We start from the raw sequence: 228,148 nt of genomic DNA, 5'->3' as shown, positions 1-228,148 counted from the left end.
GAGGCCGTTCACATCGACCAGAATCGAGGGCTGCGCCAGACGATAGGCCATGGCTGGCACGAGGCTCTGCCCGCCCGCCAGAATGCGCGCGTCACCGCCGGCATCCGCGAGCTGGGAAAGAGCCTCGTCGATCGTGCGAGGCGCCAGATATGTGAAGGCAGCCGGCTTCAAGGGCCGAGGTCTCCCCCTGGATCGGTCTCAGCTTGCAGCCGACCGCGTGCCGGAAGGCCGACGCGGGTTGCCACCGGACACCGGGGCGGTCTGCCGAGCGAATCGCGGCAGTTGGCTTCAGCGTGATTGTGACGGCGGGGGAGCGGAACGCAATGAGGTTCGCATCCAGCGGATCATGGGGGGAGCGAAGGGAAGGAACAATGGCGCCCGGCGGGTGTCAGCCCGACGCCGGAGCGAGCCGCGATGCCGCCTCGACCACCAGCGGATCCAGGGCCGAGCCGCCGCTTTCCATCATGTCGAACAGGGTGCGGCGCATCCGCGGGTCCCAGAACTTGGCGATGTGGTCGGCGATGCCTTCGACCGCTTCCTCGTGGTCATAGGCGGAGAAATAGTCGGCGATCTGGTTCGCCATCCGGGTGATCTCGGCCTGGTCCATTGTCTGTCCGTTTCGCGGGTCGCTTGCCGGGTTCTTTTCACTTCCGAGATTCAGAAGCCTACATAACCTTCTGATCCAATATTCTTTTCTCAGTCCACGAGGACGACTGTTCCGTCCGGACCCGCGGCCGCCAGCTTGATGCCGGCGTTGCGGGCGCAGGTCAGCGCCAGGGTCGTCGGCGCGGAAATCGAGGCGATCAGAGGTGCGCCGGCGGTCGCGGCCTTGAGCACCATCTCGAAACTGGTCCGGCTGGAAAGCACCACGAAGCCGTCCAGCGGAAGATCGCCGGCGCGGGCCCGGCTCCCGATCAGCTTGTCGAGGGCGTTGTGCCGGCCGACATCCTCGCGCGCGTCGACGATCGTGCCGTCGGGTGTGGCGAGGGCGGCCGCATGGACGCTGCGGTTGATCCGGTTCATCGGCTGATGCTCGGAAAGCTGACGGAATGCCGCCGCGATCGCTTCCGGAGCGACGGGTGGACGGGCCGGAACCGGCAAGGCTGCGCGAACCGCGTCGCCGAGGGCCGTCACGCCGCAGACGCCGCAGCCGGATCGGCCGGACAGGCCGCGCGTGCGGTCAGCCCCTGCCGCCAGCGAAGAGGCCGGCGCCTGCAGATCGGCCACGATGCCGTCGGAGGCATTCTCGATCTGGATGGCCTCGATGGCGGCGACGTCATCCAGCAGCCCCTCTGTCAGCGCGAAGCCGGTGACGAAATCCTCCAGATCCCGGGGGGTTGCCATCATCACCGCGAAAGACGCGCCGTTGAGGCGGATCTCGACCGGGACTTCCTCGGCGAGCGCCCAGACGCCGGGACGAAAGGTGCCGTCCGGATGCCAGACCCGCGTCTTGACCCGCGGATCCTGCGATCCGACCGGCGCGTCCGCCTCGTCGTGCGCGTTCACCGCTCCGGCCATGGCCTACTCCGCGGCCTCGACCGCGGCGATCTCGGCCACCCGGCTCTGGTGCTCGACCTGCCATTCGGACGGTTGATTGGAAAGCGTCACCTGAACGGCGGTCACCTTGTATTCCGGGCAGTTCGTCGCCCAGTCGGAGTTCTCCGTGGTGATCACGTTGGCGCCCGTCACCGGGTGATGGAACGTCGTGTAGACCACGCCCTGGGGCATCCGGTCGGAGATCTTCGCCCGCAAGGTGGTCGCGCCCTTGCGCGACGCAATCGAGACCATCGCGCCGTCCTCGATGCCCCGGACATCCGCGTCGTGGGGATGAAGCTCCAGAACGTCCTCCTGATGCCAGGTCGAGTTCGGGGTTCGGCGCGTCTGCGCGCCCACATTGTACTGGGACAGGATCCGGCCGGTGGTCAGGATCAGCGGGTAGAACCGGTTCGTCCGCTCCTCCGTCGGCACGAACTTCGTCAGGGCGAATTTGCCGAGGCCGCGGACGAACTGTCCGACGTGCATGATCGGGGTCCCGTCAGGGGCCGACTCGTTGCACGGCCACTGGACCGACCCGTGGGCGTCGAGGTGCCCGAAGGAGACGCCGGTGAAGGTCGGGGTGACCGAGGCGATCTCGTCCATGATCTGGGCGGCGTTGTCGTAGTGCATCGGGTAGCCGAGGGCATTGGCGATCCGGGAGACCACCTCCCATTCCTGCAGGCCGGTGCGCGACGGCATCACCGGCCGGACGCGATTGATGCGCCGTTCGGCATTGGTGAAGGTGCCGTCCTTCTCCAGGAAGGAGGTGCCCGGCAGGAAGACGTGGGCGTAGGCGGCGGTCTCGTTCAGGAACAGGTCCTGAACGACGACGCACTCCATGGCCTCCAGTCCCGCTGTGACGTGCTGGGTGTCGGGATCGGACTGGGCGATGTCCTCGCCCTGGACCAGGAGCCCCTTGAACGATCCATCGAGGGCGGCGGCCAGCATGTTCGGGATGCGCAGACCGGGCTCGTCGTCGAGGGACACGCCCCAGCGCTCCTCGAACAGCGCGCGTACGCCCTGTTCGCCGACATGGCGATAGCCCGGATATTCGTGCGGGAACGAGCCCATGTCGCAGGAGCCCTGCACGTTGTTCTGGCCGCGCAGCGGGTTCACGCCGACGCCGTTGCGGCCGAGATTGCCGGTGGCCATGGCAAGATTGGCCATCGCCATCACCATGGTCGAACCCTGGCTGTGCTCGGTGACGCCGAGGCCGTAATAGATCGCCGCGTTGCCGCCGGTGGCGTAGAGGCGGGCGGCGGCACGGATCTCGGCGGCCGGCACGCCGGTGACGCCCTCGACGGCTTCCGGGCTATTTTCCTCGCCGGCAACGAAGTCTTCCCAGCGGGCGAAGGACACCGAATCGCAGCGCTCGGCCACAAAGGTACGGTCGACCAGGCCTTCGGTCACCACCACATGGCCGATCGCGTTCATCACGGCGACGTTGGTGCCGGGCTGAAGCTGGAGATGATGGGCTGCCTCGATGTGCGGCGAGCGAACGAGATCGATCCGCCGCGGATCGGCGACGATCAGCTTCGCGCCCTGACGCAGGCGCTTCTTCATGCGCGAGGCGAAGACCGGATGGCCGTCGGTCGGATTGGCGCCGATGACCAGGATCACGTCGGCCTCGTCGACGGACTTGAAGTCCTGGGTGCCGGCGGAGGTGCCGAACGCGTTCTTCAGGCCGTAGCCGGTGGGCGAATGACACACCCGCGCGCAGGTATCGACGTTGTTGTTGTGGAAGGCGGCCCGGACCAGCTTCTGGACGACGTAGACCTCCTCGTTGGTGCAGCGCGAGGAGGTGATGGCGCCGATCGACGCGCGCCCGTACTTGTCCTGGATGGACCGGAACCGGTCGGCGGTGAAGGCGATCGCCTCGTCCCAGGAGACCGGCCGCCATGCATCGTGAATGGTCTCGCGCACCATCGGGGTGGTCACGCGGTCCTTGTGGGTCGCATATCCCCAGGCGAACCGGCCCTTGACGCAGGAGTGGCCCTCGTTGGCGCCGCCGTCCTTGTACGGCACCATGCGGACGACTTCCTCGCCCTTGAGTTCGGCCTTGAAGGAACAGCCGACACCGCAATAGGCGCAGGTGGTGACCACGCTCCGGTTCGGCACGCCGTGGTCGATGACCGCCTTTTCCTGCAGCGTGGCCGTCGGGCAGGCCTGCACGCAGGCGCCGCAGGAGACGCATTCAGAGGAGAGGAAGTCGTCGAAGCCGGTGCCCGCGGACACCTTGGACTCGAACCCGCGGCCCTCGATCGTCAGCGCGAAGGTGCCCTGGACCTCCTCGCAGGCGCGCACGCAGCGCGAGCAGACGATGCACTTGGACGGGTCGAAGGTGAAATAGGGGTTGGAGACGTCCTTGGCCTGCTCAAGGTGGTTCTCGCCCTCGAAGCCGTAGCGCACCTCGCGCAGGCCCACGTCGCCGGCCATGTCCTGCAGCTCGCAGTCGCCGTTCGCCGCGCAGGTGAGGCAGTCGAGCGGGTGGTCGGAGATGTAGAGCTCCATCACCCCCTTGCGCAGGTCCTCCAGACGCCGGGTCTGGGTCTTCACGACCATGCCCTCGGCGACCGGGGTCGTGCAGGACGCAGGCGTGCCGCGCCGGCCTTCGATCTCCACCAGGCAAAGCCGGCAGGAGCCGAAGGGTTCGAGGCTGTCGGTCGCGCACAATTTCGGGATCGCGACGCCGGCCTCGGTCGCCGCGCGCATGACCGACGTGCCTTCCGGCACAGACACCGGCATGCCGTCGATCATGACGGTCACGGTGTTCTCGCCCGGCTTTTCCGGGGTGCCGTAGTCGGTCTCTTTCAGAAGCGTCATCGGAGCCTCCCTCCTGTGGTCGGTCCGGGGCCTATTCGGCCGCTTCCCGGGCATGAGCCCGGTCGAAGTCCTCGGGGAAATAGGTGAGGGCGCTCTTCACCGGCATCGGCGTCAGCCCGCCCATCGCGCACAGCGACGCGTCGGTCATCAGCGTGCAGAGATCTTCGACCAGCGCGACGTTCGTCGCGACGTCCTCGCCGGCCAGGATCCTGTCCATGGTCTCGCGGCCGCGCACCGCACCGACCCGGCACGGGGTGCATTTCCCGCACGATTCGATCGCGCAGAACGCGAAGGCGAAGCGGGCCTGACGCGCCATGTCGACGGTGTCGTCGAAGACGACGATGCCGCCGTGCCCCACCATGAAGCCAGCTTCGGCGAACGCCTCGTAGTCCATCGGCAGGTCCAGGCGATCGGCCGGGACATAGGCGCCGAGCGGTCCGCCGACCTGCACGGCCCGCACCGGGCGTCCGGAATGCGTCCCACCGCCGAAGTCTTCGATCAGCTCACGCAGGGTGACGCCGAAGCCAAGCTCGACGAGACCGCCGCGGGCGATGTTGCCGGCGATCTGGAACGGCATCGTCCCGCGCGACTTGCCCATGCCGTGGGCGGCGTAGGCCTCGGGCCCGTCGGCCAGAATGGAAGGCACCGCGGCGAAGGACAGCACGTTGTTGACGACGGTCGGCTTGCCGAACAGGCCGGCGATCGCCGGGATCGGCGGCTTGGCGCGCACGATGCCGCGCTTGCCTTCGAGGCTGTCGAGCATCGCCGACTCCTCGCCGCAGATGTAAGCGCCGGCGCCCACCCGCACGTGGAGCCTGAAGCTGCGTCCCGAGCCGAGAATGTCGTCGCCGAGCGTGCCGTCCGCCTCGCAGGCGGCGATCGCCGTCTTCATCGCGGCGATGGCATCGGGATATTCGGAGCGGATGTAGACGTAGCCGGTGCAAGCCCCGACGGCGAGGCCCGCGATCGTCATGCCCTCGATCAGGAGGAAAGGGTCGCCCTCCATCAGGATCCGGTCGGCGAAGGTGCCGGAATCGCCCTCGTCGGCATTGCAGCAGATATATTTCTCGTCCGCTTCGGCCGCCGCGACGGTCCGCCATTTGATCCCGGTCGGAAAACCGGCGCCGCCCCGTCCGCGCAGTCCGGACGCGACCACATCTTCCACGATATCCGCCGCAGGCTTGGCGAGCGCCGCCTCGAGGCCGCGGAACCCGCCCTGGGCGCGATAGTCGGCCACGGAGGCCGGATCGATGACGCCGCAGCGGGCAAACGTCACCCGGGTCTGGCGCGCGAGATAGGGAATGGCATCGACCGGTCCGAGATGGAGCGGATGACCGTCGGCGGACGGAAATCCGGCGTCGAACAGACCAGTCACATCGTCGGGGTCCACCGGTCCGTAGCCGATCCGCCCCGCGGACGTTTCGACTTCCACCAGGGGCTCCAGAAAAAGCGCGCCGCGGGTTCCGGTTCGCACCACCGACACCTCGATGCTGCGAGCCTCCGCCTCGGCCATGATCCGGGCGGCCACATCGTCGGCGCCGACCGACCGGGCGGCGGCGTCTTTCGGAACGAAGATCCGGATCGGAAACGTCATCGGTCTACTCCGCTGCTTCGCCGCGCGGGATGCGCGCCTCGGCGATCCAACGGTCCAGCCGCTCCGCCGTCACGCGCCCCTGCAGCTCACCGTCCACCAGCGCCGCGGGGCCGAGCGCGCAGTTGCCGAGACAGTAGGCGTCCTCGACCGTCACGGCCGCATCGGGCGTGGTCGCTCCGGAGCCGAGACGATGGGCGCGGTGGAGATGGTTGGCGAGGTCCTCGCATCCGACCGCCTGACAGGCTTCCGCCCGGCACAGCTTGATCACGCGACGGCCGGCAGGAGCGGTATGGAAGTCGTGGTAGAAGCTCACCACCCCATGAATCTCGGCCCGCGAGCGGTTCAGTCGGGCGGCGATCAACGGCTCGGCCTGGGGCGGCACGTGACCGAGGCGAGCCTGGATGGCATGCAGCATTTCGATCAGCGCATCCGGCCGATCGCCGTGCGCGGCGCAGACGTCCGCGACCGCAGCGGCGACGTCATCGGTCGTCGCCGGGGCATCCGCACCGGCGAGGGACGCCGATCGATCGTCCGGGGTGACCGACATTCCGTTTCCTCCGGTGCCGCTTGTCTCGCCACCAGTGGCCTGCGGCACGCTCTATCCGTTTGTGTCTTCGAGATTTTCTCATTGTCTGGAAAAGTTCAAATCGAAACTGCCCATCACTCGATAGGGCCGCTCTATCGTTCCGGTCCCTGAATTCTCGGGGTTTGTGCCCAACGTCTCCTCAGCCCACCAATTCCCGTAGCATTGGCCGGCCAACAGTGGTTCACTGCGGAGAAACCGAGTGGGGTGCGTGGTTTCCATGCTGGCTGATCTCAGCTTCGCACTGGCCCAGGGGGCGGTCTTTTTCGGGGTCATGCTGACCCTTTTCAGGTTCCGGCGGCAAATCGGCCTCGGCACGTTCATTGCCGCGCTGTGCGCGCTGACCTTCGCGGAAAACTATCTCGCGATCACCGTGTTCGTCGGGATCGGACCGCTGACCTACACGCCGGGATCCGTCGTACTCTTCACCGGCAAGCTGCTGCTTCTGCTGCTGGTCTACATACGCGAGGACGCCGAGACGGTCCGCCAGCCGATCTACGGGCTTCTGATCGGCAATCTGGTCATCGTCACGGTGGTGGTGCTGGTCAGCTTCCAGACCCGCGTGGGAACGGAAAGCGCCGGCACCGCGATCGATGTGATCGCGGATTCGACCTGGCTTTCGGTCTGGGGCACCTTCCTGCTCTTTGTCGACTGTATGGCGATGATCCTGATCTACGAGCGGCTCGTCCGAGTTGCCTGGATCGGCCTTTTCTCTCGTATCTGGCTGAGCGTCATCCTGGTCCTCACTTTCGACCAGCTCGCCTTCTTCACGGCGCTCTACGCCTTCTTCGGCGTTCCCTTCAGTGCCGGGATCGGTGGCTTCCTCGGCAAGGTCTCGGCGGCGGGTCTCTACAGCGCGGTGCTCTGGGCCTATCTCAGGTGGTTCGAGGACCATGTCGACATTTCCTGGCATCCCCACCGCCTGTGGGACGTGTTCGACATCCTGACCTATCGCCAGCGGTTCGAGGCCCTGAGCGAGGCCGCCCGTCTCGATCCGCTGACCGGCGCGCTGAACCGGCGGGCACTCGACGATTCCGGCCAGTCGATCATTGACGAATGCCTGAGAAACAGTGAACCCGTGAGCGTCTTTATGATCGATATCGACGGGTTCAAGGGCATCAACGACACCCATGGACACGCGATCGGGGATGACGTGCTCAGACAGTTCGTCGTCGCCCTCAAGGAGACGCTGAGGGTCTCCGATCCGATCTATCGATATGGCGGGGACGAGTTCGTGGTGATTGCGCCTGGCGCCGATCATGCCCCGGCCGAACGCATGGCCGGCGGGATCGAGGAGGCGGCGTCCAGGTTGCCCGTTGGAAACACCGGGGGCCAGCTGTCGGCGAGTATCGGGATTGCCACCGCGACGCACGGCCAGACCGATCTGGCGGAACTGATCACGGCGGCCGATCGCGCCATGTACGCCAAGCGTCAGGGAACCAGAGATCGGCGTCGTCCCAGTCAGAACGAACTGGCGCCGGATTCCGGTGGGTGAGCCAGCCTCGTTCGTCCGGTCCGCTTCACCCGACCCGTCCGGATGACGACGGGGCTTGGGCCTGGTCCGCGTCGGGTTGGAACTCGATCGCCAGAGCGGACCGGTAGACCGTCTCCACCAGCGGCGACATCGGATCCCGGTCGGCGACCACAAGGCCGACATTGTGGTCGACGCTCGGCTCCACGAGTTCGAGGGCGGCGATCCCGTCGAGCGAGCCGAACGCCTGCAGCGAAAGCTCCGGAAGCACGGCGGCGAGCTGCCCGTCGCGGACATGCGTGACCAGGGCGATGATGGAGTTCGTCTCGATGCGCACGCTCGGATTGACGCCAGCGGCAAGGAACGCGGCGTTGACGATCCGCCGGTTCTGCATGTCCGGCGTGAGAAGGGCGAGGGGATGGGCCGCAGCCTCCGCCCAGCTCACGCGCTTCGAGCCGGACAGGGGATGGCTTTCCGGGGTGATCAGACGCAGACGCTCGCGGAAGAGCGGCGCCGTCCTGACCTGATCGAGCGGTTCGTTGTCGAGATAGGTGATCCCGGCGTCCAGCTCGAACCGCTCGAGCCCGAGGCGGATGTCTTCCGACGACATAGAGAGGATGGAGAACCCGATCCCCGGAAAGGCATCGCCGACCTTGCGGGTGAGGACGGCGACCAGGGGCAGGGCAGACGGGATCACCCCTAGGGTGACGCGTCCGGTGAGTTCGCCCTTCATCCGGCTGAGGTCCTGCTGCATCGCCTCCCAGGATTCCAGGATCGACGAGGCCCGCTGGACGATCTGTTCGCCCTCCGGCGTGAGCCCGTGATAGCGGTGCCCGCGCTTGACGATCGGGATGCCGAATTCCTCTTCCAGCTGGCGAATGCGGGCGGACAGCGTTGGCTGCGTCACGCCGCACAATGCAGCGGCGCGCGTGAAATGCTGCTCACGGGCCAGGACCACCAGATAATTCAGCTGACGGATGTCCACGGTGGCCTCTTCGAACCCGAGTCGCCGCTTCCCTCAGGCCAGCGGTCCGGCGCCGGTGGTCATGCGCGAGAAGACCCCGTCGCGCCGGATGATCCCGTGATAGAGCGCGGCACCCACATGGGCGGCGATCGCTGCGATCATGACGAAACCGATGATCACGTGGACGGTCGACAGACGCTCGAACAGCGCCTCGTTCTTGGCGATCGCCGGCGGAAAGTCGACGATCCAGAAGAAGGTGACCGGCCCGCCGAAGGCCGACTTGGTCAGGTAGCCGAGCACCGGGTTGACCAGCAGGATCGCATAGAGGAGCGCATGGTTGGCGTGGGCCGCAAAACGCTGCCAGCCGGGCATCTCTTCAGGCAGCGCGGGTGCCGGCCGGCGCAGCCGGATGGCAAGCCGGATCAAAACCAGCGGAAAGACGGTCACGCCGAGCGACCAGTGCAGAACATAGAGATTGTTCATCAGCGGGCCGGGGGCGACGTTGTTCATGGCGATCGCCGCCGCGAGCAGAGCGATGACGATGACCGCGGTCAGCCAATGAATCCACCGCTGTGTCGCCGTGTAGCCAACGGGCGCGTGCGTTTCCATCCCGGCGTCTCCCCTGATCTGGCCGGTGCGGTGCGACCTGTCTGCCGCGTCGCACCTCCTTGGCCCGCCGGCGCCTACAATGCTCCGATTGAGACGTAACAATCAAACCGGAACAATGACGAATTCGGCGGAAACCACAGGCGGCCGGACCCGGCTAATCGCGGGAGCCGGCCTTGACCGACGAGACCGCTGCCACCGGCCCGTCGCCGGAGCCGAGCTGATCCAGGAAATGGCCGGCGCGCGCCGCCTTGGCTTCCAGATAGCGCCGGTTCTCGGCATTGACCGGAGCCAGAACCGGAATGCGGCCACTGACTTCGATGCCGGCGGCGCGAAGGGCGTCGATCTTCGTCGGATTGTTGGTCAGGAGCACGATCTGGCGCCAGCCCAGCTGGGAGACGATCCGGCCGGCCGCGGTGTAGTCGCGCTCGTCCTCGTGATAGCCAAGCGCCGTGTTGGCATCGACGGTATCCAGGCCGAGATCCTGCAGATTGTAGGCACGGAGTTTGTTGGCGAGGCCCAGGCCGCGCCCTTCCTGGTCGAGATAGACGACGCAGCCGCCGCCGAGCTGGTCGATGCGCTCAAGCGCCAGGCGGAGCTGGTCACCACAGTCGCAGCGGCGGGAGCCGAAGATGTCGCCGGTGGCACAGGCGGAATGGACCCGGACGCGCAACGGTTGCTTCGGGTCCGGCTGGCCGACCATGACGGCGACCGCGGTTCCGCCCATGATGTCGCGGAACACGATGAAGCGGCTGTCGATGTCGCCGCGCAGCGGCACCGGGGCTTCGGCCACCATCTTGAGGGTTTCGGCCACCTGCCTGCGATAGTCGAGGGCGGTTTCGGCATTGACCACGAGCGGGGTCGGATCGAGCGACGCGGCATCTGGATGGACGGGAGCGGCGATCAGAGCCGGCAGGAGCTCCGCACATTTGGCGATCTCCAGCGCGGCCTCTTCGGCGGTCCCGCCGGGGGAGGTGGTGTGTCCCACCTTGACCTCGGAACCGGCCGAAAGGGTCATCAGGTCCTCGGGCGTCGCATTTGGCGAGAGAGACACCGCCGTCGCTTCGTAGGCGGTCAGTCCGATCGCGGCCGCGCGCCGATCGGTGACCAGCAGGTGCGGCGGTTCGGCAGCAACATCCTGGCGGAAGGTGTCGAGCATGGTCTGGTCGAGACCGTCGACCGCAAGCACGGCGACCGCGTCCGAGCCCGAGCGGACGATCAGCGGACGGCCGGCGCGCAGGTCCGCGCAGCCGCGATGGATCTGGATCAGTTCGGTGGTTGCCTTCTTGGAATGGCCGGACCACGTTTCGGATTCACCGGCCATGTCGCCACTCAACTCCGTCACGTCCAATTGCTCCACATAATGGGCGCGTCGTTGATGCTGTGCCAAAAACGTGCTCCTCAAAAACTCTCGTCCACCATCACCGGTTACAGCGGAGTGAACAGGTGACCACCGACCGTGCGCCTTTACCGACAGATGACGGGTCCTGGGCTTCGGTTCTGTCAGCCGCCCGCGACGGCGGGCGGATTGCGCCGGAATGGCAGTCGCTGTTTGCTCCGATCATCGGGGCCGGCGCCGGCAAGCCCTTCGTCATTGGACAATTAGGGCAGTCGCTCGACGGACGTGTGGCCACGTCCACGGGACAGTCGCGATACATTAACGGGCCGGACTGTCTTAACCATCTGCATCGTCTCAGGGCATTGGTCGATGTCGTGATCGTCGGCGTCGGTACGGTGATAGCGGACGATCCGCGGTTGACGGTTCGTCTGGTCGATGGCCCGAGCCCGGTCCGGGTGGTGATCGATCCGCGCGGACGAATCCCACGGATCGCCCGGATGTTTTCGGACGCGTCGACCGATATCGTCGTTATTACGCAGGATACCGGCCCATTGGATCTCCCTTCTTTCGTTAAAGTGGTTCGGTTGCCGGGAGATGGAAAGGGCCGCATCGATCCGAAGGCGATCCGGGAGGTGCTTTTCGGGCTCGGATATCGTCGAATGCTGGTTGAAGGCGGGCCGAACACGGTGTCGGCCTTTCTGGAGGCGGATGCACTCGACCGGCTCCATCTTCTGGTGGCGCCAGTCATCATCGGGGCTGGGCCAGCCGGTGTCTCTCTGGCACCAACCGACGCGCTGAGCGATGCGCGCCGACCGGTCACCACATCTCACCGGCTCGGCGACGAAATCGTCTTCGACTGCGATCTCCGCCGGCAACAGGCGCCGATTTCGCCGGAGTAGGGACTCCGCCGGGAACGAGCGGAGCGCGGTCAGGCCGCACCCGGCCGGGCCAGAATGTCGATGTGTCCGACCCGCGCGGCGAGGTCGCCCGCATCCGCCGCCGCCAGCCGCCGCTGTCGCCATCCGCCCAGGTCGACGGGGGCGAGAAGCCCGATCTCTCCGGCCGCCTCGGCCCAGCCGTTCACGAGTGCGTGCGTGAGCGCCGCGTCGTCGGAATCGAGAAGCCAGTCGGACTGACCGCTCTCCACCGCGAACCCGGCCGTACGGAGCTTTTCGACGGCGACCGCCCCCGCATCGGGGCCGAGCGCGGGACCGAAGCCCTTGTCGCCATGCTGATGCTGGTTGATCGCGTCGACGACCACCGGGTCGATCGGGTCGCCGGGGCTCAGGGTCGTGCTGCCATCGTAGGTGAGGGCCGCATAGAACGGTATGCGGAGACTGGCGAGCCGCTCGACCAGGCGGTCCAGCCATGCTTCTGAGACAAGGTCGAGCAGGGCGGAACAGGTCACCAGATCCGGGACGGGATCGAACACCGCCTCAAGATCCCTGTCGAGGTCGACGCGTCGGGTTTCGACCTGCTCCTCGGGCAAGCGCCAGGACGCCTCGGCAAGAAGGGCCGGATCATTGTCCGCGAGCGTCCACCGCATCCTTTGCGGCAGATGGGGAGAAAGCGCGCGGACCGTGGATCCGGTGCCGGCGCCCAGGTCGACGGCGTGGAGACCGTCCCTCCCGGACAGGTCGGCGGCCAGATGGGCGACGACCACCCGGTTGCGCGCCTGCAGGTCGGCCGGCTCCCGCAGTTTCAGCCATTCACTTGGAAACGTCACGGCACAGTCCTTCGATCACATCGCTCACATGCCTGGCGGTCGCCGACCATTTCGGCAGTCGCCCGGCCGCATCCCTTGTACCGGCTGCCAGATCGCCGCGAAGCGCGGGGTCGCCGATCAGGCGCTCCAGCGCCTTCGCCAGGGCCGCTTCGTCGTCCGGCGGAACCTTGAGCCCCGCCGCGTCCGGTATGGTCTCGGTCAACGCGCCCGCCGCCGTGCCGACGATCGGCAGTCCGTGGGCGATCGCCTCTGTCACCACCATTCCGTAGCCTTCGTAGCGGGACGAAATGACGAAGATGTTGGCAGCCCGGTAGTGCGCTTCCAGCGCCGCGGCGTCGACACGTCCGGATATGCGGATGCGATCGCCCAGTCCGGCAGCAGCGACCTTGTCGGAAAGGTCTTTGGCGGTCGCCGGATCGCGATCGGGGTCGCCGACAATATCGAGCTGCCAGTCCAGGTGACGAATTCGAGCGAGTGCGCCGACGAGGACGTCATAACCCTTGCGAGGGACGAGCGCGCCGACCGCAAGAAGGCGGGCAGGGGGGTCCGGGTCGCGGTCGATCCGGGTGGCTACATCGACGCCGGGCTCGGCGACGCTCAGACGGGCAGGCGATACCTGAAAATGGTCGGCCAGCGTCGAGGCCGTCGTCCGGCTGGTGGTCACGACGGCATGGGCACGCGCGAGAGCTCTGGTCTCGCTTGCCTGCAGCGCCTGCCGGCGGGCGGGTGTCAGACCGGTTTCCCAGGCGAGCGGATGATGGACCAGCGCGATCAGGGGCGCGCGGGCGGCCAGCATGGCCGCTTCGTCGGGAAGCACGCCGAGGGCGAGCCCGTCGACCAGGGTCGGACGGCGATCGGGTATGCCGGTGAGCGCTGCAGCAGCAAAAGCCCTCTGACCTTCATCGGGATGCGGAAAGCCGTCGCCGAGACCGACGACCTCGACGGGATGGCCGAGGGCTTCCAGCTCCGCGATGAGACGCCGGTCGTAGGCGTAGCCGCCGGTCGCCGTGTTCAGATCGCCGGGGACGGCAAAGGCGATCCGGTTCACGACGTGACCGGCGCCTCGTACCAGGCGCGCGCCACATGGGACTCGGAGATGGTGACCCGGATGGACGCGATCTCGCCCGCGGGCCGGCCGAGATGACCGGCGCGGACGGCAGCCGCCATCTCGTCGAAAATGTGCCGGGTCAGGAACTCGGTGGTGGTGTTTTTGCCGGCGAAGTCGGGCACATCGTCGAGATTGCGGTAGTTGAGCGGCGCAAGCGTCGTCTTCAGCGTTTCGTGGGCCCGGCCGATGTCCACCACGATCCCGTTGGCGTCCAGCCGCTCGGAAAAGAACGCAACGTCGACGACGAAGGTGGCACCGTGCAGGGCCTGCGCCGGGCCGAAGACCTCGCCCCGGAAGGAATGGGCGATCATGATGTGGTCGCGGACTTCGACGGCGTGCACGGCAAACTCCCGGTCTTGTTGGGGCGGAATCACGAACTGCTTGGATAACGGATCACAGGGCAGAGCAGACCACTGGCGGCGGAAAAAATCTCCACCAGCCGGTCGGGCACCTCGGCGAACGGCACGGCCGGTTCGATGAACCCGTCGAGGACGGGGTCGGAGAGCAGGTCGAGGGCCTTCGCCAGGCGCCGTCGATGGCTCCAGCGCGCGCGGTGGGAAGGAGCAACCTGTCCGACCTGGCTGGAGCGGATCGTCAGCCGACGGCTGTGGAACACCCCGCCGAACGAGGCGAGCACAGGTTTCGTCCCGTACCAGCTCAATTCCACCACCGTCGCTTCGAAGCCGGCGATCCGAAGCGCGAAATCGAAACCGGTGCCGGAGGCGCTGGTGTGGAACACGAGATCGTGTTCGCCGTCATAGTCGCTCGGATGGGAATAGCGCGCGCCGATCCGGGCGACGATGTCGGCCCGGGCCGGGTTGATGTCGAGAACCGTGACGTCCGTGCCCGGCGTGCGCGCTGCGAGATAGGCGACAAGCAGCCCGACCACTCCGCCGCCGACCACGGCAACCGAGTCCCCAGGCGCAACGCCGCCGTCCCAGACGCCGTTCAGCGCCGTTTCCATGTTCGCCGCCAGCACGGCCCGCTCGGTTGGCACGGCGTCGGGAACCGGAATCGCGGCCTCGGCCGGAATGTCGAAGACGTCCTGATGGGGGTGGAGCGCAAACATCCGCTGGCCGATGAGATGGTCCGGGCCGGTTTCTACGGTCCCGACGGCGGCGTAGCCGTACTTCACCGGGAACGGGAAATCGCCTTCCTGGAACGGGGCGCGCATCCGCTCGAACTCGCCCTCGGGAACCTCGCCGCGGAAGACCAGACCTTCGCTGCCCCGGCTGATGCCGCTGGCAAGCGTGCGGATGCGCAGGTGATCCGGTGGCAGGGAGCCGAGCGTAACCTTGCGGTGTTCTGCCTGCCCGGGAGCGACGGTCCAGAGAGCTTGAGCGGTGTCGGTCACTGTCATCACTTGGTCGGGATTGTCGGGTGAAGTCCTGGCCGAAGGCTTGCATCCACGCCTTCGCCCGCCGTTCGCGCAGATGTGAAGACGTTTTTCGCATCTGGCCCTTTTGTGTGTCTGATTCTAGTCATTGGTGCACTGCGGGAAACCGGGTCTGCCAGTCAGAGGAGTGTCGATGAGTTCCGCACCGTCCCATGTCCATGCGATGTCCACCGGCGCGACGCCCGGCGTCAAGCGCCGCCGGCTGATATTCGCAACGCTCACGACGGTGACTGCTCTCGCGCTGCTCGCGCTGATGACCGTCACCCTGTCGCCCAACGGTTACGACGCAGCCGACCTGGTCATGATCGGGTTCTTCGCCGTGACGCTCCCCTACACGGCGGTCGGGTTCTGGAACGCGGTGATCGGTCTCGTGCTGATGCGGTTCTCGCGGGCGCCACTGGAGCTCACCTGTCCGGCGGCGGCCTCGGACGATCCCTCCAGGGCGATCTCCGACAGGACGGCGCTCTTGTCCTGCATCCGCAACGAGGACGTGGAAACCGTCTCTCGAAATCTTTCCGCCATGATCGACGGTCTTGCCCATGCCGGCGTCGCCGACAGGTTCGACGTGTTCGTGCTGAGCGACTCCAACTGGCTCGACGTCATCGAGGCGGAAGAGACGACCATTGCGGCCCTTCAGGCCCGATGGGCTGACACGATCCGCATCACCTATCGCCGGCGCGACGACAATCCGGGCTACAAGGCCGGAAACATCCGGGATTTCTGCGACCGGTGGGGGGCCGACTACCAGTACGCCCTCGTGCTCGACGCCGACAGTTTCATGTCTGCGGCCGCCATCCAGCGGCTGGTGCGGGTCATGGAGAACAGCCCGGAGATCGGGATCCTGCAGAGCCTGGTGGTGGGCAGCCCGACGACGAGCTTCTTCGCTCGCGTCTTCCAATTCGGCATGCGGCTGGGTATGCGCTCCCATACGATGGGCGCTGCCTGGTGGCAGGCCGATTGCGGCCCCTACTGGGGGCACAACGCGATCATCCGTCTGGCGCCGTTCATGGCCGATTGCCACCTGCCGACCCTGCCGGGACGGCCGCCGCTGGGTGGCTGGATCCTGAGCCACGACCAGGTCGAGGCCGTGCTGATGCGGCGCGCCGGCTACGAGGTCCGGGTCATTCCGGAAGAGTTCGAGAGCTACGAGGAAAACCCGCCGACGCTTCTGGAATTCATCCGCCGCGACCTTCGCTGGTGCCAGGGGAACATGCAGTACGGCCGCCTGCTCGGCATGAAGGGGCTCGCACCCGTCAGCCGCATCCAGCTGGCGCTCGCGATGCTCATGTTCCTGGGGTCGGCCGCATGGATCGGCTTCATGGCGACGACCGCGGCGCGCGTGTTTCTTGCCGACGAACCGGCCGTCATGTTCCGACCGGACACCGGCATGGCGATGCTTGCGACGATCCTGACGATGATCTTCGCGCCGAAGCTCGCCACGGTCATCGACGTGCTGAGCCGCAGGGAGGCGCGCCGTGCATTCGGCGGCACCTTCCGGATTCTGGTGAGCGTGATGGGCGAAGTCCTGTTCTTCATGCTGCTCGCGCCGACGGCGGCGCTCGCGCACACGCTGTTCATTGCCGGGCTTCCGTTCGGCCGGACGATCGGGTGGAGCGCCCAGCGCCGATCCGGACACAGCGTGTCGCCGTTCATCGCGCTGCGCCGGTTCTGGGCCCAGACGGCGCTCGGCGTTGCCGGCATCGTCGGGTTTGCCGGCATTTCAACGGCCGCCCTGATCGCTGCGGCTCCGGTCGTGGGCGGACTGACGCTTGCGGTTCCGTTTGCGGTGATCACGGCCTCCGCGACGCTCGGCGCGCTCGCGGTCCGGTTCGGCCTGTGGCGCATTCCGGAGGAAACCCTGCGCCCCGCCGCCCTGGCGCCGCTTTCCCTACCTGCGTTGCAGACACCGTGGGTGGCCGGTGCCGGCGAGACCCCGATCAGCGCGGTTTCCGAACCCGCCAAGGGCTAACAGGGCTAACATCCATCATGTTCGACCGGTTGAGATCGGCCTACGGGATCGGTCGCTCCATGGCTATCTACTATGGCAACGCCGGACGTCGGAAAGCGATGGACCGCCTCTATGGTCGGTTCTGCCGGCCCGGCGATCTCGTGTTCGATGTCGGTGCCCATGTCGGCGACCGGGTGGCCTCGTTCCGCAGGCTCGGCGCCCGGGTGGTGGCGGTCGAGCCGCAGCCCGGCGTCCGCACCGCGCTCACGTTGCTCTACGGTCGCGACCCGAACATCGTGCTCGAACCGTGCGCCGTCGGCGCCTCCGCCGGCAGCACGACCTTCTGGATCAACGTCGACAACCCGACCGTGTCGACTGCCTCGCAAGCATTCGTGGAGGCGGCGTCCCGGGCGGAGACGGGATGGGACGGGCAGGTCTGGCGGCGCCGGGTCGAGGTACCGCTGGACACCCTCGACGGGCTGATCGCACGGCACGGCACGCCACGCTTCGCCAAGATCGATGTTGAGGGGTTCGAGGCCGATGTCCTCGCCGGCCTCTCGACCCCGCTGGACGCGCTCTCGTTCGAGTTCACCACAATCCAGCCCGAGGTGGCCTTTCGCTGTATCGCCTGTCTGGCGAACCTGGGACCCTATCGCTTCAACGTCGCTCTGGGGGAAAGCCAGAAGCTGAGCTTCGATCGCTGGTGCAGCCGGAACGAACTGGAGGATTGGCTCTCACGGCTTCCGGCAGAGGCGAATTCCGGGGACGTTTACGCGCTCCTCGACCATCCCAAAGTCCGGCCCGTCGACCCGCCCGAGAGGGAGCAGCAGGGGGAAGCATGACCCATCTTTGGTTTCGCACCGGCCTGATACCGGCGGCGATCTTCTTCTGTCTATCGACAGCCGCCGCGGCGGCTGGGACGATGGAATGCCCGGATCCCGACGGCTGCACGGTCGACGGCGGCAGCTACCGGGCCTATATGCCGGCCGATCTCGACGGCAAGAGCGCACTGCCCGTCCTGGTCTATTTCCACGGCTGGCAGGGATCCGCCGAGGGCGTGATGAAGAACGAAGGCCTGAAGGCTGCAGCCGACGAGCTCGGCGTGCTCCTGATAGCGCCGGACGGCGCGGACAAGACCTGGTCGTTTCCGGGATCGCCGTCCCAGGAGCGTGACGAAACCGCCTTCGTCGATGCCGTGATGGACGACGTGGCGGACCGCTTTCCCATCGATCCGGACAAGACCGTCGCCACCGGTTTCTCCATGGGCGGCTCCATGGCCTGGTTCGTCGCCTGTGACCTCGGCGATCGGTTCGCTGGCTTCATTCCGGTGGCGGGCGCCTACTGGGACCCGATCCCGTCCGACTGCGCGTCGCCGGTGCCCAATCTCGTTCACGTGCACGGCACCAGCGACACCGTCGTCCCCATGGAGGGGCGGCCGATCCGGGAGATCTACCGGCAGTCGGACGTTGAGGACAGCCTGGCGACCTGGACGACGAAGGCCGGCTGCGATGCGGAACCGGTCCCGGCTTCCCTCGGAGACCTGGCTTGCCGGAAATGGACCGGGTGCGGAACAAAGCTCATCGAGCTCTGCACGCATCCGGGCGGGCACCTCATCGAACCGCAGTGGATCGTGGACGGCTACCACCGGCTGATGGATCCCGCGCGCTGACGTGACGGCGCCGGGAGATGCCGCCAGCTTGTTTGGCGCCGCGGCGTGTGTCATGGCCAAAGACAACCGAGACAGCCCGAGGACACGCCCATGACGTCGCCAGCGGCCACCGCCGAGACCTTCGCCCAGACGGGGCCGCTCGCCGATATCAAGGTGGTCGATCTGACGCGCATTCTGGCGGGCCCGACGGCGGCCCAGCTTCTCGGGGATCTCGGCGCGGACGTGGTCAAGATCGAGCGGCCGGGCAAGGGCGACGACACGCGGGGATGGGGCCCGCCCTTCGTGAAGGATGCCGACGGAAACGAGACCGCGGAGAGCGCCTACTATCTATGCGCCAACCGGAACAAGCGGTCGATCGCCGTCGACCTGTCGCGGCCCGAGGGCCAGGAGATCATCCGGCGTCTGGTGGCCGATGCCGACGTCGTTCTGGAAAACTACAAGGTCGGTCAGCTCGCCCGCTACGGGCTCGACTACGAGAGCCTCAGCCAGCTCAATCCGAAGATCGTCTACTGCTCGATCACCGGGTTCGGCCAGACGGGTCCCTACGCGCCGCGTGCCGGCTACGATTTCATGATCCAGGGCATGGGCGGGATCATGAGCCTCACCGGGTTCCCGGACGAAGACGGCGGCCGACCGACCAAGGTCGGCGTGGGGATCGCCGACGTGATGTGCGGCATGTACGCGGCCAACGCCATCCAGGCGGCGCTTCACGCGCGGGAGAAGACGGGGAAGGGCCAGTACATCGATCTCGCCCTCTTCGACACCCAGATTTCCTGGCTGATCAATCAGGCGCTTGCTTTTCTCACCAGTGGCGAGGTGCCCGGCCGCCTCGGCAATGCGCATCCGACCGTGGTGCCCTACGAGACGTTCGCCGCATCGGACGGGGATTTCATCATCGCAGCCGGCAACGACGGTCAGTTCCGGCGCCTGTGCGAGATCGCCGGACGGCCCGAACTGGCGGACGACCCGCGCTTCGCCACCAACCGGGACCGGGTCGTGAACCGGGCGGAGCTCATTCCGGCCATCAACGCCTTCACCCGGACGCGAACGGCGGCCGACTGGATCTCGGCGCTGGAGGTGGCGGGCATCCCGTGCGGACCGATCAACGATCTGGGCGAGGTTTTCGACCATCCGCAGGCCGTTCACCGGGGCGCGAAGGTGACCATGCCGCACGCGACGTCGGCAACGGGCACGGTCGACCTGATCGGCAACCCGATTAAGATGAGCGAAACACCGGTGTCCTACCGGCGCGCGCCGCCGCGGCTCGGCGAACACACGCTCGAAGTTCTCGCCGGCGAACTCGGCTATTCAAGTGAGGACATCGAGCGGCTTTCGTCCGACGGTATCGTGGAGATCGGCACATGAAGACGGGCGCGGAACTGATCGCGGCGAAACTGGCCGCCGTCGGATGCCGGACGGCATTCGGTATCCCCGGCGGTGAGGTGCTGGCTCTCGTCGACGCCCTCGACCGGGCGGGCGTGCGGTTCGTGCTCACCAAGCACGAGACGGCAGCGGGCTTCTTCGCCGAGGGTGGCTGGCACGCGACCGGCGTGCCCGGCATTCTGGTGGCGACGATCGGGCCGGGGCTGGCCAACGCCGTCAACGCGATCGCCAACGCCCATCAGGACAAGGTGCCGCTGATCATCCTGACCGGCTGTGTCGATGCGGCCGACGCCGACACCTACACCCATCAGGTGTTCGATCACCGGGCGCTGCTGGCACCCATCGTGAAGGCGAGTTTCCGGGCAAGCGCGGGGAGCCTCGACGCGGTGGTCGACAAGGCGCTGACCCTGCTGTGGGACGGGCAGCCCGGGCCGATCCACATCGACGTGCCGATCAGCGTCGCGGAATCCGACTGCGGCGAGACCGCTGGGCCGGTTCCGACCCTGCCGGGACCTTCGGTGCCGGCGCCCGGCGGCGATCTGGAGACCGCCCGCGCCTGGCTCGCAGGCAGCAAGCGTCCGCTGGCGATCGCCGGCGTGGACGCGGTCAACGACGAGGCGGGAGCCGCCCTGACGGCGTTCTGCGAGCGCCATTCGGTTCCGCTGGTGACGACCTACAAGGCGAAGGGGCTCCTGGACGAGGACCATGCTCTGGCGCTCGGCGGAGCCGGCCTGTCACCCCGGGCCGACGGGATTTTGAAGCCCCTGATCGAGGCGGCGGACCTGATCCTTCTCATCGGCTACGACCCGATCGAGATGCGCATCGGCTGGCGCGATCCGTGGCCCGACGACAAGCGCGTGGTGGAGATCACCCCGGTGACCCGAAGCCACGGCATGCACGCGGTTTCGGTGACGCTGAAGGGCTCCGTCGCTCCGACGCTGACGGCGCTCTCCGACACCCTGGACGGGCACGCGACCTGGCCGGACGGAGAGCCGGCAGCGGTTCGGGCAGAGCTGAGGTCCGCCTTCTCGGCTTCGGATGCCTGGACGCCGGCGCAGGTTTTCGCGACGGCGCGGTCGGTCCTCCCCCATGATGGCGTCATCACCGCCGATTCCGGCGCCCATCGGATCCTTCTCAGCCAGATGTGGACGGCCCATCATCCGCGCGCGGTGCTGCAATCGTCGGCGCTGTGCACCATGGGCTGCGCGGTGCCGATCGCGGCCGGCTACAAGCTGCAGCACCCGCACGCGCCGGTGGTTGCCTTCGTCGGCGACGCGGGGCTGGAGATGACGCTCGGCGAGTTGGCGACCATCCGCGACCTCGGTCTCTCCGTGGTGATCATCGTGCTGGTCGACCAGTCGCTTGCGCTGATCGAGCTCAAGCAGCGGGCGCAACAGCGCCCGTCCGTCGGCGTCGAGTTCGGCGGAACCGATTTTCCGGCCGTCGCCCGGTCCCTCGGCGGAGAAGGCGTCTGGGTCGACGACGCCGAAGCCCTCGCCACGGAGCTGGAAGAGGCGCTCGGCCGCGACGGCTTCACGGTGATCGCCGCGCGGGTCGACAAGAGGGGCTACGAAGGCGCGTTCTGACCGGTGCGCGCCGGAACCGGGTTCGAGGACGGGCGTCAGGCGGGCGAGGGGGCATCCGCGGCAATACGTGCAGTGTGCCGCGCGATCATGAATTCCTCGTTGGTCGGGATCACGTAGACCTTCACCGGCGACGCATCGGTTGAGATCCTGAGCTTGCTGGCCGCGTTGCGTTCCGGGTCGATGGAGATGCCGAGCCAGTCCTCGTCGTGGAGGATACGGTGCCGCACGCCGGCGGCGTTCTCGCCGATGCCGCCTGTCAGTACGACCGCGTCCAGTCCCTGCAGCACCGCCGCGAGCGCACCGAGCTCGCGGCGCACACGGAAGACGAAATAGTCCAGCGCCGCCGCGGCGTCGGGCGATGAGCTCGCTTCCAGATCGCGCATGTCGTTGGAAATGCCGGACAGCCCCTTGAGACCGGATTCGTTGTAGAGGAGCCGGGTCAGCTCGTCCGGCGACATGCCGCGCTCGGTCATTAGATAAAGCAGCACGCCCGGATCGATCTGCCCGCAGCGCGTGCCCATCGGCAGCCCGTCGAGCGCGGTGAAGCCCATCGAGGAGGCGACCGAGACGCCGTTCTGGATCGCGCACATGGAGGCGCCGTTGCCGAGATGGGCAACCACCAGCCGGTGGCTGTCCTCCGCAAGCCCGAGCTCGTGGATGCGGGCGACGATGTACTCGTAGGACAGGCCGTGGAAGCCGTACCGCCGCACGCCCTCGTCGTAGAAATGCTTCGGCAGCGCGAAGGTGTCGTTCACCCAGGGATGCTTGCGGTGGAAGCTGGTGTCGAAACAGGCGACCTGGACCGCATCGGGGAACGCTTTACGGGCCGCTTCCACGCCGGACAGATTGTGCGGTTGATGCAGCGGGGCGAGCGGATTGTAGGCGCGCAGCCGGTCCAGCACCGCGTCGTCAATCGCGACCGGAGCCTCGAAGTCCGGACCGCCATGGACGATCCGGTGACCGACGGCGACCACCGCGTAATCCGGATGGCGCTCGCGCAGAAGCTCGAGGATCACCGCGACACCGGCCGTATGATCGGTCGGCGCCGTCTCGCCCTCAAGTGCGGTGTCGACGACCTTTTCCCCGTTCTCTCGGGCGACGAGGCGTGGATGCGTTCCCAGCCCGTCGATCTGCCCGCGGATGATCTCGCGCAGGGCATCGGAGGAGAAGAGCGAGAACTTGATGCTCGACGAGCCGGCGTTGATGGTCAGGATGACGTCGCTCACGCGCGCACCTTCACGTCAGGTCAGGGGGACGGACCGGGACTTGGCCCAGTGGTCGTAGAGCAGGGCGAGAGCCGCAGAGGCCGCACGGGCGCGGTCGTCGTCGGCGCGGCTGGTCAGCATGATCGGAACGGTGGCCCCGATAACAAGGCCGGCCGATTCCGCGCCGCCCAGGAAGGTCAGTCCCTTGAGGAGGATGTTGCCCGCCTCGATGCTCGGGACCACGAGGACTTCCGCTTGTCCGGCCACCGGCGAGTCCAGACCCTTTGTGGCCGCGGCCTGGGCGTCGATGGCGTTGTCCATGGCGAACGGCCCGTCGACGATGCCGCCCTTGATCTGACCGCGGTCGGCCATCTTGGCCAGAATGGCCGCATCCACGCTCGAAGGAATGACCTGGTTGACGGTTTCGACCGCCGAGAGGATCGCGACCTTGGGCACCTGGATACCGAGCGCCATCGCCAGGTCGATCGCGTTCTGGACGATGTCGGCCTTGGTGGCGAGATCCGGGGTGATGTTGATCGCGGCATCGGTGATCAGAAGGGGCCGCGGATGGCGGGGCAGGTCGGCCACGAACACGTGGGACAGGCGCCGTCCGGTCCGCAGTCCGCCGTCGCGCCGGACGATCGGATGCAGGAAGTCGTCGGTGTGGATGTGGCCCTTCATCAGGCAGCGCACACGCTGGTCGTGAACCAGCTTCACCGCCGTGGCGGCGGCTTCGGCATGGCTCTTCCGTTCGATGATCTCGAAGCCGTCGATGCTGCGCCCGAGACTGTCGGCCGCCTTGCGGATCGCATCAGGGTCGCCGACCAGGATCGGCTCGATCAGGTCCCGGTCATGGGCTTCCAGCGCGCCGCCAAGCGAGCCTTCCTCGTGAGGACACACGACGGCGGTGGGCACCGGATCGACCGGTTCCGCACGGCCTTCGAAGACCTGGAAATGGATGCGTTCGCCCGCGGTGAGCTTGGAGTGCGCCTCAAGGGGCGCCTCTCCGGGCGTCTTCGGCGTGTCGGCGGGATCGACCATGGATGGCTCCGACTTCCTGTCTCCGCACCGCTGGACCCTAGCCGGATGCGATGACGATTGTGCAACGCACACAAGGCGATGCCAAGACTGGTTCACGCGCCCGGCGATCAGGAAGGTATCTGACACCCGGCAAGCTCGTCGACGGTCGTGATCCCCAGGAGGGCGAGGGTCCGCCGCAGGTCGTCGGCCACGTGGTCCACGGCGCTGTTGAGGCCGGCTTCCCCGCCGCCGGCAATCGCCATCATCGGCAGCCGCCCGAGAAGCACGAAATCCGCGCCACGCGCGATTGCCTTGGCGACGTGCTCGCCGGAGCGGACGCCGCTGTCGAGGAGGACGGGAAAATCGGGGCCGACCGCAGCGCGGATCGCAGGCAACGCATCGATCGAGGCGATCGCGCTGTTGAGCTGCCGTCCGCCGTGGGTCGACACCACGATGCCGTCCGCTCCGGCATCCCGGGCCCGTTCGGCCGCGCCGGGAGACAAGACGCCCTTGATCACGAGCTTGCGCGGCCACCGCTGGCGGATCCGATCCAGCACCGCCCAGTCGAGACGGCCGGAACTCTGCGCCGCCATGAATTTCGCCAGCTGACCGGCGCTTGCAGACGGATCGGTATAGCGCTCGATGTTGGCGAAGCGCGGCATGCCGGAGCGGGCCAGCGCCAGGCACCAGGCCGGGTGGGTCGCAATGTCCAGGCCAAGGCGGAGCGAGGGACGCAGGGGCAGCTGGAGCCCGTTGCGAAGATCGCGCATCCTGAGGCCGGGCACCGGCACGTCGACGGTGACGAAGAGGACCTCCACGCCGGCCTTGTCTGCCCGGTCGACGATGTCGTCGGCGACCGCTTCGTCGGCGGCCACATAGAGCTGGAACCAGGACTTCCCGCCGGAGATGTCCGCGATGTCCTCGATGGAGGTGGAGGCAGCGGTGGACAGGACATGGGGCATGTTCCGGTCGACAGCCGTTTCCGCCAGGAACCGGTCGGCACCGGGCCAGATCAGGCCGGTCAGTCCGAGCGGAGCGAACCCGAAGGGCAGGGCGAAGTCCCGGCCGAACAGCGACCGGGACAGGTCGATCCGGTCGACGTTCACCAGCACTTCGGGAACGAAGCGGAGCCGTTCGAACGCGTCGACCGACTCAGCCAGGCCGACTTCCGTTCCCGAACCGCCGTCGAGATAGTCGAAGGCCACACGGGGAATGCGCCGACGCGCGGAGCGCCGGAATTCGTCGAATGTCTTGAGATCCATGTCCGATGCGGCCCTACTCGTCCTCGAACAGGGTGATGAGGCTCGAGATGTCGTCGTCGAGGGAGTGACCCGGCTTCTTCCCGAGGCTGCGGTAGAGTTCGATCGTGCGCTCGGACGTCGGCGTCCAGGCGTCTGCGGCCTGGGCCGCCGCCACAGCCATCTTCAGGTCCTTGAGCATGACCGAAGCACCGCCGAGTTTCGGCTCGTAGGTGTGGGTGGCCATGCGCGGGCCGAATATCTGAAGCGGCAAGGAATCGGCGAAGCCGCCTTTCAGGGCGGCGGCCAGTTGTTCGACATCGACCCCGGCCTTTCGGCCGAAGGCGAGGGTTTCGGCCATCACCATCATGTTGTTGGCGACGATCATCTGATTGCAGAGCTTGGCAAGTTGACCCGCTCCCGAAGGGCCGAGGTGTGTCATGCGGGACGAGACCCGGTCGATCAGCGGGCGGGCCCGTTCGATCGCGGCCGCATCGCCGCCAGCCAGCACGATCAGGCTGCCGGCTTCCGCAGCAGGCACGCCGCCGGATACCGGCGCGTCGATCCAGTCGATGCCGTGCGTCTTCAGTTCAGACCCGATGGCCTGGGCTTCGTCCGGAGCGATCGTGGAAAAATCGACGATCGTCTTCCCGGCCTTCTCGGCTGCGGCGATGAACCCGTCCTTGCCGAGTGCGACCTCGCGCACGGCGGCGCCGTCCAGGATGCAGATGCCGACCAGGTCCGAGGCGTCCAGCAGCGCGGCCGGCGTCTCGGCAAGGGCGGCGCCTTCGGACACCAGTCCGTCGGCCCGGCTTGCGGTCCGGTTCCAGACCGTGAGTGGTCCCGGGTCCAGAAGGTGGCGCGCCATCGGCACACCCATCACACCAAGGCCGGCAAAGCCGAAACGGGGGGAGGCATCCATCATGGTCGATTCTTTCGCAGTGGATTCCGGTCGAGGCAGGACAGACCGTCCTCTCGGCAGCCTGGGAACGGTCGGATCGTTTAGGGGAGTGAGCCGACAGTCAAGCTCGGGAATGATCGGCCGGTTCGTTCCTCTGACCGCATGCGGCCGAAGTTCCGGTCTGCCGGCTGCCAGTCCACCGGCGGCTACTTGAGCGGGCCGCCCACCATAGCCAGCCGCGCAGGCGGGCCATCCGCCTCGTCAAGCGTGGGCGTATCGATCACCACCGTGTTGCGGCCGAGATGCTTTGCCTCGTACAGCGCCCTGTCGGCGCCGGATAGGCATCGGCTCATGGTCGAGTAGCTTTCCACGTCGGCGCTCACACCGAGGCTGACGGTGAAGCGGATGTCGTTGCCCTCAGCCACCAGCACTTCGCTTTCGACGCGAGCCCGAATGCGTTCGGCGACCAGGTATCCGGATGCGCTTGTGGTGTAGGGCAGGAGCAGGCCGAACTCCTCGCCACCGGTTCGAGCGACGACATCGGATGTGCGCGATTCCTCCAGCATGATTCGCGCCAGGCGCTGGATGACGATGTCGCCGACGGGATGGCCGAAGGTGTCGTTGATCAGCTTGAACCGGTCGATATCGACCAGGACGATCGTGAACGCTTCGTCGTAGCGCTCCCAGCGTTTCCACTCTTTCGTCAGATGCGCGAAGAACGCGCGGCGGTTCGCCAGTCCGCTGAGTTCGTCGATATAGGCCATCTCCCGCACACGGGCTTCCGCCCGTCCGCGCTGTTGTTCGTGGAGCAGGATGGCACCGAGGAAGACGACGCCGAACAGCCGCATCAGGTTCACCGTCCACCCCGAATGGGTGAGGACCTCCAGGGCGACTGCCGGCGGGAGGAGCAGAAGGCTGAGGGTCGTCAGCGGCGTCGCCGACGCCAGAACGATGATGTGCCGGTACCGGATTTTCTCGGATTTCCGATAAAAAATGTAGTAGCCGGCCAATCCGATCGCGAGACTGATCAGGATCGACAGCACGCCCGCCGGCGCACCGATGCCGCCGAAATGGATCCGCAGCACCGATGGGAGCGCCGCCGCGATGCCCCCGGCGAGCGGACCACCGAAGAAGCCGGCCAGCACCACCATCGTGGTCCGCGAATCGACGAAAATACCGGCCTGAATAGAGATTGGATCGAGCATGGTGGCGCACGCGCCAAGGCCGCACAAAAGGCCCAGAACGAGAGCGGATGCAGGTCCTTTGAGGCGGGGAGCCACGAAGCCGTAGCCAACGGCGACCACCGCGAGCATGCCCGTGTTGCGCAAGAGCGCGACGATAAAGTCGATCACCAGTGATTCAGCTCGAAATCCGCGTTCCAGGGAGGGGTCCCGTTCATGGCGCTGGATCAGATGCCCCTGAACAAGCACGTCGGACAGGACGAGTGCGCAGGAGCTACCATCTCTTCGGTATCTGCGCACCCCTCTAATGTAGCGAATGTCCAACTTTTAATTGAATTTCGATATTTTCTGCCTTTGAGCGGGAGGGTCGTCCCTTTTTGTCGCGGAACGCGCGGTGTCTCGCACCCCGGATAATGAGGGGTCGGTCGACCCAAAGGTCAAAAACCACTTGCCCCCGGACAGCGACCTGAGTCCATGTCCGGTCACCCGGCGGGGACGCAATCAGCCGAAAAACCGAACAAGGTGACCGACCATTTCCGCCTCGAAACGCACATACGCTCCGGGCCCGGCAGAGGCTCCGGGAGACGGGCGCAGCGGGAGCAGCCGGTTCACGGCTGACGGCTCGGTCTACCGGCGGCGAATCGCCGGCGCGGTCGACCTTCCCGACTACATTCCCGGTCTGGACGGGTTGAGAGCGATCTCGGTCATGCTCGTCATCGTGGCCCACGCGGGTTTCGAGCACATCATCCCCGGCGGCCTCGGGGTGACGGTGTTCTTCTTTATCAGCGGCTTTCTGATCACCAATCTGATGATCAGCGAGGCGGTCCAGACCGGCCGGACGGCGATCGGGAAGTTCTACGTCCGGCGCTATCTCCGGCTCGCTCCGGAGCTTTACTTCTACGTTCTGGTCTGCCTGCTGGCCTCAGCGCTGTTCTTCCGGGTGGAGACGGGCGAGATCGTCGCTGCCGCGCTTTACGTGATGAACTACTTCCGTCTGTTCGCTGAGGCGGATTCGAGCGGTCCGATCAATCCCTTCGTGCTGGGTCATCTCTGGTCGCTGGCCGTCGAGGAGCACTTCTATCTCGTGTTCCCGCTGTTGTTCGCCGCGCTCTTCCGGCGCCCGAAGGCTCTGCTTGCAGCCCTGATCGCGATCTGCGGGGCAGCTGTGGTCGTGAGGGCCGTTGCGTTCGGCGTGTTCGGGAATGTCGACTACACGTCCTTTGCCTCCGACGCGCGCATCGATTCCATCATCTACGGCTGTCTGCTGGCGCTGGGCCTGCGCCATCCTTCAGGCGCCTCGTTCGCCGAGCGGGTCGGGAAAAGCCCGGTGCTCCTGGCCGCGCTTGCCCTGATGCTGGCCACGCTTCTGTTTCGCGACGACACCTTCCGGGCCGTGTTCCGCTACAGTCTCCAGGGTGTTGCGCTGTTCGTCGGGGTGGCGGCGCTCTACACGAACGCGCTCGGGACCTTCGCGGTGACAATCTTGGAACTGGGCCCGCTGCGCTTCCTCGGCCGGATCTCCTACGGCATGTATCTGTGGCATTTCCTGCCGGTCCAGGCCGTCTTCATGTGGCGCGGCTTCGATCCCGCCGAGGCCGTCGCGGCGCCGCTTTCCGACAAGCTGACCGCAATTGTGGTATCGACAGCGGTGGCGGTCGCGATGGGGTATCTCGGTCAACGGTTCCTGCTGCGACCGCTGGCAGGGGTGCGTCACCGGTTCGGATCCCGCACCGCGCAGGGGTTGGCGCGAGAACCGGACGACGCTTTCCAGCGTAATGTTTGATACAGGCGAGGGCACCTCTGTGCGATAGGTAGCTCGCGACCTTATCGGAGGAATGACCCCATGAAATACGGAAAACGCCTGGTCGCAGGCGCCCTCGCAGTCTGCGGCCTGTCGGTTGCCGCACTTGTCACGCCCGTCCAGGCCACGACGCTGTCCGAGATTGCCGCAATCAGGAAGGCGACGCCGTCCTGCAACGCGAACCCGGGCGCGCCCTGGGTCGGCCGGGTGTCCGGGAGCGTGGAGAACGACATCGACGACCGCATCATTCCGGTCTCGTTCGTCGGCTGCTTCCAGAGCCAGCCGGAGTGCGAGCGTTGGAAAGAGAAGACCAGCGGCTTCATCACCGGTCCGATCATCCAGTACAGCTGCGACGCCCGGAAATAGATCGGGCGCGCCGCTTCGGGAATGGCGCGCCCGCTCTTATGACGTCGCGATCGAGCGCGGATCAGACCGCGAGGTACTGCTCGCGCAGTTCCGGATTGTCGAGCACCTCGCGTGCCGACCCGTCGAAGACCACCTGACCCATGTCCAGAATGATGGCCCGGTCGGCCAGGTGCAGCGCCGCGATGGCGTTCTGTTCGACGATGACGGTGGTGAGGCCGATCTCCTTGATCTGCTCCAGCGTGCGTTCGATTTCCTGCACGATCACCGGGGCGAGACCCTCATAGGGCTCGTCCAGCAGAAAGAGCTTCACGTCCCGGGCAAGCGCCCGGGCGACCGCCAGCATCTGCTGCTCGCCACCCGACAGCGTGACGCCTTCCTGGCGCCGGCGTTCGCCGAGCCGGGGGAAGAGCTCGAAGATCCGCTCCTTCGACCACCCGATCGGCGGAGCGATCTGGGCGAGGTCGAGGTTTTCCTCCACGCTCAGCCCGGCGATGATGCGCCGGTCTTCCGGAACCAGGGCGATACCGTGGCGCGCCGCCTCGTGGGCCTTCATCTTGTGAACGGGCGCATCTTCCAGCCAGATCTCGCCCTGCTTCAGGTCCGGCGTGCCGACGCGGGCGACGCTGCGCAGGGTCGACGTCTTGCCTGCGCCGTTCCGGCCGAGAAGTGCGAGGATTTCGCCTTTCCGGACCTCGAAGGAGACGCCCTGCACGATGTAGCTCTCGCCGTAGTAGGCGTGAATGTCGCGCACGATCAGAAAGGGTGCGCCCTCGGGGGTCTTCGTCCCGGGACGCTCGAGGGTGTCGGTCGTCGTCACAGGTGCGCTCCTCCCAGATAGGCTTCCTGAACCTTCGGATTGCCTTTGATGTTTTCCGGCTTGTCCTCGACGATCACGCCGCCCTGAGCCATGACGGTCACGTAGTGAGCCAGGGAAAAGACCACGTGCATGTCGTGCTCGATCACGACCATGGTCTGGTTCCGGCGCTCGCTGATCTCCTTCAGCAGGTCGATCGTCCGGTTGGTGTCGTGGCGGGCCATGCCGGCGGTCGGCTCGTCGAGGAGCAGGAGTTTCGGATCCTGTGTCAGGCACATGGCAAGCTCCAGCCGCCGCTTGTCACCGCGCGACAAGCTGTTGGCGACCATGTCGGATTTTTCAGCCAGTCCGACGTCGGCCAGACCGGCTTCCGCCCGATCCCTGATCTCCGCCTCATGGTCCATCCGGTGCCAGGCATCCAGACGGAATGTGCCGTCCCGATGGGCCAGTGCCGGGATCATGACGTTTTCCAGCAGCGTAAGCTCGCCGAAAATCTCCGGCGTCTGGAACACCCGGCTGACGCCGATCTGGTTGATCTCGTAGGGTTTTACGCCGACGAGCGACCGGCCGTTGAAGGTGACGGTTCCGGAGTCCGGCACGAGACGTCCGATCAGGCAGTTGAGCAGGGTCGACTTGCCCGCGCCGTTCGGCCCGATGATGGCATGGACCGACCCTTCGTTGACGGAGAGGTTGATGTGATCGAGCGCCTTGAGGCCGCCGAAGGCCTTGTTGACGTCGTTGACTTCGAGAAGACCCATCTTTCCGTCTCCCCTCAGCGCGCCGTCTGAGCAGCGTCATCGCGCGCGGCGTGCGACTGCTCCGGTCGTTTTCGCCCGAACACGGCCTTCGCCAGGCGTCTCAGCCCTTCGATGATGCCTCCGGGCAGGAAGATCACGACGATCATGAACATCAGGCCGAGTGTGAGATGCCACCCTTCGCCGACGAAGAGCCCGGCGAGCGAGACAGTCGCGTCGCGCATGCCTTCCGGCATGAAGGAAAAGACGTGTTCGAGGGTCTGCTCGTTGAAGGCGGAGAAGATGTTCTCGAAATACTTGATCAGAGCGGCGCCAAGCATCGGTCCCATCAGCGTGCCGGCACCGCCGAGGATGGTCATCAGCACCACCTCGCCGGAGGCCGTCCACTGCATGCGCTCCGCACCTGCAAGCGGATCGGTGATGCACATCAGCGCGCCGGCGAGGCCGGCATACATGCCGGAGATCACGAAGGCGGCGAGGGCGTAGGGCCGGGTGTTGAGGCCGGTATAGCCCATCCGGTTCTGGTTGGTCTTGACAGCTTTCAGCATCAGGCCGAACGGCGAACGGAAGATCATGATGGCCAGCCAGGACACCAGGATCAGCACGACGGCGCAGAAATAGAACCCCGCCATGCCCGTCATCTCGATGCCGAACAGGCTGGCCACCAGCGGGCCGGTATCACTGCCGTTGCCGTCGAAGATGCGGGGGTCCGAGCGCAGGACGCGCAGGCCGGTCTCGCCATTGGTGATGGGCGTCAGCACCGAGTAGGCGAGATTGTAGCACATCTGGGCGAAGGCAAGGGTCAGGATCGAGAAGTAGATGCCCGTGCGGCGCAGCGACAGGAAACCGATCACGAGCGCGAACACGCCGGCGATGATCACCGCCGCGATAAGGGCCGGGATCGGGTTCATGCCGAGCAGTTTGAAGCTCCAGACGGCCGTGTAGGACCCGACACCGAGGAAGGCGGCGTGGCCGAAGGAAAGGTAGCCGGTCAGGCCGAACAGGATGTTGAAGCCTGTGGCGAAGATCCCGAAGATCGCGAACTTCTGCATCAGGTCCGGATAGGAGGCGCCGAACGGCTCCAGCCAGATCGGCATGGTCAGGATCGCAACCGCGAAAATCGCGATCAGGATCAGGTCGTTCTGCAGGTTGTCCTTGTCGAGAAAGTCCATCTGTCAGCCCTCCATCACGCCCTTGCGGCCCATCAGACCGCGCGGCCGGACCAGGAGGATCGCGACGGCCACGAGATAGATGATGATCTGGTCGATGCCTGGGAAAATCGATTTGATCTCGGTCATCGATGCAAAGGACTGCAGGATGCCGAGCAGGAAGCCGGCTGCGACGGCGCCGGTCAGCGATCCCATTCCGCCGACGACCACGACCACGAAGGACAGGACGAGGAAGTCCATGCCCATGTGATAATCGGGAGGCAGGATGGGTGTGTACATGACGCCGGCCAGTCCCGCGACGACCGCGGCAATGCCGAACATGATGGTGAAGCGCTTGTCGATGTCGATGCCCAGGAGCCCGACCGTCTCGCGGTCGGCCATACCGGCGCGTACGACCATGCCGAAGGTCGTGAACTGCAGGAATGCGAAGACCGCACAGATGACAGCCACGGAAAAGAGCAGGTAGACGAGGCGCCACCAGGGATAGGAGATCGCGTTCTCCGCGAATCCGAACCAGGACCCGATGTCAGCCGAGCCTGAAACGGCTTCGGGGGCGGGAATCGGGATCGGGTTGGCGCCGAACCAGACCTTGATGATCTCCTGCAGGACGATGGCGAGGCCGAACGTCACCAGGATCTGCTCGGCGTGCGGACGCCTGTAGAAGTGCTTGACGAGCCCGCGCTCCATAACGATCCCGATGACCAGCATAATGGGGATCGCAACCAGAATGGATAAGGGGACGGCGAAGTTCAGCATCGTCGAGCCGGCTTCGCCGAACCATGCCTCGATATAGGGCTGGCGGATTTCCGCCGGCGTGCCCCATGGGGTCATGTTGTTCGGGTCGATGCTCACCATCTCCAGGGTCAGGAGCTGGTAGAGGCCGACCGCACAGAACGCGCCGAGCATGAACAGCGCCCCGTGGGCGAAGTTCACCACGCCGAGCGTGCCGAAAATGAGTGTCAGGCCGAGCGCGATGAGGGCGTAGGCGCCCCCTTTGTCGAGCCCGTTCAGAATTTGCAGGAGAATCTGGTCCATGTGACCCGTGCTCCGGGCGGAGTTCCCGAATGGGGAAGCGCCGGTACCATCAGCGGGACCCGCGCGGTTGTGGCCGCACGGGTCCGACTCAAGTTCGCCTTATGCCGAAAGCGGCATCAGACGCCCGGATTGCAGCTGCCGAGCTCGCCACCGAAGATCGAGGGGTCGTACATGACCTGCTCGACCGGGACTTCCTCGACGATCTCCAGGAGGTCGTACTGGTTGGTCGGGTTCTCGTTGCCCTTCACGACCAGCACCTTCTTGAAGCACTGATGGTCGGCCGCACGGTAGAGCGTCGGACCATTGCCGAGGCCGTCGAACTCGAAGCCTTCGAGCTCCGAAATCACGGCACACGGATTGAACGTGCCGGCGCGCTCGCAGGCGTCGGCATAGAGCAGGGTCTGCACGTAGCAGGTCTGTGCAGCCTGGCTCGGCGGCTGACCGTACTTCTGGCCGAACGACTTCACGAACGCCTCGGTGCCCGGGTTCTTGAGCTTCCAGTCCCAGTTGGCGGAGCCGAAAATGCCCTTCACCGCCTCGCCGGCACCCTGAGCCATCAGCTCGGAGTAGAGCGGCACGACGATCTCGAAGTTCTTGCCGTTGGCCTGCTTGTCCTTAAGGCCGAACTGAACCGCCTGGGTCAGCGAGTTCACCATGTCCTTGCCGTAGTGGTTCAGGATCAGGACGTCGGCGCCGGAGTTGAGGACCGGGGTGATGTACTGGGAGAAGTCACCCGCGCCGAGCGGCGTGCGCACGGTTTCGACCGTTTCCCAACCGATGTTCTCGGTCGAATTCTTGATCGATTCCTCCTGGGTCCAGCCCCAGGTGTAGTCGGCGGTCAGGTGGTAGGCGCGGCGGTCGGCACCGTAGGCCTTCTCAAGCACGGGAGCGAGCGCCGCGCCGGACATGTAGGCGTTGAAGAAGTGGCGGAAGCCGTTCGCCCGCTTGTCCTTGCCGGTGGTGTCGTTGGAGTGGGTGAGGCCGGCCATGAAGATGACGCCCGCCTCCTGGCAGAGCGACTGCACCGCGATCGCCACGCCCGACGACGAGCCGCCGGTGATCATGACGGCACCGTCCTTCTCGATCATCCGCTTTGCGGATGCGCGGGCGGCGTCGGACTTGGTCTGGGTGTCGCCGGTGACGAACTCGACCTTCTTGCCCAGCACGCCGTTCCCCTTGAGGGCGGTCGGCTTCATCGTGTTGAGCATGCCGCCGTCGCCGTCACCGTTCAGGTGCTCGACGGCGAGCTGGTAGGCCCGAAGCTCGTCGGCGCCTTCGTCGGCATAGGGTCCGGTCTGCGGAACGTTGAAGCCCAGCGTCACCGTGGAGCCGGTCGGGGCGTTGAGATAGTCGGCGGCGCTTGCGCGGCGAACAAAAAGGTGCGGAGCGGCCAGCGCGGTACCGGCGAACACGGCGCCGCCCTTCAGGACAGTCCGGCGGGACGTGCCGGTTTTGATAATGCTCATTCTTTCCTCCCGGGTCATTATTGAACGCATCGCCCCTCGTTGCGCGATCCGCTCATCCTGAATCGCTACGCCAAGGCTCCTACAACCGGCAATGGCGAAGGCGGGCCCTTGCAAAGTTCTGTAAAATCCGGTCGCATGGGGCGAAACGGCTGTTAAGAACTTTACAAGCCGACCAAGAGCCCGAACCGGGCCGTCGCCCTCGAAGAAGGGCATCCGAGGGAAACGAAGGGAGGTGCCATGGTGCGGGTACCGATCGGCCAGCGCATTCGCGAGCGCCGAAGAGAAGCGGGGCTCGCCCAGGCCGCGCTGGCGGCTGAGCTTGATATTTCGCCGGCCTATCTGAGCCTCATCGAGCACGACAAGCGCTATATCGGCGGCAAGCTCTTGCGCCGGATCGCCGACGCGCTCGAACTGGACCTCGACTATCTGACCGCCGATCAGGACAGCCGGCTCGTGGAAGCGCTGATGGAGCTGGCCCGGGCGCTGGGGCACGAGGAGCTGGATGCAGCGACGGCAGCCGGTTTCGTCGGCCGCTACCCGGAATGGGCGAGGGCGTTCATTCGCTTGCATCGCAGCCTGCAGGACGCAACGGAAACCGCACTGGCGCTGTCCGAACGACTGGGGCGCGATCCGGAACTGATGGCGCTCAGCCACCAGATGCTGACCCAGATCACCTCGATCCGCTCATTCTCCGAAATCCTCGCCGAGCACGACGATCTTGCCGGCGCGGAGCGGCGCAGGTTCGCCGGCATCATCGCCAGCGAGAGCGACGGCCTGACGTCGAGCGCCCGGACGATGATCGACACCCTGCAGCAGTCCGGCAATGCGTTCCGGCCCAGTTCGCCGGCCAACGAGGTCGACGACTTCATCATCGACAACCGGAACTACTTCGCCTCGATCGAGGATGCGGCGTCTCAGCTGCGCACCGAACTCAGCAGCGAGCGCCTACTGTCCCTGGACGTGCTGCACCGGCGGCTCACCGAGCAGCACGGGGTCGCCGTCACCAGCGCGGACGAGGCCCCGGGCGCGTGCACGACCGACCGCTGTCTCGAACTGCCGGAAGGCGCGGCACCGACCACGCTCCGGTTCCGGCTGGCGCATCGCCTCTGCGAACTGGAACTCGCCGACACGTTCGAGAAGCTCGCCGTGCCGGGACGTTTCTCCAGTCCGGACGCGCGCTTGCGCGCCAAACGCGCGCTTGCGCGATACGCAGCCGGCGCGCTGCTGTTTCCCTACGATGCCTTCGTGGAAGCGGCCGAGGAGCTGCGCTACGATCTCGATGGGCTGGGGGCGCGATTCCAGGCCAGCTTCGAACAGGCCGCGCACCGCCTGGTCACCCTCAGGGCACCCGGAAAGGAAGGGGTCCCGTTCGCCTTCCTGCGCACCGATCCCGCCGGCAACATCTCCAAGCGCTTCTCGATTCCGGGGCTGCGCATGCCGGAATACGGCGGGGCCTGCCCACGCTGGGCGATCTATTCGGCGCTCGGTCAGTCGGATCAGATCGTCAGCCAGCTCGCCGCGATGCCGGACGGCGGCCGGTATCTCTTCGTCGCAAAGCGCGTCTCGAAGGTGGCCATGGCCCACGGCCGGCCGGCGACCGTCTTCAGCGTGATGCTGGGATGCGAAGCGCACTATGCCGACCGGATCGTCTACGGCGATGCCTTCGCCTCTCGCCGCGCCAGCCTGATCACGCCGGTCGGATTCGAATGCCGCTCCTGCCGGCGGGAAGACTGCGACCAGCGGGCCCATCCGCCGGTGTTCAGGCCCGGGCCCGGCGAGACCGCCGAACCGCTTGCACCGACCGCCGCCAGAACCGGCGAGCGCCAGAAGATCGCGGAGGGGGTGTGAGCACGACCATGGCTGACACGCAAACGGTGTCCGGGTCGGACGATCGGCGAAGCATCCTCATCGTCGAGGACGAGCCGTTCATCGTCGAATCCCTGACATTCCTGCTCGAGCGGGAAGGCTACCACGTCGATTCGATCCGGGACGGCGGCGCCGCACTCGACCATCTCGCATCGGCCTCGCCTGACCTCCTGATCCTCGACACGATGATCCCGACCGAGAACGGGTTCGATGTGCTGCGCCGCTTCCGGCAGATGCCGCACGGCTTCAAAGTCCCGGTGCTCGTGCTGACGGCGAAGGGACAGGAAAGCGACCGCCAGCAGATGCTCGATCTCGGCGCCGACGAGTTCGTCACGAAGCCGTTCTCGAACCAGGATCTGATCGGCCGGATCGGCCGCCTGCTTCAGCCCCAGCGGAGCCGGTGATGCACGCGGACGGATATGCCGATCTCAGATGGGCGCTCCCGATCGCGATGGTCGTGCTGCTGATGCCGCCCGTTCTTCTTTTGTTCGACAGGCATGTCCTGATCGGCGGCATTCCCCTTCTGCATGTCTATCTGTTCGTGGTTTGGCTCGCCTTCATTCTTGCCACACGGTGGCTCGCCCGGCGCCTGACGAAGAGCACGGAGCCGGCCGAAGAGCCACGCGACAGGTCCTGAGCCATGCTCAGCCCGGAGATCATCGTCGCCGTCGCCGCGCTCTATCTCAGCGGCCTGTTCGTGCTCGCCTTCGTCAGTGACAGGCGGGCGGAACGCGGTGCGAAGACCCTGATCACATCACCGGTCGTCTACACGCTTTCGCTGGCCGTCTATTGCACGTCCTGGACCTTCTACGGGGCCGTCGGTTCCGCGGCGCGAAACGGCGTCGAGTTTGCAACGATCTATATCGGCCCGACCTTCGTGTTCGTCGGCTGGTGGCTGCTCCTGCGCAAGCTGGTGCGGATCTCGCGCACCCAGCAGATCACCTCCATCGCCGACTTCATCTCCGCTCGCTATGGCAAGAGCTCGGCGATCTCCGCCGTGGTCACCATCATCGCGATCGTTGCGATCGCTCCGTACATCGCGCTGCAGCTCAAGGCCGTCGCCACCAGCTTCGAGGCGATCACCAAGCCGTCTCCCTTCGCCGACGGGACCGCCCCACGGCCGGGCCTCCTCAGCGACACAGGCTTCTGGGTCGCGGCCTGCATGGCAGCCTTCGTGATCCTGTTCGGAACGCGCAAGATCGGCGCCGACGAGAGCCATCCGGGCGTCGTCGCGGCGATTGCGTTCGAATCCATGGTGAAGCTGTTCGCTCTCGTCGCGGTCGGCGTGCTGGTCGTCGCGGGGCTTGCCAGCGATCAGGTGCCGGGCGTCCTGACCGGGGATTGGTCCCCGGAGATCGCCCACCTGGCGACCCTTGCCCAGGCCGACGAAAGCCGGTGGATCGCGATCACCTTCCTGTCGGCGGCGGCGATCATCTGCCTGCCGCGCCAGTTCCAGGTCGCGGTGGTGGAAAATCAGGACGAGCGGCACCTCACCACGGCCGCCTGGCTGTTTCCGCTCTATCTGCTGCTGATCAGCCTGTTCGTCGTGCCGATCGCGATTGCCGGCATGAAACTCTTGCCGATCGGCTCCAATCCGGACCTCTACGTGCTGACCGTGCCGCTCGCCGCCGGTTACGAGGAAGTGGCGATTCTCGCCTTCATCGGCGGCCTGTCGGCCGGCACTTCGATGGTGATCCTGTCGTCGATCGCGCTGTCGATCATGATCTCCAACCATCTCGTGACGCCGCTTCTGCTGCGGACCCGGCTGATCGAGAGCACGGCACCGGGCGATCTCTCCCGCACGGTGCTGCTCGTGCGGCGGCTGAGCATCGTGGCGATCCTGGCGTTCGGCTATCTCTACTACCGGACCACAGCCAGCACGAACGGGCTGGCCTCGATCGGACTGATCTCGTTCGTGGGCGTTGCGCAGTTCCTGCCGGCGCTGGTCGGTGGCGTGTTCTGGCGACGGGCCACCCGGGACGGCGCGCTCGCCGGACTCCTCATCGGGTTCGCCTTGTGGGCCTTCACGCTGCTGATGCCGAGCCTGGCGGCGGGGGGATGGAACATCGGCTCGATCGTCGAAGCTGGACCGTTCGAGCTGGAGCTGCTGCGTCCCACGGCGCTGTTCGGCCTGACCGGGCTGGATCCGCTGGTTCACTCCCTGTTCTGGAGCCTCGGCGCCAACGTCGTCGCCTACGTGTTCGTGTCGATCTTCACGGTCCAGTCTCCGATCGAACGCCTGCAGAGTGCCTTGTTCGTCGACGTGTTCGCACGCTCGCCGGCCTCCGAGGAACCGGTGCTGCCGCGCGAAGTCCGGGCGGAGGACCTCTATCGTCTGAGCGAGCGGATCCTGGGTGCCGACCGGACGGCTGCGCTGTTCGAGGCGCAGGCGGAACGTCAGGGCCGGGCAGGGCGGCTGCCGCTCCCCGATCCCCAGTTCATTGCCCTGGTGGAACGGCAGCTCGCCAGCGGCATCGGCGCGTCATCCGCCGGGCTGATGGTGTCGCGGATCGCGAAGGGCGAGCCGATCGCCGTCGATACGGTGATGGCGCTTCTCGACGAGACCCGCGAGGCGATCCGCTACTCCCGCGAACTGGAGCGCAAGTCGGTCGAGCTGGAGCGGATTGCCGGCGAGCTGCGGTCCGCCAACGAAAAGCTGACCCAGCTTGACCGGATGAAGGACGACTTCCTCAGCCGGGTGAGCCACGAGCTGCGCACGCCGATGACCTCGATCCGGTCATTCGCGGAACTGCTGGCCCAGGACGAAGGGCTGGACGAGGACCGTGCCCGCCGGTTCATCGCCATCATCGACGAAGAAAGCCGCCGGCTGACGCGGCTGCTCGACGAGATCCTCGACCTCAACCGGATGGAAAGCGGCGAGGTGAACTGGACGATCGAAGCCACCGACGCCGGCGTCGTGCTTTCCGAGGCTATGGACGTCATGAGCGGCCTCGCCGAGCGGCGGGGGGTGGCGCTGGTTCTGGAAAGCCCCGGTCCGGCGCCGGTTGAGGTGGACGCGGACCGGCTGAAGCAGGTGCTGGTCAACATTCTGTCCAACGCCATCAAGTTCAACACGTCCGCAGCCCCTGCGGTGACGGCATCCGTCCGGATCGAGGACGGGCTGGTCGACATCCGGATCAGCGACAACGGACCGGGCATTTCCGCTGACGAACGAGCCCATCTCTTCACCAAGTTCGGACGCGCCTGGACGGGGCGGGCCGGCGACGCGAAGGGGAGCGGGCTCGGTCTGGCCATCTCCATGCAGATCATGCGGGTCCTGTCGGGCGACATCCGTCTCGTGTCGACCGGCAGCGGCGGCTCGGAATTCTCCGTCACCTTGCCAGTGAACGGACCGCTCGCCGAGACCACACCGATGGTAGACGCCGCCAAATAGCCCTCAGCGGGCCGTCGCCTTGCCCCAGTCTTCGACCAGCCGATCGACCGCCGCGGGCAGATCGTCATAGTGACGCAGGAGAATGTCCGGTGCGAGGGCGTGCATCGGCACGTCCGTATAGCCGAAGCTCACGCCGATGACCGGCGTGCCGGCGGCACGGGCGGTGTCCACGTCCGTGGCGGAATCGCCGACCATGATCGCGCGCTCCGGATCGCCCCCCGCCGTCTCGATGGTCGAGAGCAGGTGGCGGGGATCCGGTTTCGCCATGCCGAAAGTGTCAGGTCCCGCGATACAGCCGAACCGGCCGGCAATCCCCAACGCTTCCAAGAGTTTGACCGCCAGCGGCTCGCGCTTGTTGGTACAGACCGCGAATCGCCACCCCGCTTCCTCCAACTGGTCGAGGGCCGGGAGCAGTCCCGGATAGGGATGGCTTTCGACGGCGATGTTGTCGCCGTAATGCGCCAGGAACGCATCCAGCATCCGGTCCAGCCGCGCATCGTCTGCCGGCTCGGAGAGATCGCTCAGCGCCCGGGAGATCATCGCACGCGCGCCTCGCCCGATCATCGTGCGGGTACGGGCCGGATCCACGCGCGGCAGCCCCTCGATCGCCAGAACCGCGTTCAGCGCGGCCGTCAGGTCGGGTGCGGTCTCGATCAGCGTTCCGTCGAGGTCGAACACGAGGGTTTGAGGGGACGTCATGCACAACTCCAAGCTTGGGCCATATGGGGGCGGGTCAGGCGCGGGACCGCCTCAAAAATGCCGTACCTCAGAATAGGTTGATGCGCGTTTTTCACGTGCTTTCCATCCAGCAGGATGACCGGCGCTGGTATGTGACGGGATCCGGCCCGGATGGGTCGAGCGCTTCCAAGTGACGGGCGCGGCATCGCTGTGGTAAGTCCACGCGTCCTTAAAGGGAAGGCGGTCGGACATCGCTGCCCGTAAACACGTGTCTGGAATTGGGATCATGGGCGCCAAGCGCGATCCGGCGGAATTGAAGATCGAAGCGGCACGCGTCGCCCTCGGGCACGTCGAGCCGGGCATGCAGCTCGGACTGGGCACCGGCTCGACGGCGGAAGCGTTCGTGCGGCTGCTGGGCGAGCGGGTCGCCGAAGGGTTGTCGGTGATCGGCGTTCCGACCTCGGAGAGAACGGCGGATCTCGCGCGGTCGCTGCACATTCCGCTGACGACGCTGGACGACCATCCCCGTCTCGATCTGACCATCGACGGCGCCGACGAACTCGACGACGAGCTCCGCCTCATCAAGGGCGGTGGCGGCGCCCTGTTGAGGGAGAAGATCGTCGCGACCGCCTCGGAGCGGATGATCGTGGTCGCCGACGCTTCCAAGCGCGTGAAGTCGCTCGGCGCGTTTCCGCTCCCGGTCGAGGTCGTGCCGTTCGGGCTGGGCGCCACGATGCGCGCGATCGAATCGGTGGCGGGCCGTCTCGGCCTTGACGGTCCTCTCTCCGTGAGGCAAGCGGCTGACGGACGAGCTTTCCTGACCGATGGTGGCCATCTCATCGTGGACGCCGCATTCGGACGGATTCCGGATCCCGAAGCGCTCTCGGACTCCCTGCTGCACATACCGGGGGTCGTGGAGCACGGCTTGTTCATCGGTATCGCCAGCGCCGCCTTGATCGCCGACGCCGATGGCGTCATTCATCTCGCGTCGGCCTGACATCGATCGCCGGCGCACCGTGGTACGTTCAATACGGAGATCTTTCATGCTCTGTTCCAAATGGTGCCGGATCCCCGGCGCGGCTGTCGCCGTGATGCTGGCCTTTGCCGCAGCCCCGGAGGTTCACGCCCAGTCTCAGAATTCCGCGCAGCAGGATGAGGACAACTTCTCTCCGGAGCATCTCCGCGCGGCCCGCCGGACCGTCGAGGCGGCACAGGTCGCCCAGAGCTTCGACGAGATCCTGCCGACGATCGCAGAGCAGACCCAGACCCTCTTCACCCGGTCCTACCCGTCGCTGACGGCGCAGATCGAAGAGACGACGACCCAGGTCGCGATCGAGATGGCCCAGCGGCGGCCGCAGCTCGATATGACCGTCGAGAAGATCTGGGCGCGCCGGTTCACCATCGAGGAGCTGAACCAGATCGCGGATTTCTATGAGACCCCGACCGGCGAGAAGCTCGCCGAACTCGGCCCGAGCATTTCCGCCCTGTCGATCGGCGCCTCGAAGCAGTGGGCCGATGCCATCTCCACGGAGATGGTCGAGGAAGTGCGTCAGCGCCTGCGGGCCCAGGGCCTGCCGCTCTAAGGCCGATGGCCGTGACGGGACCGACCGTTCAAGCAGATGCGGCCTGAACGGAGGCCCGGCCCATAAGGCTCTGATGTGAAGTGTTTTTCATCGTCGGGCTTGATTGCCCGGCGTGAACGCTTCCGCCGCTTGTGAGCGGCGGTGACAACCGCGTGAGGTGACGATGTCCGAGTTCGACTACGATCTGTTCGTGATCGGCGGAGGTTCGGGCGGCGTCCGCGCGGCGCGTATCGCCGCGCAGCACGGGGCCAGGGTGGCACTCGCCGAGGAATATCGCTACGGCGGCACCTGCGTCATTCGCGGTTGCGTGCCCAAGAAGCTCCTAGTCTACGCCTCGCACTTCTCGGAAGCCTTCGAGGACGCCCGGGGCTTCGGCTGGACCGGCCAGGAGGCCGCCCGCTTCGACTGGCCGACCCTGATCGCCAACAAGGACCACGAGATCGACCGCCTCGAAAAGGCCTATCTGGCCAATCTCGAGCGGTCCGGCGTGACGACGATCCGCAGCCGGGCATCGCTGGAAAGCGAGCATCGGGTCTATCTGGAGGCGGAGGACCGGGCGGTGACGGCGGAGCGCGTCCTCATTGCCACCGGCGGGCGCCCGAACGTGGATCCGCGTCTGCCGGGCGTGGAACACGTCATCACCTCGAACGAGGCCTTTCATCTCGAGCGGTTTCCCGAGCGCATCGTGGTGACCGGCGGTGGCTACATCGCCGTCGAGTTCGCCGGCATCTTCCGGGGGCTCGGGGCCGAAACGACCCTGATCTATCGCGGCGACGAGATCCTGCGCGGGTTCGACGACGACCTGCGCACGGCACTCCACGCCGAGATGGAGCGCAAGGGCATCAAGATCATCCTCAACGACGTGTTCACAGAGATCGAGAAGACCGACGCCGGCCTGTTCGGCCACACCAGGGCAGGGCACGTGCTCGCCGCCGACCAGATCATGTTCGCGATCGGCCGCCGTCCGAATACGTCCGGCCTCGGGCTCGAAGCGCTGGGCGTGGAGCAGTCGGAAGACGGCGCGATCAAGGTGGACGCGCAGTCCCGGACCAACGTGCCGTCGATCTACGCGATCGGCGACGTGACCAACCGGGTCAATCTCACTCCCGTGGCCATCCGCGAAGGCCATGCCTTCGCCGACACCGTCTACGGCGGCAAGCCGACCACGGTGGACCACTGCCTTGTGCCGAGCGCGGTCTTCTCGCATCCGGAGATCGGAACGGTGGGGCTGACCGAGACCGAGGCCCGGGCGGCCGTCCGCGTCGTGGACATCTACAAGACCAGCTTCCGACCCATGCTGCACACCCTGTCGGGCCGGGAGGAGAAGACGCTCGTCAAGCTGGTCGTAGACGGCGAAACGGATCGCGTGCTCGGCGCCCACATCCTGGGTCCGGCCGCGGCTGAGATGGTCCAGCTTCTCGGCATTCTCCTGCACAAGGGTGCGACCAAAGCGGACTTCGATGCGACCATCGCCGTGCATCCGACGGCCGCGGAAGAGCTCGTCACCATGCGCATGGCGGCGGAGCGCCACGTTCGCGAAGCGGCGGAATGACGACGGCCGATACCGCCACAGGCTCCGGAGCGGAGAGCTTTCACTATTTCGGCTACGGTTCGCTGGTCAACGCGGCGACGCGCCCCCAGAGCCAGACCGTTATTCCCGCCCGGCTGCACGGATTTCGCAGGGCCTGGCGCGTGTCGTCCCGACGGTCGCTTCTGAGCGGAAACTGCTCGCTCACGATCATCGAGGCCGGCCCGGATGCGGTCGTCAAAGGCGTGGTCGCCCGTGAGGAGCGGGCGCATCTGGCGACCCTCGACAAGCGCGAGCGCCACTATGACCGGCTGACAGTTGGCCCGGATCTGGTCGCCCTGGAAGCCGACCACGCGCATCCCGGCGAGACCTACGTCTACCGCGTGAAGCGCCGCAACGACCGCTACGGCAGCCACCGGTTCCCGATCCTGCTGAGTTACGTGGACTGCGTCCTGCAGGGCTACCACGCCGTCTACGGCGAGGCAGGAGTGCGCGACTTCATGCAGAGCACCGACGGCTGGCACGTTCCGATCCTCGACGACCGGGATGCACCGCGCTACCCGCGCGCCCAGACGCTGACGTCGCAGGAGAGGGCGCTTGTCGACGATGCGCTCGCCTCGGTCGGCGCCAGCCGCTTCACTGCCTGAGCGTCAGAACAGCCTGATCAGAAGGTCGCCGACCACGTAGGCCACGGCGGCTGCCGTCAGGCCGATGGCGAGGGTCTGGGTGCCGGACTGGTACCAGGTGCGCGTCGAGAAGCGGGACTTTGCCGAGCCGATTCCGAAGAAGACACATGCAGTCAGCGCGGTCGCGATGACCGGTGCAGCAGGCAGGTTGAAGAGGAAGGGCAACAGGGGGATCGCCCCGCACAGCACGAATGCCCCGAACGTGGCCGCGGCGCTCTTCAATGGATTGGCGATGATCGGAGACCGCCCGTATTCCTCCGCGACCATCGTGTCGATCCACACATCCCGGCGGTCCGTGATGAGTTGGACGATTTCCTCCAACTGATCGCCGTCGAACCCCTTGTTGCGGTAGATCTGGCGGATTTCCTGGCGCTCACCGTCCGGCTCCGCCTGGATGTGCCGTTTTTCCTGGTTCACCAGGCGCTGATAGTCCTCGTGTTCGGCCCGGGTTGCGGAGTAGTTCGCAGCCGCCATCGAAAATCCGTCGGCCAGCAGATTGGCCACACCGAGCACGAGCAGCACACGCGTCGAGAAATCGGCGCCGATCGCGCCGGCGACCACGGCGAAGGTGGTCACCGTTCCGTCGATCCCACCGTAGATCCAGTCGCGGAGATAGGAGACCTCCGGGCCGGAGGCGAGCCGAGCGCGGATTGCATCGGAGCTGTGGCTGTGCTCGAGTTCCATATCGCCGCCTCTCGCCTCGCTGACCGCCGACCGGATATCGCACGGGCAGTGGGTGGCCAATCCACAACCGGCATGTGTATAACTGGCGCCCGTTTGGCCCGCTGTGCCACATGAAGCACGCGCCCGAGACTAGCACTCAGTTTGGAACGACTACAATGAGCGACAATTGGTCCCCGACGTCCTGGCGATCCAAGCCGATCAACCAGGTGCCCGAATATCCCGACGACTCCGCGCTTGCGGCCGTTGAGGATCGGCTCTCGACCTATCCGCCGCTCGTTTTTGCCGGCGAGGCGCGCCGGCTCCAGGCCGAGCTGGCCGGTGTCGCCGCCGGCAATGGTTTTCTCCTGCAGGGGGGCGACTGCGCGGAATCCTTCGCAGAGCATCATCCCGATGCCATCCGCGACTTCTTCAGGGTCTTCCTGCAGATGGCGGTGGTGCTGACCTATGCCGCCGCGTCGCCGGTGACGAAGGTCGGTCGGATCGCAGGTCAGTTCGCCAAGCCGCGCTCGTCGCCCATGGAGAAGCAGGGCGACATCGAACTGCCCAGCTATCGCGGCGATATCGTGAACGACATCGCGTTCACGCCGGAGGGGCGCACGCCCGACCCTCAGCGGCTGGAAATGGCGTACCGCCAGTCGGCCGCCACGCTGAACCTGCTGCGCGCGTTCGCCCAGGGCGGCTTCGCCAACCTGGATAACGTCCACCAGTGGATGCTCAGCTTCGTCTCCGACAGCCCCCAGAGCCACCGCTACCAGGTGATCGCGGACCGGATCTCCGAGTCGCTGTCGTTCATGCGCGCCTGCGGCATCGAGGCCAGCAACACGCCGCAGCTCCGCTCGACGGACCTTTACACGAGCCATGAGGCTCTGCTGCTGGGCTACGAGCAGGCGCTGACCCGCATCGATTCCACGACCGGCGACTGGTACGCCACGTCCGGGCACATGATCTGGATCGGCGACCGGACGCGGCAGATCGATCACGCCCATGTGGAATTCTGCCGGGGCGTGAAGAACCCGATCGGTCTCAAGTGTGGACCGTCCATGAAGCCGGACGATCTGCTGTCGTTGATCGACGTTCTCAATCCGTCCAACGACCCGGGCCGCCTCACCCTTGTGGTGCGCCAGGGCGCGGACAAGGTGATGGACAATCTGCCGGGCCTGATCCGGGCGGTGCAGCGCGAAGGACGCTCGGTCGTCTGGTCGTGCGACCCGATGCACGGCAACACCGTCTCCATGAACGGCTACAAGACCCGCCCGTTCGAACGGGTGCTGAAGGAGGTGGAAACCTTCTTCGCCGTGCATCGTGCGGAAGGCACCCACGCCGGCGGCATCCACATCGAGATGACCGGCAAGAACGTCACCGAGTGCACCGGCGGCGCGCGTGCGGTGACGGCGGAGACCTTGTCGGACCGCTATCACACCCATTGCGATCCGCGCCTCAACGCCGAACAGGCCATCGAACTGGCCTTCCTGATCGCGGAAAACCTGCGCAAGGAACGCATGGAGCAGGGCTACCGGGTACCGGTCGCTGCCGCCGAGTAAGGGATCAGGACGCCGGCGACATGCGCCGGCGTCGTCTCCGCCCCGTGAACGCTGTGTCGCCGGTCCAGGTGGCTGCCGTGGGATCGATCGCCGCTTATATCGGTGGGGCCTGAAGAAGGTCCGATGAACCATGCTCCCGACCCTGTTTCTCTCCCATGGCTCGCCGATGCTGGTGCTGACCGAGACACCGGCCCACCGGTTTCTGGCCAGCTACGCCGAAGATCTCGAACGGCCTTCGGCCATCGTGCTGGTGTCGGCCCACTACGAGACCGAGCTGCCTGCCGCGCTTGGCGTCTCCCGGCCCCGGACCATCCATGATTTCGGCGGCTTCGATCGGAAGCTCTTCGAGATGACCTATCCGGCGCCGGGCGACCCTGATCTGGCGTCACGCGTCGCCGAACACCTGTCCGAGGCGGGGCTGAGCGCGGGCGTCGACGAGCGCTGGGGCTTCGATCACGGTGTCTGGGTGCCGCTGAAGCTGCTGTATCCCCAGGCCGACATTCCGGTGGTCGCCGTCTCCGTTCAGCCCCAGGCCGACGCGCGCCATCACTTCGAGGTCGGTCGCGCGCTCGCGCCGTTGCGGGAAGAGGGCATTCTCGTCATCGGCTCGGGCTCCCTTACCCACAATCTGGGCGCCATCCGGACCGAGCTGGGCCGGAACCCTCTGGAAGCGGACGCGCCGGAGTGGGTCACCACCTTTGCCGAGTGGATGAACGCCCGGATAAGCGAAGGTGAGCTGGATGCGCTGCTCGACTACCGCCGGCAGGCTCCGTTCGCCGCCGAGAACCATCCGACCGACGAGCATCTGATGCCGCTGTTCTCCGCGCTCGGCGCGGCCGGAGAGACCGGCCGGGGTCGCCGCATCCACTCGTCCCACGAGTACGGCGCTCTGATGATGGACGCTTACGCGTTCGGATAGCCCGGTGCCCATGCCGCGATTGCGGCATGCCCCGGCGCGCGCTATGTGCGGACACCGCCGGCCGGCTCCTTCGCTGAGGGTACGCCGGGTCGGCGGGACGCATTCAGTGTCTCGCGAGCGCCAGGGATATCCATGCCGGACAGGCTTCGTTTCGCACCGTCTCCGACGGGGTATCTTCACATCGGAAACGCGCGCACAGCGCTGCTGAACGCCCTTTTTGCGCGCAGGCAGGCGGGCGCGTTCGTGCTCAGGCTGGACGATACCGATCGCGAACGCTCCGAGGACCGGTTTGCGACGGCGATCCAGGAGGACATCGCCTGGCTCGGGATTCCGCCGGACGAGGTGGTTCGCCAGTCCGAACGGTTCGATCGGTACCAGGCTGCCGTGGAGACCCTCAAGGCCGCCGGGCTGCTCTATCCCTGTTACGAGACGCCGGAGGAACTCGAAACCAGGCGCAAGCGGCGTCTGGCGCGCAAGCTGCCTCCGATCTACGACCGGGCCGGCCTGTTCGACGACGACGCAACGCGCCGCCGATACGAGGAGGAGGGCCGCCGTCCGCACTGGCGCTTCCTGCTGCCGAACTACGAGAGCGATCCCCGGGAGATCCGTCCGACACAGGTCGGATGGACCGATCTCTGCCGCGGGGAACAGAGCGTCGATCTGGGCTCCGTCTCCGATCCGGTGCTGATACGGGCCGACGGTTCGTTTCTCTATACGCTGCCCTCCGTCGTCGACGACATCGAGCTCCGGATAAGCCATGTGGTTCGCGGCGACGACCACGTGACCAACACGGGCGTCCAGATCCCGATCTTCAAGGCGCTGGGGGCCGAGCCGCCCAGGTTCGGCCACCACAATCTTCTGGTGCGCGCCGACGGCGAGGCGTTGTCCAAGCGGTCCGGGGCGCTGTCGCTGCGGTCGCTGCGCGAGGAGGGATACGAGCCGGAGGCCGTGGCTTCCCTGGCCGTCCTCACAGGTACGTCGACGACCATTACCGCAGTCCCGAACCTCCGCGACCTGGCGGAGACGATCGATCTCGGCGCGATCAACCGGGCACCCGCCCGGTTCGAGCCAGGCGACCTCGATAACCTGAACGCGGCGATCCTGCAGGCGCGGTCCTTCGACGAGGTCGCGGAGCGTCTGGCCGCGCTCGGCGTGGGAGGAGGAGAGGCGTTCTGGCTGGCCATCCGCGACAACCTCGTCCGACTGAACGATGCGGCGGACTGGTGGGCGATCGTGAACGGGGATTTCGAAGTCGATCTCGATCCCGCCGACGGCGAGCTTTTCGATCAGGCGGCAGGGCTTCTTCCCGCCGAGCCCTGGGACGAAACGACGTTCTCCGCATGGACGAAGGAGGTCGGCAAGGCGACCGGCCGGAAGGGCAAGTCCCTGTTCCAGCCCCTGCGTCTCGCCCTTACCGGGCGGGCGTCTGGTCCGGAGCTTCGCCGGCTGATGCCGCTATTTGGTCGGCGTAGTACGTTGGACCGACTTTCCGCACATCGAGATCGGACGCGCTGATCGCGCGGGGCGCGGACACGCCCGGCTCGTCCGCCGAGGGGCGCCGATCGGCATCGATCACCATGTCGGCCGGGCTGGCCTCCTCCGAGGGAACCGCCGAATAGGAAGCGACGGCGAGCGGCTCTTCGAGATCCTGCAGATCCTTCGGCCCGAGGGGCTCGTCCCCCTGCGCCACACCGGCCGTCCGGGTCAACGGCGGGCCATCCTCGGTCGGTCCCTGCGGGAACGCCTCCAACGGCGTCGTCAGACCGTCGGTGGAGTTGGTCTTGCGGATCTCGATCTCCGGCGGCGACAGTTCGCACCCGCAGCTCGGCACGTACTTGGTCCGGTAAAGGAAGGCGGTCGGCAGGGCGGTGTAGCGCTCACCGGAGACCGTCGACACCATGTCCTCCGGATCCAGATAGCTCGGATGCGAGTAGAGGGAGACGTCTGCGCCCGGGCACCGGCCCTGGCAGACGGCCAGGTCACGGCGGTACTGGCTGCTGCTGGTGGAATAGCTGATCGGGAAATAAAAGCCGTCGCAGAGACGGACACACCACGTCTTCATGCCCGATCCGCGATAGGCACCGACCACGGCGGGGTCTGAATCGGAGACGCCGCGCCGCTGTTCGCCGCCGTTTGCGCGGTTTGCCTCTTCCACCGCCGGTGCGTTTTCCCGGGGCGCGCTGGTGGCGGGCTGGCGGCCGCCACCGAACAACCGCTCGAAGAAGCCGCCGCCGGACCGCGGCTCGGAGCCCAGGAAGTTGTCCGACCGGGTGCCATGAACGATCACGCTGCCGCGCGTGGTGGTCCGGGTGCGATCGTAGGTCTCGCCGCGCGCCGGCTGTGGCTGCGCCTGGGAGCGCGTCCGGGCCTGCTGCGGCTGGCTCGGGCCAGTGCAGTTGCGCGCGATCGCCCGCTCCAGCTGCCGGGCCCGGCCCGAATTGGAAGATCCGCCGCGCTTGAGGGAGGCAATCTGCGCGTCAATGCCGGCGCAGGCCTGGGGCCGCCCCCAATTGTTGGAGCCGCGACAGCCGTTGGCGCGTGCGCGGCGCTCGAGAGCGGCAATCTGGTTCTTCGCCGCACTTCCGGAGGAAAGACGGGACAATTCCGACCGCATCGCTTGACAGCTCTGCGCTGAAGCGGGCTGGACGTCCGCCACAGATCCCGCGACGACAAGCAGGCACACCGACAGAAAGCTTGCAAACAAGCTGCTACGCATCGGCAGGAACGAACTTGTCATTTCACGCGCCTTGCAGGGTCAGTGGTCTCCAGATCCCCCATAGGGATCCGGTGTCAGGCCTCCGCAAGTGTCCGTCGCAACGGACCCTTGCACAGACCATCCATTCGGTTACCTCCGCCCAGCCGATGCGATCAAATCACATTCCGTCGCACTGACGCGAATCAGAAAAGTGTTGCTAGGCCGACACGGCATCCGGCTGCTTCGACGGATGCGCCTGCTCGAACGCGGGATGCGCCGCGCAGGTTTCGTCGATCGCGCGGATTTTCGGGTAGGCGTCGAGCGGCACCTTGAAGCGCACTGCGCTGAAAACCTGAGGGATGAGATAGAGGTCCGCCATCGACGGCTTGTCGCCGAAACAATAGGGGCCGTCGTCGACCAGCGCCTCGACGGCGGCGAAGCCCTTGTGGATCCAGTTGGCGATCCAGGCCTGCACGTTCTCTTCCGGTTGCTCCAGAGGCCCGCGCAGATAGCTGAGCACCGCCAGATTGTTGATCGGATGGACGTCGCAGCCGATGATCGCGGCCACGGCGCGCACCTTGGCCCGGGCGACGGGATCATGCGGCAGAAGCGGCGGTTCGGGATGCACTTCGTCCAGCCATTCCAGAATGGCCGGCGACTGGGTCAGGATCGTTCCGTCTTCGAGCCGCAGCGACGGTACGCGCTCCTGGGGGTTGATCGCTTTGTAGGCATCGCTGTGCTGTTCGCCGCCATTGCGGGTCAGGTGAACGCAGTGATGCTCGTAGGCGATGCCCTTGAGATTGAGCGCGATCCGGGTGCGGTAGGCGGCGCCGGAGCGGAAATAGTCGAAAAGGGTCAGGGTCATCTGAAGCGGTCCTCGGCTATCGATCGGGCCAGTTGCCGGGAACGGTCGTCCAGGCGTTTGAGGACCTTCGTCAGGACCTCGCGTTCCTGAGGGCTCAGGGTTCCGATCAATGCTTCGTTGAATGCGCGGGCGGCAGGAATGATCTCTTCGTAGATCGCCCGTCCCTGATCGGTCAAATGCAGAAGCGCTTCGCGATGGTCGGCATCGTTCCGTGTCCGCTCCACGAGGCCCTTGTCGACCAGGATCCGGACTGACCGGGACACCTTCGTCTTGTGCATGCGGGTGCGGTGACCGATCTCGGCCGCCGTCATCGTGCCGCACTCGCCGAGGTTCGCGATCACGCGCCAGTCTGCGATCGCGATGTCGTACTGGGCGGAATAAAGACGCGCCAGCGACTGGCTGACCGTGTCCGACAGCACCGAGAGCTGGAACGGCAGGAAGCCCTCGAGGTGCAGCACCTCGCTGTGATCGTTCTCCGCCTCTGAACGTTTCTGCGGGGGCACTGACTTCCTCGCGTCGCTCGTCACAAACGAATGTCGTCTTCGCCAGAACCTTGCTGCGCGCTCAGGAGCGAAGCCGGGTGGATGCGAACACTCGTTTAGAATCTTTCCGATCTGCTGGAAACCGCTCAGCCGAGCATAATGGTGAGGAGGCGGCGAAACTCGCGGGCTTCGTCCGGGCTCAGCTTGTCCAGGTAGCGCTGCTCGAACGACAGGGCGAGCTCGGCCACCTCGGAAAAAACCTTGTGGCCTTTCGGCGTCAGGGAGAGGCAGACAAGCCGACGGTCATCCTCGGAGGGTTCCTTGGTGATCAGACCGGACGCTTCAAGCCGCGCTGCGGCCCGCGATACCTTCACCTTGTCCATCTCCACACGCCGGTAGATCTCGCGAACCGACACGCGCTCGTGCTGGCTGAGATGGGCCATCACGCGCCACTCCGAAATCGAGATCCCGAAGCGTTCGCCGTATTCCGCGCCCAGTTCGTTGGACAGGCGCGAGCCGAGGACGTTGACGAGATAGGGGACGAACTCGTCGAGTTTGAAGGCATGCGTCGCTGTATCGGTCGGCATCCGTTGACATTCGTTTCATCTGATACGACGTTGCCACGAAGCCTGCCCGTTCCGGGCGGAAAGAGCAACGTCTCATCCGACGAGGAGGAAGCCATGGGCCTCGCCTACATGCCGGGCTTCGGCAATGACTTCGAGACGGAATCCCTGCCGGGCGCGCTGCCCCAGGGTCAGAATTCCCCGCAACGCGCGCCTTACGGCCTCTACGCGGAACAGCTTTCCGGCTCTCCGTTCACGGCCCCGCGCGGCACCAACGAACGGTCGTGGCTCTACCGGATCCGCCCGTCCGTGCGTCACACAAGCCGCTTCAAGAGCATGTCCGCGCCGTACTGGAAAAGCGCGCCGAACGTCGATGACGGCGACCTTCCGATCGGCCAGCTGCGCTGGGATCCGACGCCGATGCCGAACGAGGCGACAACGTTCGTCCACGGCATCCGGACCATGACGACGGCCGGCGACGTCCACACCCAGGTCGGCATGGCGTCGCACGTCTATGCCTTCAATACGGCGATGGAGGACGACTATTTCTTCAACGCCGACGGCGAGATGCTGGTTGTGCCGCAGGAAGGCACGCTGGATCTCTTCACCGAACTCGGCCGCATGGCCGTCGCGCCCGGCGAGATCGCGATCATCCCGCGCGGCATGATGGTCCAGGTCGGTCTCACCGACGGCCCGTGCCGGGGCTATATCTGCGAGAATTACGGCGCGAAGTTCACGCTGCCGGACCGCGGCCCGATCGGCGCGAACTGCCTCGCCAACCCGCGTGACTTCAAGACGCCCGTCGCCGCCTACGAGGACAAGGAGAAGCCGTGCCGGGTGCAGGTGAAGTGGGGCGGCCGTTTCTACGAGACGGAGATCGACCATTCGCCGCTGGACGTGGTCGCGTGGCACGGCAACTACACGCCGTACAAGTATGATCTGTCGACGTTTTCCCCGGTCGGCGCGATCCTGTTCGACCATCCCGATCCGTCGATCTTCACGGTGCTGACGGCGCCGTCGGGCGAGGAGGGAACGGCCAACGTCGACTTCGTGATCTTCCCGCCGCGCTGGATGGTGGCGGAGAACACGTTCCGGCCGCCCTGGTATCACCGCAACATCATGTCGGAGTTCATGGGGCTCATCAAAGGCCAGTACGACGCCAAGGAAAAGGGCTTCGTGCCCGGCGGAATGAGCCTTCACAACATGATGCTTCCCCATGGTCCGGACGCGTTCGGGTTCGAGAAGGCGTCGACCGCGAAGCTCGAGCCGGTCAAGCTCGACGAGACCATGGCGTTCATGTTCGAAACTCGCTACCCGCAGCACGTGACCAGCTATGCGGCTGAGTCTCAGACGCTGCAGGACGATTATCTGGATTGCTGGACCGGTCTGAAGAAGCGGTTCGACGGAACGCCGGAAGGAAACTGGGACTGATGAAGCTCGCCACCTTGAAGGACGGGAGCCGCGACGGCCGGCTCCATGTGGTCTCGCGGGACCTGACCGAAAAAACCGACGCCTCCCACATCGCACCGACGCTGCAGGCGGCGCTCGACGACTGGGCCGCCGTGGCACCGAAGCTCGAGGCGCTCGCCGAGAGCCTGGCCAGCGGCGCGGTCCCGACCGAGCGCTTCCACGAGCACGATGCGCTCAGCCCGCTTCCGCGCGCGTTCCAGTGGGCGGACGGGTCGGCCTACGTCAATCACGTGGAGCTGGTGCGCAAGGCACGCGGCGCGGAGATGCCGGACACGTTCTGGACCGATCCGCTGATGTATCAGGGCGGTTCGGATTCATTCCTGGCGCCGCGCGATCCGATCCGGCTGGCCGACGAGGCCTGGGGGATCGATTTCGAGGCCGAGATCGCCGTGATCGTCGACGATGTTCCGATGGGCGTCACGCCCGACGAGGCGGCAAACCACATCAAGCTGCTGATGCTGGTCAACGACGTTTCCCTGCGCGGGCTGATCCCGGCGGAACTCGGCAAGGGCTTCGGCTTCTTCCAGTCGAAGCCGTCGTCGGCCTTCTCGCCGGTCGCCATCACGCCGGAGGAGCTGGGCGACGCCTGGAAGGACGGCAAGGTCCATCTTCCGCTGAACGTCGACTACAACGGCAAGGCCTTCGGCCGCGCGAACGCCGGCATCGACATGACGTTCGACTTCCCGACGCTGGTTGCCCACGCGGCAAAGACCCGGCCGCTCTGCGCGGGATCGATCGTCGGCTCCGGCACGGTATCCAACAAGCTGGATGGCGGTCCGGGCAAGACCGTTGAGGCCGGCGGCGTCGGCTATTCGTGCCTGGCCGAGATCCGGACGGTGGAGACCATCGACACAGGCTCGGCGAAGACGCCCTTCATGAGCTTCGGGGATACCGTGCGCATCGAAATGCTCGATAGCACGCATCACTCGATCTTCGGGGCCATCGAGCAGAAGCTCGAGAAATACGATGGCTAGGCTGGCCGCGCTCGCGGCGTCGCTTGTCCTTGGCGTCGCGGCACCGGCGCTCGCGACGGATACGGTCGCACCGGTCCGCGAGGTCATGCAGGTGACCGAGAGCAACTGGTCGGAGGTCGCGTCCGCACCGGAAGAGCTGTTCACGGCAGATCGCCTGGAACGCCTGTTCAGCCGCTCATTCCGCGATCTCTATGCTCGCGCGATGCAGGACGAGTTCGCACGGGAGGCGGGCACGCCTTTCGACTACGATCCGATCGTCGACGCGCAGGACGGATGCCCGCTGGAAAACCTGACCATCACGCCCAAACCCGCGGAAGACGGCAAGGCGGTGGTCGTGGCCCGGTTTCAGTTCCAGTCCTGCTCCGGCGAAGGTCCGGAATCCCAAGCCTATAGCGAAACCTGGTTCGAGATGGTCGACGAGGACGGCCGCGCCGTCATCGACGACATCGTCGTTCCCTATGAGGCAGGCGGAGCCAATTCGACCAAGGCGGTCCTGGCTGATATCGCCGCATCACAACCGAACTGACGCCAGCAGGACGAGCGAGCCGGAGGCTTTCCGCGAGCTCTGCCGCGACCGTCATTTCCACTTGCACGATCCGAAACGAGGAAACCCAGCTATGGCCAAGCAATTCGCCTCCACGGGCGACATGGGCGAAAAGACCGTATCGTTCTCCGAAGTCGGCCGTGACCTCTACGCCTTCACCGCCGAAGGGGATCCGAACACCGGCGTGATCATCGGCGATGACAGCGTGATGATCTTTGACGCCCAGGCGACGCCGCGGCTCGCCAATATGGTGATCGAGAAGGTGCGGTCGGTCACCGACAAGCCGATCCGCTACGTCACGCTCAGCCACTACCACGCCGTGCGCGTTCTCGGGGCGTCGGCCTACAACGCCGACGAGATCATCGCGTCGGATGTCTGCCGGGCGATGGTCACCGAGCGCGGCCAGGAGGACTGGGATTCGGAGTTCGGCCGATTCCCGCGCCTGTTCGAGGGTCACGAATCGATCCCCGGGCTGACCTGGCCGACGATGACCTTCGAGACGTCGATGACCGTCTACCTCGGCAACCGCCGGGTCGATCTGATCCATCTCGGCCGCGCCCACACCGCCGGCGACATCGTCGCCTGGGTACCGGATGCGGGCGTAATGTTCACCGGCGACATCGTCGAATACAAATCGGCCTGCTACTGCGGCGACGGTCATTTTTCCGACTGGGGCGGCACGCTCGAAGCCGTCCGCTCGTTCGCGCCGGCGGCGATCGCACCCGGCCGTGGCGACGCACTGGTCGGCGAAGCCAAGGTCGAGGAAGCGCTCGATCTGACGGGCGACTTCCTGGAGTCGACTTACCGCCCTGTGGCGCAGGTGGCCGCGCGTGGCGGCACTCTGAAGGAAGCGTGGGACGCCTGCCGCGCGGTCTGTGACCCGAAATTCACCGACTACGCGATCTACGAACATTGCCTGCCGTTCAACGTGGCGCGCGCCTACGACGAAGCGCGCGGCATCGACACGCCGCGGGTCTGGACGGCGGAACGGGATCGGCAGGTCTGGGAGGCGCTGCAGGGACAATAAGACTGCGGCGGGGGAGTGGATATCTGGGAACCGGCAGCGGCGTCGGAGCGCGACGCCGCCGAGAAGCCGGTCCTTTGGGAGGAAATCGGACATGGCCGAAGGTGGTGCCACGCACGGCGTCGAAAAACGCAAGGGGGTCTATCAGTTCGCGTATAAACGCTCTGCCGACCAGGACGCCGCCGGGCCGGTGCGGCGACCGGTGGTCATCGTGGGGGCGGGACCGGTCGGGCTGAGCCTCGCCATCGATCTCGCCGAGAAAGACGTGCCGGTCGTTATCCTCGACGATGCGGACCGGATCGGCGAGGGGTCGCGGGCGATCTGTTTCGCCAAGCGCACGCTGGAGATCTGGGACCGGCTCGGCGTCGGCGACAAGATGATCGACAAGGGAGTCACGTGGAAGCTCGGCAAGTGCTTCCACGAGAACGACCTGGCCTATCAGTTCGACCTTCTGCCGGAGGAGGGGCATCGCATGCCCGCCTTCATCAACCTGCAGCAGTACTATGTCGAACAGTACCTGGTCGAACGGGCGCTGGATCTGCCGCAGATCGACCTGCGCTGGCTGAACAAGGCGGTGAAGGTGGCGCCGCACGCCGACGGCGTCGTGGTCACCATCGAAACGCCGGACGGTCCGTATGAAATCGATGCGGAATGGCTGCTGGCCTGCGACGGGGCGAAATCGCCGATCCGCGACATGCTCGGCGAGGGTTTCAAGGGCCATGTCTTCGAAGACCGGTTCCTGATCGCCGACGTGAAGATGGCGGCCGACTTCCCGGCCGAGCGCTGGTTCTGGTTCGATCCGCCGTTCCATCCCGGCCAGTCGGCGCTGTTGCACAAGCAGCCGGACGACGTCTGGCGCATCGACCTGCAGCTCGGCTGGGACGCGGATCCCGAGAAGGAGAAGCAGCCGGAGCGCGTGGTCCCGCGCATCGAGCAGATGCTCGGTCACAGCAACTTCGATCTGGAGTGGGTGTCGGTCTACACGTTCCAGTGTCGGCGCATCGACAACTTCGTTCACGGGAGGATCGTGTTCGCCGGCGATGCCGCCCATCAGGTGTCGCCGTTCGGTGCCCGGGGGGCCAACTCCGGTGTTCAGGACGCCGAAAATCTGGCGTGGAAGCTCGCCCTGGTGTTGAAGGGAGAGGCGCCGGAAAGCCTGATCGAGACCTACAATCTGGAGCGCTCTGCCGCCGCCGACGAGAACATCGGCCACTCGACCCGGTCGACGGACTTCATCGCGCCGCGCTCGGCGTTCGAGCGGCGCCTGCGCAACGCCGTCCTGGATCTCGCCCGAACGGCCCCGTTCGCCCGCGTCATGGTGAATTCGGGCCGGCTGTCCATGCCCTCGGTGTACGACACGGAACTCTCGACCGAGGACCAAGACGTCTTTGCCGGATCCGCCCGCCTGGGAGGGCCGCTTCCGGACTGTCCCATGCAGACCGCCGACCACAGGGACACCCATCTCCTCAACGAACTCGGCGACGGGTTCACCGTCCTTTACGCCCGGGACGGCGGTCGGCCGAACTCAGTCGAAGGCGCGACCCTCAAGGTGATCGGAGACGATCTTCTGGACAGTGAAGGCCTGTTCAAGCGGCGCCTGGATGCCACCCCCGGCAGCACCTACGTCGTTCGGCCGGATCAGCATCTCGCCGCCCGGTTCCGGACTTTCGACGCCGGCAAGGTGAAACACGCGATCGACCGTGCGTGCGGACGCGCATAGGAGAGCTTCGATGACCAAGCACCTGGTGACCGAATCCCGGTTTCCGAACCCCGACGCCGCTTTTCAGACCATCGTCGATGCCCATCGGGGCCTGAGCGAAGAGCAGAGCGCGGACGTCAACACGCGGCTGGTTCTTCTGCTGGCCAATCACATCGGTGATCTGGAGGTTCTGGAGGAGGCGATCTCCGTCGCCAAAGAATCCGGCGAAGCCGAATAATTCCGGCCCGATCCGAAAAACTGGAGAGCGACAGGGCAGGAAACGAGTTTCTTTCGCAACTCCAAGATGTTGTGGCCTTTCCTGAAGGGGCGCGGCGCCAGCTTCCGCGCCCCTTAACTATTTGTAATGCCGAAAAACACTATCAGCAGTTGATTTGTCGCGACATTTCGTAGATCCACTCGCCCCTTCAGTATTCGTGTCGGCGTGATTGATTTCGCGTCGGCCGATGGCTGATTGCGGCGAAACGAAGACAATGTCGGAAGTTTGCCGCAGATCTGAATAGCGGGGCGATGCGATCGGTTTGTGGATGTCCGGGTGCCTTCGGCGCGCCGGCCTGAAACGATAACTCGCGCTCCGGGGCAAAAACGGCACGGCGGCGGGGTGCGCGAATGAAATGGGGGCAGAAGGCGTCTGCGGATCGATCCGCTTTCGCGGGTCTCGGTCATGCGATGGCCGCGGTCGCGGTGTTCAGCGCCGTGGTCAACCTGCTGATGCTGGCAGGGCCGCTCTACATGTTGCAGGTCTATGACCGTGTTCTGACCAGCCGCAGCGTGCCGACCCTGATCGCGCTGTCGGCCTTCGTGGCCGGCATCTACCTTTTTATGGGCGTTCTTGACGCCATCCGCGGTCGGGCCCTGGTCAAGGTCGGCCATCGGATCAGCCAGCGGGCGGGTCCGGCGGTTTTCCTGAGATCGCTGGACCAGAGCGGCGCCGGGCCGAACGAAGCCGCCCGGCCGCGCCCCTTGAACGATCTCGACCAGATCCGCCAGTTCGTCAGCGGAGCCGGCCTGTCGGCGCTTTTCGATCTGCCCTGGATCCCGGTCTATCTGGCCATCGTCTACCTCATTCATCCGCTGCTCGGGATCGTGGCCACCATCGGCGCCCTGGTGCTGCTCGCCATCGCCGCCGTGACGAACCATCGCGCGCGCCGTATGACGGCGCTGGCTTCGGCCGCCGGCGCGGAGCGCACGGCGATGGTCGAAGCGGCCCGGCGGAACCGCGACGTCATTGCCGGTCTGTCGATGGAAGACGTGCTTTCGAAGCGGTTCGAAGCTTTGGACGACCGGTTCCTGGGCGCCAGCGCTCGGGCCTCCCAGATCGTCGGCGGATCCACCGTCGCCATCAAGGTCTTCCGGCTCGGGCTTCAGTCCGCCGTCCTAGGGTTCGGCGCCTATCTGGCGATCCAGGGTGTGCTCACCGGTGGCGCCATGATCGCAGCGGCCATCATCATGGCGCGGGGGCTCCAGCCCGTCGAAATGGTCGTCCAGAACTGGCGCGGCCTGCTGTCGGCGCGGGCCGCCTACAGGAACCTGCGCGCCGAACTGTCCGACACCGACAAGCCCGAGCCAATGCCGCTGCCCGATCCGGTCCGCGACGTGGCGCTCGAACGGGTGAGTGTGCTCGCGCCCAACAGCCGCGCACCGATCCTGATCGACGCCTCCCTCAAGCTGAATGCCGGCACCGTGCTCGGCGTGATCGGAGCCACCGGCACCGGCAAGTCGACGCTCGCCCGGACCATGGTAGGCGCGGTCACCCCGGCCGCCGGCCGCGTCCTGATCGACGCCGCTCCCCTGGATCAGTGGCCGAAAGCGGCGCGCAGCCGTCACATCGGCTATCTGCCTCAGGACGTCGAACTCTTCGACGGCACGATCGCGGAGAACATTTCGCGGTTCTCGGCCGAACCGGATTCCAGGGCGATCATCGCGGCCGCGCATGCAGCCGGCATCCACGAAAAGATCCTGTCGCTGCCGCAAGGCTACGGAACCGTGATCGGCGAGCACGGCATTGGCCTGTCGGCCGGACAGCGGCAGCGGGTCGGTCTGGCGCGCGCACTCTACCGCGATCCCTTCGTCGTGGTCATGGACGAGCCGAATGCCAATCTCGACGCGGAAGGCGAGGCGGCGCTGGCCGAGGCGATCGCCGGGGTGCGCCGCAGGGGCGGTATCGCGGTGGTGGTCGCCCACCGGCCGGGCGCGGTCCTCTCGGCCGATCTGATCGCGGTGATGGACGCCGGCCGGATCGCGCGCATCGGGCCGCGCGAGGAGGTGCTCGGACCGGCGGCAAAACGGGCCGCCGCCCAGCGCCCGCGCACCGCACCACCCGAAGCACGAACCGGGGCAAGCCCGGCGATGATCCGGACGGCCGTCGCGGAGGGACAGTCATGAGCGAGCGGGACGGATTTCGGAAGATCGGCGGGCGCCTCCGCCACGACCTCCTGATCGGAGGCCTGGTGTGCGGGTTTATGGTCGTCGGTGTGGGCGGCTGGGCCGCCATGGCGAAACTCGGCGGCGCCGTGATCGCGCCGGGACAGGTGGTGGTCTCCAGCAGCGTGAAGACGGTCCAGCACAAGGACGGCGGGATCGTCGGCCGGATCTTCGTGGAGAACGGTGACACGGTTGCCGCCGGCGACCTCCTGATCCAGCTCGACGCCACGTCGGCCAGGGCCCGAAGGGCGATCCTCGACGCCGAACTGATCGCGCTCCAGTCGCGGTGGGCGCGGCTCGATGCGGAACGTGAGGACCGCGACGCCCTGGTGATCCCGCACAGGCTAACCGACCGCCTCACGGAACCGGCTGTCGAAACCGCGATCGCCGGCGAGCGCAGGGTTCTGGCCGCACGGTTGGCGACCCTGGCCGGCCAGCTCGACATGCTGGAAGAGCGCAAGGATCAGTTCGGAGAAGAGATCGAAGGCCTGAAGGCGCAGCTGGACGCCAAGGAGCTGGAGATCGAGCTGATCGCTGACGAACTCGGCGGGCTGCGGTCGCTGCTGGCACAGGGACACGTTCCGAAGACGCGGGTGATGGCGCTCGAGCGCAACAAGGCGCGCCTGGAAGGCGAGCGCGGCGAATTGGTCGCCCGCATCGCCGTGGTCAAGGGCCGGATCGCCGAGACGGAAATCGAGGCCCTGCAGCTGAAGCGGGACGCCCGCGAGAAGGCACTCGCCGAGATCCGGGACGTGGAAACGAAGATCGCCGATCTCAGCGAACGGCTGGTCGCGGCCGAAGACGATCTTGCCCGGATCGACGTCCGCGCGCCCGCGGCCGGCATGGTGCACGAGCTTGCCGTCCACACCGAGGGCGGCGTGGTCGGAGGCGGCGAACCGATTCTCCAGATCGTGCCGGACAACGACCGTCTCGTCATCGACGTGATGATCCCGCCGACCGATATCGAGCAGGTGCATCTCGGGCAGCCGGCCGTCGTCAGCCTCAATGCGTTCGACATGCGCGAGACGCCGCAGCTGGAAGGGACGGTGACCCGTATCTCGCCTGATCTCAGCCGGGACGAGCACACGGACGCCACCTACTACAGCGCGCGCGTGTCGCTTTCGACCGAGGAGCTGGACCGGCTGAAGGGTGCGGAACTGGTGCCGGGAATGCCGGCGGAAGTGTTCATCCAGACCCGGGAGCGGACGGTGATGACCTATCTGCTGGAGCCCTTGCAGGCCCAGATGCGCCGCACGTTCCGTGATTCCTAAGCATTCGAGATCAACGATGCCCCAATTGGGACACAGAGAAACGATCCCCTGAGAATTCGACAGGTCTCGATTCATCCGAGACCAATGAAGCGATCTCTTTCGGGAGCGGATATCCAGTAGTCGGATCGTAAAAACAAGCCGGGACCAGACCAATTCTGGCCCGGGACAGGAGAATTGCGTCCGAAATACGGCCTTTCTGCCATGAAGGACGCGAGCAGGCGGACATCCGGTCCACCGAACTGAAATCGGCCGCCGCATGAAGCGGCGGCGACCTGCGGGTGTGCAAGAATGGAGGCACCACGTACGACCATGGCAAGCGTGAACTGGACTGATTTCGACGGGGATACCCCGGACTATTTCAACCCTTATGGACTGGGCTACCCCGTGGCGCCGCAAAGCAGCTGGGCCTCCGGCGGCAATGCGGACTGGCCGGCAGGGAGCGGTCCGCAGAGCGGTGACATCCTCGTTGTCGGCTCCGATGATCTGAGCACGTACGACCCCGCCTCCGACATTCTGGTTTTCGGGTTCCGCGACGGATCCGACGTCACGGAAATGAACGCCCACAATTACTGCGTCCTCTGGGAGGAACAGCCGGACGGGCTTTTCACGCTGCACGTCATGCCGGTCAGCATCTGGGAAGCCGAGGAGCCCCTCGCGAGCATCTCCGACATCGATGCCGCCGATCTGCCGACGCTGATCCAGAGCTGGGCGTCGACGAACAACCACTTCCAGGACGACCTGGTCGCGTCGGTCTATTCGCTCGACCCGGCAAGCACGACGCCGGACAATCACATCACGATGCAGACGCATCTCGCCGGCGAAACCACGACCTATGACTTCGCTGCGATGCAGGCCCAGTACGGCAGCGACATCGTGCTGAACTTCACGACCTTCACGGGTCGCGAAATGAAGATCGAGTACGACGATGCCGCCCGCACGATGACGATCTCGCACTTCGGCGACAGCTGGGGCGGCTACAACGACGACTGGGGCAAGACGGTCATCACCAATGTCGAACCGTCCGACCTTGAGGGGCTCGATCAGCTCTGGCGGCGCGACAACGCGGTGGAGGACGGCCGGCTTCAGAAGGAGCGGTTCAACGCCTTTCTCGACAGCTATGACGGCGACGGCACCGATGGCGGAGATCCCGAGCCGGACCCGGATCTCGCGCTCGTCGTGGATGCCAGCAAGACCGGAATGGATCACGTCCACCTGCACGATGACGCCGATTACGTCCGCGTGGATGTCGACGCCGATGATCTGAGCGCGTTCGTGGACGAGAACGGCTACCTGAACCTCGAAGTCGGATCGACCGGCTACACGGCCACGATCATGATGCCGACTGCCGAGGCGCTCGCCGACGGGATCGGGGACCGCATCCGGTTCGCCGACAGCGCCGCACGCAGCGAGGTCGAACAGGTTCTCGCCGATGCCTTCAACGACGACGATGGAAGCGGAGAGGGCGGGGAAACCGGCGGCGAGACCGATGGCGGAACCGCTCCGGATCCGACCGACGGTGAGCTGATCTACGCCGCCTCCAACGCCGATCTCTCCTACGAGGTGCGCTCATCCTGGTCCGGCGGTTTCGTGGCGGATCTGGGCTTCACGCCTGATGGAGCCGTCAACGGCTGGCAGGTCGCGTTCACTCTGGACGCGGAGATCACCAACGTCTGGAACGGGCGCATCGTCTCCCACGAAGGCGACCGCTACGTGGTGGAGAATGTCGGCTACAACGGGTCGGTCGCTGCCGGACAGGAGATCGGCTTCGGCTTCCAGGCGTCCGGCGCACCGGCCGCGCTCTCCGAGGTGACCCTGAACGGCTCCGACGCCGTGTATGGCGGCGGCGACGGCGGAACCGACCCCGAACCGGTCCTCCCGGACGTGTCGATCTCCGACATTACCGTCGGAGAGCAAGACGGGACGGCCGCCTTCACCGTTCGGCTGTCGGAAGCCGCAGACAGCGACGTCACGATCAGCTTCGCGACCCAGGCCGGCTCGGCGACGGCAGGCTCGGACTTCGTGTCCGCCAGCGGCAGCATCGTGATCCCCGCAGGGGCTCTCGAAGGCATGGTCGAGATCGATCTCATCGACGACATGGACGTCGAGGACCCGGAGACCTTCACCGTGGAGTTCACTGGCGCCACCGGAGCCACGATCGCGGACGGATCGGCGACTGCGACCGTCACCAGCGACGACGTGGCGCCGCCGGAACCGCCGGTGCTGTCGGTCTCCGGCGGCGAGGTCGGTGAAGGTGCGACCGGCGGCGGCGGATCGTCCGTCTTCGCCGATGGACCGCTGTCCACCAGCGGCAACGCGATCATCGACAGTGCCGGCAACGAGGTCGAGATCCGTGCCGTGAACTGGTTCGGCATGGAGACGGACCTGTCCGCTCCGCACGGCCTGTGGGCCCGCAACTGGCAGGACATGATGGACCAGATGAAGGAGGAGGGCTTCAACGCCATCCGCCTTCCGTTCTCCGGCGAGCTGGTCGCGACCGGCGGCTCGCCGAGCGGCATCGACTTCGCCAAGAACCCGGATCTCGCCGGCCTTTCCGGGATGGAGATCATGGACAAGATCGTCGACTACGCCGGCGACATCGGCCTGAAGATCCTGCTCGACCACCATCGGGTGACGGCCGGTGACGGGGCCCAGGGCAACGGACTCTGGTACACGGACGAGTACAGTGAAGAGGACTGGATCGACCACTGGACCCAGCTCGCCGAGCGCTATGCCGGCGACGACACGGTGATCGGCGCCGACCTGCACAACGAGCCCCACAACGGTACCTGGGGTGGAGGCGGCCCGACGGACTGGGCGGCCGCGGCCGAAGCCGCCGGCAACGCGATCCATGCGGTCAATCCCGACTGGCTGATCGTCGTCGAGGGCGTCGCCGAATATCAGGGCGACAATTACTGGTGGGGCGGCAACCTTCAGGGCGTGGCCGATCGTCCGATCGATCTCGCCCAGGACGGCAAGCTGGTCTACTCCGCGCACGACTATCCGGCGTCCGTCTACGACCAGCCCTGGTTCCACGACGGCTCGAACCTGGCGGACGTCTTCTCCGAGAACTGGGGATACATCCACGAGCAGGGGATCGCCCCGGTGCTGATCGGCGAGTTCGGTTCGCGTCTTGAGACCGATATCGACCGGGAATGGGCCGACGCGATCGTGCAGTATCTGAACGGGGACTACGACCTCGACGGAACGAGCGACCTGCAGCCGGGCGAATCGGGCATCAGCTGGGCCTGGTGGTCCTGGAACCCGAATTCCGGCGACACCGGCGGCATCCTGAACGACGACTGGACCACCGTCCGCCAGAACGCGATCGCTCAGCTCGAACCGCTGATGGACGACACCACGGGAGGCGAGGGCGGACCCGCAACGGTCACCTTCACCGTCTCCCTTGATCAGGCTCAGGACACGGCCGTCGCGATCGCCTACGAGACGGTGGACGGCACGGCCACAGGCGGCGAGGACTTCGAGGCGGCCTCCGGCGAGTTGGTCTTCCAGCCCGGCGAGACGGAGAAGACCGTCACGATTGCGATCCTGGATGACAGCGCCGTCGAGGGTGACGAGAGCTTCTCGCTCTCGGTGACCAATCCGTTCGGAGACGATCTGCTCGCCACGGCGACGATCCTCGACAACGACGACGGGAGCGATCCGGATCCGGTCGACCCGGATCCCGTCGATCCCGACCCGTCCGACGACGGCAGCGAGGCCCTCGCTTTCGATCTCAAGGTCGTCAACGACTGGGGCAGCGGGGCTCAATACGAGATCGCCATCACCAACGAGGGCGATACCGCCATCGACGGATGGCAGCTCGGCATCGATCTTCCGTTCGAGATCACCCAGATCTGGAACGGCGGGATCGTGGAGACCGATGGCGACCGCTACGCGATCGCGAACGCCGACTGGAACGGATCGATCGCCCCGGGGCAGGAGGTCACGTTCGGCTTCATCTCCGACGAGGGCAACTTCGACCTCGACGCGCTTCTGCGCAATGCGGACGCGGAGTTCCTGGTCTGAGGATGCGTCCAGCTGGTCCGGGCTCCGGCCCGGGCCTGGTCGATTGATCGTGGGTAATCGATCATCCGGCTGCCGAACGCGTTGATCGGCCGCCGGTTTCGCGGCAGTGTCCGCCTCCGAAGGCGACCCGACGGGCTCGCCGCACCGCCTTCGGAGGCCTCATGCTCGATCTCGGTTACGACGTTCTATCCGCCCGCCAGTTCGACCGGGACGACCTGACCCGGCTGACCAAGGTCGCCGAAGCCCTAGAGCCGGTGGCTCGCGGCGAAGTCGTCTGCCGGGCCCTGGAAGGCGCGGTAATGGCGAACCTGTTCTTCGAGCCCAGCACCCGCACCCGGATTTCCTTCGGAACCGCCTTCTCGCGGCTCGGCGGCACGGTCCTCGACACTTCAGGTCTCGAAACGACGGCCATCGTGAAGGGCGAGTCGCTCTACGACACGGCGCGGGTGGTCTCCGGTTACGCCGACGTGATCGTGGTCCGGCATCCGACGCCGGAGGCGGCCCGCATCATCGCCGGCGGCGCCCTCGTGCCTGTCATCAACGGCGGGGACGGGGAGGCGGAGCACCCGACCCAGGCGCTCACCGACTTCTTCACGATCTCCAAGGAGCTGAAGGCGTCGGGCAGAACCATCGACGGTGCGACGATCGTCATCCTCGGCGATCTGCGCTACGGCCGGACGACCCATTCCCTGATCGCGTTGATGTCGGTGTTCGAAGGCCTGACCTTCCATCTGGTCTCGCCCGAGGCCCTGTCCATGCCGGATCAGTACGCCGACATCGCCCGCAACCGCGGCCATCAGGTCAAGGTCTTCCGGACGCTGGACGAGGGGCTGGCCGGCGCCGACGTCGTCTACGCCACGCGCTATCAGAGCGAGCGTTTCCAGATCGATCCGCAGGTCCGCGAAGCCGCCGAGCGCCTTCGCCTCGACGCCGCGAGCTTCCGTCGTCACGCACCCGAGCACGCGGTGATCCTGCATCCGCTGCCGCGAGACGAGGTCTTCGGAGAGCTGTCCACGGATCTGGACGGTCTCCCGAACCTGGCCATCTTCCGCCAGACCGACAACGGCGTGCCGGTGCGAATGGCGCTGTTCGCCCTGATCCTCGGCGTCGCCGACACGCTGACGGATCATTTCCGCGAACCGACGTGGCCGCTGCGCCGACGCCGGGCCAATCCGTAGGGTTGTCGCGACGTATGCGTGCCTGAGCGAGGCCGCTGCCGGCTCGTGGCGTCAGGCTTGTGTACCGGCCGACCGGCCCCGCTCGATCTCCGCCAGTTCCGCCTCCAGCGCCTTCTCGGTCGCCGAGCGCGGACGGGTGAACCGGGCGAGGAGGTCGTAAAGGACCGGGGTCAGCAGCAGCGTGAGAACGCCCGCGACCAGCAGGCCGCCGGCGATCACGGTGCCGATCGCGACGCGGCTTTCGGCCCCGGCGCCGGTGGCGAGGATCAGCGGAATCGCGCCGAACACGGTTGATACCACCGTCATGACGATCGGACGCAGCCGCAGCGTGGTCGCTTCGACGACCGCGTCGCGCACGGACATTCCTTCGTCGCGCAGCTGGTTGGCGAATTCGACGATCAGGATGCCGTTCTTCGCCATCAGTCCGATCAGCAGGATCATGCCGATCTGGCTGTAGATGTTCAGGCTGAGGCCCGCCAGCGACAGCGAGAACACGGCTCCCGCCACCCCGAGCGGAACCGTCAGCATGATCACGAAGGGATGGACGAAGCTCTCGAACTGGGCCGCCAGCACGAGAAACACGATCAGAAGGGCCAGGGCGAAGGTGAAGAGGACACCGCTGGAGGTCTCCTTGAACTGCTGCGACTGGCCGGCAAGCCCGATGCGCGCTTCCGCCGGCAGCGTTTCGGCGGCCGCTTCCTCCATGAAGGTGATGGCTTCGCCCAGGGAATAGCCCTCCGCGAGCGCGCCTTCGATCTGGATGGAGGGGAGGCGGTTGTAGCGGTTGAGCTCGGACGCCGCCGCACCTTCGCCGACATCGACCAGCGCGGAGAGCGGTACGAGGGATTCCCCGTCGCCGGCCCGAATGAAGATGAAATCGATGTCGGCGGCGGAACTCCGGTCCGTCTCGGCGGCCTGGAGCAGGACCGGGTACTCGCGGCCGCGGTGGACGAAGGTCGTGGCCTGGCGCGAGGCGAGCAGGGTCTGGAGCGTGCTTGCGATCGTCTCGACGGAGACGCCCAGGTCGTCCGCGCGCATCCGGTCGACGGACACGTTGAACTGCGGCTGGTTCTCTTCGTAGTCCAGCTCCAGATTGCGCAGGCCCGGATTCTGTTCGGCCCGTTCGAGGAGCTGGTTGGCCCACAGCTTGACGCTGTCGAAATCCGGACCCGAGACCACAATCCTGAGCGGGGTCCGGCTGCCGCGCAGTCCGAGCCCGGCGGGCGCCACAGGGAAGCCGCGCGCCGACGTCACGGATCCCATTTCCCTCGCCATCGCCCGGACCACGTCCTGGTGGCTTTTCTCGCGCTCGCTCCAGTCGGCCAGCCGAAGCACCACGAAGGCGCGATGGGGCCGGTTCCAGCTGCCGGTGTAGGTGAAGATGGTCTCCACATCCCCGGTGTCCTTCAGCGGCTGGACGATTTTCTCCACCTGTTGCGCGGCCTGGTCGGTGAACTCGATGGTGCTGCCCTGCGGGGCGGACAGGGGAACGAACACCACGCCCCGGTCCTCGCTGGGCGTCAGCTCCTGGGGAAGCGAGAGAAAGACGACTGCGCCCAGTCCGGCGACGGCCAGCGCAACAGCAATGACGACCAGCGGGATCCGCAGACAGAAGGTCAGGAACTGGCGGAAGGCTGCCAGGACCTTCGGTTCCGCCGCGGGTTCGTTCGCGCCATTCGGGCTGGTGGCGCCGCGCCGCGCTTTCAGAACACGGGACGCAAGCGCCGGACAGGCGGTCAGCGCCACGAAGGTAGAGATCAGCACCGCCCCAGACATCACGAGACCGAACTCGACGAACAGCTTGCCGACCTGGCCCTGCAGGAAGGAGAGCGGCACGAAGACGGCAACCAGGGTGAGCGACGTGGCGATGACGGCGAACGTCACCTGCCGCGTTCCGAGCGTGGCGGCCACCAGCGGGCTCTCGCCCATACCGATGCGCCGTTCGATGTTTTCCAGCACCACGATGGCGTCGTCCACGACAAGACCGATCGCCAGGAGCAATGCCAGCAGGGTCAGGACGTTGATGGAAAAGCCGAGCGCGCCGATCAGGATAAAGGTGCCGATGAGGGCGATCGGGATGGTGATGGCCGGCACGAGCGTCGCCCGCCAGGACATCAGGAAGACCAGGATCACGAAGACCACCAGGACGAGCGAGATTCCCAGCGCGGTGACCACTTCGCGGATGGAGGCGGCGACGAATATCGCGTCGTCCGAAGACACCTCGATATTCATGCCGTCCGGAAGAGTTGGCCGGAGCGCCTCGATCTCCGCGCGGATGCCGTTGGAGATGGCGATGGTGTTCGACTGGCTCTGCCGCACGACGGCCAGTCCGACGGCTGTCTCGCCATTGTTCCGTACGATGCTGTCATCGGTTTCGACGCCGGCCACGACCCGGGCGACGTCGTCCAGACGGATCGGATAGCCTGCGACCCGGTCCACCACCACGTCCCGGAACGCCTCGACGGTGGGGATGCGGCTGTCGAGCCGGACCGTGAACTGGCGCGAAGCCGTCTCGATCTCGCCAGCCGGCAGCTCGACATTGGCGCGTTTGAGCGCGGCATCGATATCGGCGACGGTCAGATTGCGCGCGGCCATGGCCCGTCGGTCCAGCCAGACCCGCACGGCGAACGGACGATCTCCGTACATGTCGATCGACGCGACGCCCGGCACGGTCGCCAGCCGGTCGAGAACGTAGCGGTCGACATAGTCGGTCATTTCCGCGGCGTTCATCCGGTTACTGGTGACGGCCAGCCGCATGACCGGATCGCCGTCGGCGTCGCTTTTGACCACCTGAGGCTCGTCGGCATCGTCGGGGAGGTCGGCGCGGACGCGCGCCACGGCGTCGCGCACGTCGTTGGCGGCTTCGTCGATGTCGCGGCCGATGTCGAACTCGACCCGGACACGGCTCTGGCCGCGCCGGCTGGACGAGGAGATCGTGTCGACGCCGGCGATGCCCGCGACCGAACCTTCGATCACTTCGGTGATGTCGGAATCCACGATTTCAGGCGCCGCGCCGGTGTAGTCGGTGCGAACGGTCACCACCGCGGTGTCGATATCCGGAAGCTCGCGCACGGGGATCTGCATCATCGCGCCGATGCCGAACACCACGATCAGAAGGCTGACGACCGCGGCCAGAACCGGCCGGCGGATGGCGAGATCGGAAATCGACATCAGGTGCGCTTCCCCTCCGATCGCACCTCGGCGGCGTTCGGACTTGCCGAGGCGTCCGCGGGGTCATTCAGAACGCGCACCGGTGCCCCGTCGCGAAGCGACTGGATTCCGCGCGACACCACAAGGGCGCCGGCGTCCACGCCATCCGTGATCTCGACCGTTCCATCCTGGCGTTTGCCGGTCTCCACCTTGCGCCGGTGGGCCGTTCCGTCCTCCACCACGAACAGATACGTGGCCGGCCCCTGCACCAGCAGCGCCTCTTCCGGAACCACCACACCCTCGCGCGAGGTCAGGCTCAGATCGAGCCGCATGAACATTCCGACCGGCAGGGTCCGGTCGGGATTGGGGATCCGAGCGCGCACCCGGAAAGACCGGGAGGCCTGATCGATCCGGCTGTCGATCGCGACGACGCGTCCGGCGAACTCGCGATCGGGAAAGGCCGCACTCGTCGCCTCGACCTTCTGATCCTGGCTGATCTGGCCGTACACCGTCTCCGGCAGACGGAACTCGATCTCGACTTCGCTGAGATCGTCGAGGGTGGTGAGGACCGTGTCGGTATCGACGCGTGCGCCAAGATCGACGGAAAGGATCCCCACGACGCCGGAAAACGGGGCGCGGACCGTCCGGTCCGCGAGACGCCGTTCGGCACGGGCCAGGGCGGCCTCGGCAATGGCGAACTCCGACCGTAACTGCTCCAGGTTCGCCTGGCTGATGGTGTTGGACCGGATCAGGGTGCGGGCCCGTTCGAGCGCCTGCGTCTTTTCCTCAAGGCTTGCTTTGGCCTCGCTCAGGGTTGCCGTCTCGATCTCGTCATCGATCGTTGCGATGACCGCGTTGTCCGCCACCTCTTGACCGGCTTGCACCTGGAGGGCGGTGATCCGGCCTTCGGCCGATGGCACGATGTCGATGGACCTCAGGGCTCGGGTGGTGCCGACCGCTTCCACCTGACGGGTCAGCGTGGCGACGTCCGCCGGGGCAACCTCGACCGACACCGCGCGCTGAGGAGGGCCGCCGCCCTGGCCGTTGGCGGCTTCCTGTCCGGGCAGCCCATAAGTCCGGTAGGCCTCGTAGCCGGCCAGAGAAAGCCCGGCCAGTACCGCCACGATCAGGACCTGTCGAAACACACCCATCGGCTAAGATCACATTCCTGTTTGTCCTGGGGGCGACACCGCGTCCCAGGAGTCTGAGCATCTTCGGGCAGTTTGAGAATCTATACGTGTTGGCCGTTACCACACACGTGAATTGTGGCGCTGCAAAATCAGCGCCGCCGCGAGGCTTCGATCGCGGTCCCACCGGAATTTTCCCGATTCCTGCACTTTAATCGCACCGGCCCCGAGCCGGACGGTCTCGGGGCCGATGGTCGATCACCGAATTGTCAGCACACTCACGGCTCAGAGCGCCTCAAAGCTGCCGGTCGGAGGCGCCCTGGTCGCCGGAGCCGACACCTTCCAGCAACTGGTAAGTCTGGGGATCGTCGGGGCAGAAGCCGCCACCACATTCCAGAAGCGTCGACCCTCCGTTGGCGAGCGCCACGACAGCAAACGCCGCAACGGCGATGTCGGCGAGCCGCGAGCGCTGCCCGCCCGCCTTGCCGAACTGCCGATCGAAGAAGAGCATAACCGCAACGCCGATCACGACCAGCCCGAACAGGAAAAAGGCCCAGCTATAGTAGTGGTAGCCGAAAATCGCGTCGCCGTAGCTGCCGCTGCCGGGCACCACATGGAGCGCGATCTGGCGAAGTGCGATCGCACCTCCAACGGCCGCACCCAGGAGCATGATGCCGTAGTGGCTGGAGCGGATCCCGCAAACCAGATTGAGCATCAAGCCTGCACCGACGAGGGTGAAGCCGACGCGCTGGAGGATGCACAAGGGGCAGGGGAGTTCGCCAAAGAGGATCTGGTCGCCGAGGGCGACGATCAGCACAGCGGTGATTGCCAGAAGGCCGACGAGATTCAGCGAGCGTTCGATGGATCCAAGCACGTTCGCCCCCTAGAGATTTATGTCGATGGCAGAAGTCGCGTGATAGCGGAACAGGAACAGGGTCAGCGCGATGGTTGCGATCACCACCCAGACCGCGATCATCCTCAACTTCATCCACGCCAGGCCGCAGGCCACGAGCACTCCGAAAAAGGGCAGCGCCATCATCGCGGTTTCCTCCGTCTCTCATTTTTCAATCACGATGGACTCGATCCGCTTCCATCGTGCTTCTTGACCATAGAGACCACATCGCCGAGATCGCAACATGCGGAAGACCCCGGACCGTTCGGCCAGAGCGCCCTTCGAAAGGTCGGAGCGGTCTGCTCCTCGGACAGACAACTGACGGATTGGGACAAGAATGACAGGCGACACTCTGCAGACCCGTGAGAAGCTGCCCGATGCTGTCCGGGTGCTGCTGGAAGCGCATCCGCGCGACAGTTGGGAGGCCAAGCTCACCCAGGGCGGGCTGACCCAGTTCTGGCTGCAGCGCCACTTGATGTTCCGGCAGCTCATGGGCGAATTGAAGGGGGCGACCCAGTCGAGCCTCGACAAGCGCCTGTCGCCGAAGGACTTCGCGGAACGGCTGTCGCGCTATGGCGGGTTCTTTGTGCAGCAGCTGCACGAACACCACCATATCGAGGACGTCCACTATTTCCCGCTGCTGACCGCCAAGGAACCTCGTCTCGCCCGCGGATTCGAGCTTCTCGACGGGGACCATCAGGATCTGGACGGCCAGTTGAAGGCTTTTGTGGACCAGGCGAACGGTGTGCTCCAGGCACACCGCGGAACCGACAATGACGCGGTGACAACCGCGAGCGGCCGATTTCTGACCCATCTGAGCGGGCTTGAGCGGTTGCTGGATCGCCACCTCACCGACGAGGAGGAGCTGATCGTGCCGATTCTGCTCGAATATGGAGAATCCGAACTCGGCTAAAGATTTTCATTTGCCGGCTCATTATCCGTTGAAAACTTAGCCCTCCGGCCGATTCGGCCGAAGGGCACCAGACTTGCCATTCAGCTTGATCAGCTCATCGCCGTGATGGAGAAAAAGGCCCCCTGCGGATCGAGACACTGGGCGATTTTCGCGCCACCCGGCACCTCGTGGGGACCGTTGACGACCTGGCCGCCTGCGTCCGCAACGCGCCCCATGCCGGCGTCGATGGTATCCACGCAGAAATAGAAGCCCCAGAACGGCACGGGAACATTGGCAGGCCGCTTCATGATCCCGCCCATCATTGTCTCGCCACGCCCGAAAAGGAGGTAGTCGCCCATTTCGCCCATATCGACAGCGCCGAGCTTCTCCCAGCCGAAGTGCTTGGCATAGAAGGCGAACGCCTTCTCGACGTCTTCGGTGTAGAGTTCGTGCCAACCGACCGTCCCGGGGCTGCCCGGAGCAGGGCCCGCCGGCGGCTCCCCATTGCCGCGGAAGAGGCAGATCCCGGCACCGAGCGGATCAGAAACTGCCGCAAAGCGTCCGACGCCGGGGATGTCCTCCCCAGGCTTGTGGACCGTCCCGCCGTCCGCCTCGAAGGCAGCCGCTGCCGCATCCACATCGTCGACGAGGAGATACCCCATCCACGCGGGCCGGCCGCCGTTCTCGGCATATTCGCGGGGCAGATCCATCATCCCCGCGATCGGCGCGTCACCGGCCTGGAGCAGCTTGTAGGTCATGTCCGGCATGCCGGCGTCGGATACCGACCAACCAACGGATTTGGAATAGAACTCGGCAGCCGCGGGCACGTCCGAGGTCATGACCTCGTACCAGACGAAATCACCTTGGTGCATGGGTATGTCTCCAATCGAGGCCAAAAGGTGAGGGGGGACGTTCATTCAGGTTCGGCGGTGACCGATCAGCTTCGATCAGACCCTTCGGTAGTCGGCATGCATGATCTCCACCCAGTCGCCCTCGGGGGATTCGAGGTAGGAGACGAACGTGCGTCGGGTGTCGTCGACAATGGTGACGACCTCACGATAGCTGGCCGCTCGGGTGGGATCGGAGAAATCCGGCCCCTGACAATCGAGAACGAGCCGGTTCGCGGCAGCGTCCAGCGTGCCCTGATAGACGAAGAGGTGCGGCAGCATCGATCCGAGCCAGGTTCCGACGAAGTGCCTCATGCGCGGATCGTAGCCGAGGGTCAGGCATGTCATGGCGGGGCTTCCGTCCGGCATGCTGCCGCGCCCTTCCGCCAGCACCCAGAAATCGCCGACTGACCGCACGGTTTCCGTCCCCGGCGGCATCGGCTCGGCATTCGGCATGGTCGTCGTGACCTCCCAGTCGCCGACGAGTTGCGTGAGCCACTTGTGTTCCGCCAAACGCTCGAAGTTCATGGTGTCCGTCCGTCGGTTGCGGCGTTGTCGCCCTCGAAAAGCACTAAGTCGCCGCCGCCCCATGGCAGGCTGTTTTCAGGGGCACGTCGTATTCGTCGTGGCGACGCACGAAATCCATGGTCGATCCTTCGTTGCGCCCCTTCGGAGCGCGATCGAGGATCATCAGGGTTCCGATCAGTTCCTCGCAGCCGCGCGCGAAACTGGAATAGGTGTGATAGACGGCACCGGCTTCGTCACGAGCGAACGCGCTGAGCCCGGGGAGCTCTTCGAATGCCGTTTCGACGGGCTCGTCGCGGTAGTTGTAGACAACGCTGCCGGCCGCCCGTTGATCGGCATCGAACGAAACGCCAAAGTCGTAGTTGAACCGGCTCGGATGCGACGATACCCACGGAAACCGCCAGCCCATACGGCGCTTATAAGCCTCGATCTCCGGCAGCGACGCACGGGAAACGGCGGTCAACGTGACGTCATGATGATTGAGATGGACGAGTGCGCCGTCGAGATGGTCGCACAGGAACGAACACCCGTCGCAGCCTGCCGGCCAGCCGGGCGCAAGCATGAAGTGGTAGACGATCAACTGGCTGCGGCCGTCAAAGAGATCGGCGAGGCGGGCTTTTCCGGCCGGCGTGTCGAACACATAACTCTCATCGACCCGGACCCACGGAAGCGCCAGACGCTCCGCATTGATCTCGTCCCGCAGCCGAGTGGCCTGCTTTTCCCGCTCAAGCAGCGCACGGCGCGCCTCGAGCCATTCGTCCCGAGAGACAACCCGATGAGACGTCATGAGCGCTTCCTCCCGCAAACAGCGACCAACCGACGTTGATATAAACATTGATATCAATATAATATGAGCATGTCAAAGCCCCGCGCCGTTCCGTTCGAAACCACGCTGCTGGTCCGCGACACGTGCCTGTGTCTCCACGCGCAGCGGGCCGCTCGTGCGCTTGCGCGCCTTTTCGACGAAGCGTTGAAGCCGTATGGCCTGACCAACGGTCAGTTTTCTCTGCTGATGTCGCTGAACCGGCCTGAACCACCGCCGATCGGAGCGGTCGCCGAGGTCCTCGCCATGGATCAGACCACGCTGACCGCCGCTTTGAAGCCGCTGGAACGCCGCGGCCTGGTCGAGCGGAAGGCGAACCCGAACGACAAGCGGAGCCGGTTGCTGGTGCTCACTCCGGGTGGCCTCGAGGTGCTCGCCGCCGCGGTTCCGACCTGGAAGCGGGTTCACGCCGGGATCGACGCGGCGCTCTCGGATCCGGAAACGCTGCGCGCCGACCTTCGCCAGATCGCATTCGCGCTGCCGAACGGTGTCGAAACCGGATAGCGGTCCCGGCGCTTCGGTTCGCTCGGCGACGTGTTCCGGCCGGCGCCTATTCCATAGACAGGATCAGATTGCGGACGACCGGATAGATCTCCCGGTCCCAGCGCTTGCCGTTGAAGACGCCATAGTGGCCGACGTTCGCCTGGAGATGATGGCGCTTCAGATGAGGGCGCAGCGAGCGGCACAGGTCGTGGGCGGCCGCCGTCTGCCCAAGCGCGCAGATGTCGTCGCGCCCGCCTTCCACGGTCAGCAACGCGGTCTTGCGGATCACGCTCGGATCGACCTTCCGACCCCGATAGGTGAAGGTGCCCTTGGCGAGCTGGTTCTGCTGGAAGACCCGATCGATCGTCTCGACATAAAACTCCGCCGCCAGATCCAGGACGGCGAAATACTCGTCGTAGAACGACTTGATCTTCTCGGCCTCGGCCGTCTCGCCCTTGGCGAGATGCTCGTAGAGCTTGCTGTGCTGGCTGCGATGGCGGTCCATGTTCATCGCCATGAAGGCGGTCAGCTGCATGAAGCCGGGATAGACCCAGCGCCCGCCGCCGGGATAGCGGTCGGGAACGCGGGCGATCACCTGGGTTTCGAACCAGGAGAGCGGCTTCGATTTGGCGAGTTCGTTGACCGCCGTGGGGCTCTCGTCCACGTCGATCGGACCGGCCATGAGCGTCATGGAGCGCGGCGTCGCGGGATGCTCGTCCTCCGACATCACCGCTACGGCGGCGAGCGCCTGCACACATGGCTGGCAGACGGCCAGAATGTGTGCGCCCGGGCCGATCTCTTCCAGAAAGCGGATGATGTAGTCGACATAGTCCTCGACACCGAACCGGCCGGCCGACAGCGGCACGTCCCGCGCATTCACCCAGTCGGTGATGTAGACCTCGTGGTCTTGGAGCAGCGTATGGACGGTCCCGCGCAACAGGGTGGAGAAGTGTCCCGAGAGCGGTGCGATGACGAGCACCTTGGGCTGTTCGCTGTCGATGTCCTTGGAAAATTTGAGCAACTGGCCGAAGGGAAGGTCGAGCGCGATCTCGGGCGTTACGGGCACGTCGCGATTGCCGACCATGACCGTCTCGATCCCGAAATCCGGCCGTGTATGGGAGAGCTCGAAGCGGGACAGCATCTCCAGCCCCGCGCTCAAGCGACGGCGAAGCTCGCCGGCGAGGCCCCAATCCCCCCACAGCCCCGGAAAAACCGCGTTGCGCGCCAGCGCGCGAAACGGAGCGATCAGATCATCCTGGAGCTGGTAGGTCTGGTAAAGCATCGGCTGCTCCGTTCACCTCCTGCAATATTGCATTGCGGAAAGGCTAGTGTGATTTTTGCCGCGTTGCGAGCGGATTATGTGCCGGCGTCCACCGCTTCGGCTCCGTCAGCGGCCCTAGATGGACATCGCGCGGCGGGAACCGGTCCAATTCCTGCATCTCGCAAAGCGGAACGGTCCCGGCTACGATCCATCCGGAAAGCCGGCGACGAACCCATGCAGAGCGGACAACATCCGGGCTCAAGTCAGGAACGATAGATGCGATGACTGGTGCGAAGCTGACGATTTCTTCGAAGAACTATTCGTCCTGGTCCCTCCGGGGCTGGCTTCTGTGCCGGATGGCCGGACTGGATTTCACCGAAGAACGCGTCGACATCGACGATCCGGACACGCGCCAGGAACTCCTGCTTCTGTCGCCGTCGGTGCTCGTGCCGCGGCTCACTCACGGCGGCGTGACGGTGTGGGACACGCTGGCGATCGCCGAATACCTTGCGGAAATCGCTCCGGAAGCGGGCCTGCTTCCGAAGGATCAGGGGGTCCGCGCCCATTGCCGTGCGATTTCCGGGGAGATCCATTCCGGTTTCTACAATCTGCGCTCCGCCTTGCCGATGAACCTCAAGGCCCGGCACGACCGCTTCAAGATATTCTCGGGCGCGCGGCCGGATGTGGAGCGGATCAAGACGATCTGGTCGGAATGCCTCAAGACCTATGGCGGCCCTTACCTGTTCGGTGATCTGACCATGGCCGACGCCATGTATGCGCCGGTCTGCACCCGGTTCCGGACCTACGCCGTCGATCTCGCACCGGAGCAGCAGGCCTATTGCGAGACGATCTTCGAGTGGCCGCTGATGCAGGAATGGACCGAAGGGGCACTGGCCGAGCCCGACGAGATCATCGAGCTCGAAGTCGAATTCTGACAAGGCGCCACGTCGGCACCGCAGCCCCGACGTTTTGTCCAGACCCATCGCGATTCCTTCTTCGATCCATCAAGAACCTCCATTGGACGGCGTCGGGCGACGTGCCGACAATGGCTGCGTGCGCAGAAGGTGGAGAGGACGCGTCATGAGCTTGATCCTGGTTATCGGCAACAAGACCTATTCGAGCTGGTCGCTCAGGGCCTGGCTGGTGATGACCCGCTTCGGGATCGATTTCGACGAGATCCTGATCCCCCTCGACCAGGCGGACACCAAGGAACGCATCCTGCGGCATTCGCCGTCCGGCCGCGTCCCGTGCCTGATCGACGGCGACGTCGCGATCTGGGACACCCTGTCGATCGTCGAGTATCTGGCCGAACGCTATCCGGATGCCGGCATCTGGCCGTCCAACAGCTTTGCCCGTGCCATCGCGCGCTCGGTCTCGGCGGAAATGCATTCCGGCTTTCCCGCGATCCGGGAATACTGCCCGATGAACCTCAGGAAGCGATTCCCGTTCAAGGACTGGGGCGGAGCGGCGGCAGTCGACGAGGTTCGCCGGATCGAGCAGCTCTGGTCGGATTGTCGCGCGCGCTTCGCCGGCGCCGGCCCCTTCCTGTTCGGTGACTTCTCGGCGGCCGACGCCATGTTCGCCCCGGTGGTGACCCGTCTCGACCGTTACGGTTGGACCGTCACCGAGGCGAGCCGGGCCTACATGGACGCCGTCCTTGCGATGCCGGAACTGAAGCGCTGGACCGACGATGCCGCGATGGAACCCTGGGTGATCGAGGCAGAGGAAGTCGAGCCGGCTTGATTGCCGGCCGCGCAGGCAAGTGCTGCGGCCGGAGGGCATTGCAGATGCGCAGGATTGGCGTCTTGCGCTTGAGGCCCCGGGCGGGCAAGTAGGCATCGGCCGGGGCGTAGTGCCCGGGCCAGTTCCTGTTCCGAACCGCCACGGACTCCTGCCATGCACATCGCAATGATCGGCGCGGGCTATGTCGGCCTCGTCTCGGGCGCATGCTTCGCCGACTTCGGACACGTGGTCACCTGCGTCGACACGGACCCGGACAAGGTCGACCGTCTCAACCGCGGCGAAATCCCGATCTTCGAGCCGGGCCTCGAGGACCATGTGGTGCGCAACCGGGACGAGGAGCGTCTGTTCTTCACGACCGAATTGCCGGAGGCCGTCGCCAAAGCGGACGTGGTGTTCATCGCCGTGGGTACACCGTCGAGGCGCGGAGACGGGCGGGCCGATCTGTCCTACGTGTATGCGGCCGCAGCCGAGGTCGCCCGCAACATTTCCGGCTACACGGTGGTGGTGACCAAATCGACCGTGCCGGTCGGCACCGGAGACGCGGTCGAACGGATCATGCGCGACGAGGTGCCCGGCGTGGACGTGTCGGTGGTGTCGAATCCGGAGTTCCTGCGCGAAGGCGCGGCCATCGAGGATTTCAAGCGGCCGGACCGGATCGTCATCGGCGTGGAGGACGAACGCGCCCAGGAGATCATGGGCGAGGTCTACCGGCCGCTCTTCGTCAACCAGGCGCCGGTCATTTACACCGGCCGCCGAACCGCCGAGCTGATCAAGTACGCCTCCAACGCGTTTCTGGCCACGAAGATCACCTTCATCAACGAGATGGCGGATCTCTGCGAGAAGGCCGGCGCCAACGTCCAGGAAGTCGCCCGCGGCATCGGCCTCGACAATCGCATCGGCACCAAGTTTCTCCATGCCGGGCCCGGCTTCGGTGGCTCCTGCTTTCCCAAGGACACGCGGGCCCTGGTCGAAACCGCGCGCGAGTTCGAAACGCCGAGCCGGATCGTGGAAGCGGTCGTGACCGTGAACGAGGCCCGAAAGGCGGCCATGGCCCAGAAGGTGCTGCGGGCCTGCGGCGGGTCGGTCGCCGGCAAGACGGTCGCGCTCCTCGGCCTGACCTTCAAGCCGAACACGGACGACATGCGGGAAAGCCCGTCGATCGCGATAGCGAACGCCCTGCGCGCGGCTGGCGCCACGGTACGCGGACACGATCCCCAGGGCATGGAGCAGGCGCGCAGGGTGATGCCCGATATCGAGTATGCGGACACCGCCTATGCCTGCGTGGAAGACGCCGACGCCGTGGTCCTCGTCACCGAGTGGGAGGCCTACCGCGCCCTCGACCTGCCGCGGATCAAGGAGCTGGTGCGGGTCCCGGTGTTCGTCGACCTTCGCAACGTCTATCGGCGCGCCGAGGTCGAGCGACACGGCTTTACCTATGTCGATGTGGGGCGCGGCTGAGGCAGGCGCGGCTCACGCCGGCGCGGACGCCCTGCGGGCGACGACGCCTTCGGTGCGGGCCCGGACTTCGGGCGCGGCAAGGCAGCTCTTGAGGGCTTCGTAACCGGCTGCTTCGGGATAGGGGCGGACGACGATCGGCGTGTCGTGGTTCGCCGGGCAGAACAGGATCGTGGCTTCGGGCGCGAGCGTATCCAGATCGAGAAGAGCGGTCGACCGGGTCAGCAGCACGAACCGGCGCCCCGAAGAGATCCTGACCCTCAGAAACCGCGCGAGGGCCTTCTGGCTCGCCGCATCCAGACGATGCTCGGCCGTGTCGATGACGACGGTCGCCGCCGGATCCGCTTCCAGACCGGCGACGAGGGCGACCATGGCGTGGCTCGCCACGGCCCCGTCCGCGATCAGCGCAGCGAGACTGTCGGCCACACGGGATCGGAGTGCCGGGACGGCAGCGAGCCGAGCCCTGAGATCGGCAGGCTCTTCATTGACCCGCTCCATCGGGAGGAACCGGGTCTCTGGCAGATGCTCGGAGATCAGCCGCGCCAGTCGGGTCTTGCCGCTCCCGAGCGGGCCCACGACGAAGGTGAGGGCGCCAAGAACCGGAAGCGTGAATCGTTCGCCATTCCATGGCCAGGGCAGGTCGAAGGCGATCGCCGCCGGCCCTGAACAGGGATCCGGATCCAAACGGGTCTCATCAGCCCGCGCCGCGAGATGGTGCCGCAGCTGCCCGATCGACAGAAGCAGGTCTTCGCGCTGGTGCTGGAGGCGTCGGAGATGGGCGGACAGGAGATCGTGTCTTGTGGCCGGGTCGGCGTCGATCAGTCGGGCGATGTCCGCGAGGCGGAGACCCAGGCCGCGCAGCTCGACGATTTCCGCCGCGCGTCGGAGAGCCTCCGGTCCGTAGGCCCGCCATCCGGCCGCCGTTCGGGAGGGCGTCACCAGGCCACGCGCTTCGTAGAGCCGCAGCGCCTTGGTCGAAACACCCAGGGTCTTGGCCGCCTCCGACGGCGTCAAAACCCGATCTGTCCGAATCATGGTCCATTCCCCTCCAGTCTTATGGGAATGGCGACAGTGGGGCCGGCCCCAGGGGCCTGGTCAAGGCTCGGTATCGTGTCCGCTCGGCCGTCGCCCGATCTCGCCCTGACGAAGGGTTGACGAGTCAGCGGGAGCGACCCGCGCGGTCAGTGGCGCCGTGCGGTCAGTGGCGCCGCGCTTCGCGGGTCTCGTAGACGCCGTCGTGGCGATTGCCGAACACCTCGGCGACCTGCGGGTGACGGATCGGCTCGTCGCTCTCGTCCGGCACGAGATTCTGCTCGGAAACGTAGGCCACATACTCCGTCTCCGCGTTCTCCGCGAAGAGATGGTAGTAGGGCTGATCCTTCGAGGGGCGAACCTCCTCGGGAATCGACAGCCACCATTCTTCCGTATTGTCGAAGGTGGGATCGACGTCGAAGATCACGCCGCGGAACGGATGGAACCGATGCCGGACGACTTGGCCAATCTGGAATTTCGCAGTTCTGACTTCTGTACTCATATCGGGGCCCTGTGAGGCGCTCCTCCTATCCGACCGGTCTTTCTGCCGCAACTATATAGAATTGCGTCCCGGTTTCTAAAGCCCGTAGACAGCGGCCTGGTCGGGATCTTTCGAAGCAACGGCCTTTGCCAGATCGACGATGACCTTCGCCTGTTTCCAGGTCGCGTCGTCCTGCATCTTGCCGTCGATCATCACCGCGCCGCTGCCATCGGGCATCGCGTCGATGATTTTCTTGGCAAATGCGACCTCGTCGGGATCCGGGCTGAACACGCGCTTGGCGATATCGATCTGGGAGGGATGCAGCGACCACGCGCCATCGCAGCCCATCAGGAACGCGTTCTGGAACTGCGCCTCGCAGGCGACCGGATCCTGAAAATCGCCGAACGGTCCGTAGAACGCCTTGATGCCGGCTGCCACGCACGCGTCGACCATCCGGGCGATGGTGTAGTGCCAGAGATCCTGCTGATAGGAAGGGCGTGCCTCCTGGGTGTCGGAAGGATCGGCGAACACGCGGTAGAGCGGATGCCCGCCGCCGACACGCGTCGTCTTCATGCCACGGGACGCAGCGAGGTCGGCCGGCCCAAGGCTCATCCCGTGCATGCGCGGGCTTGCCTGCGCGATCGCCGAAATGTTCTCGACCCCCTGTGCGGTTTCGAGGATGGCGTGGAGCAGGATCGGCTTGCCGATGCCGTGCCGGGCTTCGAGCTGCGCCAGGAGCCGGTCGAAATAGTGGATATCCCAGGGGCCGTTGACCTTGGGCACCATGATCACGTCGAGCTTGTCGCCAACGGCGGGAACGATCTCCAGCACGTCGTCCAGAACCCAGGGACTGTCGAGGCTGTTGATCCGGGTCCAAAGCCCCGTGTCACCGAAGTCGGTCGCCTTGGCCATTTCGATGAAACCGCGCCGAGCCGCCTCCTTCTGGTCGGCGGGGATGGCGTCTTCCAGATTTCCGAGGATCACGTCGACCGTGCCCGCGAGGTCCGGGATCTTGGCCCGGACCTTCTCGTTGTGGGGCGGCACGAAATGGATCATCCGCTCGAGGCGGACGGGAAGCGTGCGATAGGGCTCGGGAGCGCCCACGGCGAGGGGCTCGAAAAAGCTGCGCGGGGATTTCACGGTGAACCTCCTCATGGAAACGGTAGGGGCGCGGCATCTGAACGCACAGGTCACAGCGCCGCTGGCCGACACGTTACGCCTGCAGATCATGCCGATGCTGCAATGCGACACAAGCCCCTCTGCCCAGCGAGCACAAAGGCCTGTGGAGCAGGCCGCTAACTCGGCTCGTCGCCGGCCCTGAGCGCCCACTTCCGGTGGGCCCACATCCACTGCTCCGGCGTGATCCGGATCCAGTGCTCGAACACCTCGTGGATCGCCTGGGTCGCCTCCGCAGCATCCCTGTCCCGGTCGTCGCTTTGCGGAACCTCGACGACCTTGAGCTCGAGGCGGAAGTGAACGCCGCCGGTTCGCACCATGCAGCCCGCGACGATGGGCAGACCGTGACGGCGGGCCAGGGCGGCGGGAAAGGGATTGGCGTAGGCCGGACGGTCGAAGAAGACCACGCGCACGCCCCGTCGCTCGCGCAGATCCGCAAGGAAACCCACCGCGCCGCCGGATCTGGCGAGGATCGTCAGCCGCCGGGCCGTGGCAGGGCCCTTGGCGTGCAGCCCGCCACCATAGAGCGGCGCGCGCATCGCCTTGAGGTAGCGCTCGACCAGCGGGTTCTGGATCGGCTGATAGGTGCCGGCGATATCGATGTCCTTGCCGAGGGCGGGCAGGGCGGCGACTTCCCAGTTGCCCAGATGCAGCGACACGAACACGCATCCGTTGCGGGCGATGCGCCGGTACCGGTCCAGACCCGCCGGCAGTTCGAACCGGTCGGCGTCGGAAACGAGCTGGCCGAGATGCTGGCCCTCTGCGAAGACGCGGCCGAGATTTTCCCAGCTACCGCGCGCGATCCGCTCGCGTTCTTCCGCACTCAGTTCGGGAAAGGCGTAGCCGAGATGCTCCTGCACCCGCCGATGCCGGTGGGTGAACGGGGCGATCCAGCGCCACAGCCGGCCGCTCACGGCGGACGCGCGATCTATCGGCAGGAGACGGAGCGGGGCGACCACCACCCTGAGCCCGATATATTCCAGCCACATGCGTGCGACGCCGAGATGGCCGGGATAGAATTTCGACTGCGACACCTGGACCCCGTCCGGGTTGGAAATTGGACCGCTGCGGCTTCGACGACGGCATAGATGCAGGCTTCGGTCCGACGCAGGGAGCTTTCTCACATCGAACGAGCCCTGTCGCGGCCGGTCCCGGTCAGCCTTCGCCTGTCATGCAGACATTTTCAACACGTCCGAAAAGGCTCTAGGTTCGCCGTGAGAATCACCGGATGCGACCGACGCGCCCGCGCGACGCGTATCGACAGGGTCGCATCGTCCGGCGCGGGTCGTTCATGCAAGACGTTCTTTCCCTGGCCTTTCCGTTCTTCGGGCTGATCTTTCTCGGCTACGGCGCCGGAAAGATCAGCAAGCTCCCCGCAGACGGTCTCGCCTGGCTCAATTTCTTCGTCATCTATCTCGCTCTGCCGGCGCTGTTTTTCCAGCTCCTGTCGGAGACGCCGATCGAACAGATCGGGAGCTGGAGCTTCATCGCGTCCACGACGCTGGTCACGTTCGTCATGTTCGTGCTCGCATTCGCGGTCGGCATTGCGCGATCACGCGGCGATGTTCCGGTTGCCACCATCCAGGGGATCATCGGCTCCTACTCGAACGTCGGCTATCTCGGACCGGGCCTGACCCTTGCCGCTCTCGGTCCGGCCGCTACCGTGCCGACCGCGCTGATCTTCTGCTTCGACAGCGCGCTGCTGTTCATTATCGTTCCCATCCTGATGGCCGTGGCGGCCAAGGAAGGACAGAGCGCGCTGCGGACCGCGGCCATGATCGTGAAGCGGATCTTCACGCACCCTTTCATCCTGGCCACGCTCGCTGGAATTGCTGCGGCGGCCTTCGAATTCCAGCCTCCCGACGCCCTGGACCGCCTTCTGACGATGCTGCGCGGAGCCGCAGCACCCTGCGCGCTGTTCGCGATCGGAGTAACGGTTTCCAGCCGGCCGCTGCACCGGGTTCCGCCCGAACTTCCGGCCCTGCTGGCAATCAAGCTCGTGGTGCATCCGCTCGTCATTTTCCTCGTTCTGGGATGGGTCGGGGACATCGATCCGCTGTGGATGGCGACAGCCGTGCTGATGGCCGGGCTTCCGCCTGCGACCAACGCCTTCGTGCTGGCGAGCCAGTATCAGGTCTATGTCGAACGCGCGTCGGCTGCTGTCCTGATCGGGACGGTGGTGTCGGTCGCGACCGTCACGGCGCTTCTCTACCTCGTCACCCACGACCTCCTGCCGTTCCACATCTTCTGACCGACCGGCCAGATCTGTGCGGCTAGAGCGGAAGCCCCCGGACGAGCCGCGGCGCCCCGATCGCCGGCGCCAGCCCTTCCCGCATCACGAAGCGCCGGAGCGGGCCGATGGCCGTGGCGGCGAACAATCCGATGCCGCGGGCCGCTGAAACCGGGACGAAGTCGCTGAGGAGCGAGCGGTTGAGAAGATCGACCGCAAGCGTTCGGCTTTCCACATCGGCGCGCCGGCGGCGGGCATAAGCCGACAGCGTCGCATCGCTGCCGGGATCCGCGCCGCGATCGCGGGCCTGAACCAGAACCTCTGCAAGACCGGCGATGTCGCGGAATCCGAGATTGAGGCCCTGGGCGCCGATCGGCGGAAACCGGTGTGCGGCTTCACCTACGAGCGCGACTCGCTCGTCGGCCAGCTTGCGCGCCACCATCCCCGACAGCGGCAGGAGTCCGCGCGTCGCTTCCACCGTGACCCGGCCCAGCAGGCGGTGTGTCCGGATCTCGATCTCGCGGGCCAGCTCGCCGTCCGTCATCCGCTCCAGCCACGGGGCTTCGTCCGGATGCACGACCCAGACAAGGCTCGAGCGCCGACCCTGCAACGGCACGACGGTGAACGGACCCGACCGTGTATGGAACTCGGTCGAGGTGTCGTTGTGGGACAGAGTGTGTCCGAAGATCGTGACCAGCGCCTGCTGGGGATAGGTCCAGGAACGGGTCCCGATCCCCACGGCCTCCCGCATGAAGGAGCGCGCACCGTCGGCAGCGACAGCGAGGAGGGCGGAGACCCGTTTGCCGCCGGCGGACATCACGATGCGACCGCCGGCCGTTTCGGCGCTTTCGACCGGGGCCTCGATCCACGGCAGGTCCGCCGCTTCGGCGGTCTCGATCAGGGCCCGATTCAGCGCGTCGTTCTCGATGTTGAATCCGAACGCCTCGAGCCCGATCTCGCCTGCCTGGAAGGCGGCCTCCGGAGACCGGACCAGCCGGTCCGTGGCATCGACGATCCGCATAGTGCGCATCGGTGCGGCATGATCTTCTGCCCGGCTCCAGGCTCCGGCCGCGGCCAGCACGTTCACCGACCCGGTCAGGAGGGCCGTGGTCCGCGGATCGCCCGCTGGTCGTGGACCGACCAGCGTGACGTCGAACCCCTGAGACCGGAGAAGAAGCGCAGCCGTCAGCCCGGCAGGACCGGCTCCAACGACGGCGATCTGATGGTCGACCGGTTCTGCATCACTGACCATGTGACGGCTCCATTCCTGCGGTGGACGCGCACTGTCCGTGTTGTGATCTATAGATCATGTGGTCGCGGGCGGCGACCGCCAAGGGGGTGCGGCATCACGGGACGGTCCGGCGGCTTGTGCGAAGGCAGATGCCCTGTTTACGTGAGCCGACCGGATCGATCTGGACGAGGTCCAATGGCGCGTTCCGAGCTCAAGGCTCACCCTGAAACACCGCGTCCTGCCGGCCAAAAGCCGACGGGAACGGACGTGCATCATACAGGCGCGTCTCGGCACGGTGCGGTGCTGATCGCGGTTGCCGGCGTGGCGGCGCTCGGTTGGATCTATCTGACAATGACCGTGCTCGCGGTTCCCGACGGTCCGCGTGGCGCGCTTGGGCCGGGCATGAACCTGCTCGCATTCGGCGCGCCGGTTCCCGCCTTCATGGAGGCGCTCTGCGTTCCGGTGACGCTTGCCACCGGTCTCGATCCCCAGGCGCTCGCCGTCACGCTGGCCATGTGGATCGCGATGGTCTTCGCCATGATGCTTCCGTCGGCAGCGCCCATGATACAGGCCTATTCATCTGCCCTGAGAGACCTGGAACCGTCGAAGAGAAAGGCCCAGCGTCTGGTCGCCCTTTCGGCCGGCTACGTGAGCGTCTGGACGGGCTTTGCGGTCGTGGCCTGCGCCGCCCAGATCGCTCTCGTCTTCGTCGGCACGCTGTCGCCGGCGATGACGCCGCTGGCTCCCGCGCTGGCGGGAATGACGCTGCTGGCGGCGGGGCTCTATCAGTTCACGCCCGCCAAGCAGGCCTGCCTAGGGCGATGCCGGGCTCCCGTCTCGCAAGCCGCGGTCCGGTGGCAGATCCGGGCGCGGTCGGCCTACCGGGTCGGCCTGGAGGAGGGACTCTACTGTCTCGGGTGCTGCTGGGCGCTCATGGTCGTCATGTTTGCCGTGGGCATCATGAACGTCGTCTGGATGGCCGTTCTGGCGATCCTGATGGTCGCGGAAAAGGTCACCTCGGGCATGGTGCTTCCACGGGCGGTCGGCACCGGTCTCGTCGTGTGGGGCGCCCTCCTTGTGCTGATCTCCCAGCCGGGACGACTGCTGCTCGGCATCGGCTAGGCGCCGTCCGGGCGGACATCCGCCGGGTCGAGCCGACAAGCCAGGTTCCCGATATGGGGACCTCTCGTCACTGTTCGCGACACCGGGTGCTTCGGGAGACGAACCGCAACGGGGTTTGGTCCGTTAGCGAGTTGGGTTAGACACCGGTCGCGGATAAGGGCAGAGCGCATGGAATGGATCGCGGATCCTCAGATCTGGGCGAGCCTCGTCACCTTGACGGTGATGGAGATCGTCCTGGGCATCGACAACATCGTCTTCATCTCCGTCCTGGTGTCGCGCCTTCCACAGGCTCAGGCCGATTCCGCCCGAAAGATCGGGTTGTCGCTGGCCCTGGTCTTCCGCATCCTGCTTCTGCTCGTGATCTCCTGGATCATCGGGCTCACGCAGCCGCTCTTCTCCCTGTTCGGCGAGGCCTTCTCCTGGCGCGACATCATCCTGCTGGCCGGCGGCGCATTCCTTCTCGTCAAGGGGACGCTGGAAATCCACGCCGGCATCGAAGGGGAGGAAGGCGAGCACGGCGCGAAGAAGGCGCCTCCCGGCTTCTGGTCGGTCATCGTGCAGATCCTGCTGATCGATCTGGTATTCTCGGTCGATTCGATCATCACGGCAGTGGGTATGGCCCAGCATGTGGAGGTCATGATCGCCGCCGTCGTCATCTCGATCGGGATCATGTTCATTGCGTCCGGACCGGTCGCCACGTTCATCAAGCAGCATCCAACCACGAAGATGCTCGCGCTGTCCTTCCTGCTCCTGATCGGCATGGCACTGATCGCGGACGGGCTCGGCTTCCACATTCCGCGCGCGTACATCTATTTTGCCATGGCCTTCTCCGCGCTGGTGGAGGTCCTGAACATCCTGCGCCGGCGCAAACGGCTGACGGCGGGCGCAGGCGACGAACAGTGAGCCCCGAACCGGTAGAGAAGACCTGTTGCGGGCGGCAACGGAGGAGGGTCGAATGACCAAGGCGATCGTCGTCAACGAAACCGGGGGACCGGATGTCCTGAGCTGGCAGGATATCGACGTCGGACAGCCCGGACCGACGCAGGTGCGGCTGCGCCACACGGCCATCGGCCTGAATTTCATCGACACCTATTTCCGCTCCGGCCTCTACAAGGCGCCGAACGGACTGCCGTTCGTGCCCGGCAACGAGGGCGCCGGTGTGGTCGAGGCCGTCGGCTCCGACGTCACCGATCTCGCCGTGGGCGACCGTGTCGCCTATACGGGTGCCCTAGGCGCCTACGCCGAAGAGCGGCTGATCGAGGCCGGCCAGCTGGTCAAGATCCCGGACGCAATTCCCGAAAAGACGGCGGCCGCGATGATGCTGAAGGGCATGACCGCGCGCTATCTCCTGCGCCGGACGTATCCGGTGACGGCGGACACGAAGATCCTGTTTCACGCCGCCGCCGGCGGCGTCGGGCTGATTGCCGGACAGTGGGCGAAGCATCTCGGGGCCACGATCATCGGGACGGTCGGCTCGGAAGAGAAGGCCGATATCGCCAGGGCGAACGGCTACACCCACGTGATCAACTACCGCACCGAGAACTTCGTCGACCGCGTCAAGGAACTGACCGATGGCGAGGGCGTGGATGTCGCCTATGACTCCGTTGGCCGCGACACTTATCCAGGCACCCTGGACTGTATCCGTCCGCTCGGTCTCTGGGCGCCGTTCGGCCAGTCTTCCGGCCCCATCACCGACTTCGATCTCCAGCTCCTGAGCCAGAAGGGGTCGCTTTTCTGTACCCGCCCGACCCTGTTCACCTACATCGCAAAGCGTGCGGACCTGGAAGAGACGGCCAATGATCTCTTCGATGTCGTCGCTTCCGGCGCGGTCACCATTCAGGTGAACCAGGAATATCCGCTCCAGGATGCGGCGCGGGCCCATTCCGATCTGGAGAACCGCCGCACCACCGGCACCACGGTTCTCCTTCCATAAGGCGCACGAGCATGAGCGAGACGGAGGCCGAAGCCAGGTTCAGCGAGGCTGTGGCGTTTCTTCAGGAGCTGATCAAGGTCCCCACCGAGAACCCGCCCGGAGACTGCGCGGAACCGGCCGACCAGATCGCCCAGCTGTTCGAGGAGCGCGGTTTCGAGGTCGAGGAACACCCGGTGCCCGATCCGTTCGTCCGGCAATACGGGATGCGGTCGGCCACCAATCTCGTGATCCGCCGCACCTTCGGAAGCGGCGCCGGACCGACGATCGCGCTCGCCAGCCACGCCGACGTGGTTCCACCGGGCGAGAACTGGACCACCGACCCTTATGGTGCCGAGATCAGGGCTGGCGCCGTCTACGGTCGCGGCGCCACCGACGCCAAGGCGGACGTGGCAGGCTTCGCCTACGCACTGCGTTCGCTGGAGGACCTGGACGTTGCGCTGCACGGCACCGTCGAGATCCACGTCACGTTCGACGAAGAGGGCGGCGGCTTCGTCGGACCCCAGTGGCTCATCGAGCAGGGGCTGACGAAGCCGGATATGGTCATCGCCGCCGGGTTCGTGAACACCATCACGACTGCCCATAACGGATGCCTGCACCTGGAAGTGGTGGTGCGCGGACGCGCCGCCCACGCAGCAGTTCCGGAGACGGGAAGCGACGCGCTCGAGGCCGCCGCGCCGATCCTGACCGCACTCTACGACGAGCGAAAGCGACTGGCAGGCGTGGTGAGCCAGGAGGCGGGAATCGGTTCGGCGCGATTGACCGTCGGCACGATCTCAGGCGGGCTTCACATCAACGTCGTGCCGGATCGGGTCGTGATGAAGGTCGACCGCCGTCTGATTCCGGAAGAAGAGCCCGAAACCGTCGAGGCCGAATTGACGAAGCTCGTCACCGAAGCGGCTGCGGGGATCGAAGGGGTCGAGGTCGAGTGCCGCCGGCTGATGCTGACCGGCGCGATGCGGCCCGTCGAGGGTGTCGACCGCCTCGTTGCCCCCCTCAAGCGGCACGCGGACGACATCATCGGCCGCGACGTCCCGGTTTCAGGCGCTCCGGTCTACACCAGCGCCCGCCACTATTCCGCGGCCGGAATACCGACGGTCCTCTACGGCTCCAGCGCCGGTGTCGCGGGGGTCACCGATAGCCACGCCGCCGACGAACACGTCATGCTCGACGATTTCCGCACTGCCATGAAGGTCGTGACGGCGACGCTTGCCGATCTGCTCACGCCCGCATCGCAGGAAGGATGACTCAGGCTTCCGGTCGCCGCCAGAGCAGGAACGGCACGAAGGTGACCGCCTGGAACAGGGCCAGGATCGCGAACATCCACCGATAGCCGGCAGCGGTGGCCCCGCCGTCGGAGGCCGGAAAGAGATCGAGAAACTCGCCGAACAGCCACTGGATCAGGAAGGCCATCACGAAGATGAAGAAATTGAGCGCGGTGTTGACCCGTCCGGCCATGGCGGACGGAAACGACCTCGCGGCGACGACGAAGGAGGTGACTCCGACACTTCCGAACACGGCGTAGGCCAGCCAGAGGGGCGCTGCCGTCTGCGGTGGCAGGACAGCCATCAGGATCTGGACGATCAGGAACCCGAGCGAGCCGGCCAGAAAGACGCGCTCGCTGGAAAGTCCGCGCGCTGCGGCCCGCTGCCCGAGCCAGCCGAACAGAAGGAATCCGACCACCAGGGCGACGGCGATGGCCGACATCCAGATCGCCGCAACCTGACTGGACACGCCGGCGGCATCGCGCAGCCAGGGACCGGCCCACAGACTGCCGACCGACAGGGCGATCCCCTGCACGGAGACGGAGAGGGGGCAGAGCCGCCAGAACGGTTTTGCGATCAGGATCCTGCTGAGCTCGCGTATGAGCGTCGAAACGGGCAGGGGTGACGACGGATAGTCGCGCTTCGGAACGAAGAAAAAGGTGAGGGCGGCCGTAATCAGGAGAACGACCGCGACGACGTCGAATACGCCGCGCCAGCCGAGGAGCCGGATCAACGCATCGGTCGGCGCCCCGCCCAGGAAAGCGCCGAGCCCCCCGACCGCCATGTGCAGCCCGGTGACCATCGACAGACGCTCCACCCCGAACCACAGACGGTAGGCCGTCAGTGGGGCGGTCAGACAGGCGGCCAGCCCAAGTCCCATCACGAAACGGCTGACGCCGAGCCCGGCGAAGGACTCGGCGCGGGCGAAGGCGAGTGTTCCGAGGCAACCGACCAGAAGCAGGGCCGCCTGGACACGCCGCGGACCGAAGCGGTCCATCAGGATCCCGTTCGGCAACTGCGCGCAGGCGAAAGAGAGGAAATAGACGCTCGTGAGAAAGCCGAGCTCGCCGGGCAGAAGATCGAACTCCGCGGCGATCGGTTCGCCGGCGACGGCATTGATCACGCGGATCAGATAGCTGACGAGATAGCCGGCGGAGAACGGGATAAAGACACGCGGGAAAAGCGGCATGCGACGCCTTCGAGGCGGTTGTTTCGGGAGGGCCGACAGCGCGGAATCGGCAGTGGCAGCCCGGAACCGACCGGGTGTCGCGCTTTGAACCCGGCGCATCCGCCGGACCGTCTGCTTACTGCTTTTTCAGGCAGCGGGGAACCATTCCGTCCCCCCGGAGCCGGCGAAGCTTGATCCGCACGCCGTCTCGCGCTAGCGGCAAAGGGTGCAACGAAAAGGGGCCTCATTGCCGTGACCGAGCAGGCGTCGCCACCGCGTACCTCCGATGCTCGGTTCTATCTCCTGGCCTGCGCCCTCGGGATTCTCACGGGAGCCATCGGCACACTGTTTCACCTCGCCGCGGATCAGCTGCTCGCATGGCATCGGACCATGGTCGCTGGGCCGCCGACCGCCGTGTCGATCGGGCTCGCCGCCGGCTCAACCTGCGCGATGGTCGTCGCGGCGGTGTATCTCGTGCGGCGGTTCGCGCCGGAAGCGGCCGGTTCGGGCGTTCAGGAGATCGAGGGCGCACTGGAAGGGCTCCGACCGCTGCGATGGAAACGGGTGCTGCCGGTCAAGTTCTTCGGCGGCCTGCTGTCGATCGGCTCCGGGCTCGTTGTTGGGCGGGAAGGGCCGACCATCCATATCGGCGCCTCGATCGCCGCCGGACTGTCGGACATGGCGCGCCCGGGTCTGGTGGAACGGCGCGGGCTCTATGCCGCCGGTGCCGCAGCGGGCCTGGCCGCCGCCTTCAATGCGCCTCTGGCGGCGGTCCTGTTCGTGATCGAGGAGACCCGCACCCAGTTCCCCTACACGTTCCGCACCTATATGGGCGTGGCGATCGCTGCCACCCTGTCGACCGTGCTCACCGAAGAGATGGCCGGCATGGGTCCGGACCTTGCGATCTCGGTTCCGGGGCTGCCGCCGCACTATCTGATCGCCTTCGCGGGGCTTGGCGCGGTACTCGGCCTGTTCGGCTATGTCTTCAACCGTCTGCTGCTGTGGTCTCTCGACGGGGTCCTGTGGATCGGACGAACCACCTCGCCATACCTGTTTCCGGCCGTGTGGGGTCTCTTGATCGGTGCGCTTATTGTGGTGTTTCCCTCGGCCACGGAAGGCGGCGAAGCCCTGATCCTCGACCTCGTGCAGGAGAACTGGACGGTGGCCGGCTTGTTCCTCCTGGTCGCGCTGCGTCTCGCGACGACCATGGGCAGCTACGCCAGCGGCGCGCCGGGCGGCATCTTCGCACCGATTCTCACCATGGCGACCTGCACCGGCCTGGCGCTGGGTTCGGCCGTGTCCGTCTTCATGCCGGAGGCGGAGCACCTCCCGGTGGCGTTCGCGATCGCCGCCATGGGCGGCCTGTTCACCTCGACCGTGCGCGCGCCGATGGTCGGCGTGGTTCTGGTTCTGGAACTCACGGGATCGTTCGAGTTGCTGTTGCCGGTGCTGGCGACCTGCATCGTGTCGAACATCGTGGCCGAGCGGCTCGGCGGACGGCCGGTCTACGAACAACTCCTTGAGAGGACCCTTCGGCTCGCGGGGACCCCCCGGCCGGACGAGCCGGGCGAGCATCTTCCGGTTCAACTCGGATGGGACGGTCGCCGGAACGATTGAAGCGGTCGCCGACAGGACCGGCGCAGAGACCTGTGGCGAAACCGCCCCATTCTCCGTCTCATTTTCGCAACATTGTTGTTTATCGGTAACGCACACCCAGGCGCGCCGCGCCGCAAGTGAGCAGACATGACGGCCAGCGAGACCTATTTCAGCCAGACCCTGCCGCCGAACGGCCCGGATCGCCGCCAATGGATCCGCAGGGCCAGCATCTGGGCCGTGGGCGCCGCGCTGCTGTCGGTCACGGCAACCTTCTTGGTGCTTACGGGTTTGACGCCGATCGCACCCACGAATCAGGTGGTCCGGATCGCGCTGGCCATCAACGCGTGCATCGTCGGCATCCTGCTTGTGGGTGTTGCCTGGGAAGTTCATACGCTGTGGCGTGCGCGCCGCGCCGGCCGTGCGGGTGCCCGTCTGCATGTGCGCATTCTGGCCCTCTTCTCGCTGATGGCCGTGCTGCCGGCCGCGCTGGTCGCCGTGGTCGCCGTGATCACCCTCAACCGGGGCCTGGACCGCTGGTTCGAAGAGCGCACCCGGGCCATCGTCGACAATTCGCTCGCCGTTGCTGACGCCTATGTGGAGGAACACGCCAGGGTGCTGCGCGGCGACCTGATCGCCATGGCCCACGACGTCGACCGGGCGCGCCAGCTCTATGTCCACGAGCCGGCCCGGTTCGACCAGTATCTGCAGACCCAGGCTTCGCTGCGGCTCCTGCCCAAGGCCTTCCTTCTGAACAGCGACGGAACGGTCGTGACCCGGGCGATCATCAATCCGGACCTCGATCTTGCCATGCCGCCCGCGCCCGCCCTGGAGCGTGCGGAGGAGGGCAACCCGGTCATGATCGCCCCGGGCGATGCCAATCAGGTCGGAGGAATCATCAAGCTCAAGGCCTATGAGGACCTCTACCTCTACATCGCACGCCCGATGGATCCCGAGGTTCTCGAATATCTCCGCCTGACCGAGGACAACGCGGAAGAATACACCGCGCTCGACGAAAGCCGGCTGGGAATGCAGGTGGCCTTCGCCTTCGTGTATGCCGGCGTCACGCTGGTGCTGCTCGTGTCCGCGATCTGGCTCGGATTCGGATTCGCCAACCGGCTGGTGACCCCGATCCGGCGCCTGATCGATGCGGCCGACGAAGTCTCGCACGGCAACCTGGCGGCTGAAGTGCCGATCAATCAGAATGACGGCGATCTTGCCCACCTGGGCGAGACCTTCAACACCATGACCACCCAGCTCAGGTCCCAGAGATCGGAGCTTTTGCAGGCCAACGAGCAGATCGACCAGCGCCGGCGGTTCACCGAGGCGGTGCTCGCCGGGGTTACGGTCGGAGTGCTCGGCATCGAGCCGGACGGGACGGTTTCGCTTGCCAACCGTTCGGCGCTCGAAATCCTGCAGACCGGGGAAGAGGACCTGATCGGAAAGCCGTTGCGCGAAGGCGTGCCCGAACTGGCCGGCCTGATGGACAGCGGACCGAGGCTTGGTTTCCGCGCCCGGCAGGGTCAGATCACGCTGGAGCGGTCCGGCAAGGAGCGGATCGTCGCCGTGCGGATTACGGTCGACCGCGCCGATTCCCAGCGCCAGGGATGGGTCGTCACCTTCGACGACATCACCGACCTCGTCCAGGCGCAGCGCACCTCGGCCTGGGCCGACGTCGCCCGGCGCATCGCCCACGAGATCAAGAACCCGCTGACCCCGATCCAGCTTTCGGCAGAGCGCCTCAAGCGGCGCTACGGCAAGCGGATCGAGGACGACCGCGAAGTGTTCGACCAGTGCGTCGACACCATCGTGCGGCAGGTCGGCGACATCGGCCGGATGGTGAACGAGTTCTCGACCTTCGCCCGCATGCCGAAACCGGTGATCGAGGAACGCGATCTGAAGGAAGCGGTGCGCGAAGGCGTCTTCCTGCAGAGCGTCGGTCATCCGGGCGTGAAGGTGGAGACCGAATTTCCGGAAGGGAAGGTCATCGGCCGGTTCGACCACCGGCTCATCGTCCAGGCCGTCTCCAACCTGGTTAAGAATGCCGCCGAATCGATCGAGCAGACGACGGACGAAGAGCGGGAAGGCGAGGCGGGATACATCCACGTCTCCATCCGCAGCGATGCCGACTCTCACATCGTCGAGATCGTCGACAACGGGATCGGCCTGCCCCAGGAGGGCCGCCAGCGCCTGCTGGAGCCCTACATGACCACCCGCGAGAAGGGCACCGGCCTCGGTCTCGCCATCGTCGGCAAGATCGCCGAAGACCATGGCGGACGCGTCGAACTCCTCGACGCCAGCGCAGCCGGCCTCAATCATCGCGGCGCCTGCGTGCGCTTCATACTCGCCATCCACGGTCCGGACACGCCGGATGCCGGGGACGGCACCGCTTCAACCGCATCATCAACAACGGGCTAGGGCAGAATGGCCACCGACATCCTCATCGTCGACGACGAACGGGACATCCGTGAACTCATCGCCGGCATCCTGGACGACGAGGGATTCGAGGCGCGCACCGCGGCGCACTCCGACGAGGCGCTGGCGGAGATCGCCGCCCGCAAGCCGAGTCTGCTGTTCCTCGACATATGGCTGCAGGGAAGCCGGCTGGACGGCCTGGCGCTGCTCGATGTGATCAAGGAGCAGCATCCCTCTCTGCCGGTGGTGATCATCTCCGGCCACGGCAACATCGAGACCGCCGTATCGGCGATCAAGCGCGGCGCCTACGACTATATCGAGAAGCCACTCAAGGCGGATCGCCTGATCCTCGCCGCCGAACGCGCGCTCGAAGCCTCCCAGCTCCGACGCGAAATCGCGGATCTGAAGGCACGGGCGGGAGAGGCGACCGAGCTGATCGGCAATTCGAATGCCATGGCCGCCCTGCGCACGATGATCGAGCGCGTGGCTCCGACGAACAGCCGGATCCTTCTCACCGGGCCGTCCGGTGCGGGCAAGGAACTGGTCGCCCGATCCATTCACGGCTCTTCCCAGCGTGCGAACGGTCCGTTCGTGATCCTGAATGCGGCCACCATAACGCCGGATCGGGTCGAGGAGGCCCTGTTCGGCACGGAATCGTCCAACGGCGGAAGCCGGGCCGTCGGAGCCCTCGAGGAAGCCCACGGCGGGACCCTCTATCTCGACGAGATCGCCGACATGCCGCTGGAGACCCAGGGCCGCATTCTGCGCGTTCTGGTGGATCAGACCTTTCTGCGCGTCGGCGGCTCCACCCGGGTTCACGTCGACGTCCGGATCATATCCTCCAGTGCCCGCGACCTGCAGAACGAGATCGAGAACGGCCGCGTCCGGGAAGACCTGTTCCACCGCCTGAGCGTGGTGCCGATCCGCGTGCCGTCGCTCGCTGAACGCCGGGACGACATTCCGGTTCTGGTCGACCATTTCATGCGCCAGATCGCCGCCAGCGCAGGTCTGCCGCTGCGGATCATCGGCGATGACGCCATGGCCGTGCTGCAGGCCCACGACTGGCCCGGCAACATCCGCCAGCTCAAGAACAACATCGAGCGGCTGCTCATCCTGACGCGGGATCAGGATCCGAACGACCCGGTGTCCGCCGATCTGCTGCCCTCGGAAGTCGGTGCCCTCGTGCCGCCGCTGTCGTCCGGTCAGGGCGGCGAACACTTCATGGCGTTGCCGCTCCGCGATGCGCGCGAGATCTTCGAGCGCGATTATCTCAAGGCTCAGATCAACCGGTTCGGCGGCAACATTTCCCGCACGGCCGAGTTCGTCGGCATGGAACGCTCGGCCCTGCATCGCAAGCTCAAGTCGCTCGGCATCGCCTGACACACCCGGCGAAGCCGCGAAGCGGCAAAAAACCGCGGCATCCGGCTTGCATCTCCCCGTGGCAGGGGCTTGGAGTGCCGCGGGGCGTTCGAGATGATCACTCATCGCCATTCCGGACGGGATACATGGCCCGTCCGGCCTGATAGATGGTAGCGACGTCTGCGGAAGTTCGTTTAGCGAGGGCGCATGCGCATCGTCATTTGTGGTGCCGGACAGGTCGGCTTCGGCATCGCGGAGAAGCTGGCGGCGGAGGAGAACGACGTCTCCGTGATCGACACCTCTCCGCGTCTGGTCGGCATCATCCGCGACACGCTCGATGTCCGCGGCGTGGTCGGCTACGGCTCGCATCCGGACGTCCTGAGCCAGGCCGGCGCGGAAGACGCCGACATGCTGATCGCGGTGACCCAGGCCGACGAAGTGAACATGGTCGCTTGCCAGGTCGCCCATACGCTGTTTTCGGTGCCGACCAAGATCGCGCGGGTGAGGGCGCAGAGCTACCTGCAGCCTCACTACCAGGATCTGTTCGCCCGCGACCATCTGCCGATCGATGTGATCATCTCGCCCGAGATCGAGGTCGGCGAAACCGTGCTGAGGCGCATGTCGCTCCCCGGTGCGGTGGAGACGGTCCGGTTCGCGGACGGCGATGTCATCGTCGTCGGCATTCTCTGCAACGAGGACTGCCCGGTCATCGATACGCCGCTTCGCCAGCTGACCGAGCTGTTTCCGGACCTCGGCGCGGTTGTGACCGGCATCTTCCGCAACGGGCGGCTCTTCGTTCCCCAGAGCGACGACACGGTGATGGTCGGCGATCTGGTCTATGTGGTGGCCCGGCTGGATCAGGTCCGGCGCACGCTCGGCATCTTCGGCCACGACGAGCCGGAGGCCCGTCGTGTTGTGATCGCCGGCGGCGGACACATCGGCGCCTATGTCGCGCGCGAACTGGAACGGCGGAAGCCGAACGTCAAGGTCAAGATCATCGAACAGTCGCGCCAGCGCGCCGTCGAAATCGCGGACGAACTCAGGCGCACGGTCATCCTGCACGGCTCCGCGCTCGATCAGGAGATCCTCCGGGAGGCCGACATCGAGGACAGCGACGTCCTGGTGGCGCTCACCAACGACGACCAGGCGAACATCATTGCCGGCGTCATGGCCAAGACGCTGGGCTGCAAACGCAATCTGAGCCTGATCAACAATGCCAGCTACCCGGCGTTCGCCCATGCGCTCGGCATCGACGCCTATGTGAACCCGCGCGCGGTGACGATTTCCCGGGTTCTGCGCCATGTGCGCCGTGGTCGCATCCGGTCGGTCCATTCCTTGCAGAACGGTGCTGCGGAAGTCATCGAGGCCGAAGCGCTGGAGACCTCGTCCCTCGTCGGACGGCCGATCCGCGATCTGGACCTGCCGGACGGCATCCGGATCGGCGCGATCTATCGCCGGAAGGGAGCCATCACTCCGCGCGGCGATACCCAGATCATGGCCCACGACCGGGTCGTCATCTTCGCGCTGGCGGAACGGGTTCGCCAAGTCGAACAGATGTTCCGGGTGAGCCTCGAATTCTTCTGACGCGTCAAACGGACGCCGAAGTGCGGCGCCGCATTGATGAATAAAATCAGGCGATTAACTCGCCAAGCTGGAGTTGTCTATGAGCCGATTCGCTTACGTTAACGGCCGATATGTCCGTCACAAGGAGGCCGCCGTCCACATCGAGGACCGTGGCTACCAGTTTGCCGACGGCATCTACGAGGTGTGCGAGGTCCGTCACGGAGCACTGGTCGACACCACCCGCCACCTTGATCGCCTCGACAGATCACTGAGCGAACTCCAGATCGCGAGCCCGATGCCCCGCGCCTCCCTGGTGGCGGTGATGCGGGAGGTGGTGCGCCGCAACCGGGTGCGCGACGGCATGATCTACATTCAGGTCAGCCGCGGCGTCGCTCCGCGCGATCACCTGTTCCCGCCGCAGGGAACCCCGCCCGCACTCGTGATCACGGCGCGGTCGTCTTCGCCTGCGAAAGCGGCAAAGACCGCCGAAGCGGGCGTCAACGTCATCACGCTTCCCGACAATCGCTGGGAGCGCGTCGACATCAAGTCCGTATCGCTGCTGCCCAATGTTCTGGCAAAGGAAGCCGCTCGCAAGGCGGGTGCGAAGGAAGCCTGGTTCGTCGATTCCGACGGCTACGTCACCGAGGGGTCGTCCACCAACGCCTGGATCGTCACGGCCGAGGGGGCCCTTGTCACGCGGCCGGCCGAGCACGGGATCCTGCGCGGCATCACCCGGACGGCGGTGCTCGACCTGGCACGCCGGGAAGGCATCACCGTGGAAGAGAGGCCGTTCACCGTCGAGGAAGCCTACCGGGCACGCGAGGCGTTCATTACCGCCGCGACGACCCTTGTCATGCCGGTTGTCCGGATCGACGATCACGCGATCGGAAACGGCAAGCCCGGGTCGATCGCCACCGAGCTGCGTCAGCGCTTCCACGAGGTGGTGGAGACCATGCCCGTTTGACCAGGCGGTTGCGTCGCCAAGCGCCGACTGGCACGAGCCATGCAACCCGCCGCTGTGCAGTGGGCAATATTCGTCGTTGCGATCAGGCGAAAGATGATCCATCTACCACGAACGAGGCCCGAAAACGGCGGTTGATGTCCCTGTGACCGATGGGGCATCCAAGAATTTCCGCGCCACCTAATAAGAAGGTATTCCAAACTGATGGCCGACCGGACACAAAATCTACAAGACACTTTTCTGAACTATGTCCGCAAGAACAAGACCCCGCTGACAATCTTTCTGGTCAATGGAGTGAAGTTGCAGGGCGTGGTAACCTGGTTCGATAATTTCTGCGTCCTGCTTCGGCGCGACGGGCATTCGCAACTGGTCTACAAGCATGCGATCTCCACGATCATGCCGAACCAGCCGGTGCAGCTGTTCGACCCGAGCGACGAGACCGCCGGAGGCTGATTGGAACCGCGTCCGCACGATCACTCACCGGCCGACGGATCGGCAGGACCCGGCTCGGCGGATGCGAGTCCCACGTCGCTGCGAACGCTCGTTCTGCTGCCCGACCTGAAGCAGCAGCACGAGCCTCGCGCAGCCTCAGGCGCTCCTCCGAAGCGCTCGCCGGAAGCGCGGCTGGAGGAGGCCATCGGCCTGGCTCTCGCCATCGACCTGGAAGTGGTCGGATCCTGGATCATCCCGATCGCCGCTCAGCGGCCCGCGACCCTGTTCGGAACGGGCAAGGTCGAGGAGATCAAGCTCAGGATCACGACGGAAGAGGCCGGTCTGGTCGTCGTCGACACCAGCCTCTCCCCGGTCCAGCAGCGCAATCTCGAACGCGCCTGGGGCGTCAAGGTGCTCGACCGCACCGCGCTGATCCTGGAAATATTTGGCGAACGCGCCCAGACCCGGGAAGGCGCCCTGCAGGTCGAGCTCGCCCACCTTCACTGGCAGAAGAGCCGCCTTGTCCGCTCCTGGACCCACCTGGAGCGGCAGCGCGGCGGTTACGGGTTCCTGGGCGGGCCGGGCGAAACCCAGATCGAGGCGGACCGCCGCCAGATTCAGGGCCGGATCAACCGTCTGGAGCGGGACCTGGAAAGCGTGCGGCGGACACGGGCGCTGCATCGCAAGAAGCGGGTCCGGCGCGATCAGCCTGTCGTCGCCCTGGTCGGCTACACGAACGCCGGCAAGTCGACCCTCTTCAACAAGCTGACGGAAAGCGGCGTGCGCGCACAGAATCTGTTGTTCGCGACGCTGGACCCGACCCTGCGCCGGGTCGCGCTTCCGCACGGAATCGAAATCGTGCTGTCCGATACCGTGGGCTTCATTTCACATCTTCCCACCGATCTGGTGGCGGCGTTCCGTGCCACGCTGGAGGAGGTGGTCGAAGCCGATCTGATCCTCCACGTGCGGGACATCGCCCATCCCGACAGCGAAGCCCAGTCGGCCGACGTCGAGGCGACGCTGGAAGCCATGGACGTGGACCCGCACGAACCCGGGCGGGTGATCGAGGTCTGGAACAAGGTGGATCTGCTCCCCGAGCAGGCCCGCGCGCGAATGCTGGAAAACACGGGGCCCGATACGGTTGCGGTTTCGGCCCTGTCAGGCTCCGGCCTGGACCGGCTGCTGGATCGTATCGAGCAGCGCCTGACCAGCGGACGGCATGAGGCGGAGCTGGAACTGCCTGCGGAAGAGGGTGAGCTCCTCGCCTGGCTCTACAGATCCACCGAGGTGCTGGAGCGGGAGGATTCCCCCGACACCATCCGCCTCAAGGTCCGCATTCCGGCGAGCCAGTCCGACGCTTTCACAAGCAAGGCGGGCGCATTCGTTTTGAACTGAGACGCGCGCACGGCAGGCGCCGCGCACCGTGACAGGGAGCGAACCCATGACGGATCTTGCCGGCCAAACCGTGATCGTGACCGGCGCAAGCCGGGGAATCGGCGAGGCGGCCGCGCGCCATCTGGCCACGCTCGGGGCTGTCGTGGTCCTGGCCGCCAGAAGCGCAGACCGGATCGAGGCCATTGCCGGCGAGATTCGGGCGTCCGGTGGCAAGGCGATCGCCATGCAGTGCGACGTTAGCCGTGTCGACGACGTGCGCCACCTTGTCGAGGGGACCGTGGCGGAGACCGGTCGGCTCGACGTTCTCGTCAACAACGCCGGCCTGATCGATCCCATCGCGCGGATCGCCGACAGCGATCCGGCGGCATGGGGCGAAGTTCTCGATGCCAACACCAAGGGCGTCTATTACGGCCTTCGCTTCGCGATCCCGCAGATGCTCGCCCAGGGCGGCGGGACGATCATCAACATCAGTTCCGGTGCTGCGACCGGGGCGCTGGAAGGCTGGAGCCACTATTGCGCCAGCAAGGCGGCCGCGCTGTCCCTGACCCGGGTGGCCGACAAGGAATATGCAGACCAGGACATCCGCGTGATCGGCCTGAGCCCCGGAACGGTGGCGACGGAGATGCAGGTCCAGATCAAGGCGTCCGGCATCAACCCGGTGAGCAGGCTCGGCCCGTCAGCGCACATTCCGCCGGACTGGGTCGCCAAGGCGATCGGATGGCTGTGCGGCCCGGGCGGCGACGCCTATTGCGGGACCGACTTCTCGCTGAAGACGGCCGAAGCCAGGGCAGCCGTCGGCCTGCCCGCGACCTGATCCGAAGCTCCTGCGGCTCTAGATCCGGCTGCCGAAACCATTCGAGAGGTGGAGCCGGAGCGCCAACGGGGAGGGGACGGAGACCAGGCCTTCGCATTCCGGCCGGCACAGCGCCGATGCTGGCGCACAATCCTCGATCAGACCATAGTGTGCGCCGTAGTTCGTTCACGTAAACAGAACGATATGGCCGACCTCAACTATCACCATCTCCGTTATTTCCAGATCGTCGCGCATGAGGGCCACCTTACGCGGGCCGCGGCCCGGCTGAATGTGTCGCAGTCCGCTCTGTCGTCCCAGATCCGGCAGCTCGAAGCGCGCCTCGGTCAGCCGCTCTTCGAGCGCCGCGGGCGGGCCCTCCATCTGACCGAGGCCGGCCGGATCGCGCTGGATCACGCGGATCGCATCTTCGAGGCGGGCAGCGACCTGCTGTCGGTCCTGAGCCAGGCATCGGTGGCCCGGCGCCCGCTGAGGGTGGGCGCGATCGCGACGCTCTCGCGCAACTTCCAGCTCAATTTCCTGAAGCCCGCGCTCGCCCAGCCTGATACCGAAGTCATCCTGCGCTCCGGCAGCCGCAGCGAACTGCTGGAGGCGCTGGAGATGCTGCATCTGGATCTGGTGCTGACCAACCGTCCGCCCGAGACGGACGGTCCGACACCGTTCATCGTCCATCGACTGGCGGAGCAATCGGTCGGCCTCATCGGCGTCCCGTCCCTCGACCGTCCCGATGCATCGCTTCTGGACCGCCTGCAGACGTCACCGCTCATCCTCCCGTCCCGCTCCAGCGGCCTGCGCACCGGCTTCGACGCACTCGTCAATCGCCTGGGCGCAGAACCGAAGGTCGCCGCCGAGGTGGACGACATGGCCATGGCCCGTCTTCTTGCGCGCGAGGGCATCGGACTGGCGGTGATCCCGCCGATCGTGGTGAGGGACGAGCTCGCAAGCGGCGCGCTGGTCGAGATCGAGCAGCTGCCCGAGATCAGCGAAGTGTTCTTCGCGGTCATGATCCGCCGGACCTACCAGCATCCGATCCTGCCGGAGCTGATGGACCGGTTCGAACTCGGGCCCGAGCGGTCCTGAGCACATTGCCCGACGCGCCCTGTCACGGAGGCGTCTCAGACCTTGCACCGGATCCGGAACGGAGGAAAAACCGTTTTAATGTTAACGGGATAGTGGCGCAGAGGATCGAACGAAGTTCGAACTCGGAGCCTCGCGCGCAGGGTTGGTGTGGCGGCTGCGCGCAAACAAGGATGGCGGACCCATCCGCCTTAAGTTCGAACTCAGAGCCCAGCGGGCGACCGCCCGTCGGCCGGTCAGGCCGCCGCCGCGGAGGCGTTGAGCGAAGCGAAACTGCCGTGAGCGAAATGATGGCGGAGGAGGTGGGATTCGTGTTTAACTGAATGTCGGTTTTAATATGTTGAATAACATAGATTATTTTCTGTTTAGGGGGATGGGGTGTTGTCCAATCTGTTGGACGAAGTTAGATGGCCTACTCTTCAGCAAGTAGTCATGCCTCGCTCGGTCTTTGGACCCTACGTTAGACCGCTCTTCTAGGCGCAATCTGGTTACAATTGCTCTTTCCTTGAATCCAAAGAATCTCAAGTGTTGGGTTCATGGTTAAATTGAAGCATGTCGATTGGCTGCTTCCCGGCCCCCCGCCAGATCTTCAATATTGGCTCCCGTGCGCTCACTCCTTCAGAAGGTATGTCTTCTATGCGTCCGAGAACCATGATGCCTTAGTCGTGGGACAGAACCACAATTTCTGTTCCCACGGATCCCCTCACCACGGCCTAACGGCAGCCACAGCTGCGTGTTTTGCAGCCTGCATGGTCTGAAACGCGATACGCGCTGCCGTGACGGGGTCGGCATAGGCCGATCGCCAGAGCCGGACGCCGGCGACGAGGTCGGGCCCGACCAGGCCGCCCGAAAAGCCTTCGGCAACGAAATCGCCTTGGTAGTCGGCGCGCGCCAGCGCTCGAAAATAGCCGGCAAGGTCGAAAGTGCCGGAGCCCACGACACCGCGATGGTTCTCCGCGACGTGGGCGTGACCGAGCAGCGGCGCGTTGCGCGCAATGCTCCCGGCAATGTCAGCTTCCTCGATGTTCATGTGGAACGTGTCCATGTGAACGAACATGTTCCGTCCGTCCACTTCGCGGATGAGAGCGGCGGCCTGGTCGAGGGTGTTGACCATGTAGCTTTCGTAGCGATTTACGGGTTCGAGGCCCAGCTTCACGCCGAGGTCGCCGGCGCGCCGGTCGAGCCGGGAGAGCCGCTCCGCCACGCGCCGCCGGTCGGTCTCGGTCTGGCCGGCTCCGTAGCTGGCGAAGGCGGCATAAGTGATGCCGCTGACCCCCGGAGCGCCGAGCTCGGCGGCGATTTCCAGCGCCCGGGCGACGGTGTGCTCGCCGCGCTCGGCGGTTTCGGAATCGGTGGAGGAAATGTCGGCCTCGGGGCCCAGTGCCATGCCCAGGCGCAACCCCAGCCCGTGCGCCGGCACCACCCGCCGTGTGAGCTCCAGGTCGAAGGCGAAGGGATCAAACATCAGTAGCTCGATCAGTTCGTAGCCGATCTCAACCGCCGAGCGGCAGGTGAACTCGGCTCCCTTTGCGGACCAGTCGTCCCCGAATATCAGGGCGTGGACTCCGAGCTTGCCTTCCATCGCGCGTCCTCCTCAGCCGAAGATCGACCGGACCGTGCCGCCGTCTGCCCGGTGACAGACCCCGTTCATGGCGGTGTTGGTCATCAGCTGGAGGACGCCACGCCCGTGCATCGCCGGGTCGATCAGCGTCCGCGTCAGGTTGGACGGCTGTACAGTGTCATAGAAGTCGGCGAGGAACTGATCCATCGACTTGCTCTGCTCCTCGGCGAGCGAGGCGAAATAGCTCTGGACGGACTCCGTCGCCGTGGTCCCCGGCATGTAGCTGTTGACCCGAACCTTCGTGCCGCGCGTCAGCTCGGCGAGCGAGCGGCTGAGCCCGAGGGTCGCCGACTTCGTCACCGAGTAGGGGACCATGTAACCGATCGAGCGGACCGCGGCCTCGGAGGAAATGAAAACGATCGACCCTGCATTCCGCTCCAGCATATCCTTCATCACGATGCGGGTGATGCGGACCGCCGTCATGACGTTGTGGTCGAAATAGTCGAACCACCGCTCGTCGCTGACTTCGAAGAAGTTGTTGACGTCGAAAATGCCGACATTGTTGATCAGAAAATCCACCGGCCCGAAGCCGTTGGCAAAATCCGCCAGGCGCTGAGGTCCCTCCGAGGTCATGAGGTCGGCGACCACGCCGTGTGCGTTCGGCCCGATCTCGGCGCAGGCTGCATCGAGCTTCTCCTGGCTGCGGCCGTTGATAATGACGATCGCGCCTTCGGCGTGGAGTTGGTCCGCGATGGCCCGGCCGATGCCCGTGGCGCCGCCGGTGACGACCGCGACCTTGTTGGAAATTCCGAAGTCCATTGTCCCGCTCCCTTATGTCGGTCTGCTGGATTGGTCCGCGGCGGCGCGGCCGGGCCGGCAGCCGCATTTGGACTGCCGTCCGCCGGTTCCTATTCGCCGTAAGGGATCCAGATGTTCTTCACCTGGGTGGCGTGGTGAAGGAAGGTCCGGCCCTGACCGTCCGCGCCCAGCCAGTCCCGCGCCGCGCCGTCTTCCACCCAGGTCTGTTTGAGGTTGCCGGCGGATGCCTCTTCGACTTTGCGGCCTCCGTCCTTGGTTCCGAAGTACCACATGGCGTCGACCGCATCGTGGTTCGCCAGCGTCTTGGTCAGCGTCTCGCGCTCGCCAGTGACGATATTCACCACGCCGCCCGGAATGTCCGAGGTGTCGAGCACCTGATAGAGGTCTGTCGCCGCCAGCGGGTGCGTTTGAGACGGCACGGCGACGACCCGGTTACCCATCGCCAGCGCTGGCAGAATCAGAGACACGAAGCCGAGGAGCGGCATTCGGATGGGACAGGCGATGCCGATGACGCCCAGGGGTTCGTACATTGCCAGGGTGACATGGGACGACTTGGTCTGATGCACGGCGCCGTCGAACTTATCGGCCTGTGCGGCGTACCAGAAGATCCGCCGGATCGAGGTTTCCACCTCGCTCTCCGCCGCTTTCTTGGTCTGGCCGAAACTGATCAGCCTGTCGACGAATTCGGCGGACCGGGCCGCGAGGTTCTCGGCCACGTAGTAGAGCACCTGCGCCCGGTTGTGGCCGGTCTGTGCGCCCCAGCCGGCGGCCTTGCAGGCCGCTTCCACCGCGTTGCGGATATCCTTGCGGTTGCCGAGACTCGCAAGGCCGGAATTGCCCTTCGCACCGGCGATCGGATAGACGTAGCCGCTGTCCGGCCGGGCCTGTTTTCCGCCGATATAGAGCTTGGCCGTGCGGTCGATGGTGCCGCCGGCGACCGGATCCGAAGGGTAGGGCTTCAGCGCGGGAAGATCGGATTCGCTCGAGCGCGACTTCGGCCGGGGCTCTGCCAGATAGGCCCGCATGCCCTCGCGTCCCCCCTCGCGGCCGAAGCCGCTTTCCCGATAGCCGCCGAAGCCCGCGCCGGCATCGAAGAGGTTGGCGCAGTTCACCCAGGTGACGCCCGCCCTGACCTGTGCGGCGATATCGATCGCGAGGTTGATGTTCTCCGACCAGATCGACGCCGCCAGCCCGTAGCGCGTGTTGTTGGCGAGCGACACCGCGTCCTCAGGGGTGCGGAAGGTGGTCAGCGTGACTACCGGACCGAAGATTTCCTCCGTCGCCAGGATTGAGGCCGGCTGAACGTTGGTGACTAGCGTCGGCGGATAGAAGCAGCCGCCTGGCGCCTCGCCCTGATGAAGCACGGCACCCTCGGCCACGCCCTGCTCAACGAGCGAGCGGATGCGCTCGAGCTGAACCGGATGCACCACCGCACCCACATCCGTGGACTTCTCCAATGGATCACCGGCAATCAGGGTTGCCAGGCGTCGACGCAGAAGCTGCTCGAAGCGCTCCGCAACGGCTTCGGCCACGAGGATGCGCGAGCCCGCGCAACAGACCTCGCCCTGGTTGAACCAGATGGAATCGACCACGCCCTCGACTGCGGCGTCGAGGTCGGCGTCGGCGAAGACGATGAACGGGGACTTGCCGCCGAGTTCCAGCGTCAGCCCCTTCCCGGAGCCTGCCGTCTGGCGCCGGATGATTTTGCCGACCTGGGTCGAGCCGGTGAAGGCGACTTTGTTCACGTCCTTGTGGCCGGTGACCGCCGCGCCGGTCTCGCCGTCGCCGGTGACGATGTTCAGGACGCCTTTTGGCAGTCCGATCTCGTGCGCGATCCCGGCGAAGGCCAGTGCCGTGAGCGGAGTGTACTCGGCCGGTTTCAGCACGACGGTATTGCCCGCGGCCAGGGCCGGCGCGACCTTCCAAGCCAGCATCAGGAGCGGGAAGTTCCACGGAATGACCTGACCGCAGACCCCGTGCGGCCTGGCGTCGGGAAACTCGTCCTCGAGGATCTCCGCCCAGCCGGCGTGGTGGTAGAAGTGCCGGACGACCAAGGGGATGTCGATGTCGCGACTCTCGCGGATGGGCTTGCCGTTGTCGATGGTCTCCAGGACCGCGAGGAAGCGGCTGTGCTGCTGCACGTGCCTGGCGATTGCGTAAAGGTAACGCGCGCGTTCGTGGCCGGAGAGCGCGGCCCAGCCGGGCTGCGCCGAGCGGGCGGCCTTCACCGCGGCATCGACGTCCTCCGCGCGGCCCTGGCTGACCTTGGCGATGACTTTGCCGGTGGCCGGGTTGGTCACCTCGAAGAGAGCTGACGGCCCTGTGAATGCGCCGCCGATGAAGTGACCGAAACCGTCGGCATGCTCGGCGAGCCAATCATCGACGATCGCCGGGCTTTCGGGAGCAGGTCCATAGTCCATGGTCTTGAGGATGTCCTGAATGATGGTCATGGCGATCCTCCGGATCAGGCGAGTGCGTGGCGCGTGGTGTCCGCGTAGCGGCCGGTCACGTAGTGTTCGAGTTGGCGCTCCAGATCGCCCAGCAGGGACGACGCGCCGAGCCGCAGCAGCGTCGGCGACAGCCACTCGCGGCCGAGCTCTTCCTTCATGAGCACCTGCCAGTTCATCGCATCCTTGGCGGTCTTGATGCCGCCCGCCGGTTTGAAGCCGACCCGGTGCCCGGTTGCGTCGAGATAGTCGCGGATCGCGTGCGCCATCACGAGGCTGACGGGCAGGGTGGCGTTCACGCCTTCTTTGCCGGTCGAGGTCTTGATGAAGTCCGCCCCCGCCTGCATCGCCACCATCGAGGCGGCATAGACGTTCCGGTATGTGCGCAGCTCGCCGGTCGCGAGAATGGTCTTCAGATGCGCCCGGCCGCAAACCTCGCGCATGCGGGCGATCTCGTCGTAGAGTGCGGACCAGTTTCCGTTCAGCACATGCTCGCGGGTGATGACGATGTCGATCTCATCGGCGCCTTCGCCAACGGCGTAGCGGATCTCTTCCAGCCGAAGAGAGAGCGGCATAAGGCCAGCGGGAAATCCGGTGGCGACTGAGGCGACCGGGATGCCGGAGCCATCGAGCGCGTGAACCGCCGGAGCGACCATCGTGGGGTAGACGCAGACCGCGCCGGTCGTCACCTGGTCGGCTGCAAGCGCGAGGCCCTCAAGGATGTGAGGTGCAAGCGGCCGGCGGGCCTTGGCGCAGAGCCGTCTCACCCGCTCGGGAGTGTCGTCGCCGGCGAGCGTGGTCAGATCCATGCACCGTATCGCATTGACCAACCAGGCGGCCTGCCACTCCTTCTTGATGGAGCGTCGCTTGGTCAGCGAGTCCGTTCGCCGTTCGGCGGCGCTCCGGTTGGTCTGATGCCCCTCGAACATGTCCGGGCTTAGCCGGGTGCCGGGATTGCGGTGGTCAGCGGGTGTCAGCACGACCGCCTGCGCGCCGGTCTGGGATGCGAAGGCGGCGGATGTTTCAGCTGTCATGATAATCCTCCACGAGGGATGCGAAGGCCGACCGGTGGGCGCCGAGGCTCCGCACGGTTCGTGAGCCCCGTGTGTCCGGGCGTGGCGGGCTCCTACCGGCGGCGGCCGCTACGGTCTGAACAGAACCTTCGAGAAATGCAGATCCTTTGCTGCGAAGCGCCGGAAGATCTCCGGCAGTTCGCTTAGATCGAGATCGTGCGAGATCAGGAACTCCCACCGGAGCTCGCCTGTCCCGAACTTCTCGATCGTGGTGGTCCATTGCGGGCCGGGGAAGGGAGAGCCGAAACTGTTCCACGACCCGTGTAGCGAGATTTCCTGACGGAGCAGATACTGGAAAGTCTTGTTGGCGAGCGTCACGTCCGGCACCGGAATCCCGATGAAGACGACATGACCACCGGGCGCGGCCAAGGTCACGGCGTTGTTGATCGAAGCCTCGAACCCAACGGCTTCGACGACGAGGTCGGCCTTGTCCTGCAACTGATCGAAGTCGGTCGCGAGCACACAAATCGAGGCGCCGGCCTCGCGGGCCAGCTCCAGTTTGTCCTCCGATACATCGACGGCGATCACTTCGGATGCCCCCATCATGCGCATCCACTGAATGACGAACAGGCCGATGGGGCCGCAGCCGACGACGCCGCCAGTCTGTCCGGCCGTGATCCCGCCGCCCTTCCAGATCGCATGCAGCGCGATGGACGCGGGATCGGTCATTGCGATCGCCCGTGGGTCGGCATGCTGCGCGGTCTTGATCAGGTTCTGTACCGGAACCGCGACATATTCGGCGTAGGCGCCATCCCGTCGGCTGCCGAAATAGTCGTAGTCACGGCACCGCGAAAAATTGCCGGTCAGGCATTGCGAGCACTTGTTGCAGGGCAGGAGCGGGGCGACGCCGACAAGCTCGCCTTGTTCCCAGCCTTCGACACCGTCGCCGAGCTCGGTGATGTGGCCGGCGAACTCGTGCCCGGTGATAAGCGGCATCTTCCAGGCACCCTTGGTCAGCATGCGCGGAAGATCCGATCCACAGACACCGACCGAGGCGACGCGGACGAGAACCTGCCCAGGTCCGGCCCTCGGGACCTCCTGCTCCTCCAGCCGTATGTCGCCGGGGGCGTGAAGCACGATGGCGCGCATGAAAGTTCCTCCCTTTGCGTCCTTGTCCGGTTTTATTGGGCGTCTCGACTAGATCCGCTGCGACTGGTGATCGGCTCCTGTCAGGTCCGCCTCTTCTTCTTCGATCCATCCGTCCGTCAGACCGCGGAAAGGCAGCTCCGGCGTCTGCGGGTAGAGCACGACCTTGCCTGCGACGCTGCCGTCGCTGACAGCGGCCAATGCCTCGGGAAGCGACCGGATGCCGGCGACGCCCTTGATGTTTTCCGTCAGGTTCAGCTTGCCGGACATGGCCCGCGACAGGACGCCCTGCATGTCGGCCACGGAGCAGCCGGTGGATCCCGTCAGCCGCTTGCCCGAGACCGCGACGCCGGACAGGTCGAAGGGCACTTTGTCGCCATAGGGAAACCCGGCAAAGACCGCGAGCAGGCCGTCCGGTGCCAGTGCCGCCGCGGCTGCAGAGACAGCGCTCACGTCCGGTGCGACCACGACCGCGTCGTCGATGCCGTGTGGGGCGTATGCCGCGACAGCCTCGGAAAGCGCGCTTCCTTCACATACGATGAGCGTCCGCTTCTGGCGGTCCGCAACCGGCTCGAAGTCGGCCTTCAGTGCTTCCAGCCGGGCACCCTTGCGCGAGGTCGCAATGACCATGCTGGGCCCGTCTTCCAGTTGGAGCAGCCGGTGGACGTGGATCCGGCCCATTGCTCCGCCGGCGCCGTGCACAAGGGCGACGCCTCCCGGTTTGACCTCAAACCGCTGGTGCTCCGGCCGCAGTGCATCGAGAAAGTCCGCCTCGGTTGTTCCGACGAAGCTGAGGGCGTCATAGTGTATGCGCACGGGATCGATCGCGACCGGAGGGGTGAGCGTGCGCCGAGCCTGGAGCAGCAGGCCGCCGTCCGCGAGACACGGCGGTAAAAGCGCAAGCGTGTCGGCGTCGAGCTCGCCGAGCGCGATGATGTCGTCGAAACGCGCCCGGGCCAGGTCGCTCTCGGATATCGTCTTAAACTGTAGCCCGTCGAGAAAGGCCGGCGGGGTGACCGCACCGGCCTCCAGTACGGTGAGGTCGGGCCAGATCGGCGGCTCGGCGGTGCCGAAGCTGTCTGCGTCTTTGCCGAGCACGATCAGCGTCGGCCTTTGCGGACAGAGCGTGCTTCGGCCGGTCGGACGGTAGGCCCGCTCGACGCAGCCATAGGGCTCCAACATTGCGATCGCTGCAGCCGGCAGCGTTTCGGGTGCCTCGAACACGTAGCCGTTCAACTCATCGGGACCGAGCCGCAGGAATTGGGCAAAACCGCCCGGGCGATCCATCCCGACGATCACGCGCTTGCCGTTCAGGCGCATGGCAGGTTGCAGGGCGAGGCGCTGCCCTGGCCGAAAGCGATCCCGCAAGGCCGTGCCCACCTGGTGGACACGGAGGCACACCTCGTGACCGAGCACCGTGTCCACGGGACCGTTTGCCGAACTGAAAAGCGGATGGTGGGTCCCCAGGCGGATGATTTTCAGATCCGACGAACAGATCGAAACCGCCTCGACCCGCGCGATCACTTCGTCCGGGGCAGGCTCCCGAAGGGGAACATGTTGGGGCGATTGCCGAAGCAGCTCCTCAAGCGGTCCACCACGGTAGGGCCATTGCAGATATTGCGCTTCGCCCCACGCCAACGCTCAGCCCTTTCCGTTCATCTGGCGGTTGCTGCGGCTTCTTTGGATGAAGCGGTCACCACGTCGAACGGAGCTGACGGAGCGGTCGTAGTCAGACACGGCAACGACGCTGTAGAGTGCGTCGATCGCGATGAGCTGGCCGAACTTGCTCAGCATGCTTTCGTGCAGCGGCTCGTTTCCGGGCGAGGCGTATCCGGTCGGCGTGACCAGGGTGACGTCGGCGATCCGCGCCAGGGGCGACTCGCCGAAGGAGGTGACCGCAATCGTCCCCGCGCCAGCCGCCTGGGCTTCCGCAAGCGCTGAAACGGTGTGGGTAGTGCGGCCGGAATCGCTGATTCCTAGGGCGACCGCCCGTTTGGTCAACGCGCTTGCCATCAACTGTTGTGTGTTGTGGTCAGAGGTCGAGACGACGGGGATGCCGATTCGTGAAAATCGGATCACCGCGTTGTCGCAGGCGAGGTCGGACAGGCCGGCCGCAAACACATAGAGAGCGCTGGCGTTGTGGATCAGGGCAGCAGCCCGGTCCAGCGCGACCGGATCGAGGGTCGACAGGCAGGCGCGTGCGACGTCGGACGTGCGATGCGCAACCTTGTGCAGGATCGAGGCCGTAGAATCCTCGCGCCCGATGCTTTCGTACAGGGAACCTTCGTCGGACTGGGTCTCGCGCCCCTTCGCTTCGCCGACACGCTCTTCTGCCAGCCGCAGCTGGAAATCGCGGAAGCTCTTGATGCCGATGCTGCGAACGAAACGGCTGACCGAAGCTTCCGAGACGGAATAGGCGAGCGCGAGCTCTTTGACGCTCATCCTGCGGGCCAGCTCGGGGCGGTCCAATACCTGATCGGCAACCGCCTGCAGCGACGGTTTCAAGCTGCCGCGAATGCCCTGGATGTGATCGAGGATCCCAATTTCCACGCCTGTCACTCTTTTTCGCCTCCAGCGCCTTGGGCCCTGTTTGGGTGGGGCGCTTCGAGGCTACAATACTCATTCATGAAAAGATCCTTCAAGGAATTTTAGTTTCTAGACACATAATTTCATGCCTGCTACCGTCCTCGGTAGTTGCGTCGCCTGAAGTGAGAGCCGTCTGAGCGGCCGGGTGGTGACGGGCGACGTTGAGGGAGGATTGGTTTTGCGAATGTCCGCTCTTCCACGGGGGCCGGTGCCGGCAATCGAGAGCTTTCCGGCGTTCTGCGGCGATCTGCGGTAGGCGTCCGATGGGCGAGCTTCGCGTCGAGACTCTCTCCAAGACATTCAAGGATGGAACCCAGGCGCTGAAGGGCGTCTCGCTGCATGTGGAGGATCGTGAGGCCGTCTTCCTGCTTGGACCCTCGGGCGCCGGGAAAACGACGACCTTGCGCATCATAGCGGGCTTGGAGGAGGTGACGCAGGGTGCCGTGTGGATCCGCGGGCGGAATGTCACGACCTGGAGTCCTCGCGACCGCAATGTCGCGATGGTCTATGACAAGCACTCGCTGTTCCCGCACATGGCCGTCTTCGAAAACCTCGCTTACCCGCTGCGCGCGCGCCGGCTGGCGAAGAACGACATCAGGTCGCGGATTGATGCGGTCGCCGACACCCTGCAGATATCGGAACTGCTCGACCGTCGTCCGTCAGAGCTCTCCGGCGGTCAGATGCAGCGGGTCGCGATCGGTCGGGCCTTGGTGCGCGATGCCGACGTTTTTCTTCTGGATGAACCGATTTCGCATCTCGACGCGCAACTGAGGGCGCGAATGCGGGTCGAGTTCAAACGGCTTCAGCGCGAGTTCGAGGCGACAATGCTCTACGTCTCCCACGACCAGCTTGAGGCGATGACGATGGCGGACCGCATAATCCTGATCAACGAAGGTCGGATTGAGCAGGTTGCGGCGCCTCAGACACTGTTCGACGAGCCGGAAACCCTGTTCGCGGCAACCTTCGTGGGCGAGCCCCATATGAATACGTTCCCCGCGCAACTTCATCAGGAAGCAGGGAACGCGCGCCTTCTGATTGCGGGCGGCGATGTCCCGATCGACGACGATTGGCTGGGACGCGGACCTGACCTCTCTGCCGTTCAGGATCTCATTGCCGGGATCCGGCCGCAGCAGGTCACGTTGGCGCGGCCGGACGAGAGGGGCGCCGGGATCATCCGGGGCGTCGTCTTCGCTGTGGAAACGCTGGGCTCGCGCGTCGTGTTCGACGTCGAAATCTCAGGCGGCAGCAAGCAGAACGTCGTCCGCGTGCTGACCAGCGTAGACCAGGCACGCGCGTTTCCGCAGGAACTCAATGCGCCCATCGCCGTCCGGATCGACCCGGACTTTGTCTATCTTTTCGACGCTGCCGATGGGCGAACGATCCGCCAGGCGCGGTTTACGACGATGCAGACAATCTGACTCTGGCAGCCCCAAAAATAGGGGCACGGCCCAAGAACAACAACGAGGCCGTTGTCGCATACAGTCAAAAAAGAGGAGGGAACGATGCGAATATTGAAGATTGCCGGACTGGGAGGGATGGCCGTCGCGCTGACCATGCCATTCGCAACGCTGGGACACGCCCAGACTGACGTCCAGAAAGAGCTCGAGGGAACGGAGATCCGGTTTCTGCAGCCGTCCATGCCGCAGTTCGCGGCGCTTGGTCGGTTCATCGACGAGTTCGAAGAGGAGTTCGGCATCACCGTGATCGTCGATCAGGTGCCGTTCGACCAGTATCGACAGAAGTCGCTAGTCGAGATGCAGCAGGGCACGGGTGCCTACGACATCTATGCCGTCGACGTCATGTGGCTCGCCGAGTACGCAGCCGCCGGGTTCCTTCAACCGATCATGGACTATGTCAAAAACCCGGACCTGACGGCCGAAGGTTACGATATCGACGACTTCCTGCCCCGGATTATTTCCGGCAGCGGCGTCTATGACGAGACACTCTACACGATTCCGATCGGTGCCGCGCCGACCGGAACGACTTTCCGCAAGGATGTGGCGGAAGAGGCGGGTATCGACTTGCCCGAGCGCTTCGATCCGAAGTTCACCACGGACTTCATGTACGATGCCGCGGCGAAGGTGAACAATCCGGAGACCGGCATGATTGGCTTTGCCAATATGCCCGGCCGCTGGTTCTGGGGCGTAACCTATCTGCCCTATCTTTATGCCTTCCAGACGCCCGAGACCAAGGGCGACGAATATGTCGATGAAGAATGGAAGATCACCATCGACAACGAGCGGACGATCGACTCGATCAATTACTTCACCAGCTTCAAGGAGTTCATGCCCGCCGACAGTGCCAACTGGGGCATCGGCGAGGCGACGGCCGTCTATCAGGCCGGGAACGCCTTCGGCACCTGGAGCTACACCGAGTTCATCAACGGCTTCTTCGAGGATCCGGAGACACAGCCCGAGATCGCCGGCAAGAATGTGCACCTGCACACGCCGGCTGGGCCGCACGGCGTGATCGATCCCTGGTTCGGCGCGTGGACACTCGGAATCTCTCGGGATTCCAAGAACAAGGAGGCCGCCTGGACGTTCATCCAGTGGATTACCTCACCGGAGATCCAGGAACGGGCGACGGAATTCGGCGCACCGCCGGTCCGCCATTCCACCTACAAATCCGAGACTCTGGCCGAGCATCAGCCGTGGTGGACGGACGTCTACGAATACATGCTCAATACCACCAATCCGGATGAGCGCATCCGCGTGCCGGAGTGGGCCGAGATCTCCGACATCATGGGCGAGGAAGGCAACCGGGTCTGGATCGGCGAGATCGATGCGGAAACGGCAGCCGCCAACATGCAGCGTCGCATGACGCAGGTGATGCGCCGGGGCGGCTACTACATTCCGGGCCGCGAGAATCCGCCGCAGCACTGGCGCGATCTCACCTACTACGACCGCCTTCCCTCGGAATGGAACTGAAGCGCCTTTCGGCCGGACCCGTTGGCACGTCCAGCGGGTCCACCCGATCGGTTCGTCTGAAGCCTTTTCCGTTCAGATGGCTCCATCTGAGCGACGTGAAATGAATTTAGAATCAATAGTTTGAGCAAGTCTCGGTTGGTCAGAACAATGCCGATTGATCGGGACCTGCTCCGAGCGGTTGACAAGATTCACGGTTCTTCCGGCACACGAAAGGCAGGGAAGGGATGACGCGAGCCGAAAGCATCGGCGTCGGAACCGCGAAGGCGGAGAAGACCCCGGCAAACAGACGGAGCCTGCTTGCCCGGTTCGGTCCCTCCAACCGCAAGGTGTTTCCGTGGGTGTTGATGGCGCCCACGCTGCTCATCCTGTTCGCGATGGGCGTCTATCCCTTCCTCTATGCGCTGTTCATCGCCAGCCAGAACGTGGTCCTATCGAAGCCCTATCTCCCGCAGATCTTCATGGGACTCTACCAGTATCAGCTGGTGATTCAGGACCCGGAATTCTGGCACGCGCTTCGGCTGACGACGATTTTCACTCTCGAAGCCGTATTCGTCGAATTCTGGCTCGGGCTCGGGCTCGCGCTCCTGTTCCAGCGTGCCTTGCGGTTTGGGTCGGTGCTGCGGATCTTCATCATGATCCCAATGGTACTGCCACCGCTCGTGGCCGCGCTCATCTGGCGGTACATGTTCTATCCCGGAACGGGGCTGGTGACCTACTATTCCGGGCTGGTCACGGATTTGTTCGGCCAAAGCGCGATCCCGTTTCTCTCCGATCCCGACATCGCGCTCCAGGTCCTGATCTTTGTCGACATCTGGGAATGGACGCCGTTCATGTTCCTGATGATGTCGGCGGGCCTGGCCCAGCTTCCACGCCAGCCATACGAGGCGGCCGAAATTGATGGCGCGTCCGCCTGGCGGGTGTTCTGGACGATCACGTTGCCACTCCTGCGACCCGCAATCCTGATCGCGGTGGTGATCCGGACGATGGATGCGTTCCGCATCTATGAGCTGATCACTGTCATGACGCGCGGAGGGCCGGGCAACGCGACCACCACTCTCAACGTCTATCTCACCAAGACGGGACTGGAGTTTTTCGATGCGTCGAAGGCGGCAGCCATCTCGCTGATCATGATGATGCTGATCGTGGTCATGAGTTTCATTTTCATCCGCCTGCTGCGTTCGCGCACCGACGTGGCCAACTGAGGAGTGCGAGCGATGGTCGGACATAAGCGATCCGAGGTCTCCCCGTCCGGTCCCCCGGTGCAGCGCAACTGGTGGGTCTACCTGGTGGTTTTACTCGTCTGCGTGATCAACTTCATCCCGTATCTCTGGGTCGTACTCACCGGCTTCATGGATCAGACGGCGCTCAACACGGGGCGTCCGGTGTGGGTCTTCTCGCCGACGCTCGAAGCGTTCCGGTATCTGATCTTCGAGAAGCACATCATGCACAACTTCTTCAACAGCGTGGTGATCTCGCTCTCGGCCACCTTCTTCTCGGTCACGATCGGAATGTTCTGCGCCTATGCAATTGCGCGCTACGATTTCCCAGGGCGCGACGATATTTCGTTCTGGGTGCTGACCAACCGGATGATGCCACCGGTGGCCATCCTGATCCCGGTGTTTATCACCTTCCAGACGCTCGGGCTGCTCGACACGCTGGTCGGCATGATCCTGCTCTATACGGCGATGCAGCTTCCGTTCGTGGTCTGGATGCTGACCGGATACTTCCGCGACATACCGCGACGCTACGAAGAGTCGGCGATGGTCGACGGGGACACGTGGTTTCAGGCGTTTCGAAAGGTGACGCTGCCGCTGATGCTTCCATCGATCTCGGCTACGGCGATCTTCGTGATGATCCTGTCGTGGAATGAGTTCGTCTTCGCGACTTTCCTGACCTCCACCCAGGCCAAGACACTGCCGCCGGCGATCCTCGCCTACTCGGTCAGTGCGGACGTGGAATGGAATGTCCTCGGTGCCGCAGTCGTGCTGGTGACCGCGCCGCTGATCCTCTTCGTTCTCATCACCCAGCGCCAACTTATCAGCGGCCTTTCGCAAGGCGTGGCAGGGCGATGACGGGACTCCGAGCGGGCGCAGGAGGCGACAATGGTTGAGCTCGTCGTCGAGAATCTCGAGAAGCGGTTCGGCAATTTCACCGCCGTGACGGACGTCGACATCCATGTGGACGATGGGGAGTTCATCTTCCTTCTCGGTCCGTCGGGATGCGGCAAGACAACCACGCTGCGCATGATCTCCGGGCTCGAGATGCCCAGCGGAGGACGCGTTTTCATCGGCGGGCGCGACGTAACCTACATGCGGGCGCGCTACCGCAGCGTCGGAATGGTCTTCCAAGACTACGGGCTCTATCGCCACATGACCGTTCACAACAACATCGCCTATCCGCTGAAGGTGCGCCGGATGCAGCGGCGGGAAATCGCGGAGAAGGTCGGCCGGGTGGCCGAGACGCTGCAGATCACCGACGTCTTGTCGCGCAAGCCGGACAGCCTTTCGGCGGGACAGCTCCAACGTGTCGCGATCGCGCGGATGCTGGTGCGCGAGGCCGACGTCTTTCTGATGGACGAACCGATGTCGCATCTGGATGCGCAGCTGCGCGGTCAGATGCGGGCGGAACTGCGTCATCTGCAGAAGAGCATCGGCACAACGACCATCTTTGTCACGCACGACCAGCTCGAAGCGATGACGATGGCCGACCGCATCATCGTCATGCGCGCGGGGCGGATCCAGCAGTACGCGACCCCGCTGGAGGTGTTCGAGAACCCAGCGAACGAGTTCGTTGCGACGTTCGTCGGCGAGCCTCAGATGAACGTCTTCGACGTCACGCTTCGTGCGGATCAGGGCGGTGTCGTTGCCGAAGCCGACGGGTTCGTGGTGCCTCTGAACGCGGCTTGGGCCGAGGCGAACGGTTTGCACCGGCGTGTCGGCGAGATCGTTCGGCTCGGCATCCGGCCCGAACACATCTCGCTTGCCCGTCAGGGGGATGAGGGACACGGGATCAACGCCGAGCTCTACTCGTTCGAACCGACGGGCGCGGAAAATCTCTACGTGCTGCGGGTCGGCGGCACCGAACTCACCACCCGAAACTCAACCAACGATACGCGGCATCTCGGCAAGGTCGAGGGGACGATGCTGGGCATGCATTTCGATCCCGACTGGATCTATCTGTTCGACCCCGGCGACGGCCGCACGATCGCACAGGCCGCGGGAAGCCGCTTTGGCGGGAAGGGGAGGCCGGCATGAGAAACACCATCGGGCTTCTGGTCATTCTCGCCTTTCTTCTGGGATCGTGTACGGCGATGGCCGGCGGAATACAGCATTGGCCGGCTTCTCTCATTGCGGTTGCCGTAATCGTGCTCATGAAGATCGCAAACGACCGATACAAAGTCCTCAACTGGCCGCTGGAATTCCTACTTGCTTCGGGGGTGGTGATGATCGTCATCAATCTTGGGCGTCTCTACATAATTCCGATGCCCTACTGAACAATGACCTGGGACCTCGCCCTTTCCGTTCGAGAGCTGGAGAAAAGCTTCGGTCGCAAGCGCGCGCTCGATGGTGTCGGCTTCGACGTCGCGCGAGGCGAGATCGTCGGATTTCTGGGCCCGAATGGAGCAGGCAAAACCACGGTGATGAAGATTGCCCTGGGACTCCTGCGCCCCGATGCAGGCAAGGTGTGGCTTTTCGGGAAGGAGGGTGGCAGCTCGCGCCGGGATATCCGTATGCGCATCGGCTACCTTCAGGAGAAGCCTCCGATCTATCCCGAGATGACGGCGCGCGCCTATCTCACCTTCTTTGCGCAGGTCTACAAGGTGCCCGATCCGGCGCGTCGCGTGGGCGAAGTTCTGGACCGCGTCGGCCTTAACCATGCCGCTGACCGGGTTCTCGCCGGGTTTTCGCGGGGGATGCAGCAGCGCACTTGTCTGGCGCGCGTAATCCTGCACGCACCCGAATTCCTGATCCTCGACGAGCCGATGCTTGGCCTCGATCCGGTCGGCATTGCGGAGATGCGCGGTATCTTCCGCCAGATGCAGGAGGCGGGAGCGACGCTTCTGTTCTCGTCGCACCAACTGGCTGAGATGGAACAGATTTCAGATCGGCTGGTATTCGTCTCGGACGGCAGGGTGATTGCGGAAGGCGCCAAAGAATCGCTCCTGCCTTCGTCAACCCACGACGGTGCGCTCATGGCCGAGATTGCCGAGTCGGCGGAGGCGGCGGTTCGCGCGCTAGGGGACCACGCCGAGGTTGCAGACGTCACGAAGGTCGGGGTGGGCAGACTGCGCGTCGTCGTGAACCCTGCGGGATCTGCACCTGCGATCTCCGACTCTCGCGTACGCCTATCGCGGTTGCTGACGGAGAACGGCTTCACAGTGCTGTCGGTCGGCAATGCGGTTCTCAGCCTCGAAGATCTCTTCTTGAGCTTGACCCAAACCAAGAAGCCCGAACGGGCATGCGACGATCGCCTCGACGGCGAGCCGAAAATGGGGAGGAACCAATGGAGTTCGGATATCGGGGCAAACGCTGCCTCGTAACAGCGTCGACCGGCGGACTCGGGTTCGCCATCGCGTCCGCCATGGCGGCCGAGGGCGCGACGGTGGTGCTGAACGGTCGCACCGAGACCAGTGTCAGATCGGCGATCGATCGGTTGAAGACGGCTGTGCCCGACGCCGATCTCGAGATCGCTGTCGGCAACACGGGCAGCGCCGACGGGTGTGCAGCCGTCTCGGCCGCTTGTCCGGACGTCGACGTGCTGATTCTCAACCTCGGAATCTACGAGGCCATGGACATCTACGAGTCCGGCGATGAGCGCTGGCACGAACTCATCGAAATCAACGTGATGAGCAGCGTGCGGCTTGCTCGCCACTATCTGCCGAGAATGCTGAGGCGCAATCGGGGGCGTGTGGTCTTCATCAACAGCGAGTCCGCGATCAATCCTGCGCCGGAGCTTCCCGCCTACAGCACCACGAAGACGATGCAGCTTTCGCTTGCGCGCAACCTCGCCGAGACCACCAAGAACACCAACGTGACGGTCAATTCCGTCCTGCCGGGCCCAAGCGCGACCGAGGGCGTCGCCAACCTGATCGCAGGGCTCTACCCGGATCTCGAACGGGCGGAAGCGGAGCGACGATTCATTGCCGAGAACCGGCCCACATCGCTCATCCAGCGTCTCGCCAGGCCCGAGGAGGTGGCTGACTTCGTCACGTTCCTCGCCAGCGACCGCACGGGCATCGTCAACGGTGCGGCGCTGCGCATCGATGGCGGCCTGATCCGAACGGTGGTCTAGACGGCGGGTCCCATGCAGTCGCTCGCAACCGATGTCTGGATGGCAGGGCTGATCTTTCGCAGAGAGATCTCGGCGCGGCTGACCTCAATCTGGTTCTTCATCGTGGCGAGTGCGGTGTGCCTGATCGCGTGGATCTATGGCGCCGGCTTCCAATCCTCTTTCGACACCGAATCCATCGTCGTGACGGCGGATCCGCTGAGGGGGCTGGACATTCTCGTAGTCGGGTTCCTCGGCCTTGTCCTGGGGCTCCGGCTTGCGGCGTCGATCGCATGGGAGCGCGAGCACGGGACGATGGAAGTCCTGCTGGTGGGCCCGGTACGGTGGAGAGTGATAATCGCGGCGAAGTTCCTCGTGGAGCTTTGCGTGCTGGTGGTGACCCTTGCGATCTACTGGCTCTACCTGCTTCTGGGTCAGCCGTTGGGAGCGGGCGTCATCCGGGCGGCCGATACCGGATCGATCGCGTTGATGCCCGTGTTCCCGCTGCCCCTGATGGGGCTGGGCCTTTTGATCTCCGCCTGGGCGAGGACGGTGCGAGCCGCGGTCATCGCATTTGTCGTGCTGACGGGCCTGCTGGCGGCCTTTGAGATTTTCCATGGCTATTTGCTGCTGCAGCCGGCGGACGACATGAGCCTGACCGCGCTATACGTGCGTGACATCCTGGAGACGGCGGAGCCCGTGGTGCGCCCGATTTCGGCGATGAGCCATCTGGCAACACCCGCCGAAGCGCTGCTGCGCCAGGGACCGCTTAGGCCGGGGATGATACTGGCCGCAATTGCCCTGACGGCCGTCACGCTCGCGGCATCCCTTCTCGTCGCATGGAGGAGGGGAGCATGATCATGCGTACCTTCATCTTCTTCCTGTTCCTGTCCGCGATGCTCAGTTCGCACCCCGTCACGGCGCTGGAGCCCGAGCGGCGCGAAGTGGTGGTGGTGCACGCGCGTGTCTGGAATGGCCAAGGCTACGAGGAAGTCTACGTTCCCTCCGACAAGGTGGACATCCAGCTTTTATCGGGAGCCGCCAGTGCTTTGGCTTTCGTTCGAACGCTGGAGTATTACTGGCCGCTCTCGCGCCGCTCCTATGTCGATTTCGAGAAGCAGCGCGAGACGATTGAAGGCACGTTGCTGATTACGCGCGACGGCGAGAAGGTCGCCGAAATCCGCCCGCAGTCCTATTCGATCCTCTATCCAGAGGGAGCACGGAACGGCGATGCGTCGCTGATATGGGGCGCGGAGGCGGAGGCGGCCCGGACGGAGCATCTCGAAGCCCAGCGCGATTTCCGCCGCCGCTTCGTCGAAGCCCAGCGAGCCCATCGTGACTATGAACGCCGGCTCGTCAAATCGGGGGCCGACCGCAAGCCCGGTGAAACGGCTGAAGCAATCCCTCCGCCGCCCCCGATCCCGGAACCGTCGATGCGGTTGGTCACCGAGCCGCGTGTCGGTTATCGGGTCGATCTGCGCGCCGGAACCTATCGCATGGAGCTTCGGGCAGACGGCCGGACGGTGCCAGGTACGTCGAAAACCCTGCGGGTCGTGCAGGCCGAAGGACGTGCCGGGCTCGTAGCCGACGTCGTGCCGGAGGAGCGCTGGACGCGTCCGCTCGCCGCCAACACCGAAGAAATGCGTATTTTTGCGCGGCCGGGCACGACCTTCTATCTGACGCTCGCCAATGCCGAGCGGTTCGAGGAAGACGAATACAAACCCGTGGTCTCGCCGCAGGCCAAGGTGGTTCCCGGGCGGGAAATGTGGGTCCGCCGCTCGCAGGCCGACGAGGACGCGCTGTCGCTTGTATGGGCCGATGGGGACACGAGCGCGCTCGAACGTAAGGGGTTCAAGGTCGACCAGACCCGTGGCACCGGCTTCGGTTACGTCGTTCGTACCGCCGCCGAGGGTGAAAGCCCCGATCTGCGCGCCTTTGCCGTGGAGGTGCCGGATGAGCCCTCCCTTCAGAGGGGAACTCTGTCGCGGCCCGAGCAGCCCGATTTTCGCCGCGACATTGTCGCCGTGCATCCCCGCAACGAGATGCTCGGCCTGATCCTCGCTTTCGCGCCGGTCGCGGTTTTCGCGCTTTGGCGCTTCGGGCGCGGCTGGTCGGCTCACAGGAAGCGTTGACCGAACAAGAGTTAACGATGGGAGGAATCGTTGGTTATGGCGAACTACGTCATGGCGCTCGACGCCAGCACCACCAGCGTGTGCGCAATCATCTTCGACCGAAGCGGCAAGGACGTCGCCCGCGAGGCGGAAGAGATCACGCAATACTACCCGGAGCCCGGTTGGGTGGAGCATGACCCGGTCGAAATCTGGAACAAGCAGGTCGCCGTGATGACCGCGGTGTTGAAATCGTCAGGCATCCCGCTCGACGAGATCGCCGCCATCGGCATCACTAACCAGCGCGAGACCTCCGTCATCTGGGATCGGGCGACGGGGGAACCGATCCACAGGGCGATCGTCTGGCAGGACCGTCGTACGTCCCCGATCTGCGATGACTTGCGTCCTGGGATTGAAGACTATGTGGCCGAGAACACAGGTCTCGTGGTCGACTCCTATTTCTCCGCCTCCAAGATCAAGTGGATGCTAGATCAGGTTCCCCGCGCTCGCGAGCGCGCCGCCCGCGGCGAACTTGCCTTCGGCACCATTGACAGCTGGCTGATCTGGAATCTGACCAAGGGCGCTCGCCACGTCACCGACATCAGCAACGCGTCGCGAACGCTGGTCTACAACATCCGCACCATGGAGTGGGACGACAAGCTGCTGGCAACGTTCGACGTTCCCCGCGCACTTCTACCGGAGGTGCTGAAGAGCGCGGACGCGTTCGGCGAGACAAGCCCGGAGCTCCTGGGCCGCCCGGTTCCGATTCGCGCTGCCGTCGGCGACCAGCAGGGCGCGCTCTTCGGCCAGGGCTGCTACGAGCAGCGGATGACGAAGTGCTCCTATGGCACGTCGGCGGCCATTGTAATGAACACCGGCGACAAGTTGTTCCGGCCGGGCGAAGGGTTGCTGGGTACGGTCACCGCAATTGTTGACGATAAGGTAACCTACGCCGTCGAAGGCGTGGTGTTCAATTGCGGGTCGGCGGTGCATTGGCTCCGAAACGAACTTAAGCTGATTTCCAGCCACGACGAGGCGCGGGTATCTACCGAGGACACCAACGGCGTCTACTTCGTGCCGGCATTCAATGGCGTGTTCGCTCCGGTTTACGATCCTTACGCCCGGGGCACGATCGTCGGTCTGACGCGGGGTGCCGGACGCGAGCATCTCATTCGCGCGACGCTGGAATCGATGGCCTTTCAGGTCCACGATTTCATCCGCGCGATCGAAAGCGTGACGGGCCTGCCGCTGGACGAACTGCGCGTGGACGGCGGATCCTGCAAGAACGACTTCGTGATGCAGTTTCAGGCGGACATCTCAAGTCTGCCGGTGCTCCGACCACATGTGACGGAAAGCGCGGCGCGTGGGGCGGCCTATCTGGCCGGGCTCGCTGCCGGTTTGTGGGAAAGCCGCGAAGAGCTGGCGGACACGTTTGGATTGGAGAAGCGGTTCACACCCGGTATGGACCGAGAGAAGGCCGATAAGCGCTATTCCGGCTGGCTGCGCGCGGTGAACCGCTCGCTGGATTGGGCACGGGAGCAGGATTGAGGTCGACTGGATAAGCGCCTTTCTTCGCTCGAAAGCGAGAGAACGATCCGCTCCGAGAGACTAGCCAGGCTGGCTCCTCTCAGTGTGCCGGAGCGAGCGGGGAGGATCGATCGCCCTGCGCTCACGCCGTCTGCGACCGTACAATGGCGGTCATCGCGGACAGAGCAAGCAACGTCGCGATCCCGAGAAAAGCGGTCAGCAGGAGCGCCTCAACTCCGTACCGTTCGACCAGAAGCGCGAACGCGAACGGGGCCGCCGCCTGGGCGAACCGCGCCGGGACCATCAACAAGCCTTGCCGGAAGCCGTAGCCGTTCGGACCGAAAACGGCGAGCGGCAGGGTGCCTTTGGCGATCGTCAGGATGCCGTTACCCGCGCCGTGGAGCGCGGTGAACAGCATGGCGACCGGGGCGCCGAAGGTCAGCAGGCAGGCGACGCCGATCGGATGGGCGGTGGCTGCGATCTTCGCGGAGGACAGGGGATGGAAGCGCCGCAGGCAGGCGAACTCCAGAAGGCGGCCGGCCACTTGCGCCGGGCCGATCAGAGAAGCGGCGGCAATTGCAGCTGCCGGTGAAGCCCCGGCGTCGCGCAAAAGGGTTGGCAGGTGTGCCGCCATTGCAGTGCTGGAAAACCAGGTGGCCGCGAAAACGAAGGCCAGCAGCGCCAGCGCGATGGTCGGCACCGCCGCTGCGGGCGTGCGTTCGTCGGGTGTATGGGGGCGGGCCCTGGTCCCTCCGGCCGGAACCAGAAACCTGTTCAACGGCAGCCCGATCAGGATATGGGCGGCCGCCCAGATCAGGCAGGTTGTGCGCCAGCCTAGTTCCGCATCGAGATAGGCGCTGATCGGCCAGCAGATCGTGCTCGCCAGACCGGCGATCAGGGTTATCCCGGTGATCGCCCCGCGCGCGCTCCGGCCGTAGATGCCGGTGAGCGTGGAAAAAGCGGCCTCGTATAGCCCGCCGGCCATGCCTATTCCGATGACGATCCATCCGGCGAACAGGAGAACGGGTTCATTCGCCGCCGCCAGCAGACACAGTCCGGCCGCGAAGACCAGATTGGAGAGCGCGAGCACATCTCGGCCACCATGCGTGTCGATGCGCCGTCCGGCGGCCGGGCCAACCAACGCCGACAGGATGAGCGTCGCGGAGAACGCGGCGAACACCCATCCCGTCGACAGTCCGAGGTCCGCTGCCATCGGGCCGGCCAATATCGCCGGGAGATAGTAGGTCGATCCCCAGGCGAGCGTCTGTGCCGTGCCGAGCGAGATGACGGTTCCGGTTTGCGAGGGCGCGCGCGTCATGCGTCGAGGGCTGCCGTCCGGTCGTGGGCCTCATCGCTGCAGCCGCATCTGGAACGGCCCTCGCGCTTGGCAACGGCGTCGTCGTGACAGCATGCGTCCGCCGTCGGCACCGCACCGCCGCAGCAGCCGGCCGTGCCGCCTTCCGCATCGAAGTCGGAAACGCAGACTCCGGTGTCCGGGAGTTCCAGCTCGACCCGGCGGGCGGCTTCTTCGTCGCCGGCCAGGTGGGCGGCGATCGATCGGACCTGCTCGTGTCCGGTCGCAGGCAGGAAGGTCGGTGCGCACCCGTAGCCATTCATGCCGACGATGAAGAAGCCGTCTTCCGGCTGTGCCAGCTCCGCCGCGCCGTGCGGCCGCACGGTTCCGCAGGAATGGATGTTCGGGTCGATGAGCGGCGCCAGCGCGCGGGCGCATTCCAGCGCCGGGTCGAGGTCGAGCCGGAGCTCCGACAGGAAGCTCAAGTCCGGCCGGTAGCCCGTCGCGACAACGAGCTGGTCGACGTCGACCGTGACCGGCGCTTCACCCAAGAATCCGTACAGTGTCAAGCCGGTCTCCATTGTCTCCAACCGCTCAAGCCGGAAACCGGAGCGGACCGTCGACTTGCCGAACTCCACCGCCCAGCGCAGGCGGGAGCCGAGGGCGCCGCGTTCCGACAACGCGTCCGCATTCTCGCCGCCATAGACCCGTTCCGGGTCGGGCTGTCGGAGCAGCCAGGTGAGGCGGGTGTCCGGAGCCTCTTCAGTCAGCATCGCCAGATCCAATAGGGTTCCCATCGCGGGGTGGCCGGTGCCGAGCACTCCAACGTGCCGTCCCGAAAAGCGCTTGCGATCGGAGCCGAGGACATCGGGCATACCGTAGAATAACCGCCCGGCGGAGAGGGCGTCATCAGTAGCCGCAGCATCTTTGTGGAAACCAGCTTTGCTGAAATGAGCCGCCGGACGCCCCGGCGCGTGGTGATGCGGATCGAGTTCTGAAGCCTTATCCGAGCAGGCGGAAACACCTGATCGACAAGAAATAGCATCGGGCTAGGGCCTGCGGACGACCCGCAGCATTCCAACGTTTCCGCCGCCGCAGAAAAACCGGCCGTCGTTGCCGGCCTCGAGGCCGGAGACGGCGGCGCCTGCCGGCATCTCGAGGCATTCCAGAACCTCCCCCGTCTGGGAATCGATCCGGCGCAGCTCGCTCGCGTCGTTTTCCCAGGTGCCGTGCCAGAGCTCGTCGTCGACCCAGGTCACTCCGGTCACGAAGCGGTTCGAGGAGATCGTGCGCAGGATTGCGCCCGTTTCCGGATCCACCTGATGGATCTCGCGGCTTCGGTGCTGACCGACCCAGAGCGAACCGTCGGCCCAGGCGAGACCGGAATCGCCGCCATTGCCCGGTGCCGGAATGGTCGCGATGATCTTGCCGCTGTGCGGGTCGATCTTCTGGATGACGCTCTCGGCGATCTGAAAGAGGTGCGTTCCGTCGAAGGCCGTACCCGCATTTGCGGCGACATGCAGAGAATGGACAATCTCGCCGCTGTCGGGGTCTAGCGCATTCAGCCTGTCGCCGGATGCGAACCAGACATTCGTGCCATCGAAGCTGACTCCGCTGACGCTTGTGGCCTCGGGAAATGGGCCGTACTCGCGAAGTATCTCTGCTGACGCTCGTTTCATGGAGAATGAGTGTAGCCAGATGTCGGCCGGACCGGGAGTAACAAACTTGTCGGGAATCCGGGGACGCTGGGTACCATCCAGCGGCATGCGCGGCCGTGGCCGAAGGACTCGACCTTGCCGGTCCTGGCCAGAGCATCTAGGGCACGCTGAACCGTGCGGGGACTGACGCCGAGCGCCATGGCGAGAGCGGAACTCGACCAGGCCTCGCCATCCGCGAGCAGGGCAAGCACGTCGGCATGCATGCTTTCGATCGGCGGCACGAGGACGGCGACGGAGCTCGCGTGGTGGGGCCTCAGCACGAAGCCCCGTCGCGTCGCGCAGATACCGGCGAACGGCGCGAGCTCCTTGCGCAGCCTGCCGACCTCGACACGCAGGCGAGCTCGATGGGACTCGTCCGCCACGCGGGACCGGACCGCACGGGCAAGCAGCGTCTCCCGGGTGACATCCTCCGGCCACGCTTCGGCGAGCGCGCGCGCAATTCTGAAGAGCACGGGCCGGCTCGTAAGGGACAGGTACTCGCCGTCCGCGCGCACGGCGCTGCGGCAAGCGTCGATGATGAGGACGTCTCTGGCGAGCAGTGCCTCGACGTCGGCCAGCGTAAGAACCTGGTCTTCCTTGTGCGAGAGGAGCCTGGCTGCAGGGGCGGCGAGCAGGCTGCGGGCGGCTTCGACTTCGACGGACAGCGCAGGCGCCCCAGCGTCGCGCGCGGCGGATGCGGCGCGATCCAGAGCCTGACGCGCCGCATCAGAACGAATGCGGCGCAGAGCGATTCCGGCGGCGACGAGCCAATAGCCGGTCCGGGAGGTCCGTGGCAGATCCGCCTCGTCAATACTGCCCAGCAACGTCTCGGCCGCTGCCAGGTTCCCGATCAGGAGCAGGCGGCGGGCCTCGAGATACGTCGCATGGGCGGCGTTCGCATGGTCGCGATGCGCTTCCAGAATTCGGCGCGCCGTGCCGAGCAACCGCGTTGCGCCCGACAGGTCGCGGTGCACGAGAGCTATCTCGGCCTCGGCGAGCATGCATCTGGCTCGCGGCCTCGCTTCGGCGGGGCCGAACGCGCGCGCAGCGCGCCGCAAGAGCTGGCGCGCGCGGTCCAAATCGCCGAGCTGGGCGAAGGCGATGCCCTGCAGGGCCGTTGCCGGGGCATCGGTTCGAAGGGCGACCCGATTGAGTGCGCCGAGCGGGTCGCCGGACACCAGGGCGCGGGCGGCAGCGTCGATCAGCGAATCCATGCGGATCCCGCCAAAATTGTCACTCCCTCCAGCGTTTGCTCCAGCCGTAAGTCTCTGTGGTCGGGCGGCTGCGGGGTCTGGCAACCGTCGAAATGGAGCCCGAGCTGTGGTCAATCTGTCAAACGATCAAAGCGCGAGAGCGAAGACGAAGCAACGAGCCGCCGCGGTGGACTGGCTCAGCCTCGCCGCAACGCCGACCTTCGCTGTGATGGCGTGGATCTCGGCGGCCGAGACTGTCCCGGGCGCGATCTGCACCGCTGGAGCGGGGCCACTGCCGCTCGGCGGAATGGTGACAATGTACCTGCTGATGAGCGTGTTCCACCTCCCGCCGTGGCTCAAGCTTGCGTCGCGCCACCTGCGGCGGCCCGTCTGAGCTGATAGGAAAGACGATGGCGTAGAAGAGCCTTGCCCGCTGCTGTCGTATGGGGCTGACCATTCGATTTGTCCGCCGCGGGACCTCCGGCTGCTTGATGGACGGCGTGACACGGCGCCGCTCGAGGTCCGCTTTGGCCCAGACCCTGAAAAAGTTGCGGATACGCGCGGCCCCTGGAAGGGCCGCACGTATCCTCTTCGCCGCGACCTTCGTTGGCCTCAGGCGGCCCGATACTCGTCGTGCCGGCGCCACCAGTAGCCGTGCTCGTTGCGGCCTTTGGGTGTCCGATCGAGCCACTGGTAGGCGCCCCAGAGGCCGTCGAGCCCACGGGCATAGGTCGAGTAGGTGTGGTAGACGACGCCCTCCTCGAGCGCGAACGCGCTCAGGCCGGGCCTTTCCCGGGCGTAGGTTGCGCTGTCCGTTCCCGACATGGCCGCCGCCGAGGCCGGCACGTCGGGGGTCGTGCGCGTTGGGACGGCGGGGCGCGTATCGTTCGGCTGAAGCGGAGGCTCGCGGCGATAGTTGTACTCGATCGAGCCTTCCATCTGCTGTTCGGGTGTGAACCACACATTGAAGTCCGCGTTGAAGTCGCTGCCGAAGGACGAGGCCCACGGGAAAGTCCATCCCATGCGCTGCTTGTAGGCGGCGAGCTTCTCCAGCGGCGCCCGCGACACCGCCGTCAGCATGACGTCGTGGTTGGCGAGATGCACGGCGAAGCCGTTGAACCCGTCGGCGATCGCAGAGCAGGACGGGCATCCCGCCTCGTAGTCTGGTCCGAACATGAAGTGGTAGACGAGCAACTGGGACCGGCCGCGGAACAGATCCGCGAGGGACGCCTCGCCGTCCTCGGTTGCGAACCGGTAGGACTTGTCAAGGCGAACCCATGGGAGCTCCTGACGTCGCCGAGCCAGGTCGTCAGCCCGCCGCGTCAGCTCCTTCTCCGCCTCGATCAGGTCGAGCCGGGCCTCCAGCCAGTCGTGGCGGGTTCCAGTGAGGTATTTCGTCATCAGTCTTCTCCCATGCTCCGGCGCCACCGCTCCCGGCATTCGCAGAGCGGCGACTGTCTGGTCGATGGGGAGAGACTAGGAGCGGGGACCCGGCCACCGGGAGTGACAACTATGACGCGATTGAGGCTAGGCCGCGATCTGCGGCGTGGGCCTCCTGACCACCGGCACGTCACGGAGGATGGCGGCGCAGGGAACAGAAGGCCGTCGGTTTCGCCGCCTGAGACGGTGCGGTTGTCGCCGCGCGGGCTCTGCGACGATCTCCGGGATAGCGGGCTCGGGCGCCAAAACAAGCTCTCGCCCTGGGGAGCGGGTCGACATCGCCCGGTCCCACAGCTCGGCCGCCCTCTACTCGCAAAAAAATTAGCTACTTTGCTAAGTTTTCGCTTGCAGCGTCCGGGTGCTGAGTAATAGTTAGCCATATGGCTAAGCAAGATCCCGCTCTCTCGTCGCTCTTCCACGCGCTCGCTGATCCGACCCGTCGGTCGATACTGACCCGGCTTGCGGAAGGGCCGGCACGGGTGACGGATTTGGCCGGGCCGACCGGACTGCGGCTGCCCACGGTCATGCGGCATCTCTCGGTCCTCGAAGAGGTGGGGCTGATCACCACCTCCAAGGACGGACGGATACGCACCTGCGCCATCGTTCCGGAGGCGCTGAACCCGGCACGGAAGTGGCTCGATGAACAGCGGGCGATCTGGGAGGCCCGGCTCGACCGGTTGGACGCCTTCGTGATGAACGAGATGAAGGACCGTGAATGATGAGACAGAGCAGTGCGGCCGACGGTGCGCCTCTCGCGGGTGCCGTCGGCAAGGAAGGCCGTTTCGCGACGCTGACCTTCGAACGGGACGTGGCCGCATCACCGTCGGTGCTGTGGCAGGCATGGACGGCGCCGGCCGCGCGGGCGGTCTGGGCTGCACCGTCGCCCTCGGTCACCGTGGAGTTCCTGGAGGCCGACACCAGGATCGGCGGGCGGGAGGTTTCGCTCTGCAAGGTGGAGGGCGCGCCAGAGATCCGGTGCGAGATCGGTTGGCTGGAGCTGCGACCAGAGGCGTGCAGCGTGAACTACGAAGTGCTCTCGAGCGGAGACGTGAAACAGTCGGTCGCGCTGGTGACGGCGAACGTTTCGGGCACCCAGGAGGGCAGCAGGCTGGTGCTCACCGTGCAACTGTCCTCCCTGGCTGAGGACATGGCGCCGGGCTACCGGGAAGGCTTCGGTGTGGGCCTCGACAACCTCGCGGACACGGCCGAACGAACCTTGCTGCTGCAGCGGGTGATCCAGGCGCCGCGATCGATCGTTTGGGGCGCATGGATGAACGCGGAGACCCTGCCGCAGTGGTGGGGGCCGGAAGGCTTCTCCTGTCAGACGAAAAGGATCGATCTGCGGGCCGGCGGCGAATGGGTGTTCGACATGATCGGGCCCGACGGCACGGTCTTTCCGAACCACCATCGCTATCACGAAATCCGGCCAGAGGGGAGGATCGGCTACGCGCTGCACTGGGGCGAGAACGGTCCGAAGCACGCGGACGCCTGGGCGTCATTCGAGGATGAGGATGGGGCGACGAAGGTCACGCTCGGAATGGTGTTCAGCACGTCTGCGGAGTGCCGGGAGGCGAAGGGCTTCGGCGCCGTGGAACTGGGGTTGCAGACGCTGGGCAAGCTGGAAGCCTTCGTGACGCCTCGCTGACATGGTTGGGCTTCCAATCGCGTAGATACAGGCTGGTCGAACGGGAGGATCCGTGGCGCATTCCGGGCAATCGGCGAGCAGGCTTGTGGCCGTCATCGCCTTCGTCCTGGGAGGAGCCGATGTTCGTTGAGAACGGAGATGTGCGTTTCGCAAACAAGGGTCGGGCGCGCGAATGACGGCAGTGATGAAGGCGCGCCCGAGCCTTGAGCATTCTGGCTGAGAATGTTCCGGTGCATGTCTACGGACCCGAAAGCAAACAAGATCCATGTCCTGTATCGCGGCGACGTTGGCTGATGTTGAATAGAATTCACTACATGACGTCCAAAACAGACGGGCACGTGGTGAACACCTCGACACCGCATTCTACACATCTCTCATGCCGGAGAAGGCTCATGCCGCGATCAACCAATGCTATTGTTCGAGTCGACAAGTTCGATGTGCCGGCCACAGCGCGGGACTCGTTCATCGCCAGGGTCGGCGAAACCCATGCGATACTCGATACACTCGACGGCTGCTTGGAGAACCTTGTCCTCGAACAGGTTGCTGGGGATGGGGTCTTTAACATCGTCACCGTGGTAAAGTGGCGCGACGAAGCTGCCTATGAAGCCGCCAGAGAAACGATGCGCGCACGCCGAGAGGCAAGTGGCTTCAATCCGCAGAAGACGTTCGCCGAGCTTGGTATCCGGGCTGATCTCGGCAATTACAGGATCGTGCCGATCGCCGCCGCACCCGACGACTAGAGCCTTTTCCGCGGAGACGGGACCATCTGAGCAATCGGAAATGGCATCAGATTCAATAATTTGAGCATGTCCCGTTCAATCTGAATCTGTTTGAACGGGCCGGGGCAGCACATGGACTGCTTCTTCAACGGGGGCAACTCCGAACGAGTTCGGCCGCTCAGCTTGCCAGCTTCTCCTGCTGAGCGAACGGACTGAGACCCAGCCAGGATTGCATCGCGTCGGCAATCTTCCGGTCCCCGACAAGCAAAAGGGCGCCGCGGTCGATAGCCTCCCTGACCGTGCGAAGCCCCATCCAGACCTCCGTCATCGTCCGCAGATCCACCGTGGCATAGAGATCGATGTCGAAGCCCGGATCGATGTGGCAGAGATCCACGCTACGATCCGGCTCCACGATCAGCCACCAATTGCGTTGCGCACGGGGCAGTTCGGGATAGACGAACGCGATCACGACCCGGCGTGCCGGGACCGGCCGCGTGTCGAGGTTTCGGCGCATGTCCCACATGAGAAGCTCGGCATCGAGATTCTCCAGCGAAGGCTCGCTTTCAACCCACTTCTGACCCCATAGGCCGACAGCCTCCACCACCGGCTGCAGATCCAGCCCGGCTTGGGTTAGCCGGTAGGCATTGACTTCCGGCGATCCTGCGAGCCGCTCGCGCTGCACTATTCCGGCCGCTTCCAACTCGCTCAGGCGCTTGGACAGCAGGGCTGGCGACATCCGCGGCACACCCCGGCGCAACTCGTTGAACCGGGTCGATCCGGCAACCAGTTCTCGTAACAGGACCATGGTCCAGCGGGTGCAGAGGATCTCGGACGCCATCGCGACGGGGCAAAACTGCTTGTAGCTCGCGTTGGTCATGGGCTGCCTCCCTTCCATCATGGGACGGCTTTCTGACATGGCCTTCGAATGCCCTGCCAGTTCAGAAGCTGTACCGGCCCCGATTCAGTTCGTGAACTGGCAACCGCCCACCGCAGCTGTCAGCCTTCAAAAATGCCGAACAACCTTCGGTGGAGCAAGGCCGACCGAAACTGACAGGAGGAGCCAATGCCACTCGTCGACATCGAGCTGATTGAAGGCGTTTTCGACGACGCTCAGAAGCAGAAAATGATCCGGGACGTGACTGAAGCGATGGTGGGCATCGAGGGCGAGGCCATGCGCGGTGTCACCTGGGTCCGTGTGCAGGAAATCGCCAGTGGAGAGTGGGCCATCGGCGGCAAGCCTCTGACGGCAGCCGATGTTAAGGCCCATCAGTCCGAACTCACCTGACCAAACTCACCCAATGAGTGGAGGGGAGCAATCATGGCCCGGGTACAAGCAGAAGAATCGGACACCGCGACGCTGTACGACCGCCTCGGTGGTGCAGCCGGCATTCGTCGGATCGTCGACGGCGCCGTAGCGGCCCATATGGACAACCCCCTGATCGCCCACCGCTTCCAGCCGTATGCAGACCGACCTGAACGGGTCGAGGAGATCAAGCAGCACACCTGCGACTTCTTCGCTGCCGGCAGTGGCGGGCCCGACACCTACACGGGCCGAAGCATGGCTGAGGCCCATCGCGGCATGGCGATCGAGGCGGCGGAATACGATGCCGCTGCGGACGATATCCTGGGAACGATGAAGACCCTGAACCACGACGCGGAGATCCGCGCCGAGGTCGGACGAATCCTCGAGTCTCTGAAAACCGAAATCATCCATGCATGAGCGCAGCAGGTCTTTTGGACCCGGCTGCAGAAAGACAGGCAGATCATGACAGCCACAACCATCGAAACCCGTCGCTTTGAGACCCCGGACGACCGGCTCGACATGAAAGAGCGCGGTGGCATCGACATCGTCAAGACGACGCAGGGCTCCACCGGCATGCACGCCGTATTCGAGCCCGGCTGGACCTGGGAGGCGGATGAAAAGCCGCTTCTTGGCTCCCCTCATACATGTCCGATGCATCATACCGGCTACTGCCTGTCAGGCAGCCTGGTGGTCCGGATGGTCGAAAGCGGTGAGGAGACGTCGATCAGGAAAGGCGACTTCTTCGAGATACCGCCGGGGCACGACGCCTATGTCTCCGGCAACGAGCGTGTCGAGTTGATCTTGTTCGAGGCCGTGGGTGCTCATTCCTGAACTGCAGACTTCCCGGATGTTAGCAGCCCGACGAGAAACGGCATTTGCGGGCGGATGACCATTTTGTGCAGAGGTCTTTACCGTCCGCTTCGCGAGCGAGCCGAGATCATGTCCGTAGCCGATGACCCTCTTCGCTCGCTTTCCGGTTGACATACTTGGCGTTGGACTCTGCCCGCTGACACTTCTGGGTTTTTCCGTATGGCGGATGAGCCGCTCCCTAGAGTGTGGAGGCTTCGAACTCGCTAAGAAGATCAGTCAGCAGCTCACGGCTTTCAGCGAGCTTGCGGTTTTGATCGTCGATTGATCCGATTTGCCGCCGAAGTTCGGCCTTAAGCTCGTCGCATGGCTCGAACGCGTGCCGTTGGTTCAGGGAGCATGGTAGAATCCTCCTTATTATCGCCAGCGTCATGCCTGCGGCACCCAACAAACGAATGCGTTCGACCGTATCCGCATCGTCGGGTGTGAAATCGCGATATCCCGTCTCGCTTCTTGCGGGAGCCAGAAGTCCTTGCGCCTCGTAGTAGCGGAGCATTCTGACGCTGACGCCCGTCCTCTGCGATAATTCGCCAATCTTCATTTTTTGCCTTGGCCCGTTCGAGGCGCACGAGATGGTCGGAACTCGGTACTCTTCGAGCGCAACTAGATTCTGGCGAAGCTGGTGCTCGTCGCGGGCGCCAATAATGACGGAGGAGACCGGCGACCGATCAGCCAGCCACTCGATAGCGATCTGCGGAACACCCCGGCCTGTCTCCGCCGTAGCTTAGTTGAGCAGATCCACGATTAGATTAAGATCGGCGTCTTCCGCGGCGACGTCCTCACTGTGCGGTCCGATTGGTCTGACCATTGCGAACTTGATGCCGTCATCGACGACTCTGATGGGTTCGATTCAAACCGAGGGCGTTGCGGGAGCTACGTGATCGTATCTAGTTGGATGACCTCTCGGGCATGCCGAAACCGGGGTTTCGTTCCCGTCGCTTCCATTTCCCGGTGCTTTCGATTGGGCCAAAATGTTTACACGATTGTGCCTTTCGCCAGCGCGTGCTCGACGCCGCCGTTGACGTGGCGTTCGAGCACTTCGCAGGCCGTGGCCGCATCCCGGGCCAGCGCACACTTGAGCAGCGTCCGGTGTTCTTCCGCGGCGATGTCGCCGCGGTAGCTCAGCGCAATCATCTGATAGCGCAGATATTTGTCGAAGATCCCCGCATGGGTGTCGATCAGGACCGCTGACCCGCAGGCGGAAATGAGCGCCTGGTGAAACTCCCAGTCGTACCGTTTCCAGACTTCCGTCTCGCTTCTGTCGCCGGCCTTCATACGCGCCTCCATGCTCGCAAGCTTGTGGTGCGCGGAAACGATCCGACCCTCCCATTCCATGTCCCCGTCCTCGAATGACTGGCGAAGCGCATGGGATTCCAGGAGAAGGCGAAGAGCGGCAATTTCCTTGAGGTTCTCGGCGGACACCGGTGCGACCTCGAAGCCGCGCTGCCCCTCGGCGACGACGAGCCCCTCCGAGCTGAGCCGGTTCAGGATCTCCCTCAGGGTGCTGATGCTGGCCCCGTATGTCGCCTTCAGCCGATCCAGCCTCAGCTTCTGTTCGGGTTCCAGCCGGCCGAACAGGATGTCGGATCGTATCCGATGATATGCGGATTCTCCGATGGATGCGGTGGCTTCAGCCGGTTCGAGCACTTTCACGGACCCTATGAGTATCTGTTTTTGATCTGAGGGCCACCTTGCCCAAGCGACGGCGCTTTCTCAAGCGTCGTCGAAGCCCGCGGCAAGCGCTGCTTCACGGGGGCGCGCTGCATCTGATTCCCTGGGACGCCCCGGCATCATCGGATCGGGGGATTTCTAAAAATAGGAGAAAACAAAAAATCTCCGATGAAATTAAAACTGACTATTGAAAGGTGTCTTAACCGGTGCGATGGTCCGCGCGATGGCAGTGGAGGCTGCCTTCGACAAAAAGAATGCGCATACCGAGGAGGGATTGATGCTGGACATTCTCAAACTGCGAACCCTGAGCGCGGCGGGAGCCGCCGTGGTTCTGGCTTCCGCGCTTTCCGCTGTGCCGGCAGCGGCCCAGGACAAGCCGGAACTCCGCTTCGCTGCGGTGTTCTCGCAGCAGGACATCCGCGCCGAGATGATGGACATTTTCGCCGAGGAGATCGCCGACAGCTACGATCTCCAGACCTATTTCGGCGGCACACTGCTCAAGCAGGGGACGGAGCTGGTCGCGCTCCAGCGCGGCAACCTGGAAATGGGCAACATCGCGCCTCAGGACATCGCCAAGCAGGTGCCGGAGTGGTCGCTGCTGACGTCCGCCTATCTCTTCCGCGACGCCCAGCACCTGAACGACTTCTTCAAGAGCGATGCCGGGCAGGAAATGAAGTCGATCGCCGAGGATCAGCTCGGCATCCACATTCTCGGTCCGACCTATTTCGGGACCCGTCAGGTGGGCCTGCGCGTTGACGACAAGATCGACACGCCGGAGGACATGAACGGCATCAAGCTGCGCATGCCCGGCGGAGAGGCCTGGCAGTTCCTGGGCCGTGCGCTCGGCGCCAATCCGACCCCGATGGCGTATTCGGAGGTCTACACCGGGCTTCAGACCGGCGCGATCGACGGACAGGACAACCCGCTCCCGAACGTCCAGAACATGAAGTTCTACGAGGTCATGTCCCAGATCGTGCTGACCTCGCATCTGGTGGGCTACGACCTGCTGGTGGTGTCCGACGACGTTTGGGACGCGATGTCGCCCGAAGAGCAGGAGGCCTTCCAGGCTGCTGCCGACAAGGCGATCCAGTGGAGCCAGGACCAGCATCTGAAGCGCGAGGAGGAACTCGCCGCCTTCATGGAGGAGCAGGGGCTGGAGCTCTACAAGCCGAACGTCGACGCGTTCCGCGAGCACGCCCAGCAGATGTATCTGGAATCCGACCTTGCCGCGGACTGGCCCGACGGCATGCTGGACAAGATCAACGCGATGTAGCGTCCCGCATCGGCGCCGATCTGGACTGCTCCGGGTCGGTGCCGCCGCTGCCGAGTGCCGCGAGGCTTCTCCTCGACCTCCTTTGGCCGGATCGGCCCGACAGGCCCGCCCGCCGGCGACCTTCCCGCCAGGTCTGCTCTGGTCGCGGCCGGTCCCCATAATCCTTCGGAGTGCTCATGAAGCCGCTTTTTATCCTCAACGGCCCGAACCTGAACCGTCTCGGCACCCGCGAGCCGGATATCTACGGCAGCACCACGCTGGCGCAGGTCGAACAGATGTGCCGGACAGCGGCGGGTGAGGTCGAGGTCGTCTTTCGGCAGTCGAACCGGGAATACGAGATCATCGACTGGATCCACGAGGCGATCGAGTCCGGCTCCGCCATCGTGATCAATCCGGCGGCCTTCACGTTCACGTCGATCGCCATTCTCGATGCCCTGAAGATGTTTCCGGGTCCGATCATCGAACTGCACATCTCCAACATCCACGCCCGCGAAGCGATCTATCACAAATCGCTCGTCTCCCCGGTTGCCAGCGCGGTGATCGCCGGCCTCGGCGCCGACGGTTACGCCGTTGCGGTCAAGGCGGCCGTCGAGCGTGCGGCCGGGTGACACTCCCGCATTTGAACATCGAGAGCCGGCCATGAAGACCTCCATTGCCACCGTCTCCATCAGCGGCGATCTGCGCGAGAAACTTGCCGCAATCTCTGCCGCCGGCTTCGATGGCGTCGAGATTTTCGAGAACGATTTTCTCGCGTTCGACGGCTCGCCGCGTGAGGTCGGGGCGATGGTGCGCGACCATGGCCTGGAAATTACCGTGTTCCAGCCGTTCCGGGACTTCGAAGGTATGCCGGAGCCGCTCCGCGCCCGTACCTTCGATCGGGTGGAACGGAAGTTCGACGTGATGCAGGAGCTCGGGACGGACCTGATGCTCATCTGCTCAAACGTATCGACGCAGTCGCTGGGCGGGATCGACCGGATGGCTGCCGATTTTGCCGAGCTCGGCGAGCGCGCCGCAAAGCGGGGTCTGCGCGTCGGGTACGAAGCGCTGGCCTGGGGCCGCCACGTGAACGACCACAGGGATGCCTGGGAAGTCGTGCGCCGGGCTGACCATCCGGCGGTCGGGCTCGTGCTGGATTCGTTCCACACCCTGGCACGAAATATCGACGTCGAGACCATCCGGGCCATCCCCGGCGACCGAATTTCCATCGTGCAGCTGGCCGACGCGCCGCGCATGGACATGGACCTGCTCTACTGGAGCCGGCATTTCCGCAACATGCCGGGCGAAGGCGACCTGCCCGTCACCGATTTCATGTGCGCGGTTGCTGCGACCGGATATGCGGGTCCGCTGTCGCTGGAGATCTTCAACGACCAGTTCCGCGGCGGATCACCGAAGTCGATCGCCATTGATGGTCACCGCTCGCTGGTCGCGCTGATGGATCAGGTCAAGCGGTCCGAGCCGGCAATGTCCATCGAGGTTCCAGACCTTCCCGACCGGGTGGCGGTGAAGGGCGTGGAGTTCGTGGAGTTCGCAGCATCCGACCAGGAGGCGGAGGAACTGGCCGGCCTGCTCGCGGCGATGGGATTTCACGAGGCGGCCCGGCATCGCCACAAGGACGTGGCGCTGTTCCGCCAGGGCGGCATCAACATCGTCGTCAATACGGAGAAGGAAGGTCTCGCCCACGCCTCCTATGTGGTCCACGGCGCCAATGCCTACGCCATCGGGCTGAAGGTCGGCGACGCCGCCGCAACGGTCGACCGTGCTCGGGCGCTCGGGGCGACGCCGTTCGAACAGCCAGGCCGTCCGTCCGATCTCGCCATCCCGGCGATCCGGGGCGTGGGCGGCGGCCTGATCTATTTCGTCGACGATGCCAGCAATCTCTCCCGCGTCTGGGAGATCGAGTTCGGGGTCGCGGATGCGACCGCAGACGGCGAAGCCGGGCTCGTCGCCATCGATCATGTCGCCCAGACGATGAACTACGAGGAGATGCTGACGTGGATCCTGTTCTACGTCTCCATCTTCCGCACGAGGAAGCTGCCGATGGTCGATGTGGTCGATCCCGGCGGCCTGGTGCGCAGCCAGGTGATCGAGAGCGACGACGGCGCCTTGCGCCTGACCCTCAACGGCGCGGAGAACCGGAAGACGCTGGCGGGCCATTTCATCGCCGAGAGCTTCGGGTCCAGCGTCCAGCATCTCGCCTTCGCCTCGACCGACATTTTCCGGACGGCCGACGCGCTGGCTGCTCGGGGCTTCGAAGCGCTGGGAATATCGCCGAACTACTACGACGACCTGGAAGCCCGGCTGGCGCTTGAGCCGGAGATCGTCGACCGGATGCGCGCCCGCAACATCCTGTACGACCGCGACGAGCAGGGCGGCGAATACTTCCAGCTCTACAGCCGCAACTTCGGCGAAGGGTTCTTCTTCGAGATCGTCGAGCGGCGCGGCGGCTACACGGGCTACGGCGCGCCCAATGCACCGTTTCGCATCGCCGCCCAGAAGCGGTCGATCGCGCCGCGCAACGAAGCCGCGCTGATGGCGTCGCCGACCGCCGCCGGAGACGACCGATGAACCGGCGTGAGCAAGCTGTCGAAGTCGTGGTGCGCGGGGCGGACCAGCTCGGCGAGACACCGCTGTGGTGCGAGCGGACCAGTCGGCTGTGGTGGCTCGATATCGAGAAGCCGAAGCTCCAGTCCTTCGACCCGGAAACCGGGGCGCATGTGGTGTTCCCGCTGGACTGCACCTATGCGGGCAGTCAGGCCGCGACCGTCGGCGGAGACCGCCTGGTGGCAACGGATCTGTCGCTTGTCCGCCTGTCGCCTGAGACCGGCGACGTCACGCCATTCCTCACGGTCGAGACCGGTGTCGACAACCGGCTGAACGATGGCCGCGTCGATGCCCGCGGCCGGCTCTGGGTCGGGTCGATGGACAACCAACTCCATCGGCCGCACGGGCGGCTCTATCGCGTGGACCCGGACGGGACGGTGGCCATCAAGATGGACGGCATCATCGTTTCCAACGGCATCGCGTTTTCGCCCGACGGCCGGACCCTCTACGTCACCGATACGCGTCGGCATCTCAGCTTTGCGTTCGATCTGGATCTCGACGACGGGGCAATCTTCAACCAGCGCGTCTTCGCGGACTATTCGCGCACCGGGGAGCGTCCGGACGGCGCCTGCGTCGATGTCGACGGTTGCCTCTGGCAGGCGTTCTTCGCCGGTGGCCGGCTCGTCCGCTACCGGCCCGACGGCGGAGTGGATCGTACGATTCCGCTGCCGGTCACCAATCCGACCTGCCCGGTCTTCGGCGGTCCGGATCTCGACGTCCTGTACGTGACCAGCGCCACCAAGTTCCTGACGCCGGAGCAGCGGGCGAGCGAACCTCTCGCCGGTTCGGTCCTCGCGATCCACGGGGTGGGACAGGGACTGGCCGAGCATCGCTTCGGCTGACAATACAAGGAGGAAACCGATGAAACTCAAAATGATGCGCGGCCTGTCCGCGGCCGGTGCCGCCCTCGTGGCGGCGACGATGTTCGCCGGAGGGGCCGTGGCGCAGGACCCGGTCAAGCTGACCTTCGCCGACGTCACGCAGGCGAATGCGCCGCGATCGGTGGCACTGACCGACATCTTCGCCAAGGAAATCGGCGACGAGTTCGAGTTCGAGCCCTATTTCGGCGGAACGCTCCTGAAGCAGGGGTCGGAACTCACCGCCATCCGGCGCGGCAATCTCGATATGGCGCTGCTGCCGCCCTCGGACCTGGCGAACCAGGTTCCGGAATTCAGCATTCTCAGCGCGGCCTACCTGGTTCGCGACGCCGATCATCTCAACAAAATCTTCGAAAGCGACATCGGCGAGGAGTTCCGTCAGCTCGCGCGGGAGGAACTCGGCGTCGAAATTCTGGCGCCTGCCTATTATGGCACCCGGCAGGTGAACCTGCGCGGCGACAAGAAGATCCAGACGCCGGAAGACATGAACGGCATCAAGTTGCGGATGCCGGGCGGCGAATCCTGGCAGTTCCTCGGAGAATCCATCGGCGCGAACCCGGTGCCGATGCCGTACACGGAAGTCTATACCGGCCTTCAGACCGGTGTGATCGACGGGCAGGACAATCCGCTTCCCAACGACAAGCAGATGAAGTTCTACGAGGTCACCGACCAGATCGTCCTCACCAGCCACAATGTCGGCTTCGGGCTCCTGCTGATCAATGCCGATCTGTTCGCGTCGCTGTCCGAAGAGCAGCAGGAACGGATGCGTGCCGCTGCCCAGAAGGCATTCGAGTGGAGCGACCAGCAATATCTGGATCAGGAAGAAGACCTGGTTGAGTTCTTCAAGCAGGAGGGGCTCGAGGTCTATACGCCGGACGTCGAAGCGTTCCGGAAGTACTCGAACCAGAAATACAGGGAGTCCAGCCTGTCGGACTCCTGGCCGGACGGCATGCTGGAGCGGATCAACGCGCTCTGAGGCGAAACCGGACTGCGAGACGGCGGCATCGATCGCCGCGGGGAGAGGATCGTGACAGCGACGGGCCAGAAGGCAGAACAAGACGCCGGTTCAGGCGCTCAAACCCGACCGATCCTGATCGGTCTGTTGGGGCGGAACATCGGCCGTTCGCGCACCCCGCGGATGCATCTTGCCGCCGCCGAAGGGTTGGGTCTGCCCTACGAATACCGCATCCTCGACGCGCACCAGGAGGGCCTGCCGGAGACGGCGGCGGAGATCCTGGACCTGCTCGAGGCCGAGGGCTTCAACGGGATCAACGTCACCTATCCCTACAAGCGGGCCGTGGTCTCGCTGATGGACGAACTGTCACCGGCGGTCCAGGCCGTCGGTGCGGTGAACACGGTGGTCTTCCGGGAGGGCCGCCGGTTCGGGCACAATACGGACTACTGGGGTTTCGGCGAAAGCCTGCGCCGCGGCTTGCCGGAGGCAAAACGCGACACGGTGCTCCTTGTCGGCGCCGGCGGTGCAGGGGCCGCGGTTTCCCATGCGCTGATCGACGCGGGTGTGGGCCGCCTGCTTGTCTACGACCTTCAGGTCGACACCGCGCAGGCGCTTGTCGCGGCGCTGGAAAACCATGCCGGGCCGGGCCGGGCCGAAGTCGCGTCCGATCCGGCCGATGTCATGACAACCGTGGACGGGGTCGTCAACGCGTCTCCGGTGGGCATGGACGCGCATCCTGGCATACCGGTGCCGGTGGATGCCCTCCGTCCCGACCACTGGGTTGCGGACATCATCTATTTCCCGCTGGAAACCGAGCTGCTCGCCACCGCGCGCCGGCTCGGCTGCGCGGTCTTGCCGGGATCCGGTATGGCACTTTTCCAGGCGGTCAGGGCCTTCGAGCTGTTTACCGGCCGCAAGCCGGACATCGAGCGAATGCGGGCGTCATTCGACTCGTTTTCGTGAGGGCGGAGGGACAGGCCTTGGGAAGGAATTGGGAGGCGATATGAGGACCATCCGCGCCGTCGTGGACTGGCTGGGCCGTCGAGCGGAAAACTTCCTGGCCCTGCTGCTCGGATCCCTGTTCGTCAGCTTCCTGATTCAGATCGCGTTCCGCTATCTCTTGAACCTGCCGCTCGGCTGGACCGTCGAATGGGTTGCGATCGCCTGGTTGTGGGGGATCCTGTTCGGCTACGCGTTCGTCGTCCGAGAGTCCGACGTCATCCGCCTGGATATCGTCTACGAACTGCTGCCGCGATGGGCCCGACGCGCTCTCGACGTCGCCACCGGCCTGATCTGCGCCGGCATCTTCGCGTGGACGCTGCCGCACGTCTACGAATACGTGACCTTCATGTCGATCGAGAAGACGGCCTACCTGGATATCCCGTTCGACTACGTCTTCGCGATCTATGTCCCGTTTGCAGTCGCGGTGATCGTTCGCTGCCTGATGACCGTCTGGCGCGGGCTTTCGGGTATCGGACCGGCCTTCAACACGCCGACGAGCGCGGATACCCACGATTATGATTGATCCGTTCACCGCCTCCATCATTCTCATCGCGTTCCTGGCCTTCGGCGGGCTGTCGATCGGGCTCGCCATGATCTGCGGCGCGTCGGTCTATCTGATCCTCGCGGGATACGATCCGTCGATCGCGTCGGAGACGCTGCTCCAGGGGCTCTTCCACAGCTACACGTTGCTGGCGATCCCGCTGTTCATCCTTGCCGCCGACATCATGAATGTGGGCTCGCTCGCCGACCGCCTGCTGCGGTTCAGCCAGGCGCTGGTCGGGCGCTTCAAGGGCGGGCTCGGCCACGTCAACGTCTTCTCGTCGCTGATCTTCTCCGGCATGTCCGGATCGGCGGTGGCCGATGCCGTCGGCATGGGCAAGATCATCATCAACATGATGACCAAGGACGGGAAATACACGCCCTCCTATGCCGCCGCGATCACGGCCGCCTCCGCCACGATCGGCCCCATCATCCCGCCCTCGATCCCGATGGTCCTCTACGCCCTCGTGTCGGACCAGTCGGTCGGCTTCCTGTTTGCCGCCGGTCTGGCGCCTGGCCTGCTGATGGGCGTCATGCTGATGGTGATGAATTCGATCGTCGCCCATCGCCGCGGCTTTCCGGTGGACGATGGTACGCCGCTCAGGGAGATGCCGCGCACGACGCTGCAGGCTATCCCCGCGCTCATGCTCCCGGTGATCCTGCTGGGCGGAATCTATGGCGGCGTCACCACGCCGACCGAGGCGGCCGCCGTCGCCGCCTTCTACGCGCTCATCATCTCCGTGGTACTCTACCGTTCGGTGAGCCTGCGCCAGTTCTATTCGACGCTGCTGGGCTCGGCCCGTTCGACGGCAACGGTCGGCATCCTGATCGCCGGCGCCCTGACCTTCCAGTATGTCGTGACCCGGGAGAACGTCCCGGACGCGCTCGCCGCGTTCCTGGGTCAATACGATCTGTCGCCGACCGGCTTCCTGATCGCGATCAATATCATGTTCCTGCTGCTCGGCTGCATATTGGAGGCCGGCGCGATCCTTCTGATCATCGTTCCGATCTTCATCCCGGCAGCGCAGGCACTCGGCATCGACCTCGTCCATTTCGGCGTGATCGTGGTGGTCAATTCGATGCTCGGGCTGATAACCCCGCCTTACGGATTGCTTCTGTTCATCGTCTCGTCGATCACCAAGCGGCCGCTACTGGAGATTTCCCGGGACATTCTGCCTTTCCTGCTGGCGCTGATCGGTGCGCTTGTGATCATCACCTTCGTGCCGGGCTTCGTCCTCTGGCTGCCGAGGCTGCTGGGCTATCAGGGATAGATATCAGACCGACGCCGCCAGGAAGCGGGGTGGCGGAGAGGATCGAACGAAGTTCGAACTCGGAGCCTCGCCCGCAGGGTTGGTGTGGCGGCTGCGCGCAAACAAGGATGGCGGAGGAGGTGGGATTCGAACCCACGAGACGGTTGCCCGCCTGCCGGTTTTCAAGACCGGTGCCTTCAACCACTCGGCCACTCCTCCGTATCGAGCACCTGTAGCGGGCTCCGCCCCGATTCAGCAAGACAATCCCGGTGCCGATGAGCGGATGGGGGTCGTTCAGCTTGCCGTGAACGGTGGATCCGGAGGAGGGGCGTGCGCGTAGACCCGGTGTTCGACCCTGCAACCGGAGGACCAACCGCAATGCCGCTCCGACACCTTCCGATCATCGTGGCCGCCGTTCTGGCGCCGACCATCGTGCTTGGCCAGGGTGCGACCCTGTCCGGCTCGGAGATCCGCAGCCAGATCTCGGGGAAAAGAGTCTATCTTGCCACCCCGTTCGGCGGCGAGTTCCCGCTCTACTATCAGGCCAACGGGACTGTCGACGGATCAGGCGAAGCGCTCGGGCTCGGCCGCTACATGCGTCCGGAGGATTCCGGCAAGTGGTGGATCACCGGCAACCAGCTCTGCCAGCAATGGACCAGCTGGTACGATGGCAAACAGTTCTGCTTCACGCTCAAGGACGGGGAGGGGGACCGCCTCTACTGGACCCGCGATGACGGCCTGACGGGGCGCGCGCGCATCGGAAACTAGCCCGCCGGCAACGGCGGATCCGATGGATTTCCGCGACCGCGTTTAGAGCTTCTTAGCTCTCCCGAGCGCGGTCTGTGGCACACGTCACATTGCCGCCCTATTCTGACCTGAGACGAGAGAGGTTAATGCACACCGCGTGCGGCCCAATCGGCGTGCGCAGGACCACGAATAACGATCCAAACGCACGGGCGGTCGCTCATGACGGCAAATCAATCGTGGACAACCTGCGCTCATTCTGGCTCAAAGGCCGCAACTGCCAAACGGAAGGTGTCGGTGTCCTCACCTCTATTCAAGATCTGCGTGGTCGTCGCCGGCTGCGCCGTCCTCGCCGCCTGCAACTCGACCTCCAGCCAGAAGGCCGAGATCGACCCGAAGTACGGCGTGCCGCCCAGCCCGCGCGTTATCGGATCCGGCAAGCCGATCCCGAAGGGTGGCGGCCGCGAGATGGTCGGCAAGCCCTACAAGGTCGGCGGCCGCTGGTATAAGCCGAAGGAAGATCCGGACTACGAGGCCGTCGGAATGGCCTCCTGGTACGGGGCTGCCTTTCACGGACGCCTGACGGCCAACGGCGAAGTGTTCGACGCGAACAGCCTGACGGCGGCGCATACGACCATGCCGCTGCCGTCCTATGCACGGGTGACCAATCTCAAGAACGGCCGGTCCATCATCGTTCGCGTGAACGATCGCGGCCCGTTCCACTCCAGCCGCATCATCGATTTGTCGCACCGGGCGGCCGACGTTCTTGCCTTCCGCAACGATGGCGTCGCCAAGGTGAAGGTCCAGTATGTCGGGCCGGCCCGCCTCGACGGCAAGGACGAGGACTTCCTGCTTGCCAGCTACCAGGATCCCGCGTCCGGCAACAAGGCACCCGCCCGCACCGCGCCGGTGAAGAGCGCTCCGGAACGGGGCGTGCTGCTGGCCTCCAAGCAGACCAAGCCGAAACGCACCGGTGCACGGCTCGAACAGCGCAAGCACGCGGAACCGCCGAGTTCCGCAACCGGCGCTCTGATCGCCTACTACCGCGACAACCCGCGCCCGAACCGTCCGATCCCGAGCCCGGGCGGCCCGCCGCCGATTGCGTCGTCCTCGAAGCCGGCGAACCCGGCTCCCGTCCGACAGGAAGCCCCGCGGGCCGTTGCCAGCGACACCTCCGAGTCCTTGCCGGGCGTTGCCGCTTCCGAACCGGAGACGCTGCCGGCCGCATCTCAGCCCGCAGCGGCGCCGGCGCCCTCGCAGACCGCGCCTGCCGAGCAGCAGGGTGATCCGATGGCGCAGCTGGTTGAACTCGCGTCGGCGGAAGACACGGTCGCTGACCAGGATTCCAAACCCGCGGCGTTCGCCGAGCCCACCCAAGTGGCCAGCCTCGCCGAACCGACTGTCGCCGACGACAGCGACCCGATCGCGTCCCGGATTACGGCGGCCTACGCCACCATGGGCGCGTCTGGCGGTGGCCTGGACACCAACGCGATCGCGTCCGCAGCGGCCAAGAGCAGCTCCGCCTCCGCCGTCCAATGACCGGCGTTGCGGAGGCAGGCAATGACGTTCGGGGCGCCTATCGTGCCCCGGCCGACCTCGGGGCGGCCGCCTCCGCTCACTCCGGCCCTGACCGAACCTCCGCCCCGTCACGGGAAGACGCAGACCTGCGGCCTGTCCGCGGACGCTTCATCACATTCGAAGGCGGGGAGGGGACCGGCAAGACCACCCAGCTCCGGGCGCTTGCCCATCGTCTCGGCGATCTCGGTCTCAAGACGGTCATGACACGTGAACCCGGCGGCACGTCGGGAGCGGAACTTGTCCGCGAGCTCGTCCTTTCGGGTGCCGCGAAACCGTTCGGCGCCGAGGCCGAAGCCGTCCTGTTCTCCGCTGCCAGGATCGACCACGTCGACCGCAGGATCAGGCCGGCGCTGGCCACGGGCTCATGGGTCCTGTGCGACCGCTTTACCGATTCCACGCGCGTCTATCAGGGGCTTTCCGGCGTGGAAGCGCCGATCCTGAATGCCATGGAGCGCATCTCCCTGGACGGCGTGCGCCCGGACCTCACCATCGTCCTGGATCTCGACCCGGAGATCGGCCGGGCGCGTGCCGCCTCCCGGCGCGGCGACGATGCAGCCGACCGTTTCGAGAGCGAAGCGGCCGAGATCGACGAGGCGCGGAGGCGGGCGTTCAAGCGTCTGGCCAAGTCGGATCCGAAACGCTGCGTCGTCATCGACGCCAGCCTGCCATCGCCCGAAGTATCCGATCTGGTCTGGCGGACCGTCGTCGACCGGCTCCACCCGGCCCGCTACGTCTGAGCGGCCCATGGCGCGCGCGACCACAAAAGCCGACGATCCGCCGCCCGAGCCCGATCAGGTCGGGGACTGGCCCGTTCCGCGACACCAGACCGTCCTTCACGGACACCACCAGGTCGAGGAAGACCTGATCGCCGCCTACCGGGGCGGGCGGCTGCACCACGCTCTGCTTCTGACGGGGCCTGAGGGAATCGGAAAGGCGACGCTCGCCTTCCGCTTTGCCCGCTTCGTTCTGGCTCATCCCGATCCGGCGGACCCGGCGCTGGACTCGGCCACCGACCTTTCGATTCCCGAGACCCATCCGGTCTTCCGCCAGGTGGCGACCGGCGCCCACCCGGGCCTCCTGCATCTGCGCCGCCCCTACGATGACAAGACAAAGAAGTTCAGGGGCGAGATCACGGTCGACGAGGTGAGGCGGATCGTGCCCTATTTCGGCTCGACCTCCGCCCATGGCGGCTATCGCATCGTTATCGTCGACGTGGCCGACGATTTGAACGTCAATGCGGCCAACGCGCTCCTGAAGTCGCTCGAGGAGCCGCCGCGTCAGGCCCTCTTCCTCCTGGTTTGCCACGTTCCAGGCCGGCTGCTGCCGACCATCCGGTCGCGCTGCCGGCGGATCGATCTCAGACCGCTCTCCGGCGACCAGATGAAATCGGCGCTCGTCGGCATGGGGGCCGACAAGGCTCACGATTCGGAGGCTGTCGACGTTGCGGCGGATCTCGCGGATGGCAGCCTGCGGCGGGCTTTGACCCTGCTTGAGGCCGGAGGCGTGGGGCTGCAGCACGCAGTAACCGACATCCTCTCCAACCTGCCCAGGCTGGACGAGGCGGCGCTCCACCGGCTGGCCGACCGGACATCGGGACCGGGCTCGGATGCGACCTTCGATCTGCTGGTGGACCTCGTGTCCGACTGGCTGTCCAAGAAGGTGCGCGCGGACGCGACAACGCAGCCCCCGGCGGCGCTTGCCGGGTGGGCCGAGGTATGGGAAAAGACCGCTCACGCCGTCGGCGTCGCCGAGGCGTTCAACCTCGACCGCAAGCAGGTTGTCCTCAACCTCTTTCATGATATCGCGGAGGTCGACCGGACGGCACGGGCGCGCGCGTCCTGATCGGACGGATTTATCCCGCGGTTCCCGGATGCCATGACCGATCGCCCTGCGTATTACATCACGACCGCCATTTCCTATCCGAACGGTGCGCCCCATATCGGCCATGCGTATGAGGTGATCGCCACCGACGCGCTGGCCCGGTTCAAGCGCCTCGACGGCTATGACGTCTTCTTCCTGACCGGCACCGACGAGCACGGCCAGAAGATGCAGCAGACCGCGGCCCGCGAAGGTATCAGCGCACGCGAGTTCGCCGATCGGCAGGCGCCGCGTTTCGCGGCGATGGCGGCCGAGCTCAACTGCTCCAACGATGATTTCATCCGCACCACGGAGCCGCGCCATGCCGCGGCCAGCCAGGCGATCTGGGAGCGGATGGCAGAGGCCGGCGACATCTACAAGGACAGCTACTCCGGCTGGTACTCGGTTCGCGACGAGGCCTACTACCAGGAAAACGAGACGGTCCTTGGCGACGATGGCGTGCGCCGCGGCCCCCAGGGCACGCCTGTGGAATGGGTCGAGGAGGAAAGCTACTTCTTCCGGCTCTCCGCCTATCAGGAACCGCTGCTTGCGCACTACCGGGACAACCCGGCCTTCATCGGTCCCGACGAGCGGCGCAACGAGGTGGTCCGGTTCGTGGAGGGCGGCCTGAGAGACCTCTCGATCTCCCGCACGACCTTCGACTGGGGCGTTCCCGTGCCCGGCGACGACCGCCACGTGATGTATGTGTGGGTCGACGCGCTGACCAACTACCTGACCGGTATCGGCTATCCCGATACCGATTCGGCGTCCTACAAGCGGTTCTGGCCGGCCGACCTGCACGTGATCGGCAAGGACATCATCCGCTTCCACACCGTCTACTGGCCCGCCTTCCTGATGTCGGCCGGACTTCCGCTGCCCAAACGCGTCTACGGACACGGCTTCCTGTTCAATCGCGGGGAGAAGATGTCCAAGTCGGTGGGCAACGTGATCGATCCGTTCGCCCTGTCGGAGACTTACGGCGTCGACCAGCTGCGCTATTTCTTCCTGCGCGAGGTCCCGTTCGGACAGGACGGCAACTATTCCCACGATGCGATCGTCGGCCGCATCAACGCCGATCTCGCCAACGATCTCGGCAATCTGGCTCAGCGTTCACTGTCCATGATCGCGAAACACTGCGAGGGCAGGGTGCCGGAATACGGTGCCTTCTCGTCGGCCGACGAGGAAATCCTGGCCGCCGCCGACGCGCTTCTGGAGACCTGCCGGAAGGCGATCGAGGTCCAGGCGCTCCATACCGCCCTGGCCGCGATCTTCCAGGTGGTTGCCGATGCCAACCGGTACTTCGCGGCGAGTGAACCCTGGGCGCTGCGCAAGAGCGATCCGGAGCGGATGAAGACCGTCCTCTACGTGACCGCGGAGGTGCTGCGGCAGGTTGGCATCCTGATGCAGCCGATCACGCCGGCAGCGGCCGGCCGGCTGCTTTCCATTCTCGGCCTCGCCGACGATCGCCGCAGCTTCTCGGAGCTCGCCGGTGCGGGCCGTCTTTCGCCCGGCGGGGCTCTGCCCAAACCCGAACCCGTCTTTCCCCGGTTCGTGGAACCGGAAACCGAATAGAGCGTTCAGCGACCTTCTTATGATTGTCGACAGTCACTGCCATCTCGATTTCCCGGACTTCGCGGACGAGCGCGATGCGATCATTGAACGCGCCCGTGCCGCTGGCGTCGGCACGATGGTCACCATCTCCACGCGCGTCGCGAAATTCGATCAGGTGAGGGAGGTCGCGGAGGCCTATCCCGACGTGTTCTGCTCCGTCGGCACGCATCCGCACAACGCCGGCGAAGAGACCGATGTCACGACCGAGATGCTGGTCGATCTGGCGCGGCACCCGAAGGTGGTCGCCATCGGGGAGGCGGGTCTCGACTATCACTACGACTATTCGCCACGCGAGGCCCAGGCGGAAGGCTTCCGGCGTCATATCGCGGCCGCGCGGGAGACCGGACTGCCACTGGTCATCCATGCGCGGGAAGCCGACGAGGACGTGGCCCGGATCCTGAAAACCGCCCATGACGAGGACGGTCCGTTTCCGGCGATCCTCCATTGTTTCTCGTCGGGCCGGAGCCTCGCGATGACCGGGGTCGAGCTCGGTCTGTATGTCTCGTTCTCCGGCATCCTCACGTTCAAGACCGCCGAAGAGATCCGGGAAGTCGCCCGCGACGTACCGGCAGACAGACTGCTGGTGGAAACGGACGCGCCCTATCTCGCACCCGTACCGTTTCGGGGTAAGCGGAACGAGCCGGCCTTCGTCGCGAAGACCGCCGATGTGCTCGCCGATGTCCGGGGTGTCTCGTCAGAGGAGATAGCGGCCATCACGACTGATAATTTTTTCCGGTTGTTCTCGAAGGTTCCGCGGCCGGCGGTCCAATGAATAGCTTGAAATTCACGATCCTGGGCTGCGGCTCGTCCGGCGGTGTCCCGCGCATCGGCAACGACTGGGGCGCGTGCGATCCGGCAAACCCGAAGAACCGGCGCAGGCGCTGCTCGCTGCTGGTCGAACGCCGCTCGGAAACCGGCGTGACGACCGTGCTGATCGACACGGGTCCGGACCTGCGCGAACAGATCAACGACGCTGGCGCCGGCAGCCTGGACGCCGTCTTCTACACGCACGCGCACGCGGATCATATTCACGGCATCGACGACCTGCGCGGCCTGGCTCTCAAGGAGCGCAAGCGGGTGGACGTCTATCTCGACCATTCCACGTCGGCGCGCGCCCACAAGGCGTTCGACTACTGCTTCGTCACGCCCGAAGGCTCCGGCTATCCGCCGATCCTGAACGAACACCGGCTGCACCCTGGAACGCCCGTTGCGGTGCGCGGACCTGGCGGCGTCGTGACGGTCCTGCCGTTCCAGCAGCATCACGGTGACATCGATTCACTCGGCTTCCGGATCGGCAATGTGGCGTACTCCAGCGATCTCCACGACCTGCCGGCCGCGAGCCTGGACCACCTCAAGGGCCTCGATGTCTGGATGGTCGACGCGCTGCGCTATACGCCGCACCGCAGCCATTTCACCGTTGCCGAGGCGCTCGGCTGGATCGAACGTCTGAAGGTGAAGCGCGGCATCCTCACCAATCTCCATCTCGACCTCGACTTCGACACGCTGGCGGCCGAGCTGCCGGAAGGCGTCGAACCGGCCTACGACATGATGACCTTCGAGGTCGCGCTTTCCGGCTGAGCCGTCCGCCGTCGTCATGGCGGCGTTCCGGACCGGCGCTCGGCTTGCGGGGCGACTTCAGACACCGGCGCCATGCCGTTGAGGGCGCAGTCTTTTCGCATCGATGCGCGAGGTCCCAACATGGCCGATACGATCACGTCGCCACAGACTGGATCCATCCCCGGGACCACGGATACAGGTGCTGTTTTGGTTCCATAATGCATCTTATGCGACTCGCAGGTGCGCGTGCGGGCGCGCACGAATAAAGCGCAACCACCGCCCGCGCGCTCCGAGCGCGCTGTGTCATCGCGGGCTTGCCCCCTGCACCGGCTGCACCTGCTCCTATCCGGGCCGCATTCGTTCGCATTCGGATGTCCGGATCCGATAGGTCTTGTGGCGAGCCTCCCGCCCAGCTAGATGCCGGTCATCGGTGTGAGGACGACCTCGCGCAGCACCCATGTCCATCAGTCGGGACGGCCCGAACCCAAAACGGAGAAATCCATGCGTTCGGTTGCCGACCGGATCCGTCACACATTGTCCTTCGAGATCATCGGCCTGGCGCTCGTCACGCCGCTGGGTACGCTCGTGATCGACAAGCCGTTGGTCGATATCGGCGCCGTCGCGTTGGGCAGCTCGGTCGTCGCGACGGCCTGGAACTACATCTACAATCTCGGCTTCGACACTGCGCTCCTGCGTCTGCGCGGCGACCCGCGGAAAACAGTTCCGCTGCGTGTCGTTCACGCACTGCTGTTTGAAGCCGGCCTGCTCCTGATCCTGCTGCCCCTGATCGCCTGGTATCTGGGGATCAGCCTCTGGCAGGCGCTGGTGATGGACCTCTTCTTCGTCGCCTTTTACATCGTCTACGCCTTCATCTTTAACTGGCTGTATGACCTGGTGTTTCCGATTCCCATGGAGCCGACATCCCGATCCGGCTGACCGGCTGCGTTGCCCCGTCCGCTGAAGCACATCAACGGAGACACGTCCTGAGATGTCCGAAAAGCCGCATGTGACCATCACCTACTGCCGCCAGTGCAACTGGCTGCTCCGCTCGGCCTGGATGGCGCAGGAACTGCTCTCCACCTTTTCCGAGGAACTCGGCGCCGTCACGCTGGTGCCGGCCACCGGCGGGGCATTCCGCATCGAGGTCGACGGAGCGCTGATCTGGGAACGGGTTCAAGATGGCGGCTTCCCGGACGTGAAGGCGCTCAAGGGGCGGGTGCGCGACCTGGTGGACCCGGACCGCGATCTGGGCCATGTGGATCGGACCAAGCCCGCAACCGGACCCGACGAGACGGCATGACCCCTTCGCGCGATATCGCAACCCTGCTCGCCATCATGGCCCGTCTCAGGGACCCGGACACCGGCTGCCCCTGGGACGTCAAGCAGTCGTTCGAAACGATCGTGCCCTATACGATCGAGGAAGCCTACGAGGTGGCCGACGCCGTGCAGCAGGGCGACCGGGAAGATCTCAGGGACGAGCTTGGCGATCTCCTGCTTCAGGTGGTCTTCCACGCCCAGATGGCCGACGAGGAAGGCGCCTTCGATTTCGGCGGCGTGGTGGAAGCCATCACTGAGAAGCTCGTGCGCCGTCACCCGCACGTCTTCGGGGATGCACGCGATCTTCCGCCCGAGCGCGTCAAGGCGCTCTGGGACGAGATCAAGGCCGAAGAAAAGCGCCTCAAGGCCGAGCGAAGCCCGCAGACCGGGCAGGTCTCGTCCAGCAGTCTCGACGGCGTGCCGCTTGCCCTGCCCGCTTTGACCCGGGCGGAGAAGCTGCAGAAGAAGGCCGCCAAGGTGGGCTTCGACTGGGGTGCTCCGGCCCCGGTCATCGCCAAGATCCGCGAGGAGATCGAGGAACTTGAGGCGGAGATCGAGGCGGGTCCCCCGGCGCAGCAGCGGATCGGCGAAGAGATCGGCGATCTTCTGTTTGCCGTCGCCAACCTCGCCCGCCATCTGGACGTGGATCCGGAAGCGGCGCTGCGCGGCACCAACGAGAAGTTCCGCCGCCGCTTTACCCATATCGAAACCGCGCTCGCAGACGACGGCCGACGGCCCGAGGACGCGACGCTGGAAGAAATGGAAGCCCACTGGCAGGCGGCCAAGGCCCGGGAAAGGGCAGACTGACGCTGCAACAGGCGCTCCAAAGACGGATGGACCGGACGCGCGGCGTCTGCGAAGCTCCGGCGCGTCTCATCGGGAACCCTGATCATGACCAATCCCGTTCTCATCGAAGTGACCCGCGGCGATCTGGTGGAGAGCCAGCACCGCGGTACGGTGGCGATCGTCGGCGGCGGCGGAGCGCTGCACCTCGGTCTCGGGGCGACGGACCTGCCGGTCTTTCCCCGATCCGCCGTGAAGATCTTCCAGGCGCTTCCCCTCGTGGAGAGCGGCGCGGCCGATGCGTTCGGCCTCAGCGATGCGGAGCTCGCGCTGGCGTGTGCGTCCCACGACGGCGAAGAGGGCCATGTCGCCTGCGCCCATTCGATCCTGTCGAAGGTTGGGCTGGACGAAAGCGCCCTCGCCTGCGGCACCCAGTGGCCGGCGCGCGGCGAGGATCAGGATCGCATCCGCCGGGCCGGCAAAGAGCCGAGCGCGGCCCACAACAACTGTTCCGGCAAGCACGCCGGCTTTCTGTGTGCCTGCGTCCACAACGGATGGCCCGTCGAAGGCTATGAGACGCGCGACCACCCGCTCCAGCGCCAAATCCACGACATTCTCGAGGAGATGACCGGGGCAACGCTTTCGGACGATGTGTGTGCGATCGACGGCTGCTCGATCCCGACCTGGGCGATCCCGCCCGAGCGGCTGGCCCTCGCCTTCGCCCGGGCGGCCAGCGGCCGGGATCTCTCGGAGCAGCGCATGGCGGCGCTGACGCGGCTTCGAAAAGCCTGTGCAGCCCATCCGTTCGAGGTCGACGCCACAGGCGGGTTCTGCACCGAGGTCATGACCCGCTTCCGCGAGAAGGTCTATGTGAAGGTCGGGGCCGAAGGCGTCTTCTGTGCCGCCCTGCCCGATCGCAAGCTCGGCGTTGCCATCAAGATCGACGACGGCGGAACCCGGGGGTCCGAGGCGGCCATGGCCACCGTTCTTCAGGCGCTTCTGGCCGAGACCGAGGAGGACCGCGCCTTTCTCGATCGATGGGCACGCACGCCCGTCGAAACCCGCCGCGGCGTCAAGGCCGGAACGGTCCGGCCCGGTGACGATTTCTCTCACGCAATCAGGAAGTTGGAAGACACTTCTGCGTGCTGATGTCCGCTCGGCGGCCGGATACCGGGATACCCGTCAGGTCCAGTCGCCGCCGAACGTCAGATAGAAGACGTGATCGCCGATCCGCTCGAGGCGCTTCATCGTCGGCGCCCACTTCGGCTTCACGTAGGTCGCATGGTAGTGCGTCGACGCGCCGATCTCCGGCAGCCACATGGTCTCGTTCGTGTAGCCTTCGGCGATCTCCATCGCCGTGCTCCAGGAATGCTGGTCGCGGACGACGTCCCGGACGCGGTCGCAGGCGAAGGAGAACTGGCAGCGATTGAACCAGCTCTTGTTCTGGTAGACCACGCCGCAGATCGTGTCGGGATAGGCGGGGTTCTTCACCCGGTTCATCACCACCTGGGCGACACCCATCTGGCCCAGACGGCTTTCGCTGCGCGCCTCGAAATAGATGGCCTCCGCCAGGCATTTGACCTGACGCTCGTCGCGCACCTCCTTCGGAAGCGGACGGTCGGACCACCAGTGGTCGAGCGGACCGGGAGCCTTGGCCGTCCCCGGCGCGCCGAGAAGGGACTCGAACGGGGCATTCAGATCGACGCCGCCAGCCGGCGCGTAAGCGGAGACCAGCGACGCACTCGTCGCAGCGCTCGCCGCGGCCATGAAGCGGGCACCGGCTGCCGCCGCATCCGCATCGTTCTCGACGCCTGTACTGGCGGCTGCCAGCAGGCTCTGCGCGCCGCCGGCCCCGTCGAACACGCGCGGCTGAACGAACGAAACACGCGGAAAGTCCCGCGAGGATCCCGCACTCAGAAGACTGACGGCGGTCGCCACCGAACCGGCGCCGAGATCGCGCTCGGCCAGTGCGGGTTTGACGTCGGCCAGAAGGTCGCCCTTCCCGGCTTTCCCGGTACGCACGGAGAGGGTCTCGACCGAAAGGTCGACCTTCGCCTCGGCCAGTCCGAGATGCTCGAACTCGCCGGAGCCGGCGAGTGCGACCTGGGCACCTCGCCCGGCCTTCGCGCTACCGTCCTCTCGGGAATAGACGAAGGTGGGCTCCATCGATTCGCCGTAGGGCGCGGCGACGATCCGCGCCATGTAGCGCGGCGCGTCCTTCTGGGAGAGCATGTAGGCGACAACGTCCTGTTGGCCGACCTGCCCGCCGATGAGCATCAGGGCCGCCGCGGAGAGCGGCAGACGGCGGGCGATAAGACGCATGGAGGCTGTCGCACGCGGCAACGACACGGGGATACGCAAGACCAGGGTCCCTCAAGCAGACGCTACGCGAAGTGGTCGGCAGCCTCTGAGGCCAACCGAGGAGTTATTCACGATGGTCTGCGATCACGGTTGCCAACCCGTTAAGCGATCCGGTCTTTTTTGATCGATCACCCCGGGTCGAGTTTCGAACCAAGGGTGGCAGATGCCTCGGCAATGCGTCGAAAGGGTGATGCCGCCGCCGCGCCCCTGTCGATGGTCGACCAGAGCGCCAGCCCGGCGGTGCCGAAGCGATCACGCACCGCGTCGACCACCCACGCCTCCTCCTGCTCCCGCCTGCGATGCGCAAGCCGGCCCTCTTCAGCGAGCCATGCCTGGTGTTCGTCCACGGCGGCGTGCAGCGCCTCGAGGCCGCTGGCAGTGGTGGCGGACAGGGTCAGCACGCGCGGGTGCCAGTCGCTGAATTCAGCCGCGAGGGAGAGCGCGCCTTCCACGTCGGCGCGGGCCCGCTTCGCCGGTGCGCCGAGATCCGCCTTGGTGACGGCGACCACGTCGGGCAGCTCCATCACCCCGGCCTTCATGAACTGAAGCGAATCGCCCGAACCGGGCTGAACGCACAGAACGACGGTGTCGGCCACCAGCGCGATGTCCGCTTCCGACTGCCCGATCCCCACCGTCTCGACAATGACGAGATCGAACAGGGCCCGCATCAGAACCGTTGCCGCGATCGCCGAATCGGACAGGCCGCCCAGCCGGTCGCGGGCGGCGAAGGAGCGGACGAACACCTGATCGTCGTCCGGGTTCGTCCGCAGCCGGGTCCGGTCGCCGAGAAGCGCGCCCATCGTCCGCCGGGACGACGGATCCACGGCGATCACCGCGACGGACCGGCCCCGCGCCCGCGCATCGGCGATCAGCACGTTCGTCAGGGTCGACTTGCCGACGCCCGGCGGACCGGTGAGCCCAAGGACCAGCCCTTTCGGATCGCGCAGGGCAGCGTCCAGAAGGGCGGCCTGACGGATCGCGCCGTCGCGCCGTTCGACGGCCGCCAGCGCCCGGGCGACGCCGGCTTTTCCGGCGTCGCGGATCGCATCGAGTGTGAGGTCCGTTGCCATCCGCTGTCCGGTCCCGGCGCGCCTGGTCGGTCCGCTCCGGCTACGCCTTCATCGCCTTCAGGGCGGCCTGGGCGGCAGCCAGCCGCGCGATCGGCACCCGGAACGGCGAGCACGACACGTAATCGAGCCCCACCGTTTCGCAGAAGGCGATGGACGCCGGATCGCCGCCATGCTCGCCGCAGATGCCGAGCTTGATGTCCGGCCGCGTCTGGCGGCCGCGCTCGACGCCGATCTTCACCAGCGCGCCGACGCCCTCGATATCCATCGACACGAACGGATCCGTCTCGAAGATGTTCTGCGCCTGATAGGTGGGCAGGAACGACGCCGCATCGTCACGCGAGATACCGAAGGTGGTCTGGGTCAGGTCGTTGGTGCCGAACGAGAAGAAGTGGGCGCTTTCGGCGATCTTGTCGGCGATCAGACAGGCCCGCGGCAGTTCCACCATCGTGCCCACGTCGTACTGGATCTCCTGCCCAGCCTCCTTGGCGACGGTCTCGGCCACCGCGTCGATCCGGGCCTTCACGATATCCAGTTCGGCCTTCAGGCCCACCAGCGGGATCATGATCTCCGGACGGACGGGATTGCCGGTCCGCTTGCCGGCCTCGACGGCCGCCTCGAAGATCGCCCGCGCCTGCATCTCGGCAATCTCCGGATAGGAAACCGCCAGCCGGCAGCCGCGATGGCCCAGCATCGGGTTGAATTCCTCCAGCTGCTCCAGACGCCGCTTCAGCTTGGTCTTGGAGACGCCGATGGCCGAGGCGACCTCCTCGATCTCCTCCGGGCTCTTGGGAAGGAACTCGTGAAGCGGCGGATCGAGAAGCCGGATGGTGACCGGAAGCCCCGCCATGATCTCGAACAGCTCGACGAAGTCGGAGCGCTGCATCGGCAGGAGCTTGTCGAGCGCGGCGCGACGTCCCTCCTCGGTGTCAGCCACGATCATCTCGCGCATGTCGCCGATGCGCTCGGCATCGAAGAACATGTGCTCCGTCCGGCACAGCCCGATCCCCTCGGCCCCGAAGTCGCGGGCAGCCCGGGCATCGGCCGGGGTTTCGGCATTGGTGCGCACCCGCATCCGGCGCACCTTGTCGGCCCACTCCATCAGCCGCGCGAAGTCGCCGGACAGTTCCGGCTTCAGCATCGGAACCGAGCCGGCCAGCACCTGGCCGTTGGCACCGTCGATGGTGATGATCTCGCCGGCCTTCAGGGTCTTTCCGGCCGACGTGAGCGTCCCGGCCTGGTAGTCGACCCGGATGCCGCCCGCACCCGAGACGCACGGCTTGCCCATGCCGCGGGCCACCACGGCCGCATGGCTGGTCATGCCGCCGCGGGTGGTCAGGATGCCTTCGGCCGCATGCATGCCGTGGATGTCTTCTGGGCTGGTTTCGATGCGCACCAGGATCACCGCCTTGCCCTGGTTGGCGAGCCGCTCCGCCTCATCGGAGGAGAAGACGATCTCGCCGGACGCCGCCCCCGGAGACGCCGGCAGTCCGGTGGCCACCACGTTGCGTTCGGCGGCGGGATCGATCGTCGGATGCAGAAGCTGATCGAGGGAGGCCGGATCGACGCGGGTGACGGCCTCTTCCTCCGTGATCAGGCCTTCGTCGACCATGTCGACCGCGATCTTCAGGGCCGCCTTGGCCGTCCGCTTGCCGCTGCGCGTCTGCAGCATCCACAGCTTGCCGCGTTCGATGGTGAACTCAACGTCCTGCATTTCCCGGTAGTGGCGCTCGAGCCGGTTGCAGATGTCCCGGAATTCCTGGAACGCCTCCGGCATCGCCTGCTCCAGCGACGGCTTCTCCGGGGCGCTCGATTCCATCCGCGCTTCCTCGGTGATCGCCTGGGGCGTGCGGATGCCGGCGACCACGTCCTCGCCCTGGGCGTTGACCAGGAACTCGCCGTAGAGCTTGTTTTCGCCGGTCGACGGGTTGCGGGTGAACGCGACGCCGGTGGCCGAGGTGTCGCCCATGTTGCCGAACACCATGGCCTGGACGTTCACGGCGGTCCCCCAGCTCTCGGGGATCTGGTGAAGCCGGCGATAGGTGATCGCGCGCGCGTTCATCCAGGACCCGAACACGGCGCCGATGGCGCCCCAGAGCTGGTCCCGCGGATCCTGGGGAAAGGGCTTGCCGAGCTGGTCGACGACGAGCTGCTTGTAGCGCTCGATGATCGTCTGCCAGTCGTCCGCCGTCAGATCGGTGTCGAGATTGAGGCTCTTCTCATCTTTGTAGGTTTCGAGGATTGCCTCGAAATCGTGGTGCTCCAGACCCATCACCACGTCGCCGTACATCTGGATGAAGCGGCGATAGGAATCGTAGGCGAACCGGGCATCGCCGGCATCTTCGGCCAGCGCTCCGACGGTGTCGTCGTTGAGCCCCAGATTGAGCACGGTGTCCATCATGCCAGGCATGGAGACCCGGGCGCCGGACCGGACCGATACGAGCAGCGGCTTGCTCATGTCGCCGAAGCGGCGGCCGGTGGTCTTGCCGACCTTGTCCAGCGCGTCCTCGACCTGTGCCTTGAGTTCGTCCGGATAGGTGCCGTCGGTCTTGGTGAAGTGAGTGCAGACCTCGGTGGTGATCGTAAAGCCGGGCGGAACCGGCACGCCGCTGTTCGACATCTCGGCAAGGTTCGCACCCTTGCCACCGAGGAGATCACGCATTCCGGCGGTGCCTTCGGCAGCTCCGTCACCGAACGTGTAGACCCACTTGTGCATCACTCGTCCTTCTTCGCCGGCTGATATTCGCCCGGAGACTTGTGTCGTCCGGGGGCCGCGCCCTGCCCGGCGTACATGCGCGGCCACAGAGCGAAAGCATGGAGGCCGAGGCAAAGGCAAGCCTTGTTGCAGCCTGTTCCCGCTTCCGATCACGAATCCGAAGCCGAAATGGCCTCACCTTGCGCGGTCCCGGGAAAAGCCCCATCGTCTCGCCCACGAGTCACAGTGAACCGACGGGCCTTGTCAGATGACCACCTCGCGCCGATCCACCACCGGCCTCCCCGCTGTTCTGGCGCGTGCGCCGCGCCTCGGCCTCTTCGTGGCCGCCGGCCTTGCGGTGTGCACCCTGCCGGCCCTGGCGGACATGTCCGACACGGTCGACCGCACCGGATTGCGGTCGCTGTCCGGCAGCTTCCTGGCCGCCCGTCATGCGGGCAACCTGAAGGATCTGGACAGCGCCGCCGCCTTCTACAAGCGCGCGCTGGCCGCCGACCCCGGGAACGAGGTTCTGCTCGACCGGACGGTCATGATGCTGGTCGCGAGCGGGGCGATTCCGGAGGCGGTCGATCTCGCCGACGATCTGGCGGAGGCCGACCCCAGCAACCAGCTGGCAGCTCTGACCCTTGCCGTTTCCGCCCTCCAGGAAGGCGAGACCGACAAAGCCCGCGAAGCCCTGGTGCCGCTCGCCAACGGGTCGCCTCTCCCGGAACTGACCGCGGCCCTCCTGACCGCATGGAGCTACGTCGCCGACGACGACATCGACAGCGCACTCGCCGCCCTCGACGATCTCGAAGGACCGGACTGGTATAAGGCGTTCACCGTGCGACATGCCGGCCTGATCCTCGACATGGCCGGCCGTCACGAGGAAGCCGTCGAACGTCTCGAGGAAGCCTTCGAAGCCGATCCGCGCGCCCTGCGCGGGCTGGACGCCGTCGCCCGGGCCGCTGCGCGGGCGGGGAATCGCGACAAGGCCCAGGACATCGTGGCGGAGTTCGCGGAGACCAGCGGTGAGCATCCGCTCGTGATCCAGCTTCAGGAGCAGCTCGCCTCTTCCGATCCGGTCGCACCGCAGATCGAGACCGCCCACGCCGGCGCGGCGGAAGCGCTTTTTGACCTCGGCGTCGCGGTCGGCCAGGACGGCGGCGAGGAATATGCCGCCGGCTACCTGCAGCTCGCAATTCATCTCGGTCCCGACACCAGCATGCCGGCCTTTTCGCTGGCCTCGCTGCACGAGAGCATGCAGCAGCACGAGCAGGCGATCGCGGTCTACCGGACCATTCCCGAGACGTCTCCCTTGTCGCGCTCGGCAAAGGTCCAGATCGGCCTCAACCTGAATGCGATCGACAAGGTCGATGCTGCAAAGGCCCAGCTCGAACCGCTCGTCGACGAAGATCCGAGCGATCTTTCGGCCATCGTCGCGCTGGGTAACGTGATGCGCAGCCACGACGATTTCGCCGGCGCTCGAGAGGTCTATTCCAAGGGGCTGGCGACCCTCGATGAGCCCGGACGCGAACACTGGACCCTGTTCTACTTCCGCGGCATCGCCAACGAGCGTCTCGACCGGTGGCCCGAGGCCGAAGCCGACTTCAAGACCGCCCTGGAGCTCTATCCGGACCAGCCGCTGGTGCTGAACTATCTCGGCTATTCCTGGATCGACAAGGGAATGCACCTGGAAGAGGGCCTGGACATGATCCAGGAGGCGGTCAACCAGCGGCCGAACGACGGATTCATCGTCGACAGCCTCGGATGGGCGTACTACCGGCTGGGCCGCTACGAGGACGCGGTGGAGGAACTCGAGCGCGCGGTTTCGCTTCAGCCGAACGATCCGGTGATCAACGACCATCTGGGCGATGCCTACTGGCAGGTCGGCCGGAAGCTGGAGGCCAATTTCCAGTGGAGCCACGCCCGTGACCTGGATCCGGAGCCCGACGATCTTGCCGACATCCTCCAGAAGCTGGAACACGGCCTCCAGGAGGAGCAGACCGACGCGGCCTCGGTGGCGGAGCCGTCGGACCAGTAGACGATGTCCGACGCCCCCTGGGTGCAGGAAGCGGCCCGCGCCAAGATCAACCTGGCTCTGCACGTGGTCGGCCGGCGCACCGACGGGTACCATCTGCTGGAAAGCCTGGTCGCGTTCCCGACCGTAGGCGACACGCTGACGGTCGCACCCGGCCGGTCACTGGATCTGCACATCGAAGGTCCGTTCGCGGGCTCGGTTCCCGACGGTCCCGACAATCTGGTTCTGCGCGCAGCCGAAGCGCTTGCCATTGCAGCCGGCGACGGCCAACCGCGCGGCGCGCGGATCGATCTCCACAAGGCGCTCCCGGCCGCCTCCGGAATCGGCGGAGGATCCGCGGACGCCGCGGCGGCGCTCAGGGCTCTGTCGCTGGTCTGGGACTTGAACCTCCCACTCGAAGTCCTTGCGAAAATTGGATCTTCCTTTGGCGCCGACATCGCAATGTGCGTCTGGCAGAGGTCGCTGATCGCGCGGGGGATCGGGGACGAGATTACGCCGGTCGGCCCCTTGCCGGACGCGGGGATCGTGCTGGCCAACCCGGGCGTTCCGGTCGCGACGCCCGACGTCTTCCAACGCCTGGAGCGGCGCGACAACGCCCCGCTGCCCGCGCTCCCCGCACAATTCGGCGACCTCGACGCGCTGATCGGCTATCTGAGCGACACCCGGAACGATCTCGAACCGGCGGCGCGTTCGCTGGCGCCGGAAATCGACCGGGTCCTTTCGGCTCTCGAGACGGCACCGGGTTGCCGCTTCACGCGCATGTCCGGCTCCGGTGCAACCTGCTTCGGGCTGTTCGCGAACGAGGCGGAGGCGCACGGCGCGGCGGACGCCCTTCGAACGGCGTTTCCCTACTGGTGGATCGAGGCCGGGTCGCTCTGACCCTTAGCGAGGCGGACGGTCGATTGCTGCGCCGGCCCGCAGGATGCGCGAAGCCGCGTCGCTGTACCGGCCGTCCGGCTCGTGCATGACGAGCCCGGGCACGATCCTGAGGCCCGCACGCGATCCCTTGATTGCCGTAACCAGGATCCGGTCGGCGGGGGTATTGGGTCGGGCATGGACCGGCAGAATGTCGACTGCGCCGAACCGGCCCTCCATCAGGGAGAGAGCCTGCGCGAGCAGCGAGGCCGGAAGAATCAGGTGCAGGGATCCGCTCGGGCGCAGGAGATGGGCTGCCCGTTTCAGCCAGGGCGACAGGCCCGCCTCCCCGAGCATCCGGGCGCGGGCACGCCCGTCCGACGGCGCGGCGCGGTGCCGGCCGTGTTCGAAGAACGGCGGATTCGCGATCACGCGGTCGGCGGAGCCGGCGGCGAGCCCGAGTTCGGTGAACTCGGCGACCGGCCCCTCGATATCCCCTTGAACGACGCCGATCCGGTTGGCGAACCCGGCGTTTTCAGGCAGCCGGAGGCTCGCTGCGGCAAGCGCCAGACTCTCGGCGTCCATGTCGACGAGCACCACGTCCGATCGGGTGCGGACCGCGACGGCGAATCCGGCCGCTCCGGGGCCACTTCCCAGGTCCACCGTGCGCCCCACCGCATCCCCGGATACGGTCGCGGCAAGAAGAATCGCGTCGGACCCGCACCGATGGGCACCGCGGCGGCGCTGCATCAGGACGAATGCGCCGTCGAGAAACCGATCCTGCGTGGTTTCGTCCGCGTTGGCTGTCACGACGCCTGCCTGTGTCATCGGGCCGCGTCCGATGCCGATCAGATCAGCGAGCGGCGGGCGGAAGGGACGCGCCTTCTCCGGCGTCCGTGATCAGGGTCCGGGCCTCCGTCAGACGGTCTTCCGGCACCAGCACCCGGCGCGGCAGAATTCCGATCGATCCCTCGATGACGCTCATGTTCTGGTCCAGAACCTGATAGGGAATGTTCGCGTCCTTCAGCAAGGCCTCGACATAGGCGATCAGCGTCATGTCGTTGGTCTTCAGGAGTTCTTCCAAGGGTCACCTTTGAAGGTTCGATTGTGGGCACGACGGGACTCTGCCGCCGCCCGGCCTATATCCGATCCTAGAGGCTTTTCCGACCGGGTGGAAACCGCGGATCGACGGAAAGGACACCAGTTTCAGGAACTTGTGCAGGTCCTGACCGGTCCGGCCCGCGGCGTTTCCACGGGGTGCGACCGCGTCGCCGCCCGGCGGCGGGCGTGATCGGCTTCCATTCGGAGCAGCGCTGCCAGACGGCCGGCCTTGCAGGAGCGCCTAGGCCCTGCTTAATGTCCCGGCGAAGCGATGAAGAGGATGGTATCGCGTGGCTATAGGCAACACAGCCGAAAGCATCGGGTCGAAGGACGCTGACCCGGCGACGGAGAGCGGCGTCGAGCGGCTCATCCGCACGGTCGGACCGGACATGGAGCGCGTAAACGCGCTCATCTACGCCATGGCCGGATCGAACGTGGATCTCATTCCGGAGATCGCGAACCATCTCGTTTCGTCCGGCGGCAAGCGGCTCCGGCCGATGCTGACGCTGGCCAGCGCGCATCTGTTCGACGCCACCGGCGACGCCCACGTGAAGCTTGCCGCGGCGGTCGAGTTCATGCACACCGCGACGCTTCTCCACGACGACGTGGTCGACGACAGCGCCGTGCGCCGCGGCAAGCCGGCGGCCCGTGTCATCTGGGGCAATCAGGCAAGCGTCCTGGTCGGTGACTTCCTGCTCGGCCAGGCCTTCAAGACCATGGTCGAGGCCGGATCGCTGGAATGCCTGCGGATCCTGTCGACCGCGTCGGCCGTCATCGCCGAGGGCGAGGTCCTGCAGCTGTCCGGTGCCAAGAGCCTGGCCAAGGGCGAGGACCACTACATGGCCGTCATCGAGGCCAAGACCGCGGCGCTGTTCTCCGCCGCAACCGAGGTCGGTCCGGTGATCACCGGCAACAGTGGTGCCGCGCAGGACGCGATGCGCCGCTACGGTCTCTATCTCGGCCTGGCCTTCCAGCTCATCGACGACGTGCTGGACTATGGCGGCAACCGGGATCTGCTCGGCAAGGAGACCGGCGACGATTTCCGCGAGGGCAAGGCGACGCTGCCGGTCATCTACGCCTATCAGCGCAGCGACGATGCCGACAAAGCCTTCTGGAAACGATGCATCGAGGACGGCGAGATCCGGGACGAGGATCTCGATGCGGCCATCGAGAAAGTCCGCACGACGGGCGCGATCGACGACACCATCGCCGTGGCACGTGGATTCGGCAAAAAGGCCACGGACGCCCTGTCCGACGTGCCGCCCTCGCCGCTTCGCGACACGCTGGGCGACGTGGTCGAGTTCGCGATTGCCCGGGCGTTCTGAGGCCGGACGCTACCGGCCGGCCTCCCCCTGCAGACCATCGTCTGCGGCCGGATCCGGATCGGACAGCGCGCCCAGGAGGTCTTCCGTCGCTTCGGCGGCCCGCGCCTCCACCGCGCGGTAGCTCTCGATCACGCCGCGGCCGGCCGGGGTCACCATGGCGCCTCCGCCGCGCGCACCGCCGAGCTGGGTCGTCACCAGCGGTTCGGCGAACATCGAGTTCAGCTCCTCGACCAGCAGCCAGGCGCGGCGATAGGACATTTTCATCGCCCGCGCGGCCGACGTGATCGAGCCGGCACTTTCGATCGCCTCCAGGAGCGCGATCTTTCCCGGCCCCAGCGAGGGACGATCGGGGAAATCGATCCGGATGCGCAGGGCCGGCCCGCCGTCGTCCTCAGCCGCCATCACGTTCCCGAACCCTCAACTTCCGCATTCCACGGTCCCCTGATCGGACCTCGGCCCCGGGCACCACTGGTCGAGCGAAATGATGTAGGCATCCGACCGCACCCGTTCGCGGATATCCGGCAGATCCTGCAGCGCGGCCGCATAGGTCGGCAGCTCGGCGACACCGCGATAGAAGCCGTTGCGTCGGTAAAGCCGCATGGCCGGCAGGCTGGACCCGCTCTCTTCGGCCCGGGACAGCATCTGCTCGGCGGCATCCTCGGTGAGTTCGGAGCCGAACACGATGCCCCAGCGCGGCTCCATCGGGTCGGGGCCGGCCTCGTCCCCGGAGCCCGTCCCCCGCATCAGCGCGGCGACTTTCGCCCGCTCGTCGAGATCGCGCCCCTGGACCGACGACTTGGTCTGGGCGGCCGCGGCGATCGCTGCGGCCTTCGCCTCCCTCTGAACCTGGGCGGAGGCATCCAGAAGGGCCGCGTTGGTCGACAGGACCGCTTCCGCCCGGCTGCGCACTTGGTCGGACGACCCGGACAGCAGGTCCTGGACCACAGCGTTGGTCGCCGCGAGCTGACGCGTCAGATGTTCGATCGCGACGCTGGCGTCGCGGAGGGCGGCGTGATCGGCTTCGACGGTGTCCAGCATGTGCTGCCCCACGCGGACAAATTCATCGTCCCCATCCGGCTCGACCTGCTCGGCCATGGGGGCGGCGAAAAAGGCTCGGAACTCGTCGGTTCGATAGATCGCCGTCCACGCGACGACCAGGATCACGACCGCAGCGGCCAGCTCCACCATGCGAATCAGAAAGGTCACGTCCGGATCCCCGCGCTGCCTGTCCCCAACCGGCCCCGGCATCGTCGCACCGGAAGCCGGGCGCGCCAAGCCGGGAGCGTGCCCGGCCCGACGGCGTCCGGCTCAGGTCGGCCGAACGCGCCCGATCGTCCGGCGGTCAGACGTGGATGACGCGGTCGTAGGCGTCCAGCACGCTCTCGTGCATCGTCTCTGAGATGGTCGGATGCGGGAACACCGAGTGGATCAGCTCCTCCTCGGTGGTCTCGCAGTTCATGGCGACCACGAAGCCCTGAATGAGTTCGGTCACTTCGGCCCCGACCATGTGGGCGCCGAGAAGCTCGCCCGTCTTGGCGTCGAAGATCGTCTTGATCAGCCCGTCGGGCTCGCCGAGCGCGATCGCCTTGCCGTTGCCGATGAACGGGAAGCGGCCGACCTTGATCTCGCGGCCGGCCTCCTTCGCCTTGGCCTCGGTGAGACCGACCGATGCGACCTGCGGCTGGCAGTAGGTGCAGCCCGGGATCTTCAGCTTGTCCATGGGGTGGGCGTCGAGCCCCGCGATCTTCTCGATGCAGACGACGCCCTCGTGCTCGGCCTTGTGGGCGAGCATCGGCGGGCCGGCGACGTCACCGATGGCATAGATCCCGTCGACATTGGTCCGGCCGTAGCCGTCGATGACGACGCAGCCGCGTTCGGTCTTCACGCCGAGGTCCTCGAGCCCGAGATTCTCGATGTTGCCGACGACGCCGACGGCCGAGATCAGCTTGTCGGCCTTGATGGTCTCCGTCTTGCCGCCCTTCATCTCCACCGTTGCCGACACGCCACCCGACGCCTTCTCGACCTTTGAGACCTTCGCCTCGGTGTGGATCTTGATGCCCTGCTTCTCCAGGCGCTTGCGCACATGGCCGGCGATCTCCGCATCCTCGACCGGCAGGATCTGCGGCAGGAGCTCAATGACGGTCACCTCGGCCCCCATAGAGCGGTAGAAGGACGCGAACTCGATCCCGATCGCCCCCGAGCCGACCACGATCAGCGACTTCGGCATCTCCTTCGGCACCATGGCCTCGAAATAGGTCCAGATCGCCTTGCCGTCCGGCTCCATGCCGGGGATGACCCGGGGACGTGCGCCCGTGGCCACGATGATGTGCCTGGCCTTGTAGGTCCCGGCACCGAGCGTCCCCTTCGGCTGGGGCGGCTGCGGCTCCATCGGCTTCTTCTTGGTCTCCGACACGACCACTTCGCCCGGCTTGGCAATCTTCGCCTCGCCCCAGATGACGTCGATCTTGTTCTTCTTCATCAGGAAGCCGACGCCCTGGGCGAGCTGCTGAGAGACGCCGCGCGAACGCTTCACCACTGCGCCGACATCCGCCGACACTTTCTCGGCCGACAGTCCGAACTCCTTGGCGTGGACCATGTGATCGTAGACCTCCGCGCTCCTGAGAAGCGCCTTGGTCGGGATGCACCCCCAGTTCAGACAGATGCCGCCCAGATGCTCCCGCTCGACGACAGCCGTCTTGAGCCCCAGCTGGGCGGCGCGGATCGCCGTCACGTAGCCGCCAGGTCCCGTTCCGATCACGATCACGTCATACTGGTCGGCCATCGCGCCCTCCTTAGCGGCTTTGCCGGTTCGGCCCTTCTGACCGGGCCGGCAACTCGTCGCGGGCGCGATGCCCGCGTTTTCGGCCCCTGTTTCAGCACCGATCGACCGGGATTGTCGAGCCTCTTTGCCGGCTGCGCCACCCCGGAACCGCATCCGGTCCATGCGGATTATGCAAACCGGGCGCAGCCCCGCCGCGTAAAGCGGATATGACCTCAATCTCCGCGCCCAAACATCCGATCATGCCCCTGCCCTACGCGGCCTATTCGAGCCGCCCGGTCCTCATCGACTTTGCCGCCGTCGTCGACCCGAACGCCTATGCGCCGCTTCCGGACGACTGGTTCGTCGGCGTGACCGACGTCGTCACATCCACCGAAGCGATCCGCGCCGGACGCTACAAGGCGGTCAACATGGCCGGCGCCGCGTCGATCGCGGCCGTCGCCAACGCGCTCGGCGGCGACCAGTCCTTTCCGTTCGTCTTCGGTGGCGACGGCGCGGCCTTCGCCCTGCCGCCCGAGGATCGGGAGACGGCGGAGCAGGCCCTCGCCGCGACCGCCCGCTGGGTTACCGAAGACCTGGACCTGACGCTGAGAGCCGCGACCGTCACGATCGGCGAGATCCGCGCGGCGGGACGCGATGTGCGCGTCGCCCGGTTTGGCGCGTCCGATGCCGCCGTCTACGCGCTCTTCGCCGGCGGCGGGATCTCCTGGGCGGAAGCCGCTATGAAGGCGGGCGACCTGCCGCATCTCCTCGCGCCCGAAGGCACCCGCCCGGATCTGACCGGCCTCTCCTGTCGCTGGGCCGCGCTCGAGCCCGAGCACGGAACCATCCTGACCCTCGTCGCACTGCCGAGCCGGGGAGACGACGACCCGGCCTTTCTGGAGACGATGGGGAAGCTGATCGCCGAGTTGGCGGATGAGCGCGACGGCGGCCGGCCGGTTCCGCCGGAGGGACCGGATTTCCAATGGCCGCCGAAGGGTCTCGACCTGGAAGCGCGGGCGACCCGCGGAACGGCTTCGCTGTTCAAGCAGAAGCTGAAGATCGGGATGATTTCCCTGATCGCCTGGGTCCTGGACCGGACCAGTCGCAATCTGGGCGAATTCGATCCGGTCGCCTACCGGACCTACACGTCGCTCAACGCCGACTTCCGAAAATACCAGGACGGGATGCGGATGACCGTCGACTGCCCCGTCGCGACCGCCAACCGGATCGAGCGCATTTTAAAGCACGCCCGCGACGAAGGCACACTGCGCTTCGGACTGCTGCGTCAGCAGTCGGCGGTGATGACCTGTTTCGTGCCGTCGATCACGTCGAACACCCACTTCCACTTCGTCGACGGCGCGGAAGGCGGATATGCGGCAGCCGCAGCTGCGCTGAAGGAATAATCAGTGCAGGCAGGGATTTACACCCGCCCTCTCAGACGGGAACTCAGACCAGCATCGACAGCGGGTTCTCGATCAGCGGCTTGAAGGCGGCCAGAAGCTCCGCGCCGAGCGCGCCGTCCACGGCCCGGTGATCGACCGACAGGGTCACCGTCATCACCGTCGCGATGGCGAGCGCCCCGTCCTTCACAACGGCGCGTTCCTCGCCCTGGCCCACCGCCAGGATCGTCGACTGCGGCGGGTTGATCACAGCCCCGAAGTCACGAATGCCGTACATGCCGAGGTTGGACACGGACGTGACGCCACCCTGGTACTCTTCCGGCTTCAGCTTCTTGTCGCGAGCGCGCTTGGCCAGGTCCTTCACTTCATTGGAGATAACCGACAGCGGCTTCAGATCCGCTTCCCGCACCACCGGCGTGATCAGCCCGTCCGGAATGGCAACGGCGACGCCCACGTCCACGTGCTCGTGCATCAGGCGCGCTGTGGAGGTGTAGGTGGCGTTCGCCATCGGAACGGCCACCAGGGCTCTGGCCAGCGCCTTGATGATGAAGTCGTTGACCGAGAGCTTGTAGGCCGGCTTGCCGTCCTTGTCGGTCGGCGCCGCATCGTTCAGCTCCTTGCGCATCTTCAGAAGCGCGTCGAGCTCCGTGTCGATGGTCAGATAAAAGTGCGGGACGGTCTGCTTGGCCTCCACAAGGCGGCGCGCGATCGTCTTGCGCATGCCGTCATGGGGAAGCTCGGAAAAGCTCCCTTCCTTGTACATGGCGCGGATCTGGTCGTCGGTCATGCCAGCCGGAGCCGGAGCGGACGGCGCGCCACCGGCGGATGCCGGAGCGGACTTGTCTGCCTTGGGCGCCTCCGCGGCCGCGGGCACACCCTCCTTCAGGGCCTTTTCCACATCGCGCTTGACCACCCGGCCATGGGGACCGGAGCCGGACAGGCGGGACAGGTCGATGCCGTTCTCGTCCGCCAGCCGGCGGGCGAGCGGCGAGGAAAACACGCGGCCGTCGCCATTGGCCTTGGGCGCTGCCGACGGAACGGACGGGCTCACGCCCTCGCCGGCGGCGGGCACCTTCGCGCCTTGCGGCGCAGCCGGTTCGCTCTTCGTCTCGGCCTTGCTCTCGGCCGGTTCGGCCTTCGCCTCTTCCTTGGCCGCAGGCGCCGGCGCGGACGTGTCCGCATTCTCCAGGGCGCTGGCGTCCTCGCCCTCTTCGAGCAGCATCGCGATCGGCTCGTTCACAGGCACGTCGTTCGTGCCTTCGGCGACAAGGATCTTGCCGACGGTGCCCTCGTCGACCGCCTCGACCTCCATGGTCGCCTTGTCGGTCTCGATTTCCGCGACCACGTCGCCGGCGGAGACGGTATCGCCTTCCTTGACGTGCCACTTGGCGAGATTGCCCGCCTCCATGGTCGGCGACAGGGCAGGCATCAGGATCGGTGTTGGCATCTCTTATCCCTCACCTTGGCCGGAGCGAAACGAAGATGGTGAAACTACCTCGTCGACCCAAGCGATCGTGTCTTTTCCGCAATAGAGCCGTTTAACCCCAGGCTCGATAAATGCGCACCTCACGTCGAGCGCCGGATCTTTGGAGGGCGAGCCCCCGCGAGAATTGCAGTGAGCGGCCAATATCATTTCACCACTCATTCCAGAACCGTAATAGTATCGCGCAACCAATCCGCGAACGGCACTTACCACCGCTTCTCTGCCCATGCGTCTCTTATCGATATGCTGATGGAGCTTACGCTCCACCTTCCCTGAATTATTCAGCTCTAAGACAAAGCATCTACTTCCAACGTCAAGATCGGGGCAGATCTTGTGGTTGTCATACATAGCAAACGCTCTTACACGCCTCGATCACTTCCGCGACGGTGGGCAGGGCAAGCTTTTCAAGGTTGGCGGCATAGGGCATCGGCACGTCCTTGCCGGTGATGCGCAGAACCGGCGCGTCGAGGTGATCGAACGCCATCTCCATCAGCCGGGCTGAGATCTCCGAACCGATCGAGCAGACCGGCCAGCCCTCTTCCACGGTCACGCAGCGGTTCGTCTTCCTGACCGATTCCACCACGGTCTCGATGTCCATCGGCCGCAGCGTGCGCAGGTTCACGACCTCCGCCTCGATGCCCATTCCGGCGAGTTCCTCGGCCGCCTGCATGGCGTAGGTCATGCCGATGCCGAACGAGACGATGGTCACGTCCTTGCCGGAGCGCTCGATCTTCGCCTTGCCGATCGGCACGACGAAATCGTCCATCTTCGGGATCTCGAAGGTGTGGCCGTACAGGATCTCGTTTTCCAGGAACACGACCGGGTTCGGGTCGCGGATCGCCGCCTTGAGCAGACCCTTCGCGTCGGCCGCCGAATAGGGCTGGATCACGCGCAGCCCCGGAACGTGGGCATACCAGGAGGCGTAGTCCTGGGAATGCTGGGCGGCCACGCGGGCGGCGGCGCCGTTCGGCCCGCGGAACACGATCGAACAGCCGATCAGACCGCCGGACATGTAGTGGGTCTTGGCCGCGGAGTTGATGATCTGGTCCATCGCCTGCATGGCGAAGTTGAAGGTCATGAACTCCACGATCGGCTTCAGGCCGGCAAAGCCGGCGCCGACGCCGAGACCGGTGAAGCCGTGCTCGGTGATCGGCGTGTCGACCACGCGCTTGGCGCCGAACTCGTCCAGCAGTCCCTGGGTGATCTTGTAGGCGCCCTGATACTCCGCGACCTCCTCGCCCATGACGAAGACGTCGCCGTCGCGGCGCATCTCCTCGGCCATGGCGTCCCGGAGCGCCTCGCGCACCGTGATCTGGACCATCTCGGTGCCTTCCGGGATCTCCGGATCCTTGGCGTCCCAGGTCTTTTCGGCCGGCGCCGGACCGGTGGCCGGTGCGGCCGGGACCTTCGCGGCGTCCGAGGACGGTTCGTCCTTGTCGCCCTTGCTCTCTTCCGCCTTCTCTTCCGCGGGCGCGGGGGCCTCGGAGCCGTTCGACTTCGGCGCCTCCTTGAGGGCGCTTTCGTCCTCGCCCTCGCCGAGCAGAAGCGCGATCGGCGTATTCACCTTCACGCCGTCGGTGCCTTCGTCGACGAGAATCTTGCCGAGGGTGCCTTCGTCGACCGCCTCGACCTCCATCGTCGCCTTGTCGGTCTCGATCTCGGCGACGACGTCGCCCGCCGAGACGCTATCGCCCTCCTTCTTCACCCACTTGGCGAGTTTGCCCTCTTCCATCGTGGGCGAGAGCGCCGGCATCAGAATTTCGGTCGGCATTCCTGGCTCCCGTCAACAAGCCTGTTATCTGTTCTTGCTCATCCGCCGCACTGTCGCGACGCGATGGCTCATCGCACCACGTCGGTCCACAGCTCGGACGGATCCGGTTCCGGATCGGACTGAGCGAACTCGGCGGAGTCGTTGATGATGTCGCGCACTTCCTTGTCGATCGCCTTCACGTCGTCCTCGGACATGCCGTGCTCGTCGATCAGGCGCTTGCGCAACTGCTCGATCGGATCGTGCTCGGTCCGCATCTTGTTGACCTCGTCGCGGGTCCGGTACTTGGCCGGATCGGACATGGAGTGGCCGCGGTAGCGGTAGGTCAGCATCTCGAGAATATAAGGCCCCTTGCCCGCCCGTGCGTGGGCGACGGCCCGCTCGGCGGCAGCGCGCACGGCATGGACCTCCATCCCGTCGACCTGTTCGCCCGGAATCTCGAAGGACGCGCCGCGGTGGGACAGGTTCGTCGTCGACGAGGCCCGCTCGACCGACGTGCCCATGCCGTACTTGTTGTTCTCGATCACGTAGACGACCGGCAGGTTCCAGAGCTTCGCCATGTTGAAGCTCTCGTAGACCTGGCCCTGATTGGATGCGCCATCGCCGAAATAGGTCACCGAGACGGAATCGTTCTCCCGGTAGCTATTGGCGAACGCGAGCCCGGTACCCAGCGGCACCTGGGCGCCGACGATGCCGTGGCCGCCATAGAAGTGCTTGTCGGTCGAAAACATGTGCATCGAGCCGCCCTTGCCCTTCGAGTAGCCCGAGCGGCGGCCGGTCAGCTCGGCCATCACGCCCTTGGCTTCCATGCCGCAGGCGATCATGTGGCCGTGGTCGCGATAACCGGTGATGATCTGGTCGCCTTCCTTGAGGGCGAGCTGCACCCCGACGACGACCGCCTCCTGGCCGATATAGAGATGGCAGAATCCGCCGATCAGGCCCATGCCGTAGAGCTGGCCCGCCTTCTCCTCGAAGCGGCGGACGAGCAGCATCTCGCGGTAGGCGTAGACGTCCTGATCCTTGGTGAACTCGACGGTCTCGCCGGTCAGCGTTTCCGCCGTTTTGGTCTTGGCGGTGCTCGCCTTGGTCGTGGAGCTCTTCGCCGACTGGCTGCGCGAAGTCGACCGGCTGCGCGAGGCACCCGTCGAACGGGACGTCCCCGTGGTGCGCTTTCGGCTCGGCGTGGTTTTCTTTTCAGCCATCAAAGCTCTCCGGCATTCCTCCGAGGCGGGTCGGACGGACATTAGCGAAGGGAACACGACCGTGAAAGAGCGCAACACGGTCGCAGTTGAGAAATCGCGATCTCAGATGGTGTTATCGCAGCGCCAAGGACCCATCACCGGCCGCCGCGAGCCGTGGCGACGTGTAGATGATGATCTCGTCGGGATGGGCCAGATTGAGATTGGCGCGCGCCCGCTCGTCCAGCATGTCGGCGTCGATCGGATCGGCGCGAAGCAGGGACACCCGCTCCTCCAGCGCCTGGCGCTGGCCCCGTATCTCGTCCCGCGCGGCACTCAGCCGGGCGATGTCCTCTTCGAGCCGGATGCGCGCGAACAGACCATAGTCGCCGTGAAGCCCGTGCCACACGAAATAGACGATCAGAGCGATCATCAGGATCGGCGGCACCAGACGGGACAGGATTGTTGGACGGCGATGGCGGGTGGCCATGGAAAACGCGCGACTCGCTACTCACAAAAGCGCTGCTTTCCGGTTCTCGCACACCCGCCTTAACGATGCGTTGCCCCGCCCGGATCAGCCGATCTTGAGAGCCGAAGCGCCGGGATAGAACGCCTGCGGACCCAGCTCCTCCTCGATGCGCAGCAGCTCGTTGTACTTGGCCAGCCGGTCGGAGCGGGCGAGCGAGCCGGTCTTGATCTGGCCGCAGCCGGTGGCCACCGCCAGATGCGCGATGGTCGCGTCCTCGGTCTCGCCGGAGCGATGCGACATCACGGCCCGGTACCCGGCCTTGTGCGCCATGGTCACCGCTTCGAGCGTCTCCGTCAGGGTGCCGATCTGATTGACCTTCACCAGGATCGCGTTGGCGATGCCCTTCTCGATGCCGTCGGACAGACGCTCGGTGTTGGTCACGAAAAGGTCATCGCCGACCAGCTGGCACCGGTTGCCGATCTTCTGAGTCAGCGCGGCCCAGCCGTCCCAGTCGTCCTCGGCCATGCCGTCCTCGATGGAGACGATCGGATAGGCGTCGACCAGTTCCGCCAGATAGTCGGCCAGCTCGGGGCCGCCCAGCGTGCGGCCTTCGCCTTCCAGCGCGTACTTGCCGTCCTTGAAGAATTCCGTCGAGGCGCAGTCGAGCGCGATGAAGACGTCGGAACCGGGCTTGTAGCCGGCGCTCTCGGTCGCCGACATGATGAAGTCGAGCGCGGCCTTGGCGGACGGAAGGTTGGGCGCGAACCCGCCCTCGTCGCCGACATTGGTGGAGTGGCCGGCCTTCTTCAGCTGACCCTTCAGCGTGTGGAAGATCTCCGCCCCCATGCGAAGCGCTTCCGCGAAGGTCGGCGCGCCCGCGGGCATGATCATGAATTCCTGGAAGTCGATCGGATTGTCCGCGTGGGCACCGCCGTTCAGGATGTTCATCATCGGCACCGGAAGCTCCCGGGCCGCGACGCCGCCGACATAGCGGTAGAGCGGAAGATCGACCGCTTCGGCCGCAGCCTTTGCGGTGGCCAGCGACACGCCGAGAATCGCGTTGGCACCGAGCCGGCTCTTGTTGTCGGTGCCGTCGAGCGCGATCATCATGCGGTCGAGATGGACCTGGTCTTCCGCATCGAGCCCGCCGATGGCGTCGAAGATCTCGCCGTTGACTGCGGCGACGGCCTCCTCGACCCCCTTGCCCATGTAGCGGCTGCCGCCGTCGCGCAGCTCGACGGCCTCGTGGGCGCCGGTGGACGCTCCGGACGGCACCGCGGCGCGACCCTTGGATCCATCCTCGAGGTGGACGTCAACTTCGACGGTCGGATTGCCGCGGCTGTCGAGGATCTCGCGGCCGATGATGTCGATGATCGCGGTCATGAAACCTCCAGGGAATGAATTCGGGGACGGGAAACGTCGGACGGCCGGGGCCGGCACGGATCGCCACCGTCCATAGCCCAAGCTTCGGGCCGCTTGAACCCTTTGTGTGCAACAAGTCCCACCTGGTTCGGCATGACTGGGTTGTGCCCTGCGCGTGGACCGGGTCCCGCGGTTGCGCTGCAACACGCAAAACCGTGGCTCAGACGAAGAGGGTTTGGTAATCCACACGAACCAAAGTGCGTCCCACGACTTCCCCTGCCGACGATTCTCGCAATACCCGCCAACGAAGAGAGAGAACGATGGCCCCTTCCCCGATCCGCACCGCCGTCTTCCCTGTCGCCGGCCTCGGTACGCGCTTCCTGCCGGCCACCAAGGCGATGCCCAAGGAGATGCTTACGGTCGTCGACCGCCCGCTGATCCAGTACGTCTATGACGAGGCGAAAGCCGCCGGCGTGGAGAAATTCATCTTCGTCACCGGGCGCGGCAAGGCCGTGATCGAGGACCATTTCGACATCGCCTTCGAGCTGGAAGAGACGCTGAGGGAGCGGGACAAGCTGGACCGGCTCGAAGAGGCGCGCAGCGCGCAGCCACCTGCCGGATCGGTCTCGTTCACACGGCAGCAGGCGCCGCTCGGCCTCGGCCATGCCGTCTGGTGCGCACGCGAACTGGTCGGCAACGAACCGTTCGCGCTGCTGTTGCCCGACGTGCTGGTCCACTCCGATCCGGGCTGCCTTGCCCAGATGATGGAGGTCTACGGATCGCACGGCGGCAATGTGATCGCTGTGGAGGAAGTGCCGGCCGATCAGACCCACAACTACGGTGTGGTGGAGATCGAGGACGGCGACGGCGACGTCTACAAGGTTACCGGCATGGTGGAGAAGCCGGCCAAGGGGACCGCGCCATCGAACCTGATCATCACCGGGCGCTACATCCTGCAGCCGGAGATCTTCCAGCTCCTGGAAAAGACTGAAAAGGGCGCCGGCGGTGAAATCCAGATCACCGACGCCATGCTGACGCTCATGCAGGAGCAGACCTTCCACGGCCTGCGCTTCAAGGGCCACACCTATGACTGCGGCTCGAAGGTCGGCTTCCTGGCCGCCAACGTGGCCTACGCCCTTGACCGCGACGACCTGGCCGCCCCGTTCCACGCCGAGCTCAAGCGGCTTCTGGGTCTATAGATCTCGCGCAGGTGCGCCTACAATGCGCTACCTACCTACAACGATAAACAATATCGCACGCCCTACTCCGTAAACAATCCATCCAAAAATCAGCGAGAAAATGAAAAACAAAATAGCAGGCGCTTCAAAGTGCCAGCCACGTTGATTTAAATATATTATAAAAATAACAATCGTCGCGATTTCAATTAATACTGAAATCGCGACGCAAACCATATATATTACCAGCGCTAGACGCTCGAGCACTTTTGATCCCTATGGGGCATTGGCCGCGCCGAGCATGAAATAAGGTATCGAATATGGGCAGTGCGCGGAAGGTTACATTTATCAATGTCCCGCGCCACCACGTAAACAATTCCTGCTTTCGCTCGACGTCGCGCAGAAGTTGGGCAACGGCCGATCGTCCGTCGGCAAAGGTTATTCGCTCTGCTTAGTCCAAGTGTTGCGGGCGATGATCAGAAGTCTACACACGCGTGCAGGCAGAGAACAACTCAGGCGGTTTGATTCCGACGCCCTCGCCAGAATACGGCAGGCAGCGCTAACCGGGGACCGGCGCAAAAAGCTCCTGGGTCCTCGCCACTCCCCGCAACTCATGCGTCCCAACGGTCCGCAGGCCGACGCCGCACACGCCGGCAAAGCTCTCCGACACCAGCAGCCGCTCGCCCAGCGGTTCGCACAGCGCCTCGATGCGGCTCGCCTCGTTGACGGCAGGTCCGATCACGGTGAAATCGAGGCGGCGCATCGAGCCGACGTTGCCGTACATCACCTCCCCGAGATGAAGCGCGACATCGACGACCAGCGGCGGACGACCGACCGCCGTCCGCTCGGCGTTCAGCTCATCGTTGGCTTTCTGCATGGCGTCCGCCGCAGCCAGCGCCTCGGCACATACCGCGGGCGGGTCGCGTCCCTCCAGGCTGAAGATCGCCAGGAAGCCATCGCCGAGGAATTTCAGGACGTCGCCCTTGTGGGCATCGACGATGTCGGCAAGGCTGCCAAGCGTATCGTTGAGCGAGGCAAGCACGTCCTCGCCCTCGGTCTCGTCGGCGAAATGGGTAAAGCCGCGCAGGTCGGCGACCATGATGACGGCGTTGAGCCGGCTCGCCGCCCCGCGTTCGATCTGGCCCGACAGCACCCGGTGGCCGGCATCGGTGCCGACATAGGCGTCGAGCAGGTCTTCCGCCGCCCGCTTCAGCGCAATCCGGTAGCAGGAGAGGCCGAGCCTTGGCACCAGCCGATCAAGGGTCGCGAGATCAGCCTCGCTGAAGCCGCCCGGGTGATCCGACAGCCACGACATGAGCATACCGGGGAGCCCGGTGCTGCTCTCGCCATCTCCGAACTGAACCATGCGGCCGACCCAATCGGTCCCGCCCTCCTCTCTGAACTCGTCCAGGATCGGGAACTCCAGCGGCTCGTTCGTGTCGAGCCGGAAGCGCATGGCCATCACGCCGTCTTCCAGCATGACGCGCAGCGGGCTCGACTGCCAGCCGATCTGCGGCATGCTGGAGCGCTCATACTCCTCGGCGACGAAGCCTCGGCCACGCCACCAGTAGCCGCCATAGCCCTTCACCGTTGGATGCAGCGCAGCGATGGAGATGTGCATGCGGACGAGCGGGATATCGAGCGCGGCCACGCCTTCACAGAAGCCCTGGATCAGCACGTCGAGATTGTCACGCGTCAGGCCCTGCTCGACGAGCCAGTCGCTGAGCTGCTGGATCGCATGCGAATCCGGGGGCACGTCGGTGCGCGCTTCCGCAGGTCCGCTCGTATGCATGATGGCTGCCCCGTCTCTTCGTCTCCCCAAAATGGGTTCGGGCGTCGGCAATGGCCACCCCTTGAAGGCAGCCGGGAGCCGATCATGAGGAGACGACGTCTCCCCGCACCCAGCCCTCGCGAATGACCGCCGCCTCGTCGTCGAAACGCCCCTCCTCGATGGCCGTTCGAAGGCGGCGCATCAGGGCCTGATAGTAGGCGATGTTGTTCCAGGTCAGAAGCGTCGCGCCAAGCATCTCGCCGGCCCGGATCAGGTGGTGCAGATAGGCGCGGCTGTAGCTGCGCGATATTTCCGTCGGCCCCTCCGGATCGAGGGGCGCGATCTGCTCCGCATGGCGGGCGTTCTTGAGATTCAGCTTGCCAAAGCGCGTGTAGGCGACGCCATGCCGCCCTGCCCGCGTGGGCATCACGCAGTCGAACATGTCGACGCCGCGGGCGACGGATCCGACCAGATCGTCCGGCGTGCCCACCCCCATCAGGTAGCGGGGCTTTTCGGTCGGCAGGAAGGCCGTCGTCGCGGCGGTGACGTCGAACATCACCTGCTGGGGCTCACCGACCGCGAGCCCGCCGATGGAGTAACCTTCAAACGGCATGGCGGAGAGCGCGGTTGCCGATTCCTCGCGCAGCGCCAGATCATCGCCGCCCTGCACGATGCCGAACAGCGCCCGCCCCGCTTCCGGACCACCGAACCCCTCGAACGCGGTGCGGGACCGTTCCGCCCAGTCCAGGCTCAGCCGCATGCCCCGCGCGATCTCGTCTCGCGACGCCGGCAGGCGCACACATTCGTCGAGCTGCATCTGGATGTCGGAACCGAGCAGGCCCTGGATCTCGATGGAGCGCTCCGGCGTGAGCCGGTGCATCGAGCCGTCGATGTGGCTCTTGAACGTGACCCCGTCCGCATCGAGCTTGCGCAGCGCGGCCAGCGACATGACCTGGAAACCGCCGGAGTCGGTCAGGATCGTGTGCGGCCAGTTCATGAACCGGTGCAGACCGCCGAGGCGGTCGACCCGTTCCGCGCCCGGGCGCAGCATCAGGTGATAGACGTTGCCGAGCACCACGTCTGCGCCGGTCTCGCGCACATGCTCCGGCAGCATCGCCTTTACGGTGGCCTGGGTGCCGACCGGCATGAAGGCGGGCGTCTCCACCAGCCCGTGGGGGGTCGACAGGCGGCCGCGCCGGGCCGCCCCGTCGTTCGCCAGCAGCGTGAAGGAAAAGCGTTCGCTCACCGGTCGGTCCCCCGATGCAGCAGACAGGCATCGCCGTAGGAATAGAAGCGATAGCCGGCGTCGATCGCGTGGGCGTAGGCCGACTGCATCGTCTCCAATCCGGAAAAGGCCGCGACCAGCATGAACAGGGTCGACTTTGGCAGGTGAAAGTTGGTCATGAGAACGTCCACGGCCCGGAACCGGTAGCCGGGCCTGATGAAGATCGCGGTCTCTTCACCGAACGGGTGAATGCGCCCCGTCTCGTCCGCCGCCGATTCCAGAAGGCGGAGACTGGTCGTGCCGACCGACACGATGCGCCCGCCCGAGGCGCGCACCGCATTGAGGCGGTCTGCCGTCTCCGGCGTCACGGTGCCGTACTCCGCATGCATGTGGTGGGCGTCGAGATCGTCGCTCTTGACCGGCAGAAACGTGCCCGGGCCGACGTGGAGCGTCACGAACTCCGTGCCGATGCCGCGCGCCCGCAGGCGTCCGACCAGATCCTCTGTGAAGTGGAGCCCCGCCGTGGGTGCTGCGACCGATCCCGGATCGCGGGCGTAGATGGTCTGGTAGTCGTCCTTGTCGGTCACGTCGTCGCCCCGGCGCCGCGCAATGTACGGCGGCAGAGGAACGTGCCCGACCGTGCCGAGCCGATCGGTGAGGTCGGCCTCCCGGGCATCGAAGCAAAGGGTCGCCTCCCCGCCCTCGAGATCGGTCACGGTCGCAACAAGGACGTCCGCCGTTGCCCCGTCGGGATCGGCGGCAAACCGGATCACCTCGCCCTCGCGCAACCGCTTCGCCGGGCGCACGAAAGCGCGCCAGCGCGCGCCGCCGAGATCCTTGTGGAGGGTCGCCGAGATCCGGGCTTCGGCATCGCCGCGGGCGCGCACGCCGAACAGCTGCGCCGGAATTACGCGGGTGTCGTTGAAGACCAGCGTGTCGCCTGGCTGCAGCAGGTCGGGCAGGTCCCGGACGATCCGGTCGGACAGAACCGGTTCCTCATCCGGACGGACGACGAGCAGGCGCGCACTGTCGCGCGGCCTGGCTGGACGCAGCGCGATCCGATCCTGCGGCAGATTGAAATCGAAATCGGTGAGTGACAGCGGCCCCGCGGCGGCGGAGCCGCTGCCGCGGGACGCCTCGTCTGTCACGCCGCGTCGGCGGCGATGTGGGCCTTCTCGATCCGGTCGGGATCGGCAACCGGCTCGCCGCGCTTGATCTGGTCGACGGCGTCCATGCCCTCGGTGACCTGACCCCAGACCGTGTACTGGCGGTCCAGGAAGGGATGGCGGTCGAAGCAGATGAAGAACTGGCTGTCGCCGGAGTCCGGGTCCTGGGTCCGGGCCATGGAGACGGTTCCGCGCTCGTGAGGCGCGTCGTTGAACTCCTGCTTCAGCTTCTTGCCGGAGCCACCGGTTCCGTTGCCGCGGGGGCAGCCGGTCTGGGCCATGAAGCCATCGATCACGCGGTGAAAGACGATGCCGTCATAGAAGCCGTCCCGCACGAGTTCCTTGATGCGGGCGACGTGGTTCGGAGCCACATCCGGCTTCATCTCGATCGTCACGCGTCCTTTGGTGGTCTCCAGGACCAGGGTGTTCTCGGCATCCGCCACGTCGGGTCTCCTTGGGTTGAGGTCCGGCTCGAGGAGAGCCGGACACGGTCGCATTGAATTATCTGGCGCGCGGTGGCTTACCGGTCAGCCGCGATATAGGCACTCTCGATCCGGTCCGGATCGGAGACCTGGCCGTTGGCGCTGCGCGAGCCCTTCTTGATGGAATCCACCACGTCCATGCCGTCGATGACCTCACCGAAGACGGTGTATTTGCCGTCGAGGCTGTCCACGCGGTTGAACATGATGAAGAACTGCGAATTGGCGCTGTCCGGGCTCTGGGCCCGCGCCATGCCGACGGTGCCGCGCTCGTAGGGGGTCGGGGTGAACTCGGCCTTCAGGTCCGGATAGTCAGAGCCGCCGGTGCCGGTACCGGTCGGGTCGCCGGTCTGGGCCATGAAATTGTCGATCACCCGGTGAAAGACGACGCCGTCATAGAACCCGTCACGGGCGAGCTGCTTGATCCGCTCCACGTGGTTGGGGGCGAGATCCGGCCGAAGCGCGATCTCGACGGTCCCCTTGTTGGTTTCCAGGACCAGGGTGTTTTCGGGCGTCGGCGCGCTCTGAGCGGCGGCCGGAACGATGAAGGCCAGAGCAAGGGCCGCGGCGGCGGCGATGCGGAGGAACATGGAGACCTCTCTCTCGGATGTGCTGAGTAGTCGGCTCAGGAGGCGCCGGCGGTCTTGTCCGCGAGGCGCCGGGCGACGTCGGCAGGAACGAAGTCCTTCGTCGATCCGCCCATCCGCGCGATCTGGCGCACAAGCGTGGCTGTGATGTGACGAACTTCCGGCGACGCCGGGAGAAAAACCGTCTGAACGTCCGGCCTGAGCGTCCGGTTCATGCCGGCCATCTGCATCTCGTAGTCCAGATCCGTCCCGTCGCGCAGTCCCCGGATGAGAAGCGTCGCACCGTGATCGACGGCGGCCTCGGTCACCAGATTGTCGAAGGCGACAACCTCCAGGCGATGCTGCTGATCGGCCGGCAACAGGGTGCGCCCCAAGTCGCGCAGCATGTCCACCCGCTCGTCGAACGAGAACATGGGCGCCTTGCCCGGATGCACGCCGATCGCCACGACCACCTTGTCGGCGATGCCGAGCGCGTGGGCGAGCACATCGAGATGACCGTTGGTCACCGGGTCGAACGAACCGGGATAAAGCGCAATTCGGGTCAGATCAGCCATCGAGTTTTCCTGTCCGCCGGGCGTAGCGGGCTCTAGCCCCTCGCCGTCCAAGCTGCAACCCCGGCATCGCGATCGGGAACCCGTTCCGGCTTAGCGAGTTGTTAAGCAGAGGAGCAACGCCATGATGTACAGCACCAGCTATTCGGCCGACCGCTTCCGTTATTCGGCGGGCGGCACCGCCTCCAAACCAGTCCAGCTCGCCCACCGCGCGGGCGCATTTCTGGGATTGCGGCACAACTGTGATGCGAATCACTGGAGTGAAGCCCGCCGCGTGCCATCTTCAGATCATCGAAGCCAGAAAGTCTCCCGCGAAGGAGGCAAGGGGCAAGGACAGATGATCGCGCATCGTTTCACGACCCGTTTGATTGCCGCGTCCGCCGCAGTGGCCTTCACAGCAATTGCCGTTTCGGCCGGTGTTTCAAGCAGCAGCGTGACCTCCACGCCGAAGACCGACCGGTTCCAGACCGTGACCCAGGGCCTGTGTGCCGATCAGTCCTGGCCGAACATCTCGCCGGGCTGCGTCAACTGGAAGTCCGATCGGCAAGCTGCAGGCAAGGTTCGTTTCGTAACCAGGGTAACGACCGACGAAGCGAACGCGACCACAACCTTAAATAGGGTTCCGGCGTCCCAGCAGCTCGCGCAGCGCTGAGCGCAGGCGGAAACCGGAGACCCGAAAGCGGCCTTTATCCGCCCCGGTGGCCCTTGGGCGGATGCCGGAAGCGGCGATCGATGGCTCGCGCAACCGTGACAGGTCGCACAGACACGTGACTGGTACGAAGTGTCCGAAACGGACAAAGCTCCGATTAGGTCTTCGTCGTGGTGGTACGCCCCCCCCATCACCATGACGGGTGCCCCGCAGCGGCAACGCTGCGGGGCATATCTTTTCTGGCCCATCTCAAGAGCCGGCCAGGTCTCGGATCAGTCCTCGGAGGGCTCGCCCGCTCCGCCCTCTCCGACATCGCCGGCATCGTCCGCGTCGGCTTCCTCGGCTTCTTCCTCCGACACGCGTTCGACCGAGACGACCTTTTCGCCCTCTGCGGTCGAGAAGACGATGACGCCTTGCGTGTTGCGGCCGGCAAGCCGGATCCCGTCGACAGGGCAACGAATGAGCTGGCCGCCGTTGGTGACCAGCATGATCTGATCGGCATCTTCGACCGGGAACGTCGCGACCAGATCGCCGTTGCGGTCATTCACGGTCATGGCGACGATGCCTTTGCCGCCGCGCCCCGTGACCCGGTACTCGTAGGCCGAGGTGCGCTTGCCGAAGCCGTTCTCCGAGATGGCCAGGATCACCTGCTCCGCCGCCGAAAGCTCCGCATAGCGCTCGCCGCCGAGTTCAACCGCGGCGCCCTCGTCCGGCTCGACCTCGACGACGCTCTCGCCCTCGCCGGCAATCGCCCGGCGCATCTTCAGATAGGCCGAGCGTTCCGCCGGTGACGCCTCCACATGGCGAAGGATCGACATGGAGATCACCCGGTCGCTCTTGCCGAGCGCGATGCCGCGCACGCCGGTGGAGGTGCGGCCGGCGAACACCCGGACGTCGGTGACGGGGAACCGGATCGCCTGACCGTGAGCCGTGGTGAGAAGCACGTCGTCGTTCGGCGAGCACACCTGGACGCCGACGATGCCGTCGCCGTCCTCCAGCTTCATGGCGATCTTGCCGGCGCGGTTCACCTGTACGAAGTCCGACAGCTTGTTGCGGCGGACCGTGCCTTTCGTCGTGGCGAACATCACGTCCAACTCGCCCCAGCTCTCCTCGTCCTCCGGCAGAGGAAGGATGGAACTGATGCCCTCCCCGTTCTCCAGCGGCAGGATGTTGATGAGCGCCTTGCCGCGGGCCTGAGGCGCGGCAAGCGGCAGCCGCCAGACCTTTTCCTTGTAGACGATGCCACGCGAGGAGAAGAACAGGACCGGCGTGTGCGTGTTGGCCACGAACAGCCGTGCGACGAAGTCGGCCTCGCGGGTCGACATGCCGGAGCGGCCCTTGCCGCCGCGACGCTGGGCCCGGTAGGTGGCGAGCGGCACGCGCTTGATGTAGCCGGCGTGGCTGACGGTGACGACCATGTCCTCGCGCTGGATCAGGTCCTCGTCTTCCAGGTCCGCACCGCCTTCGACGATCTCGGTGCGGCGCGGGGTGGCGAACTCGTCGCGCACGGCGCCCAGCTCGTCCTTGATGATCTCCAGCACCCGGATGCGCGAGCGCAGGATATCCAGGTAGTCCTTGATCTCCTCGGCGAGCTTGTTGAGCTCGTCGCCGATCTCGTCACGGCCGAGCGCGGTCAGGCGCTGCAGGCGCAGATCGAGGATGGCGCGGGCCTGCTCCTCCGAGAGGCGGCAGGTGCCGTCCTCGGCGACCGCATGGCGCGGGTCGTCGATCAGCTTGACCAGCGGGATCATGTCCCGGGCCGGCCAGTCGCGGCTCATCAGCTCGTGGCGCGCGGTGGCCGGATCCGGCGAGGTCCGGATCAGCCGGATCACCTCGTCGATGTTGGCGACCGCGATGGCCAGACCGACCAGGACGTGGGCCCGGTCGCGGGCCTTGTTGAGCAGGAACTTGGTGCGCCGGGTGACCACCTCCTCGCGGAAGCCGATGAAGGCGGTCAGCAGATCGCGCAGCTGCATCAGCTCCGGACGGCCGTAGTTCAGCGCCACCATGTTGGCGCCGAACGTCGATTGCAGCGGCGAGAACCGGTAGAGCTGGTTGAGAACCACGTCGGCCACGGCGTCGCGCTTCAGCTCGATCACGACGCGCAGGCCGTCGCGGTCGGATTCGTCGCGCAGGTCCGAGATGCCCTCGATCCGCTTCTCGCGCACCAGCTCGGCGATCTTCTCCACCATCGAGGCCTTGTTGACCTGATAGGGGATCTCCTTGATCACCAGCGCTTCGCGATCCTTGCCCGCCGGCTCGATCTCGACCTTGCCGCGCATGGTGATCGACCCGCGGCCGGTGAGATACGCGTTCCGGATTCCGGAGCGGCCCAGGATGATGCCGCCGGTCGGAAAGTCGGGTCCCGGAATCAGGTCCCAGAGCGCTTCCGCGGAGAGCTCCGGATCGTCGATCAGCGCGATGACCGCGTCGATGACCTCGCCGAGATTGTGCGGCGGCACGTTGGTCGCCATGCCGACGGCGATGCCGCCGGCCCCGTTGACCAGAAGGTTCGGGAAACGCGCGGGAAGCACGACCGGCTCGCGCTCGGAATTGTCGTAGTTGTCCTGGAAGTCGACCGTCGCCTTGTCGATGTCGTCCAGAAGCGCGTTCGCGACCTTTTCCAGACGCACCTCGGTGTACCGCATCGCGGCCGGCGGATCGCCATCGACCGAGCCGAAGTTGCCCTGCCCGTCCACCAGCGGCAGGCGCATCGAAAAGTCCTGCGCCATGCGCACCAGCGCATCGTAGATCGCCTGGTCGCCATGCGGGTGATATTTACCCATGACGTCGCCGACGACGCGCGAGGACTTCTTGTAGGGCTTGTTCCAGTCGTAGCCGTTCTCGTGCATCGTGTAGAGGATGCGCCGATGCACAGGCTTCAAGCCGTCGCGCACGTCCGGCAGCGCGCGGCTAACGATCACGCTCATGGCGTAATCGAGATAGGACCGCTCCATCTCGTCGGTGATGGAAATGCCGCGTACGCCCTTCGGATCGTCGCTCGGCGGCGGAACTTGCTCGTCACTCACGGAACGTCACGCTCTCATTGTTAGGTCGATTCCGATGTCTATAGACGATTCTGACGTCCGGGGCCAATTCGCCCTGCAGAAATCGCAGCAAAATAGACAAATGAATTCAAAAGCTTACGAGACAATCCGCTGACTTCTGAATTTCGGTATCGGATCTGTCGTCCCCATCGTGTCAAATGGGGCGGCTGCAGCGGCCTCACAACCGCTCTGCCAGGCCCTTCGGCCGGACCATGCGCACATCATGCACCGGGGGGAGAAGCGGCGCATGACCGATTACCTGATGTACGCTCTCACGACGCTGTTCGTCACGGTCGATCCGATCGGGCTCGCGCCGATCTTTCTCGGGGTGACACCGGGATGGTCCCGGACGGCGCGGCGGCGCGCGGCGATCAAGGCCTGCGCGGTCGCGTTCGGGATCCTCGTTGCGTTCGCGCTCGTGGGAAATGCTCTACTCGGCTTCCTAGGCATTTCGCTGGCCGCGTTCCGGGTCTCGGGCGGGCTGCTCCTGTTCTGGATCGCCGCCGAAATGGTGTTCGCCAAACGCACCGAACGCAAGGCGACCCTCGCCCAGGAGGCGACCCACGAGACCGAGCACGAGGAGAGCCTCGGTGAACTCGCAAAGCCCGCGGCCCAACGGAGCACCGCAGCCGCCCCGGACGACGACGAGCATTCCGACATCGCCGTGTTTCCGCTCGCCATCCCGCTGACGGCCGGGCCCGGTGCGATTTCGGCCGTGATCCTGCTGGCGGACCGGGCTCCGTCGACCGCCGCGTTCGGTGCGATGATCGCCATCATCGCGCTGGTGATCGCGTCGACACTGGCGATCTTTCTCGCGGCGCCCCGGGTCGACCGGTTCCTGGGCGTAACGGGACAGGCCGTTCTCACCCGCCTTCTCGGCGTGATCCTGGCGGCGCTTGCCGTCCAGTTCGTCGCCGACGGGATCATCACGCTGACCAAGTCCGCCTGACTGTCCTGCCGTGGGGGGTAGGGCCGGTTGCGCGACAGCGGCAAAGCGGTGCAAGAGCCAGGCATTCGGCGTATGGGTGTCGAATAGTCAGGGCTGACGGGAGCATACGGACGTGCGGGGCGACGTTCTTCATTACGATTCTGAATCCGGCCTCGGCCACATCAGCGGCGACGATGGCGCCCGATACACGTTCGGTCGCAGCGACCTCGGCCGGTCAGAGCCGATCGCCGCCGGCGAGCGCGTCGATTTCCGCGTCGACGGGACCGTTGCCCGCGACATCTTTCCCGCCCCGGCGCCTCATCCGTCGGTGTCGGCGACGCCCTTTGCCGTAAGCGCGCCCATTGATCAGCCTCTGAGCTTCTGGGGATATTTCTGGGCCTGCCTGACGAGCCGTTACGTGCAGGTCTCCGGCCGCGCGCGGCGGAAGGAATACTGGGCGTTCTTCGTCTTCTCGATCCTTGCCCAGTTCCTCATTCTTCCAGTCGGGCTCGTGATCGACGGCGTGATCAGGAACGTGGTTTCCGGCGGCATTCCGGTGGCTACGATTGCCCTGTTCGGTCTGTTCTATCTCTGCATGCTCCTGCCCGGCATCGCGGTGTTCGTGCGCCGGCTGCACGACATCGGCCTTTCCGGCTGGTTCGCGCTGCTGTTTTACGCCATGTCGTTCTTCTATGTCGGCGTCATCGCGATGATCGTCGTGGCGCTCATTCCCTCCCAGGCCCACGACAACAAGTGGGGCCCGATGCCTGCCCGGCGGCAGACCTGACCGGAGGCCCCGGGGTAATCGCTTATGGTGCGGTCGCCACCAGAAGCGCCGTCGCGTCGTCGGACTGCTTGAAGCGCGGATAGCGGAGGCAGTCGGGATCCTCGTCGCGCTCGATGCGCCGCAGCTCGTCGCAGAGCGGAGCGAGCCCATCCCTCACGGCCAGGTCGAGAGCCTCCCGCGGCGGGTAGCGGCCGTAGTCTTCGAACAGTGACGCAAACCCGTCTGTCGCCAACAGGGCAACCGACGGAGCCGGGAGATCGAGCCGGTGCCGGCGGGCATGCTGCGCGGCCTCCGGGTCGAGGCCGAAGATCCAGTAGCCCTCGTCGGTGTTGTGCCGGTCGCGGCTCTCCTGCATCCGGCGGCGGACCTCCGGATGGGCAACCGTCGCCCCGGCCTCCCGCATGCGCCGCGCCGCCGCCTGCTCCATTTCGCGCCCGGCCCGTTCCAGACCGACCGATGCGAAGGCGCCGCTCTCGCCGCGCGCCAGGAGCACGCAATCGCCGAGTTCGATCACGTCGATCCCGGCATCGTCGAACCGGGCAAGGAGGATCGCGCCGGTCGGACGCTGATGCCGCGCCTTCGGTCTTCGGACAGCTTCGCGATCGAACCGGTCCGCAAGCTCGCGGATCGTCGCGTCGAGAAGCACCGGCAGATCGTCGGTCCCGGCTGCGATTCGCTCCGCGATCACTGCGCTCGCCGTGGACGACAGCCAGGCCGCATCGCTCGGACCGTCGAGGCATTCGACGTCGCCGACGCCGGTCGCGCCGTCGATCACCCAGGCGAAGCGGCCGGCTGCGCCGAACGCATCCTCGTTGAGCCGATCAGGGATGCCGCCCCGCGAACATGCGTCCAGAATGTCCACTGAGGCCACGTCGATACTCCAGGGATGAAGACAGCCGCCGGGCGCCCGACGAATGTGCGGCAGCGAACCGAGCGGGAAGAATTCCGCTCAGACCTGCAGCATCGAACGAAAAGCCCCTCTCAAATCATTGTATTTGAGAGTTTTTTGGCTGACCGAGCGATTTAGAATGGGATCTCGTCGTCGAGGTCGCGGCCATATCCGCCGCCGCCACCGCCGCCCTGGTCCATCGGGCCGGACTGTCCGAAGCCGCCGGAGCCCGACGAGCTGCCGCCGCCATATCCGCCGCCCGAGGAGCCGCCGCCGCCGCCCCCGCCTTCACCGCGGCCGTCCAGCATGGTCAGCGACGAGTTGAAGCCCTGTAGCACGACTTCGGTCGAGTAGCGCTTCTGGCCGGACTGGTCTTCCCACTCACGGGTCTGGAGCTGGCCCTCGAGATAGACCTTGGAGCCCTTGCGCAGATACTGCTCGGCGATCCGGCAGAGGCCCTCGTTGAAGATGACCACCCGGTGCCATTCGGTGCGCTCGCGCCGCTCGCCGGAATTCTTGTCGCGCCAGCTCTCCGAGGTCGCCACCCGCAGGTTGGCGATCGGCCGGCCGTCCTGGGTTCGGCGGATTTCCGGATCGGCACCGAGATTGCCGACGAGGATCACTTTGTTGACGCTGCCGGCCATGGTGGTCTCCTTGAGCTGGGTCTTGGTCGGTTCGTGTCGCGGCTGACTATCACGCGCCGCCAGGTGCGTCGCGGACGATAACGGGCTCACGCGCCATGACCAATCGCCCGGCGGCGCGATCCACGGGTTTTCTCCACGGGTTGAGCGTTTCCATCGATTTGTGCCGGAAACAGCCGGCGGAGACAAGAACATTCACGGAACAAAACTTCGCCGGCCGTGCCTCTGGCCATTCCTGTCCGCGATCCTATCTGGAGAGCAGGTTGCGGCCCGGCTCATTTTCGCGCGGCATGATGCGTTGCCGCGACGCCCGGAACATTGGTAGAACATTCATTCTTGTCCACGAGGCCTGGGATCCCGAGTCGGCTACCGGCGCAGGGTTTGCAGGCCCCTCCCTTTTGGCGGTAGGTGAAGGCCGCACCGGCGGCTCGGCCCGCCGCGTCAGACCCAGACCGGATGGCTTCGTTTCCATGCACAAGACGATCGCGATCAAAGGTGCCCGCGAGCACAATCTGAAGAACGTGGACCTTGAGATCCCGCGGGATTCGCTCGTGGTGTTCACCGGCCTGTCCGGGTCGGGAAAGTCGTCGCTCGCCTTCGACACGATCTATGCCGAGGGCCAGCGCCGCTATGTCGAGAGCCTGTCGGCCTATGCGCGCCAGTTCCTGGAGATGATGCAGAAGCCGGACGTCGACCAGATCGACGGCCTGTCGCCGGCCATCTCGATCGAGCAGAAGACCACCTCGCGCAATCCGCGCTCGACGGTGGGCACCGTCACCGAGATCTACGACTACATGCGCCTTCTCTGGGCACGCGTGGGCGTGCCCTATTCGCCGGCCACCGGCCTTCCGATCGAAAGCCAGACCGTCAGCCAGATGGTCGACAAGGTACTGGAGTTGCCGGAGAAGACGCGGCTCTACCTGCTGGCGCCGATGGTGCGCGGCCGCAAGGGCGAGTACCGCAATGAGCTGGCGGAGCTGCAGAAGAAGGGCTTCCAGCGGGTCAAGATCGACGGCGCATTCCACGAGATCGCCGAGGCCCCTGCCCTCGACAAGAAGCTGAAGCACGACATCGACGTGGTGGTCGACCGGGTGGTGGTCCGCGACGACATCGGCACGCGGCTCGCCGATTCCATCGAGACGGCGCTCCGGCTCGCCGACGGCATTGCGGTGGCCGAGTTCGCCGACGAGACCGACGAAGACGGAAAGCCGCGCCGGATCGTCTTCTCCGAAAAGTTCGCCTGCCCGGTGTCCGGCTTCACGATCCCGGAGATCGAGCCGCGCCTGTTCTCCTTCAACAACCCGGTGGGTGCCTGCCCCTCCTGCGATGGGCTCGGCACCACGCTGAGCTTCGAGGCCGATCTCGTCGTGCCGGACGACGCCCTGTCGCTGCGCAACGGCGCGATCCTGCCGTGGGCGCGGACGGGGAACACGTCGCCCTATTACACCCAGACCCTGGAAGCGATCACCAAGCACTACGACGTGTCGATGACCACGCCCTGGCGCGACCTGCCCGAGGAGGTCCGCGACACGATCCTCTACGGCACGAAGGAGAAGATCGCCTTCGTCTATGACGACGGCCTGCGCAGCTACGAGACCCGCAAGACGTTCGAGGGCGTCGTGACCAACATCGAGCGGCGCTGGCGGGAGACGGATTCCCAATGGGTCCGCGAGGAGCTGTCGCGCTATCAGTCCGACACGCCCTGCGAAGCCTGCGGCGGATACCGGCTGAAGCCCGAGGCGCTGGCGGTGAAGATCGCCGGCCGGCATGTCGGCGAAGGCTCGCAGCTCTCCATCCGCGAGGCGCACGCCTGGTTCGACGGGCTGGAAGAGCAACTCACTGCCAAGCAGAACGAGATCGCCAGCCGGATCCTCAAGGAAATCCGCGAGCGGCTGCGCTTCCTCGTCGACGTGGGCCTGGACTATCTGCAGCTGTCCCGGAACTCCGGAACCCTGTCGGGAGGCGAAAGCCAGCGTATCCGTCTCGCCTCCCAGATCGGCTCGGGCCTGACCGGCGTGCTTTACGTGCTCGACGAGCCATCGATCGGCCTGCATCAGCGCGACAACGCGCGGCTTCTGGAAACCCTCAAGCGCCTGCGCGATCTCGGCAACACGGTGATCGTGGTGGAGCACGACGAGGACGCGATCCTGGCCGCCGACTATGTCGTAGATGTCGGACCGGGCGCCGGCGTGCACGGCGGCCAGATCGTCTCCCAGGGCACCCCGGACGAGATCGTGGCCGACCCGAATTCGCTGACCGGGCAGTATCTGTCCGGCGCCCAGGCGATCGCGCTGCCGGACGAGCGGCGGCGCCTGAAGAAGGGCCGCAGGATCCGCCTGAAGGGCGCCCGGGGCAACAATCTGAAGGACGTCTCCGTCGATCTTCCCCTCGGCACCTTCACCGCCGTCACCGGCGTGTCGGGCGGAGGCAAGTCGACGCTCCTCATCGACACCTTCTACAAGGCGGTCGCCCGCCGCCTGAACGGTGCCCGCGACGTGCCCGCCGCACACGATTCCATCGAAGGCCTGGAGCTGATCGACAAGATCATCGACATCGACCAGTCGCCGATCGGCCGTACACCGCGGTCCAATCCGGCCACCTATACCGGCGCCTTCACTCCGATCCGCGAATGGTTCGCGGGCCTCCCGGAAGCCAAAGCGCGGGGCTACGGGCCGGGCCGCTTCTCCTTCAACGTGAAGGGCGGCCGCTGCGAAGCCTGCCAGGGCGACGGCGTCATCAAGATCGAAATGCACTTCCTGCCCGACGTCTACGTCACCTGCGACGTCTGCGAGGGCAAGCGCTACAACCGCGAGACCCTGGACGTCACCTTCAAGGGCAAATCGATCTCAGACGTGCTGGAAATGACGGTCGAGGAAGGCTGCAGCTTCTTCGAGGCGGTGCCGCAGGTGCGCGACAAGCTGGAGACGCTGAAGCAGGTCGGTCTCAGCTACATCAAGATCGGCCAGCAGGCGACGACGCTTTCGGGCGGCGAGGCGCAGCGTGTGAAGCTCGCCAAGGAGCTCTCCAAGCGCGCCACAGGACGGACCCTCTACATCCTCGACGAGCCGACCACGGGCCTCCATTTCCACGACGTGGCGAAGCTTCTGGAAGTCCTTCACAGGCTCGTGGAAACCGGAAATACCGTCGTCGTCATCGAGCACAACCTTGAGGTGATAAAGACCGCCGACTGGGTGATCGACCTCGGCCCGGAAGGCGGCGACGGCGGCGGTGAGATCGTCGCCACTGGCCGGCCGGAGGACGTCGTGAAGGAGCCGCGAAGCTACACGGGACGGTTCCTCGCGGAGCTTCTGGATCGCCGGCCCATCCGCAAAACGGCGAGCGCGGCCGAGTAGGTCCGCTTCTGCCCTCAAAGATTGTGGCTGGATCGTGACGGCTCTTGCACGAAGCCGTCACACGGCGATGCATGGACTGCAGGACAGTCATGCCGTTTTAGGTGATTACAAAGAAAGCAAACAAGCCCATATAGCGGGCAGTCGACGGTCGCGAACAACGCAATGGAGCCGCCGATACGAGAGCAGTTTCGCTGTCGGCCGTGAACAGGCCGGCATTTTTTATGGAGCGCCGCCATGTTCGACATTTTTGTTCGGACGTTTCAGTCCTGGAAGGACAACCGCAATGTGGCTGAGCTGACGAAGCTCTCGCCTCGCCAGCAGATGGATCTCGGGCTGACCTCGCTCGACATCGAGAAGCTGGTCGGCCGCTCCAGGACCACCCATCGCACCTGAATTTCAGTTCGAACCGGGACGTAGTTTCTGCGTATCCCGGGTCGTCAGCCACGGCCAATCCCTCCCCTCGGGCCGTGGTGAAAAGGAACGCCCGCCGGCCCCTCCCCCGGCGGGCGTTTTCTTGTTTCTGATCCCTGTTTCGTTCGCCACGGATCAATTCCGATTCCGCGCGAATTGCTTTAGGGAAGGCGTCGACCAATCGGAGAGCCTGACGCCTTGGATGCCAACACCCCCGCCCCCGCTGCATCGTTCGAGCCGGAAAGCGTCCTGAAGAGCGACGTCTTCAGCCGGGTGACCCTCGGCCGTCTCGGCCCGGCGACGGTGGTGGAGCGCGACGTCGGTCCGACGCCGGTCTGGTCCAGGCCGCTGGCGCATCTGCTCGCCTGGCACGAGCGCCGCGCCCTGCGCAGGCTGGCGGGTCTGGAGGGTGTCCCCCAGCTCGTGGCGGCCGACCGCACCCATCTTTACCGCTCCTGGCTGTCCGGCGTGCCGCTGCACATCGCCCAGCCGACCGGCGACACCGCCTTTTTCCGGGAAGCCAAGCGCCGGCTCCATGCGCTGCACCGGCGCGGCGTCGTGCACAACGACCTCGCCAAGCAGCAGAACTGGCTGCGGCTTGCCGACGGCACCCCCGCGCTGATCGATTTCCAGCTCGCCAGCGTCTTCCGCCGACGGGGCAAGCTCTTCCGGGTTCTCGCCTACGAGGATCTGCGCCACCTCCTCAAGCACAAGCGCCGCTACTGTCCCGACGCCCTCACCCCGCGCGAGCGTGCGGTGCTGGCCCGCAAGAGCCTGCCGACGCGCATCTGGATGGCGACCGGCAAGCGCGTCTACAACACCGTGACCCGCGATCTCTTCTCCTGGTCAGACGGCGAAGGCGGACACGACCGGCTGCGCGAGTACGGCGCAAGGCTCGAGGAGCGCCTCGAGGCTCACCCGAATGTCGCGCGCGCAGTGGTGGCCAGCTATCCCTATCCGCGCCACGGTGCCGGGCTCTACGCCTTCGTTGAGACCCATGGCGCGGCCGATCCGGCCGAACTCCAGTCCTGGTGCCGGGAATCGCTGGGAGCACCCGGCACACCCGATCTCGTCCAGCCGGTCGATGCCCTGCCGGAGACGGCGGACGGCGCGCCCCGCCGCGACCTCCTCACGCTGGTGGCCCGCAATCTCCTGGACGATCTCGACGCCAGCGAGGCCGACGCCACCGCGCGCGACCGCGTGCGCCGGATCGCGGCCGGCCGGCTCAACCTGTCCGACCGGACCTTTTCGGCGGGCGATCCGAGCCGACAGACCTGAGCGCGCGCCTCACACGCTCGGCTTCTCGTCGAACCAGGTCTGCAGAGGCATGATGATGGGCAGCTCGCCGTTCGCCTTGCGCCACGAATCGACGGCGAACCGCTCGCCCGTTTCGGCCTCGGAGATCACCGCGGTCGCGTGCGGATAGCGCCCGTCGAGGAAGAATCCGCGAGCAACCGGACGCTGAACGGTGTGATGCTTCAGGAAGCCGCGCTTTTCGGCAAGCAGCAGATAGCTCGTCGTGTTGGTCGATTCGTCGATACAGTCCATCTGGCCGGCCACGCCGGAATTCCAGATGTCGAGGCCGCCGATATCCCCTTCCGATCCGACCGTGGGCGCCACGGTGCGCTCCATCCAGGCAACCGCCTTGCCGATGGCCCGACGTTCCGCCTCCGGCGACGACCGACCGCGCACCAGGATGGCACGGAGCTTTTCCAGGTTCTTGGGGCTGAGCGAGACCGATGTCCTGCGCGCACAGCCGAAGCCGTGACAGACGACCAGCTTGGTGGCGGTCGGCGGCACGGCCTGGTTGGCCGCATACCACATCGACGGCTGACCGACCTGCTGCTGCATGCAGCCAGCCAGCACCGACACGGCCATCAAGACGCCAAAAAGCCGACTCACCACGTCTCGCACCTTTCTGCTAACGTTCGGCCTACCCTGACTGGTCAATGATGACCAGCTGGTTGATGGCCGCATGCGCCGGAAAGCCGCTGGTTGTGGCCGCGCTGTCACGGAGAAGACACATACGGTGTGTCGCCGGGCGTGTCGCACCCCACTGCCGGACCGTCGCCATGGTTGACCCGAAGCCGGACCGCCCTTCATAGGAACGCGTATGAAACCCTTGCACGTCATCGGCGGTGGCCTTGCCGGAAGCGAGGCCGCCTGGCAGATCGCTCAGGCCGGCGTACCTGTCATCGTCCACGAGATGCGCCCCGTGCGCGAGACCCCGGTCCACAAGACCGACGGCCTGGCCGAGCTCGTCTGTTCCAACTCGTTCCGGTCCGACGATGCGGAGAACAACGCCGTCGGCCTGCTCCATGCCGAGCTGCGCGATGCGGATTCCGTCATCATGGCAGCGGCCGACCGGCATCAGGTGCCCGCGGGCGGTGCGCTCGCCGTCGACCGCGACGGGTTTTCGGCGGCGGTGACCGAGGCGCTGGCCGCGCACCCGCTCGTCACGGTTCAGCGGGGCGAGATCGACGGGCTGCCGCCGGAGGACTGGGGCGACACGATCATCGCGACGGGACCGCTGACCTCGCCGGCGCTCGCGGACGGCATCCGAAGCCTGACCGGTGAGGACGCGCTGGCCTTCTTCGATGCGATCGCGCCGATCATCCACTTCGACTCCATCGACCTCGACAAGGCGTGGTTCCAGTCCCGCTACGACAAGCCGGGTCCCGGCGGGACCGGCAAGGACTATCTCAACTGTCCGATGTCGAAAGAGGAGTACGAGACCTTCATCGACGCGCTGCTCGCCGCCGAAAAGACGGTGTTCCGCGAGTGGGAGCTCGACACGCCCTATTTCGACGGATGCCTGCCGATCGAGGTGATGGCCGAGCGCGGCCGCGAGACGCTCCGGCACGGGCCGATGAAGCCGGTCGGCCTGACCAATGCCCACAAGCCGACCGAGAAGCCCTACGCCGTCGTCCAGCTCCGCCGCGACAACGCCCTGGGCACGCTCTACAACATGGTCGGCTTCCAGACGAAGCTCGTCTACGGCGAACAGGCCCGCGTCTTCCGCCTGATTCCCGGACTTGAGGACGCCCGTTTCGCCCGGCTCGGCGGCCTGCACCGCAACACCTATCTCAACTCCCCGACGCTGCTCGATCCGGTCCTGCGGCTGAAGGCGCGGCCCCAGCTGCGCTTCGCCGGCCAGATCACCGGCTGCGAGGGTTATGTCGAATCGGCGTCGATCGGATTGCTTGCGGGCAGGTTCGCCGCCGCAGACCGGCTCGGCCGGACGCAGCCTGCGCCTCCACCGACCACAGCCATGGGCGCCCTGCTGGGCCACATCACGGGCGGACATGTGGTCGGGCACGACGAAGGCGCACCGCGATCCTTCCAGCCGATGAACGTCAATTTCGGGCTGTTTCCCCCGATGGAAGCCCCGAAGGTCGATGGCGAAGGCAAGCGGATCACGGGGTCCGCGCGGGGCGCGGCCAAGAAGCGTCTGATGACGGCGCGGGCCAGGGCGGACTACGCGCGCTGGCTCCAGGGCGCAGAAAGCGTCGCCGCCGAATAGGCCCTTATCGCGCCAGGCAGGCGCCGAGCGGGACCCGTCCGTTCCGCTCGCGACTTCGCATGCGGCGCGCGCCCCGCCACAACGTCCACAGGGATTGCAGCCGCGAGGGCATGACGTCGCTCGTCCAGGGATCGTAGTCGGTGGCCGCCACTCGCTTGAGGACGCGCGGCACCAGAGCCAGCGTCAGGAAAGCAGGCGCCACCTCGGCGGGAACGCTGTCGCCGAGGCTGCGCACCTCGGCCAGATGCCGCCATGCCTGCTCGTCGAGCTCCCAGGCGGCCGCCTTTGTGCCGGGGTCAACCGGATCGAAGATCGCCCTGGTCGCGTCGGTTCCGTGCCGCTCTAGCATCTCCTGGGGCAGGAACATCTGGCCGCGGCGGAGATGATGCGGGAGCGCCCGCAGCACCGACGCGATCGCCTCGGCAACACCGGCATGTCCCGCCAGGGTGCCTGTTCCGGGATCAGAGCCGTTGGCCAGAACCAGCGCGGAAAGCTGGAAGAGCGCCCCATGGGTCTCTCCGGCATATCCTTCGAGCGTGCCAAGATCCGGCATTGGATCGTCATACAGGTCGAACACCCGCGCCTCGGTCATCGCGATCAGCGGCGCCCGGGGCAGCGAATAGCGATCCACTGTCTGAAGCAGCGCATCGGCGACCGGATGGCCCCGGACGTCTCCGTGACCGCCGCCGTTCAGGAGATCGCGCCACCATTGCAGCCTGATCTCTCCCGGCATCGGATCGCGAACCACCTCGCGCACGCGAACGAGTTCGAAATGGAAGGCGTACAGCGCCATCAGCGCCGGCCGGTGCTCGGCCGCCGCGAACAGGGACGCCGAAAACCGGTCCGGGTCCTTGGTGCGGACCAGGTGCTGGCACTGATCGAATACGTCGGTCATGTCGATCGGGACATAGGGCCGTATCGGCGCGCGTCGCGGGTCAGAAACTCGGATAGCGAAGAAAACACGTCACGGCCGCCGCGCTGCGTCGGGTATGCGTCCGCTGCCGTCCGATCATGCGACAGCCAGCAGAGCCGCTGCGACCCGGCGCTCCTCGGCCAGCAGGACGTTGAACGTCCTCACGGCTGATCCGGTCGGCATCACCTCAACGCGCACGCCAGCGTCCCGGAGCCGTTCCCGGATAGGCTCCGGCAGCGGAAGCGGCATGGTCCCCATCCCGACCAGGAGCAGCTCGATGTCATCGCTTTCCGCGACGATGCGATCGAACGCGTCCGCTTCGAGATCCTCCAGAGACCGGGGTGCCCAAGCATAGATCCCGGAGGGCACGCAAAGGATCGATCCCTTGTGGGACATCTCGGCGAAACGGAACCCGCCGTCCCCATAGGAATCGATTGGCGCGCGCGCCGGATAGTGCGCCTCCTTCAGAACGATGCCCGGCGGGACCGACCGGTCGCCGCCCTCAGGCTCCGTCATGTCAGGACGCTCCCGCCGGGGCCGCTTCCTCAGCGTCGTCCGCACTGTCGTCCGGTCGCAGCTTGAACATGATCAGCATCGGCGCGGCGATGAAGATCGACGAGTAGGTGCCGATCAGGATGCCCCAGATCATCGCGAACGTGAACGAGCGGATGACCTCGCCGCCGAAGATGAACAGCGCGATCAGGGCGATCAGGGTCGTCACCGACGTCATGATCGTGCGCGAGATCATCTGATTGATCGACAGGTCGATCAGCTCCGCCATCGGCATCTTTTTGTACCGGCGAAGGTTCTCCCGAACCCGGTCGTAGACCACGACCGTATCGTTCAGCGAGTAGCCGACGATCGTCAGCACCGCCGCGATACTGGTCAGATTGAACTCCAAGCCGACCACCGCGAACATGCCGATCGTTATCAGGACGTCGTGCACCGTCGTGACGACGGCGCCGACGGCGAAATGCCATTCGAACCGGAACCAGATGTAGATCATGATCGCCAGCAGGGCCGACACGACAGCGATCAGACCGGCCTGGGCCAGCTCCGAGGACACCACCGGCCCCACGACTTCCACCCGGCGGAATTCGACGCGATCCTGAAACATGTCGCGCATCAGCTGGATGGCGCGCTGCTGTTCCTGCTCGCCGCCCGGCTGGCGCACCACACGGATAAGCACGTCGTTGGGCGATCCGAACTCCTGGATCTGCACGTCACCGAGATTGAGCTGGCCGATCTCCTGGCGCAGCTCGCCGATGTTCGCGGGACCGTCCTTGGTCTGGATCTCGACGAGCGTTCCGCCTTCGAAATCGATGCCGTAGTTCAGTCCGACAACGAAGAACAGGATCACCGAGGCGACCGACAGGGCGCTCGACAGCACAAATCCCAGCTTCCAGAACTTCATGAAGCGGAATTTCGTGTCGGTGGGCAGGGACACTAGACGCATGATTTTTGCTCCGCCTTTCCGTCAATCACAACGGAACGGCCGACGGCCGCCGCATGCGAACCCATTGGGCGACGAGCAGCCGGGTGAACATGAACGCCGAGAACACCGTGGTCACGATGCCGATGGCGAGCGTGACGGCGAAACCGCGCACGGGGCCGGAGCCAAGCTGGAACAGGATCACGGCCGCGATCAGCGTGGTGATGTTCGCGTCCAGGATCGTGCCGAGCGCGCGTGAGAAGCCGGCATCGATCGCCGTGATTGCCGATCGGCCCTGCCGGGCCTCCTCCCGGATGCGCTCGTAGATCAGCACGTTGGCGTCCACCGCCATACCCATCGTCAATACGATGCCTGCGATGCCCGGCAACGTCAGGGTCGCCTGCAGCAAAGACAACAGCCCCAGAATCAGGATCACGTTCACGGCAAGGGCGATGTTCGCGAACACGCCGAACAGCCCGTAGACCGCCAGCATCGCGACCGCCACGCCGATCACCGCCACCACGGCGGCGATCTCGCCCGCCTCGATGGAATCCTGACCCAGGCCGGGTCCGACGGTCCGCTCTTCCACGATCGTGAGCCGGGCCGGAAGCGCGCCCGCCCGCAGCAGGATCGCCAGATCGTTGGCAGTCTGTACCGTGAAGTTGCCGGATATCTGTCCGGATCCACCGATGATCGGTTCGCGGATGACCGGCGCCGAGATGACCTCTTCGTCCAGCACGATGGCGAACGGACGGCCAACGTTGTTCGTGGTCACGTTGCCGAACTTGCGGGCGCCTCCGGTCGACAGACGGAACGTTACGATCGGTTCGTTCGTCTGCTGGTTGAACGTCGCCTGGGCGTCGACCAGATCCTCGCCGCCGAGGAGCGCACTTTCCTCGACCACGTAGGGCTGCGGCGGGTCGTCCATCGAATACAGGACGGTGTTGCCGGGCGGCGGACGCGTCTCGATCGCCTGGCGCGGATCGACGGTGGTGTCGACCAGATGGAAGGTCAGCTGCGCGGTCTGGCCGACAAGCGCCTTGAGGCGCTCCGGATCATCCAGACCTGGCGCCTCGACGAGAATGCGGTCCTCTCCCTGGCGCTGAATGTTCGGCTCCGTGGTGCCGAGCTCGTCGATGCGGCGCCGGATCACCTCGATCGACTGCTGCACGATCGAGCGGATCCGCTGGGACAGCCCGTCCTCGGTGAAGGTGAACCGGATCAGTCCGCCCTCGCCCGTGGTCATCTGGAACTCGTCGACGGCGCCCTGTCCGAACAGAGTGGACTGGAGCGGGTTCACGAGATCGGCCAGACGTTCCTGGGCGGCCTCGACCTGAGCCGTGTCGCGGATGCGGACCTGGGCTCCGTTATTCGCGACGCCGAGCCCCGTGTAGCCGATCCGCGGCTCCTCCCGCAGTTCCTGCCGGATCTCGCCCACAAGCGACTGAAGCCGCTTCTGGACGTAGTCCTCCCGGTCCACCTGATAGAGCAGATAGGCTCCGCCCTGCAGGTCGAGACCGAGCACGATCTGCCGATGCGGAAGCCAGGACGGCCAGGAATCCACAGTCGACTTCGGGAAGAAGTTCGGAATGACCGCCAGCAGGCCGATGACGGCCACACCGATGATCAGGGCAATCTTCCAGCGGGCGAAGTAGAGCATTTAGAGCCTATCGATAAGCGCGGCGGCCGACATCGCGCCGCCGAACGCCGACGATGCCGTGGCTGTCACGGTCACATGGAACAGCGGGTGGATCACCCGTTGTCGTTGACCGGTTCGCCTTTGGCACGGACCTCGGTGATGGTGTTGCGAATCAGACGGACCCGAACCCCCTCGGAAAGCTCCACCTGGACTTCGTTCTCGTCCACCACCTTGGTGATCTTCCCGATCAGGCCACCCGCCGTCACGACCGTGTCACCACGACGCAGCGCAGACACCATTTCCTGGTGCGCCTTCATGCGCTGGCGCTGAGGCCGCAGGACCAGAAAATACATGATCACGAAAATCAGGATGAACGGCAGCAGCGACACGATCAGCTCGCTGCCGCCCCCGCCGCCGAAACCCTGGGCATAGGCTGGGGTAACCCACATGAACCGTTCTCAGCTCCGTTTGTTTGGCGTATCTCGGGGGATCCGCTCGTCCGGGTCGGCCGGGTGCGATCCGGAAAGGCCGGAGCCGCTCAGCCACTCATCGTCATCATAGGTGGGAAGCGACCACGAAAAGCAAAACCGGTTTCCGATATGCCGCCCGCTTCCGGACCCGTCGAAGATCCAAATCCCGTCGTCCGCCTTGATCTCGGAAAACGGCGCGGACTATAGCGGCCATGACCGCCATTGCAAACGAATCCCGCCGCCTGCAGTCCCGGTCGCCTTGGAGGTCCCTGCTCGTGTCCAATTCCCAGGACGATGCCCTTGTCTCACGGCTCGACAAGCTGATCGCGCTGCTCGAGCGCGCGGTCCCACCTGCGCCGGAACCCATCACCTTCGACAAGGCCGACGGATTCGTCTGGCACCCCTCTCCGGCCCGCGTTGAGCCCGTCGTCCGGATCAACCGTGTCGACCTCTCGCTCCTCAAGGGCGTCGACCGCGTCCGCGATCAGCTTCTCGATAACACCGAGCGATTCGCCCGGGGGCTGCCCGCGAACAACGTGCTTCTCTGGGGCGCGCGCGGCATGGGCAAATCGTCGCTGGTGAAGGCCGCCCACGCCCACGTCAACGCCACCGCGAGCGGCCGTCCTCCGCTCAAGCTGATCGAGATCCATCGCGAGGACATCGAGACCCTTCCCGCGCTGATGTCCGTGGTGCGCAGTTCCGACTATCGCTTCGTCCTGTTCTGCGACGACTTGTCCTTCGACGGCGGCGACGCGTCCTACAAATCGCTCAAGGCGGTCCTGGAAGGCGGGATCGAGGGGCGGCCGGACAACGTGATCTTCTATGCGACCTCGAACCGCAGGCATCTTCTACCCCGCGACATGGTCGAGAACGAGCGGTCGACCGCGATCAATCCCGGCGAAGCGGTGGAAGAGAAGGTCTCGCTGTCGGACCGGTTCGGCCTCTGGCTCGGGTTCCACAAATGCAGCCAGGAAGAATATCTGACGATGGTGGAAGCCTACGCCCGGCACCATGCGCTGGATGTCGATGCGGAAACGATGCGTGCCGAAGCGCTGGAATGGGCGACCACGCGCGGCGCCCGCTCGGGCCGTGTCGCGTGGCAGTTCATCCAGGATCTGGCCGGCCGTCTGGGTGTGCCGCTCGACCAGCGGTCAGGCTAGCCCGTAGACGCTCTCGTCTCCGACCCGGAACAGTTCGTCCACGGCATCCGCCGGCAACGGATAGGAGAAGTGGTGCCCCTGGGCGAGATCGCAGCCGTTGTCGTGCAGCCACTCCGCCTGGGCACCGGTCTCCACCCCCTCGGCGATCGAGGTCTTCTCGAGATCCCGGCAGAGCGAGATGATGGACTTCACGATGGTCCGGCTCTCGCGCCGCTCCATGAGCGTGGTCACGAAGGACCGGTCGATCTTGACGTTGTCGAACGGCAGTCCATTGAGCTGACCCAGATTCGCATATCCGGTGCCGAAATCGTCCAGCGCGAACCGGACGCCCTCAGCTTTCAGTGAATTGATGGTCCGGGCCGTACGGGTCCAGTCGGCAAGCGGATTGCCTTCCGTCACCTCGATCTCGAGGCGCTCGGCGGACAGCCCGGTCCCATCCAGGACCGACAGGATCTTGTTGGCAAGAAAGGGATCGCGAAACTGGTTCGGAGACACGTTCACCGCGACGCGGATAGACGGGTCCCATTTGACGACGTCGGCGCACATCTGCCGCAGGATCTGGAAGAAGAGGTCCCCGATGAAGCCGCCGCTCTCGGCGGCCGGAATGAAATGATCGGGGCCGATGATGCGGGAGGTCGGCAACGTCCAGCGCGCCAGGGCCTCGACCCCCACGGCGGTTTCCGTGTTCAGGGACACCACCGGCTGATAGTAGGGAACGACCTGATGCTGGCGTACGGCTTCCCGCACGCGCCCCCGCAGCTCTTGCTGCGTCGACAGAGACAGGAGATGAAAAGCTTTCGGTCCGTCCGCATCCCAGGCAGCCGGAAATTCAAACCCGTCGCTTGCCGTCATCGTCTGGACTGTCACACTCCCCTAATATTCGATTGCCAGTCTGTAGAAGCGCGGCTTTCAGCCATCATTTTTATGAGACGTCTCAGGCCATGGGTGGTTCAAGATTCGGACCGACCGTCCTCTTGACTACCACGCCCCCGAATTGTCAGCGTCATAAAAATCGTACAGATGGTGAAGCCTGTTGCCAACGGATCAATAAGCTTCGCCTAATATTCTTCTTATGAAAGCTTTACTTAGCGCCCGGCCCGCGGTTTCGCAACTTAATAAATGGACATAAAGCCTTGCCAGGCCGCGACACATCGTCCGGCTGGTGAGGTCATCTGCAATGCGGGAAGCGTGAAGGGAAGCGGAGTGGCTGGGGGACCAGGATTCGAACCTGGACTAACGGAGTCAGAGTCCGCTGTTCTACCGTTAAACTATCCCCCACCGGCCGCCGGGGCGGCAGGTGTCGCCTCGATCGAGCTCGTCGAGAAGCGAGCCCCATTTAGCGAAGGCGTTTTCCTAAAACAAGAGCCTGCGTTTGGGAACCGCCTTTGCGCGAAAAGTTCGGTCCCGGTTCCGGACAATCCACATGTGTTCCGCGATCACCGCTGGCCGGGCCGGTCGCGGGAAAGGCCCTTCTCCTCCAGTTCGCCGAGATAGGCCTCCCAGACCGTTTCCCGATCGCGGCCCAGTTCCGCCAGATAGCGGAACGTATAGAGCCCGGTGGAATGACCGTCGTCGAACACGAGCCGGACGGCGTAGTTTCCGACCGGCTCGATGGCCGAAATCGACACCTCGCGTTTGCCGCCGACCGTCTTGCGTTCGGCGGGCGTGTGCCCTTTCACCTCCGCCGACGGCGAGCGGACCCGCAGCAGCTCCGCCGTCAGCTCGTCGCTCGATCCGTCATCCCAGGTGACCGTCAGAACGCGCCGACCCGTCTTCAGGCGGAGTTCGGTGGGCCAAGCCAGTGCATTCGTCGACATCGTCGCTCCCCATCCTGTCTTCGGAGTTTCCGCGCCGACCGCGGAGCCGGTAACGCCGGACCTTGTGATCCCGCGGCATGACCGTCATATTCGGCTGTATATCCCGGTCGCGCCTCACCGCGATAGGCTCGGCCTCATGTGGAAGCCAGGAAAGACACGAGCAATGGCCGATATGGCGTCTCTCAATCCGGACACCAACCGCGGCCCCCTCGTCGATCCGTTCGCGAGGGCCATTACCTATCTTCGCGTTTCGGTGACCGACCGGTGCGACTTCCGCTGCGTCTACTGTATGTCGGAGAATATGACGTTCCTGCCGAAGCGGGATCTTCTGACACTGGAAGAGCTCGACCGGTTGTGTTCGGCGTTCGTCGCCCGGGGCGTCCGCAAGCTCCGGCTGACCGGCGGGGAGCCTCTCGTCCGCCGCAATCTGATGGACCTGATCCGCTCGCTCTCCCGCCATCTGGACGCCGGCACGCTGGAAGAGCTCACCCTGACGACGAACGGGTCGCAGCTGGCGCGCTTTGCCGACGATCTCCGGCAGGCAGGTGTTCGCCGCCTGAACGTCTCCCTCGACACCCTGGATCCGGACCGATTCAAGGCGATCACCCGCTGGGGCGATTTTTCCAAGGTGATGGACGGACTTCGCGCGGCCGAGGAAGCGGGTATCCACGTCAAGATCAACATGGTGGCGCTGCGCGACGTCAATGCCGACGAGATCGAGACGATGCTCGCCTTCTGCCATGAACGCGGCCACGACCTGACCCTTATCGAAACGATGCCGCTCGGCGACATCGAGGGCGACCGCACCGACCAGTTCCTGCCGCTGTCGGAGGTCCGGCGCCGGCTCGAGACCCGTTACACACTCGACGACCTTCCCGACCGCACCGGCGGCCCGGCCCGCTATGTCCGTGTCCGGGAGACCGGCGGCCGGCTCGGCTTCATCACGCCGCTGACCCACAATTTCTGCGAATCCTGCAACCGGGTGCGCCTCACCTGCACCGGCACGCTCTATATGTGCCTCGGCCAGGAGGACGCAGCCGACCTTCGCGCGCCGCTGCGGGCCTCGGAGGGCGACGAGGCGCTCCATGCGGCGATCGACGAGGCGATCGCGCGCAAGCCCAAGGGACACGATTTCATCATCGACCGCGATCGCCAGGCACCAGCCGTCTCGCGGCACATGTCGGTGACCGGGGGCTGACCGCTCGCCGCTGCCACGCACCGTCCCCGATCCGGGTCTGATATGCCCGCAGGAACAAGGCGGACGCTTTCGCCTTGCCAACCGGCATCCGCGCTGCCAAAGCCAGACGATGATCTCCCGGATCGCCTCCCGCTCCACGCCGCCTTCCCTGTTCGTGCTCATCGTGGTCTCCACGCTGCAGCCGATCGCGGTGAACATGTACGTGCCGTCGCTTCCGGCGATGGAGCGCGCGCTCGGAACCGATGCGACGAGCATCCAGCTCACCATCACCGTCTATCTGGCCGCCACCGCGATCGGGCAGCTCATCATGGGGCCGCTGTCGGACCGGTTCGGCCGCCGCCCGGTTCTGTTGTGCGGACTCGTCCTGTTCGTGGCCGGCAGTCTGGCCTGTGCGATGGCCGGATCGATCGGCGCCCTTCTCCTGGCCCGGATGGTTCAGGCATTCGGCGCCTGCGCCGGGCTCTCGCTGGCGCGCGCGATCGTTCGCGACACGTCCGCCAGCAACGCCGCAGCGGCGCGGATCGGCTATCTGAACATGGGAATGGCGATCGCACCGGTTCTGGCGCCGGCGCTGGGCGGACAGTTCGAGCAGGCCTTCGGATGGCGCGCGAACTTCGACTTCATGGCCGCCTTCGGCGGTCTGGTCCTGATCTATGCCTTTATGGCTCTGCCGGAAACGCGCCGCAGAAGCGCGGAAACGGCGTCCTCCCGCTCCATGCTCGACGGCAGCCTGCGGCTTTTGCGCAACCGCGCCTTCTGGATCTACGCGGGAACGCTGATGCTCCTATCGAGCACCTTTTTCGCGCTCGTATCCGGCGGACCCTACGTCGCGATCCGCGTCCTGGGCCTGAGCCCGGCGACCTTCGGCCTGTACTTCATGCCGCTGGTGCTCGGTTACATGTTCGGAAACTTCGTCACCGCCCGGTTCGGCGCCCGAATCGGCATCGGGCGCATGATCACCATCGGCAATAGCCTCACGCTGACCGGTGTGGTCCTTTCGGTGGGATTGTTCAGCGCCGGTTTCCAGGTGCCGATCGCCCTGTTCGGACCGCTCGTCATAACGGGGATCGGCAACGGATTCGGGCTGCCCAACACGATTGCCGGTGCCGTCAGCGTCGACCCCGACCTCGCCGGTGCAGCTTCGGGCGTGGCCGGCGCAGTGCAGGTCGGCGGTGGAGCGGTGGCCACCGTCATCGTGGGACGCCTGTTCGACGTGGACGCCCTCGCCGGCACGGCCTGGCCGATGTTCCTTCCGATGATCGTCGGGGCCGTCTGCGCACTGATCCTCGGCGCGTTCGCCCGCGACAGCCTGCTGCGCTAGGCGTCACGCCGCTTCAGGCTTCGTCCTCGATCACGATCTTCGGCATCGGCCGGCTGGCCGCCGCCGCCTCGTCGAGGCCCTCCAGCACGCCGGTGGCCACGTCCATGAAGGCGCGGGCCTGGGGGCTGTCGGGCTCGGCGACCACGATGGGCGTACCGCTGTCGGAGCGCTCACGGATCGCCATGTGCAGCGGGATCTCGCCGAGGAAGCGCGCGCCGAGCCGCTCCGCCTCGTGTCGCGCACCGCCGGTTCCGAAGACGTCGGACCGCTCGCCGCAGTGCGGACACACGAAATGGCTCATGTTTTCGACGATCCCGAGGATGGGGACGTCCACCTTCTCGAACATCGCCAGACCCTTGCGGGCATCAATCAGGGCGAGGTCCTGAGGGGTGGAGACGATCACCGCGCCCGCCAGCGGGACGTTCTGCGCCAGCGTGAGCTGCGTGTCGCCGGTTCCCGGCGGCATGTCCACGACCAGCACGTCGAGGTCGCCCCAGGCGACGTCGCGCAGCATCTGGGTGAGCGCGGAAACCACCATCGGGCCGCGCCAGATCATCGGCGCTTCCGGATCGACCAGAAACCCGATCGACATGACCTTCACGCCATGGGCTTCGAGCGGCTTGATCCGCTTTTCGTCGATCGCCTCGGGCTTGGCGGTCAGGCCGAGAAGCCGGGGCATTGACGGCCCGTAGATATCGGCATCCAGGATGCCGACGGACAGGCCGTTGCGCGCCAGCGCGAACGCCAGGTTCGCCGCCGTCGTCGACTTGCCGACGCCTCCCTTTCCGGAGGCGACGGCGATGATGGACCGGATCCCCTGGATCGCCCCGCCGCGCGCCTGCTGCGGCCCGGCGCCGCCTCCCGCCTTGGACTGGGCCGGCCTGGGCGGCGGTGCGGAGGATGCCGCCGGCGCCTGACCGGGCGCGCGTTCCGCGGTGAGCGCAACCATCACCCGCTGCACTCCGGGGATCGCCGCGATCTCGTCCTCCGCCCGCTTGCGCAGGGGCTCCAGGGACTGAGCCCGCTCGGCCGGAACCGAAATCGAGAACGCCACCCGCCCCTCCGAGACGTAGATCTCGGAAACGAGCCCCAAGGAGACGAGGTCCCCGGTACCGTCCGGCCCGGGAACATGGCTGAGCCGCTCGCGCACGGTCTCCTTCGTCGGTGTTGCCATGGGAGATTTCCTGCCCTTCAGTGGCCAAATCATTTTGTGCGACCCTATTGAGGCTTCGTGGTCCGTCAATGCCAGCGCTTCGGCCAGACGAAAAGACGGTACGGCCGGCGGTGATTCTCGCGGGAGGACATGGCCACCGGATCGGCGGTGACAAGCCCTTCGTGCGTCTTTCCGGGACCCCGCTCCTCGACCACGTTCTCGCCCGCCTGCGCCCACAGGCCGATCCGATCGCGCTCAACGCCGATGCCGACGACCCGCGGCTCCGGACCTACGCCCTTCCGATCCTTTCCGACAGCACGGCCGATCGTCGCGGCCCGCTGGCCGGGCTCGCAGCGGCTCTCAGGTGGGCGCGCGACAGTCTCCAGTGCGACCGCGTCGCGCTCGTTCCGGTCGACGCCCCGTTCCTGCCGACGGATTGTCTCGAGCGCCTGTTGGCCGGCGGGAGCGCAATCTCCATCGCAGCCTCCGGAGGGCGTGTCCATCCGGTCGTGGGCTGCTTTTCCACGACGCTTCTGGACGATCTCGAGGACCATCTCGGACGCGCCGAACGGACGTCGGTGATGGCCTGGGTCGACCGTCACGCGCCCGACATTGTGGTCTTCGACCCCGTCCGGATCGGCAGCCGGGACGTCGACCCCTTCTTCAACATCAACACGCAAGACGATCTGGCGGCCGCCGCGGCGATCCTGGCCGCTGATCCGTCCGCAGCGGCGCCCCTCTCAGGCCGCGGCCGTTGAACTGCGGATCCAGTCGAGAAAGGACTTCGACCCGCCGGTCACCGGAAGCGCGACCACCGCCGGCTCGTCGTAGGGGTGTTTGTCCACCACGGCCCGGGTCACCGCGTCGATCAGGGCGCGGCGCGTCTTCACGATCATCGCCACCTCGTTTTCCTGCTCGATCTTTCCCTCCCAGGCGAACACCGAAATCATGCCCGGCAGGATGTTCGTGCAGGCCGCCAGTCCGTCGGTCACCAGATCGCCGCCGACCCGGCGCGCGCTCTCCACATCGGGAAAGGTGGTGTAGATCAGGGTCAGGTCGCTGTCGTCCATCGCCGTTCGGTCCTTCTGGTTGCGCGGGGATCAGTTGGCAGGAACGGGCGGCCATGGTACGGCGCTGCACACCCTCCGGACATTCGCCATGATCCAGCCAACTGCTCTCCCCTCGATTGCGTTCGTCGCCAGCCCCTCCGACGAGGCGGAAGCCGCACGGAGCGAGCTGATTGCGCGCTATGGCGACACGCCGCCTGACGATGCCGACGTGATCGTCGCGCTCGGCGGGGATGGTCTCATGCTGGCGACGCTGCATCGGTTCATGAACACGGGCAAGCCCATCTACGGGATGAACCGGGGCTCGGTCGGTTTCCTGATGAACGAATACCGGGCCGAGGACCTGCACGAGCGCATCGCGGAAGCCGTGACGACCGCGATTCACCCGCTGTTGATGACGGCGCGCGACGTCTACGGGGCCGAACACACCGCGCGGGCGATCAACGAGGTCTCGCTGCTGCGGCAGACCCATCAGGCGGCCAAGCTCAGGATCTCCATCGACGGCCGCGTGCGGCTCGACGAACTGATCTGCGACGGCATCCTCGTCTCCACGCCGGCGGGCTCGACGGCCTACAACCTGTCCGCCCACGGGCCGATCCTGCCGATCTACGCCCCGTTGCTCGCCCTGACGCCGATCAGTGCCTTCCGGCCCAGGCGCTGGCGCGGCGCGCTTCTGCCGAACCACGCCTCGGTCCGCGTCGAGATCTTCGAGGCCGCCAAGCGCCCGGTCGCGGCGGCGGCGGATCATCAGGAAATCCGCTCGGTGGTCGAGGTCGAGGTGGCCGAGGACGACCACTCCGAAAGCCTGGTCATGTTCGATCCGGACCACAGCTGGGACGAGCGCATCCTCGCCGAGCAGTTCCGCTACTGACCGCATCGCATAAGGTCCCGGGAGGTCGAGCCGCGCCACACAGATCGCGGTTGTCGGCCGCCGGCCGATCGCTCACTATCGACGTCCAAGATCACAAGGACCATCGGAGGAAAGCATGTCGGCGGCACGCGGCGGTCTCTATCTGGAGGATTTCGTTGTCGGAACCGTCTATCGGCACACGCTGCGCCGGACCGTGACGGAGGCCGACAACATGCTGTTTTCCAACATGACGCTGAACCCGCAGCCGCTCCACATCGACCGCCACTACTGCGAGACGGAGACGGACTGGGGCCAGCCGCTGGTCAACAGCCTGTTCACGCTGGGCCTGCTGATCGGCATTTCCGTGAGCGACCTGACGGTCGGGACCACCATCGCCAATCTCGGCATGAGCGAGACGCGTTTTCCGGCGCCCGTCTTCCACGGCGACACCATCCACGCGACGACGACGGTGCTGTCCAAGCGCGAATCCAAGTCGCGGCCCGATGTCGGCATCCTCGAACTGGAGCACACGGCCTACAACCAGCACGACGTCGTGGTGGCGGTGAGCAAGCGGACCGTCATGGTTCGTCGCAAGCCCCAGGCCTGAGCCGGGTCCCGCCATGCGCTCCCTGCTCTTCGTTCCCGGCGACAGCCGCCGAAAGCTCGACAAGGGCCTCGGCTCCGGCGCGGACGTCCTCCTCATCGATCTCGAGGATTCCGTCTCCGCCGACTCCAAGGCCGAGGCCCGACGGATAACCGCCGCGTTTCTTGCCGACACCATCGACGCGCCGGACAGGCCGCGTCTGTTCGTGCGCATCAATGCCTTCGAGACCGAGCTTGTCGATGCCGACCTCGAAGCCGTCATGCCTGCCCGGCCGGAAGGCGTGATGCTGCCCAAGGCGGCCGGCGGCCCGGATGTGACGCGCCTGGATGCCAAACTGGCCGTCCGGGAGGCGGAGGTGGGGCTTCCAGATGGGTCGACCCGGATCCTTGTGGTCGCCACGGAGACCGCCGGCGCTCTGTTCCAGCTGGGTTCCTACCGCGACAGCAGTTCCCGGCTCGCAGGGCTTGCCTGGGGTGGCGAGGATCTTTCCGCCGAGCTCGGCGCCGCATCGATGCGCGACCCGGACGGCAACCTGACCGATCCGTTCCGGATGGCGCGCAGCCTGTGCCTGGCCGGCGCGGTCCATGCGGGCGTCGCGCCGATCGACACCGTCCATACCAATTTTCGCGACATCGACGGGCTGAAGCGCGAATCGGAGATGGCGGCTCGCGACGGTTTCACCGCCAAGATGGCGATTCACCCCGCTCAGGTTCCTGTCATCAACGCGGCGTTCACGCCCGGCGCCGACGCCATTGCATCGGCCCGGCGGATCGTGGACGCCTTCGCGGCCAAACCAGGCGCCGGCGTGGTCGGCCTCGACGGCGAGATGGTCGACCGCCCGCATCTGCGGCGGGCCGAGCGTCTACTGGAGCGCGCCCGCGCCGCCGGGCTGTCTGTCTGACCGCGCCGTCCGCGCTGTCTCACTCTCCGGCGCGGGCGGCCGGATCCCAGTTCGTGATCAGACCGGCCAGCGTCGGGCGGGCGCGGTCCGTCGGAACGCTATCCGCCGTCCCGATCTGCACGAAACCGGCCATCTGCTCGTGGGGCTCGAGGCCGAGCATCGCCAGCACCTCGGGATCGTAGGCGTACCACTCCGTCAGCCACTGGGCGGCAAAGCCGTGGCCATAGGCGGCATGAACCAGATTGAGGCAGACGGCCCCGGCGGACAGGATCTGTTCCCACTCCGGGATCTTCGGGTGCGGGCCGGCGCAGCTGACCACACCGACGACCAGCGGCGCGGATGCGAACCTGTCCCGCTCGCGCTGCAGAAACTCCTCGCTCGCCTCCCGGTCGCGCCGCTTCACCAGATCGGCGAGCGCTGCCCCGAACGCAAGCCGCGCATCTCCCTCGAACAGAATGAACCGCCAGGGCGCGAGCTTGCCGTGGTCGGGAACACGCGCCGCGATGGTCAGCATGTCGGTCAGCGTTTCGGAATCGGGCCCCGGCGCGCCGAGATTGGCGGCGGGAACCGAACGGCGTGTGCGCAGGTGTGTGAGCAGATCCGTCATTTGAACGACTAAAACCCCGGCTTATCTGCGGAAATCCGGCCCCTTATGCGACCGGAAACACGGGTTCCGCAAGCACCCGGGGCTTGTGGCCATGATATCGACATCGTATTCAGTTTTGTGGCGAATACAGTTTCCGGGGCCGTCCGAGAGCCCCGCCATGCAACGTAGCGACGTGGAACAGGGAAAGGATCAGGGCCGATGAAGCCAAAGGCGATCGGAAGGCTCGCTGGAGTGGCGGCGCTGCTTGTTGCGCTGTGCCCGCTCGCGATTGCCGCCGACGTACCGGTTCCGAAGGCAAAACCCGACCCCAATGCACCCGAGCGGGCTATTCCGGATTTCTCCACCGTCTCCAACTTTCCGATTCTCAACAGCCCCGAGTTCAGCGCCGCGCTGTCGCAGTATGCGCCGCCGGCCGACATCGAGACCGGGACCCCGTCGGAGAAGGAGATCGCACTCTACCTGATCGCCAAGCTGACCAATGAAGGACGCCCGCTCGACAACGGCGTTCACTGGCGCCTGTTCGGCGTGATCCCCGACGCCGACGGCCGCTTGCCCCTGATCACCGAGCGGGAGGGCGGCGATGCCGAATTCCGCCTGCAGCCGGGCCGCTATCTGGTCCATGCCTCGTTCGGACGGGCGACCGCCGCCAAGCGGATCGATCTCTTCCGCGACGTCCAGACCGAGACGTTCGTCCTCAACGCCGGTGGCCTGAAGCTGTCGGCTGTCATCGGCGACGACAATCAGCCGCCGAAGGAACCCCTCTCCTTCTCGATCTACGAGCCGGACGAAGCCTTCCCGGACGGTCGGCGGCTCGTCGCGGAGGCCTCTGCCGACGAAATCGTGCCGCTGCCGGTCGGCACCTATCACGTCGTCAGCCACTATGGCGGCGTCAACGCCATGCGCCGGGCCGACCTCGAGGTGAAGCCGGGCAAGGTCATCGAAGCGACGATGCAGCACCGCGCGGCAAGCGTCACCCTAAAGCTGGTGGGTGAGGAAGGCGGCGAAGCGCTGGCCGATACCGCCTGGACCGTCTACACGCCCGGCGGCGACATCGTGGTGGAAAGCGTCGGCGCATTCCCGAGCTTCGTTCTGGCCGCCGGTGACTATTCCGTTGTCGCGAAGAACCGGGACCAGATTTACAGCCGCAACTTTACCGTCGATCCCGGCGCCGACCGCGAGGTCGAGGTCCTGGCCCGAACCGAAGGCTGAGCCCGGCAACGGCGCGCCGGGCCGCAGCTGGAACCGGTTTCTACCCTGCTGGGGTCAAAAAAGCCGCGCCCGATCGGACGCGGCTTTTTCTGTGTTCGTTGGCGTCGTCAGTCGCCGATCAGGCGGCGGCGGCCTTCGCCTGACGGCGCTTGAGATCCGGCGGCGTCGCCTCGTCCGCGAACGCCGCGATCGCCTCGTTCAGGTCCATGGAGACCTGATCGCGCGACCCGAGCCGGCGGACATTGACGGTGCCCGCCTCCGCCTCGCGCTGCCCCGCGACCAGGATGACCGGCACTTTGGCGTGGCTGTGTTCGCGGATCTTGTAGTTGATCTTCTCGTTGCGCAGATCGGCATGGGCCTGGAGGCCCGCCGCCTTCAGCTTCTCCACGACTTCGCTGGCATAGGCGTCGGCGTCGGAGGTGATCGTCGCGACCACGACCTGCAGCGGGGCCAGCCAGAGCGGCAGGTGCCCGGCATAGTTCTCGATCAGGATGCCGAGGAAGCGCTCCATCGACCCGCAGATGGCGCGGTGGACCATGACCGGCTGCTTCTTCTCCGAATCGGAGTCGATATAGAACGCGCCGAACCGTTCCGGCAGGTTGAAGTCGACCTGGGTGGTCCCGCACTGCCAGTCGCGGCCGATGGCATCGCGCAGCACGTACTCGAATTTGGGCCCGTAGAAGGCGCCCTCGCCCGGATTGATCGAGGTCTTGATCTTGCCGTGCGACGCCGCCTCGATCTGCTTCAGCACATCGGCCATGATCGCTTCGGCATGATCCCAGCTCTCGTCCGAGCCGACGCGCTTTTCCGGCCGGGTGGACAGCTTCACGGTGATCTCGTCGAAGCCGAAATCGGCGTAGGTTGACAGGATCAGGTCGTTGATGCGCAGGCACTCGGCGGCAAGCTGATCCTCGGTGCAGAAGACGTGGGCATCGTCCTGGGTGAAGCCGCGCACCCGCATCAGACCGTGCAGGGCGCCGGACGGCTCGTAGCGATGCACGGTGCCGAATTCGGCATATCTGATGGGAAGATCGCGGTAGCTCTTCAAGCCGTGCTTGAAGATCTGCACATGGCCCGGGCAGTTCATCGGCTTGATCGCGAACACCCGGTGGTCGGCCTCGTCGTCGTCCGGATGGGTGAAGCCGTAGGCCGACTTAACCGCGAACATGTTCTCCTGGTACCAGTCCCAGTGGCCGGAGGTCTCCCAGAGCCCCTTGTCGAGGATCTGGGGCGCGTTGACCTCGTCGTAGGTGCCGTCGAGACGCCGGCGCATATAGGACACCAGCGACTGGAACATGCGCCAGCCATTGGCGTGCCAGAACACGACGCCCGGCCCTTCCTCCTGGAAGTGGAACAGGTTCATCTCGCGGCCGAGCCGGCGATGGTCGCGCTTCTCCGCCTCTTCCAGCATGTGGAGATAGGCGTCGAGTTCGCCCTTGGTGCGCCAGGCCGTCCCGTAGATGCGGGTCAGCATCGGATTGTTGGCGTCGCCGCGCCAGTAGGCGCCGGCCACCTTCATCAGCTTGAACGCTTCACCGACCTTGCCGGTGGAGGGCATGTGCGGACCGCGGCACAGATCGAACCACTCGCCCTGCCGGTAGATCTTGACGTCCTCGTTCTCCGGGATCGCGTCCACCAGCTCGACCTTGTAGGCCTCGCCCATGTCGCGGAAGACGTCCTTCGCCTTCTCGCGGGACCAGACCTCCTTGGTGAAGGCGGCGTCGCGCGCGATGATCTCGCGCATCTTCGCCTCGATCGCCGGGAGTTCCTCGGGTGTGAACGGCTCGTTGCGGGCGAAGTCGTAATAGAATCCGTTCTCGATGACCGGTCCGATGGTCACCTGGGTGCCGGGATAGAGCGACTGCACCGCCTCCGCCATGACGTGGGCGGCGTCGTGCCGGATCAGCTCGAGCGACCGGTCGTCCTCCCGGGTCACGATTTCGATCGCGGCGTCGCCGGTGATCGGCTCGGCGAGATCCGCGAGCGCACCGTCGAGCGAGACGGCAACGGCCTTCTTGGCCAGCGACTTGGAAATGGATGCGGCGATGTCGGCGCCGGTCACGCCGGTGTCGAATTCGCGCACGGAGCCATCGGGGAAGGTCAGGTTCACCATCGTCATCTCCTTGCTCACTCTCTGCCCACGAGTGCAGGTAAGCGGTTGGTTCGGCCATGTGCCGAAAGATAGGAAAGAAATGCCGCGACAAAACCGGTGTCCGCTTTCGCCGGGCTTGCGCGCGGTCAGCTGAGGAGTTGCCGAAGGCGCGAACAGTCCGCTTTTGGCCTCAGCCGCGTTTGCGGTCAACCGCGCGGACCTCGCCCGGCGATCTGCCGACAAGCCGAAAGCTTTCGGCTCAGACCGCCCCGCGAGACCGTGTTCCTGTATCCCATTGGGATTTATAACGAATCTGAAGCGACCCGGGGCATACCCGGTTCTAGGGATTTGAGGCGTTGAGAATTCTCTTCGGCTCACCGGCCAGGAACGCACAGATGTCGTCGACGGCATCCCGGTAATAGATCGCGTAGGTTTCGCGGGTGACGTAGCCGAGATGCGGGGTACAGACGACGGTCGGGAGCGTGCGGAACGGATGGTCCGCGGGCAGCGGTTCGGCGTCGAAAACATCGAGGCCGGCCCCGCCGATCCGGCCGTCTTTCAGCGCCGCGATCAGCGCAGCCTCGTCGATCAGCGGCCCGCGCGAGGTATTGATGATCACTGCGTCGCGCTTCATCGCGGACAGTTCCTGAGCCCCGATTATGCCGCGTGTCTCGGGCGTCAGCGTCAGATGCAGGCTGACCACGTCGCAGTCGGGCAGCATCTCGGCAAGCGTCGCCCGGTACTCCACGCCGAGCTCGGCGGAGCGCTCCGGGGTGTTGCTGCGCGACCAGCCGAGCACGCGCATGTTGAAGGCGCGGCCATAGCCGGCGACCAAGCTGCCGAGCTTGCCGAGCCCGACGACGCCCAGCGTCTTGCCCTTGAGGTCGCGGCCGAGGGTGAGCTGCCACCGGTCTCCGCCAGCACTGAAATTCACCTGCTCGTCGGGAATGTGGCGCATCACGGCCAGCAGCAGTCCCCAGGCGAGCTCGGCGGCGGGGCCGACGGAGCCGCGGGTTCCCGACACGACGATGCCGTGCCGCCGGGCGGCATCCATGTCGATGGCCGCGTTGCCCATACCGGTTGTCACCAGCAGCTTCAGATTGGGCAGCCGGGAGAGCAGCTCAGCATCGAACGGGGTTCGCTCGCGCATGGCGACGACGATCGAATAGGGAGCCAGCGCTTCCGCGCGCTCGCCGGCGGTCAGCGGCCGGTCGATGAAATCGACGGCCACCTCAGGCAACAGCGACGACCAGTCCGCCATGTCGGCCGCAACATTCTGATAGTCGTCCAGGACGGCGCAGCGGTGCGCGGTCATCGGCTTTCCTCCGGCTTCAATGGCCTGATCATCTTGGATCCGGATCCGAACAGCGAACCGTTTTCCGCTTTGCCCGGCAACACAGGAGAGCCTTAAAGCCTTTTTCCGATCCGGTGGAAACACCTGATCGATTGGAAATGGGTCCAGGATCAAAGGCTTGAATGATTCCTTTGCCGGTCAGATTGCTCCAATCCGAACGGGAAATGCTCTACCGGTTCCGGCTCTCCACGAAGGCCGTCTGGGCGTCCTGGGCCTCGCGCGTGGTGGACAGGTCGTGGGTGATGGTCTGCTCGTAGCGATAGGCCTCGCGGGCCGGCAGGTTCGACACGACCTCCAGCGACCGCTTGATCCAGCGGACCGCCTGGGGGTTCTTGGCCGCGATCTCGCGGGCGATCTGCATGGCCTCGCCCATCAGTTGCGCGCGCGGGACGCAGGCGGTGACGATGCCGAGCCGGTGCAACTCGGTGGCCGGCACGTCGCGGCCGGTGAAATAGATGTAACGGGCGTTGGAGCGGCCGAAATGGTCCATGATCAGGCGCCCGCCGCCGGCCAGGCCCACATCGATCTCCGGCATCCGGATGAAAGCATCGTCGCTGCAGATCATAATGTCGCAATAGAGCATCAGCGCGCATCCGGCGCCGATCGCCGCTCCGTGCACGGCGGCGATGACAGGCTTCGTGCAGTCGGCGACGGCATAGAAAAATTCCCGCGTCACCCGGTTGTGGCTGATGTAGTCGCCGGGGCCCTGAACCAGGGTTCGGCGCTCCTTGATGTCGGCGCCGGCGGAAAAGACCTTGCCTTCCGCCGTCAGGATGACGACGCGGACATCGTCCCGATCGCTGAGAGCATCGAACACGCGGATGATCTCGTCGCGCATCTGCCGGTTCTGCGCGTTCACCGGCGGCCGGGCAAGCGTGACGGTCGCTATGCCGTCGGATACCTCCAGACGGCAGGTCTCCAGGTCCATGTCTCGTATCCTTCCGTGTCGCGCCGCTCGGCCGGCGTCTCGGTGCTCAGTGAGCACTCTCCCCACCACCGAGATAGCGTTTCGACAGGCTTTCCCGGTTGGTGAGGCTCTCGGCACTGCCCTCCTCGACGATCCGTCCCGCCTCCAGGACATAGCCGTAGTCGGCCCGGCGCAGCGCCAGCGCGACGTTCTGCTCGACCACAAGGATCGACAGGCCCCGCTCCTCGTTGATCTGCCGCAGGATGGTGAAGATCTCGGCCGCGATCTTGGGCGCAAGGCCGAGCGAGGCCTCGTCGACCATGAGGAGTTCCGGCTGGGCGAAGAGCGCGCGGCCGATCGCCAGCATCTGCTGCTCCCCTCCGGAGAGATAGCCCGCGGAGGACTGCCGGCGCTCCCTCAGGGGCGGGAAATAGTGGAAGATCTCGTCGTATGTGCGCCGGGCCACCGCCGGACCGCGCCGGCCACGGGCAAACAGCGCCGCCTCGAGATTCTCCTCCACCGTCATGGTGGGAAACACGCACCGTCCCTCGCGCACGTGCAGGATGCCGAGGCGGGCCCGGCGGTAGGAGGGCATCGCGCCGATGTCCTGCCCCATGTAGCGGATGCTGCCCCGCCTCACCGAACCGTTCTCGAAGCGGAGCAGCCCGGAAATCGCCTTCAGCGTCGTCGACTTGCCGGCACCGTTGGTGCCGAGCAGGGCGACGAAGCCGCCCTGGGGCACGCTGAGGCTGACGCCGTCCAACGCTTCGTTGGATCCGCCGTAAACGACGCTCAGGTCAGCGAGCTCCAGGGCTGCGGCCATCTCAGTCGACCTTCATCCAGGGCGCAGCCTCCGAGACGGTCAGCTCGCCGTCCTTGATGCTGTAGCGGTAGATGACGCCGTACGGGATGCGGTTGTCGACGAAGCTGATCGGCATCCCGAAAATGCCGCCGGCGTCGAAGTCCGTGATCGCCGATATCTCCTTGATCAGGTTGTCGCCGTTGAGTTCCTCGCCATTGCGGATCGCCGCACCGATCGCCTCGCGCAGCACCATCGCGGTGGCCCAGCTCTGCATGTAGCCGATATTGGCGTAGCCGGTGTACGGCTTGTCGGTCCACGTCTTCAGATACTCGTCGATGGTCTTCATCATCGGCGTGTCTGCCTCGCCGACCAGCAGGTTGACCGAGACGGTGCCGAGATAATCGTTCGCCGCGTCGCCGATGGTTCCGACCACGTCCGGATGCGATCCGAACAGGGTCCCCATGAACTGGGTCTCGACGCCGTAGTCGCGCACCAGCTTGACGATTTCCGGCCAGACGTTGGCGGCATAGCCGTGGAAGATGACGTAGTCCGGCCTGGCCTGGCGGATTCGGATGGCATGCGAGGTCACGTCGACCTCGACCCACTTGGTTTCCTGCTCGAGGACGATCTCGATGCCCATCTCGTCAGCGAGCTCGCGGGCGTTCTCCAGCGGATCGCGGCCGAACTCCGAGGCGGAGTAGACAAGTGCCACCCTGGGCTCCGCGTCGCCCTGCTGATTGTCCTTGATGTAGTCGAACAGCATGTGGACCTGGTCCGTGTAAGTCGGCCCGACGAGGAAGTGATATTTGTACTTGTCGGTGTCGACGAGATCCGACGCAGCACCGGTGTTCGACATCAGCGTCTTGTAGGTCTCGTTGTTCTCCGGCGAGATCGCACGCACGAACGGGGTGCCGTCGCCGCCCGAGAAGACGACGTCGCCACCGGAGACCGCCTTCTTGAAGCCGGCGACGCCGAGCTCGACCTTGTACTCGTCATCGTAGAACTCGATGTCGATCGGCCGGCCCTCGATGCCGCCCTCCTTGTTGATCCAGTCGACCGCGTGCTCCCAGCCGACCTGCTGGGCCTGGCCGGTGACCGAGAGAGGTCCGGTGAGCGGCAGCGGCACCCAGAACTTGAGTGCTTCTCCCTCCTGCGCGGACGCCGGCGCAATACCGCCGGCCGCCAGCGCGAATGCGAGACCGGCCGCGCCGCCGATGAAGCTTCTCCGTTTCAACTCGAACATGAGCGTTTCCTCCCGCTGTGTCCTTGGTTCGTCGTTGCCGTCAGTGTTCAGAGTTGGCGTCAATCTCCTCGACCTGACCGAAAGCCCGACGGAGCAGACCCACCAGCCCGCGAGGTTCGAAGATCAGGAAGCCGATGATGAGAGCGCCGAAGATGATCTCGCGCAGCGGCGACAGGAGGCCGGCGAGATCCGCCCCCGGCCCCGCCGCCGTTTCAAGGCCGAAGCGCAGGAATTCAGGCATCAGCGTCATGAACAGCGCCCCCAGGATCGAGCCCAGGATGGACGCACGCCCGCCGACGACCACAGCCGCCAGGAAGAAGATCGACACCTGGAGCGTAAACTGGTCCGGATTGACGATCCTCAGGAAGACGGCGAGCAGCGCGCCGGCCGCGCCCGCATAGGCAGCGCCGAGGCCGAACGCCACGAGCTTGGTGGCGACGACGTTGATGCCGAGCACCTCCGAGGCGTAGTCCTTCTCCCGCACCGCGATGAACGATCGACCAACCCGGGTGCGGAACAGGTTGCGCGCCGCCAGCGTGGTCACGAAGGCAACGCCCGCGACCACATAGTAGAAGCCGTCGTCCCCCAGCCCGAAAACGTCGATTTTCGGCAACGACAGGCCGCGGTCGCCGCCGGTGACCGGCGTCCACTGCTGAAACACGAAGTAAAGCATGTACTGAGCGGCAAGCGTTGCGATGGCGAGATAGACGCCCTTGATGCGCAGTGCCGGGAGGCCGAAGACGATCCCGACCAGGAACGCCGCCACCGCGCCGCCGACGATGTTGAGGGCGAGCGGGGTGTCCAGATGGAGCCACATGAGCGCGCTCACATAGGCGCCGACGCCGAGAAAGGCGGAATGGCCGACCGAAAGCAGACCCGTGTAGCCGACCGTGATGTTGAGCCCGACGGTGGCGATCACGTTGATGCCGATCAGGCAGGCCATGTAGAGCGTGTAGACCGAGCCGAAGAACGGCAGGCCGGCGATCGCCAAAGCCAGCAGCACCCAGCTGACGGTTTCCACCTTGCGCGCAGCCGCTGCGCCACTTGGCGCCGGCGCTCTGTCGATCGCGGTGGCCTGCTCGCTCATATGCGCTGCACCCGGTTTTCGCCGAACAGGCCTGTCGGCCGAACGAACATGACGAGGAGGACGACCAGGTAGGGAATGAAGCTCTGCCAGGCGGCACCGAGATAGGCGCCGACGATGGTCTCCAGCCAACCGATGACGAGGCCGCCGATGACCACGCCGCCGACGCTGGTGAGGCCGCCGAGCATCACCACGGCCAACACGTTGAGGGCCACGAGGCCGAGCTGCGGCGTCACGCCGTTTACCGACCCGGCGAGGATGCCGGAGGTCGCGGCGAGCACGCCCGCAAGGCCCCACGACAGCAGGAACACGAAACCGATGTTGATGCCGAGACTTTCGGCGGTCACCTGATCGGTGGAGGTTGCCCGGATGGCCGTGCCGGCCCTGGAGAAGCGGTAGTAGGCGATGAAGAGCGCCGCCACCACGCCCGCCGCGACGAAGCCCCAGGCCAGTTTGCCGGGGATCAGAACGTCGCCCAGGAACAGCGGCGTGCGTGGCAGAAGCTCGGTGAGCTGCTGGTTGTTGGGTCCCCAGATCAGGCCCGCGATGCCGCGGAAGACGCTGGCCACCCCGAAGGTGACCATGACCAGCACGATGTGCGGGCGTCCGACCAGTGGTCTGAGCACGATTCGTTCGGTGAGCATCGCCACCAGCGCAGCGGCGACCAGCGCCAGCACCAGCCCACCGGCCCAGCCCATTCCGAGCTGGCGGTCGAAGAAGAAGAAGAGATAGGCGCCGAGCATCATCATCTCGCCGGTGGCGAAGTTGAAGACGTTGGTCGCCTTGAAGACGATGACGAAGCTGAGGGCCGCCAGCACGTAAATGCCGCCGGACGCCAGCCCGACGAGGCTGAATTCGAGGAACAGGCTCACCGGCTCATTCCTCCTTGCCCAGATAGGCTTCGATGACAGCCGGGTCGGACTGGACCTCGGCCGGCGTGCCGGCAGCAATCACCCGGCCGAAGTTCAGGACCACGACATGGTTCGACATCGTCATGATCGACTCCATGTCGTGATCGATCAGAATCACCGTCAGGTCGGTCTGCCGGACGATCTCGCTGATATACTGGGACATCCGCGCCTTTTCGGCGGTGTTCATGCCCGCGAACGGTTCGTCGAGCATCAGGAGCTTCGGCTGGCTGACCAGCGCCCGGGCGAGCTCGATCCGCTTCTGCACGCCGTAGGGGAGCCCGGAGACCGAGCGGTCGCGCACGTCTTCCAGATCGAGCAGCGGCAGGATCTCTGTGTCGATGCGCCGGTCCAGCGCCCGTTCTTCGCGCCGGGCGAGCCCCAGATAGACTGCAGCGGCGGCAAGCCCGGTCTTCAACTGGTGATGGGCGCCGAGCTTGATGTTTTCCGCGACCGTCATGCCGGGAAAAAGGGCGATGTTCTGAAAGGTGCGGGCAATGCCGATATCGCAGCGCTTGTGCGCGGAGAGCCTGAGGAGGTCGTGACCGTCGAAGGCCACCGACCCTTCCCGGGCCGGGTAGAAGCCGGAGATGACGTTGAACAGCGTCGTCTTCCCCGCGCCATTCGGTCCGATCACCGCGGTCACGGCGTTGGCGGCGGCCGACAGGGAGACGTCGCTGAGCGCACGAATGCCCCCGAACGTGATGCCCACCCCTGAGATATCCAGAAGGCTCGTGCTCATGCGGCGTTTCAGACGACAGCCCCTCTGATGTCCGACCGTCCGTCGCCGCGCTCCGGTTCGCATGGCGAATGGAACGCAGCTCGAATGGCCGCATCGTCGAAGGCATCTCCCTATGGCTGATCTTGTTTTCGTTGCCGCAACACTAGCCAAGCCCGGGGGGGCGGATAAGCGGTCTGCCTGCAAACCTTCGTTGCGGGATCTGCAATGATGCCCCGTCTTATGGCCGATATACTCCCTCGAAACGAAACATTGGAGGAAGCACGTGATCCAGATCGGTGACTTCGGGATATCGCGCGTCGAGGAACTCGTTCTCGATGAGGACGTGAGCCTGCTGAAGCACTTCGGAGAGGAGACGGTCGCCGAGCACGGCGGGTGGCTGATCCCGGATTTCTACAATCCCGAGCGCAACTGCTTCTATTCCATGATCCACAGCTGGATCCTGCGCACCCCGGACAAGACGATTGTGATCGATACGGCCGGCGGTGACGACAAGGACCGGCCACTGTCGCCGCGCTTCGATCACAACAAGACCGGCTTCCTTGAGCGGCTTGCAGCGGCCGGAGTCCAGCCCGAAGACGTCGACATGGTGCTGCTCACCCATCTGCACGTGGATCACGTGGGCTGGAACACCCGCCTGCAGGACGGCACGTGGGTCCCGACCTTCCCGAACGCCGAATATGTCGCGACGGCGACCGAACTCGAGGTGCGCGACCCGAAGCGGGGCGCCGCCGAGAAGCCGCCCCAGGCCTGGACCACCTATCTGGACAGCGTGCAGCCCATCGTCGACGCCGGCCAGATGCGGGTCGTGGAAGGCACCGAGACCATCATGCCGGGCATCGATCTCGTTCCGCTTCCCGGCCACGCGCCGGGCATGGTCGGGATCCGGGTCCGCGGCGGCGGCAAGGAAGCGCTGTTCATCGCGGACGCCATGCATCAGCCGATCCAGATCTATCATCCGGAGTGGAGCAGCAAGTACTGCGAGAACCCGGAGCTGGCCAACGAGACCCGGGCGAAGATGCTGAAATACGCTGCCGACGAGGGCGCGCTGATCCTGCCGGCGCATTTCGTTGCACCCTATTGCGGCTATGTGCGCAGCGGTCCGAACGGCTACGTCTTCGAGCGCCCTTCGGAAACGCCGTAGGCGAGGCGGCACCATGGCCTGTCTGCACGTCGTCACGCACGGCGACCGCTCGGCTCCGGCCATCGTGTTCGTCCATGCGCTCGGAACCGACCATCGCTTCTGGGACGAGGCGGTGGCGGAGCTGTCGCGGGACTTCTTCTGCGTCACGCCGGATCTTCAGGGTGCGGGCGAAGCGCCCCTGCCCCGAGAGCCGGTCGACGCGGAGGGTCACGCCGCCGACCTGGCGGCGATGATCCACGACCTCGGTCTTGCGCGCGTGACGCTCGCCGGGTGCGCCATCGGCGGCATGGTCGCGGCCATCCTGGCGGCACGGGAGCCGGCGCTCTGCGCTGGCCTGGTGATGACCAACCCGGGGCTCAGCAACCTGCCGCACGTGAAGGAGATGCTGCGGGCCCGCACCGAGGAGGTGCGTCGGCACGGTATGGCGGTCCTGATGCCGAAGGCTCCGGAGACCTCGTTTCACGACATGCCGCGCGACGCCCGCTACGCGCGGTTCGCCGAACGCTATGCGGCCCAGTCGGCGGAAGGCTACGCCCTCTCCGTCCTCGGCTTTCTCGACATCGACATCCGGCCGATCCTGCCGCAGCTGACCTGTCCCGTGATCCTGATGCCGGGCGGCAAGGACGTTCTGATGCCGCCGGATGGCGCCCGTGAGATCGGCGCTCTCGTGCCCCAGGCCGAGATCGTGCCGGTGCCGGAGGCCGCCCACTTCGTGCCCTACCAGGCGCCGGAACGGTTCGTGAGCGAGATGCGCCGTTTCATGCGGAAGGCGGCTGTCTAGGGAAGGCGCCCTTCCCTTGTGTGCACTCAGCCGGCGGGATCCAGCTCGCGCTTGAAGACGCCGGCGATGAAATCGATGAACAGCCGCAGCTTCACCGACGTCTGCCGCGTGGCGGGAAACACGGCGTAAACACCATTGTCGAAGTCGATGTGGCTCACCTTGTAGTCCGGCAACAGCCGGACCAGCCGTCCGCTCTTCAGGTCCTCATGGACCGACCAGTCCGGCAAAAGGCCGATGCCGACGCCGTCACGTACCATGGTCACCAGCGCGAAGCCGAAATCGGTGCGGACATTGCCGCGGATCGGCACCTCCTCGATCCGGTCTGCCGCATCCAGGAACCGCCAGACGGGCGTGCCGAGATTGATCCGGTAGGTCAGGCAGTTGTGGTGTCTGAGGTCGGCCGGTTCCGCGATCGCGGGGCGCTCGGCGAGATAGCCCGGGCTGGCGCAGACGACCCGTTCGCTGGACGTCAGCTTGCGGGCGATCAGCGAGGAATCCTCCAGCCGGCCGATGCGGATGTCCACGTCGGTGCCCTGGTCCATCACCGGGGCGATCGAGTTGGACATCATCAGGTCGACGGTGATGTCGGGATAGATCGACAGGAATTCCGGCAGGTGGGGCAGGATCATGAGCTGCCCCACGAGCATACGGGAATGGACCCGCAGCACGCCCTGGGGCTTTGCCTGGAGCTGGCTGACCGAGTGATTGGCCTCTTCGAGCTGCGCCAGAACCTGCTCGACGCGGGCATAGTAGATCTCACCCGCTTCCGTGAGTGCGAGGTGGCGGCTCGACCGCTTGAGCAGCTGGGTCTCGAGCCTGTCCTCCAGCGACGAGATGTGCCGCGAGATGGACGCCGGCGACAGACCGAGAAGGCGTCCTGCTCCGGACAGACTGCCCTCCTGAACGGCCGTGGTGAACGATCTCAGCGTCTGGATCCACTCCAACTCGCCCTCCCGGAACCGCCTGGATCTGAGGGCTTTGGTAGCTCAAAGCCGCCATCTTTACAATTTCTGCAAAGAAGACCCTTGCCTCATCGCCGTTCAGACCGCTCGCCGCGCATGCTAACTCGACCTCCAAGAGACAACGCGGGGCACGCGGCGCAAACGGTTGAGGCACCGACCGGCCCCCAGGGAGAGAACGGTCCATGGCGGTCGGCGGCTTCGTATCCGATCTCGACACCGGCGACGTGCTCGGTCCGGTGGACTACACGCTGAGCTCCTTCGTCGTCCGCGAATACAGCCACGCAGTCGAGATGCACAATCCCTGCTTCCAGGGAAGCGAGGGGCAGGTCATGCCCCCGACGCTGATACACCTCGACAAGCTCCGGCTCTACCGCCACGCCTGCCCGAAAGGCACCGGCCCTTCCGCCCGCATTCATTTCGAATACGACGCGGAAGTGTTCGCGCCGGTCCATGTGGGGGACCAGTTGCGCGTCTCCGGCGTCATCACCGAGCGCTACCAGAAGAAGGGCCGCGACTATGTGGTCCTGAAGATGGAGCTGCGCCGGGCCGCAACGGACGAGCTTCTGGTTCGCTACTTCGACCGGGTGATCCTGTCCTACACACCGTCCGACGACGGCGAAGCAGCGTGAGGGGGACGCACCCATGACCCGTTTCGAACCGTCCGTGGGCACCGAGTTCCGTCTGCCGCCCCGCCCCATGACCCGCGAGCGCATGCGCTGGTATGTCGACGCCCAGCCAACCGTTGCGGCGGACGACGGACGCATCCACACCCAGGAACCGACCATCCACGACGACGACGCCTACGCCCGCTCCCAGGGGCTGCCGGGCATCATCGCCGACGGCATGGTGTCGACCAACTGGATCCTGTCACTGCTCATCGACCTGTTCGGGCGCGGCGTCGCCGAACGCTGCCGGCTGCGCACGAAATATGTCGCGCCGATCTACGAGGATCAGGTGGTCATCACCTGTGCGCGGGTCGCCCATATCGCGCCGGTCGCCGGACAGCCGACGGAGATCACGCTCGACGTGTGGTGCGAGGACGACGCCGGCACCCGGCTGACCATCGGCGAAGCCACAGTCTTCGTTTCCGGATCCTGAGCCGGCTCAGCAACGCGCGCAAACCCACGGGTAGGACATGACCGCGGTTCTGGAAGGCATCAAAGTCCTCGACTTCTCCCGCGTCTTCGCAGCGCCGGATTCCACCCAGCTTTTCGGCGACCTCGGCGCCGACGTCGTGAAGATCGAGAACCCTGTCAAGGGCGACGACTGCCGCTATCTGGGTGTGACCACCCAGGAGCTGGAGCGCCTCGGCGGGCCGAGCCCGTCCTTTCGCGCCTTCAACCGCAACAAGCGATCGATCGAGCTGGACCTCGCAAGCGAGGCCGGACGCGACGTTGCGCGGAGGCTGATCGCGTCCGCCGACATTCTCGTGAACAACTTCCGGCCCGGAACGATGGAGCGCTGGGGGCTCGGCTACGACGACCTGCGCGAGTCCCATCCGCGGCTGATCTACTGCGATTTCCATGCCTATGGCGGCAAGGGCCCGCTGGCCGGCGTCGGCGCCAACGACCTGGCGCTGCAGGCCCATTCCGGCCTGATGAGCATCACCGGCGAGGAAGGTGGCGAACCGGTGCGCGCCGGCTCGGCGATCATCGATCTGCACGCCAGCCTCGCCATCGTCAGCGGCGTGATGGCGGCGCTTTATCACCGCGAGCGCACCGGCCTGGGCCAGAAGGTCGAGACATCGCTTCTGATGAGCTCGGCCCACCTGATGAGCTATTTCTACCAGGACTACTGGCTGACCGGACACAAGCACCGGCCGATGGGCACGGCGAACCATCTGAGCGTGCCCAACCAGGCCTTTCCGGCGAGCGACGGCCACGTCGTGATCATCGCCCCGAGCGACGAGATGTGGCAGCGCTTCACTCACGCGCTCGACCCGGAGGCGCTCGACCGGCCGGAATTCCGCACGGCCTCGGAGCGATTGCGTCTGCGCCACGAAGTGGTCGCCGCGATCTCGGCCGTGACACGGTCGCTGTCCAAGCACGAAATCCACGCGCGCCTCAGCGCGGTGAAGGTCAACGTATCGATCGTCCAGGATCTCGGCGAGGCCGCCGAGGATCCCCAGCTCGAGGCGATCGGCGGCATCTTCGCGTACGAGGGGGACGCCGGTCCGGCGCGCTACGTCGCCACGCCGTTCCACCTGTCCGACACGCCGGGCGAAATGCGCACTCCGCCGCCGGCGTTGGGGGCCCATACCGAAGAAGTGCTGCGCGAGGCGGGTTACGCCGACGA

At 65.6% G+C, this 228,148-nt stretch carries 211 protein-coding genes, 2 tRNA genes and 1 pseudogene (2 of these 214 running past the window's edge); 111 read left to right on the top strand and 103 right to left on the bottom strand.

Features of this window, described 5'->3' with window-relative positions:
- The 6 genes from J2S73_RS12290 to J2S73_RS12265 all read right to left on the bottom strand — a co-directional run.
- Nucleotides 1–171 carry the 5' end (the start) of an FAD binding domain-containing protein gene (locus J2S73_RS12290; protein ID WP_306885832.1) on the bottom strand. It extends 687 nt beyond the left edge of the window, so only the first 171 of its 858 coding nucleotides appear in the window; it begins with the start codon at nt 169–171; the stop codon falls past the left edge of the window.
- Nucleotides 172–388: 217 nt separating this feature from the next.
- On the bottom strand, nt 389–607 hold the full coding sequence (locus tag J2S73_RS12285) for a formate dehydrogenase subunit delta (RefSeq protein ID WP_306885831.1): 219 nt from the start codon (nt 605–607) through the stop codon (nt 389–391).
- Nucleotides 608–696: 89 nt separating this feature from the next.
- Nucleotides 697–1,518 carry a formate dehydrogenase accessory sulfurtransferase FdhD gene (gene fdhD, locus J2S73_RS12280; protein ID WP_306885830.1) on the bottom strand — a complete coding sequence of 274 codons (822 nt, stop codon included), beginning with the start codon at nt 1,516–1,518 and terminating at the stop codon, nt 697–699.
- 3 nt (nt 1,519–1,521) lie between these two features.
- Nucleotides 1,522–4,359, bottom strand: a complete 2,838-nt coding sequence (fdhF, locus tag J2S73_RS12275; protein ID WP_306885829.1) for a formate dehydrogenase subunit alpha — start codon at nt 4,357–4,359, stop codon at nt 1,522–1,524.
- Between the two features lie 31 nt (nt 4,360–4,390).
- A complete protein-coding gene (locus J2S73_RS12270) occupies nt 4,391–5,953 on the bottom strand; it encodes a formate dehydrogenase beta subunit (protein WP_306885828.1) in 1,563 nt (520 codons plus the stop codon).
- Nucleotides 5,954–5,957: 4 nt separating this feature from the next.
- Nucleotides 5,958–6,500, bottom strand: coding sequence for an NAD(P)H-dependent oxidoreductase subunit E (locus J2S73_RS12265; RefSeq protein ID WP_306885827.1), 543 nt, complete (start codon nt 6,498–6,500; stop codon nt 5,958–5,960).
- Nucleotides 6,501–6,756: 256 nt separating this feature from the next.
- Here J2S73_RS12265 and J2S73_RS12260 point away from each other — a divergent pair, with 256 nt between their 5' ends.
- Complete coding sequence (locus J2S73_RS12260; RefSeq protein ID WP_306885826.1) at nt 6,757–8,031, top strand: GGDEF domain-containing protein; 1,275 nt, start codon at nt 6,757–6,759, stop codon at nt 8,029–8,031.
- A gap of 25 nt (nt 8,032–8,056) precedes the next feature.
- On the opposite strand, the gene J2S73_RS12255 is transcribed toward J2S73_RS12260, so the two are convergent.
- The 3 genes from J2S73_RS12255 to ribA form a co-directional block, all read right to left on the bottom strand.
- Nucleotides 8,057–8,992 carry a LysR family transcriptional regulator gene (locus J2S73_RS12255; RefSeq protein ID WP_306885825.1) on the bottom strand — a complete coding sequence of 312 codons (936 nt, stop codon included), beginning with the start codon at nt 8,990–8,992 and terminating at the stop codon, nt 8,057–8,059.
- Nucleotides 8,993–9,025: 33 nt separating this feature from the next.
- Nucleotides 9,026–9,580, bottom strand: coding sequence for a cytochrome b (locus J2S73_RS12250; RefSeq protein WP_306885824.1), 555 nt, complete (start codon nt 9,578–9,580; stop codon nt 9,026–9,028).
- A gap of 154 nt (nt 9,581–9,734) precedes the next feature.
- Nucleotides 9,735–10,922, bottom strand: coding sequence for a GTP cyclohydrolase II RibA (gene ribA / locus J2S73_RS12245; RefSeq protein WP_306885823.1), 1,188 nt, complete (start codon nt 10,920–10,922; stop codon nt 9,735–9,737).
- A 101-nt stretch (nt 10,923–11,023) separates the two neighbouring features.
- Here ribA and J2S73_RS12240 point away from each other — a divergent pair, with 101 nt between their 5' ends.
- Nucleotides 11,024–11,815 carry a RibD family protein gene (locus tag J2S73_RS12240; protein WP_306885822.1) on the top strand — a complete coding sequence of 264 codons (792 nt, stop codon included), beginning with the start codon at nt 11,024–11,026 and terminating at the stop codon, nt 11,813–11,815.
- 29 nt (nt 11,816–11,844) lie between these two features.
- Here J2S73_RS12240 and J2S73_RS12235 read toward each other — a convergent pair whose 3' ends face one another.
- The 4 genes from J2S73_RS12235 to J2S73_RS12220 are packed head-to-tail and all read right to left on the bottom strand — an operon-like array spanning nt 11,845 to nt 15,110.
- Nucleotides 11,845–12,642, bottom strand: coding sequence for a methyltransferase domain-containing protein (locus J2S73_RS12235; RefSeq protein WP_306885821.1), 798 nt, complete (start codon nt 12,640–12,642; stop codon nt 11,845–11,847).
- Complete coding sequence (locus J2S73_RS12230; RefSeq protein ID WP_306885820.1) at nt 12,626–13,690, bottom strand: glycosyltransferase family 4 protein; 1,065 nt, start codon at nt 13,688–13,690, stop codon at nt 12,626–12,628. Before J2S73_RS12230 ends, J2S73_RS12235 begins: the two co-directional genes overlap by 17 nt.
- Nucleotides 13,687–14,091 carry a 6-pyruvoyl trahydropterin synthase family protein gene (locus J2S73_RS12225; RefSeq protein ID WP_306885819.1) on the bottom strand — a complete coding sequence of 135 codons (405 nt, stop codon included), beginning with the start codon at nt 14,089–14,091 and terminating at the stop codon, nt 13,687–13,689. The genes J2S73_RS12230 and J2S73_RS12225 overlap by 4 nt, the downstream gene beginning before the upstream one ends.
- A gap of 29 nt (nt 14,092–14,120) precedes the next feature.
- The gene (locus J2S73_RS12220; protein WP_306885818.1) at nt 14,121–15,110 is read right to left on the bottom strand and encodes a zinc-dependent alcohol dehydrogenase; all 990 of its coding nucleotides are present in this window, start codon (nt 15,108–15,110) and stop codon (nt 14,121–14,123) included.
- 169 nt (nt 15,111–15,279) lie between these two features.
- Between J2S73_RS12220 and mdoH the strand changes: the two genes are divergently transcribed.
- The 5 genes from mdoH (at nt 15,280) to J2S73_RS12195 (ending at nt 21,732) form a co-directional block, all read left to right on the top strand.
- A complete protein-coding gene (gene mdoH, locus J2S73_RS12215) occupies nt 15,280–17,115 on the top strand; it encodes a glucans biosynthesis glucosyltransferase MdoH (RefSeq protein WP_306885817.1) in 1,836 nt (611 codons plus the stop codon).
- A 59-nt stretch (nt 17,116–17,174) separates the two neighbouring features.
- Nucleotides 17,175–17,936: an FkbM family methyltransferase gene (locus J2S73_RS12210; protein ID WP_306885816.1), complete on the top strand. Its 762-nt coding sequence runs from the start codon at nt 17,175–17,177 to the stop codon at nt 17,934–17,936.
- Nucleotides 17,933–18,763: a CE1 family esterase gene (locus J2S73_RS12205; protein WP_306885815.1), complete on the top strand. Its 831-nt coding sequence runs from the start codon at nt 17,933–17,935 to the stop codon at nt 18,761–18,763. Before J2S73_RS12210 ends, J2S73_RS12205 begins: the two co-directional genes overlap by 4 nt.
- 90 nt (nt 18,764–18,853) lie before the next feature.
- On the top strand, nt 18,854–20,128 hold the full coding sequence (locus J2S73_RS12200) for a CaiB/BaiF CoA transferase family protein (protein ID WP_306885814.1): 1,275 nt from the start codon (nt 18,854–18,856) through the stop codon (nt 20,126–20,128).
- Complete coding sequence (locus J2S73_RS12195; protein WP_306885813.1) at nt 20,125–21,732, top strand: thiamine pyrophosphate-binding protein; 1,608 nt, start codon at nt 20,125–20,127, stop codon at nt 21,730–21,732. The genes J2S73_RS12200 and J2S73_RS12195 overlap by 4 nt, the downstream gene beginning before the upstream one ends.
- Before the next feature lie 35 nt (nt 21,733–21,767).
- Here the strand turns inward: J2S73_RS12195 and J2S73_RS12190 are convergent, their stop codons facing one another.
- From J2S73_RS12190 to J2S73_RS12170, 5 genes are all read right to left on the bottom strand, one after another.
- On the bottom strand, nt 21,768–22,958 hold the full coding sequence (locus tag J2S73_RS12190; RefSeq protein ID WP_306885812.1) for an acetate/propionate family kinase: 1,191 nt from the start codon (nt 22,956–22,958) through the stop codon (nt 21,768–21,770).
- 15 nt (nt 22,959–22,973) lie between these two features.
- Nucleotides 22,974–23,978, bottom strand: a complete 1,005-nt coding sequence (locus J2S73_RS12185) for a bifunctional enoyl-CoA hydratase/phosphate acetyltransferase (protein WP_306885811.1) — start codon at nt 23,976–23,978, stop codon at nt 22,974–22,976.
- 107 nt (nt 23,979–24,085) lie between these two features.
- Nucleotides 24,086–25,219 (bottom strand): alpha-hydroxy acid oxidase, encoded by a 1,134-nt coding sequence (locus J2S73_RS12180; protein ID WP_306885810.1) that lies wholly within the window; start codon nt 25,217–25,219, stop codon nt 24,086–24,088.
- Nucleotides 25,220–25,232: 13 nt separating this feature from the next.
- Nucleotides 25,233–26,120, bottom strand: a complete 888-nt coding sequence (locus tag J2S73_RS12175) for an NAD(P)-dependent oxidoreductase (protein ID WP_306885809.1) — start codon at nt 26,118–26,120, stop codon at nt 25,233–25,235.
- Between the two features lie 182 nt (nt 26,121–26,302).
- Nucleotides 26,303–27,448: a diguanylate cyclase gene (locus J2S73_RS12170; RefSeq protein ID WP_306885808.1), complete on the bottom strand. Its 1,146-nt coding sequence runs from the start codon at nt 27,446–27,448 to the stop codon at nt 26,303–26,305.
- 361 nt (nt 27,449–27,809) lie between these two features.
- On the opposite strand from J2S73_RS12170, the gene J2S73_RS12165 reads away from it, so the two are divergent.
- Both J2S73_RS12165 and J2S73_RS12160 read left to right on the top strand, forming a co-directional pair.
- Nucleotides 27,810–29,060: an acyltransferase family protein gene (locus J2S73_RS12165; RefSeq protein WP_306886312.1), complete on the top strand. Its 1,251-nt coding sequence runs from the start codon at nt 27,810–27,812 to the stop codon at nt 29,058–29,060.
- A gap of 60 nt (nt 29,061–29,120) precedes the next feature.
- Entirely contained in the window at nt 29,121–29,444 is a 324-nt protein-coding gene (locus tag J2S73_RS12160; RefSeq protein WP_306885807.1) for a hypothetical protein, read from the top strand.
- 61 nt (nt 29,445–29,505) lie between these two features.
- On the opposite strand, the gene J2S73_RS12155 is transcribed toward J2S73_RS12160, so the two are convergent.
- The 5 genes from J2S73_RS12155 to J2S73_RS12135 all read right to left on the bottom strand — a co-directional run bounded on the left by J2S73_RS12155 (nt 29,506) and on the right by J2S73_RS12135 (nt 34,683).
- Nucleotides 29,506–30,261, bottom strand: a complete 756-nt coding sequence (locus J2S73_RS12155) for an ABC transporter ATP-binding protein (RefSeq protein ID WP_370874422.1) — start codon at nt 30,259–30,261, stop codon at nt 29,506–29,508.
- Entirely contained in the window at nt 30,258–31,016 is a 759-nt protein-coding gene (locus J2S73_RS12150; protein WP_306885806.1) for an ABC transporter ATP-binding protein, read from the bottom strand. The genes J2S73_RS12155 and J2S73_RS12150 overlap by 4 nt, the downstream gene beginning before the upstream one ends.
- Nucleotides 31,017–31,030: 14 nt before the next feature.
- Nucleotides 31,031–32,185, bottom strand: coding sequence for a branched-chain amino acid ABC transporter permease (locus tag J2S73_RS12145; RefSeq protein WP_306885805.1), 1,155 nt, complete (start codon nt 32,183–32,185; stop codon nt 31,031–31,033).
- A gap of 3 nt (nt 32,186–32,188) precedes the next feature.
- Complete coding sequence (locus J2S73_RS12140; protein WP_306885804.1) at nt 32,189–33,217, bottom strand: branched-chain amino acid ABC transporter permease; 1,029 nt, start codon at nt 33,215–33,217, stop codon at nt 32,189–32,191.
- A 116-nt stretch (nt 33,218–33,333) separates the two neighbouring features.
- The gene (locus J2S73_RS12135; protein WP_306885803.1) at nt 33,334–34,683 is read right to left on the bottom strand and encodes a substrate-binding protein; all 1,350 of its coding nucleotides are present in this window, start codon (nt 34,681–34,683) and stop codon (nt 33,334–33,336) included.
- A gap of 237 nt (nt 34,684–34,920) precedes the next feature.
- On the opposite strand from J2S73_RS12135, the gene J2S73_RS12130 reads away from it, so the two are divergent.
- The 4 genes from J2S73_RS12130 to J2S73_RS12115 are packed head-to-tail and all read left to right on the top strand — an operon-like array spanning nt 34,921 to nt 39,943.
- A complete protein-coding gene (locus J2S73_RS12130) occupies nt 34,921–36,531 on the top strand; it encodes a helix-turn-helix domain-containing protein (RefSeq protein ID WP_306885802.1) in 1,611 nt (536 codons plus the stop codon).
- Nucleotides 36,532–36,539: 8 nt separating this feature from the next.
- On the top strand, nt 36,540–36,953 hold the full coding sequence (locus J2S73_RS12125; RefSeq protein WP_306885801.1) for a response regulator transcription factor: 414 nt from the start codon (nt 36,540–36,542) through the stop codon (nt 36,951–36,953).
- Nucleotides 36,953–37,186, top strand: a complete 234-nt coding sequence (locus J2S73_RS12120) for a hypothetical protein (RefSeq protein ID WP_306885800.1) — start codon at nt 36,953–36,955, stop codon at nt 37,184–37,186. The genes J2S73_RS12125 and J2S73_RS12120 overlap by 1 nt, the downstream gene beginning before the upstream one ends.
- 3 nt (nt 37,187–37,189) lie before the next feature.
- Nucleotides 37,190–39,943: a sensor histidine kinase gene (locus tag J2S73_RS12115; protein WP_306885799.1), complete on the top strand. Its 2,754-nt coding sequence runs from the start codon at nt 37,190–37,192 to the stop codon at nt 39,941–39,943.
- 3 nt (nt 39,944–39,946) lie between these two features.
- Here J2S73_RS12115 and gph read toward each other — a convergent pair whose 3' ends face one another.
- Nucleotides 39,947–40,642 carry a phosphoglycolate phosphatase gene (gene gph / locus J2S73_RS12110; RefSeq protein ID WP_306885798.1) on the bottom strand — a complete coding sequence of 232 codons (696 nt, stop codon included), beginning with the start codon at nt 40,640–40,642 and terminating at the stop codon, nt 39,947–39,949.
- A 265-nt stretch (nt 40,643–40,907) separates the two neighbouring features.
- Here gph and rpiA point away from each other — a divergent pair, with 265 nt between their 5' ends.
- The 4 genes from rpiA (at nt 40,908) to J2S73_RS12090 (ending at nt 44,379) form a co-directional block, all read left to right on the top strand.
- Nucleotides 40,908–41,618, top strand: a complete 711-nt coding sequence (gene rpiA / locus J2S73_RS12105) for a ribose-5-phosphate isomerase RpiA (RefSeq protein ID WP_306885797.1) — start codon at nt 40,908–40,910, stop codon at nt 41,616–41,618.
- A 46-nt stretch (nt 41,619–41,664) separates the two neighbouring features.
- The gene (locus J2S73_RS12100; RefSeq protein WP_306885796.1) at nt 41,665–42,204 is read left to right on the top strand and encodes a DUF2059 domain-containing protein; all 540 of its coding nucleotides are present in this window, start codon (nt 41,665–41,667) and stop codon (nt 42,202–42,204) included.
- A gap of 163 nt (nt 42,205–42,367) precedes the next feature.
- Nucleotides 42,368–43,756 carry a glutathione-disulfide reductase gene (gor, locus tag J2S73_RS12095; protein ID WP_306885795.1) on the top strand — a complete coding sequence of 463 codons (1,389 nt, stop codon included), beginning with the start codon at nt 42,368–42,370 and terminating at the stop codon, nt 43,754–43,756.
- A complete protein-coding gene (locus J2S73_RS12090) occupies nt 43,753–44,379 on the top strand; it encodes a gamma-glutamylcyclotransferase family protein (RefSeq protein ID WP_306885794.1) in 627 nt (208 codons plus the stop codon). Before gor ends, J2S73_RS12090 begins: the two co-directional genes overlap by 4 nt.
- A gap of 3 nt (nt 44,380–44,382) precedes the next feature.
- Here the strand turns inward: J2S73_RS12090 and J2S73_RS12085 are convergent, their stop codons facing one another.
- Complete coding sequence (locus J2S73_RS12085; protein WP_306885793.1) at nt 44,383–45,102, bottom strand: VIT1/CCC1 transporter family protein; 720 nt, start codon at nt 45,100–45,102, stop codon at nt 44,383–44,385.
- A 155-nt stretch (nt 45,103–45,257) separates the two neighbouring features.
- Here J2S73_RS12085 and J2S73_RS12080 point away from each other — a divergent pair, with 155 nt between their 5' ends.
- The 3 genes from J2S73_RS12080 to J2S73_RS12070 all read left to right on the top strand — a co-directional run bounded on the left by J2S73_RS12080 (nt 45,258) and on the right by J2S73_RS12070 (nt 49,077).
- Nucleotides 45,258–46,643: a class II 3-deoxy-7-phosphoheptulonate synthase gene (locus J2S73_RS12080; protein WP_306885792.1), complete on the top strand. Its 1,386-nt coding sequence runs from the start codon at nt 45,258–45,260 to the stop codon at nt 46,641–46,643.
- Between the two features lie 130 nt (nt 46,644–46,773).
- Nucleotides 46,774–47,562, top strand: coding sequence for a DODA-type extradiol aromatic ring-opening family dioxygenase (locus J2S73_RS12075; RefSeq protein WP_306885791.1), 789 nt, complete (start codon nt 46,774–46,776; stop codon nt 47,560–47,562).
- Nucleotides 47,563–47,694: 132 nt separating this feature from the next.
- Nucleotides 47,695–49,077 (top strand): glutamate--tRNA ligase, encoded by a 1,383-nt coding sequence (locus J2S73_RS12070; RefSeq protein ID WP_306885790.1) that lies wholly within the window; start codon nt 47,695–47,697, stop codon nt 49,075–49,077.
- Here J2S73_RS12070 and J2S73_RS12065 read toward each other — a convergent pair.
- The 4 genes from J2S73_RS12065 to J2S73_RS12050 all read right to left on the bottom strand — a co-directional run bounded on the left by J2S73_RS12065 (nt 48,974) and on the right by J2S73_RS12050 (nt 52,191).
- The gene (locus J2S73_RS12065) at nt 48,974–50,176 is read right to left on the bottom strand and encodes a DUF2865 domain-containing protein (protein ID WP_306885787.1); all 1,203 of its coding nucleotides are present in this window, start codon (nt 50,174–50,176) and stop codon (nt 48,974–48,976) included. The two genes, J2S73_RS12070 and J2S73_RS12065, sit on opposite strands and share 104 nt — an antisense overlap.
- A 298-nt stretch (nt 50,177–50,474) precedes the next feature.
- Complete coding sequence (gene maiA / locus J2S73_RS12060; RefSeq protein WP_306886310.1) at nt 50,475–51,116, bottom strand: maleylacetoacetate isomerase; 642 nt, start codon at nt 51,114–51,116, stop codon at nt 50,475–50,477.
- Nucleotides 51,117–51,118: 2 nt separating this feature from the next.
- On the bottom strand, nt 51,119–51,625 hold the full coding sequence (locus tag J2S73_RS12055) for a MarR family winged helix-turn-helix transcriptional regulator (RefSeq protein WP_306885786.1): 507 nt from the start codon (nt 51,623–51,625) through the stop codon (nt 51,119–51,121).
- A 125-nt stretch (nt 51,626–51,750) separates the two neighbouring features.
- Nucleotides 51,751–52,191, bottom strand: a complete 441-nt coding sequence (locus J2S73_RS12050; protein WP_306885785.1) for a MarR family winged helix-turn-helix transcriptional regulator — start codon at nt 52,189–52,191, stop codon at nt 51,751–51,753.
- Between the two features lie 93 nt (nt 52,192–52,284).
- On the opposite strand from J2S73_RS12050, the gene hmgA reads away from it, so the two are divergent.
- The 10 genes from hmgA to pyrB all read left to right on the top strand — a co-directional run bounded on the left by hmgA (nt 52,285) and on the right by pyrB (nt 66,795).
- On the top strand, nt 52,285–53,598 hold the full coding sequence (gene hmgA / locus J2S73_RS12045) for a homogentisate 1,2-dioxygenase (RefSeq protein WP_306885784.1): 1,314 nt from the start codon (nt 52,285–52,287) through the stop codon (nt 53,596–53,598).
- Nucleotides 53,598–54,611: a fumarylacetoacetate hydrolase family protein gene (locus J2S73_RS12040; protein WP_306885783.1), complete on the top strand. Its 1,014-nt coding sequence runs from the start codon at nt 53,598–53,600 to the stop codon at nt 54,609–54,611. Before hmgA ends, J2S73_RS12040 begins: the two co-directional genes overlap by 1 nt.
- Nucleotides 54,604–55,137 carry a hypothetical protein gene (locus J2S73_RS12035; protein ID WP_306885782.1) on the top strand — a complete coding sequence of 178 codons (534 nt, stop codon included), beginning with the start codon at nt 54,604–54,606 and terminating at the stop codon, nt 55,135–55,137. Before J2S73_RS12040 ends, J2S73_RS12035 begins: the two co-directional genes overlap by 8 nt.
- A gap of 91 nt (nt 55,138–55,228) precedes the next feature.
- Nucleotides 55,229–56,182 carry an MBL fold metallo-hydrolase gene (locus tag J2S73_RS12030; RefSeq protein WP_306885781.1) on the top strand — a complete coding sequence of 318 codons (954 nt, stop codon included), beginning with the start codon at nt 55,229–55,231 and terminating at the stop codon, nt 56,180–56,182.
- Between the two features lie 91 nt (nt 56,183–56,273).
- Nucleotides 56,274–57,899 carry an FAD-dependent oxidoreductase gene (locus J2S73_RS12025; RefSeq protein WP_306885780.1) on the top strand — a complete coding sequence of 542 codons (1,626 nt, stop codon included), beginning with the start codon at nt 56,274–56,276 and terminating at the stop codon, nt 57,897–57,899.
- Nucleotides 57,900–57,909: 10 nt separating this feature from the next.
- Entirely contained in the window at nt 57,910–58,116 is a 207-nt protein-coding gene (locus tag J2S73_RS12020) for a DUF2783 domain-containing protein (RefSeq protein WP_306885779.1), read from the top strand.
- Between the two features lie 449 nt (nt 58,117–58,565).
- Nucleotides 58,566–60,281, top strand: a complete 1,716-nt coding sequence (locus J2S73_RS12015; protein ID WP_306885778.1) for a type I secretion system permease/ATPase — start codon at nt 58,566–58,568, stop codon at nt 60,279–60,281.
- Complete coding sequence (locus tag J2S73_RS12010) at nt 60,278–61,591, top strand: HlyD family type I secretion periplasmic adaptor subunit (protein WP_306885777.1); 1,314 nt, start codon at nt 60,278–60,280, stop codon at nt 61,589–61,591. Before J2S73_RS12015 ends, J2S73_RS12010 begins: the two co-directional genes overlap by 4 nt.
- Before the next feature lie 288 nt (nt 61,592–61,879).
- Nucleotides 61,880–65,617: a cellulase family glycosylhydrolase gene (locus J2S73_RS12005; RefSeq protein ID WP_306885776.1), complete on the top strand. Its 3,738-nt coding sequence runs from the start codon at nt 61,880–61,882 to the stop codon at nt 65,615–65,617.
- A gap of 161 nt (nt 65,618–65,778) precedes the next feature.
- On the top strand, nt 65,779–66,795 hold the full coding sequence (pyrB, locus tag J2S73_RS12000) for an aspartate carbamoyltransferase (protein ID WP_306885775.1): 1,017 nt from the start codon (nt 65,779–65,781) through the stop codon (nt 66,793–66,795).
- Between the two features lie 51 nt (nt 66,796–66,846).
- Here pyrB and J2S73_RS11995 read toward each other — a convergent pair whose 3' ends face one another.
- From J2S73_RS11995 to J2S73_RS11980, 4 genes are all read right to left on the bottom strand, one after another.
- The gene (locus tag J2S73_RS11995; RefSeq protein WP_306885774.1) at nt 66,847–69,966 is read right to left on the bottom strand and encodes an efflux RND transporter permease subunit; all 3,120 of its coding nucleotides are present in this window, start codon (nt 69,964–69,966) and stop codon (nt 66,847–66,849) included.
- Entirely contained in the window at nt 69,966–71,096 is a 1,131-nt protein-coding gene (locus tag J2S73_RS11990; protein ID WP_306885773.1) for an efflux RND transporter periplasmic adaptor subunit, read from the bottom strand. The genes J2S73_RS11995 and J2S73_RS11990 overlap by 1 nt, the downstream gene beginning before the upstream one ends.
- A 271-nt stretch (nt 71,097–71,367) precedes the next feature.
- Nucleotides 71,368–71,946 (bottom strand): disulfide bond formation protein B, encoded by a 579-nt coding sequence (locus J2S73_RS11985; protein ID WP_306885772.1) that lies wholly within the window; start codon nt 71,944–71,946, stop codon nt 71,368–71,370.
- A gap of 9 nt (nt 71,947–71,955) precedes the next feature.
- Nucleotides 71,956–72,111 carry a DUF5993 family protein gene (locus J2S73_RS11980; RefSeq protein WP_306885771.1) on the bottom strand — a complete coding sequence of 52 codons (156 nt, stop codon included), beginning with the start codon at nt 72,109–72,111 and terminating at the stop codon, nt 71,956–71,958.
- A 190-nt stretch (nt 72,112–72,301) separates the two neighbouring features.
- Between J2S73_RS11980 and J2S73_RS11975 the strand changes: the two genes are divergently transcribed.
- Entirely contained in the window at nt 72,302–72,877 is a 576-nt protein-coding gene (locus tag J2S73_RS11975) for a hemerythrin domain-containing protein (protein ID WP_306885770.1), read from the top strand.
- A gap of 89 nt (nt 72,878–72,966) precedes the next feature.
- Here J2S73_RS11975 and J2S73_RS11970 read toward each other — a convergent pair whose 3' ends face one another.
- The 3 genes from J2S73_RS11970 to J2S73_RS11960 all read right to left on the bottom strand — a co-directional run bounded on the left by J2S73_RS11970 (nt 72,967) and on the right by J2S73_RS11960 (nt 75,055).
- On the bottom strand, nt 72,967–73,728 hold the full coding sequence (locus J2S73_RS11970) for a VOC family protein (protein ID WP_306885768.1): 762 nt from the start codon (nt 73,726–73,728) through the stop codon (nt 72,967–72,969).
- Nucleotides 73,729–73,803: 75 nt separating this feature from the next.
- Complete coding sequence (locus J2S73_RS11965; protein WP_306885767.1) at nt 73,804–74,271, bottom strand: DUF1579 domain-containing protein; 468 nt, start codon at nt 74,269–74,271, stop codon at nt 73,804–73,806.
- A 43-nt stretch (nt 74,272–74,314) separates the two neighbouring features.
- A complete protein-coding gene (locus tag J2S73_RS11960; protein WP_306886309.1) occupies nt 74,315–75,055 on the bottom strand; it encodes a DUF899 domain-containing protein in 741 nt (246 codons plus the stop codon).
- Between the two features lie 69 nt (nt 75,056–75,124).
- On the opposite strand from J2S73_RS11960, the gene J2S73_RS11955 reads away from it, so the two are divergent.
- Nucleotides 75,125–75,595, top strand: coding sequence for a MarR family winged helix-turn-helix transcriptional regulator (locus tag J2S73_RS11955; protein ID WP_306885766.1), 471 nt, complete (start codon nt 75,125–75,127; stop codon nt 75,593–75,595).
- Nucleotides 75,596–75,641: 46 nt separating this feature from the next.
- Here the strand turns inward: J2S73_RS11955 and J2S73_RS11950 are convergent, their stop codons facing one another.
- A complete protein-coding gene (locus tag J2S73_RS11950) occupies nt 75,642–76,856 on the bottom strand; it encodes a polyhydroxyalkanoate depolymerase (protein WP_306885765.1) in 1,215 nt (404 codons plus the stop codon).
- A gap of 260 nt (nt 76,857–77,116) precedes the next feature.
- On the opposite strand from J2S73_RS11950, the gene J2S73_RS11945 reads away from it, so the two are divergent.
- From J2S73_RS11945 to J2S73_RS11935, 3 genes are all read left to right on the top strand, one after another.
- A complete protein-coding gene (locus tag J2S73_RS11945) occupies nt 77,117–77,770 on the top strand; it encodes a glutathione S-transferase family protein (protein WP_306885764.1) in 654 nt (217 codons plus the stop codon).
- 145 nt (nt 77,771–77,915) lie between these two features.
- A complete protein-coding gene (locus tag J2S73_RS11940) occupies nt 77,916–78,578 on the top strand; it encodes a glutathione S-transferase family protein (protein WP_306885763.1) in 663 nt (220 codons plus the stop codon).
- Nucleotides 78,579–78,731: 153 nt separating this feature from the next.
- The gene (locus J2S73_RS11935; RefSeq protein WP_306885762.1) at nt 78,732–80,036 is read left to right on the top strand and encodes a UDP-glucose dehydrogenase family protein; all 1,305 of its coding nucleotides are present in this window, start codon (nt 78,732–78,734) and stop codon (nt 80,034–80,036) included.
- 12 nt (nt 80,037–80,048) lie between these two features.
- Here the strand turns inward: J2S73_RS11935 and J2S73_RS11930 are convergent, their stop codons facing one another.
- The 4 genes from J2S73_RS11930 to J2S73_RS11915 all read right to left on the bottom strand — a co-directional run bounded on the left by J2S73_RS11930 (nt 80,049) and on the right by J2S73_RS11915 (nt 83,756).
- Nucleotides 80,049–81,068, bottom strand: a complete 1,020-nt coding sequence (locus J2S73_RS11930; protein ID WP_306885761.1) for a MerR family transcriptional regulator — start codon at nt 81,066–81,068, stop codon at nt 80,049–80,051.
- Between the two features lie 163 nt (nt 81,069–81,231).
- Nucleotides 81,232–81,567 (bottom strand): heat shock protein HspQ, encoded by a 336-nt coding sequence (hspQ, locus tag J2S73_RS11925; protein WP_306885760.1) that lies wholly within the window; start codon nt 81,565–81,567, stop codon nt 81,232–81,234.
- 75 nt (nt 81,568–81,642) lie between these two features.
- Nucleotides 81,643–82,686, bottom strand: a complete 1,044-nt coding sequence (locus J2S73_RS11920; RefSeq protein WP_306885759.1) for an HpcH/HpaI aldolase/citrate lyase family protein — start codon at nt 82,684–82,686, stop codon at nt 81,643–81,645.
- Nucleotides 82,687–82,841: 155 nt separating this feature from the next.
- Complete coding sequence (locus tag J2S73_RS11915) at nt 82,842–83,756, bottom strand: lysophospholipid acyltransferase family protein (protein WP_306885758.1); 915 nt, start codon at nt 83,754–83,756, stop codon at nt 82,842–82,844.
- A gap of 257 nt (nt 83,757–84,013) precedes the next feature.
- Here J2S73_RS11915 and J2S73_RS11910 point away from each other — a divergent pair, with 257 nt between their 5' ends.
- Nucleotides 84,014–84,973, top strand: coding sequence for an AEC family transporter (locus J2S73_RS11910; RefSeq protein WP_306885757.1), 960 nt, complete (start codon nt 84,014–84,016; stop codon nt 84,971–84,973).
- A gap of 22 nt (nt 84,974–84,995) precedes the next feature.
- On the opposite strand, the gene J2S73_RS11905 is transcribed toward J2S73_RS11910, so the two are convergent.
- A complete protein-coding gene (locus J2S73_RS11905) occupies nt 84,996–86,204 on the bottom strand; it encodes a UbiH/UbiF family hydroxylase (RefSeq protein ID WP_306885756.1) in 1,209 nt (402 codons plus the stop codon).
- Nucleotides 86,205–86,450: 246 nt separating this feature from the next.
- Here J2S73_RS11905 and J2S73_RS11900 point away from each other — a divergent pair, with 246 nt between their 5' ends.
- The 4 genes from J2S73_RS11900 (at nt 86,451) to J2S73_RS11885 (ending at nt 90,482) form a co-directional block, all read left to right on the top strand.
- The gene (locus J2S73_RS11900) at nt 86,451–87,305 is read left to right on the top strand and encodes a DUF2182 domain-containing protein (RefSeq protein ID WP_306885755.1); all 855 of its coding nucleotides are present in this window, start codon (nt 86,451–86,453) and stop codon (nt 87,303–87,305) included.
- A gap of 168 nt (nt 87,306–87,473) precedes the next feature.
- Complete coding sequence (locus J2S73_RS11895) at nt 87,474–88,208, top strand: TerC family protein (protein WP_306885754.1); 735 nt, start codon at nt 87,474–87,476, stop codon at nt 88,206–88,208.
- Between the two features lie 52 nt (nt 88,209–88,260).
- Entirely contained in the window at nt 88,261–89,238 is a 978-nt protein-coding gene (locus J2S73_RS11890) for a quinone oxidoreductase family protein (protein WP_306885753.1), read from the top strand.
- Nucleotides 89,239–89,249: 11 nt separating this feature from the next.
- The gene (locus tag J2S73_RS11885) at nt 89,250–90,482 is read left to right on the top strand and encodes an ArgE/DapE family deacylase (protein WP_306885752.1); all 1,233 of its coding nucleotides are present in this window, start codon (nt 89,250–89,252) and stop codon (nt 90,480–90,482) included.
- Nucleotide 90,483: 1 nt separating this feature from the next.
- Here J2S73_RS11885 and J2S73_RS11880 read toward each other — a convergent pair whose 3' ends face one another.
- Complete coding sequence (locus J2S73_RS11880) at nt 90,484–91,689, bottom strand: MFS transporter (protein ID WP_306885751.1); 1,206 nt, start codon at nt 91,687–91,689, stop codon at nt 90,484–90,486.
- Between the two features lie 231 nt (nt 91,690–91,920).
- Here J2S73_RS11880 and clcA point away from each other — a divergent pair, with 231 nt between their 5' ends.
- The 9 genes from clcA to J2S73_RS11835 all read left to right on the top strand — a co-directional run bounded on the left by clcA (nt 91,921) and on the right by J2S73_RS11835 (nt 103,277).
- The gene (gene clcA, locus J2S73_RS11875) at nt 91,921–93,285 is read left to right on the top strand and encodes a H(+)/Cl(-) exchange transporter ClcA (RefSeq protein ID WP_306885750.1); all 1,365 of its coding nucleotides are present in this window, start codon (nt 91,921–91,923) and stop codon (nt 93,283–93,285) included.
- Between the two features lie 126 nt (nt 93,286–93,411).
- The gene (locus tag J2S73_RS11870; RefSeq protein WP_306885749.1) at nt 93,412–95,679 is read left to right on the top strand and encodes a sensor histidine kinase NtrY-like; all 2,268 of its coding nucleotides are present in this window, start codon (nt 93,412–93,414) and stop codon (nt 95,677–95,679) included.
- 6 nt (nt 95,680–95,685) lie between these two features.
- Nucleotides 95,686–97,056, top strand: a complete 1,371-nt coding sequence (gene ntrX, locus J2S73_RS11865; RefSeq protein WP_306885748.1) for a nitrogen assimilation response regulator NtrX — start codon at nt 95,686–95,688, stop codon at nt 97,054–97,056.
- Nucleotides 97,057–97,242: 186 nt separating this feature from the next.
- The gene (gene trkA, locus J2S73_RS11860; RefSeq protein WP_306885747.1) at nt 97,243–98,619 is read left to right on the top strand and encodes a Trk system potassium transporter TrkA; all 1,377 of its coding nucleotides are present in this window, start codon (nt 97,243–97,245) and stop codon (nt 98,617–98,619) included.
- A 79-nt stretch (nt 98,620–98,698) separates the two neighbouring features.
- Nucleotides 98,699–99,562, top strand: a complete 864-nt coding sequence (locus J2S73_RS11855) for a D-amino-acid transaminase (RefSeq protein WP_306885746.1) — start codon at nt 98,699–98,701, stop codon at nt 99,560–99,562.
- A gap of 201 nt (nt 99,563–99,763) precedes the next feature.
- Nucleotides 99,764–100,012, top strand: coding sequence for an RNA chaperone Hfq (gene hfq, locus J2S73_RS11850; RefSeq protein ID WP_306885745.1), 249 nt, complete (start codon nt 99,764–99,766; stop codon nt 100,010–100,012).
- Complete coding sequence (gene hflX, locus J2S73_RS11845; protein ID WP_370874420.1) at nt 100,013–101,386, top strand: GTPase HflX; 1,374 nt, start codon at nt 100,013–100,015, stop codon at nt 101,384–101,386.
- A 46-nt stretch (nt 101,387–101,432) separates the two neighbouring features.
- The gene (locus J2S73_RS11840) at nt 101,433–102,200 is read left to right on the top strand and encodes an SDR family oxidoreductase (protein ID WP_306885744.1); all 768 of its coding nucleotides are present in this window, start codon (nt 101,433–101,435) and stop codon (nt 102,198–102,200) included.
- A 183-nt stretch (nt 102,201–102,383) separates the two neighbouring features.
- Entirely contained in the window at nt 102,384–103,277 is an 894-nt protein-coding gene (locus J2S73_RS11835; protein ID WP_306885743.1) for a LysR family transcriptional regulator, read from the top strand.
- Between the two features lie 700 nt (nt 103,278–103,977).
- Here the strand turns inward: J2S73_RS11835 and J2S73_RS11830 are convergent.
- The 7 genes from J2S73_RS11830 to J2S73_RS11800 form a co-directional block, all read right to left on the bottom strand.
- Nucleotides 103,978–104,856, bottom strand: coding sequence for a sugar phosphate isomerase/epimerase family protein (locus J2S73_RS11830; RefSeq protein WP_306885742.1), 879 nt, complete (start codon nt 104,854–104,856; stop codon nt 103,978–103,980).
- 12 nt (nt 104,857–104,868) lie between these two features.
- A complete protein-coding gene (locus J2S73_RS11825; protein WP_306885740.1) occupies nt 104,869–105,654 on the bottom strand; it encodes an SDR family NAD(P)-dependent oxidoreductase in 786 nt (261 codons plus the stop codon).
- Nucleotides 105,655–105,743: 89 nt separating this feature from the next.
- Entirely contained in the window at nt 105,744–108,104 is a 2,361-nt protein-coding gene (locus tag J2S73_RS11820; protein WP_306885739.1) for an aldehyde dehydrogenase family protein, read from the bottom strand.
- 14 nt (nt 108,105–108,118) lie between these two features.
- The gene (gene deoC / locus J2S73_RS11815) at nt 108,119–109,135 is read right to left on the bottom strand and encodes a deoxyribose-phosphate aldolase (protein ID WP_370874419.1); all 1,017 of its coding nucleotides are present in this window, start codon (nt 109,133–109,135) and stop codon (nt 108,119–108,121) included.
- Between the two features lie 108 nt (nt 109,136–109,243).
- A complete protein-coding gene (locus J2S73_RS11810; RefSeq protein ID WP_306885737.1) occupies nt 109,244–110,263 on the bottom strand; it encodes a galactitol-1-phosphate 5-dehydrogenase in 1,020 nt (339 codons plus the stop codon).
- 48 nt (nt 110,264–110,311) lie between these two features.
- Nucleotides 110,312–111,898, bottom strand: coding sequence for an alcohol dehydrogenase catalytic domain-containing protein (locus tag J2S73_RS11805; RefSeq protein ID WP_306885736.1), 1,587 nt, complete (start codon nt 111,896–111,898; stop codon nt 110,312–110,314).
- Nucleotides 111,899–111,901: 3 nt separating this feature from the next.
- Nucleotides 111,902–112,819 (bottom strand): MurR/RpiR family transcriptional regulator, encoded by a 918-nt coding sequence (locus J2S73_RS11800; RefSeq protein ID WP_306885735.1) that lies wholly within the window; start codon nt 112,817–112,819, stop codon nt 111,902–111,904.
- A gap of 290 nt (nt 112,820–113,109) precedes the next feature.
- Between J2S73_RS11800 and J2S73_RS11795 the strand changes: the two genes are divergently transcribed.
- From J2S73_RS11795 to glpK, 11 genes are all read left to right on the top strand, one after another.
- Nucleotides 113,110–114,264, top strand: coding sequence for an ABC transporter ATP-binding protein (locus tag J2S73_RS11795; protein ID WP_306885734.1), 1,155 nt, complete (start codon nt 113,110–113,112; stop codon nt 114,262–114,264).
- A gap of 84 nt (nt 114,265–114,348) precedes the next feature.
- The gene (locus tag J2S73_RS11790) at nt 114,349–115,773 is read left to right on the top strand and encodes an extracellular solute-binding protein (protein ID WP_306885733.1); all 1,425 of its coding nucleotides are present in this window, start codon (nt 114,349–114,351) and stop codon (nt 115,771–115,773) included.
- Between the two features lie 224 nt (nt 115,774–115,997).
- Nucleotides 115,998–116,975 carry a carbohydrate ABC transporter permease gene (locus tag J2S73_RS11785; protein WP_306885732.1) on the top strand — a complete coding sequence of 326 codons (978 nt, stop codon included), beginning with the start codon at nt 115,998–116,000 and terminating at the stop codon, nt 116,973–116,975.
- Nucleotides 116,976–117,032: 57 nt separating this feature from the next.
- Nucleotides 117,033–117,845, top strand: a complete 813-nt coding sequence (locus J2S73_RS11780; protein ID WP_306885731.1) for a carbohydrate ABC transporter permease — start codon at nt 117,033–117,035, stop codon at nt 117,843–117,845.
- A gap of 30 nt (nt 117,846–117,875) precedes the next feature.
- Entirely contained in the window at nt 117,876–119,027 is a 1,152-nt protein-coding gene (locus J2S73_RS11775; protein WP_306885730.1) for an ABC transporter ATP-binding protein, read from the top strand.
- Nucleotides 119,024–119,266 (top strand): hypothetical protein, encoded by a 243-nt coding sequence (locus tag J2S73_RS11770; RefSeq protein ID WP_306885729.1) that lies wholly within the window; start codon nt 119,024–119,026, stop codon nt 119,264–119,266. The genes J2S73_RS11775 and J2S73_RS11770 overlap by 4 nt, the downstream gene beginning before the upstream one ends.
- Nucleotides 119,267–119,269: 3 nt before the next feature.
- A complete protein-coding gene (locus J2S73_RS11765; RefSeq protein ID WP_306885728.1) occupies nt 119,270–120,313 on the top strand; it encodes an ABC transporter ATP-binding protein in 1,044 nt (347 codons plus the stop codon).
- A complete protein-coding gene (locus J2S73_RS11760; RefSeq protein ID WP_306885727.1) occupies nt 120,277–121,065 on the top strand; it encodes an SDR family NAD(P)-dependent oxidoreductase in 789 nt (262 codons plus the stop codon). The genes J2S73_RS11765 and J2S73_RS11760 overlap by 37 nt, the downstream gene beginning before the upstream one ends.
- A gap of 12 nt (nt 121,066–121,077) precedes the next feature.
- On the top strand, nt 121,078–121,899 hold the full coding sequence (locus J2S73_RS11755) for an ABC transporter permease subunit (protein ID WP_306885726.1): 822 nt from the start codon (nt 121,078–121,080) through the stop codon (nt 121,897–121,899).
- Entirely contained in the window at nt 121,896–123,173 is a 1,278-nt protein-coding gene (locus J2S73_RS11750; protein WP_306885725.1) for a hypothetical protein, read from the top strand. The genes J2S73_RS11755 and J2S73_RS11750 overlap by 4 nt, the downstream gene beginning before the upstream one ends.
- A 36-nt stretch (nt 123,174–123,209) precedes the next feature.
- On the top strand, nt 123,210–124,697 hold the full coding sequence (glpK, locus tag J2S73_RS11745; protein WP_306885724.1) for a glycerol kinase GlpK: 1,488 nt from the start codon (nt 123,210–123,212) through the stop codon (nt 124,695–124,697).
- A gap of 121 nt (nt 124,698–124,818) precedes the next feature.
- Here glpK and J2S73_RS11740 read toward each other — a convergent pair whose 3' ends face one another.
- The 4 genes from J2S73_RS11740 to J2S73_RS11725 all read right to left on the bottom strand — a co-directional run bounded on the left by J2S73_RS11740 (nt 124,819) and on the right by J2S73_RS11725 (nt 128,881).
- Nucleotides 124,819–125,994, bottom strand: a complete 1,176-nt coding sequence (locus J2S73_RS11740; RefSeq protein WP_306885723.1) for an MFS transporter — start codon at nt 125,992–125,994, stop codon at nt 124,819–124,821.
- Nucleotides 125,991–126,743, bottom strand: a complete 753-nt coding sequence (locus J2S73_RS11735) for a hypothetical protein (protein WP_306885722.1) — start codon at nt 126,741–126,743, stop codon at nt 125,991–125,993. The genes J2S73_RS11740 and J2S73_RS11735 overlap by 4 nt, the downstream gene beginning before the upstream one ends.
- A 276-nt stretch (nt 126,744–127,019) precedes the next feature.
- Nucleotides 127,020–127,649, bottom strand: a complete 630-nt coding sequence (locus J2S73_RS11730; protein ID WP_306885720.1) for a Vgb family protein — start codon at nt 127,647–127,649, stop codon at nt 127,020–127,022.
- The gene (locus J2S73_RS11725) at nt 127,646–128,881 is read right to left on the bottom strand and encodes a winged helix-turn-helix domain-containing protein (RefSeq protein WP_306885719.1); all 1,236 of its coding nucleotides are present in this window, start codon (nt 128,879–128,881) and stop codon (nt 127,646–127,648) included. Before J2S73_RS11725 ends, J2S73_RS11730 begins: the two co-directional genes overlap by 4 nt.
- A 166-nt stretch (nt 128,882–129,047) precedes the next feature.
- On the opposite strand from J2S73_RS11725, the gene J2S73_RS11720 reads away from it, so the two are divergent.
- Complete coding sequence (locus J2S73_RS11720) at nt 129,048–129,254, top strand: hypothetical protein (RefSeq protein ID WP_306885718.1); 207 nt, start codon at nt 129,048–129,050, stop codon at nt 129,252–129,254.
- A gap of 218 nt (nt 129,255–129,472) precedes the next feature.
- Here the strand turns inward: J2S73_RS11720 and J2S73_RS11715 are convergent, their stop codons facing one another.
- Complete coding sequence (locus tag J2S73_RS11715; RefSeq protein ID WP_306885717.1) at nt 129,473–130,261, bottom strand: DUF899 domain-containing protein; 789 nt, start codon at nt 130,259–130,261, stop codon at nt 129,473–129,475.
- Nucleotides 130,262–130,680: 419 nt separating this feature from the next.
- Here J2S73_RS11715 and J2S73_RS11710 point away from each other — a divergent pair, with 419 nt between their 5' ends.
- From J2S73_RS11710 to J2S73_RS11700, 3 genes are all read left to right on the top strand, one after another.
- A complete protein-coding gene (locus tag J2S73_RS11710) occupies nt 130,681–131,019 on the top strand; it encodes an ArsR/SmtB family transcription factor (RefSeq protein WP_306885716.1) in 339 nt (112 codons plus the stop codon).
- A complete protein-coding gene (locus tag J2S73_RS11705; RefSeq protein ID WP_306886306.1) occupies nt 131,019–131,945 on the top strand; it encodes an SRPBCC family protein in 927 nt (308 codons plus the stop codon). Before J2S73_RS11710 ends, J2S73_RS11705 begins: the two co-directional genes overlap by 1 nt.
- 392 nt (nt 131,946–132,337) lie before the next feature.
- A complete protein-coding gene (locus J2S73_RS11700) occupies nt 132,338–132,685 on the top strand; it encodes an antibiotic biosynthesis monooxygenase family protein (RefSeq protein ID WP_306885715.1) in 348 nt (115 codons plus the stop codon).
- Between the two features lie 157 nt (nt 132,686–132,842).
- On the opposite strand, the gene J2S73_RS11695 is transcribed toward J2S73_RS11700, so the two are convergent.
- Nucleotides 132,843–133,541, bottom strand: coding sequence for a winged helix-turn-helix transcriptional regulator (locus J2S73_RS11695; protein WP_306885714.1), 699 nt, complete (start codon nt 133,539–133,541; stop codon nt 132,843–132,845).
- A 186-nt stretch (nt 133,542–133,727) separates the two neighbouring features.
- On the opposite strand from J2S73_RS11695, the gene J2S73_RS11690 reads away from it, so the two are divergent.
- From J2S73_RS11690 to J2S73_RS11680, 3 genes are read left to right on the top strand one after another with little or no spacing between them, the layout of a single operon-like run.
- The gene (locus J2S73_RS11690; RefSeq protein ID WP_306885713.1) at nt 133,728–133,949 is read left to right on the top strand and encodes a tautomerase family protein; all 222 of its coding nucleotides are present in this window, start codon (nt 133,728–133,730) and stop codon (nt 133,947–133,949) included.
- Between the two features lie 33 nt (nt 133,950–133,982).
- Nucleotides 133,983–134,384: a group I truncated hemoglobin gene (locus tag J2S73_RS11685; RefSeq protein WP_306885712.1), complete on the top strand. Its 402-nt coding sequence runs from the start codon at nt 133,983–133,985 to the stop codon at nt 134,382–134,384.
- A gap of 45 nt (nt 134,385–134,429) precedes the next feature.
- Nucleotides 134,430–134,798: a cupin domain-containing protein gene (locus J2S73_RS11680; protein WP_306885711.1), complete on the top strand. Its 369-nt coding sequence runs from the start codon at nt 134,430–134,432 to the stop codon at nt 134,796–134,798.
- A 217-nt stretch (nt 134,799–135,015) separates the two neighbouring features.
- Here the strand turns inward: J2S73_RS11680 and J2S73_RS11675 are convergent, their stop codons facing one another.
- From J2S73_RS11675 to J2S73_RS11670, 3 genes and pseudogenes are all read right to left on the bottom strand, one after another.
- Nucleotides 135,016–135,375: a MerR family transcriptional regulator gene (locus tag J2S73_RS11675; RefSeq protein WP_306885710.1), complete on the bottom strand. Its 360-nt coding sequence runs from the start codon at nt 135,373–135,375 to the stop codon at nt 135,016–135,018.
- A gap of 54 nt (nt 135,376–135,429) precedes the next feature.
- Nucleotides 135,430–135,552: pseudogene (locus J2S73_RS21650) on the bottom strand (aldo/keto reductase); the annotation flags it as partial.
- Nucleotides 135,553–135,809: 257 nt separating this feature from the next.
- Nucleotides 135,810–136,481, bottom strand: coding sequence for a GntR family transcriptional regulator (locus tag J2S73_RS11670; protein ID WP_306885709.1), 672 nt, complete (start codon nt 136,479–136,481; stop codon nt 135,810–135,812).
- A 301-nt stretch (nt 136,482–136,782) separates the two neighbouring features.
- On the opposite strand from J2S73_RS11670, the gene dctP reads away from it, so the two are divergent.
- From dctP to J2S73_RS11630, 8 genes are all read left to right on the top strand, one after another.
- The gene (dctP, locus tag J2S73_RS11665) at nt 136,783–137,778 is read left to right on the top strand and encodes a TRAP transporter substrate-binding protein DctP (protein WP_306885708.1); all 996 of its coding nucleotides are present in this window, start codon (nt 136,783–136,785) and stop codon (nt 137,776–137,778) included.
- 176 nt (nt 137,779–137,954) lie between these two features.
- Nucleotides 137,955–138,386 (top strand): type II 3-dehydroquinate dehydratase, encoded by a 432-nt coding sequence (gene aroQ / locus J2S73_RS11660; RefSeq protein WP_306885707.1) that lies wholly within the window; start codon nt 137,955–137,957, stop codon nt 138,384–138,386.
- A 31-nt stretch (nt 138,387–138,417) separates the two neighbouring features.
- Nucleotides 138,418–140,343 carry a bifunctional sugar phosphate isomerase/epimerase/4-hydroxyphenylpyruvate dioxygenase family protein gene (locus tag J2S73_RS11655; protein ID WP_306885706.1) on the top strand — a complete coding sequence of 642 codons (1,926 nt, stop codon included), beginning with the start codon at nt 138,418–138,420 and terminating at the stop codon, nt 140,341–140,343.
- Entirely contained in the window at nt 140,340–141,221 is an 882-nt protein-coding gene (locus J2S73_RS11650) for an SMP-30/gluconolactonase/LRE family protein (protein ID WP_306885704.1), read from the top strand. Before J2S73_RS11655 ends, J2S73_RS11650 begins: the two co-directional genes overlap by 4 nt.
- A 19-nt stretch (nt 141,222–141,240) precedes the next feature.
- Nucleotides 141,241–142,233: a sialic acid TRAP transporter substrate-binding protein SiaP gene (locus tag J2S73_RS11645; RefSeq protein ID WP_306885703.1), complete on the top strand. Its 993-nt coding sequence runs from the start codon at nt 141,241–141,243 to the stop codon at nt 142,231–142,233.
- Nucleotides 142,234–142,284: 51 nt separating this feature from the next.
- Nucleotides 142,285–143,175, top strand: a complete 891-nt coding sequence (locus J2S73_RS11640; protein WP_370874418.1) for a shikimate dehydrogenase — start codon at nt 142,285–142,287, stop codon at nt 143,173–143,175.
- Nucleotides 143,176–143,215: 40 nt separating this feature from the next.
- Nucleotides 143,216–143,737, top strand: a complete 522-nt coding sequence (locus J2S73_RS11635) for a TRAP transporter small permease (RefSeq protein ID WP_306885702.1) — start codon at nt 143,216–143,218, stop codon at nt 143,735–143,737.
- Nucleotides 143,730–145,025, top strand: coding sequence for a TRAP transporter large permease (locus tag J2S73_RS11630; RefSeq protein ID WP_306885701.1), 1,296 nt, complete (start codon nt 143,730–143,732; stop codon nt 145,023–145,025). The genes J2S73_RS11635 and J2S73_RS11630 overlap by 8 nt, the downstream gene beginning before the upstream one ends.
- A 108-nt stretch (nt 145,026–145,133) precedes the next feature.
- Here the strand turns inward: J2S73_RS11630 and J2S73_RS11625 are convergent.
- Nucleotides 145,134–145,223, bottom strand: a tRNA-Ser gene (locus J2S73_RS11625).
- 159 nt (nt 145,224–145,382) lie between these two features.
- On the opposite strand from J2S73_RS11625, the gene J2S73_RS11620 reads away from it, so the two are divergent.
- From J2S73_RS11620 to J2S73_RS11570, 11 genes are all read left to right on the top strand, one after another.
- Complete coding sequence (locus J2S73_RS11620) at nt 145,383–145,772, top strand: hypothetical protein (protein WP_306885700.1); 390 nt, start codon at nt 145,383–145,385, stop codon at nt 145,770–145,772.
- 273 nt (nt 145,773–146,045) lie between these two features.
- Entirely contained in the window at nt 146,046–147,287 is a 1,242-nt protein-coding gene (locus J2S73_RS11615; RefSeq protein WP_306885699.1) for a septal ring lytic transglycosylase RlpA family protein, read from the top strand.
- Between the two features lie 125 nt (nt 147,288–147,412).
- The gene (tmk, locus tag J2S73_RS11610; RefSeq protein WP_306886304.1) at nt 147,413–148,063 is read left to right on the top strand and encodes a dTMP kinase; all 651 of its coding nucleotides are present in this window, start codon (nt 147,413–147,415) and stop codon (nt 148,061–148,063) included.
- 7 nt (nt 148,064–148,070) lie between these two features.
- Nucleotides 148,071–149,168 carry a DNA polymerase III subunit delta' gene (locus J2S73_RS11605; RefSeq protein WP_306885698.1) on the top strand — a complete coding sequence of 366 codons (1,098 nt, stop codon included), beginning with the start codon at nt 148,071–148,073 and terminating at the stop codon, nt 149,166–149,168.
- 33 nt (nt 149,169–149,201) lie between these two features.
- Nucleotides 149,202–150,755 (top strand): methionine--tRNA ligase, encoded by a 1,554-nt coding sequence (gene metG, locus J2S73_RS11600; protein WP_306885697.1) that lies wholly within the window; start codon nt 149,202–149,204, stop codon nt 150,753–150,755.
- Between the two features lie 19 nt (nt 150,756–150,774).
- A complete protein-coding gene (locus J2S73_RS11595) occupies nt 150,775–151,566 on the top strand; it encodes a TatD family hydrolase (RefSeq protein ID WP_306885696.1) in 792 nt (263 codons plus the stop codon).
- Nucleotides 151,563–152,372 carry an MBL fold metallo-hydrolase gene (locus tag J2S73_RS11590; RefSeq protein ID WP_306885695.1) on the top strand — a complete coding sequence of 270 codons (810 nt, stop codon included), beginning with the start codon at nt 151,563–151,565 and terminating at the stop codon, nt 152,370–152,372. Before J2S73_RS11595 ends, J2S73_RS11590 begins: the two co-directional genes overlap by 4 nt.
- A 480-nt stretch (nt 152,373–152,852) precedes the next feature.
- Nucleotides 152,853–153,287, top strand: a complete 435-nt coding sequence (locus J2S73_RS11585) for a PACE efflux transporter (RefSeq protein ID WP_306885694.1) — start codon at nt 152,853–152,855, stop codon at nt 153,285–153,287.
- Nucleotides 153,288–153,339: 52 nt separating this feature from the next.
- The gene (locus J2S73_RS11580) at nt 153,340–153,651 is read left to right on the top strand and encodes an Rdx family protein (RefSeq protein WP_306885693.1); all 312 of its coding nucleotides are present in this window, start codon (nt 153,340–153,342) and stop codon (nt 153,649–153,651) included.
- Nucleotides 153,648–154,475: a nucleoside triphosphate pyrophosphohydrolase gene (mazG, locus tag J2S73_RS11575; RefSeq protein WP_306885692.1), complete on the top strand. Its 828-nt coding sequence runs from the start codon at nt 153,648–153,650 to the stop codon at nt 154,473–154,475. The genes J2S73_RS11580 and mazG overlap by 4 nt, the downstream gene beginning before the upstream one ends.
- Before the next feature lie 84 nt (nt 154,476–154,559).
- Nucleotides 154,560–155,600 carry an asparaginase gene (locus J2S73_RS11570; RefSeq protein ID WP_306885691.1) on the top strand — a complete coding sequence of 347 codons (1,041 nt, stop codon included), beginning with the start codon at nt 154,560–154,562 and terminating at the stop codon, nt 155,598–155,600.
- A 33-nt stretch (nt 155,601–155,633) separates the two neighbouring features.
- Here J2S73_RS11570 and J2S73_RS11565 read toward each other — a convergent pair whose 3' ends face one another.
- The 3 genes from J2S73_RS11565 to ppdK form a co-directional block, all read right to left on the bottom strand.
- Nucleotides 155,634–156,773, bottom strand: coding sequence for a cell wall hydrolase (locus J2S73_RS11565; RefSeq protein WP_306885690.1), 1,140 nt, complete (start codon nt 156,771–156,773; stop codon nt 155,634–155,636).
- Between the two features lie 167 nt (nt 156,774–156,940).
- Nucleotides 156,941–157,882, bottom strand: a complete 942-nt coding sequence (locus J2S73_RS11560; RefSeq protein ID WP_306885689.1) for an ArgK/MeaB family GTPase — start codon at nt 157,880–157,882, stop codon at nt 156,941–156,943.
- Between the two features lie 40 nt (nt 157,883–157,922).
- Nucleotides 157,923–160,595: a pyruvate, phosphate dikinase gene (gene ppdK, locus J2S73_RS11555; protein WP_306885688.1), complete on the bottom strand. Its 2,673-nt coding sequence runs from the start codon at nt 160,593–160,595 to the stop codon at nt 157,923–157,925.
- A 247-nt stretch (nt 160,596–160,842) separates the two neighbouring features.
- Between ppdK and J2S73_RS11550 the strand changes: the two genes are divergently transcribed.
- On the top strand, nt 160,843–162,615 hold the full coding sequence (locus J2S73_RS11550; RefSeq protein ID WP_306885687.1) for a tetratricopeptide repeat protein: 1,773 nt from the start codon (nt 160,843–160,845) through the stop codon (nt 162,613–162,615).
- Between the two features lie 3 nt (nt 162,616–162,618).
- Complete coding sequence (locus J2S73_RS11545; RefSeq protein ID WP_306885686.1) at nt 162,619–163,491, top strand: 4-(cytidine 5'-diphospho)-2-C-methyl-D-erythritol kinase; 873 nt, start codon at nt 162,619–162,621, stop codon at nt 163,489–163,491.
- Between the two features lie 3 nt (nt 163,492–163,494).
- On the opposite strand, the gene J2S73_RS11540 is transcribed toward J2S73_RS11545, so the two are convergent.
- Nucleotides 163,495–164,295: a tRNA1(Val) (adenine(37)-N6)-methyltransferase gene (locus J2S73_RS11540; RefSeq protein WP_306885685.1), complete on the bottom strand. Its 801-nt coding sequence runs from the start codon at nt 164,293–164,295 to the stop codon at nt 163,495–163,497.
- 25 nt (nt 164,296–164,320) lie between these two features.
- Nucleotides 164,321–164,551: a putative signal transducing protein gene (locus J2S73_RS11535; RefSeq protein ID WP_306885684.1), complete on the bottom strand. Its 231-nt coding sequence runs from the start codon at nt 164,549–164,551 to the stop codon at nt 164,321–164,323.
- A gap of 334 nt (nt 164,552–164,885) precedes the next feature.
- Here J2S73_RS11535 and J2S73_RS11530 point away from each other — a divergent pair, with 334 nt between their 5' ends.
- Complete coding sequence (locus J2S73_RS11530; RefSeq protein ID WP_370874438.1) at nt 164,886–165,893, top strand: polyprenyl synthetase family protein; 1,008 nt, start codon at nt 164,886–164,888, stop codon at nt 165,891–165,893.
- A gap of 9 nt (nt 165,894–165,902) precedes the next feature.
- Here the strand turns inward: J2S73_RS11530 and J2S73_RS11525 are convergent, their stop codons facing one another.
- From J2S73_RS11525 to lpdA, 3 genes are all read right to left on the bottom strand, one after another.
- Complete coding sequence (locus tag J2S73_RS11525; RefSeq protein ID WP_306885683.1) at nt 165,903–166,295, bottom strand: winged helix-turn-helix domain-containing protein; 393 nt, start codon at nt 166,293–166,295, stop codon at nt 165,903–165,905.
- 15 nt (nt 166,296–166,310) lie between these two features.
- Nucleotides 166,311–167,099 carry a hypothetical protein gene (locus tag J2S73_RS11520; RefSeq protein ID WP_306885682.1) on the bottom strand — a complete coding sequence of 263 codons (789 nt, stop codon included), beginning with the start codon at nt 167,097–167,099 and terminating at the stop codon, nt 166,311–166,313.
- Nucleotides 167,100–167,235: 136 nt separating this feature from the next.
- A complete protein-coding gene (lpdA, locus tag J2S73_RS11515; RefSeq protein ID WP_306885681.1) occupies nt 167,236–168,675 on the bottom strand; it encodes a dihydrolipoyl dehydrogenase in 1,440 nt (479 codons plus the stop codon).
- Between the two features lie 206 nt (nt 168,676–168,881).
- On the opposite strand from lpdA, the gene J2S73_RS11510 reads away from it, so the two are divergent.
- Nucleotides 168,882–170,057, top strand: a complete 1,176-nt coding sequence (locus J2S73_RS11510; protein WP_306885680.1) for a DUF3095 domain-containing protein — start codon at nt 168,882–168,884, stop codon at nt 170,055–170,057.
- A gap of 43 nt (nt 170,058–170,100) precedes the next feature.
- Here the strand turns inward: J2S73_RS11510 and J2S73_RS11505 are convergent, their stop codons facing one another.
- The 5 genes from J2S73_RS11505 to eno all read right to left on the bottom strand — a co-directional run bounded on the left by J2S73_RS11505 (nt 170,101) and on the right by eno (nt 176,335).
- On the bottom strand, nt 170,101–171,501 hold the full coding sequence (locus J2S73_RS11505) for a pyruvate dehydrogenase complex dihydrolipoamide acetyltransferase (protein ID WP_306885679.1): 1,401 nt from the start codon (nt 171,499–171,501) through the stop codon (nt 170,101–170,103).
- Nucleotides 171,502–171,877: 376 nt separating this feature from the next.
- Entirely contained in the window at nt 171,878–173,308 is a 1,431-nt protein-coding gene (locus J2S73_RS11500; RefSeq protein ID WP_306885678.1) for a pyruvate dehydrogenase complex E1 component subunit beta, read from the bottom strand.
- Nucleotides 173,309–173,376: 68 nt separating this feature from the next.
- Entirely contained in the window at nt 173,377–174,507 is a 1,131-nt protein-coding gene (gene pdhA / locus J2S73_RS11495; protein WP_370874417.1) for a pyruvate dehydrogenase (acetyl-transferring) E1 component subunit alpha, read from the bottom strand.
- A gap of 112 nt (nt 174,508–174,619) precedes the next feature.
- Nucleotides 174,620–174,973 carry an FtsB family cell division protein gene (locus J2S73_RS11490; protein ID WP_306885676.1) on the bottom strand — a complete coding sequence of 118 codons (354 nt, stop codon included), beginning with the start codon at nt 174,971–174,973 and terminating at the stop codon, nt 174,620–174,622.
- Between the two features lie 84 nt (nt 174,974–175,057).
- A complete protein-coding gene (gene eno, locus J2S73_RS11485; RefSeq protein WP_306885675.1) occupies nt 175,058–176,335 on the bottom strand; it encodes a phosphopyruvate hydratase in 1,278 nt (425 codons plus the stop codon).
- A 299-nt stretch (nt 176,336–176,634) separates the two neighbouring features.
- Here eno and galU point away from each other — a divergent pair, with 299 nt between their 5' ends.
- Complete coding sequence (gene galU / locus J2S73_RS11480; protein ID WP_306885674.1) at nt 176,635–177,513, top strand: UTP--glucose-1-phosphate uridylyltransferase GalU; 879 nt, start codon at nt 176,635–176,637, stop codon at nt 177,511–177,513.
- 535 nt (nt 177,514–178,048) lie between these two features.
- Here the strand turns inward: galU and J2S73_RS11475 are convergent.
- The 6 genes from J2S73_RS11475 to coaD form a co-directional block, all read right to left on the bottom strand.
- Complete coding sequence (locus J2S73_RS11475; RefSeq protein ID WP_306885673.1) at nt 178,049–179,281, bottom strand: adenylate/guanylate cyclase domain-containing protein; 1,233 nt, start codon at nt 179,279–179,281, stop codon at nt 178,049–178,051.
- 82 nt (nt 179,282–179,363) lie between these two features.
- Nucleotides 179,364–180,506, bottom strand: coding sequence for a tRNA guanosine(34) transglycosylase Tgt (gene tgt / locus J2S73_RS11470; RefSeq protein WP_306885672.1), 1,143 nt, complete (start codon nt 180,504–180,506; stop codon nt 179,364–179,366).
- Complete coding sequence (gene queA / locus J2S73_RS11465) at nt 180,503–181,585, bottom strand: tRNA preQ1(34) S-adenosylmethionine ribosyltransferase-isomerase QueA (protein WP_306886302.1); 1,083 nt, start codon at nt 181,583–181,585, stop codon at nt 180,503–180,505. The genes tgt and queA overlap by 4 nt, the downstream gene beginning before the upstream one ends.
- A gap of 44 nt (nt 181,586–181,629) precedes the next feature.
- Nucleotides 181,630–182,094, bottom strand: coding sequence for a peptidylprolyl isomerase (locus J2S73_RS11460; RefSeq protein WP_306885671.1), 465 nt, complete (start codon nt 182,092–182,094; stop codon nt 181,630–181,632).
- A gap of 77 nt (nt 182,095–182,171) precedes the next feature.
- Complete coding sequence (locus J2S73_RS11455; RefSeq protein WP_306885670.1) at nt 182,172–182,720, bottom strand: peptidylprolyl isomerase; 549 nt, start codon at nt 182,718–182,720, stop codon at nt 182,172–182,174.
- 35 nt (nt 182,721–182,755) lie between these two features.
- The gene (gene coaD, locus J2S73_RS11450) at nt 182,756–183,271 is read right to left on the bottom strand and encodes a pantetheine-phosphate adenylyltransferase (RefSeq protein ID WP_306885668.1); all 516 of its coding nucleotides are present in this window, start codon (nt 183,269–183,271) and stop codon (nt 182,756–182,758) included.
- 121 nt (nt 183,272–183,392) lie between these two features.
- Between coaD and J2S73_RS11445 the strand changes: the two genes are divergently transcribed.
- Complete coding sequence (locus J2S73_RS11445) at nt 183,393–183,920, top strand: hypothetical protein (RefSeq protein ID WP_306885667.1); 528 nt, start codon at nt 183,393–183,395, stop codon at nt 183,918–183,920.
- Between the two features lie 269 nt (nt 183,921–184,189).
- Here the strand turns inward: J2S73_RS11445 and gyrA are convergent, their stop codons facing one another.
- The gene (gyrA, locus tag J2S73_RS11440) at nt 184,190–186,946 is read right to left on the bottom strand and encodes a DNA gyrase subunit A (RefSeq protein WP_306885666.1); all 2,757 of its coding nucleotides are present in this window, start codon (nt 186,944–186,946) and stop codon (nt 184,190–184,192) included.
- A 265-nt stretch (nt 186,947–187,211) separates the two neighbouring features.
- On the opposite strand from gyrA, the gene J2S73_RS11435 reads away from it, so the two are divergent.
- Both J2S73_RS11435 and J2S73_RS11430 read left to right on the top strand, forming a co-directional pair.
- On the top strand, nt 187,212–187,913 hold the full coding sequence (locus tag J2S73_RS11435; RefSeq protein ID WP_306885665.1) for a MarC family protein: 702 nt from the start codon (nt 187,212–187,214) through the stop codon (nt 187,911–187,913).
- Between the two features lie 112 nt (nt 187,914–188,025).
- Nucleotides 188,026–188,679, top strand: a complete 654-nt coding sequence (locus J2S73_RS11430; protein WP_306885664.1) for a DUF805 domain-containing protein — start codon at nt 188,026–188,028, stop codon at nt 188,677–188,679.
- A gap of 22 nt (nt 188,680–188,701) precedes the next feature.
- Here the strand turns inward: J2S73_RS11430 and J2S73_RS11425 are convergent, their stop codons facing one another.
- Both J2S73_RS11425 and J2S73_RS11420 read right to left on the bottom strand, forming a co-directional pair.
- Nucleotides 188,702–189,550: a protein phosphatase 2C domain-containing protein gene (locus J2S73_RS11425; RefSeq protein WP_306885663.1), complete on the bottom strand. Its 849-nt coding sequence runs from the start codon at nt 189,548–189,550 to the stop codon at nt 188,702–188,704.
- 152 nt (nt 189,551–189,702) lie between these two features.
- Nucleotides 189,703–190,212: a single-stranded DNA-binding protein gene (locus J2S73_RS11420; RefSeq protein ID WP_306885662.1), complete on the bottom strand. Its 510-nt coding sequence runs from the start codon at nt 190,210–190,212 to the stop codon at nt 189,703–189,705.
- Between the two features lie 467 nt (nt 190,213–190,679).
- Here J2S73_RS11420 and uvrA point away from each other — a divergent pair, with 467 nt between their 5' ends.
- From uvrA to J2S73_RS11405, 3 genes are all read left to right on the top strand, one after another.
- The gene (gene uvrA, locus J2S73_RS11415; protein ID WP_306885661.1) at nt 190,680–193,562 is read left to right on the top strand and encodes an excinuclease ABC subunit UvrA; all 2,883 of its coding nucleotides are present in this window, start codon (nt 190,680–190,682) and stop codon (nt 193,560–193,562) included.
- Nucleotides 193,563–193,796: 234 nt separating this feature from the next.
- Nucleotides 193,797–193,955, top strand: coding sequence for a hypothetical protein (locus J2S73_RS11410; RefSeq protein WP_306885660.1), 159 nt, complete (start codon nt 193,797–193,799; stop codon nt 193,953–193,955).
- 216 nt (nt 193,956–194,171) lie between these two features.
- The gene (locus J2S73_RS11405; RefSeq protein ID WP_306885659.1) at nt 194,172–195,251 is read left to right on the top strand and encodes an AMP-binding enzyme; all 1,080 of its coding nucleotides are present in this window, start codon (nt 194,172–194,174) and stop codon (nt 195,249–195,251) included.
- 9 nt (nt 195,252–195,260) lie between these two features.
- Here the strand turns inward: J2S73_RS11405 and J2S73_RS11400 are convergent, their stop codons facing one another.
- Nucleotides 195,261–195,875, bottom strand: coding sequence for a hypothetical protein (locus J2S73_RS11400; protein WP_306885658.1), 615 nt, complete (start codon nt 195,873–195,875; stop codon nt 195,261–195,263).
- A gap of 211 nt (nt 195,876–196,086) precedes the next feature.
- Here J2S73_RS11400 and trmFO point away from each other — a divergent pair, with 211 nt between their 5' ends.
- Complete coding sequence (gene trmFO / locus J2S73_RS11395; protein ID WP_306885657.1) at nt 196,087–197,496, top strand: methylenetetrahydrofolate--tRNA-(uracil(54)-C(5))-methyltransferase (FADH(2)-oxidizing) TrmFO; 1,410 nt, start codon at nt 196,087–196,089, stop codon at nt 197,494–197,496.
- A gap of 4 nt (nt 197,497–197,500) precedes the next feature.
- Here trmFO and J2S73_RS11390 read toward each other — a convergent pair whose 3' ends face one another.
- The 5 genes from J2S73_RS11390 to yajC all read right to left on the bottom strand — a co-directional run bounded on the left by J2S73_RS11390 (nt 197,501) and on the right by yajC (nt 201,929).
- A complete protein-coding gene (locus tag J2S73_RS11390) occupies nt 197,501–198,391 on the bottom strand; it encodes a phytoene/squalene synthase family protein (RefSeq protein ID WP_306885656.1) in 891 nt (296 codons plus the stop codon).
- A gap of 114 nt (nt 198,392–198,505) precedes the next feature.
- Complete coding sequence (locus J2S73_RS11385; RefSeq protein WP_306885655.1) at nt 198,506–198,925, bottom strand: Mth938-like domain-containing protein; 420 nt, start codon at nt 198,923–198,925, stop codon at nt 198,506–198,508.
- A gap of 1 nt (nt 198,926) precedes the next feature.
- Nucleotides 198,927–199,865, bottom strand: a complete 939-nt coding sequence (gene secF, locus J2S73_RS11380) for a protein translocase subunit SecF (RefSeq protein ID WP_306885654.1) — start codon at nt 199,863–199,865, stop codon at nt 198,927–198,929.
- Nucleotides 199,866–199,890: 25 nt separating this feature from the next.
- On the bottom strand, nt 199,891–201,501 hold the full coding sequence (gene secD / locus J2S73_RS11375) for a protein translocase subunit SecD (protein ID WP_306885653.1): 1,611 nt from the start codon (nt 201,499–201,501) through the stop codon (nt 199,891–199,893).
- Between the two features lie 92 nt (nt 201,502–201,593).
- Nucleotides 201,594–201,929, bottom strand: coding sequence for a preprotein translocase subunit YajC (gene yajC, locus J2S73_RS11370; protein WP_306885652.1), 336 nt, complete (start codon nt 201,927–201,929; stop codon nt 201,594–201,596).
- 296 nt (nt 201,930–202,225) lie between these two features.
- Here yajC and J2S73_RS11365 point away from each other — a divergent pair, with 296 nt between their 5' ends.
- Nucleotides 202,226–203,110 carry an ATP-binding protein gene (locus J2S73_RS11365; protein ID WP_306885651.1) on the top strand — a complete coding sequence of 295 codons (885 nt, stop codon included), beginning with the start codon at nt 202,226–202,228 and terminating at the stop codon, nt 203,108–203,110.
- Here the strand turns inward: J2S73_RS11365 and J2S73_RS11360 are convergent.
- From J2S73_RS11360 to J2S73_RS11350, 3 genes are all read right to left on the bottom strand, one after another.
- The gene (locus tag J2S73_RS11360) at nt 203,102–203,857 is read right to left on the bottom strand and encodes an EAL domain-containing protein (RefSeq protein ID WP_306885650.1); all 756 of its coding nucleotides are present in this window, start codon (nt 203,855–203,857) and stop codon (nt 203,102–203,104) included. The two genes, J2S73_RS11365 and J2S73_RS11360, sit on opposite strands and share 9 nt — an antisense overlap.
- A gap of 457 nt (nt 203,858–204,314) precedes the next feature.
- A tRNA-Gln gene (locus J2S73_RS11355) sits at nt 204,315–204,388 on the bottom strand.
- 158 nt (nt 204,389–204,546) lie between these two features.
- Nucleotides 204,547–204,927, bottom strand: coding sequence for a gamma-butyrobetaine hydroxylase family protein (locus J2S73_RS11350; protein WP_306885649.1), 381 nt, complete (start codon nt 204,925–204,927; stop codon nt 204,547–204,549).
- A gap of 163 nt (nt 204,928–205,090) precedes the next feature.
- Between J2S73_RS11350 and moaA the strand changes: the two genes are divergently transcribed.
- Both moaA and J2S73_RS11340 read left to right on the top strand, forming a co-directional pair.
- Nucleotides 205,091–206,125, top strand: coding sequence for a GTP 3',8-cyclase MoaA (moaA, locus tag J2S73_RS11345; RefSeq protein WP_306885648.1), 1,035 nt, complete (start codon nt 205,091–205,093; stop codon nt 206,123–206,125).
- Between the two features lie 109 nt (nt 206,126–206,234).
- Nucleotides 206,235–207,446 (top strand): multidrug effflux MFS transporter, encoded by a 1,212-nt coding sequence (locus J2S73_RS11340; protein WP_306885647.1) that lies wholly within the window; start codon nt 206,235–206,237, stop codon nt 207,444–207,446.
- 13 nt (nt 207,447–207,459) lie between these two features.
- Here the strand turns inward: J2S73_RS11340 and apbC are convergent, their stop codons facing one another.
- A complete protein-coding gene (gene apbC / locus J2S73_RS11335) occupies nt 207,460–208,620 on the bottom strand; it encodes an iron-sulfur cluster carrier protein ApbC (RefSeq protein WP_306885646.1) in 1,161 nt (386 codons plus the stop codon).
- Nucleotides 208,621–208,688: 68 nt separating this feature from the next.
- On the opposite strand from apbC, the gene mobA reads away from it, so the two are divergent.
- Complete coding sequence (mobA, locus tag J2S73_RS11330; RefSeq protein WP_306885645.1) at nt 208,689–209,357, top strand: molybdenum cofactor guanylyltransferase MobA; 669 nt, start codon at nt 208,689–208,691, stop codon at nt 209,355–209,357.
- Here mobA and cutA read toward each other — a convergent pair.
- The gene (cutA, locus tag J2S73_RS11325; RefSeq protein WP_306885644.1) at nt 209,340–209,669 is read right to left on the bottom strand and encodes a divalent-cation tolerance protein CutA; all 330 of its coding nucleotides are present in this window, start codon (nt 209,667–209,669) and stop codon (nt 209,340–209,342) included. The two genes, mobA and cutA, sit on opposite strands and share 18 nt — an antisense overlap.
- A gap of 88 nt (nt 209,670–209,757) precedes the next feature.
- Here cutA and J2S73_RS11320 point away from each other — a divergent pair, with 88 nt between their 5' ends.
- From J2S73_RS11320 to J2S73_RS11310, 3 genes are all read left to right on the top strand, one after another.
- Nucleotides 209,758–210,537, top strand: coding sequence for an NAD kinase (locus J2S73_RS11320; RefSeq protein WP_306885643.1), 780 nt, complete (start codon nt 209,758–209,760; stop codon nt 210,535–210,537).
- Nucleotides 210,538–210,652: 115 nt separating this feature from the next.
- Nucleotides 210,653–211,123: a MaoC family dehydratase gene (locus J2S73_RS11315; protein WP_306885641.1), complete on the top strand. Its 471-nt coding sequence runs from the start codon at nt 210,653–210,655 to the stop codon at nt 211,121–211,123.
- A gap of 13 nt (nt 211,124–211,136) precedes the next feature.
- Entirely contained in the window at nt 211,137–212,021 is an 885-nt protein-coding gene (locus tag J2S73_RS11310; RefSeq protein ID WP_306885640.1) for an HpcH/HpaI aldolase/citrate lyase family protein, read from the top strand.
- Nucleotides 212,022–212,040: 19 nt separating this feature from the next.
- On the opposite strand, the gene J2S73_RS11305 is transcribed toward J2S73_RS11310, so the two are convergent.
- Nucleotides 212,041–212,628 (bottom strand): nitroreductase family protein, encoded by a 588-nt coding sequence (locus tag J2S73_RS11305; RefSeq protein ID WP_306885639.1) that lies wholly within the window; start codon nt 212,626–212,628, stop codon nt 212,041–212,043.
- A 198-nt stretch (nt 212,629–212,826) separates the two neighbouring features.
- On the opposite strand from J2S73_RS11305, the gene J2S73_RS11300 reads away from it, so the two are divergent.
- Complete coding sequence (locus J2S73_RS11300; protein WP_306885638.1) at nt 212,827–213,837, top strand: RgsD C-terminal domain-containing protein; 1,011 nt, start codon at nt 212,827–212,829, stop codon at nt 213,835–213,837.
- 118 nt (nt 213,838–213,955) lie between these two features.
- Here the strand turns inward: J2S73_RS11300 and thrS are convergent, their stop codons facing one another.
- The 8 genes from thrS to J2S73_RS11260 form a co-directional block, all read right to left on the bottom strand.
- Entirely contained in the window at nt 213,956–215,950 is a 1,995-nt protein-coding gene (thrS, locus tag J2S73_RS11295; RefSeq protein WP_306885637.1) for a threonine--tRNA ligase, read from the bottom strand.
- A gap of 319 nt (nt 215,951–216,269) precedes the next feature.
- Nucleotides 216,270–217,244 (bottom strand): D-2-hydroxyacid dehydrogenase family protein, encoded by a 975-nt coding sequence (locus J2S73_RS11290; RefSeq protein WP_306885636.1) that lies wholly within the window; start codon nt 217,242–217,244, stop codon nt 216,270–216,272.
- 208 nt (nt 217,245–217,452) lie between these two features.
- Complete coding sequence (locus J2S73_RS11285; RefSeq protein WP_306885635.1) at nt 217,453–218,211, bottom strand: enoyl-CoA hydratase/isomerase family protein; 759 nt, start codon at nt 218,209–218,211, stop codon at nt 217,453–217,455.
- 46 nt (nt 218,212–218,257) lie between these two features.
- Complete coding sequence (locus J2S73_RS11280) at nt 218,258–219,013, bottom strand: ABC transporter ATP-binding protein (RefSeq protein ID WP_306885634.1); 756 nt, start codon at nt 219,011–219,013, stop codon at nt 218,258–218,260.
- A gap of 1 nt (nt 219,014) precedes the next feature.
- A complete protein-coding gene (locus J2S73_RS11275) occupies nt 219,015–220,235 on the bottom strand; it encodes an ABC transporter substrate-binding protein (protein WP_306885633.1) in 1,221 nt (406 codons plus the stop codon).
- A 40-nt stretch (nt 220,236–220,275) separates the two neighbouring features.
- Nucleotides 220,276–221,322 (bottom strand): branched-chain amino acid ABC transporter permease, encoded by a 1,047-nt coding sequence (locus J2S73_RS11270; protein WP_306885632.1) that lies wholly within the window; start codon nt 221,320–221,322, stop codon nt 220,276–220,278.
- Entirely contained in the window at nt 221,319–222,191 is an 873-nt protein-coding gene (locus J2S73_RS11265) for a branched-chain amino acid ABC transporter permease (RefSeq protein ID WP_306885631.1), read from the bottom strand. The genes J2S73_RS11270 and J2S73_RS11265 overlap by 4 nt, the downstream gene beginning before the upstream one ends.
- Before the next feature lie 4 nt (nt 222,192–222,195).
- The gene (locus J2S73_RS11260) at nt 222,196–222,969 is read right to left on the bottom strand and encodes an ABC transporter ATP-binding protein (RefSeq protein WP_306885630.1); all 774 of its coding nucleotides are present in this window, start codon (nt 222,967–222,969) and stop codon (nt 222,196–222,198) included.
- Nucleotides 222,970–223,231: 262 nt separating this feature from the next.
- Here J2S73_RS11260 and J2S73_RS11255 point away from each other — a divergent pair, with 262 nt between their 5' ends.
- A complete protein-coding gene (locus J2S73_RS11255) occupies nt 223,232–224,110 on the top strand; it encodes an MBL fold metallo-hydrolase (protein ID WP_306885629.1) in 879 nt (292 codons plus the stop codon).
- 13 nt (nt 224,111–224,123) lie between these two features.
- Nucleotides 224,124–224,891 carry an alpha/beta fold hydrolase gene (locus J2S73_RS11250; RefSeq protein ID WP_306885628.1) on the top strand — a complete coding sequence of 256 codons (768 nt, stop codon included), beginning with the start codon at nt 224,124–224,126 and terminating at the stop codon, nt 224,889–224,891.
- A gap of 26 nt (nt 224,892–224,917) precedes the next feature.
- Here the strand turns inward: J2S73_RS11250 and J2S73_RS11245 are convergent, their stop codons facing one another.
- A complete protein-coding gene (locus J2S73_RS11245; protein ID WP_306885627.1) occupies nt 224,918–225,835 on the bottom strand; it encodes a LysR family transcriptional regulator in 918 nt (305 codons plus the stop codon).
- A 200-nt stretch (nt 225,836–226,035) separates the two neighbouring features.
- On the opposite strand from J2S73_RS11245, the gene J2S73_RS11240 reads away from it, so the two are divergent.
- The 3 genes in view from J2S73_RS11240 to J2S73_RS11230 are tightly spaced (at most 37 nt apart) and all read left to right on the top strand, a layout consistent with a single transcriptional unit that may run on beyond the window.
- Nucleotides 226,036–226,482 (top strand): hotdog family protein, encoded by a 447-nt coding sequence (locus J2S73_RS11240; protein ID WP_306885626.1) that lies wholly within the window; start codon nt 226,036–226,038, stop codon nt 226,480–226,482.
- A 13-nt stretch (nt 226,483–226,495) separates the two neighbouring features.
- Entirely contained in the window at nt 226,496–226,951 is a 456-nt protein-coding gene (locus J2S73_RS11235) for a MaoC family dehydratase (RefSeq protein ID WP_306885625.1), read from the top strand.
- Between the two features lie 37 nt (nt 226,952–226,988).
- A protein-coding gene (locus tag J2S73_RS11230; protein ID WP_306885624.1) for a CaiB/BaiF CoA transferase family protein crosses the window boundary here: on the top strand, nt 226,989–228,148 show its 5' portion. Its footprint extends 61 nt past the window's final position; the window shows 1,160 of its 1,221 coding nt (coding positions 1–1,160); its start codon is at nt 226,989–226,991; its stop codon lies off the right edge, out of view.

It is taken from the genome of Amorphus orientalis, from assembly GCF_030814015.1.
Lineage (GTDB): Bacteria > Pseudomonadota > Alphaproteobacteria > Rhizobiales > Amorphaceae > Amorphus > Amorphus orientalis.
Note: the sequence above shows the minus strand (reverse complement) of the source record. Positions and strands in the feature narration are given on the sequence as shown.

Excerpts from the sequence above, each read along its gene's own strand:
- J2S73_RS12285 (WP_306885831.1), bottom strand. The coding sequence starts at position 607 with ATGGACCAGGCCGAGATCACCCGGATGGCGAACCAGATCGCCGACTAT.
- fdhD (WP_306885830.1), bottom strand. The coding sequence starts at position 1,518 with ATGGCCGGAGCGGTGAACGCGCACGACGAGGCGGACGCGCCGGTCGGA.
- fdhF (WP_306885829.1), bottom strand. The coding sequence starts at position 4,359 with ATGACGCTTCTGAAAGAGACCGACTACGGCACCCCGGAAAAGCCGGGC.
- J2S73_RS12270 (WP_306885828.1), bottom strand. The coding sequence starts at position 5,953 with ATGACGTTTCCGATCCGGATCTTCGTTCCGAAAGACGCCGCCGCCCGG.
- J2S73_RS12265 (WP_306885827.1), bottom strand. The coding sequence starts at position 6,500 with ATGTCGGTCACCCCGGACGATCGATCGGCGTCCCTCGCCGGTGCGGAT.
- J2S73_RS12260 (WP_306885826.1), top strand. The coding sequence starts at position 6,757 with ATGCTGGCTGATCTCAGCTTCGCACTGGCCCAGGGGGCGGTCTTTTTC.
- J2S73_RS12250 (WP_306885824.1), bottom strand. The coding sequence starts at position 9,580 with ATGGAAACGCACGCGCCCGTTGGCTACACGGCGACACAGCGGTGGATT.
- J2S73_RS12220 (WP_306885818.1), bottom strand. The coding sequence starts at position 15,110 with ATGACAGTGACCGACACCGCTCAAGCTCTCTGGACCGTCGCTCCCGGG.
- mdoH (WP_306885817.1), top strand. The coding sequence starts at position 15,280 with ATGAGTTCCGCACCGTCCCATGTCCATGCGATGTCCACCGGCGCGACG.
- J2S73_RS12210 (WP_306885816.1), top strand. The coding sequence starts at position 17,175 with ATGGCTATCTACTATGGCAACGCCGGACGTCGGAAAGCGATGGACCGC.
- J2S73_RS12205 (WP_306885815.1), top strand. The coding sequence starts at position 17,933 with ATGACCCATCTTTGGTTTCGCACCGGCCTGATACCGGCGGCGATCTTC.
- J2S73_RS12200 (WP_306885814.1), top strand. The coding sequence starts at position 18,854 with ATGACGTCGCCAGCGGCCACCGCCGAGACCTTCGCCCAGACGGGGCCG.
- J2S73_RS12195 (WP_306885813.1), top strand. The coding sequence starts at position 20,125 with ATGAAGACGGGCGCGGAACTGATCGCGGCGAAACTGGCCGCCGTCGGA.
- J2S73_RS12185 (WP_306885811.1), bottom strand. The coding sequence starts at position 23,978 with ATGGTCGATCCCGCCGACACGCCGAAGACGCCCGGAGAGGCGCCCCTT.
- J2S73_RS12180 (WP_306885810.1), bottom strand. The coding sequence starts at position 25,219 with ATGGATCTCAAGACATTCGACGAATTCCGGCGCTCCGCGCGTCGGCGC.
- J2S73_RS12175 (WP_306885809.1), bottom strand. The coding sequence starts at position 26,120 with ATGATGGATGCCTCCCCCCGTTTCGGCTTTGCCGGCCTTGGTGTGATG.
- J2S73_RS12160 (WP_306885807.1), top strand. The coding sequence starts at position 29,121 with ATGAAATACGGAAAACGCCTGGTCGCAGGCGCCCTCGCAGTCTGCGGC.
- J2S73_RS12150 (WP_306885806.1), bottom strand. The coding sequence starts at position 31,016 with ATGGGTCTTCTCGAAGTCAACGACGTCAACAAGGCCTTCGGCGGCCTC.
- J2S73_RS12145 (WP_306885805.1), bottom strand. The coding sequence starts at position 32,185 with ATGGACTTTCTCGACAAGGACAACCTGCAGAACGACCTGATCCTGATC.
- J2S73_RS12140 (WP_306885804.1), bottom strand. The coding sequence starts at position 33,217 with ATGGACCAGATTCTCCTGCAAATTCTGAACGGGCTCGACAAAGGGGGC.
- J2S73_RS12135 (WP_306885803.1), bottom strand. The coding sequence starts at position 34,683 with ATGAGCATTATCAAAACCGGCACGTCCCGCCGGACTGTCCTGAAGGGC.
- J2S73_RS12130 (WP_306885802.1), top strand. The coding sequence starts at position 34,921 with ATGGTGCGGGTACCGATCGGCCAGCGCATTCGCGAGCGCCGAAGAGAA.
- J2S73_RS12125 (WP_306885801.1), top strand. The coding sequence starts at position 36,540 with ATGGCTGACACGCAAACGGTGTCCGGGTCGGACGATCGGCGAAGCATC.
- J2S73_RS12120 (WP_306885800.1), top strand. The coding sequence starts at position 36,953 with ATGCACGCGGACGGATATGCCGATCTCAGATGGGCGCTCCCGATCGCG.
- J2S73_RS12115 (WP_306885799.1), top strand. The coding sequence starts at position 37,190 with ATGCTCAGCCCGGAGATCATCGTCGCCGTCGCCGCGCTCTATCTCAGC.
- gph (WP_306885798.1), bottom strand. The coding sequence starts at position 40,642 with ATGACGTCCCCTCAAACCCTCGTGTTCGACCTCGACGGAACGCTGATC.
- rpiA (WP_306885797.1), top strand. The coding sequence starts at position 40,908 with ATGGGCGCCAAGCGCGATCCGGCGGAATTGAAGATCGAAGCGGCACGC.
- J2S73_RS12100 (WP_306885796.1), top strand. The coding sequence starts at position 41,665 with ATGCTCTGTTCCAAATGGTGCCGGATCCCCGGCGCGGCTGTCGCCGTG.
- gor (WP_306885795.1), top strand. The coding sequence starts at position 42,368 with ATGTCCGAGTTCGACTACGATCTGTTCGTGATCGGCGGAGGTTCGGGC.
- J2S73_RS12090 (WP_306885794.1), top strand. The coding sequence starts at position 43,753 with ATGACGACGGCCGATACCGCCACAGGCTCCGGAGCGGAGAGCTTTCAC.
- J2S73_RS12085 (WP_306885793.1), bottom strand. The coding sequence starts at position 45,102 with ATGGAACTCGAGCACAGCCACAGCTCCGATGCAATCCGCGCTCGGCTC.
- J2S73_RS12080 (WP_306885792.1), top strand. The coding sequence starts at position 45,258 with ATGAGCGACAATTGGTCCCCGACGTCCTGGCGATCCAAGCCGATCAAC.
- J2S73_RS12075 (WP_306885791.1), top strand. The coding sequence starts at position 46,774 with ATGCTCCCGACCCTGTTTCTCTCCCATGGCTCGCCGATGCTGGTGCTG.
- J2S73_RS12070 (WP_306885790.1), top strand. The coding sequence starts at position 47,695 with ATGCCGGACAGGCTTCGTTTCGCACCGTCTCCGACGGGGTATCTTCAC.
- J2S73_RS12065 (WP_306885787.1), bottom strand. The coding sequence starts at position 50,176 with ATGCGGTCGGAATTGTCCCGTCTTTCCTCCGGAAGTGCGGCGAAGAAC.
- J2S73_RS12050 (WP_306885785.1), bottom strand. The coding sequence starts at position 52,191 with ATGCCGACCGATACAGCGACGCATGCCTTCAAACTCGACGAGTTCGTC.
- hmgA (WP_306885784.1), top strand. The coding sequence starts at position 52,285 with ATGGGCCTCGCCTACATGCCGGGCTTCGGCAATGACTTCGAGACGGAA.
- J2S73_RS12040 (WP_306885783.1), top strand. The coding sequence starts at position 53,598 with ATGAAGCTCGCCACCTTGAAGGACGGGAGCCGCGACGGCCGGCTCCAT.
- J2S73_RS12035 (WP_306885782.1), top strand. The coding sequence starts at position 54,604 with ATGGCTAGGCTGGCCGCGCTCGCGGCGTCGCTTGTCCTTGGCGTCGCG.
- J2S73_RS12030 (WP_306885781.1), top strand. The coding sequence starts at position 55,229 with ATGGCCAAGCAATTCGCCTCCACGGGCGACATGGGCGAAAAGACCGTA.
- J2S73_RS12025 (WP_306885780.1), top strand. The coding sequence starts at position 56,274 with ATGGCCGAAGGTGGTGCCACGCACGGCGTCGAAAAACGCAAGGGGGTC.
- J2S73_RS12020 (WP_306885779.1), top strand. The coding sequence starts at position 57,910 with ATGACCAAGCACCTGGTGACCGAATCCCGGTTTCCGAACCCCGACGCC.
- J2S73_RS12015 (WP_306885778.1), top strand. The coding sequence starts at position 58,566 with ATGGCCGCGGTCGCGGTGTTCAGCGCCGTGGTCAACCTGCTGATGCTG.
- J2S73_RS12010 (WP_306885777.1), top strand. The coding sequence starts at position 60,278 with ATGAGCGAGCGGGACGGATTTCGGAAGATCGGCGGGCGCCTCCGCCAC.
- J2S73_RS12005 (WP_306885776.1), top strand. The coding sequence starts at position 61,880 with ATGGAGGCACCACGTACGACCATGGCAAGCGTGAACTGGACTGATTTC.
- pyrB (WP_306885775.1), top strand. The coding sequence starts at position 65,779 with ATGCTCGATCTCGGTTACGACGTTCTATCCGCCCGCCAGTTCGACCGG.
- J2S73_RS11995 (WP_306885774.1), bottom strand. The coding sequence starts at position 69,966 with ATGTCGATTTCCGATCTCGCCATCCGCCGGCCGGTTCTGGCCGCGGTC.
- J2S73_RS11990 (WP_306885773.1), bottom strand. The coding sequence starts at position 71,096 with ATGGGTGTGTTTCGACAGGTCCTGATCGTGGCGGTACTGGCCGGGCTT.
- J2S73_RS11980 (WP_306885771.1), bottom strand. The coding sequence starts at position 72,111 with ATGATGGCGCTGCCCTTTTTCGGAGTGCTCGTGGCCTGCGGCCTGGCG.
- J2S73_RS11975 (WP_306885770.1), top strand. The coding sequence starts at position 72,302 with ATGACAGGCGACACTCTGCAGACCCGTGAGAAGCTGCCCGATGCTGTC.
- J2S73_RS11970 (WP_306885768.1), bottom strand. The coding sequence starts at position 73,728 with ATGCACCAAGGTGATTTCGTCTGGTACGAGGTCATGACCTCGGACGTG.
- J2S73_RS11965 (WP_306885767.1), bottom strand. The coding sequence starts at position 74,271 with ATGAACTTCGAGCGTTTGGCGGAACACAAGTGGCTCACGCAACTCGTC.
- J2S73_RS11960 (WP_306886309.1), bottom strand. The coding sequence starts at position 75,055 with ATGACGTCTCATCGGGTTGTCTCTCGGGACGAATGGCTCGAGGCGCGC.
- J2S73_RS11955 (WP_306885766.1), top strand. The coding sequence starts at position 75,125 with ATGTCAAAGCCCCGCGCCGTTCCGTTCGAAACCACGCTGCTGGTCCGC.
- J2S73_RS11950 (WP_306885765.1), bottom strand. The coding sequence starts at position 76,856 with ATGCTTTACCAGACCTACCAGCTCCAGGATGATCTGATCGCTCCGTTT.
- J2S73_RS11945 (WP_306885764.1), top strand. The coding sequence starts at position 77,117 with ATGACTGGTGCGAAGCTGACGATTTCTTCGAAGAACTATTCGTCCTGG.
- J2S73_RS11940 (WP_306885763.1), top strand. The coding sequence starts at position 77,916 with ATGAGCTTGATCCTGGTTATCGGCAACAAGACCTATTCGAGCTGGTCG.
- J2S73_RS11935 (WP_306885762.1), top strand. The coding sequence starts at position 78,732 with ATGCACATCGCAATGATCGGCGCGGGCTATGTCGGCCTCGTCTCGGGC.
- J2S73_RS11930 (WP_306885761.1), bottom strand. The coding sequence starts at position 81,068 with ATGATTCGGACAGATCGGGTTTTGACGCCGTCGGAGGCGGCCAAGACC.
- hspQ (WP_306885760.1), bottom strand. The coding sequence starts at position 81,567 with ATGAGTACAGAAGTCAGAACTGCGAAATTCCAGATTGGCCAAGTCGTC.
- J2S73_RS11910 (WP_306885757.1), top strand. The coding sequence starts at position 84,014 with ATGCAAGACGTTCTTTCCCTGGCCTTTCCGTTCTTCGGGCTGATCTTT.
- J2S73_RS11905 (WP_306885756.1), bottom strand. The coding sequence starts at position 86,204 with ATGGTCAGTGATGCAGAACCGGTCGACCATCAGATCGCCGTCGTTGGA.
- J2S73_RS11895 (WP_306885754.1), top strand. The coding sequence starts at position 87,474 with ATGGAATGGATCGCGGATCCTCAGATCTGGGCGAGCCTCGTCACCTTG.
- J2S73_RS11890 (WP_306885753.1), top strand. The coding sequence starts at position 88,261 with ATGACCAAGGCGATCGTCGTCAACGAAACCGGGGGACCGGATGTCCTG.
- J2S73_RS11885 (WP_306885752.1), top strand. The coding sequence starts at position 89,250 with ATGAGCGAGACGGAGGCCGAAGCCAGGTTCAGCGAGGCTGTGGCGTTT.
- J2S73_RS11880 (WP_306885751.1), bottom strand. The coding sequence starts at position 91,689 with ATGCCGCTTTTCCCGCGTGTCTTTATCCCGTTCTCCGCCGGCTATCTC.
- J2S73_RS11870 (WP_306885749.1), top strand. The coding sequence starts at position 93,412 with ATGACGGCCAGCGAGACCTATTTCAGCCAGACCCTGCCGCCGAACGGC.
- ntrX (WP_306885748.1), top strand. The coding sequence starts at position 95,686 with ATGGCCACCGACATCCTCATCGTCGACGACGAACGGGACATCCGTGAA.
- trkA (WP_306885747.1), top strand. The coding sequence starts at position 97,243 with ATGCGCATCGTCATTTGTGGTGCCGGACAGGTCGGCTTCGGCATCGCG.
- J2S73_RS11855 (WP_306885746.1), top strand. The coding sequence starts at position 98,699 with ATGAGCCGATTCGCTTACGTTAACGGCCGATATGTCCGTCACAAGGAG.
- hfq (WP_306885745.1), top strand. The coding sequence starts at position 99,764 with ATGGCCGACCGGACACAAAATCTACAAGACACTTTTCTGAACTATGTC.
- J2S73_RS11840 (WP_306885744.1), top strand. The coding sequence starts at position 101,433 with ATGACGGATCTTGCCGGCCAAACCGTGATCGTGACCGGCGCAAGCCGG.
- J2S73_RS11835 (WP_306885743.1), top strand. The coding sequence starts at position 102,384 with ATGGCCGACCTCAACTATCACCATCTCCGTTATTTCCAGATCGTCGCG.
- J2S73_RS11830 (WP_306885742.1), bottom strand. The coding sequence starts at position 104,856 with ATGGAAGGCAAGCTCGGAGTCCACGCCCTGATATTCGGGGACGACTGG.
- J2S73_RS11825 (WP_306885740.1), bottom strand. The coding sequence starts at position 105,654 with ATGGACTTCGGAATTTCCAACAAGGTCGCGGTCGTCACCGGCGGCGCC.
- J2S73_RS11820 (WP_306885739.1), bottom strand. The coding sequence starts at position 108,104 with ATGACCATCATTCAGGACATCCTCAAGACCATGGACTATGGACCTGCT.
- deoC (WP_370874419.1), bottom strand. The coding sequence starts at position 109,135 with ATGACAGCTGAAACATCCGCCGCCTTCGCATCCCAGACCGGCGCGCAG.
- J2S73_RS11810 (WP_306885737.1), bottom strand. The coding sequence starts at position 110,263 with ATGCGCGCCATCGTGCTTCACGCCCCCGGCGACATACGGCTGGAGGAG.
- J2S73_RS11795 (WP_306885734.1), top strand. The coding sequence starts at position 113,110 with ATGGGCGAGCTTCGCGTCGAGACTCTCTCCAAGACATTCAAGGATGGA.
- J2S73_RS11790 (WP_306885733.1), top strand. The coding sequence starts at position 114,349 with ATGCGAATATTGAAGATTGCCGGACTGGGAGGGATGGCCGTCGCGCTG.
- J2S73_RS11785 (WP_306885732.1), top strand. The coding sequence starts at position 115,998 with ATGACGCGAGCCGAAAGCATCGGCGTCGGAACCGCGAAGGCGGAGAAG.
- J2S73_RS11775 (WP_306885730.1), top strand. The coding sequence starts at position 117,876 with ATGGTTGAGCTCGTCGTCGAGAATCTCGAGAAGCGGTTCGGCAATTTC.
- J2S73_RS11770 (WP_306885729.1), top strand. The coding sequence starts at position 119,024 with ATGAGAAACACCATCGGGCTTCTGGTCATTCTCGCCTTTCTTCTGGGA.
- J2S73_RS11765 (WP_306885728.1), top strand. The coding sequence starts at position 119,270 with ATGACCTGGGACCTCGCCCTTTCCGTTCGAGAGCTGGAGAAAAGCTTC.
- J2S73_RS11760 (WP_306885727.1), top strand. The coding sequence starts at position 120,277 with ATGGAGTTCGGATATCGGGGCAAACGCTGCCTCGTAACAGCGTCGACC.
- J2S73_RS11755 (WP_306885726.1), top strand. The coding sequence starts at position 121,078 with ATGCAGTCGCTCGCAACCGATGTCTGGATGGCAGGGCTGATCTTTCGC.
- J2S73_RS11750 (WP_306885725.1), top strand. The coding sequence starts at position 121,896 with ATGATCATGCGTACCTTCATCTTCTTCCTGTTCCTGTCCGCGATGCTC.
- glpK (WP_306885724.1), top strand. The coding sequence starts at position 123,210 with ATGGCGAACTACGTCATGGCGCTCGACGCCAGCACCACCAGCGTGTGC.
- J2S73_RS11740 (WP_306885723.1), bottom strand. The coding sequence starts at position 125,994 with ATGACGCGCGCGCCCTCGCAAACCGGAACCGTCATCTCGCTCGGCACG.
- J2S73_RS11735 (WP_306885722.1), bottom strand. The coding sequence starts at position 126,743 with ATGCTGACTGAAGAGGCTCCGGACACCCGCCTCACCTGGCTGCTCCGA.
- J2S73_RS11730 (WP_306885720.1), bottom strand. The coding sequence starts at position 127,649 with ATGAAACGAGCGTCAGCAGAGATACTTCGCGAGTACGGCCCATTTCCC.
- J2S73_RS11725 (WP_306885719.1), bottom strand. The coding sequence starts at position 128,881 with ATGGATTCGCTGATCGACGCTGCCGCCCGCGCCCTGGTGTCCGGCGAC.
- J2S73_RS11715 (WP_306885717.1), bottom strand. The coding sequence starts at position 130,261 with ATGACGAAATACCTCACTGGAACCCGCCACGACTGGCTGGAGGCCCGG.
- J2S73_RS11710 (WP_306885716.1), top strand. The coding sequence starts at position 130,681 with ATGGCTAAGCAAGATCCCGCTCTCTCGTCGCTCTTCCACGCGCTCGCT.
- J2S73_RS11705 (WP_306886306.1), top strand. The coding sequence starts at position 131,019 with ATGAGACAGAGCAGTGCGGCCGACGGTGCGCCTCTCGCGGGTGCCGTC.
- J2S73_RS11700 (WP_306885715.1), top strand. The coding sequence starts at position 132,338 with ATGCCGCGATCAACCAATGCTATTGTTCGAGTCGACAAGTTCGATGTG.
- J2S73_RS11695 (WP_306885714.1), bottom strand. The coding sequence starts at position 133,541 with ATGACCAACGCGAGCTACAAGCAGTTTTGCCCCGTCGCGATGGCGTCC.
- J2S73_RS11690 (WP_306885713.1), top strand. The coding sequence starts at position 133,728 with ATGCCACTCGTCGACATCGAGCTGATTGAAGGCGTTTTCGACGACGCT.
- J2S73_RS11685 (WP_306885712.1), top strand. The coding sequence starts at position 133,983 with ATGGCCCGGGTACAAGCAGAAGAATCGGACACCGCGACGCTGTACGAC.
- J2S73_RS11680 (WP_306885711.1), top strand. The coding sequence starts at position 134,430 with ATGACAGCCACAACCATCGAAACCCGTCGCTTTGAGACCCCGGACGAC.
- J2S73_RS11675 (WP_306885710.1), bottom strand. The coding sequence starts at position 135,375 with ATGAAGATTGGCGAATTATCGCAGAGGACGGGCGTCAGCGTCAGAATG.
- dctP (WP_306885708.1), top strand. The coding sequence starts at position 136,783 with ATGCTGGACATTCTCAAACTGCGAACCCTGAGCGCGGCGGGAGCCGCC.
- aroQ (WP_306885707.1), top strand. The coding sequence starts at position 137,955 with ATGAAGCCGCTTTTTATCCTCAACGGCCCGAACCTGAACCGTCTCGGC.
- J2S73_RS11655 (WP_306885706.1), top strand. The coding sequence starts at position 138,418 with ATGAAGACCTCCATTGCCACCGTCTCCATCAGCGGCGATCTGCGCGAG.
- J2S73_RS11650 (WP_306885704.1), top strand. The coding sequence starts at position 140,340 with ATGAACCGGCGTGAGCAAGCTGTCGAAGTCGTGGTGCGCGGGGCGGAC.
- J2S73_RS11645 (WP_306885703.1), top strand. The coding sequence starts at position 141,241 with ATGAAACTCAAAATGATGCGCGGCCTGTCCGCGGCCGGTGCCGCCCTC.
- J2S73_RS11635 (WP_306885702.1), top strand. The coding sequence starts at position 143,216 with ATGAGGACCATCCGCGCCGTCGTGGACTGGCTGGGCCGTCGAGCGGAA.
- J2S73_RS11630 (WP_306885701.1), top strand. The coding sequence starts at position 143,730 with ATGATTGATCCGTTCACCGCCTCCATCATTCTCATCGCGTTCCTGGCC.
- J2S73_RS11620 (WP_306885700.1), top strand. The coding sequence starts at position 145,383 with ATGCCGCTCCGACACCTTCCGATCATCGTGGCCGCCGTTCTGGCGCCG.
- J2S73_RS11605 (WP_306885698.1), top strand. The coding sequence starts at position 148,071 with ATGGCGCGCGCGACCACAAAAGCCGACGATCCGCCGCCCGAGCCCGAT.
- metG (WP_306885697.1), top strand. The coding sequence starts at position 149,202 with ATGACCGATCGCCCTGCGTATTACATCACGACCGCCATTTCCTATCCG.
- J2S73_RS11595 (WP_306885696.1), top strand. The coding sequence starts at position 150,775 with ATGATTGTCGACAGTCACTGCCATCTCGATTTCCCGGACTTCGCGGAC.
- J2S73_RS11590 (WP_306885695.1), top strand. The coding sequence starts at position 151,563 with ATGAATAGCTTGAAATTCACGATCCTGGGCTGCGGCTCGTCCGGCGGT.
- J2S73_RS11585 (WP_306885694.1), top strand. The coding sequence starts at position 152,853 with ATGCGTTCGGTTGCCGACCGGATCCGTCACACATTGTCCTTCGAGATC.
- J2S73_RS11580 (WP_306885693.1), top strand. The coding sequence starts at position 153,340 with ATGTCCGAAAAGCCGCATGTGACCATCACCTACTGCCGCCAGTGCAAC.
- mazG (WP_306885692.1), top strand. The coding sequence starts at position 153,648 with ATGACCCCTTCGCGCGATATCGCAACCCTGCTCGCCATCATGGCCCGT.
- J2S73_RS11570 (WP_306885691.1), top strand. The coding sequence starts at position 154,560 with ATGACCAATCCCGTTCTCATCGAAGTGACCCGCGGCGATCTGGTGGAG.
- J2S73_RS11565 (WP_306885690.1), bottom strand. The coding sequence starts at position 156,773 with ATGCGTCTTATCGCCCGCCGTCTGCCGCTCTCCGCGGCGGCCCTGATG.
- J2S73_RS11560 (WP_306885689.1), bottom strand. The coding sequence starts at position 157,882 with ATGGCAACGGACCTCACACTCGATGCGATCCGCGACGCCGGAAAAGCC.
- ppdK (WP_306885688.1), bottom strand. The coding sequence starts at position 160,595 with ATGCACAAGTGGGTCTACACGTTCGGTGACGGAGCTGCCGAAGGCACC.
- J2S73_RS11550 (WP_306885687.1), top strand. The coding sequence starts at position 160,843 with ATGACCACCTCGCGCCGATCCACCACCGGCCTCCCCGCTGTTCTGGCG.
- J2S73_RS11545 (WP_306885686.1), top strand. The coding sequence starts at position 162,619 with ATGTCCGACGCCCCCTGGGTGCAGGAAGCGGCCCGCGCCAAGATCAAC.
- J2S73_RS11540 (WP_306885685.1), bottom strand. The coding sequence starts at position 164,295 with ATGACACAGGCAGGCGTCGTGACAGCCAACGCGGACGAAACCACGCAG.
- J2S73_RS11525 (WP_306885683.1), bottom strand. The coding sequence starts at position 166,295 with ATGGCGGCTGAGGACGACGGCGGGCCGGCCCTGCGCATCCGGATCGAT.
- lpdA (WP_306885681.1), bottom strand. The coding sequence starts at position 168,675 with ATGGCCGACCAGTATGACGTGATCGTGATCGGAACGGGACCTGGCGGC.
- J2S73_RS11510 (WP_306885680.1), top strand. The coding sequence starts at position 168,882 with ATGACCTCAATCTCCGCGCCCAAACATCCGATCATGCCCCTGCCCTAC.
- J2S73_RS11505 (WP_306885679.1), bottom strand. The coding sequence starts at position 171,501 with ATGCCAACACCGATCCTGATGCCTGCCCTGTCGCCGACCATGGAGGCG.
- J2S73_RS11500 (WP_306885678.1), bottom strand. The coding sequence starts at position 173,308 with ATGCCGACCGAAATTCTGATGCCGGCGCTCTCGCCCACGATGGAAGAG.
- pdhA (WP_370874417.1), bottom strand. The coding sequence starts at position 174,507 with ATGGCTGAAAAGAAAACCACGCCGAGCCGAAAGCGCACCACGGGGACG.
- J2S73_RS11490 (WP_306885676.1), bottom strand. The coding sequence starts at position 174,973 with ATGGCCACCCGCCATCGCCGTCCAACAATCCTGTCCCGTCTGGTGCCG.
- eno (WP_306885675.1), bottom strand. The coding sequence starts at position 176,335 with ATGACCGCGATCATCGACATCATCGGCCGCGAGATCCTCGACAGCCGC.
- galU (WP_306885674.1), top strand. The coding sequence starts at position 176,635 with ATGGCCCCTTCCCCGATCCGCACCGCCGTCTTCCCTGTCGCCGGCCTC.
- J2S73_RS11475 (WP_306885673.1), bottom strand. The coding sequence starts at position 179,281 with ATGCATACGAGCGGACCTGCGGAAGCGCGCACCGACGTGCCCCCGGAT.
- J2S73_RS11455 (WP_306885670.1), bottom strand. The coding sequence starts at position 182,720 with ATGTTCCTCCGCATCGCCGCCGCCGCGGCCCTTGCTCTGGCCTTCATC.
- coaD (WP_306885668.1), bottom strand. The coding sequence starts at position 183,271 with ATGGCTGATCTGACCCGAATTGCGCTTTATCCCGGTTCGTTCGACCCG.
- J2S73_RS11445 (WP_306885667.1), top strand. The coding sequence starts at position 183,393 with ATGATGTACAGCACCAGCTATTCGGCCGACCGCTTCCGTTATTCGGCG.
- J2S73_RS11435 (WP_306885665.1), top strand. The coding sequence starts at position 187,212 with ATGACCGATTACCTGATGTACGCTCTCACGACGCTGTTCGTCACGGTC.
- J2S73_RS11420 (WP_306885662.1), bottom strand. The coding sequence starts at position 190,212 with ATGGCCGGCAGCGTCAACAAAGTGATCCTCGTCGGCAATCTCGGTGCC.
- uvrA (WP_306885661.1), top strand. The coding sequence starts at position 190,680 with ATGCACAAGACGATCGCGATCAAAGGTGCCCGCGAGCACAATCTGAAG.
- J2S73_RS11410 (WP_306885660.1), top strand. The coding sequence starts at position 193,797 with ATGTTCGACATTTTTGTTCGGACGTTTCAGTCCTGGAAGGACAACCGC.
- trmFO (WP_306885657.1), top strand. The coding sequence starts at position 196,087 with ATGAAACCCTTGCACGTCATCGGCGGTGGCCTTGCCGGAAGCGAGGCC.
- J2S73_RS11390 (WP_306885656.1), bottom strand. The coding sequence starts at position 198,391 with ATGACCGACGTATTCGATCAGTGCCAGCACCTGGTCCGCACCAAGGAC.
- J2S73_RS11385 (WP_306885655.1), bottom strand. The coding sequence starts at position 198,925 with ATGACGGAGCCTGAGGGCGGCGACCGGTCGGTCCCGCCGGGCATCGTT.
- secF (WP_306885654.1), bottom strand. The coding sequence starts at position 199,865 with ATGCGTCTAGTGTCCCTGCCCACCGACACGAAATTCCGCTTCATGAAG.
- secD (WP_306885653.1), bottom strand. The coding sequence starts at position 201,501 with ATGCTCTACTTCGCCCGCTGGAAGATTGCCCTGATCATCGGTGTGGCC.
- yajC (WP_306885652.1), bottom strand. The coding sequence starts at position 201,929 with ATGTGGGTTACCCCAGCCTATGCCCAGGGTTTCGGCGGCGGGGGCGGC.
- J2S73_RS11350 (WP_306885649.1), bottom strand. The coding sequence starts at position 204,927 with ATGTCGACGAATGCACTGGCTTGGCCCACCGAACTCCGCCTGAAGACG.
- moaA (WP_306885648.1), top strand. The coding sequence starts at position 205,091 with ATGGCCGATATGGCGTCTCTCAATCCGGACACCAACCGCGGCCCCCTC.
- J2S73_RS11340 (WP_306885647.1), top strand. The coding sequence starts at position 206,235 with ATGATCTCCCGGATCGCCTCCCGCTCCACGCCGCCTTCCCTGTTCGTG.
- apbC (WP_306885646.1), bottom strand. The coding sequence starts at position 208,620 with ATGGCAACACCGACGAAGGAGACCGTGCGCGAGCGGCTCAGCCATGTT.
- mobA (WP_306885645.1), top strand. The coding sequence starts at position 208,689 with ATGCCAGCGCTTCGGCCAGACGAAAAGACGGTACGGCCGGCGGTGATT.
- cutA (WP_306885644.1), bottom strand. The coding sequence starts at position 209,669 with ATGGACGACAGCGACCTGACCCTGATCTACACCACCTTTCCCGATGTG.
- J2S73_RS11320 (WP_306885643.1), top strand. The coding sequence starts at position 209,758 with ATGATCCAGCCAACTGCTCTCCCCTCGATTGCGTTCGTCGCCAGCCCC.
- J2S73_RS11315 (WP_306885641.1), top strand. The coding sequence starts at position 210,653 with ATGTCGGCGGCACGCGGCGGTCTCTATCTGGAGGATTTCGTTGTCGGA.
- J2S73_RS11310 (WP_306885640.1), top strand. The coding sequence starts at position 211,137 with ATGCGCTCCCTGCTCTTCGTTCCCGGCGACAGCCGCCGAAAGCTCGAC.
- J2S73_RS11305 (WP_306885639.1), bottom strand. The coding sequence starts at position 212,628 with ATGACGGATCTGCTCACACACCTGCGCACACGCCGTTCGGTTCCCGCC.
- J2S73_RS11300 (WP_306885638.1), top strand. The coding sequence starts at position 212,827 with ATGAAGCCAAAGGCGATCGGAAGGCTCGCTGGAGTGGCGGCGCTGCTT.
- thrS (WP_306885637.1), bottom strand. The coding sequence starts at position 215,950 with ATGGTGAACCTGACCTTCCCCGATGGCTCCGTGCGCGAATTCGACACC.
- J2S73_RS11290 (WP_306885636.1), bottom strand. The coding sequence starts at position 217,244 with ATGACCGCGCACCGCTGCGCCGTCCTGGACGACTATCAGAATGTTGCG.
- J2S73_RS11285 (WP_306885635.1), bottom strand. The coding sequence starts at position 218,211 with ATGGACCTGGAGACCTGCCGTCTGGAGGTATCCGACGGCATAGCGACC.
- J2S73_RS11280 (WP_306885634.1), bottom strand. The coding sequence starts at position 219,013 with ATGGCCGCAGCCCTGGAGCTCGCTGACCTGAGCGTCGTTTACGGCGGA.
- J2S73_RS11275 (WP_306885633.1), bottom strand. The coding sequence starts at position 220,235 with ATGTTCGAGTTGAAACGGAGAAGCTTCATCGGCGGCGCGGCCGGTCTC.
- J2S73_RS11270 (WP_306885632.1), bottom strand. The coding sequence starts at position 221,322 with ATGAGCGAGCAGGCCACCGCGATCGACAGAGCGCCGGCGCCAAGTGGC.
- J2S73_RS11260 (WP_306885630.1), bottom strand. The coding sequence starts at position 222,969 with ATGAGCACGAGCCTTCTGGATATCTCAGGGGTGGGCATCACGTTCGGG.
- J2S73_RS11250 (WP_306885628.1), top strand. The coding sequence starts at position 224,124 with ATGGCCTGTCTGCACGTCGTCACGCACGGCGACCGCTCGGCTCCGGCC.
- J2S73_RS11240 (WP_306885626.1), top strand. The coding sequence starts at position 226,036 with ATGGCGGTCGGCGGCTTCGTATCCGATCTCGACACCGGCGACGTGCTC.
- J2S73_RS11235 (WP_306885625.1), top strand. The coding sequence starts at position 226,496 with ATGACCCGTTTCGAACCGTCCGTGGGCACCGAGTTCCGTCTGCCGCCC.